Raw genomic sequence first — 226,401 nt, 5'->3', positions numbered from 1 at the left:
CTCCATCAGTTCGCGGTAGCGCAGTTCCGCGGCGTGGCGACTGGACAGGTCGCGGGCGACCGCGACGATGCGGGTCTTGCCGTCGTCGATGAAGCCGGCCGAATGCACTTCCACCGGAAAGCGCGAGCCGTCGGCGCGCATGTTGGTGACTTCGATGACGAAGGTCTCGCCGCGGTTCAGCGTTTCCCAGACCGGCCGCATGTGGTCCCGCGGCAGGTCGGGATTGAGGAATTCGATCGGCTTGCCAATGATCTCGTCGCGCGAGCGCTGGTAGGCCGTCATGCCGGCCTTGTTGACATCCAGCACGGTGCCGTCCCAGTCGATGATGCTGACCGGATCGGGAACGGCGTCGAAGACGGCGCGGTAGCGGTTGCGCTCGATGCCGGCGGCAAGGTCGGCGTCGCGCAGCGCGTCGCGGGCCTGTTGCAGGAGCGGAAGCAGGTGTTTGGGAAGCGAGGGATCGTTGCAGGCCTGTTCGAGCGCGGCGAGCGTCGGGGCGGCATCGGCATCCGATGTCGTTTCGACGGCTCGCAGCGGGCCCTTGCTGGTCATTTCGATCCGAGTGCCTTCCCTGCCTTGCTGCCGGTTTCGCGACCCAGGAGGGCGGCGAGCCAGCGTCCGGTTTCGGCCAGGGCGTCGAGATCGATACCGGTCCCGATGCCAAGTCCGTGCAGCATATACACAACATCCTCGCTTGCGACATTTCCGCTCGCGCCCTTCGCATACGGGCAGCCACCGGCGCCGGATACCGCGGCGTCGACCACCGCGACGCCCTCCTCGAGGCAGGCGAGGATGTTGGACAGGGCCTGGCCGTAGGTGTCGTGGAAGTGGATGGCGAGAGCGGAGATCGGCACTTCGCCTGCCACGGCCCGCAGCATCGCGCGCGCCTTGGCCGGCGTGCCGACGCCGATGGTGTCGGCCAGCGAGACCTCGTAGCAGCCCATCCCATGCAGCATCCGGGCGACGCGGACAACGTCGGCGACGGGGACCTCGCCCTGATAGGGGCAACCCAGCACGGTCGAGACGTAGCCGCGGACCTTCACCCCGTCGGCCTTCGCGCGCTCCATCACCGGCGCGAAGCGGGCGAGGGATTCGTCGATGCCGGCGTTGATGTTCCTGCGGTTGAATTCTTCGGAAGCAGCGGTGAACACGGCGATTTCGCTGACGCCTACCGAGCGCGCGCGTTCGTAGCCCTGTTCGTTCGGGACCAGCACCGGATAGCTGATCCCGGGTTGCCTGATGATGCCCGAATACACCTCGGCGGCATCGGCAAGCTGCGGTACCCATTTCGGGCTGACGAAGCTGGTCGCCTCGATGCTGCGAAGTCCCGTCGCGGACAGGCGGTCGATCAGCGCGATCTTGTCCGCCGTGGCGATGATGGTCTTTTCGTTCTGCAGGCCGTCGCGCGGACCGACTTCGACGATTCGGACGTGAGAAGGCATGGTCATATCAGGGCTCCAACGCCACCAGCACGGCATCGGCCTCGACGAAGTCGCCACCGGCAGCTCGCACCTCCGCCACGGTGCCGGCGCGCGGCGCCTTCAGGCTGAGCTCCATCTTCATCGCTTCGATCACCATGACCTCCTGGCCGGCTTCGACCTTGTCGCCGATGCTCGCGCGCACCACCACCACGCGGCCCGGCATCGGTGCGGTGACGCGGTCCGCGCCGCCGCTGGCCGAGGCCTGTTCGTGACGATACATGGGCACCGGTTCCAGTCCCAGCCGCCGTGCGCCGTCGTGCATGACCAAGCGCTTGCTGCGCCCCTGCAACGTGGTGTCCAGCACCGTGAAGCGGCGTGCGCGACCGTCGATGCGCAGGCTCAGCACGTCGCCCTCCAGGCGTGCCCCGGACAGCAGGTGCGCGTTCTGGGGGCTTTCGAGGGCTTCGACGCGGTACTCACCGTTGCTGCCATGGGTACGCAGTTCGATCCGCCGCCCGCGATGCAGGAAGGCCAGGCTGCGATGGCCACCGTGGCCCAGGCGCCAGCCGTCGGCGATCGCCCAGGGCGAAGTCGGGTCGTTCGACGCGCTGGCGTCGTCGCGGGTCTGGCGCTCCTGTGCCAGCAACTGCGATGCGGTGGCGGCGAGCAGCAGGTCGGCGAGCAGCGGGTCAGCGAGCAGTGGGTCAGAATCAGGCGCCGCATCGTCCTGTGGCTGCGGGGGTACGAACTCGTCGAGGTGACGGTCGAGATAGCCAGTATCGATCGTGGCTTCGACGACGGCGGGATGGCGGGCGAGGCGTTCGAGGAATTCGATGTTCGATTTGGGGCCGGCGATGTCGCACCGTGCGAGCGCATCGCGCAGGCGGGCGAGGGCGCGCGGGCGATCGCTGTCCCACACGATCAGCTTGGCGATCATGGGATCGTAGAAGATCGTCACGGTGTCGCCTTCGACCACGCCCGAATCGATGCGCACATGCGCATTCGCGGACGGCAGGCGCAGGCGCTCGAGCGTGCCGGAGCCGGGGAGGAAGCCGGCTTCCGGATCTTCGGCATACAGGCGCACTTCGATGGCGTGCCCGTCCTGGCGGATCTCATCCTGGTGCAGCGGCAGGGCTTCACCCGCGGCGACACGCAACTGCCATTCGACGAGATCGAGACCGGTCACCCATTCGGTGACGGGATGCTCCACCTGCAGGCGGGTATTGATCTCCATGAAATAGAAGCCGCCATCCTGGCCCACGATGAATTCCACGGTGCCGGCATTGACGTAATCGATGGCCTGCGCGGCCATCACCGCGGCATCGCCCATCGCGGAACGCAGCTCCGGGGTGAGGAAGGAGGAGGGTGATTCCTCCAGCACCTTCTGGTAGCGGCGCTGTGCCGAGCACTCGCGCTCGTTGAGGTGCAGGGTGTGGCCATGCGCGTCGGCGAACACCTGGATTTCGATATGGCGCGGCTTCTCGACGTAGCGTTCCAGCAGCACGCGATCGCGACCGAACGCGTTGCGCGCTTCGCGCTGGCAGCTTTCGAGGTTGGCGGCGAACTCGGCACTGGCGCGCACGATGCGCATGCCCTTGCCGCCGCCGCCGTGCGCGGCCTTGATCATCAGCGGGTAGCCGATGGCATCGGCCTCGCGCTGCAGCGTGTCCGCCGCCTGGTCCTCGCCGGTGTAGCCGGGCACGACCGGCACCCCGGCCGCGCGCATCAGGTCCTTGGCACCCGCCTTGCTGCCCATCTTGCGCATCGACGCCGCCTTGGGGCCGATGAAGGCAATGCCCGCGGCTTCCACGGCGTCGGCGAAGTCGGCGTTCTCGCTGAGGAAGCCGTAACCGGGATGGATCGCCTGCGCGCCGCTTTGCCTGGCGACTTCGATGATGGTGTCGGCGCGCAGGTACGAATCCTGCGGCCGGGGGGCGCCGATGTGGTAAGCCTCATCGGCCTGCCGCACGTGCTGCGCGTCGGCGTCGGCGTCCGAGTACACGGCGACGGTGCGGATGCCGAGGCGGTGGGCGGTGCGGATGACGCGGCAGGCGATTTCGCCGCGGTTGGCGATGAGGATCTTGGAGAACATCAGGATTGGATCCAGGCGGGTTTGCGCTTGTCGAGGAAGGCCGTCAGGCCCTCCTGTCCTTCGGGCGACACGCGCAACCGCGCGATCAGGGTCGCGTTGTCGGCATCGAGCTGGTCCCGGTTGGCTTCATGGGTGACGCGACGGACCAGGCGCTTGGCCGAGGCCGCGGCGACAGGACCGGCCTTGAGCAGGAAGTCGACCTGGCGCTGTACCGCCGCGTCCAGCGAGTCGGCGTCGACCACGTCGTGGAGCAGACCGATGCGCCTGGCTTCGGCGGCGTCGAACATTTCGGCGGTGGCGAACCAGCGACGGGCCTGGCGGGCGCCGATCGCCTCGATCACGTAGGGGGAGATGACCGCCGGAAGGAGTCCGAGCTTGCTTTCGGTCAGGCCGAACCTGGCTTCCGGCGTCCCGATGGCGATGTCACAGCAGGCCACCAGTCCAACGCCGCCGCCGAAGGCCGCGCCGTGGACGCGGGCGATGGTGGGCTTGGGCAGTTCGTCCAGCGTGCGCATCAGGCGGGCGAGGGCGAGGGCATCGTCGCGGTTGGCTTCCTCGCTGGCCGCGGCCATGCCGCGCATCCAGTTGAGGTCGGCGCCGGCGGAGAAGGAAGCCCCTTCGCCTTCAAGGATGACGACGCGGACCTGGTCATCGCGACTCGCGGCTTCCAATGCGCCGGTCAGCGCCGCGATCAGCATCGCGTCGAAGGCGTTATGCAGATCCGGACGGTTCATGCGGAGGCGGCAGACGGGGCCTTCGCGCAGGCTCAGCAGGGGATGGCTCATGGGCGGTCCGTGTCGTGAAGCCTGAATAATAGCGAGCGCCGCGCATTCGCTGGTGCCCGACGTCTGGATTGACCAGCCGCAGCGGTTTTGATTGCGAAGTGACCGTATGGCGGCCAGTTCGACACTTGAAATGCAAAACGGCCGAGCGGGCGGCCGTCCTTCGCAGTCGCCTTGGGCAGGCCTATAGGCGGGGAGGAGCGGAGCCGTACAGGTTGGTCCCGTATCAAGGCCGCTGGTAAGAGGGCTGAGGCTTTTCAAATGGGGCATACCCTCCCAGGGTGGTTTGCAAACTAGGTGTCGCCTTACAAGGTTGGCCCCCGGGGCCTCTACCGCTGGCTGCACGCCCTGTTAGAATGAGAACAATTCCCATTTGTGGCCAGCCGGCCTCCGGGCGAACGACTTGAAGCTGTCTGAACTACCACGCCGCATCGCCGCCACGGTGGAGCGGGTCGAAGACCAGATGCCCAACGACGCCATCGCGCGTCGCCTGCGCGAACTGGGATTCGTGCACGGCGAGCGCGTTGAAGTCATGGCTGCCGGTCCAATCGCCGCGGAGCCCTTGCTGGTGCAGATCGGCTTCACCCGTTTCGCCCTGCGTCGCAGCGAAGCCGCCCGCATCCGCGTGGTGATGTCGCAAGGTGCGAGCGGAGTGACCGCGTGAGCAACGCCGCAGCCATCCGCCTCGCGCTCGTCGGCAATCCGAACTGCGGCAAGACCGCGCTGTTCAACCTGTTGACCGGCAGCCGACAGAAGGTTGCGAATTACGCCGGCGTGACCGTCGAGCGCAAGGAAGGCCGCTTCCACGCACCCTCCGGGCGCCACTACGCGCTGCTCGACCTGCCGGGTGCCTACAGCCTGCAGGCGGCGAGCCTGGACGAAGCGATCACGCGCGACCTGTGTCGCGGTTTCTATCCGGGCGAGCCCGCGCCGGACGTGATCGTCTGCGTGGTGGATGCCACCAACCTGCGCCTGCACCTGCGGTTTGCGCTGGAAGTGCGCGAACTGGGCAAGCCGATGGTGCTCGCGGTCAACATGATGGATGCGGCGCGTCGTCGTGGCATCGACGTCGACCTGGCAGCGCTTGAACGCGAACTCGGCGTCCCGGTCGTGCCGACGGTTGCCGTGCGCCGCGACGGTGCCCGCGAACTCGTGGCGAAGCTCGATGCCATCGCCGGCACGTTGCACGAGCCGCGTACGCACTTGGGCGGCGCCGCCGCGCATGATCCGGATGCCTTGCACGCGGAGACCCGGCGCCTGCTCTCGCTCGCGGTGACCATGCCGCGTCGCACCGCTGAAATCGACGACGCACTCGATCGCTGGCTGTTGCATCCGGTCGTCGGACTGCTGTCGCTGGCCGTGGTGATGTTCCTGATCTTCCAGGCGGTGTATGCATGGGCGACGCCGCTCATGGACCTGATCGACGCCGGTACCGCCGGATTGGGCAACTGGGCCGGTGCGGTCCTGCCAGCCGGGCCGCTCAACAGCCTGGTCGTCAAAGGCATCATCGCCGGCGTCGGCGGCGTGATCGTGTTCCTGCCGCAGATCCTGATCCTGTTTGCCTTCATCCTCGCACTGGAGGAGTCCGGCTACCTGCCACGTGCCGCCTTCCTGCTGGACAAGCTGATGGCATCGGCGGGGCTTTCCGGCCGATCGTTCATCCCGCTGCTGTCAAGTTTTGCCTGCGCGATCCCCGGGATCATGGCCACCCGCTCGATCCAGGATCCGCGTGACCGGCTCGCCACGATCATCGTTGCGCCGTTGATGACGTGTTCGGCGCGCCTGCCGGTATATGCGCTGTTGATCAGTGCCTTCATCCCGCAACAGAAGGTGGGTCTGTTCAACCTGCAGGGACTGGTGCTGTTCGCGCTGTATGCGGCGGGCATCCTCAGCGCGCTGCTGGTGGCATGGGTGATGAAGCGGTGGCGCCGCGACAAGAGCGAGCACGCGCTTCTGCTGGAACTCCCCTCGTATCGCCTGCCGCATCCGCGTGACCTGGCGCTGGGCCTGTCGGAGCGCGCTGCGATCTTCCTCAAGCGCGTGGGCGGCATCATCCTCGCCCTGACCATCCTGTTGTGGGTCCTGCTCACGTTCCCCGGTGCCCCTGCAGGCCATGCGGGCGCTGCAATCGATTACAGCTTCGCCGGCCGCATCGGCCATGCGATGACCGCGTTTTTCGCGCCGATCGGCTTCAACTGGCAGATCTGCATCGCGCTGATCCCGGGACTGGCGGCGCGCGAAGTGGCTGTTTCATCGCTGGCCACGGTCTATGCACTGTCGGCTACCGATGATGCCGCCGCCGCGCAGGCGCTGTCGCCGCTGATCGCGCACGACTGGTCGCTGGCGACCGCGCTGTCGCTGCTGGTCTGGTACATCTATGCGCCGCAATGCATTTCGACGCTGGCGACGATCAAGCGCGAGACGCAGTCTTGGAAGCAGGTCGGCATCAGTGCCGGTTACCTTTTCGGCATGGCCTATCTGGCGTCGCTGCTTACGTACCAGGTGGCCGTGGCGTTGGGGGCGGGATGATGGGCGCCGGCCTGCTCGCGCAGTACGCCGTGATCGCCATTGCTGTGCTGCTCAGCATCGTCTTCGTAGCGCGGAAGCAATTTCCCGCCGGCGTGCGCCGCCTGCGTATCTTCTGTGCCGTGCCGCTGTTGCGCGAAGGCCGGTCACAGTGGCTGCAGCGTGTGGGTCGCTGGCTCGCGCCTGCGCCGAAAGCCACCGCAAATGGATGCGGTGGCTGCAACAACTGCGACCCGTAACCAGGCGCAGTCCCCGTCATTCCCGGCAGCGGGCGGGCATTGCCCGCCGTATCAGTGCCTGCGTCGCGCCCTGGAACCGGTGGCTTCGGTCATCTCCACCGCAAGCGTGAAGGTGCGTTGCTCGTCCGCGAAGAGCGCACCCACACCGATCACCTGCCGCGTTACTTCCTCGCCACGCTCGTTCTTGATCGACAGCACCATCGAGTACTCCCAGGCGGTATCGCCCGGCGGTGGTGAAATCGTGCCTTCCACATTCAGGGGCGAGATTGTCGTTCTCGTCCCTGCGATCGCGGCCTCATCGAAGCGCAGGTGGTGCCGGCATGACGGGCAGACACTGGCGCTTTCCAGGATCGTGGTCTTGCAGTGCGGGCAAGTGCGGGTCGCCCCGGGCATGCCCGCGCGCGGCGTACTCATGCCTCGGGCTTGGCCGAGCTCTTGTCGCTGCTGCCGAACTCGACCTGGCCCTTCATGCGCGAACCAGCCGCCACGGTAACGGTTTCGGCCTTGATGTCGCCGACCATCACGCCGCTGGCGAGCAGTTCGACGCGCTGCGCCGATTCGATGTTGCCTTCGAGCTCGCCGGCGATCGTCACCTTGCGCGCGCGAACGCCGCCATTGAGCTTCGCGCCGAGTTCGATCGTGAGGTCGCCTTGTACATGCACGTCGCCCTTGAAGCGGCCCGCAATGCGGATGTGGCCGGCGCCTTCGATCTTGCCTTCGATGGTGAGGTCGGAGGCGATCAGCGATTCCTTGCCTTCGCTGCGTTCGACGGGGACGGCGCGCGCCACGGAGGCAACAGGGCTGAATTCGTTCGGATCCGGCTCACGCTTGAGCGCGGTTTCGATGGGCTTGGAGGCTTCCACCGGGGCGGGAATGTCGCGCTTGGACGCGGATTGCTGGTTGAAAATCGCCATTGAATATGAGTTCCGCTGTTGGGGGCAGGATTGGTTTTTCGAGACTACACGCGCCCCCATGGGCCACGTTGTGACACGTCGCAACAAAGCGCGACGTCCGCGGCTGCGCGCAACGCAGGGTTCAGTTAGTCATGATGATTAACGGACACGCTCAGCGCATCGAATTCGCGCGACGCGCAAACCTCGCACCCGAAGCAGGCATGCCTACATGCGGAAGACGCCGAATCGGGTGCGTTCTTCGATGGGTGCGTTGAGGCTTGCCGAAATCGCCAGCCCGAGCACCCGGCGCGTGTCGGCGGGATCGATGATGCCGTCATCCCAAAGGCGAGCCGTCGCGTAGTAGGGATTGCCCTGCGACTCGTATTGATCGCGAATGGGGGCCTTGAACACTTCCTCTTCTTCCGGCGTCCACACTTTGCCGGCGGCTTCGATGCCGTCGCGCTTCACGGTCGCGAGCACCGATGCCGCCTGCTCGCCCCCCATCACGCTGATGCGGGCATTTGGCCACATCCACAGGAAGCGCGCGCCATAGGCCCGGCCACACATCGCATAGTTGCCGGCGCCGAAGCTGCCACCGATCACCACGGTGAACTTGGGCACGTGCGAGCACGCCACCGCCGTCACCATCTTGGCGCCGTCCTTCGCGATGCCGGCGTTCTCGTACTTGCGGCCGACCATGAAGCCGGTGATGTTCTGCAGGAACACCAGCGGGATGCCACGCTGGTTGCACAGTTCGATGAAGTGCGCGCCCTTGAGCGCCGACTCGGCGAACAGGATGCCGTTGTTCGCGACGATGCCAACGGGGTAGCCGTGCAGGTGGGCGAATCCGGTTACCAGCGTCTTCCCGTAGCGCGCCTTGAACTCCTGGAATTCGCTGCCGTCGACCACGCGGGCAATGACCTCGCGGATGTCGAAGGGGCGACGCGTGTCCCTGGGCACGATGCCGTACAGTTCTTCGGCGGCATACAGGGGCTCGCGCGCGGGCTGCACGGCAACAGGCAGGGCCTTCGAGCGGTTGAGCGTGCCGACGATGTCGCGCGCGATCTGCAGCGCGTGGCGGTCGTCCTCGGCGAAATGATCGGCCACGCCCGATATCGAAGTGTGGACGTCGGCACCGCCCAGTGCCTCCGCGTCGACGACTTCACCCGTCGCCGCCTTCACCAGCGGCGGCCCGCCAAGGAAGATCGTGCCCTGTTCCTTCACGATGATCGATTCGTCGCACATCGCCGGCACGTAGGCGCCACCCGCGGTGCACGATCCCATGACCACGGCGATCTGCGGGATGTTCTCCGCGCTCAGCCGCGCCTGGTTGTAGAAGATCCGGCCGAAGTGCTCCCTGTCCGGGAAAACCTCGTCCTGCAGTGGCAGGAAGGCTCCGCCGGAGTCGACCAGGTACACGCAGGGCAGCCTGTTCTCCCGCGCTATCTCCTGTGCACGGAGATGCTTCTTCACCGTCATCGGGAAGTAGGTGCCGCCCTTGACGGTGGCGTCGTTGGCGACAATCACCACTTCCTGTCCCATCACCCGGCCGATGCCGCAGACCATGCCGGCGCCAGGCGCGGCATCGTCGTACATGCCTTCGGCTGCCAGGGGGGCGATTTCGAGGAAGGGCGAGCCGGGGTCGAGCAGCGCAGCGATGCGATCGCGTGCGAGCAGTTTGCCGCGCTCGGTGTGCCGGGAGCGCGCCTTCTCGCCGCCACCGCCGGACACGCGCGCCAGCCGGGCGTCGAGTTCCTCCACGAGGGCGCGGTGATACGCGGCGTTGTCCAGGAAGTCCTGCGAGCGGGGATCGAGCTGGGAAGTGAGCGCGGGCATCGTAGAAAGAAGGCGAAAGACGCGGAATCAAACCACAAGCAGGCGAGGGGAGTCACGCTCGACCCGAAGCTCCGCGGGAACGGCGGCCGGCGCGCGCAAAAAGAAGGCCCGCTTGCGCGGGCCTTCCGGGTATTGCAAGAGCAAGAAGTGGATTACTTCTTGACTTCTTCCTTAGCAGCGTCGGCCTTGTCAGCGACGTTCTGAGCAGCGTCGGCCGTGGCCTGGGCAGCGTCAGCAGCAGCGCCGGCGGTGGCGGCAGCGGCGTCGGTGGTGGCGGCAGCGGCAGCGTCGGTGGCCTGGGCAGCAGCGTCGGTGGTGGCGGTCGCGGCAGCGTCGGTAGCGGCGGTAGCGGCGTCGCCAGCGGCGGCAGCAGCGTCGGTGGCCGAAGCAGCAGCGTCGGTGGCCGAGGCTTCAGCCTGGGCAGCGTCAGCAGCGGCTTCGTTGGACTTGTTGCAGGCCGACAGGGCGAGGACCGCAGCGGCGAGGAGGACGTAAAGCTTGGTGTTCATGAATGTCTCCGAGGAGTTGTCTGAAAAAAACTATTTTTACCGTCAGGCAACGCCAGTGCGCGCAGCGACCCGGCAGAGTGCCGGCTTCCTATCGTTCACTGACCCACATGGAAAGGGCCGTCGGCTTGCCGGCGGCCCTTACCCTGTTCACTGTAACAGATTCAGCCTGTTAAGGAAGTACTGTTACTTCTTTTCTTCCGTCTTGGCCGCGTCCTTGGCAGCTTCCTTCGCCTGGTCGGCGGCGTCGGCAGCCTGGGCAGCGGTATCGGCAGCAGCGTCAGCAGCAGCCGGGGTGGCTGCGGTGGCAGCAGCGTCGGCCGAGGTGGCAGCAGCGTCGGCAGCCTGGGCGGCAGCGTCAGCAGCCTGCTGAGCGGCGTCGCCGGCAGCCTGGTCGGTGGTGGCAGCGGTGGTATCGGCAGCCTGCTGGGCCGCAGCGGCGTCAGCGGAGGCGTCGGCAGCAGCGTCTTCGGCCTGCTTCTGGTTCGAGCACGCGGCCAGAGCGAAGCCCAGAGCCAGGGCGATCAGCGCCTTATTGAAAGTCATGTTCGTTTCCTCGTCGTGGATGGGTCAACGCGCAGGGAGCGCGTCTATAACATGATGACAAGGCCATTACGCGTGTCAAGCGGGGTGGCCGTCTTTATTTCGTTATTACGTTGTTAGGCTACCAAGGGTTCAGGACACCGTCCCCGACCGGCTGCGTTTTTCACGGTACGTCTACGCGGCTGCATCGAATGCAGCCCGCCCAGCCAACCAGAAAGGCCCTCAAGGTCAGATGATTTCGATGGCCACCGCCGTGGCCTCGCCACCGCCGATGCAAAGCGAAGCCACCCCCCGCTTGCCGCCGCGCTGACGCAGCGCATTGATCAGCGTCACCACCAGGCGGGCGCCGCTGGAACCGATCGGGTGGCCCAGTGCGCAGGCGCCGCCGTTGACGTTGAGCTTTTCGTGAGCGATGCCGAGATCCTTCATCGGAGCCATGGGCACGCAGGCGAAGGCCTCGTTGATCTCGAACAGGTCCACGTCGGCAACGTCCCAGCCGGCCTTCTTCAGCACGTTGGCGATCGCGGTGACCGGGGCGGTGGTGAACCATTCCGGGGCCTGCGAATGGGTGGCGTGGGCGACGACGCGGGCCAGCGGCTTGAGGCCGCGCTTGGCGGCTTCGTCAGCGGACATCAGGACCGTGGCGGCGGCACCGTCGGAAATCTTCGAGGAAGAGGCGGCGGTCAACAGGCCGTCCTTGCCGAAGGCGGCGCGCAGCGAGGGGATCTTGGACGGGTCGATCTTGCCCGGCTCTTCATCGGTATCGATGAAGACCTCGCCCTTGCGGCCCTTTACCGTGACCGGGACGATCTCGTCCTTGAACGCACCATTGGCGATGGCGGCCTGGGCACGCTTCACGCTCTCTTCGGAATACGCATCCAGCGAGGCGCGATCGAAGCCGTACTTGTTGCACGCCATGTCGCCGAACACGCCCATCGCCTGCTTGTCATAGGGGCTGGTGAGGCCATCCCACGCCATGTGGTCGAGCATCTCGGCGCTGCCGTAGCGGGTGCCGGTGCGGGAGTTGTTGAGCAGGTGCGGGGCGTTGGTCATCGACTCCATGCCACCGGCGACAACGATGTTCGAAGAGCCTGCCTTGATCGCGTCATGCGCCTGCATGATCGCCTTCATGCCCGAGCCGCAGACCTTGTTGATGGTGGTGCACCCAGCCGAAGCGGGGAGGCCCGCGGCGAGCGAAGCTTGGCGAGCCGGAGCCTGGCCGAGGCCGGCTGGCAGCACGCAGCCCATGATCACTTCGTCCACCTGGTCCGCCGCAAGGCCGGCGTGTTCCAACGCCCCGATGATCGCGGCGGTACCGAGTGTCGGCGTGGGCACGCCGGTGAATTGACCAAGGAAGGAACCGATGGCGGTGCGCTTGGCACCGACGATCACGACGTCGCTCATGGGAACTCCGGATTGGGGGCCGGCGCGGGGGCCGGTATGGCCCGATTATGCGGCGATTTGTTGCACTGCCGCAAACCCATTGCGGGCGCTTGGGGCGCGCTGGCGCGGGTGCAGCGGGTATCGGCGTGGAATGGCGCGTTCCGCCGGTATCGGCAAAAGAAAAAGCCGCCATTCCCGGCGGCTTCTTTATCGAGGGGAGCGACTCAGCTCCGCCCGTCGAACAACTCGCGTCCGATCAGCATGCGCCGGATCTCGTTGGTGCCCGCGCCGATCGCATAGAGCTTGGCATCGCGCAGGATGCGGCCGGTGGCGAATTCATTGATGTAGCCGTTGCCGCCCAGCGCCTGGATGCCTTCCAGCGCAACCTGCACCGCGGCTTCGGACGCATGCAGCAGGCAGGAAGCGGCATCGATGCGGCTCTTGTGGCCGGCATCGTAGTCGCGGGCGACCTGGTAGGCGAACGCGCGCGAGGACTGCAGCGATGTGTACATGTCGGCGATCTTGCCCTGCATCAGGCCGAAGGTGCCGATGGCACGGTCGAACTGCCTGCGCTCACGCACATAGGGCAGGGCGAGGTCGAGCGCGGCCTGCATCAGGCCGAGCGGGCCACCGGTCAGCACGAGGCGTTCGGTGTTGAGGCCCGACATCAGGACCTTGACGCCGTTGTGGACTTCGCCGAGCACGTTCTCCTGCGGGATCTCGCAGTTCTCGAACACCAGCTCGCAGGTGTTGGAGCCACGCATGCCGAGCTTGTCGAGCTTCTGCGCGGTGGAGAAACCCGGCATGTCCTTCTCGACGATGAAGGCCGTCATGCACTTGCTGCCCGAATCCTTGCCGGCGGTGCGCATGTAGACGATCAGCACGTCGGCCTCGGGGCCGTTGGTGATCCACATCTTGTTGCCGTTGGCGACCCACACGCCGTCGCGCAGCTCGGCGCGGCAGGACATCGAACCGACCACGTCTGAACCCGCACCCGGCTCGCTCATCGCCAGCGCGCCCTTCCACTCGCCGCTGCACAGCTTGGGCAGGTACCTGGCGAGCTGTGCCTCGTTGCCATTGGCGCAGAGGTTGCTGACGCACAGGTTGGAGTGCGCGCCATACGACAGGCCGACCGAGCCCGACGCGCGCGAGATCTCTTCCATCGCGACCAGGTGGGCGAGGTAACCCAGGTCGCTGCCGCCGTACTCGCCCGGCACGGTCATGCCGAGCAGCCCCATCTCGCCCAGCTTCGGCCACAGGTCCTGCGGGAACCAGTTGTCGTGGTCGATCTGCGCCGCGCGCGGTGCGATCTCGGCGTCGGCGAAGCGGCGAACGGCATCGCGCAGGGCGTCGATTTCTTCACCGAGGGGGAACGGGCGCATGGCAGTCCTTGGAAGGAGGGTGGTGCAGCGCCGGAGCGCGCAACCTGTGACTCGAAGCCCAATATTGTATGCGGCGACGGGCACGCTGGCAGTCTGATCGCGAATGGAGTGGCGCCACAACGGAAAACGCCCGGACAAGCCGGGCGTTTTGTTCTAGCCAGTTTCCGCCAGTACCCAAAATCCAACCGGAGCCAAGCCCCCTTTAGTAAAAGGGGCGCCGCGACAGCGGCGGGGATTTGGCAGCGATGGCTGGGGCCCGAAGTTTGCAAAGCAAACTTTGGGGATTTCCAGTCGCAGACTGGAAATCAATGCCCGCCGCGAATACGCCCCTGGAAGCGCGGCTGCGCACGGCCCAGCGGCAGCTTCAGCTTGCCGATCGCGCTGATGCGCTCTTCGGCGAGGCGGTCGGCCGCGCGGTAGGTCGGGATCGCGTCGCGTTCGGCGATTTCATAGATGCGCGCGAGGTTGTGGTAGATCGTGCGCATCATGCGCATGGCGCGCTCGCGGTTGTAGCCGTCGAGTTCCAGCGCCACGTTCATCACGCCGCCCGCGTTCACCGCGTAGTCCGGTGCGTAGAGGATGCCGCGCTTGGCCACTTCGTCGCCGATGGCGTTGTTGGCCAGCTGGTTGTTGGCCGCGCCGCAGATGATCTTGGCCTTCAGGCGGGGCAGGGTCTGCTCGTTGACGGTGCCACCCAGCGCGCACGGCGAGTAGACATCGGCCGGCACGTCGTAGATCTCGTCCAGGCTGACGGCTTCCGCGCCGTACTCGGACACGGCCTTGTCGACCAGGCCCTTGTTGATGTCGGTGACGAAGATCTTGGCGCCGCGTTCCTTCAGCAGCTTCACGTATTCCATGCCGACGTGGCCGAGGCCCTGGACCGAATACGAGTACTTGCCGACTTCCTCGTCGCCGAAGCGCTTGTTGAGGGTGGCCATCAGGCCCTGCAGGGTGCCGTAGGCGGTGAACGGCGAGGGGTCGCCCGAACCGCCGTGGACCTGGTGTACGCCGGTGACGTACTCGGTCTCGCGGTACACATATTCCATGTCGTTGACGTCGATGCCGACGTCTTCGGCGGTGATGTAACGGCCGCCCAGTGCTTCAACGAACTGGCCGAATGCGCGGAACAGCGCTTCCGACTTGTCCGTGGCCGGGTCGCCGATGATCACCGCCTTGCCACCGCCGATGTTCAGGCCCGCGACCGCGTTCTTGTAGGTCATGCCGCGCGACAGGCGCAGCACGTCGTTGAGCGCGTCGGCTTCGGTCTTGTACGGCCACATGCGCGTGCCGCCCAATGCGGGGCCCAGCACGGTGTTATGGATGGCGATGATGGCCTTCAGGCCCGCATCCTTGTTGTGGCAGAACACGACCTGCTCGTGGCCGAAGGTGTCGAGAGTTTCAAAAATCATCGGATGCTCCGGTCGAACATCGATATGCGCGTGGCACATGACGTCAACAAGGTGATGTAAGTCATTGAATGGGCGGGAAACTGCGGTCTGAGTTCGGTCGAAGCCGATTCCGCAGGCGGCGTAGTCTAATCCAATCCCCGTAAACGGGCCCGTACCGGAAACGGCGGAAGCTACCGAGGAAATCGATACGCAGGCGTACGCCCGGGGCTGGCGGACCTACGTGGCGACTCAATAGGCGCGGTACCGGCCCTGTCGGATCCACAGCGTCGCCAGCCACTTTTCGCCCTGCAGCACGGGCAGTCCGGCGTGCAGGGAATCCACGTCCGGGCGGCCATCGGCATGCAGGTTGTCGAAGATCACCGCGCGCCCCGCCTTCGGCGCCACCGTCACGCCGGAAACCGGGAACTCGGTTTCGCCGCCGGCAGCCACCTCGTTGAGATACACGCAGATCGTGCGCAGGCGATTTCCGGCCTCCGGGTGGTCGCGCTCGATCGATCCCGGCGGGCGATAGTCGCGATGCGGCCGGTATTCCTGGCCGGGGCGGTAACGCAGGATCGTCAGGTGTTCCGCATTGGCCAGGGGCAGGCCGGCCGCCGTCGCCATGCGTGCCTGCACCAGACGCAGTGACAGGTCTTCGAGGATGGGATCGAAGCTGGCGTCCTCGCTGGTGCGCAGCTCCATCTTCAGGGGCAGGCCGGTTTCCGGATCCACGGTCTGCGACCGCTGCAGGCGGGGCTCCGCGCTGGCCATCAGCAGGCGGCACTCGTCCGCCGACAGCAGGTGATCGATGGTCAGGACACGAGGTCGCGACGACTGTTCCTGCGCGGGTACCGGCCGCAGTACCTCGTCCAGAGCGAGCGCGGCCGCGGGCAGGCTGCGCTCGGGGGGCGCAACGTCGATGGCCGGGAGCGGGCCGATGCCAATGCGCGCGAGTTGCGCGGCGATGTCATCGGCGGCCTGCGGTTGTGGCGGACAGCCTTCTCCCCGCATCAGCCGCTCCGCCAGCAGGCGTGCGGCAACGGCATCGCCGCGAACCGCCGCACGTTCCAGCAATTGCAGGCAGCGGGTCTGGTCGGCGGCGTTCGCCCTGCGTCCGAAATGGATGGCCGCCGCACGCAGGGCGGGCGGGTATTCGGCGCGGATGGCCGCCAGCAGGCGGTCGTTGAACGCATCCTCGCCATGGCGACCCTGGCCGAACTGCATCAGCACCAGCAGATAGCTGGCAACCACATTGCCCGCGGCCTCCGCCCGCAACAGCCATTCGCGGGCTTGCACGGGGTCCGGATCGGAGGCGATGCCGTACATCAGCATCCGCGCGTATTCGACCTGCGAATTACCCAGCCCCGCCTCGGCGGCGCGTCGATGCAGGGCCTGCGCCTCTTCGAGCTCGTGCTGCACGACCAGGGCATTGGCCAGCTGGTACAGCGCCTGGGGCGCTCCGCTTTCGGCCTCTCGCCGCAATTCCGCGAGTGCCGGGTCTGTGTCGTTTCTCATTCGAATCGGCGGTGCCGGGAAGTAGGCAAGGAGTGTAGCCCGCGCGCCCGATTGTCGGTGCGCGGAAGTCGGTGCGCGGAAGTCGGTGCGCGGAAATCGGTGCGCGGAAGTCGGTGCGCGGAAGTCGGTGCGCGGAGGGGATCCCGCGCCGCATGTCACCTGCCGTGCGGCCACGCAGTCACGGATCTCCGTGCAAGGCCGCGTTCCAATCGGGGGAAAGGCCGCCCTGCGCGAGCGCGGTACAATGCGGATTCGATCGTTTCCGTACTGAGCGCGTCACATGAGCACCCCCGCCAGCAACCTCCCCGAAGCCCAAGCCCCCGCTGCCGATGAGAGCCGCACCCCGCTGCGCTTCGTCACCGCCGCCAGCCTGTTCGACGGCCACGACGCCGCGATCAACATCATGCGCAGGCTGATCCAGGGGCAGGGCGCCGAAGTGGTGCACCTGGGCCACAACCGCAGCGTCGAGGACGTGGTCCGCGCCGCGCTGCAGGAAGACGCCGACGGCATCGCGCTCTCCAGCTACCAGGGCGGCCATGTCGAGTACTTCAAGTACATGGTCGACATGCTCAAGGAACGCGGCGCCAGCCACATCCGCGTGTTCGGCGGCGGCGGCGGCACCATCACCCCGGAAGAAATCCGCGAGCTGCAGGCCTACGGCGTCGAGCGCATCTACCACCCCAACGACGGCATGCACATGGGCCTGGTGGCGATGATCGAAGACGTGGTGCGCCGCGCCGAAGCCGCGCGCCTGCCGGTCGACAAGCCGCACAAGGTCGCCTTCGACAACGAGATCGAGATCGGCCGCATGCTCTCGGCCATCGAGGAGAGCGCGCTGGACGAAGCTGAGCTCGCCCACCTGCGCAAGGAATGGCAGCTCGCCGGCGGCAAGACCCCGGTGATCGGCATCACCGGCACAGGCGGCGCCGGCAAGTCCTCGGTCACCGACGAACTGCTCAACCGGTTCCTCGCCAGCTTCCCCGACATGCGCATGGCGGTGATCTCGGTCGACCCGACCCGTCGCCGCACCGGCGGCGCGCTGCTCGGCGACCGCATCCGCATGAACTCGCTGCGCTCCAACCGCGTCTTCATGCGCTCGATGGCGACCCGCCGCCAGCACATGGCGACGAATATCGTCCTCAAGGACTGCATCAGCTTCCTCAAGTCGCTGGGCTACGACCTGGTCATCGTCGAGACCGCCGGCATCGGCCAGAGCGACTCGGAGATCGTCGATCTCGTCGACTTCCCGATGTACGTGATGACCTCGGACTTCGGCGCGCCCAGCCAGCTCGAGAAGATCGACATGCTCGACTACGCCGAGCTCGTCGTCCTCAACAAGTTCGACAAGCGCGGCGCCGAAGACGCCCTGCGCGACGTGCGCAAGCAGTGGAAGCGCAACCGCGTGGCGTTTGCGACCAAGGACGAGGACGTCCCGGTCTATCCGACCATCGCGTCCCAGTTCAACGACCCCGGCATCAGCTGGATGTTCGCCAACCTGTGCCGCCTGCTGCGCACCAAGCTCGCGCTGCCGGAAGCCAGGTGGACCCCGGACCTCGACACCTCGCTGAAGGAACCGCGCGCCACCGTGCTGATCCCCGGCGCACGCGTGCGTTACCTCGCCGAGATCGCCGAGCAGGGCCGCGGCATCAACAGCAAGATTGAAAGCCAGGCCGAAGTCGCCGACCGCGCGCAGTCGTACTGGCAGTCGCTGCATGACCTGGGCGACGCCAGACTGCCCAAGGCGCTCGATCTCTACGCCGCCGCCGATGTCGCGCCGTCGTCGCACCGTGCCGTGTCGCCGGACGCCGTCGAAGTGGACAGCCCGTCGCCTGCCGTTCCGGTGACCAGCGAAGATCTCGCAATGGCGCACGGGGAAGCCCCGGACCGTACGTTGCTGACGCTGCGCCAGCGCTACAACGACGCGGTGCAGTCGCTGACCTCCGAAGCCCTCAAGCTCCTGCGCGACTGGCCGGCGCGCCTCAAGTCGATCACCGACGAATTCACCGAGTACAAGGTCCGCGACAAGACCATTCGTGTCGAGAACTACCGCGAGTCGCTGAGCCACCAGAAGATCCCGAAGATCGCCGCGCCCACCTACAAGAGCTGGGGCGAGCTGCTGGTGTTCCTGCAGAAGGAAAACCTGCCGGGCTACTACCCGTACACCGGCGGCGTGTATCCGTACCGCCGCACCGGCGAAGACCCGATCCGCATGTTCGCGGGCGAGGGCACGCCCGAGCGCACCAACCGCCGCTTCCATTACCTCTCCGTCGGCCAGCCGGCCGCGCGCCTGTCCACGGCCTTCGACAGCGTCACCCTGTACGGCGAAGACCCGGCCGTGCGCCCGGACATCTACGGCAAGATCGGCAACTCCGGCGTCAACATCGCCACCCTGGACGACATGAAGAAGCTGTACTCCGGCTTCGATCTGTGCGCGCCCAGCACCTCGGTGTCGATGACCATCAACGGCCCGGCGCCGATCATCCTGGCGATGTTCATGAACACCGCCATCGACCAGCAGGTCGAGAAGTACCTGCGCGAGGACAACGCGCGCTGGGACGCGGCGCACGACAAGATCGAGAAGATGTTCGAAGGCCGCCAGCGTCCGCAGTACAGCGGCATGCTGCCCGAGACCAACGACGGCCTCGGCCTGGGCCTGCTTGGCGTCACCGGCGATCAGATCGTCGAGCCGGAGGTCTACGAGAAGATCCGCGCCCACACCCTCGCCACCGTGCGCGGCACCGTGCAGGCCGACATCCTCAAGGAAGACCAGGCCCAGAACACCTGCATCTTCAGCACCGAGTTCGCCCTGCGCATGATGGGCGACATCCAGCAGTACTTCGTCGACCGCAACGTCCGCAACTTCTACTCGGTGTCGATCTCGGGCTACCACATCGCCGAAGCCGGCGCGAACCCGATCAGCCAGCTCGCCTTCACCCTGAGCAACGGCTTCACCATCGTCGAGTACTACCTCGCGCGCGGGATGAAGATCGACGACTTCGCGCCCAACCTGTCGTTCTTCTTCAGCAACGGCATGGATCCCGAGTACACCGTCATCGGCCGCGTCGCCCGCCGCATCTGGGCCCGCGCGATGCGTGAGCGCTACGGCGCAAGCGCCCGCAGCCAGATGATGAAGTACCACATCCAGACCAGCGGCCGCTCCCTGCACGCGCAGGAGATCCAGTTCAACGACATCCGCACCACGCTGCAGGCCCTGTACGCGCTGTTCGACAACTGCAACAGCCTGCACACCAACGCCTACGACGAAGCCATCACCACGCCGACCGAAGAAAGCGTGCGCCGCGCCGTGGCGATCCAGATGATCATCAACAAGGAACTGGGCCTCAACTTCAACGAGAACCCCTGGCAGGGCAGCTTCATCGTCGACAAGCTCACCGACATCGTCGAGGAAGCCGTCTACAAGGAGTTCGAGGCCATCAGCGAGCGCGGCGGCGTGCTCGGCGCCATGGACACCATGTACCAGCGCGGCAAGATCCAGGAAGAGAGCCTGTACTACGAGCACAAGAAGCACGACGGCTCGCTGCCGCTGATCGGCGTGAATACCTTCCTGCCCAAGGACCACGGCGGCGACATCGTCACGGAGATCGAACTGATCCGCTCGACAGAAGGCGAGAAGGGCCAGCAGATCGAGAACGTCGCCGGCTACCAGCGCAACCGCAACGGTTATGCAGGCGAGGGGCTCAAGGGGCTGCAGGCCACGGCGCGCGAGCGCAGGAATGTGTTTGCCAGCCTGATGGAGGCGGTGAAGACGCATTCGCTCGGGCAGATCAGCCACGCGCTGTACGACGTGGGCGGCGAGTACCGCCGCAACATGTAAGTTCCAAGCTGCTGCCGCATCCAAACGAAGCCCGCACACGCGGGCTTCGTCGTTTCCCGGGACTAGTCCGATCTCCCGGATCCAACTCCCTCCTACGCGCAGCGGGGGAGGGTCGGGGTGGGGGCGGCCGATCGCTTGGATCAGACGCACTTGGCCGGATCGCCAAGCGCCACGCGTAGGACCATAAGTAACCCACGACATCACGAGCCGAGCTCCCGTGTGCGGCATTGCAGGTTTCAGCGGTCCCGGGGCCATGCCCGACCAGGCCCGGCCGGTCCTGGAACGCATGATCCATACCCTCGAGCACCGCGGTCCGGACGGCTATGGCTTCCACGCCGAACCAGGCGTGGGGTTGGCGCACGCGCGCCTGTCGATCATTGACCTGGCGACCGGCGACCAGCCCATCCACAACGAACGCCAGACCGTCTGGACGGTGTTCAACGGCGAGATCTTCAATTACGTCGAACTGCGCGAAGCCCTGGAGGCGGCCGGCCACCGCTTCTACACGCGCTCGGACACCGAAGTCATCGTTCATCTCTACGATCGCTACGGCGATCACTTCGTCGATCATCTCAACGGCCAGTTCGCGATCGCCCTGTGGGATCGCGAACGCCAGCGCCTGGTCCTGGCTCGTGACCGGACGGGCATCCGCCCGCTGTTCCATGCACGGAGCGCCGGCCGCGTCTGGTTCGCGTCCGAAGTGAAAGCCCTGCACGCGGTGCTGCCGGACACCGCCACTCTTTCTCCATTGGGGTTGGTGCAGGCGCTCACCTACTGGTCGATTCCCGATCCGGACACGGTCTACGAGGGGGTGAGCAGCCTGCCGCCAGGCTGCCTGCTCAGCATCGAGCGCGACGGCCGCGAAAACCTGACCCGCTTCTGGGACTGGACGTTTCCCCGGGCCGAGGAAACCTCTCCGGCCCGGGTCTACCGCGATGTCGACCAGGCCGCCGCGGACCTGCGCGCGCTCCTGGTCGACGCGGTGCGCCTGCAGCTCCGCGCCGACGTGCCGGTGGGCGCCTACCTCAGTGGAGGCTTGGATTCCTCCGGCATCGTCGCCTTGATCCGCGGCTTCACGGATACCCCGGTGCGCACGTTTTCGGTTGCCTTCGAGGACGGCGAGTTCGACGAGAGCGTCCACCAGGCAGCCATGGTCAGGCACCTGGGCACCGACCACACCACGCTCCGCTGCGGCCGCCGCGACATCGGCGAGGCCTTCCCCCGTCTGCTCAGGCACGTCGAAACGCCGATCCTGCGCACCGCGCCGGCGCCCTTGATGCTCCTCGCCGAAAGCGTGCACCGGCATGGGTACAAGGTCGTACTGACCGGCGAAGGCGCGGACGAGGTGTTCGGCGGCTACGATCTGTTCAAGGAGGCCAAGGTACGGCGCTTCTGGGCGCGCCAACCGCACTCAAAGGTACGCCCCTTGCTACTCGGCCGCCTCTACGGCTACCTGAACAACTCGCCTGTCAGCCAATCCGGCTTCGCCCAGTCTTTCTTCGGCCGGGGGATGGAGCATCTCGGGCGCCCGATCTTTGCCCACGTGCCGCGCTGGAGCACTTCGATGCGCGCAATGGCAATGCTGTCGCCGGAACTGCGCGCCAGCGTCGGCCCGTGGGATCCCCTGTCCGCCTATGAGCAGACCCTGCCCGCGGACATCATGGAATGGAGCCCACTGGCCCGCGACCAGTACGTCGAGGCGAAGTCCCTGTTGGCGGGCTACCTGCTGTCGGCGCAGGGCGATCGGGTCTCGATGGCGCATTCGGTCGAAGGCCGTTACCCGTACCTGGATCATCGCCTCATCGAGTTCGCCAGCCGCCTTCCCCCGAGCTTCAAGGTCCGCGGGATGACCGAAAAGTACCTGCTGCGGCGGGCGCTGTCGGGGTTGTTGCCAGACGACATCCTGCGGCGGACCAAACAGCCATATCGCGCACCCGACAGCCAGAGCTTCTTCTTCGATGGAAAGCCGCTCGACTACGTGGCCGACCTCATGAGCGCCGACCGGATACGTTCGGCAGGCTATTTCGACCCGACGGCGGTGGGCCGTCTGTTCGAAAAGTGCCGGAACGGCGGCGCCACCAGCTTTGCCGACAATCAGGCGTTCGTTGGCGTCCTCTCGACCATGCTGGTCCATCATGAATGCGCGAAATGGCGCTCTGCCCGCGCGCCCAACCCACCGGACCTGACCGCTACGCGTACCGGTAAGCGTTATTAAGCCTAGAGGACACGGAGCAGTCAGCGACCGGCCCTGGCGTCCACGGGCATGCATCCGTGCATAAAGAACAGCGAGCATCGAATGGAACGGCGCGGACAGATCAAGCAGTTCGTACTGCAGAACTTTCTTTTTTCAGACAACGACGCCGCCATCGGCGACGAAGATCCGCTCATCCGGGGCGGCGTGGTCGACTCGATTGGAATCCACGAGCTGATCGTATTCCTGGAACGCAACTTCAAGATTTCCGTGTCGCCGGAGGAAATGACGCCGGCGATCTTCGACTCGATCCGGTCGGTCGATGAATTCGTCACGCGCAAGCTCGAAGCCTGAGGCCTTCGGCTGTGAGCACGCTGGCATCCAGGGTCGCATGCATCGCAAGCGCTGCACCTGAGCGGACCGCCATCACCGATGGCGAGCGACGGGCGAGCTACGGAGAATTCTGGGCCCAGGCGCAAGCGTTCTCCGACGTACTCCGCGGAAACGGACTGCAACGCGGCGATCGGGTCGCCATCGTGCTCCCCAACCGCATCGAGGCAGCGACCGCTTGTTACGGCACCTGGCTGGCTGGCGGTGTCGTGGTGCCACTGGACGTGCAGGCACGCGTTCGCGATCTGTCGCCGTGGATCCGTCACTGCGATGCACGCTATGTGTTGCATGAACAAGGCCATCGTGACGCCACGCTGGCCATCGCCGAATTGCCCTCCATACGCCTTTCGATCGCGCTGGAGGAGCAGCAACCGCTCTGCGCCCCCAAGCCGTCGGGCAGGCTGTCATCAGGCAAGCCGTCGCCGGGCGAGACCCGGGACGATGCCAATAACGCCTGGGCCAACGACCTGGCGCTGATCCTCTATACCTCGGGCACGACGGGCACACCCAAGGGCGTGATGCTGAGCCATGCCAACCTGCTGGCGAATGCCGAGTCGGTGATCGCCTACCTTGGGCTGGACTGCAACGACAGCGTCTTGAGCGTCCTTCCGTTCTATTACGCGTACGGCGCATCCGTGCTGCACACGCACCTCATCAGTGGCGCGCGCATCCATCTGGAAAAGAACCTCGTCTTCCCCAACCTGATCGTCGAAGCGCTTGCTGCGCATCGCATCACCTGCTTCTCTGGCGTGCCCTCGACGTTCGCGCTGCTCCTCAACCACGCGGAACTGGGCAACCACGACCTGTCGTGCCTGCGTTCCCTCACACAGGCGGGTGGTCCGATGACGCCGGCGCTGACCAGGAAGTTGCGCGCGGCGTTGCCGCACCCGCGCTTGTTCGTGATGTACGGGCAAACCGAGGCCACCTCACGCCTGACCTGGCTCCCGCCGGAGCGACTGGAAGAAAAGCTGGGCTCGGTGGGCATTCCCGTGAACGGCGTGACCCTGAAAATAGTCCGCGACGACGGAATGGCCGCCACCACGGGCGAGATCGGCGAAGTCTGGGCCAGAGGGCCCAACGTCATGCTGGGCTACTGGAACAACGTAGAGGCCACGCGCGACGCGCTGCGGGACGGTTGGCTGCGAACCGGCGACCTGGGCCACCTCGATGGCGACGGCTACCTGTTCCTCGCAGGCCGCCGCAGCGACGTGATCAAGACGGGTGCCCACCGCGTGCACCCCGGCGACATCGAAGAGGCGATCGCGGAATTTCCAGGCGTGATCGAGGCCGCGGTCGTGGGCGTGGATGACGAAGTGATGGGCCAGGCCATCAAGGCCTTCGTGGTGGTCGAAGCGCCGACGGAGTGGGGTGCCGACCAGATCAAGGCGCACTGCCGTGAGCGCCTGCCTCCCTACAAGATCCCGAAGTACATCGAATTCGTGGCTGCCTTGCCTCGCACTGCATCGGGGAAGGTTCGCCGTGTCCACCTGCTGGCGAACCACGTTGCGTCATGACATCACTCGACTGGAACGCGCTGGCGATCGATTACGCAGCGGAAGCAGATCTCATCGCCGCGCGCCTGCGCGACATCACCGCACACCAGCTGCATCGACGCGGTCTCGTCGTTGCGATCTCCGGTGGCATCGACAGCTCCGTCAGCGCTGCACTGGCGGTGCGCGCGCTCGGCCCCGAACGCGTGCTGACCCTGATCCTGCCGGAACGCGATTCGTCGGACGACAGCGCGGTGCGGGCGCGCCTGCTTGCACAGCACCTCGGCGTTCGCACCGAAAGCGTCGACATTGCGCCCGTGCTCGCCGCCATTGGCTGCTACCAGTCCCGCGATGCGGCCGTGCGCAGCCTGCTGCCGGATTACGGTGAAGGATGGAAGTTCAAGATCGTGATCGACGGCGGTACCGAGGGCCGCATCAACCGGTTTCGACTGGTCGCGCAATCCCCGGATGGCTCGCAGCATGCGTGCGACCTTGGACTCGATCAGTACCTCACCATCGTTGCAGCCACGAACTTCAAGCAGCGCATCCGCAAGACCCTGGAGTATTTCCATGCCGACCGGCTGAACTACGCCGTGGTCGGCACGCCCAACCGCGTCGAATACGACCAGGGCTTCTTCGTGAAGAACGGCGATGGCTCGGCCGATGTGAAGCCCATCGCGCACCTCTACAAGACCCAGGTGTACGGCATGGCTCGCTACCTGGGCCTGCCTGACCGCATCTGCACGGCGGTCCCGACCACCGATACCTACAGCCTCAGCCAGGGTCAGGACGAGTTCTACTACGGGTTGCCCTACCAGCAGATGGACCTCGCCTTGTGGGCGCACAACAACAGCAAGCCGGCCTCCTGGGTCGCCTCGATGTTGAACATCAGCCAGGCCCACGCGGAAGCCGTATACGAAGACATCGGCAACAAGCGTCGCACCACGCGCTACCTGCATCTCGCGCCGGTGTTGGTCACCGCCGTGGCGGAGGTCGGGCACGAGCCATGACAGCTGCGCGCCCACCGCTGCTATACACCGTTCACGACGCCGATCCGGGTCAGGTTCGCGACACGGTGATTTCGATCTGGCGCGGCAACTTGGGCCATGAACGATGCGGGCACGAAGCCAAGTACGAATGGTTTTATGTGGGCAGCGAAGGTCCGCCCCCGCTGCTGCAACTGTTGCGGCACGAACCCAGCGGTGACTGGGTGGGCGTATGCGCAGCCGGCCAACGCCGCATGCTGTGGCGTGGGCGTGAAATCCGTGCCGGCGTGATCGTCGACTTTGCCGTGCTTCCGGAACATCGTTCCCTGGGTCCGGCGCTCACGCTCCAGCAGGGACTGATCAACGCGGGCGCGCGCGAGCTGGACCTGCTCTACGGCTTCCCCAATCCCAAGGCAGTCGCCGTGGTCAAGCGCGCCGGTCTCGCGCAGCTTGCGGAGATCGTCGGCTATGTCCGCGTGCTGCGGCATGGCCGGTATCTCGGCCGCTACCTGCCGGCGCCGCTCGCCGGTATCCTCGGTGCGTTGATCGATCTTGCGGTCGGCGCACGCGATGGATTCCGTCGCCTGGGCTCACGCCCTTTACGCGTGGAGTGGACCGAGCGCGCCGATGAGCGGATGGATGTCCTATGGCGGGAATCCGACCATGGCAATGCCCTGGTGATGATCCGTGACACTGCCTACGCGCGATGGCGCTTTGACCGCGCCCCGTTCGGCGCAACGCGATACCTGTTCGTCAGCAACAAAGCGGGCGAGTTGCGCGCCTGGTTCGCCACCCGCAGCGAGTCCGACATCCTGCGAGTGCGGGACTTCTGGTCCGTCGATGCGATCGACGGCGTCGGCCGATCCTGCATCGACGCCTTGCTGCAGGCGGCGCGCGCTACCGGGCATTCCGCCGTATCCGTCGAGATCGGCGCGCCTGCCCGTTGTCACGCCGGGTGGACCTCCCGTGGCTTCTTCGAGCGTCGACGCCGCCCGGTCCATGGCAGTTGGAGCGTCACGTCACCAGAGACAGCCGGCGCCGAGTTGTACGTGACCTCGTCCGACAAGGACGGGTGAGCACTCCCTCTCCCGCTTGCGGGAGAGGGCCGGGGTGAGGGCGCGCCGCGCAGCGGCGCCAAACTCCCTCTCCCTCTCCCTCTCCCTCTCCCTCTCCCTCTCCCGCTCCCGCTCGCGGCGCCCGAAGGGTGTCCAAGGGTGAAAGGGCTGGGGTGAGGGCGCGCCGCGCAGCGGCGCCAGAGCTCGCTGTCCCTGAGCCCATGGGCAAGGCGTTCAAGATGAGCCCGATAAGGGCAGGGGTGCCCCACGGAGTTGTCGGCTATATTCCGACCGCGCCATGCGCGCGTACACGACCGTCAGGGGAGGCGTCCGTGGAAATCCTGCAGAGCCGTCATTCCAACCACATCCGTTACGCCTTCGGCGCGGATGAACTGCACTACTTCATCGAGGACAGCACGGGCAGCCGCTCGTTCTCGGTCGCCTATTCGGAGATCAGCCGCGACCGCCAGGTCTTCGTCGAGCGCAACTCATGGCTGCGCAACGTCGGCCTGCTCTGGCTCGCGCTGGGTGCCGTCATCACCGCCATGGCCGCCATCAAGGGCGAGTTCGCGCCGTCGGTGTGGTTGTTGATCGGCGCCGGCTGCTATGCCGTGTACCGCTTCCGCACCACGCGCTTCACCATCGTCCGGTCCGAGAAGGGCAACCTGCTGGTGATCGAAGGCGACGACGGCCAGCGCATCCTCAAGGAAATCGAATCGCGCCGCGCCGACTACTTCCGCCGCGAGTACGACTTCATGCCGCAGGACGAGACGGCCGACCAGCATCGCAACCGGTTCAAGTGGTTGCATCGGGAGGGGGCGTTGTCGGAAGAGGAGTTGGGGCAGCGGCTGGCGGTGGTCGATGCCAGCGAGCCGGCATCGACCGAGTCGGCTGCTCCGGCGCTGGCAGTGATGCTCAACTAGGCGGACTCGCCCGCAACAACGTCCGCCAACGCACGGAGTGCTTCGAACATGAAGATGCAATTGCGATGCCGCTGCGGCGCAGTACGAGGCGAAATGGACACCGCCCACGCCTACACGCGGACGACCTGCTACTGCAAGGACTGCCGCGCCTTTGCGCGTTTCCTCGCCGTGCCCGGCGTGCTGGATGCCAGTGGCGGCACCGACATCGTTCCGGTCGCGCCCTCCGCAGTGCGGTTCACCGCCGGCAGCGAGCACGTGGTCTGCATGTCGCTCAGCCCCAAGGGCCTGCTACGGTGGTACGCCGCCTGCTGCCGCACGCCGCTGGCCAACACCCCGCGCGAACCCAAGCTGCCCTATGTGGGCATGGTCACCGCCTGCTTCGACGCCACCCCGCAGGCGGTGGACGCGGCGCTCGGGCCGCGTAATCGCGTCGTGATCAACAGCCAATCCGCGACCGCGCCGGTGCGCGCCACGCCGCTGGCTTTCGTCACCGGCGGCGTTCGCATCGTCGCCGGGATCATCGGCGCGCGGCTGCGGCCGGAGCGTGGCTCGCCGTTCTTCGACGCCGGCGGCCGTCCCTTGCGCGAGCCGGAAGTGATCAGCCGCGAGCAACGCACTGCGCTGGAGCACGATGCGGCCTGACCTCTGATCCGTCGTCCAGCGGTCTGCGCATAGCTGCCATGGCGTCGGCTGGTCGAAGCCGGACAAGGCGACCGGCCTCATCCACCCGACGCCACCCGAAGTGCCCCTGGCATCAGCCCGGTAACCCCGTTTTCACCGCCCGGGACTAGCCTGCAGCTTTCCGCAGGCCCGTCGCATGCCGCGCTCCCGCACTCCCGCGAAGCCCGCACCCATCCTCCCGCGTGACGACGGCTTCGTCCGCGTGCGCGGCGCGCGCGAGCACAACCTCAAGGATGTCGACCTCGACATCCCGCGCGACCAGCTGGTGGTGTTCTCCGGCGTCTCCGGCTCCGGCAAATCCTCGCTCGCCTTCGGCACGATCTACGCCGAAGCCCAACGTCGCTACTTCGAATCCGTCGCCCCCTACGCGCGCCGCCTGATCGACCAGGCCGGCGTGCCCGACGTCGACGCCATCGAAGGCCTGCCGCCCGCGATTGCATTGCAGCAGCAACGCGGCGCCAGCAACGCGCGTTCCAGCGTCGGCAGCGTGACTACGCTGTCCAGCCTGGTGCGGATGATGTACTCGCGCGCCGGCGCCTATCCGCCCAAGCAGGCGATGCTCTACGCCGAGGACTTCTCGCCCAACACGCCGCAGGGCGCGTGCCCGAAGTGCCACGGCCTCGGCCACGTGTTCGAGGTGACCGAGAAGCTGATGGTCCCCGACCCGACGCTCAGCATCCGCGAGAAAGCCATCGCCAGCTGGCCGCCGGCGTGGCACGGACAGAACCTGCGCGACATCCTGGTCACGCTCGGCCATGACATCGACATCCCGTGGAAGGACCTGCCGAAGAAGGATCGCGACTGGATCCTCTTCACCGAGGAAACGCCGACCGTGCCCGTCTACGCCGGCTTCACCGCGAAAGAAACCCGCGCCGCGCTCAAGCGCAAGATGGAGCCCAGCTACATGGGCACCTACACCGGCGCGCGCCGCTACGTGCTGCACACCTTCGCCACCACCCAGAGCGCGCTGATGAAGAAGCGCGTCTCGCGCTACATGGAAGGGCGCGTGTGCCCGGTGTGCGACGGCAAGCGCCTGAAGAAGGAAGCGCTGTCGGTGACCTTCGCCGGCGTCGACATCGGCACGCTGTCGCAGATGCCGCTCGACCGCGTCGCCGCGCTGCTGGAACCCATCGCCCGCGGCGACTTCCACGCCCACGCAACGCCAACCGACCGCTCCCTCCCCCGCAAAGCGGGGGAGGGCCGGGGTGGGGGCACGCCCCGCGACCAAGAACCCGGCCAGTCAACCAACCTCACCGCCACCGCACGCGACCGCGCCAAACGCGCCGCATCCAAGCAAGCCACCCACGCCACCACCCCCGACGTGCGCCGCACCCCCGCGCTGTCGGAGGAAAAACGCCTCGCCGCGCAGCGCCTGGCCGAAGGCGTGATCGCGCGCCTGCATACCCTGCAGGCGCTGGGCCTGGGCTACCTGTCGCTCGACCGCACCACGCCCACGCTCTCGCCCGGCGAACTGCAACGCCTGCGCCTGGCCACGCAGTTGCGCTCCAACCTGTTCGGCGTGGTCTACGTGCTCGACGAACCCTCCGCCGGCCTGCACCCGGCCGACAGCCAGGCCCTGTACGACGCGCTGGAACAACTGCGCGACGCCGGCAACTCGGTGTTCGTGGTCGAGCACGACCTGGAGCTGATGCACCGCGCGCAGTGGCTGGTCGACGTCGGCCCCGACGCCGGCGAACGCGGCGGCCGCGTGCTCTACAGCGGCCCGACCGCGGGGCTGAAAGACATCGAGGAGTCGCGCACCGCCCGCTACCTGTTCGGCACCACGCCCGCGCCCACCAGCCACGCGCGCACGCCCACCGGCTGGCTGCAGCTGCAGGGCATCCACCGCCACAACCTGCACGGCCTCGACGCGCGCATCCCGCTGGGTGTGCTCACCGCCGTCACCGGCATCTCCGGCTCGGGCAAGTCCAGCCTGGTCGCACAGGCGCTGACCGAACTGGTGCTGCTGCATCTGGGCCACGAGCCCGAAGACGAGGACGAAGGCACACCCGATGCCCCCACCGTGCTCGAACGCACCCGCGGCCACCTCGCCGGCGACGTCGACGCCGTGCAGCGCCTGGTGCAGGTCGACCAGAAGCCGATCGGCCGCACCCCACGCTCCAACCTCGCCACCTACACCGGCCTGTTCGATCACGTGCGCAAGCTGTTCGCGGCAACCAAGGAGGCGAAACGCCACCGCTTCGACGCCGGCCGCTTCTCCTTCAACGTCGCCAAGGGCCGCTGCGAAACCTGCGAAGGCGAGGGCTTCGTCAGCGTCGAGCTGCTCTTCATGCCCAGCGTCTACGCCCCGTGCCCGACCTGCCACGGCGCCCGCTACAACCAGGCCACGCTGCAGGTGCAATGGCACGGCCGCAACATCGCGCAGGTGCTGCGCATGACGGTGGAGGAGGCCGGCGAGTTCTTCGTCGGGGAGGACGCCATCGCGCGCACCTTGAACGTGCTGCGCGAGATCGGCCTGGGCTACCTGCGCCTGGGCCAGCCCGCCACCGAGCTGTCCGGCGGCGAGGCGCAACGCATCAAGCTCGCCACCGAACTGCAGCGCAGCCAGCGCGGCCGCAGCCTGTACGTCCTCGACGAACCCACCACCGGCCTGCACGCCGCCGATGCCGACCGCCTGATGCTGCAACTGCACCGCCTCGTCGACGCCGGCAACTCCGTGGTGGTGATCGAGCACGAGATGCGTGTGGTGGCCCAGGCGGACTGGGTGATCGATATGGGGCCGGGGGCGGGGGAGAGCGGGGGAAGGATCGTGGTGGAGGGAGCGCCGGGGGGGGTGGTGCTGGCGCGGGGTAGTCGTACTGCGGCGTATCTGGCGGGCGCGGTAGGCGTCCAGAGCTGATTTGATGTGCATTGGGTCATGGACATTGGCCCATTCGATTGCGTCGGATAATCCCGTGCAGCCATTCGGAATGCGAAAAATTCGTAGGGCCCTTCGGTCTTGTAGTCCCTGCAATAAATAGTAGCCAGCGGAACCACGCTAAATGTTTGCTTGGGCGTCTGCCCGCCGAACGCATTGCTCAGGAGATTTGGCACGCGTGGAGGAGCTAAAGGTGTCGCTGGCTAAGGGGAGCCCACGCAACTTATATTCCTACGGTCCGGTAAGGGGGAATATTGTGATCCGAACAATTCGTATCCAAGGCGTTAAGAGCTTCCCTCGAGACGCGCAGACGTCCGTCTCGATCAATCCAACGCTGAGAGTGGCTCTGTTCTACGGCAACAACGGTGCCGGAAAGAGCGCTATTGGAAAAGTAATTCACCATAACGGCAACAACTCCGAACCATTCCCCGATTGCTCGCTGGACCACACTGGAGATGGTGCCTATCACCATCTGGTCTACAACGAGGAGTTTGTCGAGCGAAACTTTCGCAATGCGTCGGGCTTCCCCGGCATTTTCAGCTTGGGCCAGGAAGACGCTGATGCGCTGCGCGAGGTAGAGGAACTCCAAGTTGAGAAGGGCGTGCTCGTAGCTCGCAAGAACGAAATCGAGGCTCAGAAGGCCCAGCGGGTGGGCTTGGCAGGATCCAGCCTGACGGCCGCCCAGGAGGCCACCTGGAAAGCGCATAGGGACCACTCCGATGGTCCGCTCGATCCGTTTCTTGACGGGATGGGAAAGTCTAAGGCCAAAGTTTTTGAAAGGATTAAGTCCGTTGTATTGGCTCAGGACGACACGCCAGTCGGCTTGGATGAATTGCACGCCCGGATGAGGGATGTCGCGTCGACCGAGCCACCAAAGTCACATGTGAATCTAGACATTGGCGGGATCGTGGAGGCAGAGCAATCTCCGCTATGGAACGAAAGCATTGCCGGGTCCTCGGACAGTCGGTTGGCACCTGTGATCCAGACGCTCGGCAACATGGACTGGGTTGGAGTTGGTGCCAAACACATTCGAGGCGACGATTGTCCATTCTGTCAGCAAGAGTTGCCGGCTGATTTCAAGGAAGAGCTAACCAAGCTGATTGACACCACCTACCGCGACAAGGTGGCGAAGATCAGCGCCTTGGTCATCGATTACGAACGGCGGCTTGGCGAGATTGAAGATCACATGCGGCAAATGTTCGCGACGGAAACTTTTGCCGATGAGAACACCCAATTGCGAGAGCAATGGAATAGGTTCCAACTGCGACTCGCGAGAAACCTTGAACAAATGAAGGCCAAGTTGATGGCGCCGGGGGATTCTGTTTCCGTGGCTGACAGCCGCTCGGAAATGGCTCAAGTGTTCAAGCAGATCAGTGAAACCAACATCCGAATCGATGTGTTCAATGAGCGTATCAAGCACCGCGCTGCAGAACGATCGCGCATCGAAACGGACTTCTGGAAGCGCATGCGGCATGAGCATGGTGGTGCGATCGACGTGCACCAAGCGCAGATTGCCGAAGGCGAGCGCATTGTGGCTGGCCTTAACGAGGAACGCGGGGGGGTGCAGGCCCGTTTGGATGCTATCGAAGCGCGCTTGGCTCAAATCCGGGCCAATAGCATCGGCACAGAAAGGGCCGTTGGGGCCATCAATAGGCGGTTGAGGCGACACGGCATTAATGATTTCACGATCGCCAAGAAGCCTGGTGACGGAAATTTGTACTGCTTGGAACGTCCCGGGGTCGGACAAGAAGACTACAAGTCGCTATCTGAAGGCGAAAAGACTGTCATTGCCTTCTTCTACTTTATCGAACTAGTGAACGGGTCTGCGGATAAGGATCAGCATGTAGCACAGAGCAGGAAAATCGTAGTCATTGATGATCCTATTTCCAGTCTGTCCAACACTTTTGTCTATGACGTCGCCTGGCTCATTGCCAATGAGTTTATCGGTGGTCCCACAGCGGTTCGGCAGGTCTTGGTCCTGACTCATTCGCTATTCTTCCACCACGAGCTAATCAAGCAGATCCACGCGATAAAGTTACATGGCCAGTGCCAGTATTTTCGCGTGGTCAAACGCCCGCATAGTTCCGTCGTTCCGATGGGGAAGGACGACATCAAGAACGATTACGACGCAGCATGGGAGGTCATAAAGGACGCGCATGCTGGGAGTGCAACTACCGTGGGCGTGGCCAATGCCATGCGTTGCATCTTTGAGCAGTTCTTTACCTTTACCAGTCAGCAGGGCGCCTTCAAGGCTGCCCTGCAGAGACTGGAGAACGAAGATCGAAGCTTTGTCCCCCTGAGTCGATACCTGGACAACCGCTCACATCGAAACGACCAGAATTTGACAGATTTCGGTGATCACGATGTCCAGTTCTTTCTAGATAAGTTTCGCGCGGTGTTCGACGCGACGCAGTATCCGCACCACTATGCCATCCGCATGGGATTGCCGGTCGAAGATGCGGAGCAAAACGCGTAACGGGTTCGGGATCGGCGGCGTCGAAAGTTTAGGGGTGGCTTGAGGAGTGTTCATGGAATACGACTTTTCGGTTCTGAATGACAGAGACTTTGAGATTTTGGCAAACGATCTATTGAGCAAGCACTTTGGCGAGAAGATCGAGCGATTCAAGCCAGGCAAGGACAAAGGCGTCGATGGTCGCTGGTTTAGTGCGTCCGGAGAGGTGGTTCTGCAATATAAGAACTGGTCGCGCTCCGGCGTAGAGAAGCTGATCTCTCATTTGGCAGGAGACGAGCTGAAGAAGATCAAGAAGCTTTCGCCGGAAAGATACATTGTCGCGACATCAGTTCAGCTTTCGCGAGCGAACAAGGAGAGGATCAAGAAAGCTCTGCATCCGTACATTCAGTCGGAGGGGGACATTTTTGGTCGTGAGGATTTACACGATCTGCTTGTGTCCAGTCCTGAGATTGAAATGCGAAACCCGAAGCTGTGGGTGGCTACCGGAAGGGTGCTTAGTCAGATAATCAACCACGGGCTCGTCGGGCGTAGCGGGTTTGCGATGGAAGAGATTCACAACTTCGCAAGGCGCTATGTCGACACGGCAGATGCGGAGCGGGCACGGGTGACGCTCGATAGGGCCCGGGTCTTGATTATCAAAGGCGCCCCTGGGGTGGGGAAAACCACGCTTGCTCACGAGTTGCTGTTGGAGGCGGCGGGACGTGGATTTGTTCCATATGTCCTCAACTCCATTGAAGAGGCTGAGTCGATATTCGATGGCGAGGTCCAGCAGTTCTTTCTTTTTGACGACTTCCTTGGCAGCAATTTGCTAGAGGTCATTCGAGGTAGAGAGGATGCGAAGATCGTGGGCTTCCTTCGTAGGGTTGCTGCGAGGGAAAACAAGCGCTTCGTGCTGACGTCGCGTTCTCATATTCTTGAGCAAGGCAAGGATTGCTCAGAGCTATTCCGCATCGAAAAGATCTCGACAAAAGAGTTCGAGCTTAGCGTCGGGCACCTTTCGCGACTGGAGAAGGCCAAGATCCTGTATGCCCACATATGGGCTGGCGGTATGCCAACGCCCGCTCTCGACGCCATCTATGAATCGAATAGATACATGGACGTCATCTCGCACAGAAATTTCAATCCGCGGCTGGTTGCGTTTATCACCGACCCCGATCGAATTGCGGGTCTGGCCAAAGAGGAATACTGGGCCTATGTGGAGCGATCATTTGAGTATCCATCGGAGATATGGGATCACGTTTTTCGCAAGCAGGTCAGTGTCGATACCAAAGATTTGGCCTACTTGGTTGGATTCAACGGCCGCCCAATTTCTGATGACGAACTCAAGAATGCGTTTCGCCGATACTCGTATAGAGTCGGGGAGAGCGATCCGTCGTTCTACCAGAGGTTTCACGACGCTCTGAAGCTAGCGATTGGTTCGGTCCTGACGCGTGTTGTTGATCGTGAGGGGATGGCGAGCCTGTCCTTGTTCAACCCGTCGATTGGCGACTACTTGTTGGCAGAGGCCCCGCGTTTAGGCGTTCTGCATACTGTGTTCGCGTCGCTGGTGACGGCGTCTTCGTTGAACTATCTTGATTCGCTGGTGCAGCTTGAGGTTGTTTCGGAGAGCGATCGCCTAGAGGTATTTATGTCCATGATCGCGCCGCCGAGTGCGGTCTTCGATATGCCCCTGAATGTGGCCGTTGCGGTAGTGGGGCGCCTCCTACGGCTGGATGTGCCTTGGCATGACATCTCGGCCGCCTGTCGCACGGTGGCATTGCGCGTCAATAGCGATATGGGGGATGCGCTCGAAGATGGGCTTCTGGTTCTGAGCAAGGCGTTCGTGGATCACCCGAAGGAACTTCTGCCAGTACTCGATCGGCTAATGCAAAGCCTTGATGAGGTCTTGGTTTCCATCAAGGCCATGCGTCACCTCTGCACAGTGGCCAAGCTCGCCGACGAGGCTTTTGGCGGTAATAGGTATCAGGTGTTGAGAGAGGAAATAGTGTCAATTTGGCGCGACAACATTGGTCAGTTCGTTTCGGATGATTCGATATTGGCTGATCTGTACGACGAGAACGACCTGGGGTTTGCCGAGGACCAGGTATACGACTACGTCTACGCAGAGTTGAGTTCCATTGGCTTGGAAGTTGATGCAGAGATGGTGATGAGTATTGCGACTGAGCTGGATGTAAGCGATGTGTTGAATAGCAACCTGGAGGCCGCTGCAGACCGTTGGGAGGATGACGGCCGCGACTCCTTTGTCACGTCCTATTCTCCGGATGCGGAGATTCACGACTATTTCGAACGGTCGTAGTCAATGCGGTCGGGACTCGTGCGGACCTTGGGGCCCGACAGGCGAAGCGCACTGCGATACTCGGAGCAGGTTGATTTCAAATCGGCAAGTAGCCCGATTCGACGGCCCATACTTGCTTTCAAATCCTTGGCCATTTTGGGAAACTTCATTCGCTCCGATCGCCCCGTAGCGATCACCCCACGCCACGCGGACCGCGGCGGAGCAAGGACGCACCCGGCACCCGCCGGTGCACACATGGAAACAAACGGAGATTGTTCGTGTCGCAAAACCTCATCTCGTTCCACCTGTCCGACGACGACGTCCGCGCCCTCAACACCCTGATCGGCGACATGGAGTCGCGGCTCACCGGGTTGCTGGCGCTCGACAACGCCACCCGGCGCCAGCTCACCAAGATGGGCGACAAGTCCGAGGCCTTCGTCCGGCAGACGATCATGGTGCTGGGGCAGAACCCGGAAATCGTGCCGCCCAGCCTGGGCCTGGCCGACGCGCAGGCCGACCTGCGCGCGCTCGACCAGCTGCGTCCGCTGCTGGCGCGCCTGCAGCGCCTCATGGAGCGCATGAGCGATTCGGAGATGGCCCTGGGCAGCGACGCCATGAACACCGCCCTGGAAGGCTACGGCCTGCTCAAGCTGACGGGCCGCAACAAGGGCCTGGAAGGCGTGAGCGAGGCGCTGTCCGCCCGCTTCTCGCGCTCGCGCAGGCCCGAACCCGCACCGGCCGCCTGATCCATCCGTACCCCTGAAGAAGAAAAGCCCCGCCATGGCGGGGCTTTTTGTGTCGAACGTGCGGCGCGTTGTCGCGAAGCTGCAGCGAGCGGCGAACTCAGCCAGTCACCCTCGCCACGACCCGCCGCACCATCGGGCGACGACGGTGACCCCGACGAACGCCAGCGGCCAGGTGGTCGCACAACTCTGGCCCAGTGCGCCGGGAAGTCGGGGTGCAGGCCTTGGGGCCAGAATAAGGGGTCAGGTTCATTTATCGATGGGCGGTAAACGAACCTGCCCCCCTTAGTGTGTGCTGCACCGGTTCGCCGCGGGTCGATCGGTACGATCCGTGATCCCGCACCGGAGGGACGGGCCGGTTCCGGCCGGCAGGGTGACGTGGCCTCGGTTTCCTCGGGACAATAGGCATTCATCCGAGACTCTCGTGTTTCCATGCTCCCATTGCGCTTGGTACTGATTTCCCTGCTGATCGCAGCCAACACCGTGTTGCATGTGCTTCCACTGCTGTTGGTGGCGTTGGTGAAGGCGTTGCTGCCGTTCGACCGTTTGCGGCGGGCGAGCAATCCTCTGCTCACCGGGCTGGCGGAAAGCTGGATCGGGGTGAACAGCTGGATGATGGACCGCTTCACCGGCACGCGCGTCGACGTGCAGGAGGACGCGGTGCTGCAGGTGGACGGCCACTACCTGGTGCTGGCCAATCACCAGAGCTGGGTGGATATCCTGGTCTTGCAGAAGGTGTTCAACCGACGCATTCCGCTGCTGCGCTTTTTCCTGAAGCGACAGCTGTTCTGGGTGCCGCTGCTGGGGCTGGCGTGGTGGGCGCTGGATTTCCCATTCATGGGCCGCTACACGCCCAAGCAGATCGCGCGTCGCCCGGAGTTGGCCCGGCGCGACACCGAAGCCACCCGCCGCGCCTGCGAAAAATTCCGCGCGATCCCGGTGGCGATCATGAACTTCGTCGAAGGCACACGCTTCACGCCGGGCAAGCACGCCACGCAGGGCGCGCCGTACCGCCACCTGCTCAAGCCGAAGTCCGGCGGCGTGGCTTTCGTGCTGGACGCGATGGGCGAGGGCCTGCACGCGATCCTGGACGTGACCATCGCGTATCCCGGCGGGCGACCCACGATGATGGACTTGCTGGCGGACCGCATCCCCGAGATCCGCGTGCACCTGCGCCAGCGCTCGATCCCCGATGAGGTGCTGCGTGGCGACTACCAGAACAACCGCGCGTTCCGTGCCCGCTTCCAGCAGTGGATGAACGGGTTGTGGCGGGAGAAGGATGCGGACATGACCCGCCTGCTGGCGGACTGAAGACTGTGCTATCCGGCGCATTGCGTCGAAGCTTTGCGCTATCTTCCCCGGTTCGGAGCAAATTCAGGTCGAACCAATGAAGGCCACAGTCGTCGGTCTAATCACGCCGCATGTTCTTAGAGTCGCTGATCTCGCCAAACAGGCAGAGGCAGGCGCCAACGTTGACTGGCATGTGCGGGATGCCGTTGCAAAGACGGTCGCCGACCTCGGATCCCAGTACAACGCTCGCGACCTGCTGTCGGCCTACACCCAATGGCTGGAGACTGCGGCCCAGGAGGCAGGGCAGGCCCGCATGTTCTATTCCGGCGTGTTGCGTACAGCGGCCGCGGCGGCCGCGCGACATATGCAGGAACGCGGGTGAGCAATCACGCCCTGCTCAAGCTGTGGAGTCCCAACAAGGGTCTGGAAGGCGTGAGCGAAGCGCTGTCCGGCTCGCGCAGGCCCGAACCCGTACCGGCCGCCTGATTCTTCCCGGACGCCGCCAGAAAAGCCCCGCTCGCGGGGCTTTTTTGTTGGTCGGCGGGAAGGGCGTGCGGGCGCTCGCAGGTTTCGCTCGGGCCGTTGCCTGTTTCGTGCGGCGGCCCGGAAGAATCGGGCGGCGGGCCGCATCTTTTGGGCGGAACGCCGGACGATTTGTCCGGCGGTTGGACAAAAAATGTCCAGGTTGAGGCTCCTGGGCCTCGACGCCGGAGTTATTGCTGCGACGGTCCGGCAGAGGAGGGCGGAATGGGTCGGGCTCGTTTTCGGGACCGGCAGCGCCTGGAGGCTGGGGCGGCCGCTTGCATCGCGCCCCAAAAGGGGAATATGATGCGCATCATATGAAACGACCCGCTCCCCGTTCCAAGGAAGCCACCCACGACCGCATCGTGGACGCCGCCGCGCGCGCCATCCGGCGCAGCGGCTACAACGGCACGGGCGTCGCCGACATCATGAAGGCCGCCGGTCTGACGCATGGCGGCTTCTACGCCCATTTCCCGTCGCGCGAGGCGATGCTCGCCGAGGCTGCCGACCGGGCCGGCAGTGAAGCCGTGGCGATGATGGAGCGCATCGCCTCCAGCTTGCCGCCGCAGCAGGCGCTCACGGCCATGATGCGGGCCTATCTTTCGGACGAGCACCTCGAGGCGATCGAGACCGGCTGTGCAACGGCCGCGCTTGGCTCGGAGATGCCTCGCCAAGCGCCCGAGGTAAGGCGCGCCGCAACGCGCCGCATCAAGGAAATGATCGACCTCGTCGCCCGCCAGTCTCCCGACTGGGGGCAGCCGGGGGCACACGAACACGCCCTTTTCAGCGTCGCATCGATGGTCGGCGCCCTCATCCTCGCGCGTGCCGTTGACGAGCCCAAGCTTGCCGATGGGCTGCGCGAGGCCGCGCTGAAGCATCTCGCTCCCACCCAGGACTGATCACCGAATCCGGGTCTGTCCGTTTGCCCTTTAATATGATGAGAATCATATAAAGGCATGATTTTCCCCTCCGACTGAAGGCTCCCATGAACATCAAAGGATCCATCGCCCTGGTAACAGGTGCTTCATCAGGTATCGGCGAAGCCACCGCGCAGCGACTCGCCATCGCGGGCTACAAGGTCTATGGCACCAGCCGGCGCGGAGCCCAGGCCGGCCAGCGACCGTTCGAGATGCTGGCCCTCGATGTGACCAGCGACGAATCCGTCGACGCCGTCGTCAGGGAGCTGATGCGTTTGGAAGGCCGCATCGATCTGCTGGTGAACAACGCAGGCTTCGGTGTTGCGCCCGCCGGAGCGGAAGAGAGTTCGATCGAGCAGGCCAAGGCGATCTTTGAAACCAACTTCTTCGGGCTTATCCGCATGACCCGTGCCGTCGTGCCTCACATGCGGCGCTAGGGAAACGGTCGCATCATCAACATCGGCTCGGTGCTTGGTTTCCTTCCGATGCCTTACGGGGCTCTTTATGCTGCAACCAAGCATGCGGTTGAAGGCTATTCGGAGTCGCTCGATCACGAGTTGCGCACAAGAGGCATCCGGGTCTCGGTGATCGAGCCCGCCTACACAAAGTCGCAGTTCGAGGCGAACTTCCTGGCCCCCGATTCAAAGCTCGATGAGTATCGTGAAGTTCGCACGCTTCTGGACAAGGTTCTCAAGCAGGTGATGGCAACTGCTGACGAGCCGACCGTCGTGGCCGACGTCGTGCTGCAAGCGGCCATCGCGGTGCGGCCAAAACTCCGTTACACGGCCGGCGCGCTCGCGAATCGCCTGCGATTGCTTCGCAGGTTTGCGCCGGCGCGATGGGTGGACGCTGGCATTCGAAAGGATCTGCGGCTCGATGCCCCAACGGCGTCGCTGCCACGCACCCCGGTATTGGAAAAGTAAGCGGCTTGTCCAAGCCGCCGTTGTCACACAGCAGAGAAGCAGTCATGAAGGCATTCATCGTCGATCGCTACAAACGCAACAGCGCATTGCGCCTCGGCGAAATGCCGCCACCGGAAGTTCGCGACCATGACGTCCTGGTCGCCATCCACGCAGCCAGTCTCAACCAGCTCGATGCCAAGATCCGGGATGGAGAGTTCAAGCTCATCCTGCCCTATCGCTTGCCGCTGATCCTGGGCAACGACGTCGCCGGGGTCGTGGTTGGGGTCGGGTCCAAGGTCCGCGGGTTCAAACCTGGCGACGAGGTGTATGCACGGCCTGACCAGGCCCGGATCGGAACGTTCGCGGAACTCATCGCGATGAACGAAACCGACGTAGCGTTGAAGCCCAGGAACCTAACGATGGAAGAGGCCGCCTCCATCCCCCTGGTGGGGCTGACCGCGTGGCAGGTATTGATCGAACGCGCCCGGCTGAAGAAGGGACAGAAAGTCCTGATCCACGCCGGCTCTGGTGGGGTCGGCACGTTTGCCATCCAGTTGGCAAAGCACCTCGGCGCGACGGTGGCGACGACGACTAGCACCGAGAACGTCGATCTGGTCAGGAGTCTCGGCGCGGATGTCGTGATCGACTACAAGAAAGAGGATTTCGCGAAGGCCCTCAATGGCTACGATGTGGTCCTGAACAGCCTGGGTAAGGACACGCTCGAAAAATCCCTCAAGGTGCTGAAGCCCGGAGGCAAGCTGATTTCCATCTCCGGTCCGCCGGATACGGCGTTCGCCCAAGAGAGCGGGTTGAGCTGGCTTCTCCAGCAAGTCATGCGCCTTTTGAGCTTCGGCATCCGGAGCAAGGCCAGTAGGCACGGCGTCAGTTACTCGTTTGTTTTCATGCGAGCCAACGTCGAGCAGTTGAGCCGGATCACGGCGCTCCTTGAATCCGGTGCCGTGCGGCAGGTCGTGGATCGGATCTTTCCGTTCTCCGCGACCAACGAAGCGATGGACTACCTGGCGATGGGCCGTGCGAAAGGCAAGGTCGTCATCAAGGTGAAGTGAGCAACATAAGCACGCGCAATCAATCGCACACTACGGTCTGCTCAAGCTGTCGGGCTGCAACAAAGGCCTGGATGGCGTGAGCGAAGCGCTGTCCACCCGCTTCTCGCGCTCGCGCAAGCGCGAGCCGGCGTCGGTGGCCTGATCGATCGCTGCCGCATGAGGAAGCCCCGCCATTGCGGGGCTTTTTGTGTCGAACGTGCGGCACGTTGTCGCGAAGCTGCAGCGAGCTCCACCGGCGCGCCAGTCACCCTTGCCACGACCCGCCGCACCATCGGGGCGACGACGGTGATCCTGACGAACGCCAGCGGCCAGGTGGTCGCACAACTCTGGCCCAGTGCGCCAGGAAGTCGGGTGCAGGCCTTGGCGAATAAGTTCCAGGTTCATTTTCACGACGGGTGTAGTGAACCTGGAACCTTTTGAAAGCACCATTCATGGCGCGTGCGCTATCTTCCCGCATTCGGAGAAATCAGGTCGAACCAATGAAGGCCACAGTCGTCGGTTTAATCACGCCGCATGTTCTTAGAGTCGCTGACCTCGCCAGGCAGGCCGAGGCAGGCGCCAACGTTGACTGGCATGTGCGAGATGCCGTTGCAAAGACGATCGACGACCTCGGATCCCAATACAACGCCCGGGACTTGCTCTCGGCCTACGTCCATTGGCTGGAGACTGCGGCCCGTGAGGCAGGGCAGGCCCGCCAGGTCTATGCCAGCGTGTTGCAGGCAGCGGCGGCGGCGGCCGCACGACATCTCCAGGCACGCGATTGAGGATTCACGATCCAGGGAGAGGGGTCAGGTTCATTCATGGCGCTGGAGGAGAGAAGTTCTCGATCTCTTCCAGTGAAAGATCGCGTGCTTCGATCTCCCGGGCGAGGACATCAAAGTCTGCTTGTGGCAGCGTGCTGGGACTGGGTTTGTAAATGGCCTTGACGAGGATTGTGTTGGATGCGGGATCGGGCGCGGGCCGCGTGCTGAGTTCCACTCTATCGCCTTTGAGAGTGCGCTTTTTGTAGATGCGCATCTGTGCGTCGCCTTGGCTGCGCATGACGCGCAACTCCGTGCTGCGTTCCCACCTGGGGCCAAAGTGATAGACCGCCGCATACATGACTTTGGCTTTTTGGGTGTTGACTTCGTTGGCCAACATCGCGTGATAGAACGCCTTGTGGACCTGTTGCCACGGTCGAAGCTTCTGGTCACATGCCACATCGTGGATGACTGACGCTTCCCGATACTTGCCCTCAAATGGGCCGCCGATGATGGCCCATGCGAACTGAGGGATCGATGCGCCATCGACAATTGATCCGGCTGGGGCGGTCCAGCGATCTCCAGTTGCGTCGATGAAACTGAATGGCTCAAGCAGTTTCATGCGCCGGCCGTCGCTGAGCCACTCAGCGACCACCTTCCCTGCAAACGAGCCAAACTCGTTGGCGGCATGGACGGCGGGTGGGACAGGCGTCGGCACTGGCTCCGATGGCGGCGCGACTCCGGCAGCATCGACGGGTTCCGTGGGCGCTGCGGTGACGTGTTGATCCCCAGGGGCCCGAGGCGATTCCTGGCACGCGGTAGTGAGTGAGATCAGGGCAAGCAGTAGCGTCAGGGTGGTCTTCATTGTCGCTCCGTCCTTTGGAGGTGCTCGCAGAAGGCGAACGCGCGGGCCTTGGTTTTCGTGTCCGGCTCGGGCAGGGCCTGGAATTACCGGTGCAAACCCATAGGCCCGTGGCGCTCGCGCCGGGGTGCATCGAGCCCATGTTCACCATCGACCGCACACCCGTGGCGTGCGGTCGATGCCAAACGCTCATTGGTTCCGCCATGGCCCGCCGCAGTGGAGGTTGAGCCACATCGCGTCCTTCTGGACCACCAGCACTGCCGCGCTCCAGTCGCGGACGCGATCGTGCGCGGCTTCCTGCAGGACGCGCTGTTCGAAGAATTGCAACTGGCCACAGGCCCTGCGGTCGTTGGCGGCGCTGCCATCCCCCAACAACGTTTCCACCGCAGACAAGCGCGCGTCGAGCGTCTGCACCAGGTCCAGGTCGAACCCGAGCGGGATCAGCGAAGAGCGCAGGTTGCGCACCCCGAACGGGGCCATGGGTGCATAGGTGAACGCACGCAGGTCCACGAGCACCGTGCCGGTCGACAACCGGAATCCCACCAGGCCATCGATGACACCCAGGGGCTGGCCTTCACCGCCTTCGAAACGGACGCTCAGGACGCAGGTGCCCCGCGGCGGCAGTTCCACATAACCGCCTCCGCTGCACTCCCAGTCGAAGCCAAAGGGCCCGTTTGCGCCGAGGCCGTACACATCGATCGCGTTGTCGGTCTGGTTGGTGAACACGACTGTCGCCCAAGGCGAGGTTTCGAACGGCAGGGCCGGGGGCAGTTCGAGCAGGTCCGTCGATGCGGTGACGGGCTGTGCCTGGACGTTGAATGCGGAAACCGCAAGCAGCAAGGACAGCAGCAAGGTCTTCATGGCCTTTCTCCAGTAGTCGGTCCCTCGGCGTAAACAACGCGCGCAATTCCCCGGACAGGTCAACCGCCAGGCGGGCTGCAGCGCCTCACCGAGCGCATGGTCGATTCGGAGCTGGCCTCCCGAAAACCGCCCGTGACCGCCAGAACCTCTTCGCCACGTTGGTGCAGTCGGTGAAGGCGCATTCCCTGGCCGGATCAGCCACGCTGTATGACGTGCCGCCGCAACATGCAGGCCTGACGGGCTTCCACGGTCGCGAAGTTGCACGGTTGGGGCGGGACGCCCACCATCCGCGCATCCCCTGGAGGACGCCCATGGCTGAACCAGGCAATGAGTCGTCGGGGCTCGGCTTCTTCGCCGAGCTGCGGCGGCGACGCGTGATCCGCGTCGCGGTGGTCTATGCCATCGCCGGCTGGGTCGTGATCGAGGTCGCCTCGACCATGTTGCCGGGGCTGCACCTGCCCGACTGGACCGTCACCCTGGTGATCGCACTGGTCGTGCTCGGCTTCCCGATCGCCTTCGTGATGGGCTGGATGTTCGACATCGGCCCGCGCGGCGTGCAGCGCACCCGTCCGGTGGATGCGCCCGCTGCGGCGGCAATCACCAACCCCGCGACGACGTCGACCGATGCGCCGGCACCCGCGTCGACGGAACGCGCAACCACGCCACCGGCGAAGCCAGCCCCGGCGCCGCGCGTGGCCTCCACTGTCGACGAAGGCCGGCGCACCATCGCCGTGCTGCCCTTCGTCAACATGAGCGGCGACGCCGAGAACGAGTATTTCAGCGACGGCATCTCCGAGGAGATCCTCAACCTGCTGGCCAAGCTGCCGCAGCTGAAGGTCGCCTCGCGCACTTCCTCGTTCAACCTCAAGGGCGAGAAAGTCGACATCCCGACCGTGGCCCGGCAGTTGGGCGTCAGCACGATCCTGGAAGGCAGCGTCCGCCGCGCCGGCGACCGCGTACGCATCACCGCGCAGCTGATCGAGGCCGATACCGACTCGCACATGTGGTCGGAGACCTACGACCGCGAGATGAAGGACGTGTTCGCCATCCAGGACGACATCGCGCACAGCATCGTCAAGGCGATGCAGGTGACGCTGAGCCCGCAGGAACGCCGCGCCATCCAGTCGGCCGCCACCACCGACCCGGAGGCCTACGACTACTACCTGCGCGGACGCAATTACATGTATTCGATGGCACGCCGCGACTACGAGCACGCCATCCGCATGTTCGACCAGGCCATCAGCCTGGATTCCAAGTACGCGCTCGCCTACGCCGGGCTCGCCGATGCATATTCGCACATGTACCGCTATGTCGAGGCGACGCCGGACAACGTCGAAAAGGCCAACCGCGCCAGCGAGCAGGCCGTGGTGCTGGACCGTGACTCGGCCGAGGCCCACGCCGCGCGCGGCATGGCGTTGTGCATCAGCAACCGCTACGACGAGGCCGACGCCGAGTTCGAAATCGCCATCAGCCGCAACCCCAACCTGTTCGAGGCCTGGTACTACTACGGCATGGCTGCCTCGTCGCAGGGAAAGGTCGAGAAAGCGGCCGAGCTTTACACCCGGGCGTCCGAGGTCAACCCCGCCGACTTCCAGGTGCCGATGTTCCTGGCGATGGCGTACGCCTCGCTCGGCCGCAAGCAGGACGAGATGCGGGTGCGCCTGGGCGCGCTCGGCACCCTCGAGCGGCACCTCAAGCTCAACCCGCACGACACCCGCGCGATCTACTTCGCCGCGCAGAACCTCTACCGCATCGGCGAGAGGGACAAGGCGATTGCCCTGGCCGAACAGGCCATGCAGCAGGGCATGAACGAACCGGTCGTGCTCTACAACGTCGCCTGCTTCTACACGGGCCTGGGCGAGAAGGAACGCGCCATCGACCTGCTCGAGCAGGCCGTCAGCCTCGGCTGGGGCGATCGCGACTGGATGGAAAACGACAGCGACCTGGTGCCCCTGCATGACGAACCTCGCTTCCAGGCACTGCTGTCGCGCATTCACTGATGTCGACAACACGTCGGCTTCCAGGACGTAGGGCGCAATACGCGAAGCGCATTGCGTCGCCGGCGCGCGCAAATCCGGTTTTTTTCGATCGCGTTACCTTCGATTGCCTTCCGATGGCCTCGCGGATGGGCGGATTCGTGCATTCAGATCGCCCTCGTCATTGCTGCAGCTGAACGCTTAAGCAAATAACCCCCATGGGGAATGGCCTCACGATTTCGGCCCGCGCATCGTGCGGCTACCGCACGGGCACGACTGTGCTCACTGACTTGAGAAGGAGACTGGAGTGATTGGGCTAAAGAAATCACTGATGACGGTTGCGCTGGGTGCCAGCGCGTTGATTGCCGGTTCCGCAATCTCTCACCCACAGCCGAAAATTCTGTGTCACAACATCGGCGGGCCATTCGATCTTGGCGCCAACTGCGAAGCCACCGGTAACTGCACTTTCATCCTGCCGGATGGCGGAACTGTGACCTTTACAGGAAATCAATTCCTGGGGATTTTGATCGGGGCCAGTGGCGACAATGCAGTAGCGGCCCATCTCGCCCATGGCGATGGTTTCGCCACCGCGATTTATGATCCACCGCTGCACCTGGCGTCGGTGGTCGGGCCCCATCAAGAGTCCAATGTGGAATGCCTGGCGACGAGGGTCATCCCGCAGCCGCCCGAACCCGGCAACTAACCAGGCCGGGCGTGCAGAGGCGCAGCCAAGAGGCCCGCATCCGCGGGCCTCTTTCATTCCGGACGCCGCCAGTCCGTCGCCCGCCCCGGCCCCACGGATCGAGCATGCAGGCGATGGTCTGCTGCACGGGGCCGCGAAAGGTCTGGACCCCACCCAAGTTGCCGAGTTTCGTCCGCCCGGTGGACGCTCTTGCGTTGCACATGTGGACGACCACTCCGAGCCCGAACCATGCCCACACCCCGCGTTTTGTCCGCCATCGCCCTGCTGGCCATCCTCCTGGCGCAACCTGCCACGGCCGATGACAACGCCCCCTCGACTCGCAGGACCGACGCCGTCGACCACGACTTCGGCCTGGCCATGCCGGACCCATACCGGTGGATGGAAGGCGAGGGCAACCAGGAATTCACCACGTGGCTGGACGCCCAGGGGCGGACCACACGCGGGAAGCTCGACACGCTGCCCACCCTGGCGGCGTGGCGCGAACGCCTGGCCGCCGCAGCCGCCGCCGGCACCCGCCACAGCCAGCACCGGCTGGAAGGCGAGCGCCTGTTCTTCCTGCGCGCCGTGGCGGGCAAGGAACGCATGCTCATGGTGCGTGAGGCGGACGGCGAGGAACACACGATCTTCGACGCGAACGCGCAACAGGGCGCGAGCATCAGCGGCTACACCGTCGCAGCGGGTGGCGACCGGGTCGCGGTCAACATCTCGCGTGGCGGCAATGAAGCGGGCGAACTCGCGGTGTTCGACACCGCCACCGGGAAGGTGGTGGAAACCCTTAGGCCCGTGTGGAGCGAGTTCAACGCGCAATGGCTGCCCGACGGCACCGGGTTCGCGTACACGCGCATGCGCACCGAGGGCGGCGGCGACCCGATGCTGGGCACGACGGCGTACCTGCACCACGTCGGCGATGCGCCAGACAAGGACGTGCTGTTGGCGCGGGCAGGGGATAAGGATGCGCTGCAGATCGTGGCCAACGATTTCCCGATCGTGTTGCTGCCGCAGCAAAGCGATTGGGCCGTGCTGCTGATCGCGGGGGCGCGCGCGTCGTTCCGGTTGTGCGAGGCACCGGTCGCGGCACTGTCGAAGGCCAAGCCGGGCTGGCGCTGCATCGTCGATGATGCGGATGCCGTGCAGAGCTTTGACGTTCGCGGAGACACGCTCTACCTCCTGCAGGCCGGTGGCGCGCCCAATCGCCATCTGCTCGCGCTCGATCTGCGCAAGCCCGATGTGAAGCTCGCCGACGCGCAGGAGATCGTTGCCGAACGCCCGGATGTCGTGCTCTCCGAGCTCAGCGTCGCTCGCGACGCCCTGTACCTGAAAGTGATGCGGCATGGGCTCGACTCCATCGAACGCATGGACTACGCCACGCATGCGCGGCAGCCAGTGGCGATGCCCGGGGAAGGGTCGATCTACCTGATGCGAACGGACCCGCGCCAGGACGGCGCGCTGCTGTCGCTCGAAGGCTGGACCACGCCACGCAAGGTGTATCGCTACGAGTCCGCGACTTCGAAACTCGTCGACACCGGACTGGGCGCGCTCGGAGAACGCGAATACCCCGGCCTCGTTGCCGAGGAAACCGAAGCCACGAGCGCCGACGGGACGAGGGTCCCGTTGAGTCTGATCCATCCGAAGAACCTGCCCCGCGACGGCAGCGCCCACGCGATCGTGTTCGGCTACGGCGGTTACGGCATGAGCATGCAGCCAGGCTTCGCCACCGACAATCTGGAATGGGCCAACTCCGGTAACGTGTATGCGATCTGCCACGTCCGCGGCGGCGGCGAGAACGGAGATGCGTGGCGCACCGGCGGGACAGGGCCGAACAAGCAGCGCGGCATTGAAGACTTCATCGCCTGCGCGAAGGAACTGGCCGCACGTGGACTGACGACGCCCGCGCGCACCGCGGGATTCAGCGGCAGCATGGGCGGCCTGCTCACGGGTGGGGCCTACACCACGGCGCCCGATGCGTGGGGCGCGATGGTGGTGCAGTCGGGCATGTTCAATCCGACGCGCATCCTCTCCGCCAAGAACGGCGCGAACCAGCTCGCGGAAATCGGCGACCCGCGTACGCCCGCGGGCATGCGCCAGCTCCTGGCGATGGACCCGTACCAGCACGTCAAGGAAGGCACGTCCTATCCGCCGCTGCTGCTCGTCGTCGGCCTGGTGGACCAGCGCGTTCCGCCTTCGGAAAGCGGCAAGTTCGGCGCGCGCGTCATGGCGGCCAATGCGAACACCCCGGTCTGGTTCCGCACCGGCGCACAGTTCGGCCATTTCGCCACGAGCGCCAACGAACACGCGCTGGAGATGGCGGACATATACGCGTTCCTGGATGCTTACTTGAAGACGCCGCGCTGACGGGTGTCATCCCCGACACCCGCACCCTCGACGCATCCACGAACGTCAGTAAGGCGAGCCGCCCGCCTGTGTAGAACTCAGCACGCCGGCTTCCGCCGAGACCATGTACGCGCTGCCGCCCGTGCGTTGCCAGGTCGCGAGGTTGAACGCATCGCCGGCGTGAATGCGGTCGACTGCGATGTTGCGGTAGGTCAGCGGCACTTTGCTCTGGCAGGTTTCCGGCAGGCCGGGCGCCTTCAGGAAATAGACGTTGCCGCTGCCGACCACGCTGGCGTTGCCCTGCGCATCCACCAGCAATGCGGTCTGCTCATCGACCGAGATTCCGCGCGGTGCATTGCTCCAGCCGTTGACGGCGATGCGGCACAGGAATGCGAGGTCGCGCCCCATGCGATCGCGCGCACCGAAGTGCGGATCGCCGATGATGCCGGCGAGCACGGGCAGGTTGGCGAAGTCGCGCCCGAGCGTCATGTAGCGGTTGAACGGATTGGCCAGGGCCTGGCTCGACGTCACGCCCTGGCTGGCCTGCGCGGTGTAGACGAATTGCGTCAGCACGTTGAGGCCAGCGCTGGTGCCGCCTACCGGTACGCCGCTGGCGATCAGCGCATTGAGCGTGGCCTGCACCGGCGTGCCGGTCCAGACGTTGATGTAGTTCGACTGGTCGCCGCCGGCGATCCAGACCGCTTCGGCCTTCGACAGGATGTCGGCCACCGTTGCGTTGTTCGCCGCCGCGGCGTCGGGAATGATCAGCGTGGCGACCGAATTTTCGCCCGGGCACAGGTCCTGGATGTAGGGGGTGTACGCGTCGGTCCCGGTGGCGCGGATCACCAGCAAATCGCCGCCGCCGGAGCGTTGGCACAGCCATTGGAAGGCCGCGTCGACATCGGTGCTGCCACCCATCAGCACGATGCCCGGTTGCGGTGCCGGTGCGATATCGGCGCTGTTGCCGACGCGGAAGTAGCTGTAACTGGGATGCTTGGCGGCAGAGGCGAGGGCGGGCACGAGCAGGGCCAGCAGTATTGCGGGCAGACGGGTCATGGGCATCCTCGGCGACGTGGGAACGGAACGGGGGGTAGGCCGGGTTGGCGGCCTCATGCTGCCGGGTTGATGAAGCCTACCCCGAGTCGACCCCGGCGACCGGCGGTGAATTCGCAGCCCCGGTTTAGCCGGCGGCGCGTGCGGTACGACCCGGCGTTAACGCCGTGATGGATATATATGGGGATGGGGACCGTGCCGCTGCGAAGCCAGCGGCAACCACCGCAACCAGGAGATGTCCATGAAGACGAACATTCGCACTTTGATGGCCTCATTTGTGGTCAGCGCAGTTGCCTTCATCGGCAGCGCCAGTGCGGGGGACCAGTGGTTCGTGCTCAGCGAAAAGACGCTGAAGGCCGCCGACCCGAGCACCGAGATCAAGAGCAGCGGCGATATATGGAACAAGAACATCAAGCAGGTGAAGCTCTCCGTCGAAGGCGCTGACGTGAAGGTCACGTCGCTCGCCCTGCACTGGGACAACCGCCCCGACGCCACGATGATGGATGTCGGTGTCATCAAGGTCGGGGGACAGTCGGCCCCGATGAATGCTCCCGGGATCAAGTCGCGCCTGACGTCGATCACCATCCAGTACCAGATCCTTGGCAAGGCGAAGTCGGCCAAGCTCAAGGTGTGGGGATACGACTGAGTTGCAGGTATCGCTGGACAAGGAAAGCCCGCCGAAAGGCGGGCTTCTTTCATTGCATCGGTTCGACCTTCGGCGGCGTCCACGTGCCATCCAGGATGCGGGCATCCGGCCAGTAAGTGCGCACATACAGCGAGAACGGCTTGCCCTTTGGCGATGGCAGCCAGTTGGCGCGTTGCGACGGATCGGTCGGCGCATCCGCCTGCACGTAGATGGTGGTGGTGCCGTCCGCGTTCGCCACCAGGTCCTTGTTCTTGGTGCCTAGCGAATAGCGGTTGATCGTGTTCGGTACGAAGAAATGCTGCGCGTCGTACAGCGTCAGCGACCAGAAACCCTTCACGGGCGGCCCGCCCTTCGCGAAGGTCACCTTGTAACGCTTGCCGCCATCGAGGCGCGCGCCGTTCGCATCCAGGTCCTGGTAGAAGTACGTGGCTTCGTTGGGCTTGTTGACGAAGATGTTGGACTTGGCCACCGCCGCGCGCGTGAAGTAGTCGGTGCCGAACTTCGCGCCGTTGCGCACGGTGCTCCAGTTCGCGTCCAGTGGAATGCCGAAGTTGCGGAATTCGAGCAACGGGGCGATCAGTTCCTTTTCGGTGCGCACGGCTTCATCCGTGATCGCGGCCTTGATCGCCGGGTCCCGCTTCGCGGCCTCCACCAGCGACAAGGCCTTCGCGTACTGCGCCTCTTCGCCCGGCAACGGTGTCGTGTCGGTGAGTACGGCAGGCAACTGGTCCCAGAACTTCGTCGGGTCGACCTTGGGTGCCTCGCTTCCGTCGGCTTGCGGCGGAGGGGCGGGGAAGTCGGGTGTCTTGCTCCAGTCCTGCGTCTTCATTTTCCCGTCGAACTTCGACAACGGATACATGTCGATCTGGCTGATCAACGGCTGCACCGCACCGCGATCCTCGGGCGTAGCGTCGAGGAAGACACGCGGGATGACGTAGCCGCTATTGGTGCCACTGCGGAACACGCGCGCGATGTCCTTGGGGGTTTCGCCTTTCCACCCGGGGCCGGCCAGCAGGTAGAAGCCCGGCTTGGTGCCGTACATCTTGCCGAGTTCGACGAAGCTGTCGGTGCGCGTATCGACGACCTGATAGACCCAGAAGCGGTCGCCGAAATCGGGTACCTGGATGACGACGGGTTCGACATCGAGCGCGAGCGGCCCACCGCCGTACACGACATCCTGGTTGGGGCACGCTACTTCGCGCTGGCTTGGCGCGACGTAGTCGGTAAGCATGCTCAGGGTGTTCGGCGGAGCTGCCGGCAGCACGCCACCAAGCTTCCCGGGGCCGGGCAAGGCCGAGAAACCGATGCGCCGGTTGTAGACGTTGACCATCGGCCACGCCCAGAAATACACATCGCGTGCGGCCGCTCGTGCATAGGCTTCGGTGAGCCTCGTGCCCGCGACCGGCCCCGGTACCCGGGGCGTCGCACTTGTTGGCGCCGGCGCCGACGGCGGCGCCGGCGCTGGCTGAGTGACGGCCGTCGCCGATGCCTCCGGCTGGACCGGCGTCTCCGGTGATGGAGTACGTGTGCATGCGCCCACCAGAAGCAGGGCGATCACGCTCGACAAGAGGTCGCGAACAAGCGTCCTACGCACGGGGATTCCTCCGCCAGCTACTACGTCAAACTACTTACGTGGAATGACGAGCGCGTGTTCGGTCCCGCGCCCGAGCTTTCACTGTACTGGGGCCCGGTAAAGACCCGGTAAAAAGTCGGCAGGCTGGGTTGGCCTCACCAGCCCTTCATGTGCCAACGATGCCGGGAGTTTGAGCCGCCCTACGACTTCCCGCCGCGCGCATGTTCGCGCTCGATCGCGCGCGCCGCCGTGTGGGCGAGGACGGCGACGAGATCGCACTCGTCCTGCGTCGGCGCGCGGCATTCGGTGAAGTAGGTGCCGAAGGTGCCGAGCACCACGCCATCGCCGGCGACGATCGGCATCGACCATGCGGCGTGCAGTCCCAGCCCCAAGGGCAGGTGCGACAGCCCGACCCAGCCCGGATCGGTCGCGATGTCGGCCGTGATCACCGCGCGGTTCAGCGCGGCCGCAGCAGCGCAGGTGCCCGTGTCCGCGGCGATGCCGATGCCGTCGACGGCGCGGTTGTAGCGGTCGGGCAGCCCGGGGGCGGCGCCTGTACGCAGGCACGCGGACTCGTGGTCCACCAGCAGGATGGCCGCGCGCACCAGGCTCTGCGCCTCCGCTTCGACGATGTGGCAGAGCAGGGTGAGGGTGTCGGCAAGCGGCGCGCCGCGCTCGATCATGTCCAGCGCAAGGCGTTGGCGGGCCAGCAGGCTGCGGGGAATCTCGAGCGTCTGCGCGTTCATGCCCACCTCCAGCGGCTTTTCTGGGTCGAGTCTATCTCGCGCGAGGTGGAGCCGTAGGCTGGGTTGGTTTTGCCAGCCCAGCGCTTCATGCACCAACGATGCCGGGTTGACGAAACCAACCCAGCCCACGAGCGCCGCCGTGCGTTGCGTGGTGCGCGGCTATTTGACGCGGGGTGCGTGCAGCGTCAATCCCGTGTCCTCGATGTCCATCCGTGTGACCCGCCCGCCTTCCTTGACGAAGATCACCGTCCACGGGCGGTCCTTCAGGAAGAAGCGGTTCGGCGCTTCGGCGAACAGTTCGTACTGCTTGCCGCTGGAACCGATGAGGTAAAGGTGGCCGTCTCCCGCGGTCATGGTCCACACGCCACGCTCCGGCACGTCGTAGCGCCCCGCGTAGGCCTGCAGCAGGGCAGGGTCCACCGTAATGGCCTTGCGCATCTTGGCGCGGCGATCCTCGAACCACTTCGCCAGCGCCGCACGTGACCCGACGTTGCAGTCCGCGACCGCGGTCGCGGACGTCGGTCCGCTCGCGTTCGCCAGTTCGGGCACGAAGGTGTCGAGGAAGTCGCACGCGAAGACGTTGGTGGTGATGTCCTCGCCGATCTGGAACATGTGGTCGGCCAGCGCCTCGCTGTTGGACAGCAGGATCATCGACAGGTGCTTCGCGGGCACCTTGAGATACAGCGCCGAGAAGCCGGTGCCCCAGTGCCCGTAATGCCACACGAGACGTGTGCCGCGGTAGTCGGTGACGAACCAGCCCAGGCCATGGGCCAGCGGCTTGCCGGCGTTGGAAGTGAAGGGCGTCCACGCCCGGGCCAGCGTTTCAGGCTTCAGCAGGGCGTGGCGGTCGACGGCCGCGTCGTACTTCGCCATGTCGCGTACGGTGGAGAGCAATCCCGCCGAGGCCCAGAAGTCCGCAGGCGGCTGCGACTCGTGCAGGATCTCGCCCTCGCCGTAGTAGGTGTAGGGCTCGGCGAGGCGGGCGAGGTTGGTCTTGTAGCGCGCGAGGTGGTCCTGGCCGAGAACCGCCCACTTCGTCGCATCGTCGGCGACGTCGGGACCGGGCACGCTGTCCTGCATGTCCAGCGGATCCAGGAACGTCTCCACCAACAGCTGGCGCAACGGCTTGCCGGTCTTCTTCTCGAGTACCTCCTTGAGGTGCTCGAAGCGGTCCGGGTTGTACTTGTAGTGGTCGCCGGGCGTGTCTTCGGAGGTGTGGCTGAGCAGGTGCTTGATCTTGACCGAGTCGTCCTTGAAGTCGCTCGAGTAGTGGGACACCGGTTCGTCGAGATCGAGCTTGCCCTGTTCGACCAGCTGCCAGACCAGGATCGCGGTGAAGGTCTTGGTCAGCGAGGCGACGTGGTAGAGCGTGTCCGGCGTGGCCGGCACCTTGTGCTCGAGGTCGGCATAGCCGAGGCCCTCGGTCCAGATCACCTTGTCGTCCTCGAGAACCACGACGGACAGTCCCGGGATCTTCAGCTGCTCGCGGTCCGCTTCGACCTGCTGTCGGAAGGCGGCGATGCGCGGTGCGTCCTGCGCGGAGTCCGGAGCCTCCGGCGCCTGCGCCGCAGGCATCGCTCCGGCGCAGGCCGAAAGGGACGCGACCAGAAGCAATAGGGCGAGCTGGCGCGGAGAGAAGGCCCTGGCAGGGGTGGGCATCGTGGTTCCTCCCGGATTGCTGTTGTCGTGCACGCCGCGGAAGGGATCTTCCGTGCGCTTGGATGCCCCTCCGGGGCGGAAGGTTTAGCGAGGCCCGCTTGCGAACACAGGGCAGCGAGCGCTCGGGGACTTCATGCCGCTACGCAACAATACGCGTGACGACGTTCTCGGTTTCGATCCGTGCGCTGAATGCTTCAGCGTCCGCAGGGTCAGTCGGATTCCCTGTGTTTTTACCTGCGAAACACCAAGCAACCTCGCTGCACTCGGGCAGGACTCCACTGCAAGGGCACACCCTCGTTGTTTGCAGATGCGATTTCTGTATAGGTTTGAAGCGGACCGGCGTTCCGCCGGTCAGTCCCGGCGAGAGAGACGCCGCTCCAGGAATGGGCCACTGGAGTGTGCGGCCGGGTCACGGCGTGGGTTGCCAATGCAGGCAAGCCACATTTCAAAATCCCACAGGGGAACATCCTGATGTCGAAGTCGCACAAGTTGCACCAGCACGCGCTGGCCACGGCCATGGCGGTTGCACTGACCGCCGGGTTCGCTGGCTCCGCCGCTGCCGCCGGTCGCGTGGATACTGCCGGCCTGCAGTCCGCGGACCAGACCAGCTTTGATCGCTTCATCGTCAAGTACCGCACCGGCACCAGTGCCGTTGCGCAGCAGCACAACCTGGATATCGCGGCCAGGAGCAATGGCCAGGCGCTGGCCGTCGGCCGGCTGCGTACGCTGTCCGTCGGCGGTGAAGTCGTCGAGGCCAGCCATGGGCTGGGCCGTGCCGATGCAGAACGCCTGATGCGCAATATCGCCGCCGACCCGAACGTCGAGTACGTCGAGGTCGACCGGATCATGAAGCCGCTGATGACTCCGAACGACCCCCACTACAGCACTTACCTGTGGGGCATGCAGACCAGCACCGGCGGCATCCGCGCCGACCAGGCCTGGAACACCACCAATGGCAACGGCGTGGTCGTGGCGGTGCTCGATACCGGCTACACCAACCACAGTGACCTGCTCGCGAACATCCTGCCGGGCTACGACTTCATCTCGAGCAAGACCGTCGCGGGCGACGGTGGCGGCCGCGACGCCGACGCGCACGATCCGGGCGACTACTACCGCGCCCAGAACTCCAGCTGGCACGGCACCCACACCGCCGGCACGATCGCCGCGGTCGGCAACAACGGCGTGGGCGTGATCGGCGTGGCCTACGGCGCCAAGGTCGTCCCGGTGCGCGTACTGGGTCGTGGTGGCGGCTACACGTCCGACATCGTCGACGGCATCACCTGGGCGTCGGGCGGCACCGTCGCCGGCGCTCCTGCCAATGCCAACCCGGCCGAAGTCATCAACATGTCGCTGGGCGGCGCCGGTGCGTGCTCCAGCACCTACCAGAACGCGATCAACGCCGCCGTCGCCCGTGGCACCACCGTGGTGGTGGCTGCCGGCAACGACAACGCCGACGCCGCCGGCTTCACCCCGGCGAGCTGTGGCAACGTCATCGCCGTCGCCGCGACCAACAAGAACGGCACCCGTGCCAGCTACTCCAACTACGGCAGCCTGATCGACGTGGCGGCCCCGGGTGGCGACAGCCCGGACTGCACCACGCTGATCGTGTCCACCGGCAACGCCGGCACCAGTGGCCCGACCACCGAGAACTACCTGTGCATGGCGGGTACCTCGATGGCGGCGCCGCACGTGGCGGGTACCGTTGCACTGATGCAGGCCGTGCGCACCACGCCGCTGACCCCGGCGCAGGTGGAGAGCATCCTGAAGAGCGCGTTGCGCACCTTCCCGGGCAGCAACGACAAGCCGATCGGCAACGGCATCATCGATGCCAATGCGGCCGTGAACGCCGCCGCGGCGTTCTGATCCGTTTCAGCAAACCGAAGTGCGATACGAACCCCGGCCTTGGCCGGGGTTCTTCTTTTCAGTCGCCTGATTCCTGCCGGTCCTCATCGAGGTGACGTCCCAGGATCCGGACGAACGTGAGAAACAAGGCGGCGATCACCATGTGCGCACCGGCAGCGGCGCACCGCCCGTCATGACCTGCAACACCATCGGCGAGCGCAGCATGTGGTGCGGAAAGCCAAGGGAGATCGCGCTCGCCAGCTCCAACCGCTTCCATTGCTCATCGCTCAATTCGACCGACAGTGCTCCGAGGTTGTCTTCCAGTTGCTCCTGCCGGCGTGCCCCGATCAGGGTCGCGGCGACGCCTGCATTGCGCAGCGTCCATGCCAGGGCAACTTGTGCGGCTGAATGACCGCTTTCATTCGCGACTGCGAAGACGACATCGGCGATGTCGAGCGCGCGTTCGTTGAGCGAACCATCGCACCCTGACGACCTGCGACTGGCAATGCCGAGGCATTTCCGAAAGGGCGCGGGTTATTTCTGGCGGTTGCACGACGCCAAGGACGAGGCCGAGTTTCCGATCGAGCCGGTCTTCGTTGCCAACGATCCATCGGGCTTGCGCGTTGCCATGCTCGCGGACGAAGGGCTCATGCTGGCCGGCGACATCATGGTGAAGCGTTACGCCGAGGGCCGGAACGCTGCGGCAGGTCTTGCCGGAATGGGGCGGGCCGGATTTCGACTTGAACGTCGTCTTCCCGCGTGGCCGCGTCCAGTCACCCAAGGTGCGCGCGTTCGTCGACTTCCTGGTCGAGCGGCTCGCGCTGGACGCGCCAGAACTCCTCCCTTCGGGGGATTCCATCAAGCGCGATGCTGATGCTGGATGATCGCCATGGAAAAGCAACCGCAAGACACGATAGATCAGGGCCGCCGCCTTCTCCTCGGCACCGCGGCACTCGGCGTCGCCGCTGCACCGCTCGGTTTCGTGCAAGCCATGCAGGCGCAGAAACCAACCAATACGCCGACATCGGTCCGCACCGGTGAGGCCACATTCGCGAACCTGAAGCAGGTGCGTGCCGGCGTCCTGGACATCGGGTATGCCGAAGACGGGCCGGCGGATGGCATGCCCGTCGTGCTGCTGCACGGCTGGCCGTACGACATCCACAGCTATGTCGACGTAGCGCCGCAACTGGCAGCGCGCGGATACCGTGTGCTCGTTCCCCATTTGCGGGGCTATGGCACGACACGGTTTCTTTCGCCGGATACGCCACGGAACGGCCAGCCTGCCGCGCTGGCGCAAGACGTCGTGGCCTTCATGGATGCGATCGACATCAAAAAAGCAGTGCTCGGCGGTTTCGATTGGGGCGCAAGAACGGCGGACATCGTCGCTGCCCTATGGCCAGAGCGAGTCAAGTCGCTGGTCTCCGTGAGCGGCTATCTGATCGGAAGCCAGAAGGCCGCGCAAACGCCGCTACCACCTGAAGGCGAGCTGCAATGGTGGTACCAGTTCTACTTCGCGACCGATCGCGGTCGGGCCGGTTACGAGAAATACCGACACGACTTCGCGAAGCTGATCTGGAAAATGGCGTCGCCGAAGTGGGCATTCGACGATGCGACTTTCGACCGCAGCGCCAGGTCGTTCGACAACCCAGACCACGTCGACATCGTGATCCACAACTACCGATGGCGGCTGGGCTTGGCCAAGGGCGAGCCGAAGTACGACGAGATCGAGGCGAAGCTGGCCGCGTTCCCTGCAATCACCGTCCCGACGATCACCCTCGAAGGCGACGCCAACGGCGCGCCGCACCCGACGCCAGAGAGCTACGCCAAACGCTTCACGGGCAAGTACGAACACCGCCTGCTCACGGGAGGCATCGGCCACAACCCGCCGCAGGAAGCGCCACGGGCATTCGCCCAGGCCATCATCGATTGTGATCGTCTTTGAAGCCAGGGCAAGGTGAGGTGGTAGTTCTGCCCCTTGGGCTTTGGCAGCCAGTTGCCCGCGTTCGGCCGTAGTATCTTTACGACCACTGCGAACCAGTGGCGAGGAGAGGGGAGATCCCATGGCCGACGAACTTGCCGCAGCCAATGTCAACCGGTCGTATCAGCTCGCGGCGTCGAGCATCGCGATCTTCACGTTCCTGCTGTTCTTTCTGTATCCGAAGTTCGCAGACGGCCAGGTCGACGCCTTTGCGTATCAAGCCACGTTGATCATGATGGGCGTGGCGACGTTCTCGTTCGCGTTCTCGTCCTTCTATTATTACGGCGCCTCGCTGGGAGGCCGGATCGACGATGTCGAACGCGCCCGGTACTCGCGTCGGGGCGATGGCTTCTGGCTGCTCGGATGCGTCCTGCTGTTCCTGGCTCCGAGCCTGGTCCTCTTCACGGTCGGGCTTATTGCCGTCGCGTCTGCATGGTTCGCACTCTGGCTGGTGTACCTGTTCTTCGTGATGCGCTACTTCCCTCGCGTCCAGACTGCGAGAAAGCGCTGAGCTGGCGCCGGTACAGCCTCAGCGCTGCCCTGCGTCCAGATGAGTCAGGTAGAGGCGCAAGTCGAACTCCAACTGGTGGTATTCCGGCTCCATGTGCGTGCACAGCTGGTAGAAGGACTTGTTGTGCTCGGCTTCCTTGATGTGCGCCAGTTCATGCACCACGATCATCTTCAGGAACTCAGCGGGCGCGTCGCGGAACACGGTGGCGATGCGAATCTCCCGGCTGGCCTTGAGCCTGTCGCCATGCACCCGGGAAATTGCGGTGTGGGTGCCGAGCGCGTGCTTCATCACCTGTAGCTTGCTGTCGTAGACCACCTTGCCCAGCGGCACCGATCTGCGCAGGTGCCGGTCCTTGAGCGCCTGGACGTAGTCGTACAGCTGGCCGTCGCTGCGCACGGCGTGGGACTGGCCGTACTTGTCGACGAACATCGTGCCCAGCCGTCCCTGCTCGATCAGCTCGCGCACCCGCGCCTGCACGTGTGGTGGGTAACCGGCGAGGTACTTCAACGATTCCATCAGACGGAAGGGGTCAAGGCGAGGGTGGGGCGGCGGGTATGATGGGGCGGAAACCCGGAACAAGAAACAGCGACATGGCGAAGGCGAATCCGCTCCAGGAACAGTTGCTCAAGGCGGGCCTGGTCAAGAAGTCCAAGGTGGCCGAGGTGGCGCGCGAGCAGAACAAGGCCCGGCATGCCAAAGGGCCGTCCGAGCTCAACGAGATCCAGCGGGACGCCGAGCGGGCGCGGGCCGAAAAGGCCGAGCGGGACCGCGCGCTGGCCGCCGAGCGCAAAGCCCAGGCGCGCAAGGCCGAACTGCTTGCCCAGGCCCGGCAGATCATCGAGGACAAGAAGGTGCCGCGCTCGGGGGAGAGCGAGTATCGCTTCACCGCCGATGGCGCCATCCGCACCATGCTCGTCAACGACGATCTGCGCAGGAAGCTGTCCTCCGGCGCACTGGTGATAGCCCGTCTGGGCGATCGCTACGAACTGCTCCCGCGTGCGGCCGGCGATAAGGTGCGCGAACGCGACGCCAGCATGATCGTGCTCGATCACGGCCAGGAGGTGGGCACCGAGCCCTCCGCCGGAACCTCCGAAGACGATGCGTATTACGCGCAGTTCCAGGTGCCCGACGACCTGGTCTGGTAAACGCGGGCGGGACTGCGTTCGGCGATGAGCGGTCATCGCCCAGCCCGGGGTGACCGGCAGGCAGTCACGGGGGCTTGTCACAGCCGAAGCGGAAGGCAAAGTAGTAGCCCCTTGAAGCTGCCAATGCAGCGTTCCGCGCAGTCCTAGGGCGGCGGGACTACCCTACGTTCCGTCGTATTCAACCCTGTCGGCATGGGATCTCACGAAAAAACGCGCGGTCTGGTCCGTCGTCTGCATGAGCGCGCGGGCGCACCGCCGCACGCAGTCGCACACCATCGACGTGGCATCGCGCTGCGGTTCGCTCGATTCCGCGCTGCCGGGCTGGGCGCGTTTGCTGCATTCCTTGCCGTGCTCGGACCTGGGTTGCTGGCCGGCCTCTCGGACGACGACCCGGCCGGAATCACCACTTATTCGGTCCTGGGGACCGACCACGGCTATCGGCTGTTATGGATCATCCCGGCATCGACGGTGCTGCTCGTCCAGTTCCACCTGATGGCGATGCGGATCGGTGCGGCGACCGGCAAGGGATTCGTCGGCGTCATTCGCGAACGCTGGGGCCACCGATGGGGATATTCCGCGGTGGTCGGCCTGGTGTTTGCGAATTTCGGGACGATCTGTGCTGAATACGCCGGCATTTCCGCAGCGTGTTCGCTCGTCGGCATCCCGCCCTGGATCAGTACTCCGATCGCCGCCACACTGATCTCGCTCGTCGTCGTGCTTGGCTCGTTCCATCGCGTGGAACGCGTTCTCCTGATCGTGTCGGCCACGTTGGGCCTCTACCTGATCGATGGCGTCCTGGCGAAACCGGACTGGTCGCTCGTCTGGCACAACTCGATCGTGCCGCATTTTCCGCGGGACTCCCTCGGCTGGATTGCCATCGCCGCAACCCTGGGCACGACGCTCGCGCCCTGGGGCCTGGCCTTCATCCAGTCGTACGCCGTCGACAAGAAGATCACGCTGGCCAACCTGCGTTGGGAGCGAATCGACGTCGTCATCGGCTCGATACTCACCGGCGTCATCGGGCTGGCCATCGCCGTCGCGTGCGCGGCCACGCTTAATCGCGCCGGCGTGCACATCAACGATGCGCGTGACGCCGCCGCGGCACTGCGCCCACTGGCCGGTTCATTTGCAACGGTGTTGTTTGGCGCCGGATTGCTGGGTGCGTCACTGCTGGCGGCGGCCATTGTCCCGCTTGCAACCGCGTATTCGATTGCCGAAGGTGTCGGCTCCCCGGCCTCGCTGGACCTGGATACACACCATTTCCGGATCTTCTACGCAGCATTCGTGGTCTTGACGGCGGCGGCCGCCAGCGTCGTCTCGTTGCCGGACGTGCCGCTGATCCCGCTCATCTACAGCAGCCAGGTGGTGAATGCGGTGATGCTGCCGCTGCATGTGATCGCGCTCCAACTGCTGGCCCGCGATCCAGGGATCATGGGTGATTCCCGATCGGGAAGAGTCTCGGTGTTCACAGGCTGGATAAGCATCGTGCTGATCCTTGCGTGCATCGTTGCGCTCGCCTGGAGTTGGATCGGCGCAGTCACAAGCTCCTGACTCAGTAGCTAATGCGTCCAGGCCAGCCAACGCCGGACTGAGGTGGTCGCGAACGAATGACGCTTTCCCGCACCGGGCCAACGTGTAGCCGTCTCCCCGGGCGTCGCCCATGAATAATTCACCTGGCCACCCGCAATCCATGAGGTCTTTGCCGTTCCATGCCGCGAGGCTTCACGCCGCCTGCATGGGCCCGTGATCAGCATCCCCCGGCCGGGCTACATCGCGAACTGCGTTTCTCTCATCGCAGGGGGGCGACAGGGGTCCTGCAATCCGAACCTAATCCGACTGGAGATTTGCAGATGCGCAAGTTCGCTTCCCGGGCCAAGCGCGGCCTGATCGTGCTCTCGCCACTCCCGCTCGCTTTCGCCATGGCCGCTTCGGCGGCGGGACCGTCCGACTCGGTGTCGCCTTCGCTGCGTGCTGCCATGCAACGTGACCTCGGCCTGACCTCGGCCCAGCTGTCCCAATACCTCAAGATCGAACGCCTCGCGGCGCTGCAGGAGAAGCAACTGGCCAAGGCGCAGGGGCGCAACTTCGCCGGCAGCTGGATCGAGCAGGCGAACGGCAGCTTCAAGCTGGTCGTCGCGACCACCACGATCCGCCCGCAGCAGGCAGGCGCCGGCGTCGAGGTCCGCAACGCACGCCACAGCCTGGCCGATCTCGACGCTTCCAAGGCCCAGCTCGACGCCGTGCAGGCGCGCGGAAGCAAGGTACCCAAGGGCGTGTACGGCTGGTACGTGGACCTGCCCAGCAACAGCGTCGTCGTGAGCGTCGGCAAGGGCGCCCAGCAGGCCGGCATCGACTTCGTCGCCGCCAGCGGCGTCGATGTCCAGAACGTGCGCCTGGTGACCGAGGACGAACAGCCGAGCCTGCGCAGCAACCTGCAGGGTGGGCTGGGCTATCTGCGCAACCCCGGCGACGGCTATCTCTACGCCTGCTCGATCGGCTTCACGGTCACCCAGGGCAGCACCCCGGGTTACGTCAGCGCCGGCCACTGCGGCACCGCCAACGAGCCCGTGTATCTGGAGCTCTCACCGCAGTGGACGATCGGGCCGAGGATCGGCACGTTCGCCGCATCCAAATTCCCGCAGCCGGGCCAGACCGGCAACGACTACTCCTGGGTCAGGGTCGACGCGGGCAACACGCTGCTGCCGGCGGTCTACGGTTGGGGCAAGGGCGATGTCACGGTCAGGGGCGGCACCGAGGCCGCCGTCGGCGCCGCGATCTGCCGCTCCGGCCGTACCTCGGGCTGGCGCTGCGGTACGATCGAAGCCAAGAACCAGACCGTCAACTACAGCAGCGGTGAAACGATCCTCAACCTGACGCGCACCACCGCGTGCTCCGAAGGCGGCGACTCGGGCGGCTCGTTCATTACCGGCCCCGGCCAGGCCCAGGGCGTGCTGTCGGGCGGCAGCGGCAGCTGCAAGGGCAAGCAGCCGAACAGCCGCACCCGGAGCTTCTACCAACCGCTGCTGCCGATCCTGTCGGCGTACAACCTGACGCTGCGTACTAGTCCCTGATCCGCTCGCGCCAGTGCAGACGCGAACGCCCCGGCTTGCCGGGGCGTTTGTCTAGGGCGAGCGAATCGAACGATCGCATTCGGACCAGAAGCGGACATTCTGGGCGTGCGGGTGAATCCCGCGAAGTTGCGGAAACAAGAAGCCCGCAACAAGTGCGGGCTCCTTTGCGTAACGCATTGCCGTGTCACGGGCACTCGGGTCCGTTGTACGACAGTGCCGACGGGTTGGTCGGCGACGACACGCCGTTGGTCGTATCCGTCAAGGTAATGTTGGTGAAGACGGCGGAAACCACGCCCACGACCTGATTGCCCGGGCACTTCAGGGTGCCTGGCGGCGCCGGGATGATCAGGATATTGGAGATCCTCCCGTTCTTGTCGATTTCGAAGGTGCCGCCCACGGAGAGGTCGGCCAGCACGTCTTCCTTGTTCGCCGCGGCCGGGCAATTGTTGCCGCGGTTGACGCACTGGTAGCGGGCGGCGGCCGTTGCGCTCGCGACGTAGTTGACGCTGCCGTCGGGGTTGCCGAGGCCGATTTCGATCCAGCTCACGATGACCTTGGGCGAGCCGAGCTGGGCGCTGGGGGCGCGCAGGAACTTGGGAATGCCGAGGGTGATGGCGAGGGCTGCCGTCGTGGCCAAGGCCAGGGCCAGGCCGAGCAGCAAAAGCGAACTCTTGATCTGCATATCGTGCTCCGCAGCGCCGGAACGGGGAGGTCGGCGGCAATCCCAACAGGGGACGCTGAAATCTCGCCATTGCGAATCCCCCAGCCGGGTGGAGCCTGACCCGCTGTGTCACATCTCCGGCTTCGGCACCTCGATCCGGATGGCCGCGAGCTGCTCCGGGGCGTATCCGATCTTGCGCAGGAAGGGCAGCCAGCGCGGATCCTCGCGCAGCGGGTCGGTCAGAACGTCGAACGCCACCGACGTGACGGCGGGGTCGTGGATGCTTGCGGCTTTCTCCAGCCACTTGAAGGCGGCGTCGCGATCGCCGCGATAGCTGTACACCAGCCCGACCAGTGCCGGTTGCGCCTCGCCATACCCGCGGATCAGCTCCTGCGTTGCCGCCTCAGATTCGCGCGCGCGACCGAGCGCGTGGAAGGCGAGTGCCCGCAGTTGGAGTTTCGAAGCTTCGTCCGGCTCCGCTTCGATTTCTCGCAATGCGCCCCGCGCGTCCCGCTTGCCCAACAGCGACGATGCGACGCCGGTGTGCGCGCCGACAAAGGCGGGACTGAGGCGCAGCGCGGAGCGGAAGTCGTCGATTGCCGCATCCCATTGCCGCGCGTAGTAACGGGTGATGCCGCGATTGTTGTAGGCCGTCGGATTCGCGGGATCGTGCGCGACGCGATAGTCGTACAGCGGCAGGGCCTCGTCGAAGCGACCAACGTTGCTGAGCAGGATGCCGAGGGTATTGATGGCGACGAGGTTGTTCGGTTCGATCTGCAATGCGCGCCGGTTGTAATCGGCGGCCGCCTGCGCGTCGAAGTCGAAGTCCGCGGCCAGGCGAGCCAGGCCGGTGATGGCGATGACGTTGTGCGGATCGATGCGCAGCGCCTTGTCCAGCGCCTCGCGCGCCAGCTTCGCCGCGTCCGCCGGCGGCAGCTCGCTGTAGATGGACTGATTGACGTACACGCGCCCCATGCCCGCCCACGCGCGCGCTTCGTGCGGTGCGATGGTCAGTGCCTGCTTGAACAAGAGCAGCGCCTGCGCGCGTCCCTCCTTGCTCTGCTGGTCGAGCAGGGCCTGCGCCTGTAGCACCATCGGGTAAACCCTGGGATCCACGGGCGTGACGGTGGGCGCCTTCAGCAACTTGATCTTCAGTTGGTCCACGACGGACGCGGCGATCTCGTCCTGCACGCGGAAGATGTCGTCAAGGTTGCGGTCATAGGTTTCCACCCACAGCTGCGCGCCGTCGGTGGCGCGTACCAATTGCACCGAGATGCGGACGCGATTGCCCGACTTGCGCACGCTGCCCTGCAGGATCGACGCCACATGGAGGCGGCGCGCGATCTCCGGCACGGCGAGATCCTGGCCCTTGAACGCGAAGCTCGACGTGCGTGCGATCACGCGCAACTCCGGCACCTTGTTCAACACGTTGAGCAGTTCCTCGGAAATACCGTCGGAGAAATACTGCTGCTGCTGGTCGGCGCTCATGTTCTCCAGCGGCAGCACCGCGATCGAGGGGTCCTTTTCGATCGTCGGGATGTCGGTGTCCACGGTCGTCCCGGAGGCGACCGTCGATTCGGACGTCGAGCGCACCGTCTGCCACAACCATGCGCCGCCCACGAGCACGACGATCGCGATCAATGCGACCTCCAGGCGCGTGACCTTCTGTTGCCCGCGCTCGCCCTGGAACCACGCGATGACCAGCGTGAGTAAGAACCCGAGCACCGAAAGCGCCACGCCAACCCGCATTACGGTGGGTGACCAGCCGTAGGTGTCGGTCAACAGGCCGACGCCCTGCAACGCGGCCCACGCGACCGCCGTGTAGCCGAGCACCCATTGTGCGACCTTGCGTTTGCGCAGCTGGCGGATGGTCAACATGGCCGTGCGCGATGGCTCATTCGGGCAACGTGCCCCCGCTCCCGAAGCAGGCGCCACGGTGGGTTCATCCGGATTCTCCTTGGGGGATCAAGAAGGAAAACGCAGCCAGCGGCGTAAACGGGCCGCCGCCGCTCGAGGCCACGAGCGTCCACTCTGGGCGAGGTCGAGTGGTCTTGGGTCCGGACCGTTCTCGGACTCCGACACCACTATTCAGTCTTGTGATCTGCGGGCCACTCGCGAATCGGCGCAAGTCCGCTTTGGGTCGAAAGCGGTCACTCGGGGCATCGGGGTCCGTCGAATGTAGTCCGCTTTCAGCACGAAGCAGACCTGACCTCATTGCCCCGAACCTGGTCAACCTGCGCGGGGTGGGCTTCCTCCGCGCTACGCGAACGAGCCGGTGCGCACCTCGCCCGCGCGGACGTAGCGGGTGACCAGCACGCCGGTGGAGGAGGTCTTCGATTCCTCGAGCCGGAATGCCGACGCGTGAGCGTGCTCGTCGAACAGGCGCTTGCCGCGACCGAGCAGGATTGGGTAGACCAGCAGGCGCAGCTCGTCGACCAGGTCCGTGGCGAGCAGCTGATGCACGAGCTCGCTACTGCCCTGGGTCAGCAGGTCGGGGCCGTCGCTGCGCTTGAGCTCGCGCACCGCGGCGGCGATGTCCGCGCCCAGCGCGCGACTGTTCTGCCACGCAAGCGTTTCGGGATGGTGGGTGGCGACGTGCTTGGTGACGCCGTTGAACAGGTCGGCGATGTCCTGGTGCGGCGCACCCTTGGGCACGTGTGGCCAGTACGCGGCGAAGATGTCGTAGGTGCGGCGTCCGAGCACCAGCTCGAACGGGTGCTTGAACGCTCCGCCCATCGCGTCTTCGCCTGCGTCGTCATAGTGGGGCCAGACCCAACCACCGTAGGCGAAGCCGCCGCTGCTGTCTTCCTCCGGGCCGCCGGGCGCCTGCATCACGCCGTCGAGGCTGATCATGGCGGCAACGGTGAGCTTTCTCATGTCGGGCTCCTGTGCGGGTGGAAATGTCCGCCTGTCTTACTCGACGAGCGGCGGGGCGGGGAATCGACAATCGGAGCAAGCGTGCCCGGGTAAGCGAAGCGCACTCGGGGCATGACTACCCTCCGGGGTGCGGCCTTCGGCTCACCGGACTACGACCCTGCTGCGTCACGGCCAATTAACGGCTTCGCCGCCATGTTCGCGGCGTCCCGACCACGGCAGGTCCGCGATTATTCGCAAAGACCGCGAGCTCGGAGTGAAGCGTGCGTCGGCTGGCAGCGCTTCGGCCCCTGCGCTTGATTGAACATCTCCGGGAGGCGCCCGGATGGGCGTGATTCGAAGCAGGTCATCACGCTCACGACCAGCCATGCGTCGCTGGCATCGCAGCTATCGCGAAGTCGCGCCTCAGTCGAACCCCGGAGATCGTCATGTCCACGAAGACGGCCCAGCCACGCGACCATCTCCATGCGTCGGTATTCTCTCGGCGCCCGCTGATGACCGGCATAGCGGTAGGCATCGGTTCCCTGCTGCCGCACGCATTCCTGTCGCCCGAGGCGTCGCTGGGGTTCGCGGCCGTGCTGATCGCGCTGATCGCCGGCATCTACTTCGGCTTCGCCGTGGTCAACGGCTCGAGCGGCCAGCAACTGATCGAGTTCAACGTCGCCGGTCTGTTCGCCGTGGCCGGCCTGCTCGGCCTGCTGTACTGGCCGGTGCTTCTCGCGATCGCCTACTTCGCGCATGCGGCATGGGACCTGGCACACCATAACCGCGCGCGATTTTCGCTGGTTGCGATCCCGCAGTGGTACGTGCCGTGGTGCGTGGTGATCGATGTGATCATCGGCACTGGCCTGCTGGCCATCTGGCGTCGCAGCGGCGTGATTTGAGGGACGTAGAGCCATGGCGGAAGTTCGAACTCCGTCATCCCAATATCGGAAGTGAACCTGGCCGGTTTGGTGCGTACGATGTTGGCAACGAATCCCTACGTGACGGTTGGCCCATGACTCCCAATCCCGCCTACGTCGCCGCCATCCAGGACAGCGTGCGCGCAGCGCCGTATCCCCAGCTCATCGGGATGACCATCGCCGCGCTCGAATTCGACAGCTGCCGGATCGACCTCGCGCTGGGTGAGCGCCACATGCAGCCGTTCGGGATCGTGCATGGCGGCGTGCTGGCCACGCTGATCGACACCGCGACGTTCTGGGCCGTGTTCATGCGCCTGCCGGAGGACGCCGGCCTCGTGAACGTCGACCTCAAGCTCAACTACCTCAAGGCGGTAACGGGCGGCCAGCTGCGCGCCGAGGGACGCTGCCTGCGCGCGGGCAGGCAGATCAGTTACGCCGAGGCCAGCGTGTTCGATGAAGCCGGCGAGCTGCTTGCGCACGGCACGTCGACGCTGATGGCATTGCCTGGCAAGGGCCTGAAGCTCGACGTCGCGAAGTTCCTGCCGCAAGCGTAGGCGCGGCTACAACCCTCATGCAATGTCAGCCCTTCCGCGCCGCTTCAATCGCGGCGATGTCGATCTTGCGCATGCCCATCATGGCGTCGAACGCACGCTTGGCCGCCGCGCGGTCGGGGTCGTGGAACGCCTCGGTCAGCGCGCGCGGCGTGATCTGCCACGACAGGCCCCACTTGTCCTTGCACCAGCCGCATTCGCTTTCCTGGCCGCCGTTGCCGACGATCGCGTTCCACAAGCGGTCCGTTTCGGCCTGGTCGTCGGTCGCTACCTGGAACGAGAACGCCTCGCTGTGCTTGAACGCGGGACCTCCGTTCAATCCCAGGCACGGGATGCCCAGCACGGTGAATTCGACGGTAAGGACGTCGCCTTCCTTGCCCGATGGAAAGTCGCCGGGTGCGCGCTGGACCGCGCCCACCGTGCTGTCCGGGAATGTCCTGGCGTAGAAGGTCGCGGCATCGAGCGCGGTGCCGTCGTACCACAGGCAGATCGTGTTCTTGCTGATCATCAGGCATCTCCTGGATTCGGATGGGTGCCTGCAGCGGGTATCGCCGCAGTGTGCCGTCTCCCATAGCACGGGAGATGTTCAACCCGCGTAAGGCGGGCTCGGGCTCGCCTTACGACGCCACGATGCGAGGGCGACGGCGCCGGTGCCGGCACCAAACCTCATGCGCATCGGATGGACTACTCCGTGGTGCGATCCCGGTGCCAGTGCGAACGTGGCAGCACCTCCAGGCTCCGCTGGTCGTGTTGCGCCAGTACTTCCTCGAAGCCGTAGTGGCTCTCCCAGCCCAGGCCGCGGCTTGCCGCGCTGGCGTCGTAGACGCGGTCGATGGTGCGGGGAAGCGGCCATCCGCGGCGCTCGAATGCGTCGACCAGCGCGGGGCAGCGCAATGCCAGCACCTCGCGCGGTTCGCGGGCGAGGGCATCGGCATCTTCGGGTTTGAAGGGCGTGCGGCCACTGGCGATGTAGCGCTGGAACGCCGCGCCCGTGGCGCCCAATGCGGCTACGTGTGCATCGGCGACGTCGCGCGCGTCGATGCCGCGGTGGAGCCGGTACAGCGCCATCTGGTCCGCCGCTTCGGGAAAGCAGCGCGACATCCGGATCACGCGCACCGCCAGTGTCGCGCCGGCCGCGGCTTCGAGCAGCGATTCGGCCTCGAGCTTCGTGCGGTGGTACACGGTTTTCGGTCGCGGCACGGTGGCCTCGTCGATCCACGTGCAGCGGTCCGGTTCTACTGCATCGCCGTACAGCGCGGTGGTGCTGGTGTACACGAGCGTCCGCACGCCGCGCTCGACCGCCAGGTCGATCAGCAGGCGCAGCCCCTCGAGGTTGACGCGTGCGAACTCCGCTTCGTCCACGATGCCCACGTGCGGCGCATGCAGCGCCGCGGTGTGGATGATGGCCTCCACGCCCGACATCACTTCGCGCAGCACCCGCGCGTCGGCGACGTCGCCGATGAAGCGCGTGGTGGAGAAGGGCTGCCGGTCCAGGCCGACCATCTCGTGCGCTTCGGCCATCGCGCCGAAGATGGCGCGGCCGACGCGGCCGGAACTTCCCGTCAGTAGAACCTTCATGGCAGCGCTGGTGGCGCCCGGGATGCGCCGGGATAGGGGGATTGTAGGCCGTGCACGACCGGGCGCTGCTTTCCTGATCGAGGCACGCTGCGTGGCCGCCATCACCGCGGCATGCGGAGATAACACACTCGCGCCTATGCTTTCCGCATGCGTGGGCGTCGCCGCTTCCTCCGGTGGCTGGGCGGTATCGCGGCCGGAGCTGCGGCGTTCGCACTGCGCAGCGTCGCCCGTCCCGCAACTGCGCCGCAGCCGCGGCCATCACGCATGCCCGATGCCGTCACGCCCGTTTCGCTGTTTCTTTGCGGCGATGTCATGACCGGACGCGCCATCGACCAGATCCTGCCGCATCCGTCGAAGCCCGGACTGCAGGAGCAGTACATGCACGACGCGCGCGGCTATCTGGCGCTCGCCGAGCGGGCCAACGGGGACATACCGCATCCGGCGACGCTTGCGTACATCTGGGGGGATGCGCTGGCCGAGTTGCAACGACGCCGGCCCGCGGCCCGCATCATCAACCTCGAGACCAGCGTCACCCGCGGCGACACGCCCTGGCCGAAGGGCATCAACTACCGCATGCATCCCGACAATGTCGCTTGCCTCGCGGCCGCAGGCATCGACTGCTGCACGCTGGCCAACAACCATGTGCTCGACTGGCAGCGCGACGGACTGGCCGAGACCCTCGCCACGCTGCGGCGCGCGCGCATCGCGATCGCAGGCGCCGGTGCGGATCTCGAAGCCGCCCAGGGGCCTGCGGTCCTGCCGCTGGGCGAGGGCGCGCGCTTGCTGGTGTTCGCCGCGGCTACGCAGGACAGCGGCGTGCCCGCGCAGTGGGCGGCGACTGCAGAGCGTTCCGGCGTGCATCGCCTGCCGGACCTGTCGACGAAGACCGTGGCGCGGATCGCCGCCGTCGTTCGCACTCATCGTCGGCCCGGCGATCGCGTGCTGTTCTCGGTGCACTGGGGCGGCAACTGGGGCTACGCGATCTCCCACGCGCAACGCGAATTCGCGCATGCATTGATCGACGAGGCGGGCGTCGACATCGTTCACGGCCACTCGTCGCACCACCCCAAGGGCATCGAGGTGTATCGCGACCGTCTGATCCTGTACGGCTGCGGCGACTTCCTCAATGACTACGAGGGCATCGAGGGGCACGACGCGTACCGCGGCGAACTCGGCCTGATGTATTTCCCGACGCTCGACCTCGCCACAGGCCGCCTGCACGAACTCGCACTGGTCCCGACCCGGATACGCCGGTTCCAGGTCAACCATGCCGTTGGCGAGGACCGCGCCTGGCTCCTCGCCATGTTGCAGCGTGAGTGCCGTGGGCTGGGCAGCGAGGTCGAGGCGAGCGCGGAAGATGCCTTCGCCGTGCATTGGAAGCGATAGCTGCCGCCCGACGTCCACATGGGGCAGAGCGTCGTGGCTTGGCTACGCCGTCCAGCTCGCGACCAGGCCTGCCACCGCCACCCGCAATGGATTGGTCGGGTCCGACAGCAGCTTCACGGTCAGGGCGAAGCAGATCGTCACCAGCACCGGGCGCACGGCGCGCCCGCCGAAACGCATCGCCAGGTGGGCGCCGATCTGCCCGCCCACGATGTTGGCCACCGCCATCGCCAGGCCGGCGGTCCACRGGACATGGCCGCCGCTGATCATCACCGCCACCGCGGCGAGGTTGCTGGCGAGGTTGAAGTACTTGGTCTGCGCGGTCGCGCGCACCACGCCCAGGCCGCCGAGCGCGACCAGTGCGGTAGTCATGAACGATCCGGTGCCCGGACCGAAGAAGCCGTCGTACACGCCGATCGCGCCGATCACGCCGGCCAGCGCGAACGGGCCGATGCGGTGGTGGCGGTCGTCCTCGCTCATGCGCGGCGCCAGCACGAAATAGCCGGCCATCGCGATCAGCAGCACGGGGATGATCCCGCCCAGGAACGACGGGTCGAGGCGCTGCAGCAGCCAGGCGCCGCACGCCGAGCCGACGAAGGCAGCGAAGGCGGGCAGGGCGAAGCGGCGGAAGTCGATGTGCCCCTTGCGGGCGAAGGCCACGACGGCGCCGGTCGTGCCCATCGCGCTTTGCAGCTTGTTGGTGGCGATCGCGGACACCGGTGGCACGCCGACGGCCAGCAGCGCCGGGATGGTCAGCAGCCCGCCGCCTCCCGCCATCGCGTCGATGGTGCCGGCCACGAAGGCGACGGACATCAGGAACGCGACGACTTCAAGCGACAACTCCATGGACCACCAGCCTCGAAACGGGGCGCGCATTGTCCCCGGAAAGCGGCGGCAGCGGGGCCGGTCCGCGCGGAAACTGTGGAATGCGTCAACCCACGCAGGGCGGTCCGCTGAAGATTCGTCGGTTCATGGTGCGTGCTGCCTTCCGCCCTCGGCGATCGGCGATTCGCTCACGCGTTCCACCCCCAGGGAACCTCCCAGCCCCTGCGGATCGCCGATGCGCGCCAGCGCCCTGTCTTCGGCAAGCGTATACGCCGTCTCGATCGTGCGATCGAGCAGCTCGAGCTGCCGATGGAGCTCCGGGTGACGGTGCGGCGGCAGGGTTTTCACCAGGTTTTCGAGCATGGAGCGCATCCGCCGCATGATCTGCACGCTGGTCGCGCCGCACAGCCGGATTTCGGCGCAGGCCAGATGCACGTAGTCCTCCCAGTTTGGCGTGCGATAGATCAACCGGGCTGCACCGGCGGCGTCGCGGACAGTTTCGCCGCGCAGGGCGCGCAGCCCAACCGCACGCAGCAGGAGATGCAGTTGATCGAGGGCGAGCACGGCCGTCGTCGGGTCGTTGATGGCGGCCGACAAGGCCTTGATCGCGATGTCGACCAGGATGCGGAAGGCAAAGGTCGGATCCTGTTCCATGGTGCGCTCAGTTCCGAGCAGGACGGCCCCGCGCAGGCGGCGTTCGTCGAGACCGCCGGCGCCGCCGTAAAGCCGGTACAGGGGCTCGTCCAGGGCCACGAAGTCGCCCATCTGCGGGACGAACTCGATGACCCCGTCGGCCTGCTGCGCCAACCTGATCAGTCCGGCCAGGTCCACCGCCAGCACCACTCCCGGCCTGTCCTCGTTGACCACGATGTGTTGCGGGGGCCCGAGCGCGACATGGGGCTCGGCCAGAACGGGTCGCACGGTCTTCTCCGAATAGACGTTCTCCAGCACGTCGGCGCCATAGTGTCCTACCCGCTCGACCAGGCTGACCGGGCGCAGCAGGCGCCCGGCGTAGTCGATCAGATACAGAAAAACCATGACCGAGATAAGCCCGAGCAGCACCGCAATAAAGGTGTTGAATTGCTGGACGGACTCGTCCATCCGCGCAAGCACGCGCAGTGAGTAAACCAGTGTGAAGACGAAGAATCCGACGGTGAAGCGGATGACGTTGTCGCGCAGCAGCGTCGTGGCGATGATCCGGGGCGTGTACTGTCCGCCGGCGACCTGGATAGCCACCAGCAGGGAGCCGAAGGTGAAGACGAGGAACGAAAGGTTCAACGTCATCGTCGTCTCGAGCATCGACCGCGCTCCTGCCGCGGACAAGCCCAAGTAGGAAGTCGTCTCGTTGATGCGCCCGGTACGTATCAGCCAGGTCTCGACGGCCGCAGCGACACGGGCGAACACCAGGTAGAACAGCAGGGCGAAAACCGGAATGAGCCACATGGAACCGGAGATGTAGCGTTTGATGGCGCTCCTCAGGTTCCAGCGCACTTGCAGTTCTCCTTCGGTCCGCCTGCCTCGGTAGTTCAGTTCCCGTGTCTTTCCCCGGAGCACGCGATGGGAATACGCGCGATACCGACCAGCATGGGGGCCGGTGATTCCGGCGTCGTGGCGGCATCCAGGTAAGTGATCTGGTCTACCACGAGCAACGGCAACAGCCTGTAGGCCAGGACAATGAAGGGCCGGCGAAGGAGGCGGATCGGCGATCCGGGCCCGTCCGTGCAGCGGCCACATGCGATTCGCCGCGTCGGCTCCCCGCACTCCCCTTTAGTGGAATTGCCGGCCCATGCCGACCCTGACAGCTTGGGTGGACCAACGCCGCTCCGGCGCGTTGGCCGCTGGGCAGCGCGTGGGCTGCCGGATCCATCGGTCATGAAGGGTCGCGCCCCGGCCCAGGAGGAGACGACTCATGAACAAGGCACCAGTGGCTCATCGCCAGGAACCTGACGCCATCGCTGGAGGTGCTGCCATGACTCCGGATTTATTTCGAAGGCGCGCGCCGTGGCTGGCCTCCGCGCTCGTCGGTGCTCTTTCGCTTGCCGGCACCGCCGCTGCGCAGACGGCAATGCCACCGAACCTGATTCCACTGGGGGCCTTCGGCATGACGTTGTCGACGGACACCGGTGGCCGTTCCGAGCTTCGGTTCAGCACCACCAGCTGGAACAGCGGCACTGGGCCGCTGGAGCTTGCCGCCGGAGAGGTAGTTACCGGAGAGGGCAAGATCCGGGTCTACCAGGCTGTGTACCAGACCAGCGGGCCTCCGGTCCTGCGCTTCGCGGGCGCCTTCGAATACCACCCCGCGCACAACCACATGCATTTCAACGACTACGCGCTCTACTCGCTGCAGCCGGTCAATGCGCCTGGTGGGTCGTTGCGCACGGGCGCCAAGACCACGTTCTGCATCATGGATACCACCCCGATCAATCTTGGATTGCCGGGCGCACCGAGGGGGTCGTTCTACAGCGTGTGCGGGCGTGACCTGCAGGGCATGTCGGTCGGGTGGGGCGACACCTACGGTTCCCAGCTCGAGGGACAGTCGATCGATTTCACCGGCGACGCCGACGGCATCTACCAGCTGAAGATCGAGGTCGATCCCAAGAAACTGCTCGTCGAGTCCAATGAGAACGACAACGTGTCGTGCGTGCTGCTCAGCATCAAGAAGCCGAACACCGTGACCGTGCTCGACAGCAGCGGAAAATGCTCGACGGTGGTGTCGATCACCCCGGCCTCGGCGCGCGAGGGCACCAGCGTACAGGTCACCATCACCGGCTACGGATTCACTCCGGGCATGAGCGTCAGTTTCTCTGGCGGCTCGGGCGCACAGCCTGTCGCCAGCAACGTGCAACTGACGTCCGACACTGATTCGCTGGACACGATCAGCGCGACCGTGACCGTGCCTGTGAAGAAAGGGAAGGGCACCAAGGATCCGCTCTGGAACGTGCGTGTCGGCGGCGGCGGTGTCCTGGCCAATGGGTTCAGGGTTACGCAGTAGCCCGGCTGGTGTAGGACGACCGGCGTACCTCTTTTGTGGAATGTCCCCACGATTTCGACTCTGGCACCGTGCAGTCGGGACAGAAAGGAACATGCAGGTGCCGGGTCATTACAAGCCAGTCCCACGGGCACGGACATACGTTCAACCAACCTGAGACAAGGAGACTGAAATGATTGGGCTTACCAGGAAATCATTGATGACGGTGCTGGGTGTCAGCGCGACCTTGATTGCCGGCACTGTCTGCGCTGGCGATACAAAGCCGCCGCCGAAGGGCGTCATCTGCCACAACATTGGCGGACCGCGGGACCTCGGTGCCAACTGCGATATGACCGGCAACTGCTCTTACTCACTCGACGGGGGCGGATCCATCCTCGTTACCCCGAACCACTTCCTCGGGATCATCATCGGAGCCAGTGACAACGCCGATGCGGCTCACATTGCCCACGGCGATGGTTACGCCGAGTTTATTTTTGATCCACCGCTGCACCTGGCATCGGTGATCGGCCCGCATCAGGCGTCCAATGTGGAATGCCTGGCGACGCGGATCATTCCGCAGCCGGATGAGCCTGGTAACTGAGACACGCGCCAGGAAAGACGCGAAGAAAGATGGGCAGAAGCGCAGCTTCGGTCGGGCGGATCATCCGTTCGATCGCGCTGCGCATCTGCGTCCGGTCGGACCACCGGCGCGCACCGCCGGCGTTGCAAAGGTGGGTCAAGCGGTAACCGGCGCCTGGAGGATCACCAGCGAGCGGCGGCGCACGCCGAGTTTGGCGAAGATGCTTTTGAGGTGCTTCTTGACCGTGTCTTCCATGATCCCGAGTTCGCGCGCGATTTCCTTGTTGCTGCAGCCCCGATGCAGTCGCTCGACGACCTGCAACTCCCTTCGCGAGAGCGTTTCCATGGCGTGGAGTCGCTCCGGACCGGCGGCTGTCCCGGCTTCCAACGGCCACGTCGAGTCGGTGATGACCTTGGCCATCAATCGGCGCGACAGCCACAGTTCGCCCTTGCTGACGGCGCGGACCGCCTTGAGGCAGAGATCGGGCGGGCTCGTCGTCAGCAGGAACCCGTGGAACCGCTTGCGCAACACCTCGGTCACCACGCTGCGATAAAGCTGTTCCGACACCAGGAGCACGCGCACGGGAGGGTGGCACTGGTGGATCCTTCGCAACGACAGCGGGTCCAGACGGTCCGCCAACGCCTTGTCCAGCAGCAGCACCCTGGGATGGTGGCGTTCCACGCAGGTCGCCAGGCGGGTCGCGTCCATTACCGGCTCGCCCGCGATCTCGATGCCGGACCCGCATCCCAGCATGGACAGCCAGCGCGCATGCAGGGCCTCGCGGTCGGAAGCGGTCATGACCGTGATGGCTGCCGGGACACCGAACTCCTCGATGACAATCGGCGCCGAGTAAGCGACTGCGTCTGAACGCACAGCGAGGTGGTGTTCTGCGTGCATCGTGACCATCCTGTCCCGCTATCGGACTTTTCCTGCGGCCGCGTCGCCTGGCCGCGCATGGCGAGCAAGCGCGCTGACTTGGACAGGAACCCCAGTACCCCGAAGGTCCGATCCCCGTTGTGGGAACGCATGCAATGCGTCCTAGTGGGTTCAACGATCTTCGCGTCCCGGGAAGGACGGTAGACGGCCCGCTTCACCCTTTCGGGTGAACCTAGTCCCGCGCTGCTAATCGACCTTCGGCCCGCTGACGATTTCCCCGCTGTCGAGGATGTCGAGCCGCACGACCTTCGATCCCTCCTTCACGAAAGTCAGGGTCCACGGCCGGATCTTCAGGAAGAACTGGGTCGGCGTTTCGGCGAACAGCTCCGAACGTTCATCCTGGGGGACGTCGATGTACAGGCGGCCGTCTTCCTGCGTGACGGTGACCACGCGATGGGGAAGCTTGTAGCCACCCGCGTAGACGGCGAGCACGTCGCGCTCGAGTGGGATGGCCTTGCGTGCCTTGGCGTGGCGGTCGGCTTTCCAATTCGCCAACGCGGTGCGAGAGCTCAGCATGCAGTCGGAAGCGGGGCCGGCGGTGAACGTCTTGCGGGACGAGTCCGGGATCCCTTCCGGAATGGCAGCGCGGCTGGAGCCGCCCCCACGAAGAGCGACCTCGGGCACGAACGTGTTGATGAAGTCGCAGGCGAAGAGGTCGTTGGTGACGTCCTCGCCCACCTTGTAGTGGTGGTCGGCGAGCGCCTCGCTGTTGGCGAACGCGACGAGCGTGAGGTGCCGCGCCGGCACCTTGAGGTAGAGCGCGGAGAAGCCGGTGCCCCAGTGTCCGTAGTGCCAGATGAGCCGTTCGCCACGGTAGTCGGTGACGTACCAGCCCAGGCCCATTGCGAGCGGTTGTCCCGAGTTGGAGACGAACGGCGTCCAGGCCCGCGCGAGCGTCTCCGGCTTCAGCAGCACATGGTTGTCGATCGCTGCGTCGTACTTCGCCATGTCGCGCACGGTGGACAGCAGCCCGGCCGACGCCCAGAAATCGCGGGGCGGGTAGCCCGGGTACACGATTTCGCCGTCGCCCCAGTAGGTGTAGGGCCGGGCGGAGTTCTTCAGGTTCTGCCGGTAGCGGGCGAGGTTGGCTTTGCCCAGCATCGCCCAGGTCGTGTCGTCGTCGGCGACATCGGGGCCGGGCACGCTGTCGCGCATCTCCAGCGGGTCGAGGAACGTCTCGACGAACAGCTGGCGCAATGGCTTGCCCGTCTTCTTCTCGAGGACCGCCTTCAGGTATTCGAAGCGTTCGGGGTTGTAGCTGAATTTCTCGCCGGGCGTGCCTTCCGAGGTGTGGCTGAGCAGGTGCTTGATCCTGACCGAGTCGTCCTTGAAGTCGCTCGAGTAGTGCGACACCGGCTCGTCGAGGTCGAGCTTGCCCTGTTCCACCAGTTGCATGACCAGGATCGACGTGAACGTCTTGGTCACCGAGGCGATGTGGTAGAGCGTGTCGGCGGTGGCGGGAATGCGGTGCTCGATGTCCGCATAGCCGAAGCCCCGGGCCGAAAGCACGTCGCCATCCTGGATCACCACCATCGACAGGCCGGGGATGCCGAGGGCGTTGCGGTCGGCTTCGACCTGGCGCTGGAAGAGGTCGAGACGCTGCGCGCTCCCGTTTGATGCCGGCGACTGCGGCGGTGCTTTCGGTCGCGAGGTGGCCGGACCGGCGAGTGCCAGCAAGGCCACGAGGATCGTCGCAATGGCCCTGGATGGGTGCGGCATGGTTCATTGCTCCCTGTTGCTGGCAAACAGCGTGCGGCGGCGCGGCGGCTGTCGGTCGACGAGGCGGTTACGTGCCCGTGCCAGCCTTGGGATGCCTACCGGGCGCACAGGGTTTAAACCGACACGCTGCGTGCATCGCGTTTGTCGCCGCCGCAAGTTCCAAGGCAAAAGCCCCGCCAAAAGGCGGGGCTTTTTGTTTGCAAGAACTGGATGACAGTAAGGGGGCAGGGTCTATTCGCGCAGCGCCCGATACGCATGCCAGCTGGCGTGCCCCAGCACCGGGTAGATCACGATCAGGCCTGCCAGCGCAGTTGCGATGCCGACGGCCGTGAGCAGCACGATCATGAGTGCCCACCCGGCGCACGCCACCGGGTGCCGGGCCACTGCTTGCAGGCTGCCGCGTATCGCATCACCGGCGCTGGCGTCCTGGTCGAGGATCAACGGCACGGCGATGACGGAGACCGCAAAGCTCAGCACGGCCAGCACGCTGCCGATGGCGGCCCAGGCGAACCACTGTCCGGACGACATCATCCGCAGCGCGTTGTCCCATAGCGACAGCTCGACGCTGGGGGCGATCGGGCCCATCGTTGCGCTCAGTACCCCTGTGGAGATCACCAGCCACGCGGCGGCGATGGCGAGCAGGACGAAGGAGAAACGCTCCAGCGCTGGGAGGTTGCGCTTGAGTCCTTGCAGTGAGGTCTCGAAGGTCGGGGTCTCACCCGCCGCCATGGCGCGCGAGGCCTCGATCAATCCGGCGCCCAGGATCGGCCCCAGCAGCAGGAAGCCGGAAACGGCCGCGGCGATGAAGTAGGGATGGTTGCCCAGTGCGAAGACCACCCAGCCCATCACCGTGACCATCACTCCGTAGGCGATGCCCAGGCCGGGCACGCGTCGAAAATCGTGCAGCCCTTGCGAAACCCAGCGCAGCGGTTCGCCTACCGCGATGTGCTCGGTTGCGTGGCCCGGATGCGAGGAAAGTACGCTCGAATGCATGGTTGTCATGGCGTCCTCCTGGAAGGAAGGAACACATCAACCCGGAGGTGGCCGGGTCATTGCACCGCGATGGTGCCCTTCATCATTGCGGCATGGCCCGGGAAGCTGCAGAAGAATTCGTACGGACCACCCGTCTTGATCTTGCTGGTCGGGAAGGTGACTGAAGTACTCTCGCCGCCACCCACCAGTTTGGTGTGGGCGATGACGCGGGCGTCGTCGGCCTTGACGTAGTTGGCCGCAACGCCGGCGGTCATGCCATCGGCGGACACGGCCTGCTGGTCGGCAGTCGTGGCGATCACCACGTTGTGGCCCATCGCAGCCACCGGCATCTTGCCGGCGTGCTTCAGGGTGATGGTGAACTTGCCGCACGAGGCGGGCACCGCGATGGAACCGACGTTGTACTGCATTGCGTCGTTGCCTTCGATCGTGGTGCCGCAGTTGGTGACCACGGCAGCGGGCTTGCTTTCAGTGGCAGGGGCGGGCGTCGGGGCAGCGGTGGCGGCGGGCGGCGTTTCAGCCGGGGCGGGCGTCGGGGCTTCGGTGGAGGCGGGCGGCGTTTCAGCCGGGGCGGGTTCGGGCGTGGTCGCTGGCGCGGCGGCGCTCTCCTCGGCAGGCGGCGGCGACTTGCCGCAGGCCGACAAGGCCAGCACGCAGGCGATGGTGAGTAGGACGGTTCGGGTATTCATACGCCGGGACTCCGGCAGGGGCAGGCGTGTATATGATTCGCGCGGGAAGGGATATGTGGCGTGAAAGATCCCAGTGCACGCTGTCGCGAGGGTGGGGCGCGAGTCCTGCACACCGGGTAACCGTTATTCGCGCCAAGTCCAAAGACAGAAAGCCCTGCCGGAAGACCGGGCTTGCATGAACGGGCTAACTTTGAGCCCGTTATCCAGCGGTCGGCTGATAGCTGCCACTGCGTCGGATGGCCGGAGCAGGTGCGCTTGCCCCGGCCTTCAGTTCGAATGGCTCAGAAGTTGTTGTCGCCGTCCAGCAACCGGCCCAGTCCGCCGAGCACCGAACCCTCGTCGCGGCCGCCACCGCGTTGCGGCGCCGCGGCGAGCATGCGACCGGCCATGCGCGAGAACGGCAGCGACTGCAGCCATACCTTGCCCGGTCCGGTGAGCGTCGCGAGGAACACGCCTTCGCCGCCGAACAGCATGCTCTTGATGCCGCCGACCGCGCGCACGTCCATGTTGACGGTGTCGTGGAAAGCCATGACGCAACCGGTGTCGACGTCGAGGCGTTCGCCCGCGCGCAGTTCGCGTTCGACCACGGTGCCGCCGGCGTGCACGAACACCCAGCCGTCGCCTTCCAGCTTCTGCATGATGAAGCCCTCGCCGCCGAACAGGCCGGTGAGGATCTTGCGCTGGAAGTGGATGCCGACCTGCACGCCGCGCGCGCCGGCCAGGAAGCTGTCCTTCTGGCAGACCAGGCGGCCGTTGTGCTCGTCCAGCTTCATCGCCAGCACCGTGCCGGGGTACGGCGCCGCGAACGCGACTCGCGCCTTCCCGCTGCCGGTGTGCGTGTAGACAGTGGTGAACAGGCTCTCGCCGGTGACCACGCGCTTGCCCGCGGTCATCAGCTTGTCGAGGAAGCCGCCGCCCTGGCCGGCCTGCGCGCCGCTGCCGAAGACGGTGGCCATTTCCACCGCCGCGTCCTTGTACATCAGCGCGCCGGCTTCGGCGATGGCGCTCTCGCCCGGATCGAGTTCGACCTCGACGAACTGCATGTCGTTGCCGACGATGCGGTAGTCGATGTCGTCGTTGCGCGGCGTCGTGCGCGCGCCCGCGGCGGGCAGCGGCGGTGGCAGGTGTTCGTGCGGTGCGGCCGGGCGCAGTTCGCCGACCTCGGCGATCGAGCGCCAGCCGGTGAAGCCTTCGCGCCAGCAGAAATGGGCCGGATGTTGCTGCGCGTACTGTTGCGCGGCGCTGTCGTCGAGCGGACCGATGCGATCGCCGCTGCCGGAATGGAAGTACCAGCTGGTCATGTGGAGTCCTTGTCCTTGTGCCAAATACAGCACGCAAACTAGCAGGTGAAGCGATGCCGCGACCCGTGCCGCCGGTCACGCCGCACGCCGGCCTGCAGGTTCTGCGCCGCCTGCCGGCGTAGCTGACTTGGGTGATGCCGTCGGGTGGGTGGCGTCGCCCAGTTCGGCTGGAGACATGGCTACGACCGGGTGGCGTTAGGCATGCGCGCCTCTGCGTCATTGACCCGAACCGAAATCGGGCGCCTACTTTGCCGGCGCGACGGAAAGCGTGACTCACGGCACCGTGCAGACGGGCGGACCACGGCAGGTCCGAGTTGCGGCGCGTGATGGCGTAATCCGTTCGGGAGGCGCTTCCTTGGCTGACATCTTCGTTTCCTATTCCCGCCACGACCGCGACCGGGTGGCGCCGCTGGTGAAGGCGCTGGAGGCGCAAGGCTGGTCGGTGTGGTGGGATCCGGACATCTCCCCCGGCGAGGAATTCGACTCGCTGATTTCGCGCGAACTCGAAGCCGCCCGGACCCTGATCGTGGTCTGGACGCCGCACTCGGTGGAATCGCGCTGGGTCCGCGGCGAGGCGCGCGATGCGGCCGACCGCGGCGTGCTGGTCACGGTGCGCTTCGAGCACGCCAAGCTGCCGATCGACTTCCGCGCGCTACACGCCACCGACCTGGACGAGTGGAACGAAGATCCCGGGCACGCCGCGTTCCTGAGCCTTTGCAAGGCGCTGGAGGCCAAGCTGGGAGCGGCGAAACCCCCAGCCGTGGCGATGCAGAAAAGCACGCAGGTCAGCATCTGCGTGCTGCCGTTCGCCAACATGAGCGGCGACCCGGAGCAGGATTACTTCTCCGACGGCATCACCGAGGACATCACCACCGACCTGGGCAAGGTATCCGCGCTGTCGGTCGTGTCGCGCAACCTGGCGTTCTCGTTCAAGGGCGCGAACGGGGGCGTGGCGGACATCGGCCGCAAGACACACGCCACGCATGTGCTGACCGGCAGCGTGCGCAAGGCCGGCGAGCGCGTGCGCATCACCGCGCAGCTGATCGATGCGGCCAAGGATGCGCAGGTCTGGGGCGAGCGCTACGACCGCGAACTCAACGACATCTTTGCGCTGCAGGATGAGATCTCCAAGGCCATCGTCTCCGCGCTGAAGCTGACCCTGTTGCCCGAGGAGAAGGAGGCCCTGGCGCAGCGTTCCACCAGCAATGCGGAGGCTTACAAGCTCTACCTGATGGCGCGCCAGTTCTGGCTGCGCGACAACGAGCGCAACAACGAGATCGTCATCCGCATCTGCAAGCACGTGGTCGAACTGGATCCGAACTATGCGCAGGCCTGGGCAACGATGGGCCTGGCGAAATGGAACCTGTTCTGGCAGGTGGACCAGCAACAGGAAGACCTTGAATACCCGGCGATGCGCGCACTGGAACTCGGTCCGCACCTGGCCGATGCCCATGCCGCACAGGCCGCGGTGAAGCGTAGCGCCGGGGACTTCAAGGGCGCCCTGATCGCGGCGAAGCGGGCCGTCGAACTCGAACCCACTTCCTACGTGGCGAACCGGCTCGCCGGCCTGAGTTGCATGGGACTGCGCGTGTACGACCAGGCGATCGGTTACTTCGAAACCGCGGCTGCGCTGATGGAGTCGGATTTCACGGCGGCCAGCTTCATCGTCCAGTGCCACGAAGTCATGAACGACAAGGAGGCCACGCAACTGGCGGCAGCCAAGGCGATGAAGCGGATCGAAAAGATCGTTTCCGAGGATCCCGGGCATGGGCGGGCGATCGGGTTCGGCGTCTCCATCCTGGTCACGCTGGGGCAGAAGGAACGGGCGATGGAGTGGGCAACGCGCGCCCGCCTGATCGATCCCGACAACGCGAACCTGCAGTACAACCTGGCGTGTGCGATGTCCCTGCTTGGCGAGCACGATGAGGCGCTCAACATCCTGCAGGGCGTGGCCGACCGGTCCTCGCTGGGCATGCTGAGCTGGATCGAGACCGATTCCGACCTGGACGGCATCCGGTCCTATCCGCGCTACGCGGGAATGATCGAAAGAGCCAGGCTTCGACTGGCACCGAAGGCGGCGCAACTCGCGTAAGGAAAGGGGGGCAGGGCATTCCTTGCCCGGCTACTTGTCGCCTTCCTTTTTCATGCCTTTCAGCAGTGCCACGATCGCCATCGCGTGACCGTGTCCCAGCGCGAAGTCCTGCTTCAGCCATGCGACGATCTCACCTGCCTTGATGCCAGGCAGCAATCCCCTGGCATTGGCGTAGCCCTTCCTGGAAGCGAGGGCGCGGAAGTCGGCGGGGGACTTTCCGGTCTTGGTCTGGATGTTGTCGAGATAGGCCTGGAAGGACATGGGGCGACTCCTTGGGTTGGGGACTGTCCGGTGCTCTTGCCTTGTCGACGAACGGGGGAGCGGCAGATCGACATGCTTGCTTCCGTCCCTCTCTTGTCCGAATGTCGACGCGCGGCGCGCCCATTCGTCATATAGGCAAACCCACCCGGAGTTCCGCATGCCTGCTGCCCGTCCCCGCCTGTACGCCCACCCGTTTTCCTCCTACAGCCAGAAGGCGTTGATCGCGCTGTACGAGAACCAGACCGAGTTCGACTACCGAAACCTGGAAGACGCACAAGCCAACGCCGAGCTGGCGGCGTTGTGGCCGATGCGGCGCTTCCCCGTGCTGGTCGATGGCGACCGCACGGTGATCGAAGCGACCAGCGTCATCGAATACCTCGACCTGCATTACCCCGGCCCGGTGAAACTGATCCCGGAAGATCGCGACAGTGCGCTCGAAGTGCGCATGCTCGACCGCTTTTTCGACAACTACGTCTCCACCCCGCAGCAGAAGCTGGTTTTCGACAGCATGCGTTCCGAGGCCGACCACGACCCGTACGGCGTCAAGGAGGCCCGCGCGATGCTCGAGACCGCCTACGCTTGGCTGGATCGGCGCATGGCCACGCGCGAATGGGCCGTCGGTGCGACCTTCACCCTGGCCGACTGCGCTGCGGCGCCCTTCCTTTTTTATGCGGACTGGACGCATGCGATCGACCCCCGCTTTGCCCACGTCCGCGCGTACCGCGAGCGGCTGCTTGCACGCCCTTCGTTCAAGCGCGCCGTGGACGAAGCACGGCCGTACCGTGCGTATTTCCCGTTGGGCGCGCCGGATCGGGATTGAAGCGGTACGAGATGCCGCCCCGGCGGCCCGGTAATCGCTACCTGACCACGCAAAGAACGGTCTCTGATGCACTTTCTCCAGTGCGCAGGGAGCAATCGCTCACGCGCCGGAGACCGGCTTTTTGCGATCCTGTCGTCGTCGGATCCTTGGAGAATTCCCATGTCGGAAACCTCCCCCATCACCGGTGAGTTGTCGAACAGCAAGGTCGCTGGCGTGTTCCCACTCGAGTCCGCCGCGCGCGATGCGGCGCAGGCGGTGTCCGCGGCGCTGTCGCTGGGCTCGTCGCAGGTGCAGGTGATTACGCCGGCCGAACCTCACCCGGGCCGCAAGCTGGAGCCAGAGAGCCGCGGCATCTGGCACACGATCGTCGTCGCGCATGTGCGCTTGGGCATCGCCGGGGCGGTGGTCGGTTTGCTGGTGTTCGCCGCGCTATATGCGGCGGGCCTGCCATTCATCGTCAACTCGCCCATAGCGGCGGGGTTGGTCATGCTGTTCTTCGGCACGGTCGCGGGCCTGTTCCTCGGCGGGTTTGTCTCGCTGCGGCCGGATCACGACCGTTACGTGGAGGCCGCGCGCGACGCGATGGCGGCCGGCAAGACAACGGTCGTCGTGCACGCGTTCTCCATGGAGCAGCGCCGTCAGGCCGCGGAGCTGCTGCGCGCGCACGGCGGCGATGTGACCTCGACCTTGTGAGGCCGGCGCGCTGACTGGAAGCGTGTTGCCGCGCTGGACGGGTCTTCACTGTTGCCGCACGGCGGCATCGGGATCGGAATGCCGTACCTGGTGGCGCCGGCGGTTCGGCCATCCGCCGCTCCGCAAGCATGGCCGCTCGCCCGTGCTGGGCGCGTTGGCCCGGTGTGATTGCCCGGTTCCTGTATCAGGGATCCCTGCAACTGCGGCAGCCCTCCGACTCACACGAACCCAACCGGGACAGAGCTGGCCATGAATTTGGACTCGGTGCCCATCTGGGTTTTTTTCCTCGGCACGATTCTCCTCGTGATGGCGTTCATCGAGGTGGGATACCTGCTGGGCAAAGTCGCCCATCGCAAGTCGGCAGAGGAAAAAGAAACGCCGGTTTCCGGCGTCGCAGGCGCCGTTCTGGGCCTGACCGCGTTCATCATGGCTTTCACGTTCGCGATCGTCGCGGAACGCTACCAGGTCCGCAAAAGCCTGGTGCGCGAAGATGCGAACGCAATCCGGGTGGCCTACGTACGCGCCGACTTCCTGCCGGAGCCTGAGCGCGAAGAAAGCAAGCGCCTGCTCAAGGTCTACCTCGACAAGCGGCTGGCGTTTGCCCACGAGGGCAGCATCGGACGCGATCTTGCCCCGTTGCTCGCCGAAACGGATCGCACCCAGCGTCGCCTGTGGAGCATTGCCGTGGCGAATGCCAAGCGGGACATGAATTCGGATGTCGGCGCGCTCTACATCGAGTCGCTCAACGAACTGAGCTCGGTACAGACCATGAGGTTGGCGATCGGCGTGCGCGCGAGGGTGCCGCTGGGCATCTGGATCACGCTCTACAGCCTCACGATCCTCGGCATGGTGAGCATGGGCTACCACGCCGGAATCGCCGGATCCAAGCGATCCAAGGCCACGTGGATCGTCGCCATTTCCTTCGGCATGGTGATCGCACTGATCGCATCGCTCGATCGACCCGATTTCATCAAGGTGACGCAGCAACCGCTCATCGACCTGCAGGATTTCATCGCTGCGGACGAGCGCACTTGAGGTGCTGGCGCTTCCCTTGTCACGTCAGGTCAGGCCGACGTGCGGCCGTCCGCATCACGCCCGCGGCCAATACGCCTGTACGGAGCTATCGCGTCTCGAATAGCGCGTTGATCTCGCCGTAGACCATGCGCGGCGCAGTGGCGGCGCGGCCGTCCTGCAGGAACGAGCCCGCCAGTTGGCCGACATGCGCGAACACCGCCTCAGCCAGGTCCGAACCCGCGCTGAGCCGGCGTACGCCCAGCGCCTCGAGTTCGGCCACTGCTGGCAACGACGGGCGCAGCATCACGTTGAGCGGCAGCCCTGCGCCAGCGGCAATATCGCGGATCGCACCGGACTCCACCAGGCCCGGCACGAACAGGCCGTCGGCGCCCGCATCGCGGTATTGCGCGGCGCGTTCGAGCACGGCGTGGACGCGGCGTTCGGCTGGCGCGAGCCCGCGCAGGTACACGTCGGTGCGCGCATTGACGTAGACATCGAGCCCGCGCGCGGCCAGCGCCTGTTTGATGCGCGTGATCTTGGCGCACAGCGCCGCGGGCGCGCCGGCGCCGTCCTCCAGGTTGATCCCGACCACGCCGAGTTCCGCCAACTGCAGGACGTTGCCGGCGACGACCTCCGGATCGTCCGAATAACCGCCTTCCACGTCCACGCTCAGTGGTACGCGGATGACCCGTGCGATCTCGGCGGTCGCCGTGAGCAGGTGTTCGATGGGGAGCTGGTCGCCGTCCGCGTAGCCCCGGCTCCACGCCACGCCGGCGCTCGTGGTGGCGATCGCGGGCGCGCCGAGGCTCTCGATCAGCCGCGCGCTGCCGGCGTCCCACGCATTGGCGAGTCGCAGGAGACCCTGCGCATGCAGGCTGCGGAAAAGGGCGGCGTGGTCGGCATTGCGCATGGGAAGCCTCGGTAGTCGGAAGATCCGCGATGGTCGCAGATGGATGTCGATGGTACAGGCCACTTCCGGACAATGATGTGGGCGGGCGTAGCCCGGGTAAGCGAAGCGCACCCGGGGTCCCGAAGCCGCGTGCGAGCTCACATTTTCCGGTGGTCAATCCGTTGGACGTCGCGTAATTTCCCACCATCGGGGACGGACAAAAGGGGATAGCGGCATGCGGAGCACTCCCATCTGGGCGGGGATCGTTGCGTTGGGTTGCGCCTTCGGCGCGTGGGCCGCTGAACCAGGTGCGAAGCCGCCGGCGCAATGGGCGGAGTACCTGGCCGCGGTCCGCAAGGCAGACGCCATCGTCGACGACGAGGCGCGCTGTCTTGCCCATCCGGACCTGCCGGGCAACGACTGGCGTCCGGACGCCGCCAAATGGCGCTGCGCGATGCTGCGCAAGCCCATGCTGTCGTTGGACGAGATCGACCAGGCCCTGCAGACCGACGATGGCACCTCCGCAATGGAGCGCCGCTTCGCACAACTGCTCGATGCGCATTACCAGGACCAGCAGCAGCGAGAACAGATCTTCAACGCGTTCAATCCATTCGACGACAGCGCACGCGCGGGCGAAGTCGCCAAGCGGTGGCTCGAACGATCACCCAAGAGCGCGTTCGCGAACATGGCGATGGCGAACTACCACTCGGCCACGGGCTGGGAGGCGCGCGGCACCAAGTACGCGCAGGAGACGCCGCAGGCACAGCTGAAGCGAATGACCGATGAGTTCGCGCTCGCCGTGCCGCTGTATCTCAAGGCGCTGGAGATCGAGCCCCGCCTGTCGCCGGCCTGCACCAGCATGGCGGCCATCGGCCGGCAAAGCTCGGACGCTCTCCAGAGCTACGCCATGGACGTCTGCACGAAGGCCGATCCCAATTCCTACTACCTCGCGCTGGAGCGCATCTACGGCGCGCAGCCGAAGTGGGGAGGTTCCGGCGAGGCGCTGCGATCCGCGGTGGCCTATGCGGAAGCGCGCATCCAGGCCAACCCCATTCTCGCCACTCTGCTTGGGCACTTCGCGGGCTATGGTCCGTCCAATGCCGGCAACTTCGGCGACGTGGCCGACGAACTCGCCGCTGCGGCCCGGATGGCGCCAAGTGGAACCTTCGCTGCGCACGCGGGCCGGGGGTATCGGGTGAAGGGTGATGACTGGGCGTCGCTGGTTTACCTGTCGCAGGCGCTGCGCTTCTTTCCACGGGATGCCGACTGGCGATACGAGCGAGCGGGGCTCCTGCGGGATGTCGGTGATTACGGCTGGGCATCTTCCGACATGAAGGTGGCGCTGGAGGTCGCGCCTGACGATGGCTGGAACCAGTACCGCATGGGCCAGATCGCCCGCGAGTTGAGCGGGGAGGGCGGCGCGCGGCCGTACTTCAAGCGCGCGATGGAGGATCCGGAGGCCCGCGAGTCGGCCATGGCTTTGTACTGCCAGAGCTTCATCATCGAATCAAAGCCCAAGGAAGCCGGCGACTGCACACGCAATTTTGCGACCGAGTTTCCCAACAATGGCGAAGCATGGCGCCTTCGTTCATGGGTGCTGGAAAAGGCAGGCGCTGCGGATGCGGACCTGGAGGCGGCGTACGACAATTTCTTCCGCTATGCGGACCCGAAGAGTGAGCTGCACCAGCGGGAAGTCGCCGAGCTCAAGCAGTGGCGCCGGATGAAGAAGACCGACAAGCCTGGCGTGCGGCGGCCCTGAACGCTTGCCGGATGGCCGCGACGCCGGGCCCGTACTCACTCCGGAATTTCGAACACAGGGGAATGCCGTGCGCATCATTGCTTTTTCGCTAGTCCTCATCGCTGGGCTGCTCTGCAAGTGGGAAGCGGCCGTAGCCGGGACCGCACGCGGCGCGGCACCCACCGCCGCCGACCGGCTGCTGCTGGCGCCCGACGCCAAGGTAGGCACGGAAACATTCGGTGAGCTCACCGCACGCTGGTGGCAATGGGCCGATCGCATGCCGGTCGCTCCCTACCTGGATCCGGACGGCCGCCTGTGCGAACTCGAACAGGAAGGGCGCGTGTGGTTCCTGGCCGGGACCAACGGCAGTTTTACCGCCAAGCGCAAATGCATCATTCCCGCCGATCGTCACATCCTGGTGCCCATCATTAACATGCGTTACAGCAATGTGCCGCAATACGGCAAGCCGCTGCCGCTGCCATGCAAGGTGCTGCAGGGAGGTGCCGCGGTGAACAACGATCGCCTGGGAAGCGCCGTCGTCCTCATAGACGGCGTGCCCGTGACCGACGTGGCCCACTATCGCGTCCGCAGCCGGGGATGCTTTCCGCTTCGCGCGGACGACGAGGAATCGCCAAGCACGGCCGCCGACGGGTACTGGCTGCTCATCAAGCCGCTGCCGCCAGGGATCCATACCCTCACTGTCGGCGCGAACTACGCCGCCGACGAAGACGGGTACGGCCGCATGGTGCAGAACTTCGAATACGTGCTGCACGTGGGGGGACGGACGGACGCGTTGTAGCGGTTACGAAACGCGCCTGGCGCGGGCTGATCGCCGCAGCCATGACGCATGCAATCAGATCTTCTCCCCGTCCGCGGGAAGCAGAGGCCCGGAAGCAGAGGAGGGGAGGCGAGCGCAGCGAGCCGCGGTTGCTTCCCGTCAGCGCCGGGTCCCCAGCACGCCGTCCAGTGCGAGTTGCGCCTTGAAGCCCGCCTTCTCGAGCCGCTTGGCCACTTCGCGTGGCACATCCCGCCCGGTGGTGAGCTTGTTCGGGCTGCCGGTGTAATGGAACAGCCGGCCACCGCGACGCAGCACGCGCGCCAACTGGTCGTAGAACGCCTGTGAGTAAAGCTCGCCGGCAATGCCGAAGCGCGGCGGGTCGTGCAACAGGGCGTCCACCGAGGCGTCGCCGATCTGCGCGATCGCTTGCGACACGTCGGCATGGGTGAGCTGCAGGCGGCCGCCGCTGGCGGGCGCATCCGGATCCGGCGACCACGGGTTGAGCGTACGCAGCCACAGCACGTCGGCGTTCTTCTCGTACGACTGGATGCGCGCGGCGCCTGCCTCCAGGCAAAGCGCGGCGAAGTAACCCAGGCCGCCGCAGGTATCCAGGATCGCCTTGCCCTTCGGTTCCACCAGCGCCACCTTGCGACGCGCGTCCTCGAAGGGGGACTCCTTCGACGTGGGCAGCATCTTGATGCCGTCGATCTCGAAGGTGGGCGCGCCCCATTCGGTCGGCACCAGCTTGATCAGCGCGCCGGAGTAGCGCGACACCGGTTCGAACCCATCGCCGTCCCAGTAATAGAGGGTGCGGTCCTTCAGCTTGTGCGGGTACGGATAACGCCGCTCGCGCCACTGCCAGGCATCGGCTTCCAATGTCGCTTCGCCGCCCGACTTGCCCAGGTCCAGCGATCCGGTCCATGTGCCTGCGCCGGCATCGCGCGCGGCCAGCAGGGCTTCGCCGATGGCGCGGGTGAGCAGAGGGCCGGAATAGTGCATGTCGTTCGAGTCATTTTGAGGGCGAAGTGGCGAATATCATCGCCGATGCCGCATGTTGCACGCGCGCAGACGTGGTTTCGTCCATGCAGAATGCCCGCATCGAGGGCGTTTTTCCGTTCCATAAGCTGATCCCGAGGGCGTCCGCCCCGGATGAACCCGTTGCCGGGGCGAATGCGCGGACGGTCGCCGGGAAGAGGAGCGCGCAACCGATGCACCTGCCACGGGTTGGAGCATGTGCCGCTATTACGAGGCTGGGCGGCGTGCTGGTACTGGCCATGGCGGCCGCGAACGCGTGGGCGCAGGACATCGAGCCGCGCGCGTATTCCAACGCGCCGGTTGGCGTGAACTTCCTGATTGGTGGCGTCGTGCGGACGCGAGGCGGCTTGTCGTCCGATCCCTCGGTACCGATCACCGATGCGAAGCTGGAATCGACCAGCCTCGTCCTCGCCTACGCCAGGTCGCTCGACCTGTGGGGGAAGTCGGGGAAGTTCGACGCGATCGTGCCGTACACCCGCCTGTCGGGAACGGCCGACTACCTGGGCCAGTCGCTGGAGCGGAATGTCACCGGGTTCGGTCGACCGGCGTTCCGGATTTCGGTCAACCTCCACGGCGCGCCTGCGCTTGGGCTGAAGGAGTTCCGCACATGGAAGCAGGACCTGATAGTCGGCGCGAGCCTGCAGGTCGCGCCGCCTTGGGGGCAGTACGACGCCGACCGCATCGTCAACATCAGCAGCCACCGCTGGTCGTTCAAGCCGGAGGTCGGTCTCTCCAAGGCCATCGGACCCTGGACCCTGGAGCTGCAGGCGGCGGCGACCTTCTTCACCGACAACGGCGACTTCTACGGCGGCACCACGCGCTCGCAGGATCCGCTCTACTCGCTGCAGGGCCATGTGATCCATGGCTTCGCGTCGGGCAAATGGCTGTCGGTCGATGCCACCTACTTCGCTGGCGGTCGCTCGCGGATCGACGATGTGCTCAGCAACGACCTGCAGCAGAACTGGCGCGTGGGCGCGATCCTGGCGATTCCGGTGGGCCCGTTGAATTCGATCAAGTTCTCCGCGAGCAGTGGCGTGTCTGCCCGCACGGGCAACAACTTCGACGCGCTCGGCGTGGCATGGCAGTACCGCTGGGGAGGCGGGTTGTAGGGAGCGCCGCGCACGCGTCGCCGTCGCCATGGCGGCGATGAAGGCATGGCGATCCCGGCCCGACGCGTTACTGGAACTTTTCCGGGTACTGCTTGGCGATTCCGTCGGTGAGCGCGTCGGCGAACATCAGCATGTGCTCGTGGCCTTCGTCGTAGGCCTTGATGTCGGCGGCCCAGTCCTTGTGCAACCTGGCGACGACTTCGCCGCTGGTCAGGTCCAGGTGCTTCTGCAGCATCGCTTCCAGGTCTGCTTTCGCCCAGTTTGGATTCGCGCCGCTCAGGAACGCTGCGATCTCCTTGCCGTTCGCGGACCATTTCGCCTGGGCCGCATCCAGTTGCGCCTTGTCGCCGCCTTTCGCGGCCTTGACGACCTCCACCGCCTGGCTGATGTGGTCGCGCAGCAGGCCCGCAAGCTTGTCGCCCGCGGCATCGCCGTAATAAGGCTTGATGGCCGCGCCGATCTCGTCCTGGTTCTTCATCAGGCGCGCGGCCACGGCGTCGGTGTCGGGCAGCCCGGCGAGGGCGCTGATGATGTAGTTGCGCGTGTAGGTGATGTGGTCCTCCCACAGCTTGCGCATCGCGGTCCGGGTTTCCGCTTTGCGGTCGGGCATGGCGGTGGTCGCGGTGGCCGCCGCGGTGGCCGTGGGGGCGCCAGTTGCGGCAGGCGCCGCAGGCGCGGAGGGCTGCGTGCAGGCGGCGATGGCGACCAGGATGCTGGCCAGCAGCAACGGCGAAGAGCGTGGTTTCATGGCGTGTTCCTCCTTCGGAAGCACCGGGGAAATAAGGCGCGCCCGGGCGTGAAGCGCACGCATCCCTGTGTTCATCCGGAAACCACGCGCCAGGCACGGAAGGCAGAGTAGGTTTTGGAGTTTGTACTCTCGAAAGCGCAGGCCTTGCTGACGAGTTCCGGCAGGGCGGACGCAGGCGCAAGCGCAGTGCGCCGTACGAACGTCCGATGTTTGCCTTTGATGCGCGACTCGACCTGATCCGTCACGTGCCCATCGGTTTCATTACCGTGGCGTTCGCACGCCCCGGCCACGCCACGTACGTCCGCCACGCATACCCCCACGGCACTACCGCCACCAGCAGCGGCAGCGCGAGGAACGAGCTGGCGATCTCGCCAGTCGGCGTGCCCCATAGCGTGCCGGCCTGCCACAGCGGCCAGGCGACGAATGCGAGCCAGATCGCCTTGTAGCCGATGGTGAAGAACATCAACGGCAGCCAGCGCAGCGGGTGGATCAGCCCGAACAGCGCGAGCGCAGGGTAGGTGGCCCAGACGGCGAAGGCGACCGCGCGCAGCGGATCCCAGGGGCCGTCGTGTGCCAGCAGCACGCGCCACGCGGTCGGCGCCACGAATATCAGCATCAGGAAGTAGAACAGCCGCAGGCCCCAGATCTGCACGGGGCGAACGCCTTCGTGGCGCTGCGGGTCGGACACGAAGAAGCGGGCGAGGGTGTTCATGTCATTCCTCCTGGGGCGGCTGCGTGGGATCGAAGGCGAGCAGGTCGCCAGGCTGGCAATCGAGGACGGCGCAGATCGCCTCGAGCGTGGAAAAGCGGATCGCCTTGGCCTTGCCGGTCTTCAGGATTGACAGGTTGGCGACGGTGATGTCGACGCGCTCGGACAGCTCGGTCAGCGTCATGCGGCGCTCGTGCAGTTTTTCGTCGAGGCGGACCACGATCGCCATGGCCTACACCGTGCCTTCGAGGTCGGCGCGCATCCGCGTGCCCTCGTCGAACACGCGCGCCAGCACGAACAGCAACAGCACGGCCAGCCACGGCGCGAACGAGAAGCCGACGTCGATGTTGTCGATGGCCGGCACGAACCGGGAGGCGCCCAATACAATCGCGCCCACCAGCAGCCGCAAGCCTTCGCCGGCGAGCACCCACCAGGCGATCGCCTGCAGGCGGCGGGCGTTGCCAGCGACGAACGGGTCGCCATCGCGCACGGTATCGACGATCGCCAGCAGTTCGCGCAGCACCCGATACACGACGTACGCGCCGGCGATGCCGACAATCACTACCGCGCGCAACGCGGCCCGCACCTGCCAGGCGTCGGCGCCGTCCAGCCCGACGAGGGCGTCGAACAGCAGTTTCGGATAGATCAGGGTGGCGACCAGCAGCACGCCGATGGCGCAGGCGTAGAGGGCGTTGAGGACGATCAGGCCGCGGATCAGCAGGCGGGCCAGGGGGAGGGCGTTCGGGGGTCTGGTCACGGGATTCGGCCTCTTTGGTTATCGTAAAACGATATTAAACATATCGAAAAACAATATGCAAGCGCCGTTCGGCGGATACCGCCGCTGGGGCTCCGGCCCCGGTTGCCCAAATCGGCCATGACGGCGGAGTCCGGTCCTATACCAATGGTGATCGCGCGCCAGTGCGACCCGGCCGGACACCCTGAACTTCGATGCGGGCTACGATCCTCGACGAAACACCTGATCGGTCACCCATGGAAACAGGACGCGGCAACAACCAAGGACGAGGGCAGGCAGGGCTGGATCCCGAGCTGTTGCGCCGCCTGCTGCGCGCGAAGGACCGGATGGATGCCGCCTCGCACGAGGAGTGGCCCGTGCAGCGGCTGGCGCGCGTGAGCCATGTTTCCGCGGCCCACTTCGCGCGATCGTTCAAGGACGCCTTCGGCGTTCCGCCGCACCGGTACCTGCTCACGCGTCGCATCGAGCGGGCCTCGGCGCTACTGCGCGACACCGACCTGCCCATACTCGACATCGCACTGCAGACGGGCTGGAACAGCCTGGGCACGTTCGGACGGACGTTCCGTGACATCACCGGCGAGAGCCCAAGCGAGCTGCGCGCGCGCGAGCAGGCCGCTCCGCACGCGCGCGAGCAGGTGCCGGGCTGCTACCTCAGTGCCGCCCACCGGCCCGACCTCACGATCGCAGTTTCGGAGAAGCGCCGGCAGGATGCGGGCGGTAAGAATGCCGCCGAACCAACCGGTTCCATTGAAACGAAGGAGATCACATGAGCCAGGGTGTCGGAGTAGTCGGGCTGTACGTTCGCGATCAGGACGAAGCCCTCGAGTTCTATGTCGGGAAGCTCGGCTTCCGCGTCCATACCGACGCGCGTAACGGCGACTACCGCTGGCTGACGGTGCAGCACCCGGAGCAGCCGTCCTTCCAGCTCGGCCTGTTCGCGCCGCAGCCACCGACGCTCGACGCGGCGACCGCGCAGACGGTGCGCGAGATAGTGGCGAAAGGTGCCATGCCGCCGCTCGTGCTCATCGTCGACGACTGCCGTGCCTCCTGCGAAGGCATGCGCGCCCGCGGCGTCGAGTTCACGCAAGAGCCCGAGGACCGCTATGGCACCGTGGATGCCAGCTTCCGCGATCCGTCGGGCAATGGCTGGAAGATGATCCAGGCGCGGTGAGCGACCAACGTGCCATTCGATTTCAAGATCACCGCAATCCTGGAGTGAACACAATGGCCAGCAGCACGTCCACGAACTCGAAGCCGGCGAAAGTCGTAAGGAAAGCCAGCGCCAGGCCGGTCGCTGCGAAGGCAGCAAAACCGCGCAAGGCGGTCGCCAAGGCAGCAGACGCCGTGAGCGCATCCCAGCGGATCGACGAGAAGATCGCGAGCCTGCACGACTGGAGAGGCGAGCGGTTGGCCGAAATCCGCAAGCTCATCCACGAAGTCGACCCCGAAGTGGTCGAAGAATGGAAATGGATGGGCACGCCCGTGTGGTCGCACGAGGGCATGTACGCCCTCGCCAATCCCCACAAGGGCAAGGTGAAGCTCACGTTCTTCCACGGAGCGCAGCTCCCCGACCCCAAGCAGCTCTTCAACGCGGGGCTGGGGAGCAAGTGGCGGGCGATGGATATTTTCGAGGGAGACAAGATCGACAAGACCGCGCTGAAGGCGTTGCTGCGCGCGGCGGTGGCTTACAACAGCACGCATGCGGTGCCAAGGAGCAAAGGATCGCGGGCCTAGCGCGTGGATGGATCCCGTGAATGGGGCTGAAAGCGGCGAGTCGATTCTTCTATGCCGCTACGACCGGCGCATGCGGTGCTGAGCGGGCAATAGCGCACCCCCGGTTTTCGCCGGGGGTGCGGGACAGCTTTAGCTACCGGGACTTCCCTACTTCTTTCGAAAGTGCCAACACAGGCCCCCGGAAGCGACGGATAACGCCGCAGCAACGAGCGCATGCGTGATCATTCCGGCGACACCATAGACCGCCGCAACAATCGCGAATAGCACCGCGTTGATGCAGTAAAAGGATCGGGATAGTCCTTGGCTCGTCATGATTAGGCGGCCTCGGCTTGCTACTGGGCGTACTGAAGCGTGCCAATGCCGCAGACCACGGCAGTGCCAATGCCCCATGCTGACGTGGCTACACCGAGCCATCCGAAACGTGGGAACAGCGACAGTGCGCCGAGTCCAGCGCCAAGTGTTGCGGATGGATTCGTGTACTCCATGCACTTGCTAAAATATTCGCCCGCAGTCTTCGAGCCCAACGGCGCTTCGCTGCTGCCGGAAACCATCTCCACTTCTTCGGTTGTAAGGGTCCTCATTCCACTACTCATTAACTTTGGGAGTCGACTGATGATCAACTCAAAGCGCCTGCCGCGACTCCTACAGCAAGCGAGCCGACGGTAGCACCTCAGTGCGCCGCCCCCTACGTCGCCTTTGGCGAACACCTGGGTTCCAAATTACGAACGCACAGGGGTTGCAAGATGACGGCCCATGCGGCCATCAACTCCCGGCGCTTGGCCAGCAGATTGCCGCGACGACAGGCGGCTTTCACCTGGTCGGGGATCTTGTGCGCGAGCGCCTGGTCGATGACGTGCTCGGGCCAGGGGTCGCCATCTCGAGATGGGACCTGTCGACGAGGCCCTGGAGCAACTCGGCCTGGCCCGGAACGCGGTCGCGACCGTCGGCGGGTTTTCGGCGGCGCTCGCCCTGGCCCGTGCATCCGACATGGTCGCGACGGTCCCGGAGAAGCACACGTACACGCTGTGCGAGGGGATGCACCGCTTCACGCTTCCGGTGAAAGTGCCCGAGTTCACGGTCTCCCTGTTCTGGCATCCACGGCTCGAAGCGGATCCGCCGCATCGCTGGCTGCGCGCGCTGGTGAGGGATGTCTGCACCGAAGTCAACGCACTGCGAGGTGCATAGCAGTTCGTGGATGCAGGACTTCTGGGACGGGTCGTGGCAAACCGCGCGGCTATAGTGGCCGGCACCCACCCAGCAAGGACGTAGACGTGATCAGGTCCAGTCTTCCGCTCGTCGCTTTGTTAGCAGTCACTACCGCATCGGCAGGTGCGGTGCACGGAATCAATCCCGCCGACATCAACCGCAACGGCGACGCCTGCACCGACTTCTTCGACTACGCCAACGGCGCGTGGCGGCAGCAGAACCCGATCCCGAACTACATGGATCGCTGGAGCCGCCGTTGGCAATCCGGTGAGGTCAACAAGGAACACGTACGCGACATCCTCAACGAGCTGTCGGCAAAGACCGATTGGCCCAAGGGCAGCGCGGGCCAGCTCGCCGGCGACTTCTACGCCACCTGCATGGACGAGTCCCGCGTCGACGCGCTGGGCAGCAGGCCGATCCAGCCCTGGCTTGCGGACGTCGATGCCATCAAGGACAAGGCGGGCCTGCAGCGCATGATCGGCAAGCTGCACGACGTGGGCGTGTTCGTGCCCTTCATCGTGTATGCCGGCGAGGACCTGCACGAGCCCTCCCAGACCGTCGCCCACATCTATGCCGGCGGCCTGGGCATGCCCGACCGCGACTACTACCTCAAGCCCGACCAGCGCTTCGTCGAGGCGCGCGCCAAGTACCTCGAGCACGTGGCGAAGATGTTCGAGCTCGCCGGCACCAAGCCGGAGCAGGCCAGGCAGAACGCCCAGACCGTCTTCGCCTTCGAGAAGCGCCTGGCCGAGGCCTCGTTCGACAACGTGCAGTTGCGCGACCCGAAGCTGCTGGACAACCCGACCGCGTTCGCCGACCTGGACAAGCTGGCGCCGAGCTTCGACTGGACGAAGTACTTCGATGCCGCGCACATGCCGCGCAACGCGTTGAACGTCACCCAGCCCAGGTTCCTGCAGCAGGTCGAGAAGGAACTCGCGACGACGCCGCTCCCGCAGTGGAAGACCTACCTGCGGTGGCATGTCCTCAATACCGCCGCCGACTCGCTGTCCACGCCGTTCGTCGAGGAGAACTTCGCCTTCAACGGCAAGTTCCTCACCGGCGCCACCGAGATCAAGCCTCGCTGGAAGCGCTGCGCGGAAGCCACCGACAACCAGCTCGGCGAAGCGCTCGGCCAGAAGTACGTCGAGAAGTACTTCCCGCCGGAAGCCAAGGCCAAGATGCAGGACATGGTGAAGAACATCCTGCTGGCGATGGACGACACCATCCGCGGCCTGGACTGGATGGACGAGGCGACCAAGAAGAAGGCGCTGGAGAAGCGCGCGACCTTCTTCCCCAAGCTTGGTTACCCGGACAAGTTCAAGGACTACAAGGGCGTGGTGATATCGCGTGATTCGGCGTGGGACAACGTCGTCGCCGCCTCGCGCTGGAACGTTGCCGACAACCGCAGCCAGGTGGGCAAGCCGACCGATCGCAGCCGTTGGGGCATGACGCCGCCGACCTCGAACGCGTACTACAACCCGTCGCAGAACGAGATCGTGTTCCCGGCCGGCATCCTGCAGCCGCCGGCGTTCGACGTGACCGCCACCGACGCGGTCAACTACGGCGCCATCGGCGTGGTCATCGGCCACGAGATCAGCCACGGCTTCGACGACCAGGGCGCGCAGTTCGATGCGCAGGGCCGCCTGGCCAACTGGTGGACGCCCGCGGACAACAAGCAGTTCCAGGCCAAGGGTCAGTGCGTGGTCGACCAGTTCGAGGGTTACTTCATCGAGCCAGGCGTCCACCACAACGGCAAGCTGGTGCTGGGCGAATCCATCGGCGACCTCGCCGGCGCCAAGATCGCCTATCGCGCCTACCTGAAGTCGCGTGAGGCCAAGGGTCCGGAACCGACCATCGACGGCTTCACCCCCGAACAGCAGTTCTTCCTCTCCTGGGGCCAATGGCGCGGCGACGAGACGCGCATGGAAACCCAGCGCACCATGATCCAGGGCGACCCACACCCGGTCGCCAAGTACCGCGTCAACGGACCGCTGTCGAACCTGCCGGCATTCCGCGACGCGTTCCAGTGCAAGGCGGATGCGCCGATGGTGCGCGCGGAGAAGGATCGCTGCGAGGTGTGGTGACGCGCATGCATCGATGAAGCAGGGGCCCGCGCAAACGGGCCTTCTGCTGTGAAGCATTGCAGGAGTTCGATCAACGCCGCGGTTGTGGCGCAATGCCCTTCAGGGAGCCCCGATTCCCGATTGATGGGGCGCATGGCGCAATAACAGGTACTGACCCTTGTACGTGGTCGTCACAACGGTCAGCTGCGCGCGCAGATCCTCGGGAAGCTGGTCGAAGGTGGGGCGCTGGGCGCTGATGTAGGCAATCTGGTGTTCCGCAAGCACCCGGCGCAGTTGTTCGTCCCCGTCGACATGCTGGATGCGTCCGCGCGCGTAGAAATCCGCCGAATACTGGCGCCTCTGGTCGAGGATGAAGAGCGGCCGTCTCGCGAGCGACGCCTCACAGGCCGTGACGATTTCCTTCTGCGATTGGAAGCCCACGCGTGGCCACGCCACCATGACGAGCAATGCGAACAGGATCGGTGCCCAGGTACTCAATTGCAGTATCCAGGGTGAAGGCCGTTGTGAAATCCGCTGCTCCCACGCTTCGGCCACCAGGCAGCCAAAGCCCACCAGGCCAGGCAGAACATAGGTTGGCAGGATGTTGCGGCTCATCGTGAAGAATACGGCTGGCGCGAGCGCCCAGCACACGAGATAGAGCCCCCAACCATCGCTGGCCGGAGACGGCCGAATGGGGATGTCCACTCTCCGCCGGACCAGCTGCCACAACAGCCATGGCGACCACGGCAGAGTTGCGAGCAATGCGTCGAGCCAGATCGTTCCCCGAGGGTATGCATGACCGGAGCCGTACAGATCGCCCTTCCATCCACTGACGGTGTAACGCTGCCAGTGTTCTCCGATGAAGAAATAGTGCAGAAACCCGGGGCTACGCACTTCGACGGCCCAATACCAGGGTACGACCAGAACCGCCGTCAGCACCGCGCCGGACAGCCATGGCAGGCGAAGCCATGTTTCCCGGACACGCCCGCTCAGCAGCGCCCAGGCACCTATCGGCCCCAGGGTCAGTACCGTCGCCACCGGCCCCTTGGCCAGCAGGCCAATGGTCAGGCCGACGAAGAACAGATAGCCCCAGCTCCGCGATTTCGTCGTCATCGCCAGCCAGAAGGAAACCATCGACAGTGTCGTGCCGAGCATCATGGTCGGGTCGGTCATCACCGCTCCCGCGCTCGCCATCATCAGCAATGTCGTCGCCAGCACCAGGCTGGCCCGAAGCCCGAAATCCGTGCCGCGCCGGCTGGCCGCGAGCGCGTACGTCAGGCCACACACCGCAACGCCCAGCAGCAGCGCTGGAATGCGCGCGGCGAATTCGTTGATGCCAAACAACTTGAAGGAAGCCGCCGTCAACCAGAACGACAGCGGTGGCTTGCCCCAGAACGGAGCGCCATATTCGATCTGAGGCACGATCCACTGGCCGGTTTCGAGCATCTTGCGCGCGATCTCGGCGTAGCGCGCCTCGGTCGTGTCCGTGAGCGGATATGCACCCAGCGTGAGCAGGCGCACGATGCAGGCGAAGGTGAGCAGGCACCACAATTGCTGTCGCGAAGAAATCCGCAACATTGGAACTGACAATGGAAACAGGCGAGTCGCTCGCCTGCTCAATTGGCGAACCATTTCCACTCCGTCCAGTTGGCGGATAGGGGCGGGCGCCGCGCTGAAAGCCGCGCGAACCGCGTGGCCAACTCTCATTAGGGCGGTGTCGCAAATTTGTCGGGTTCTGCTCTGGGCCAATTCCCGGGCCCGTCGGCATTGTTAACGTTGTGTGCGCGTCTGATGGGAAACGGCGCGCCAGTGAGCACGAGACGCCCGACCGATTTCCGACATGTCACCCAAGAGCATCGCCCTGGTGCTGATTGGAGGTTGGATATGGCAGGCATGCCGGCCGCTGTTGCGGCGCGGAGCGACGTAACGAGCAAGGTCCCGGAAATCACCTTGGGGTTCTGGGCCATCAAGGTGCTGGCCACCACCGTGGGCGAAACGGGCGGCGATGCCGTTTCGATGTCGATGGGGCTGGGCTATCTGATTGGCACCGCCATCTTCATGACGGCGTTCGTCGCAGCCGTCGCGGCACAGATCGCCGTCAAGCGCTTCAGTCCGTCCCTTTACTGGACGACGATCATCGCCTCGACCACCGTGGGTACCACGCTCGCCGATTTCGCCGATCGCTCCCTCGGCATCGGCTACTCAGGAGGTTCGTTGCTCCTGCTGGGAATGCTGCTCGCGTCGTTCTTCCTGTGGCATCGCGTGCTGGGCTCCGTGGACGTAGGCTCGGTGAGTTCACCGCAATCGGAGTTGTTCTATTGGCTGACGATCATGTTCTCGCAGACATTGGGCACGGCGCTGGGCGATTGGACGGCCGATACCGCGGGATTGGGTTACTTGGGCGCGGCCCTCGTCTTCTCCGGCCTTTTGCTGCTGGTAGCCGCGCTCTATCTCTGGACGGCGGTGTCGCACACGCTGCTGTTCTGGGCGGCCTTCATCCTCACGCGGCCGCTTGGGGCAGCGGTGGGCGATTTTCTCGACAAGCCAGTCGCCAAGGGCGGCCTTGAGCTGAGCCGCTATTCCGCGACGCTGGTCCTGTTGGGCTTGATTGCAGCAGGCATCGTCCTGTTGCCGCATCGGGCGGCGCGCGCGACGAATTGAACGGACGGCCATGGCGATGACGTCGATGCCGGCAAGGCCACGCCCGTGGATAGTGCTGACGGCGCAGCTGGGCGCCCCCTTACTGGTACTGATCGGGATGTCCGGTGCAGCCCGGGCCGGCCCGCCGATGATCACGAACGATCCGGACACGCCGGGCCCCGGCGTCTGGGAAATCAACCTTGCCATGGCCGGCGGGCGCGCACACCGCAGCCTGGATCTTTCCGCGCCGGATGTGGACATCAACCGCGGCGTGGGCGAGCGCGTCCAGCTTTCCGTGCACGGCTCATGGGCACACGCACGGGACCATGGCAACTGGGCATCCGGCTTCGGCGACGTGGAGCTTGGCCTGCGTTACCGCTTCCTCGATGCGGAAGCGGGCGGCGTCTCCCTTGCCGTGCAGCCGTTATGGGTGCGTGGCTGGTCTTCGGCCGCACGGCGGCGCGGCCTCGCTTCGGCTCAGCCCGAATGGGTCTTGCCAATACAGGTGGCACGCGGCTTTGGCCGCTACAGCGCAGGGCTGGAAGTCGCACGTCACTGGGTGCGACAGGAGGTCGACGCTTGGCAGGGCGGCGTATTCATTGCGCACGACTGCTTCGTTGGAACCTGTCTTGCAGAAATCAACAGCACGCGCGACGACGGCTCGCGGACCCGGACCGCACTCAATTTCGGCATGCGCCATCCGTTGCGCGAGGGGCTGCTGCTGATAGGTTCGTTGGGAAGCGAGATCAGCGGCGAGGATCGCCAGCCGCTGATCTTCTACTGGGGCCTGCAGTACGTCCGCTGACGCCGCGCGCCCGTCTGAAGCGGAAGCATCAGGCCCCCGGGGTCCGGCCTGGACCGGCGCATTGATCGAGCGACAAGATTCCGACACCGTTCCGACATGCCGTCTCCAACATCCGTCATTGTCCAGGCAAAGGGCTTCACTGATGCGATCTGACGCCAAGGAAGACCGCCGGTTCACTGCCGATTCCGGTATCCAGCCAGGCATCCTCGCATCCAGGCAGTTTTACGCGCGCCACTTGCTGATACCCCTGGTCGCGTTCGCGCTGACGGCATTTGTCCTGGCCTGGTTCGACATCGATCGCTGGTGGGCCGGGAAGTTGTACGCGTGGCAAGGGCATGCCTGGATATGGAAGTCGTCGTTTGTCACCGAGACACTGGTGCACACGTTGGGTCGCATGCTGAGTGTGGCGGCATGGTTTGTCGTGCTCGGACTGTGGATCAGGGCAATGGCACGGCAAGAGCTCTCCCGATGGCGGCGTCCCCTGGCTTATCTGCTCCTGGCGACTGCCATGGCGGCGCTTACCGTCGCCTGGATGAAATCATGGACAAACGTGAACTGCCCCTGGGACCTCACCGACTTCGGTGGTAAACGTGTGTACCACGGGCTCTTCGCTGCCCGGCCTGCCGGGCCCAGAGGCGAATGCTTCCCCGCCGCCCATGCCAGCGCCGGCTACTGCTGGCTGTCGCTGTACTTCTTCTTTCTCGCAACGCGTCCCCAGCTGCGTTGGCTGGGATTCGGCATCGCGATCGGCTTCGGCTTGCTGTTCGGTTTCGTCCAGCAGCTGCGTGGTGCGCACTTCCTTTCGCACGACCTCTGGGCGCTTGCCGTTTGTTGGCTGGTCACTCTTGCGGTCTACGTCATGGTGCTGAAAGGCAAGCGTGCCCCGGAGTTTGACCATGACAATCATTCAAGCTGAAGCCGCTTCGCGGCTTGCCGGATTCATGCGTTGTTCCTAACGTTGATCGAGCAGCGCTGACGCCATGTAGTCGTCCCAGCGCCGATAGCGGGCCAGCAACGCGGGGCTGTTGTGCGGTTCGAAGCGCTGCTCCGGTAGCCGAGCCCAGCTTGCGGGTCGGCCTGCGAGGAGGAATGCGGTGCCACGAGTCGAGGCTTCGCACTGCGCGGGCCGGCGCAAGGGCAGGCCGCTCAGGTCGCTGAGCGCCTGGCAGAACTGGTTTGAGTGCGATAGTCCGCCGCTGACCAGCACGCAGGTGCAGGGCGTGCCGATATCCTGGAGCAGGCTGAGGTTGCGCTGGATGAGGAATACGATGCTCTCGGCCACCGCGACGAGCTGCTGTTCCTTCGTCGCATCGCCGATGAAGCGCGATTCGAACCCGGCTCGCCAATCGGGCGACCCCAGTCCGCCGACGCCATTGAGGAACAAGGTATCGCCCGGGGCGTCGCCCACCCAGTGTTCGTCGAGAGTCGCGGCAACATCGCGGATGTCGTGTTGCCCGGCAAACCAGGCGAGCGCTGAGCCGGCGCCATTGACCGTACCCTCGACCACATACTGCGCCGCTTCGCTCCAGTGGATGACGCTGCGCAACAGTCGCGCTGGCGTTGGGGCCTGTTCGGACAGGCGATAGACGAAGGCGCCGGTGCCGACATTGAGATAGGCCGCTTCGGGCTGCGGTTCACCGTAGGCGAAGGCAGCCGTCGACTGGTCGCCGCTGAGCAGGCGCAGCGGCAGGTGCAACGAGCGCACGCCATTCGACAGCGACGGCACGACCAGGTTGCCGAATTCGGCATCGCTGCGCGCGATTTCCGGCAGCCAGCGCGGATCGATGCCGAAGCGGTCAAGCATCTCGCCATTCCAATCGCCGCGCGCCAGGTCGAACAGCAAGGTGCGCGAGGCGTTGGCCGGATCGACCAGGCACGGCCGCTGCTCAAGCAGGCGGAAAGCGAGAAAGGCGGCCAGCGGTCCGATGAGCAGACGACCGTCGGCGGCCGCCTGTTTCACGTCGTCCAGGTGATCCAGGCACCAGCGGATTTTGCTGAGGCCGAAATGGGCGTTCGGATACAGGCCGGTGGTCGCGCGGATCGCTTCGGTATCCAATGACTGCGCGGCCAGCCATTGCGCGGCGCGGGTATCCTGCCAACTGAGGATCGGCGACAAGGCGAGTCCGCTATCGCGATCCCAACAGACCAGGCTGGAACGTTGGCAACTCAGGCCACAGGCTTGGACGCGCTCGCGCTGCGCTGGATCGAGCTGCATCAAGGCCGTCCCGGCCACCTGTCGCAACGAGTCGACGACGGCTTCCGGATCCTGCTCGACCCAGCCAGGTCGTGGCCGACGATCGGAAACTTCGACTCGCGACGCTGCCAGCTCAACGCCTTCGCCATCGAACACCAACGCGCGACTGGCGCTACCACCCTGATCAAGCGCGAGTGACAGTTCGCTCCGGCCCATGGAGATATGGTGCACGAAGCCATACGGGCTTGCGCAACGCCGCCCCGACATTCCCGGTGCTAGAGTCCCGTGCTGGCCGCCGCCGGATATGGGCGGTGGCAGTTCCGCGAGGAGGCTGCAATGTCCGCCATCCTGGGCCGCGATGCCCCGCTGCCTGACACCCCCGGCACGCGCTACACACGCGCGCTGGTTGAACTGACCCGGGCCGTCTGGCAACCCGACTGCACGCTGCAGGACGCCCTCGCGGTGATCTGCCGGACCGGGGCACATGCCTTGCAAGTCCAACGCGTGAACGTCTGGCGCCTGCTGCCGGACCCGTTGCGTCTCAAGTGCACCCACGCCTACGACCTTTCCACCGATGAACATGCGCCGTCCGGGGCGCTCGAAACCCTGCCGATGGACGGCGAGTACGTCGAATTCCTCCAGGTCGTACGCGCGATCGATGTCTCGGACGTCGACGTCGATCCGAGCACCGCGACCTCGCATGGCGCGTTGCGCGACTACCTGCATCGGCACGGCATCTGCTCGCTGCTGGATGCGCCGGTGCGTGTGGAAGGCGAGCTCGTCGGCGTGATCTGCCACGAGTTGGTCGGAGCGGTGCGCGCATGGACACCGGAGGAGGTCGCCTTTGCCGGCAGCATGGGCGACTACGTCGCGATGGCCATCGAGATCGAGCGCCGCCACCGGGCCGAAAATGAGCTGGCGTACCTGCGCCTGAACGATCCGGCCACCGGCCTGCCCAATCGCGACCATCTGCTCGAGCACGTGCGCGAACGCCTGGCCAGGCCGCACGATGCACGGGACACGGTTGCGGTGATCCACGTGCACGTAGAACTTCCGTACGGCGCCGCCATGCCGGCGAACGCGCCCACGGCGGAGGACGTCATGGCCGAGCTGGCCGTCCGCCTGCGCCGGGCCGTAGGCGAGGAGGGCGTGCTGGCACGCGTGCGCGCCGACGGATTCGCGATCCTGGTGAATCGCGTCCTGCCCGAGCGTGAGGTGATCGGCATTGCCGAACGCTGCGTCGATGCGGTGCGCAGCGTGTCCGGTTGGCGTGGCGTGGAAGCGAGCGCGGCCGTCGGTGTCGCCTTTGCCCGCGATCTGGAAGAGAGCGACCCGCGCGTGCTCATGCGCAATGCCGAACTGGCGAGCGGACGCGCGGGCATGCAGGGCCGCCATCGCTACGAAGTGTTCGATATCGGTCAGCACCGGACGCTGGTCGAGCGCCTGCGGACGGAGCAGGCGATGCGTGACGCGCTGGCGCACGGTGATTTCCTGGTCCAGTACCAGCCGGAGTGCGATGTCCGCTCGGGCCGCTGGGTCGGCGCGGAGGCGTTGGTGCGCTGGCGCCAGCCGCAGGGGCTGCTGGGCGCGGGCGCGTTCATCGACATTGCCGAAGAGTCCGGCCTCATCCTGCCGCTCGGCCGCTACGTGCTGGAGCAGGCCTGCCGCGACGCATGCGCGTGGCCGGCGCAGGAGCCGCCGTTGACCCTGCGCGTCAACGTGTCGGCACAGCAGTTCGATGCCCCCGGCCTGGTGGATGACGTAGCCGCTGCATTGGCGGTTTGTGGGCTCGCGCCGGAGCGGCTGTGCCTGGAGGTCACCGAGACCACCCTGATGCACGACACCTCGAATGCACTGCGCACGATGGAGCGGCTCAAGGCCCTGGGCGTGGGCCTGGCGGTCGACGACTTCGGTACCGGTTATTCGTCACTGGCCTACCTCAAGACCTTCCCGATCGACGCGGTCAAGGTCGACCGCAGCTTCGTCGCCGGCCTTCCGGACGAACGCTTCGACGTCGCGCTGGTAACCGCGATCCGGGAACTCGCCCAGGCGCTGGAGATCGACGTCGTCGCCGAAGGCGTGGAACGCACCGAACAGCGCGACGCCCTGCGCGCCCTCGGCGTGTGCCGCATCCAGGGCTGGCTGTACGCCCCGTCGCTGGACCAGGGTGTGCTGATGGAGACGCTGGCGCGGCCACCGGTGGGCGAACATGGGGTGCAGACGCGGCATTAGTGCCGTGCAGTGATATGTCGGTCCGGTTTCGGGATTGCCGTTTCTGGCCGCCAGCAAGGTTTGCGTCCTCGACGGCCTGGACGTTGTAACCTTTCGCCGCCCGCGGCGACGCAGTCGCTCGCCGTGGTGTTGCTCTGGGGAGAGTGATCGTGCGAAATCCGACGTGGAAGCTTGGGGCCGGTCTCCTGTTGCTGGGTGCCGCCAGTGCGCTCGGACTGCGGATGCATGGCGTCCGGTCCAGTGAAGCCGTAACCGGTGTCGACTCCGGAAGCTCCACCGCGGAGGCCGCATCGCCGGCGGGCATGCAATGGTCCGGGGAGTCCGTGTCCTTGGCCGAACTCGACAGTCGCACAGCAGCGAACGCTTCCCAGGGCGTCGTCGTACCGGTGCTCTCCGCCAAGCAGTATTCGGCGCTTTCGGCGCAGGCCTCGGCGACGGCCGGACTCCAGTACACCTTCCCGGTTCGCTACCCCATCGACCACTATCCCGGTGCCGTCGCCATTGGCGACCTGGACGGCGACGGCCAGAACGAAGTCGTGGTGGCGTACTCGCTGTTGAATAATGACGGTCGCCTCGATGTCTATCGACGCGTGCCTACCGGACTCGCGCTCAGCCAGACCTACAACCTGGGCGCCAAGTACATCTATCCTTACGGCGGCATCGCCATCGGCGACCTGAACGAGGACGGCAAAGCCGACGTCGCCGTCGCCACGGAGAGCGGCATCAGTCTGCTGGTCAGCACGGGGGGCGGCCGCGTGGCCACGCTCATTCCCGACAACTGGCCCCCCACCCAGTTGGGAATGATGGACGTCAACCGCGACGGTCACCTCGACATGGTCAGCCTGCATTGGGGCGATTACATGGGTGGGATGGTGTTGCCCAACGCCACTCAGTTGCAATTCGGCGACGGCGCTGGCGGTTTCACCGGGACCCAGGGCATAGCGACGGAACAGCACGGCCGCAACGATCTGAAGATCGGTGACGTGACCTCGGACGGCATCCCCGATCTCGTGATCACGTCCGCTCAGGCCTTCGACTTCTGGGTGGTTGCCCATGATGGCGTGAGCGGGTTCAAGCCCCCCGTCGCATATCCGAGGCCCAGCACGTGGGGCGTCCAGTCGGCTGCGATTGCCGACGTGGACCACGATGGCAACAACGAGGTCATCATCGCTACCGGGGGAAATGTCCCCTACACCGCGATCTGGATATATCCGCAACACAACGGTGTGCTGGGCGCGCCGACCCAGTTGTACACGTCCGATCTGCCGACCACGATGCTCGGACAGGACCTGGATGGCGACGGGCGTGACGACGTCGCCGTCATGCACGAGGGTGAAATCGGAATCTACCTGCAGAACGGGCAGGGCATCCTGCAACCCGAAACCTACGTTCGTACCGTCGGCTACGGCGCCTTCGGTGCCAGCGACTACAACCGCCAGGGCGTGGCCGCCGCCGACATCACCGGCGACGGTTGCCCGGACGTGGCCATCGGCGACTACAACTGGGGCCTGGTGATCATCGAAGGCATGAACTGCGCGCCGCCGAAGCCTCCGGTGACGGGTGGCAACCTGCCGGCCGACCCGATGAATTGATGCCGAGATCCCGCGAATGCAAAGCCCGCCATCTGGCGGGCTTTGCATTTGCACGGCAAGCGAACCTGGGAGTGTCTGTCGCGCGTTGCCGTCACGTCCCTGTCGCCGTGTAGGAAAGCCCCATTCAGCGAAACCCTGCAGTCTGCGTGGGTCTTGCCTGCTTTGACCATTTACCCGATCGGGGGGCGCAATCACACGCTCGCTTGGTCGCTTCGTCCTACTTCTGGCGTGACTCGTTGGTGCCGCCCCTGCAGGCACCGTCCTTGCCGGGGAAACCATGCTCGAGGCCGTAGATCTTCCAGGAGTCCGCCGCGGTCTGCACTTTCGACAGCATTTGTCCCATCGGATCGTGCGTGTCGAAGTCGTTCAACCCGCTATAGGCGCAGTTCGAGTTGGCGTGCGCAGGGGCTCCGGTGAAATTCGTGTTGTCCAGCGTGCCCGGTGGACCTTTCACTTCACCTGCAAGTGCACCACCCGCCGACAACCCGCCAAGCGCGAGTGCACAGACCGATGCGAACAACCTTTGCTTGCCCATCTTCGTTCTCCTCTTTCCACAGCTTCATGTGGCCCTCGGTTCGAAGCTATCGTGGGTCATGCATGGCTTTCAATCGACGGGTGCTGCAACGCAGCAGCCATGAGCGCAGGGGCAAAGACGATCCACCAAGCGAAAAAAAGCCCCGCCGAGGCGGGGCTTGCAGTATCAGCGGGCGGCGAAACTCGCCTATTTGTTCGCGGCGTTCACACCCTTGTCGACGACCAGTTTCACCACGACTTTGCGCGCGTTTTCATTGCTGCCCGAGCCGGCGTCGGCGGCAACGCCCATGCCGTCACCGGCATGGACGCGTCCGGGCATCAGGCCGGCTTTCTGCTGCAGGAAGTTCGCGACGGAAGCAGCGCGCATCGTGCTGAGCCGCTGGTTGGCGGCGGCATCACCGACCGAGTCGGTAAAGCCCTGCAGCACGATGTGGTAGCCGTTGGTTTCCTTGGCCTTCGCGGCGAGGGCCATCAGATCCGATTTGCCCTTCTCCGAAATCGTGGTCTTGCCCGATGCGAAGTGCACTTCGGTGGTGGCGAGCGCCTCATAGCTGCCGAAGTCATTCATGCGTGCCGTGGTCGGTGCCAAACCGGCCTGGACCTGCTGCGCGGTCTTGAAGTCGTCCGACTTGAACGAGATCGCGGTCGCGGTGAAGGTCGAACCTTCGACCATGCCATCGGCGATGATCGGCAGGCCCGGGATCAGCGAGCTGTGCTCAGCCTTCTCCCTGATGGCGCCGGTGAGGCCCTTGGTCTTCTTGTAGGTAGTGGCCGACGACACCGTGATGGTGTGCTCGGCGTTGTTGCTGTCCTTGACGGTGATCGTATCGCCCTGGATCGCGGTGATCATGCCCCGGATCGTGCTCTTCTCTGCGGCAAAGCCCGGCAACGCAGCCAGCATGGCCACGAATGCGGCGATCAACATCAGTTGCTTCGGATGCTTCCTGGTAATCATGGCGGGTGCCCCTCTGGGCCGTTCGAAAAGCGGGGGGAGGACAATACGTGAAGCAAGCTGGAGGGGCTTGCGTCTTCGTATCGGCGGATTGCATCGATACGTATCAGCCAACAGCGAGTTGCCCGGCGGGCAAGGCCGGGGACGAAGGGCAGGGTTCCACAACCGCACTTGGGCTGCCATTGGCCCTTGGGCCAACATCCGTGGCCGTTGAGCGGGAAGCGGCAGCTTCATCTGGCTGGCTGGCGCCGGGGTCGGCGAGTGGAGTGCCGTCCATGGGCGCATTTCGCGCCAGTGCTAAAGTCTCGCCTCCACGAAACACAGCAGAGCGAGCGACGTCATGACTCCCCAGGCCTTCCATCCCATCGGCACGCCCGGCCAACCCTGGAGCGGAGCGGAGAAGGCCGAATGGTTGGCGCGTCAGTCCCGCCAGCGCAGTTACGCAACGGACGTGCTCAGTGTGATCGAGCGGCTGCGTCCGCACTTCGACGTTGTGGAGTACGGCCGCCTGGATTACGGCCCGGACGGCTACCCGCTGTTGGCGATCAGGAGCCGCGACTGGCGCGACGACCTGCCCACTGCGCTGGTGACGGGCGGCGTGCATGGCTACGAGACCAGTGGTGTGCATGGCGCCCTGCAGTTCGTCGAGCAGCATGCGGCCGACTATGCAGGCCGCGTCAACCTCCTGGTCGCACCGTGCATCAGCCCATGGGCCTACGAACGCATCCATCGCTGGAACGCGGACGCCATCGATCCCAACCGCTCGTTCCGCGACAACAGCCCCGCGCAGGAATCGGCCGCGCTCATGCAACTGGTCGCACCGCTGCGTGATCGCGTGCTCGTGCACATCGACCTGCACGAAACCACCGACACCGACGAGTCCGAATTCCGGCCCGCACTCGCCGCCCGCGATGGCAAGCCGCATGAGCCCGGGGAAATCCCCGACGGCTTCTACCTGTGCGGCGACAGCGAGAACCCGCAACCCGGGTTCCAGCAGGCGGTGATCGCGGCGGTGGCGAAGGTCACCCACATCGCTCCGGCCGATGCCAATGGCGAGATCATCGGCTCGCCCGTGGTCGCGCCGGGCGTCATCAACTACCCGGTCAGGCAGCTCGGCCTGTGTGCAGGCATCACCGATGCGCGTTACAGGACGACCACCGAGGTCTACCCCGACAGCCCCCGCGCCACGCCCGCGCAATGCAATACGGCGCAGGTAGCGGCGGTATGCGCGGCCATCGATTACGCATTGGCGCACCAATAAGCCGGAAGAAGCCCGCGGAGTTGCCGTGCTTCCGGACCTGCCGGCCCCAGTCAGGTAAGCCGGGCGCGGTTCCCGTATCTCTCCGATGGCCCCGTGTACCCGAAGATGCGAAGATTCGCGCCCCGGTAGCGCAGGCCTCGCCGCGTCAGCCGTTCCCCTGAGATTCCGTGAAGACCCCCCAAGGCTTGCAGGCGCTGATCGACGACGGCGTCATTGATGAAGTGCTGCGTCCGCTCAAGAGCGGCAAGGAAGCTGCGGTGTACGTGGTCCGCAGCGGCGACGACGTGCGTTGCGCGAAGGTCTACAAGGACATGGCGCAGCGCAGCTTCCAGCAGCGCGTGCAGTACCAGGAAGGTCGCAAGGTGCGCGGCAGCCGCGAGGCGCGTGCAGTCGGCAAGGCCAGCAAGTACGGCCGCAAGCAACAGGAAACCGCCTGGAAGAACACCGAGGTCGACGCGCTGTACCAGTTGCGCGCGGCCGGCGTGCGCGTGCCCGAGCCGCACGGCTATTTCCACGGCGTGCTGGTGATGGAGCTGGTCACGGACGCCGAAGGCTTCTCCGCGCCGCGCCTGGGTGAAGTCGAACTCGATGCGGAGCAGGCACGCGACTTCCACCGCGTCCTGGTGCGACAGGTGGTACGCATGTTGTGCTGCGGCCTGATCCACGGCGACCTGTCCGCCTACAACGTGCTGGTCGGACCGGATGGCCCCGTGGTGATCGATTTCCCGCAGGTGGTCAGTGCGGGGGGCAACAATGCCGCGCGCACCATGCTGCTGCGTGACGTCAACAACCTCACCGCAAGCCTCGGCCGCTGGGCGCCCGAGCTGCTGGACACCTGGTACGGCGAGGAGATGTGGGCGCTGTTCGAAGCCGGCGCGCTGCATCCGGAGATGGAACTGACCGGCGAGTTCGAACCCGACGAATCCTCGGTGGACCTCGACAGCGTCCGCCACGCCATCAACGACGCACGCGAGGAAGCGTTGATCCGCCAGCAGGGCCGCGAGGCGGCAGCGGAAGCCGAAGGGTAGGGAAGCGGCAGGGCGCCGCGAGTGCCTGTTCGCCCTAGTTGAGGCTCACGAGCAGGTCGGCGATCTGCTGCTCCTGGTCGGGAGCGAACTGCACGCCCAGGTGGTCGACACAGACGCGAACCACCTCGCCCCGGACCACGAAAGTCTGGGCAGGGTCGACTTCGAAGGACAGGCGCAGGGCAGCGCCGGCAGACGGCGTCCAGTCGTCCTCCGGCAGCCAGATGCGCGCTCCGCCCGCGGACACGTCCATCACGGCGGCACTGTGCTCGTTGCCATTCGGCGCGACCATGATGGCCGTCAGGGTGTCGCGGCGTGGATGACGGCGTCTCTCGATTTCCATGGGGGAAACCCATGCCCGGGTAACAGGAGGAACGCCAATGCCCGGGAAAGCAGGCCGCCGTGGCTCTTGCCCGGGCCAGGGCGACTTCGAGGTGCGCCATGCCCCGGCCGCGTCGGACCCGGTGGCCCCCGGGCATACCGCCTTCTGATGCAAAGCGATGCGGACTTAAGTCACGGGACGAGGCCGACCGGGCCGGTGTAGCGTGCCGGAACTTCTCACCAACGGGTCGCACATGAAGTCATCCTCCCTGAGCCTCGCGCTGGCCGCCGCGCTGTCGGTTGCCGCCGCCGTTCCCTCCCTCGCGGCCGACACCGCCGCCTCCGCCGCCGCCAAGCCGCAACTGGGCACGTTCGGCGTCGACCTGGATGCGCGCGACCTGTCGGCGAAGCCGGGCAACGATTTCAACCGCTACGTCAACGGCCACTGGATCGAGACCTACCAGCTCAAGGACTACGAAGTCAGCTACGGCTCGTTCAATGCGCTGCGCGACCAGTCGGAGGCCCAGGTCAAGGCGATCATCGAGGAACTGCAGCAGCGCAAGGACCTGGCCGCCGGCAGCGACGCACAGAAGGTGCGCGACTACTACGCCAGCTACATGGACCGCGCCGCGCGCGATGCCGCTGGCATCGCGCCGCTGCGTCCGACGCTCGACCGCATCAACAAGCTCCGCACCACGGACGCGCTGGTGGCGGCGTTCGGCCAGGCCGACCTCGATGGCAGCAGCGCGCCGCTGTCGCTGTCGGTGGACCTGGATCGCAAGGATCCCGACCAGTACTTGGTGAGCCTGCGCGTCGGCGGCCTGGGCCTGCCGGACCGCGATTACTACCTCAATACGGACGCGCGCTTCGTCGCCATCCGCAGGGCGTACGTCGAACACATCCAGCGCATGCTCGGCTTCGCCGGCGTGAAGGATGCCAAGGCACGCGCCGAGGCCATCCTCGCGCTGGAGACCGAGCTCGCCAAGCCGATGTGGGAGCGCGCGCAGATCCGCGACCGCGACAAGACCTACAACGTCGTGGCCTTCGCCGACCTCGGCAAGCAGTACCCCGGCTACGACTGGGCGGCGCAGGCGCGCGCCCAGGGCATGGGCAAGTTCGATCGCGTCAACGTGGTGACCCCGAGCGCGCTCAAGCCCATCCTCGACGTGATCGCGAAGACGCCGCTGCCGGTGTGGCGCGACTACCTGGCCTTCCACGCGGTGGACAACAACGCACCGCTGCTGAGCCGGGAAATCGACGACGCCGCGTTCGCATTCAACGGCACCGTGCTGGGTGGACAGAAGGCGCAGCGCGACGACTGGAAGCGTGCGGTGGCGATGGTCGGCGGGATGGACGGCCTCGGCGATGCGCTGGGCAAGCTCTATGTGGAGCGCCACTTCTCGCCGCAGGCGAAGGCGGCGATGGACCAGCTCGTGGCCAACCTGCGCGTGGCGCTGCGCAAGAACATCGAGCAGCTCGACTGGATGGGCGCGGCGACCAAGGCCGAGGCCTACCACAAGCTGGAAACGTTCCGTCCGAAGATCGGTTACCCGGACAAGTGGCGCGATTACGGCAGCATCACCGTCGTGCCCGGCGACCTGATGGCCAACGCCATGCAGTTCCGCCACTACAACCGCGACGACCAGAACCGCCGCATCGGTACCCGCCCCGACCGCGACGAGTGGCACATGACGCCGCAGACGGTCAATGCGTACTACAACTCCACCTTCAACGAGATCGTGTTCCCGGCGGGAATCCTGCAAGCGCCGTTCTTCGACCTCAACGCCGACGCGGCCGTGAACTACGGCGCCATCGGTGCGGTGATCGGCCATGAAATGGGCCACGGCTTCGACGACCAGGGCAGCAAGTCCGACTTCGCCGGTATCCAGCGCAACTGGTGGACCGACGCCGACCGCGCCAACTTCGAGGTGCGCACCAAGGCGCTCGGTGCGCAGTACAACGCCTACTGCCCGCTGCAGGGCCAGTGCGTCAACGGCGCGCTGACCATGGGCGAGAACCTCGGCGACCTGGGCGGAATCTCGATGGCCTATACGGCCTACAAGATGAGCCTGGGTGGCAAGCCGGCGCCGGTGATCGATGGCCTGACGGGCGACCAGCGCTTCTTCCTCGCCTTCGGCCAGATCTGGAAGGGCAAGTATCGCGACGAGGCACTGCTCAACCTGATCAAGACCAACCCGCACTCGCCGGGGCAGTTCCGCGCCAACGGTCCGGTACGCAACTTCGATCCGTGGTACTCCGCGTTCGACGTGAAGCCGGGCGACGCGCTGTACCTGCCGCCGGAGCAGCGCGTGCGGATCTGGTAAGGAGCTGAAAGGATCCGAATGAAGCGAGTCTGGTTGCTCGCCTGACGATGGATCTTTGAAATGAGGCCGGGTTCACTCATCCGCATGCGATGAGAGGGCCCGGCCTCTTTCTTTTCCCGGGATGCCATCCCGCTTGACCTGGGTCAGCGCAGGGAGCGGCGCGGATCGCCAGCATGGCTGCGGTTCCCAACCAGAAGGAATTCCCATGAAATCCCGGTCTTCCGCCCTCGCTCTCGTGGCGGCAGCCTGCGCGCCTGCCTGGTCCGCGGGACACTCCCTCGCCAGGGACTCAAGCAACGCCCAGGAAGAAAATTCCAGCGCCATGGATCTCGACCGGAGCGGTGCGATAAGTCGCGACGAATTTGCCCGGCACGCCGAGATGCGCGGCAAGCACGCGCAAGCCCGGAAGAAAGCCCGGGACGGCGGCGCGAAGCGCGACCCACGGAGCTTGCCCATCGTCCAGTCGGAGGTGAGTCCATGGAATTTCGAGTGAGGTTGACGGCCCCCGATGCCGCCGTGATCGATGAGGCCATCCGGATGGTCGACCCTGCGGCCCTGGTCGATATCGATCCCGCCGACCAGGCATTGCGGGTGACTGCATGGTTGGACATGGGCGAACTGGTCTCGTTGCTGGCGCAGGCGGGATATCCGGTGACTCCCGATCAGGTCCAGCAACTCCCATCGATCTGTTGCGGTGGTTGCAGCGGGTAATCCATCTGCGACGCCGGGGGTTCTGGTGCCGGCCTCAATAGATCACGTAGAACCGCACGGCCGCTCCCCCGGGAAGCGCTTCAAGCAGGATGCCCCGGCGGTTGTCGGCAGGCTGGCCGAGAAAGGCGTCGTTGATGAAGGCGGCGAAGAAATTGCCCAGTGCCATGCCGAACAGGACGTCCGAGGGGTAATGCTTGCCCGCTTCGATGCGTGCCCACGATGTGCCGATGGTGAGTGTCAGCAGGCCGACATCCAGGACGCGTCGCGTGGTGTCCGGCATCTCGATCGACTGCAGGTTGCGCGACGCGAGGCGGGTGTTGACCGCCGATGCCGAGGTGTGTCCGGACGGGAAACTCAGGTGATCGCTTCCGTCGGGCCGTTCGCGACCGACGCCCTGCTTGAGGGCCTGTGTCGTCAGGCTGGTCGCGCCGCGCGCGGCGAGACCGACAGCGAGGCCCTTTGCCTTGTTGACGAACCACTCGTCGGGTTCATCGCCGCCGGGCGTCAACAGCACGGTGGCGACATAGGCGATGCTCGACGCGCTTCGCAGGTCGTCGCTCCACTGCGCGGCGTCGTTCCCGAATATCGGCCGCTCGCGTCGGGCCCAGTCGGCCACTTCGCGATCCCAGTCGCCGATCTGGAAGACCGCGGCCCCGGCCACGGGCACCCAGACGTATGGGTCTTTCGCGGCATTGACCGCCGAAGCACGGATGCGCTCCCAGCCCGGAGTCAGCGTGGCGTTGGCACCCCAGGCGGGACCGCTGGGCATCGTCGCGCAGCCGCCTGCGCCGAACAGTGCGAGCGTGGCGCACAGGAGCCATCCGCCAATTCGCAAACGGGACATCCGCGATGCCTTCGGATCGCTGCAGGCAAGCACCCGACTCCGTGCATCATCGGTACCATTTCGTTATAGCTGCGTGCACTGCGCGGGGTGAATCCCTCGCTGCTAGAACCGCTCGCCCACGGGCAGATAGCGCCATTCCCCGGGAGGCATCGCGCCATTCGGGCCCTTGCCCAGCGGGATCTTGCCGATGCGCAGGCGCCGGATCGACACGACGTCCAGTCCGACCTGTGCGCACATGTCGCGCAGTTGTCCGTCCTGCACGCCCTTGATGGCGAAGCGCAGGCGGATCTCGTTCTGCCAGCTGACCTTGCACGGGGGCAGGGCGCGGCCGTTGTAGCGCAAGCCGTGGTTGAGCTTGTGCAGGCCGTAAGGGGCGATCTCGCCGCTGGTTTCCACGAGGTATTCGTGTTCGATCTGGTCGGCGTCCTCGGTCAGGCGGCGCCAGGCGCGGCCGTCCTGGGTCAGCACCATGAGCCCGCTGGCCTCGGTATCCAGCGGTACGAGCGGCGTCAAGCGCTGGAAGTGGCGCTGCAGGAGGCGCACCCCGGAGTGATCGTCGGCCCAACGCGTCGCCGGGGTGACCAGTGCGGCGGCGGGCCTGCGACCGCCGATGGCATCGAAGCCCGGCGGCTTGTGCAGCAGGATGGTGGCGGGTTCCACCGCTTCCAGGCGCGCATCCGGGTCGAGTTCGACCTGCTCGCCGGACACCAGGTGCTGCGGCGCCTCCACCACGTGCCCGTCGACGGATACCCAACCGTTCTGGATGTACTGCTCGGCGTCGGCGCGCGAGCAGCCGAACAGTTCGGCGACGCGATGGGCAAGGCGAACCGGAGCGGACATGACAGGGGCCGGGGAAACAGGACACGCAGTGTAGCGACCAGCGGCGCGGGCAGCGCTTCGCGACCCGTGCGGCATCGACGTCCGGCGCTTCCATGCTCCCCGCCTGGAGCCGGATACTCCGTTGCGAACGGGGGTGATCGTCACCGAGGAGGGCCACGTGCTTCGCCGAATCCTGCCTACCCTGGCCATCCTCGCCGCGTGCATGGTCCTGGCGGTCGCCCAAGCGGCCGGAAATGGTCCAGCCAATGTCATCGGCGCCTATTACCCCGGCAGCTCCGCCGAGCGCTATCCGGTGTCGCGCATTCCGGCCGACAGGCTCACGCACCTGTTCTATGCCTTCGCGCGGATCGAAGACGGCCGTTGCGTCACCGGTGCGGAAGCGGGCGGGCATTTCGCCGCACTGGCTGGACTCAAGCGCAGCCATCCCCGGCTGCGAACGTTGATCTCGATCGGTGGTTGGGAGGCGGGCGGGTTCTCGGATGCCGCACTCAGCGCGCGCAGCCGTAAGCGTTTCGTCGCGTCGTGCATCGAACTGTTCTTCGACGCGCATCGCGGCAGCTTCGATGGCGTCGACATCGATTGGGAGTTTCCCGTTTACGGCGGTCCGTCGCACATCACCGCGCGACCGCAGGACCGGCGCAACATGACGCTGCTTGCACGCGAATTCCGCCGCCAGCTCGATGCGTTGGGCAGGCAGCGTGGGCAGGCGTTCCTGCTCACCGCCGCGCTGCCGACGGGGCGCCTGCAGTCCGCGGGCCCTTACGATCCCGCGCGCAGCTTCGAGCTCGGCAAGCTGGCGGGCGTGCTCGATTTCATCAACCTGATGACCTACGACATGGGCACCGGCTCCTCCGCGGTGTCCACCTTCAACGCGCCGCTGCGGGAAGATCCCGCCGATCCGCTCGACCCTGCGTTGCGCCGCTGGAACAACGTCGAAGGCGGCATCGACTACTACCGCCAGCACGGCGTCCCCGCGCACAAGCTGGTGCTCGGCGTGCCGTTCTACGGCCGCGGTTTCCGCGTGTCGTCAGGAACGAATGAGGGCCTCTACCAGCCCTACAGCGCGCCGTTCGAAGCCGGCGATTGGCGCACCATCCGGCGCAAGCTGCTGGCCGATCCGCAATGGCAGCAGCACTGGCATCCGATCGCGCAGGCGCCGTGGCTGTTCAATCCCGGCGAGCGCATCTTCGTCAGCTTCGAGAACCCGGAGTCGATCGCCATCCGCGCCCGGATCGCCAGGGATCGCGGCCTGCGTGGCGTCTTCATGTGGGAGCTCACCGGCGACGACGACCAGCACAGCCTGCTGCGGGCGATGGTGCAGCCGTTTGCCAGCGGGCCGTAGGAGGGGCTGCACGAACCCATCGACATGATCCATCGATGGACATCGCTGCAGGGGGCCACTCACCACAGATACAGCTGCAGCGTCTCCTCGTGCACCCGCGCCGGAATCTCCTGCAGCAGAGTGCGGTGATCGGGGTAGTTCATCGCGCTGCGTTCGATCATGTTGTCCAGCGCGGCCAGGTTGTGCTGCGCTTCCTTGGGCGTTGGCGCACGGAGCTCCTTGGCATCGGGGAAGATGCCCATGCCGGCCAGCAGGCAGTACCACGACACGATCGGATAGGCGCGGCCGAAAGCATTGCTTTTCAGTCCGGGGATGATCGGCTTGCGGTCCAGCCAGGTGCGCAGCAACTGCACCAGCGGCTCGGACAGATGGGTGTTGGCGGCATTGGCACGCCAGTACTCGGTGTCGGTACGGCTGTTGGTCTTGTAGTGGCAGACGATGTAGTCGCGGGTGCCCTCGAACTGGCCGTTGATGGTGTCGTTGAACGCGCGTCGCGCGTCCTCGCCCATGTCGCCTTTCTCGAGCACCGACACCAGCATGGTCGCGGTCCGTTGCACGAACAGCAGGGCCGTGGCCTCAAGTGGTTCGATGAACCCTTGGGCCAGGCCATTGGCCACGCAGTTGCGGTTCCAGGCGTGGGTGACGCGGCCGACGCGCATCTTCAGGTGTCGCGCAGGCGTGTCGGCGTCGAGCAGCCCCAGGCGGGTGCGCAACTCGGTTTCGGCCTGGTCGGCCGAGCAGAAGCGCGTGCTGTAGACGTAGCCGTTGCCGTAGCGCTCGGTCAGGGGGATTTTCCATGCCCAGCCGTGGTCCATCGCGGTGGAGACCGTCTGCGTCATGATCGGCCCGTCGATCGGCGTGGGCATGGCGACCGCCGCATCGTTGAAGAGGTTTTCGGCGAACGGCACGAACGGCGTGCCCAGGGCCTTGCCGATCAACAGCGATGCGAAGCCAGTGCAGTCGACGAAGAAGTCGGCTGCCAGCGTTTCATCGCCTTCGAGTCGCAGGCCGGTGATCTGGCCATGTTCGTCCTGCAATACCGATTGCACGTGGCGCGGCACGTGGTGCACTCCGCGTTCGAGCGCCTTGCGGTGCAGGAACGCCCCTAGCAGTCCGGCGTCGAAGTGGTAGCCGTAGGCGACGTCGAACGGAAAGCTGCGCTGGGGCTTGGGAGCCCGGCATTCGTCCGCCAGCCGGCGGGCAATGAAGAACCGGTCGGGGTGGGCATGGACGTCGGCGCCGTCCAGTCGTGCATGCACGTTCTGCACGAACTGGGTCATGGTCAGGTTGTCGAGCATCGACGCGAACGGATGGAAATAGCTCTCGAACCCCGGCCGGGTCGACCAGCCGTCGAATCTGATGCCCGCCTTGTAGGTGGCGTTGCACTCCGGCATCCATTCGGCTTCCTCGATACCCAGGCCCTCGAAGAAGCCACGCAGCCACGGCGTGGAGCCTTCGCCGACCCCGATGGTGCCGACCTGGGGCGATTCGATCACCGTCACCTGCAGGCGCCGCCCGTAGGCCGAGTTCGCCAGTTGCAGCGCGGTCATCCAACCCGCGGTGCCGCCGCCGACGACACAGATGTGTTTGACCGGCGGCTCGGCATCACGCGGCAGGACGGTGCCCTGGGCGGCAAAGTCCGTATCGATTCGGGGCAGGTTGGTAGTCATGGCCCAGCGTAACGGATGCGTTGCGGATTGCCGAGTCGGCGCGCGTAGGTTGTGGCGCGTCCACACGCTGCCGTCTGGTAACCGGGCGCGCGGGATGAACCGCCCTGGGTCGGCGGCGTCGGTGGGCTGGGCACTCCTGGAAAAGACCGGTTGCGATCGGCGGTTTTCCGCGCTGATGGATAAACGCGGCGTTGCCGGGAGGGCCGCCCCAGGCGCCTGCGGAACGATATTTCCCTCCCGCTCATGGAGATGAAGGCAGCCATTACTTTTTCGATACGTTTTGCTCCGGAAGTCTCACTGTTCGTTTACATGGGGGCTGCGAGGTTTGCGCCTGCAAGACGCGCTGACTCTCAACAGGAAGACCCCATGAAACCGAGCAAGCTTTCGATACTCGCCATTGCGCTGACGGTCGCGACGTTCGCGGGAGGCTGCAATCGCAGTGACAAGGCCGCGTCCACGGACAAGAACGAGCCGGCCACCACCGCCAGCACCACGCCGGAAACGACCGCGCCCTCCACAACGGCGCCAATGGCCACGCCAGCGACGAGCCCGCCGCCCGCCATTGAAGGCACCAATACCGCGGCAACCGATACGAGCAGCGTCGCGGGCACTCAATCGATGACGACACCGCCGGCGCCGACGACTGGCATGACCGGCACCACCAAGACGACCGCCGATGCGACCACCTCGTTCGACGATCTCGACACCAACCACGACGGTGTCATCTCCCGCGACGAGCTGACGGATACCAATCCGCTGCTGCAGAGTTTCTCCGCAGCCGACAAGGACGGCAACGGAACGCTGTCGCGGGCCGAAGTCGACGCGCAGCGCGGCAAGACGCCGCCCAAGGGGGGCTGACGCAAGAGCGAACGATGGATCCATGTTGCACGCGAAAGGCCCGCTTCTCCCAGGCGGGCCTTTCGCTTGATGGGAGCTCCGCAGCGCGTCGCTTCGCGGAGTCGTGCTGCTACTCCGGTATCGCCTCTCCGGAACCGCCGAATTCGGAGGGGAAGTCCTTCAGTTTCGGCAAGCCGTCCTTCATGGGCAGCACGGTCTCTGCGTAGTTCACGTGCACGCCGGGTTTGAAGTCGACGCTGGGAATGGTCGCGGCATAGACGTCGATGAGGCCGAGCGGCGGGTGGTTGGTCATGAGGTGCCCGCCGCACTGCGTGCAGAACTGGCGATCGCTCATGTCGGTCTTCCTGAAATGGCCGATGCGCTCCTCGCCGCGGGTGACCTTCACGTTTTCAGGCTTCCACAAAGTGAAGGCATTCACCGGACCCGCCGACCAGGAGCGGCAGGAGGCGCAGTGGCAGTAGCCCATCGCCTCGGGCGCGCCGGTGACTTGGACTTCCACGGCGCCGCAGAAGCAGGTGCCGGAATGCAGGTCGCTCATGGAGTACTCCTCATGAAGCTGGGGTGGGAACACGCCTCTGGTTGAACGTCAGCGGCGGCCGCCGCAGGCCGTCGCGTGCAGGGCAATCACGGGCAGAACTAATCCAGCGTGGCGACATATGCGCGGAAGTAATTGATTGCGCTTGGTTGCCGGACGTCCTCGCAGGCATGTCCCTCCGTTATTGGACGACGAATGTCGCAGTGCCGGAACTGGTCGCGCCTCCCAGGCTCCAGCTGGCCTGCGCCCGGTATTGGCCTGCTGCGGTCTTGGACTTGTTCAGGCGATAGGTCGTACGGGCGAAACCATCGCTGCCGCTGACCGCGGTCTGGACGACGTTGCCGCCAACAGGCCGGATGATGGTGAAGGTCACCGTCGCGCCGCTGACCGGAGTGCCGTTGTTGCGTACGAGTGCATTGATCCGGACAAGTTCGCCGCGCAGATAGGTCGCTTTGTCGGTGCTCGTGTCGGTCTGCAGGTTGAAGGTCGGCGCGGCAACGGTGTACGTGGTTGTCGTGCTGGCATTGTGCGCTGCGCCGACGCTGCTGCTGGCACTGGCGCCAATGGTGTAGCCCCCCGCGGTCGCGCTGGTGGCGGAGGTCACGCTGAGCGTGGTGCTGCCGCTGGCGCCTGGAGCTAGGCTCAGGCCGGTGGTTCCGAGCGTGCCGGTCCACCCGCTCGGAATCGTCCTGGCGAGATTGAAGCTGGTCGTGCTGCATGCGCTGCTGTCGTTGCTGGTGAGCGCGAGCGTGTAGGTGACGAGGCTGCCGGCCGGCACCGCGGCGGTGGATCCGCTGAGGCCGATGGTCGGCGCGGCGCGTGTGCACACCGGTGGCGGGGTCGAGACCGTGTACGTCATGGTGGTGCTGGCATTGTGCGCGGCGCCGACGCTGCTGCTGGCGCTGGCGCCGATGCTGTAGCCGCCGGCGGTCGCGTTGGTGGCGGAGGTCACGCTGAGCGTGGTGCTGCCGCTGGCGCCAGGTGCGAGGTTCAGGCTGGCGGTGCCGAGCGTGCCGCTCCAGCCGCTCGGAATCGTCCTGGCGAGGTTGAAGCTGGTCGTGGTGCATGCGCTGCTGTCGTTGTTGGTAAGCGCGAGCGTGTAGGTGACGAGGCTGCCGGCCGGCACTGCGGCGGTGGAGCCGCTGAGACCAATGGTCGGCGCGGCGCGTGTGCACACCGGTGGCGGGGTCGAGACCGTGTACGTCATGGTGGTGCTGGCATTGTGCGCGGCACCGACGCTGCTGCTGGCGCTGGCGCCGATGGTGTAGCCGCCGGCGGTCGCGCTGGTGGCGGAGGTCACGCTGAGCGTGGTGCTGCCGCTGGCGCCCGGTGCAAGGTTCAGACTGGCGGTGCCGAGCGTGCCGCTCCAGCCGCTCGGAATCGTCCTGGCGAGGTTGAAGCTGGTCGTGGTGCATGCGCTGCTGTCGTTGTTGGTAAGCGCGAGCGTGTAGGTGACGAGGCTGCCGGCCGGCACCGCGGCGGCGGATCCGCTGAGACCGATGGTTGGCGCGGCGCGCGTGCATACCGGGGGCGGGGTCGAGACCGTGTAGGTGGTTGTCGCAGTGGCGTCATGCGCGGCACCGACGCTGCTGCCGGCACTCGCGCCGATGGCGTAGCCGCCCGCGGTGGCGTTGGTGGCGGAGGTCACGCTCAGCGTCGTGCTGCCGCTGGCGCCTGGAGCAAGGCTCAGGCTGGTGGTTCCGAGTGTGCCGGTCCACCCGCTCGGAATCGCCCTGGCGAGATTGAAGCTGGTCGTGGTGCATGCGCTGCTGTCGTTGTTGGTGAGCGCGAGCGTGTAGGTGACGAGGCTGCCGGCCCGCACCGAGGCGGTGGAACCGCTGAGACCGATGGTCGGCGCGGCGCGCGTGCATACCGGGGGCGGTGTCGAGACCGTGTAGGTGGTTGTCGCAGTGGCGTCATGCGCGGCACCGACGTTGCTGCTGGCGCTGACGCCGATGGTGTAGCCGCCGGCAGTCGCATTGGTGGCGGAGGTCACGCTCAGCGTAGTGCTGCCGCTGGCGCCCGGCGCCAGATTCAAACTGGCATTGCCGAGCGTATCGGACCATCCACTTGGAACCGAATCGGCCAGGTTGAACGTTGTCGCGGTGCACGCACTGCTGTCGTTGTTGCTGACATCCAGCGTGTAAGTGACGGCGCTGCCGGCCGGTACCGCGGCGGTGGGGCCGCTGAGACCGATGGTCGGCGCGGCGCGCGTGCACACCGGTGGCGGGGTCGAGACCGTGTAGGTCACGGTGGTGCTGGCGTCATGCGCGGCACCGACGTTGCTGCTGGCGCTGACGCCGATGGTGTAGCCGCCGGCAGTCGCATTGGTGGCGGAGGTCACGCTCAGCGTAGTGCTGCCGCTGGCGCCTGGCGCCAGATTCAAACTGGCATTACCGAGCGTATCGGACCATCCATTGGGAACCGAGCCGGCAAGGTTGAACGTTGTCGCGGCGCATGCGCTGCTGTCGTTGTTGCTGACATCCAGCGTGTAGGTGACGGTGCTGCCGGCCGGTACCGCGGCGGTGGCGCCGCTGAGACCGATGGTCGGTGCGGCCCGCGTGCACACAGGCGGCGGCGCGGTGACAGTGAAGATCGCGCTGGCGTTGGCGGTATGCACCGCACCGACGTTGCTGCTCACCCCGGCACCGATGGTGTAACCGCCAGGGGCGGCGTCGGCGTCCGAGGTCACGTCGAGGGTGGTAGTCGCGCTGGCGCCCGGCGCCAAGCTGAGGTTCGTCGCGGTGAGAGTGCCGGTCCAGCCACTGGGAACCGACCTTGCGAGGCTGAAACTGGTGGTGGTGCACGCATCGCTGTCGTTGTTGGTGAGCGCAAGCGTGTAGCTGATGGCGCTGCCCGCCGGTACGGAGGAAGCGGAGCCGCTCAGTTCGATCGTCGGCGCGGCACGTGTGCATACCGGCGTCGGCGCGGCCACTGTGTAGGACGCCGTGCTGCTGGCGGTATGAACGGCACCAACGCTGCTGCTCACCCCGGCGCCGATGCTGTAGGTGCCTGCAGTTGCGTTGGCGTCAGACGTAACGTCGAGCGTCGTGCTGCCAGTGGCGCCTGGCGCCAGGTTCAAGCTCGCATTGTCGAGCGTGCCGCTCCATCCGTTCGGAACCGATCTGGCCAGGTTGAAATTCGTGGTGGGGCAGGCCGCACTATCGTTGTTGGTCACAGCCAGCGTGTAGGTGACGGCACTTCCCGCCGGCACGGAGGAAGTGGAGCCGCTCAGGTCGATCGTCGGGGCGGCGCGTGTGCATACCGGCGTCGGCGCGGCGACTGCATAGGATGCGGAGCTGCTGGCGGTGTGTACGGCACCGACGCTGCTGCTCACCCCCGCGCCGATGGTGTAGTTGCCGGGGGTGGCGTCGACATCCGAGGTCACACTGAGCGTGGTGGTGGCATTGGTTCCCGGCCCGAGATTGAAGCTTGCGTCGCCAAGTGTCCCGGTCCACCCGCTCGGAACCGATCTGGCCAGGCTGAAACTGGTGGTGGGACAGGCCGCGCTGTCGTTGTTGGTGACCGCCAGCGTGTAGGTGACGGTACTGCCCGCCGGCACGGAGGAAGTGGGGCCGTTCAGGCCGATCGTCGGGGCGGCACGCGTGCATACCGGCGTCGGCGTGGCCACTGTGTAGGTTGCCGTAGCGCTGGCGGTATGCACGGCGCCGACGCCGCTGCTCGCATCAGCGCCGATGACGTAAGCGCCCGCCGTGGCATTCGCGGTCGAAGTGATGGTGAGCGTGGTGCTGCCGCTTGCGCCCGGTGCGAGATTCAGGCTCGTGGTGCCGAGCGACCCGGTCCAGCCGCTCGGCACCGAATCGCCCAGGCTGAAACTGGTCGCGGTGCAGGCGGCGCTGTCGTTGTTGGTCAGCGTGAGCGTGTAGGTGACGGCATCGCCGGCCGATACCGCGTTGCTGCCACCACTCAGGTCGATCGCTGGCGCGCCCCGAACGCAAGCACTTGCAGCCTGTATCTCATACGCGCCGATGTCGCTCGCCGCACCGCGCGGGCGCGGATTGAGCACGAAGTCGGTAGTGAGATCGGCGAGCGGCGTGACCTTGTCGACGAGGGGCGAGCCCGCGAGTGGTTCCGCGTCGAACGTGGCCAGGGCCATGCGGGTCAGCTTGGGGTCCTGGTTGCAGATGCTGTCGCCAGGACACGCACTGGCATAGACGTTCCAGACCAGATTGCCTGCGTGGGTGGTGATCGCGGGTGAGGTTCCGCCCTGGACCCTGGACAGGTCCGCAGGTTTGAGGAACCAGGGAAATCCGATCAGCGCATTGTTCTGGATCAGTGCATGAGCGCTGGCATCGCCTTCGGCGGCGCCGACCAGCGAATATCCTTCGCCGGTGATGGTGTTGTGGCGGACGATCACGCTGTCGTTGGAGGTGAACACAAGCATCAATGTCGTGCCATCGGAGCGGCAGCAGTCGCCTGCCAGCATGAAGAACTGGTCCTTGAAGTAGCCGCAGTTGCCGATCAGTACCGAGTTCTCGATCGTTGCGTTTCCCCTGACCTTGACCTGGTTTCCCGCGTTTCCCACCGCGTAGATGCGGCGCATCGTGGTGCGCGTGCTGTCGGCGCCATCCAGGAAGCGCAGGTCGAGGCCGTCCGAAGTGTTGTGGTGCACGAAGACATCTTCGATAAGCCACTGGCCGCCGGTGGTGACCGTGCCGAATCCGTCGCCATAGCCGCCGGCCTGTTGTGCCCAGCAGGCCCATGCCGCGCCGGTCTGCCAGCGCTCACCGCAACCGTTCCAGCCGATCTCCATGTCGCGCAGCGTGATCGCGCCCGAGTTGGAGGCGGGGGCGGGCGTGTTGGCGTCCCAGCCCGCACGTCCATTCCGATTTAGCTTGACGCGCTCGATGGTCCAATCGGTAAGCCCACCGGCCCATAGCCCGGTGTGTCCCAGGCCATGGATATCGAGGTCGTGCAACCAGACGTTGCTCGATGCATGCGCATACACCCCGTACTTGCCCCAGTTGCCGCTTCCGACCGCGGGGCATTTGGCCGCCGCGTTGCTGTGGCTGTAGACGCAGTCGTCCTGGTCGGTTATTTCCAGATAACCGACCTCGACGTTGGAGCTGCCATCCAGACTGAGAATGCGGGTAACGCCGAGCGTGCCCAACAGCCGCGGCGGATTGCTGGCATTGCCGAGGATGCGCGTCCTGTTGGCGCCGCTTCCGGTCGGTATCGAAGCCATCGAACAGTTGGCCGGAAGGCAGTTGCCGGCCCCCGGCGCACCCTGGCCGATTACGTAGCTGCCGCTGCCGATGAAGAGGGTGTCGCCCCCCGCGATGCGCCGCGTGCCGTCGGGTGCCAGCGCATGGAATGGATGCTTCCACGCGCACGCCTGGCCGGTGCCGCTACCGGGATACGGCGCATCGCTTCGGCCCGTGCATTGGATGGCATCGCCGCCGTCCACGCGCACATAGAACGTGTCTGCACGTGCCAGTTGCGACGCCGGCATCCCTACTGCCAACAACAAGATGCAGAACAGCAACGGAAGGGATCGCTTTGCCTTGCAGCGGGCGCGCAGGATCGACAGTACGCGGTGGCTGCAGGGCATGTCGCAGTCCCTTATGCGTTGTTCCCCCTGAAAGTGGTTGGTCGGCACCCCCGGCAATGTTGAAGAGGACTGCACTGCATGCAAATTCCCCGTAGGGGGGTGCGATGTTGTGCGTGATTAACCGGAAAACGGCTTCAACCGCGCGAAATCGCGGCACAGCGCCGTTGGTCGGAAAAAATGTAATCTTGCACGCCGAGCACTTTCCGGCTCGGTGAGTCGCAGGAACTGTTTTTCTGAAGCTGGCCGACATCGGCCAGTGTGTTCCGCAGGTAGCTCAAGCTGGACCGTTCTGGACTCGCGGTGCCACGGAGGACACATCTTCAGTGCGAACGTTTCCTGGGTGCAGTTCGAGATCGTGTCTGGTCGATGCCGCAGGCGCGCACTATCTGATCGAATGCGAAGGTTGACTGGCCGTCCCGCGTTCCGATTCCACTTCCTTGCCTCTGAGCATCACTGCGTACAGCCCCAGCGCCGTGAGCCAGCACAGCATGAGTGACCAGAGGTCGTGCGAGAGGAAGTGCGCGCCGCGCAGTTGCTGGGTCATGCCGAGTAGCAGGCCGAGCGCGAGCCCCACGCCCAGGCCGAACCAGCGAAGATGCGGACGCGTGGCCATGAAGAAGAAGTACAGCGCCATCCAGCAGTATCCGGCGCTGGCGTGGGCGGCCGGGAAGCACGCACCGCGAGGACCGGAGCGCGGTGCGAACAGGCCGTGGTACGGGCGGGTTCCGCCATATCCCAGGATGTCCCAGGGGCAATCCATGTCGGTCCACGATTTCATCCAGCCCACCAACAGGGCCGCGGCCGCCGTGGCCAGGAGCAGGTAAGCCAGTGGCCTGCGCCATGGCACCAGGCGCGCGTGCGCCAGCGAGGCGATCCATATGAGCAGCACCATCACCCACGAGGCGAGGCTGAGCAGATGGCCGCCGTCATGGACCAGCGTGTCCGCCACGAAGGAAGACCTCAGCGTCCATGCGTAGCCTTGCCATGCATACAACCGATCGGCCCACTGGCGATCGCCATCGAAGAGAGCGAGCGCGGTGGTTGCCAGCCCGAACGCCAGCAACGGCCACGCCAGATGGCGTGCGAAGGAGCGATCAGGCGCGTGTCGTGCCGGGATGCGCGCAAGCCCGCCGAGGCCATGGGGATGAGGTGGCTGCATGACGCAGGCCGCTCACGGGGGATTTGTCGGAATAATGTCGGAGCCGGCAGGGCCGGCATGTCACCCGAACGGGGGGGCGTTACGGAGCGAAGCAGCCCCCGCAACCGCCATGCGCGGGTCAGCCCCCGATATATGTGGTCTTCACGGGCGCGGCGCGCCCGCCTTGGGCAGCGCGGCCAGGGTCTTGCTGGCGACGGTATCCAGGTTGATCGGTGCGGCGCCCTTCGCGCGGACGGAACCCCGGTAGAGGGCGCGCCACAGCACGCGGATCTGGCCCGGCTCCAGTACTTCGAACAACAGGCCGCCCTCGACGAAGTCCACCGTGTCGATCTTGATCGTTGGCACGCCATTGGGTCCCTGCGTCACGATCTGGGAGCAGCCGCCGCCACCGCAGCCGATGGCCGTTTCGCGTGCGCTCTGCAGGCCGGTGTCGCGAACGGTGGCCTGCTGCACGTCGCGCACGCCGACGCGATACGCAACGAAGATGTCGGCCTGCTGGGTGCTGTCGACCCGCCGATACCCTTTGCCTTGCAGCGCTTTGTCGAGAGCCGCCTGCAGACGCGTGCGCAGCTTCGGATCCTGTACGCGCTTGTCGAATTCCACGGCCAGTTGTGCCGGCATCTCGACCCACGCATAGCGCGTACCCGGCAGGGAGGTCGCCGGCTTCGAGACCTCGACCTGTGCCACAGGCTCGTTGCGCTCGCGCGCGGCGGCATCGTGTGCGACGACCAGCATCATGGCGCAGCAGGCAACAGCGAGAGCGATGGTCCTCATGGCATTCCTTGGTGGCCACACAAATGAAGAGCCCAACTTTGGGTTCCGCGGCATTACTGCCATGTGAGAGAACGCGCTTTCGCAGGATGCCCGGCCCACTCGCGAACGGTTGACGGTCCCGCAGGCGTTGCGGCATGCGGCCGGGGAGGGCGTGCGCCCGCCGCCGAAAGCTGGGCAGCCTGCTGCGCTGTACCATCCGTGCAGCCGCACACACACGGGGCGCAACACATGACGCGCAAGGTCCGGTTTTTCGTAACCGCCTGCCTGCTGTTGCTCGCCGCCTGCAGCTCCTTGCCGCCGCGGCCGCCGCTGGCCGAGGCATTCGCATTGCCGCCGGCCAGCGATGGCGAACTTGCGCGACGTACGACTCCAGCGGAGGCCCAGCACGCCGGACAATCGGGCTTCCGCCTGGTCAGTAACGGAACGGAGGCCTATGCCGCGCGCATGTACAGCGCCCAGGTCGCCGCCCGCAGCCTCGATATCCAGACCTACATCTGGCACGCCGACATGACCGGCAAGATGCTTGCGCAGCGTGCGCTGGCTGCCGCCGACCGCGGCGTGCAGGTGCGCATCCTCATCGACGACCTGGATGCGCGCGCCAAGAATGCCGGCTTTGCCGCGCTCGATGCCCATCCCAACATCGAGGTGCGGCTGTTCAATCCCTTCGCCAGCCGCAGCGGCGGGTTGCGCCGCCTCGGTGAGTTCGGTACCGGTTTCCGCCGGCTCAACCACCGCATGCACAACAAGAGCTGGATCGTCGACAACCGCGTCGCCCTGGTCGGCGGCCGCAACCTCGGCAACGAATATTTCGGCGCTGACGAGAACGGCAATTTCGTCGACCTCGACGTGCTGATGGTGGGACCGGTGGTGCGCGAGGTCAGCGCCGCCTTCGATCGATTCTGGAACGCGACCAGCAACTACCCCATCGCCCTGGTGAATGCCGGTCCGGCCACGCCCGAGGCACTGGCCCGGCTGCGCGTGCTGCTGGATGCGGTGCCGGCCGAACTGGCCGCCAGCCGCTACGCCGAAGTACTGCGCGAGGACCCGGCCGTGCAGCGGCTGTTGGCCAACGAGGGTTCGCTGCACTGGAGCGAACGTTGGTCCTTCGCGAGCGACGATCCGCTCAAACTGGAAGACAGCGGCGCCCCGGGGCAGCGTTCATTGGTACTGGCGACATTGTTGCCCGCGATGCAGGCCGCACGGCAAACGCTCAACGTGATCTCGCCGTACTTCGTGCCGGGCCGCACCGGTACCGACTTCCTTGTCGCGAGGGCCGGCGACGGCATCGACGTGCGCATCCTGACCAACTCGCTGGCCGCCACCGACGTTGCCGCCGTGCACGGTGGCTATGCGCGCTACCGCGATGACCTGCTTGCCGGCGGCGTGCGGTTGTGGGAGCTCAAGCCCGACAGCGGCGTGGCTCCGTCACAGTTCAGCCTGCGCGGCTCGTCCGGTTCCAGCCTGCACACCAAGGCGATGGTGATAGATGACAGCCACGTGTTCATCGGGTCCTACAACCTTGATCCGCGTTCGACGGCGATCAATACCGAGCAGGGCGTGTTGATCGCCAACCCGGACCTGGCGCGGGAGCTCACGCTCATCTTCGACGAGCATCTCGGGGGGGAGCACGCATGGCAGGTGCAACAGATGGATGGCCGATTGCGCTGGAGCGACGGCCAGGCCACCTGGACCCGCGATCCGCAGGCCCGCGCCAGCCGCCGCCTGCAGGCATGGCTGGCCAGTTGGCTCCCGCTGCAGTCGCAGTTGTGAAGCTCCGCGTCGGCGATCTGCCGCCGCAGCTCCCGCTCCGCCCTCAGCCGGCATCCAGCACGATCCGATAACGGGCCTTGCCTGCGCGCAGGTGATCCATGGCGTCGTTGACCTTGCTCATCGGGAAGTGTTCCGTCTGCGGCGCGATCTGATGGCGAGCGGCGAAGGCGAGCATCGTGTCGATGCTGCCCCGCGAGCCGGTCGGCGAACCGGAAACGCTCTTCTGTCCAGAGATCAGGGTAAAGGCCGGGATCGGGATCGGCTCGAGGGCGGCGCCGACCACATGCAGGCGGCCACCGGGCGCGAGCGCGGCGAGCAGCGCGTTCCAGTCGAGCGTCACGTTGACGGTGTCGAGGATGAGGTCGAACGTCCCGGCCAACGCCTTGATCGCCGCCGTATCGCGGCTGGAAACCACGCGGTGCGCGCCGAAAGCGCGTGCCTCTTCCTCCTTGCTGGCGCTGGACGTGAAGGCGGTGACCTCGCAGCCCCAGGCATGGCAGAACTTGAGCGCCATGTGTCCCAGGCCACCGATGCCGATGACACCGACGCGATCGGTCGGACGGATGCCGTGCAGTTCGAGTGGGGAGTACACGGTGATGCCGCCGCACAGCAACGGACCGCTGTCCGCCGCGGACAGCGCATCGGGTAGCGGCACGGCCCACACCCAGTGGCAACGCACGCGATCGGCGAACGCGCCATGGCGTCCGGTGATCGTGCCCTGGACCTGCGCGCACAGGTGCTGGCGACCGGCGATGCATTCCGCGCAGTGCAGGCAGCTGTGCGCATTCCAGCCGATGCCGACGCGCTGGCCGACCGATAACCCCAGTGCCTGTGGCCCACACGCCACCACCCGGCCGATGCCTTCATGTCCCGGCACGAACGGATACACGGTCATGCCCCATTCGTCGTCGAGCATCGACAGATCGGAATGGCAGATGCCGCAGTGTTCGATCGCGATTTCGACCTGCTCGTCGCCGAGCGGGCCGGGATCGTATTCAAAGGGTTCGAGGCGGGCACCGGCCGCACGCGCGGCCCAGGCATGGATCATGGACATGACGGGTTCCTGATGCTGGAGGCGCGGGAATTCTCCGGGTAAGCGCGCTAGCGAAGCGTGATAACTGCTCGTTGCCAACCGCCTGCAAGGCACGTGCTCGGAAAGGGTGGCCGCGTTGTTGCCATCACGGCAACGACAACAGGCCTGGTCCAACCTGACCGCACTTCCCGATGGAGCAGGCGATGGCCGAGGTCTGGGACTGCGTGATCGTCGGCGCCGGTCCGGCAGGATTGTCGGCGGCACTGTACATGGCCCGCTACCGGCGCCGCGTGCTGGTGCTGCACGACGGCAAGGCGCGGGCCCTGCGCATTCCGTGTACCCACAACGCGCCAGGCTTTCCCGAGGGCATCGCCGGCGTTGCGCTGATCGAGCGCATGGAGCGCCATGCGCAGCGCTATGGCGCCGTGATCCGCCAGGCCGAAGTAGTTGCGGCGCATCGAAAGGCGAAGGCGTTCGTGCTGGAGGTCGCCGACGGCGATACGGTATCCGGCGACGCCCTCATCCTGGCCACCGGCCTGCACCTCAACCAGCTGCCGCTGCCACCGGAGGCGCACGATCGGGCGGTCCGGGCCAACGTGCTGCGCTATTGCCCGGTGTGCGACGGCTACGAGCACTGCGACCAGCGTGTCGCGGTGGTGGGCTGCGATGTATCGGGGGCGTCGGAAGCGCTGTTCCTGCGCCAGTACACGCGTGACGTGACCCTGATCCCGATGCGGTACTCCGAGCTGACATCGGCGCAGCTCGTGGAACTGGCAGACGCTGGCATCGTGGTCCTGGAAAAGCCGGTGGCGCGCTTCGCACCGGGCGAGGATCGTTTCGAAGTGCACTTGCGAGGCGAAGCCACGCCGCTGGTGTTCGACGTGGTGTATCCCGCGCTCGGTTGCCGCCAGCGCACGGAGCTGGCCGCGATGCTGGAGTTGCCGCTGGGCGAGGACGGGTGCACCGATGTCCGTTCACCGTTCGGTACGGCGGTGCCGGGCCTGTATTGCGCCGGCGATATCGTCGAGGGCCTGGATCAGATCAGCGTGGCCATGGGCCACGGCGCGATCGCCGCCACCCGCGCGCACAACTGGCTGCGTGAGCAGCGGGGGCATGCATTGCGGGATTAATCCGGATGACCGCGTCTTGCAGCGCCAACCCGAGGTATTCCCGCTACTTGATGCCAATCACCATCGAATCCGGGCCGAGCAGGTGCTCCACGCGCGCCTCGCGAAAGCCCGCTTCGCGCATCCAGCCCACGCAGTCCGCGCCGGTGTAATCGAAACCGCCAGGCGTCTCGATCAGCATGTTCAGGCTCATCAGCAAGCCGAACGCGTTCTCGCGGCGGTCATCGTCGATCAGCGCCTCGTAGACGATCAGCGCGCCGCCCGGCGCGAGGGCGTCGTGTGCCTTGGCGAGCAGGCGACGTTTTTCGTCGAGATCCCAGTCGTGCAGGATGTGTCCCATGATGAGCACGTCCGCGCCGGGCAGGGGATCGTTGAAGAAATCGCCCGGATGGAAGCGCACCCGCTCGCTCAGTCCATTCGCCGCGACGTACTGCTCGAATATCGGACGCACCTGCGGCAGATCGAAGCCGCCACCGGAAAGGTGTTTGTGCGCCAATGCAAGCTGCACGGGCACCGCGCCCTGCGCACAACCCACGTCGATGAATGTCCGGTATTCGTGCCACGGGAATTTCTGCGCGATGGCCATCGCCGAGCCCAGGCTGATGCCGCTCATCGCCTTGAGGAAGTCCTCCAGCCGGCCGGGGTCCGCATAGAGCGCGGCGAAGAAGTTCTCTCCCTTCCTGCCTTCGTTCTGTGGCTCGCCGGTCTGCAGCGCCTGCGTCAGCGATCCCCAGAACGGATACAGCCGCTTGTTGCACATCTCGAGTATTCCGCCAACGTAGGAGGGCTTGTTGCGGTCGAGAAAGAGTTCGGCGTTGGCGGTGTTCGAGTAGCGATCGCCGATCCGTTCGAGCATGCGCAACGCCACGAGCGCATCGAAGAAGTCCCGCGCGCTGCGCGGGTGGAGGCCGAGCCGCTGTGCCAACGCCTTGCCATCAAGCGGCGCCTTGGAGAGTTCGGTGAAGACGCCCAGTTCGATTGCGCTCAGAAGGGTCTTGGAGCCCCAGAATCCGAAGCCAAGCTGGAGGATCGAATCGGGGGAGGGCACTTCATTCATGGGCGTGCTCCGATGCGGACTGCAATGGAAGGGGGCCAGGCGGGAGGACGGTATTGACGCATCTTTCGCCGGCCATCTTTGCCCGGCCACCCGAACGGGTGAGGTCGTCATGTCCGTTCTGCCCAACCGGCGGCGTTGGATCAGGCAGGCCCTCCGCGCCCGGGAACCCGCCATGTCCGCCCTTCGCCGCTACTCCGTCCTGCTGCTCGTCTGCGGCTCCGTTCCGGCAGGCGTCTGCGTCGCCCAGGTCCTTGCTTCCACCGCAACCGCCTCCTTCGAGGCGCTCGATACCAACAAGAACGGCCTGGTGGACAAGTCCGAATACCTCAGTTCCGCCTTGTTCGCGAAGCTGGACAGCAACCACAACTACAAGATCACCGCGGACGAACTGGAAGCGGTCCTTGGGCCGCAGCGGGACGGCGCCCCGTCTGCGGACGATCGGATCCGGCAAGTGGATCTCAACGAGAACGGCGAAATCAGCGACGAGGAACTTCGTCGCGCCGCCGAGGCAAGGTTCCAGCAGCTCGATCGCAACACCGACGGCAACCTGGACCTGGCCGAATTGAAGTCGGGCTTCGGGGTCCCCTACGTACGGCCGTAGCGCGGTTGAACAAGGACCGGTCGCCAGGGGCGGAAGCGGCCCAGGCCGGCGTCCGTGTCCGTCGGTCCGCCGTCGGAAATCAGACCGGTTCCGCCAGCTCTCCGAGCATGTATTCCGCCGACGACACCTTGAACTCGCCAGGCGATTCCACGAACAGCTTCTTCACCACAGCGTCTTCGGCGTACAGCGCGAAACGGCGTGAGCGCATGCCCATGCCGTACCCGCTGGCGTCCAGTTCGAGCCCCAACGCGCGGGTGAAGTCGGCGTTGCCATCGGCCAGCATCAACAAGCCTTCGGGCACGTGCTGGCTCTGTCCCCAGGCCTGCATCACGAATGGATCGTTGACGGACATGCACAGCACGTCGATGCCGCGTGCATTGAACTGGTCGAAATGCTGCACGAAGCCGGGAAGGTGCCGCTCCGAGCAGGTCGGCGTGAACGCACCCGGGACGGCGAACAGCACCACTTTCTTGCCGTCAAACAACGTCGGCGTATCGACGACTTCGACGCCGTTGCGGATTCGCTGCAGATTAACTTCGGGGATGCGATCGCCTACCTGGATAGCCATGCGGGGAACTCGAGAGTGGTCATCCTCCAGTCTAGGCCGCGGACAGGAAAAAAGCGTCAATTGCCGCGCCCGGCCTCCGTGCGCGCGAGGCATGACAACGGATTCCGCCGCCATCGGCTAACCTTTTCACTGGAGCCCCACCGCGGGCCAAGTGCCGGATAAGGCTCACATGCAATTCAAGGACTACTACGAAATCCTCGGCGTGGAGCCCGGTGCCGGCGACGCGGAGATCAAGAGCGCCTACCGCCGGCTCGCGCGCAAGTACCATCCCGACGTCAGCAAGGAAGCCGGCGCCGAGGACAAGTTCAAGGGCGTCAACGAGGCATATGAGGCGCTGCGCGATCCGCAGAAGCGCGCGGCCTATGACCAGCTGCGGGCACGCGGCTATCGTCCAGGCGACGACGTGCAACCACCACCGGGCGGTTTTGGCGGGGGCCACGGCGGCGTGGATTTCGATGAGATATTCGCGGGTGGCGGGGCCGGTGGCGGTTTCAGCGACTTCTTCGAGCAGCTGTTCGGCCGCGGGCGCGCGGGGGGATTTGGTGGTGGCCCGGCGCCACAGCCGCGCGGGGACACGCGGGCCAAGCTCGCGGTATCGCTCGAATCGGTCTACGAAGGCAGCAGCGCGCGCATTGGCGTGGGTAACCGCACGCTGGACATCCGCATCCCGAAAGGCATCAAGCCAGGCCAGGTGATCCGCCTTGCCGGGCAAGGCAACCCGGGGCGCGATGGCTCGCGCGGCGACCTGCTGCTGGAAATCGAATACGCGGCGCATCCCCAGTTCGAAGTCGATGGGCGCAACATCATCTACGTACTGCCCGTGGCTCCCTGGGAAGCGGCGCTGGGGGCGACGATCAGCGTGGCCACGCTGGGTGGTCCGGTCGAACTGAAGATTCCGCAGCAGTCCGAAAGCGGCCGCAAGCTGCGGCTGCGCGGCCGCGGTCTGCCAGGCACGCCGCCGGGCGACCAGATCGTGGAGCTGGAAATCCTGGCGCCCAAGGTGCACACACCCGAACAGCGTGCGGCCTACGAGGCGATGCGGGATGCGTTCGCCGACGACTGGCGTCGCGCGTAGGCCTGGTTCCCGGGTATGAGAAAGGCGGGCCTCGGCCCGCCTTTCTCCGCTTACTTGTTCATTACCTGGACGATCATGTCGGCGAGATCGCTCTCGCTGAAAGGCTTGGTGATGTAGGCCTTTGCGCCCTGGCGCATGCCCCAGACGCGGTCGGTGTCCTGGTCTTTCGTGGTTACCAGGATGACCGGTATGTGCTGCGTCGCCGGGTTCTTGCTGATCGAACGCGTGGCCTGGAACCCGTTGAGGTTCGGCATCACCACGTCCATCAGCACCAGGTCGGGCAGTTCGCGCGTGCACACTTCCACGCCCGCCGCGCCGTCCTCGGCCGTGAGCGCTTCGTGGCCGAGTTTCTCCACGATGCGGCGGATGCCCATCAGCTGCGAAGGCGAATCGTCGACGATCAGGATGCGGGCCATCAGGTTTTCCCCATGAACATGAACCGATTGTAGCCCGGCCAGATGACGCCGCAAGCCGTTACAGGGCGACCAGCGTGCGGCCGAACGAGCCGCCTGTGAGCATGGTCGCAAACACTCCGGGCAGTTGCGCCAGCGTGATTTCGCGCGTGCAGATGCGATCCAGGTGACGCGGCTTCCAGTCGGTGGCGAGGTGTTGCCAGACTGCTTCGCGGATATCGCGCGCGGTACCGGCCGAGGCCACGCCGACCAGCGACACGCCACGGATGATGAACGGCATCACCGAGGTCGGCAGCTCGGCACTCGCGGCGAGGCCGGCGCTGGCGACATTGCCATAGGGTGCGGTCTGCGCCAGCAGGCTGGCGAGCATGTTGCCGCCGACGTTGTCCAGGCCGCCGCCGAAGCGCGCCGACTCCATCGGGCGCGTGGTGCCGAGCGCATCCCGGCGCAATACCTCGCTGGCACCGATCTCCTTGAGATAGTCCGCGTGATCGGGTTTGCCGCTCACGGCATGCACTTCAAAGCCGGCGCGACTGAAGATGTCCACCGCCAGCGAGCCCACGCCACCGGTGGCGCCGGTAACGGCCAGAGGGCCCAGTTCCGGCGTCTGCCGGTTGTCCTTCATGCGGTACAACGCCAGCGCGGCGGTGAAGCCGGCGGTGCCCAGGATCATGCTCTCGCGCAGGCTCAATCCATCGGGCAACGGGATGACCCACTTCGACTCGAGGCGAGTGTATTCCGCGTAACCGCCGTCGCGCGTCTCGCTCAGGCCGCAGCCGGTGACCAGCACCGCGTCGCCTTCCTTGAACCCGGGGTCGCTCGATGCGACCACATGTCCTGCAACATCGATGCCACCGACCAGCGGGAACTTGCGCAGGATCTTTCCCTGGCCAGTGCCGGCGAGGGCGTCCTTGAAGTTGACCGAGGAGTAAGCGGTCTTGATGACGACTTCGCCGGGGGCGAGATCGGCGAGCGAGATCGTCTCGATGCCGCTGCGGTAGCCGCTGGCGTCGTTGTGGATGCGGAAGGCGTTGAAAGTGGTGGGTGTGGGCATTTGTTTTTGCTCGTCATCCCGGCGCAAGCCGGGATCCAGTGCCTTTGATTGTGTCGCAACCGGCATCGAGGTCGGTGTGTATCAGCCGAGAATTTCCCGATACAGGTCACGCCATTCTGGATTTGAATTCTCGATCAGTTTCAGCTTCCAGGTACGCTTCCACTCCTTGAGCGCCTTCTCACGTTCGATCGCGGATGTCATCGTTGGATGCTGCTCGTACCAAACCAAAGTATGGACGCCATACTTCCTGGTGAAACCCTCAACGGCGTCGGTCTTGTGTTCGTAAACGCGTTTGACGAGATCCGAAGTCACTCCGATGTACAGAGTTCCATTCCTTTGACTTGCGAGAATGTAGACGCAGGGATCCTTCATTGATTCGTCCTTGAATGACAACGGCAAAAGCACTGGATCCCGGCTTGCGCCGGGATGACGAGCGCAAGAGCCTCAGCGCAGGTCCTTGCGCCGCTTCTCGTCCATCCACTTGTTCGCATCCGCCGGACGGTAGGCGCGCATCCAGCCGAGCATCGTCTCGATGTCGTCGCCATGCCACAGGTCGCGGCGCTGGTCCGCGTGGAGGAAGCGTTCCTCGACCATGCGATCCAGCATCGCGAGCAACGGTGCGTAGAAGCCGTCCACGTCGAGGAAAGCGCAGGGCTTGTCGCCGATGCCCAGCTGGCGCCAGGTCAGCATTTCGAACATTTCGTCCAGCGTGCCGAAACCGCCGGGCAGGGCGACGAAGCCGTCGGAGAGGTCGAACATGCGTGCCTTGCGCTCATGCATGTTGGCGACGACCTCGAGCCGTGTAAGGCCCTTGTGCGCGACCTCCCATTCGACCAGCTGCTCGGGAATCACACCGATCACCTCGCCGCCGGCTTCGAGGACGGCATCGGCGACGATGCCCATCAGGCCGACGTTGCCGCCGCCGTAGACGAGCGCCAGGCCTTCTTTCGCGAGGCGATTGCCGAGGGCGATGGCGCGCTCGGCATAGATGGGTTTGTTGCCGGCATTGGAGCCGCAATAGACGCAGACGGAACGCATGTGTGGCAGCTCAGTTGGCTTCGAGCAGGATGATGCCGGAAAAATGATTCATTGCTTCCCGGCGTTTCTTCGGCTGCAGCCAGCGCAGGATTTTCCACATCCACATGTTGGGCATGGTGCGCTTCAGGCGCAGGGACTCGTCCCAATGGGAGCGATATTCGAGTTCGCGCCAGCCGTAGGGGGCAAAAAATCCCGTGCTTTCGGCAGGGCCGAAGCGGAAGGGGGCATTGCCTTGCTTTAGCAGCGGCTGCCACTGTCGCTCCAGGTACTTCAGCAGCATCGGCGAGGCGAGGTCGGAGAGCCACCACCGGGCCCTGGCGACATCGTGCAGGTCGCGCGCCAGCTCGGCGACGTTTTCCGGTTCGAGGTAAACCAGCAGCCCTTCGGTGATCACCAGGACCGGGCCGTGTTCGGCCGCACGTGCGAACACATCGCGCCGTGCGTCGGCTTCGCGCAGGTCGGCAGCAATGAATTCAAGCTCGCAGCGCGGCGTCTCGCCGGCCATGTGCGAACGGAAGTAGTCGACCATGTCGGGCAGGTCGACGTGCAGCCAGCGCAGGGTCGGTGGAAGGTCCAGGCGATAGGGGCGGGCATCGAGCCCGGCGGCCAGGTTCAGCACCGTCGCCGCACCCTGCCGGACGCAGCGCAGGACGATCTCGTCCATCACCGCGGTGCGCACGACCATCGGCCAGCTCATGACCTTGCCGCGCGGCATGGCATCGACGATCGCCTGGCCGCGCTCTCCGCCAAGGCGGCGCGCATAGGGATCGCGGAAGATCGCATCGGGGCGCTCGCTTTCCATCGCGCGGTAGATCGCTACCCACAGCGCCGTGTCGGAGACGTTGCGGATCGGGTTTTCCGATGTCATGGGCGAACTCCGTGCGTGGAAGCAGGTGGCCGGAAAGCAGAACGGCGCACCGAGGCGCGCCGTTCCAATGTACTGCAACTCGTGCAGAAGGGCTTTTTTGCCCTAGCCCCTAAGTTAGGGGCGGTTCGCGCCGCAGGCGAAAGGGCGGGTGTGGAGTACGACCACGAGACCGAAGTTTGCAACGCAAACTTCCGTCATCCACAAAGCCAACGTTAGTTGGCTTTGTGAATCGACCGCTTGTGTACGGCCATCGCCGCATCGTGCACGGCTTCGGACATGCTCGGGTGCGCGTGGCAGATGCGGGCGAGGTCGTCGGCCGATCCCTTGAACTCCATCGTCAGCACGCCCTCGTGCACGAGCTCGGAGACGTTGGCGCCGACCAGGTGCATGCCGAGCACGGTGTCGGTTTCGGCGTGGGCGAGAACCTTCACGAAGCCCGCCGGTTCGGCCATGGCCACGGCGCGGCCGACGGCGGCGAACGGGAAGCTGCCGGCCTTGTACGGGATGCCTTCTGCCTTGAGCTGTTCCTCGGTCTTGCCGACCCACGCGATTTCCGGCTCGGTGTAGATCACCCACGGGATCGTGTCGAGGTTGACGTGGCCAGGCAGGCCGGCGATCAGTTCCGCCACCGCGATGCCTTCCTCGAAACCCTTGTGCGCCAGCATCGGGCCGCGCACGCAGTCGCCCACGGCCCAGACGCCGTCGACGCCGGTGTGGCAGTGCTCGTCGACTTCGATCATGCCGCGCGCATCGACCTTCACGCCGGTGCCATCGGCCAGCAGGCCCTTGGTCGCGGCACGACGGCCGACGGAAACCAGCAGCTTGTCGACGACGATGGCCTGTTCGCCCTTGTCGTCGGTGTAGGTGACATGGACGCCGTCCTTCTTCACCTCGGCCTTGCTGACCTTGGCGCCGAGGCGGATGTCGAGGTTCTGCTTCTTGAATTCGCGCGCGGACACCTTGGCCACTTCGGCATCGGCGGCGGCGAGGAAGTTCGGCAGCGCTTCGAGGATGGTGACCTGCGAGCCGAGGCGGTTCCACACGCTGCCCAGTTCCAGGCCGATGACGCCGGCGCCGATCACGCCGAGGCGCTTGGGCACGGCTTCGAAATCGAGCGCGCCGATGTTGTCGACGATGTGCTCGCCGAACTTGGCGAACGGCAGTTCGATCGAATCCGAACCGGCGGCGATGATGACGTTGGTGCCCTTGAGGTCGACCTCGGTGCCGTCGTGCTGCTTCACCTTGACGACGTTGCCCGGCTGCAGCTGGCCGAAGCCATAGAACGTGGCGACCTTGTTCGCCTTGAACAGCATCGCGATGCCGCCGGTGAACTGCTTCACGATCTTGTCCTTGCGGCCGATCATCGTGGGGACGTCGATCTTCGCGTCCTTGGTGCTGATGCCGTGCTCGCCGAAGATGTGGCCGAGGTTCCAGAACTGGCGCGAGCTGTCGAGCAGCGCCTTCGACGGAATGCAGCCCACGCGCAGGCAGGTGCCGCCCAGGGCGGGCTTGCCGTCCTTGCCGAGCGCGGCGTCGATGCACGCTGTCTTCAGGCCGAGCTGCGCGGCGCGGATGGCCGCGTGGTAGCCGGCGGGGCCGGCGCCGATGACGACTACGTCGAAATTCTGCTGTTCGCTCATATTCTTCTCGCTGTTGTTCTTGGCTCCTTCCCCCGCGCGGCGGGGGAAGGTTGGGATGGGGGTGTGGGCGCCATGGCGGCCCCCACCCCAGCCCTCCCCCGCGAGCGGGGGAGGGAGCGAATCACATGCCCAGCAGCATGCGGTGCGGGTTCTCGAGCTGGTTCTTGATGTCGACCAGGAAGAGGACCGCGTCCTTGCCGTCGATGATGCGGTGGTCGTAGGACAGCGCGATGTACATCATCGGCGCGATCACGACCTGGGCATTCTCGGCAATCGGGCGTTCCTTGATGGCGTGCATGCCGAGGATCGCCGACTGCGGCGGGTTGACGATCGGGGTCGACATCAGCGAGCCGAAAGTGCCGCCGTTGGTGATGGTGAAGGTGCCACCCTGCAGGTCGTCGAGGCCGAGCTTGCCGTCGCGCGCCTTCTTGGCGTATTCGGCTATCTGCGCTTCGATGTCGGCGAACGACATGCGCTCCACGTTGCGCACGACCGGCGTGACCAGGCCCTTGTCGGTCGACACCGCGATCGAGATGTCGGCGTAGCCGTGGTAGATCACGTCATTGCCATCGACCGAGGCGTTGACTACCGGGTACTTCTGCAGCGCGTTGGCGGCGGCCTTGGCGAAGAAGCTCATGAAGCCCAGCTTGATGCCGTTGGCCTTCTCGAACTGCTCGCCCAGCTCCTTGCGCATGGCCATGACCTTGCCCAGGTTCACTTCGTTGAACGAGGTGAGCATGGCGATCGAGTTCTTCGACTGCATCAGGCGCTCGGCGATGCGGGCGCGCATGCGGGTCATCGGCACGCGCTCTTCCGGACGCGCGCCACCGCCCACGCCGGCGGTCTTGCCCGAGGCGTAGTTGACGATGTCTTCCTTGGTGACCATGCCGCGGCGGCCGGTGCCTGCGACCTGGGCGGCATCGACGCCGGCGGTGGCGGCAGCGAAGCGCGCGCCCGGCGGCAGATCGCCACCGACCGGAGCGGGGCTGGTGCTGGCTGGCGCGGCGGCCTTGGCCGCTGCGGCTGCAGCCTTGGGCTGGACCTCTTCGGCGCCGGCGGCCGGCTGGGCGGCCTTCTCGGCCGGAGCAGGCGCCGCTGCAGCGGCGCCGGCTTCCACGATGCCGATGATCTGCTGGCTGTTGACAGTCGTGCCTTCGGCGAACTTGATTTCCTTGAGCACGCCGTCGACCGGCGAGGGCACTTCCAGCACGACCTTGTCGGTTTCCAGGTCGACCAGGTTCTCGTCGCGCTTGACCGCGTCACCGACCTTCTTGTGCCACGTGGCAATGGTGGCATCGGAGACGGATTCCGGCAGGACCGGGACTTTGATTTCGGTGCTCATGGATGAGTCCTTGATAAGGGAATGCGTTTCGAACGAAGCGGGAATCTGTTGATCGGCAAGGCGGGTTATTCGGGGCCGTTCTCGCCACGCAGCGGATTGACCAGGGCATCCGCGACCAGCGCCGTCTGTTCGATGACGTGGTCGGCGAAATGGCCTGCCGCCGGCGACGGCGAGCGTGCGCGACCTGCGTAATGCAGCGACTGCTTCGCAGTGAGGCTCGCGACAAGGTGGTGGCGGATCTGGTACCACGCGCCCTGGTTCTGCGGCTCTTCCTGGCACCAGACGATATCCGTCGCCGCGCTGAAGCGCTTCAGCTCGGCCACCAGTTCGACGCGCGGGAACGGATACAGCTGTTCGACGCGGACGATGGCGACGTTGTCGAGCTTCTGCTTCTGCGCTTCTTCCAGCAGGTCGTAGTACACCTTGCCGCCACACACGACCACGCGCTTGACCTTCTTGGCATCGGCGGTCTTGTCGGGGATCACGGTCTGGAAGCTGCCCTTCGACAGTTCGTCCATCGTCGACACCGCGAGCTTGTGGCGCAGCAGCGACTTCGGCGTCATCACCACCAGCGGCTTGCGCGTGGTCATGCGCATCTGCCGGCGGATCATGTGGTAGGCCTGCGCCGGGGTGGTCGGCGTGCAGACGATCATGTTCTCCAGCGCGCACAGCTGCAGGAAACGCTCCAGGCGCGCGGAACTGTGCTCCGGTCCCTGGCCTTCGTAACCATGCGGCAGGAACAGGGCCAGGCCGCACAGGCGGCCCCACTTGGCCTCACCCGAGGACAGGAACTGGTCGATCACGACCTGCGCGCCGTTGGCGAAGTCGCCGAACTGCGCTTCCCAGATGTCGAGCGTCATGGGATCGGCGGTGGAGTAGCCGTACTCGAACGCCATCACGGCTTCCTCGCTCAGCAGCGAGTCGATGATGGTGACGTCGGACGGGTTCTTGACCAGGCGACGCAGCGGCAGCACGTATTCATCCGTGGTCTGCTCGTGCAGGATGGCGTGGCGGTGGAAGAACGTGCCGCGACCGCAGTCCTGGCCTACCAGGCGCAGCTTGTAGCCGTCGTCGAGCAGCGTGGCGTAGGCGAGGTTCTCGGCGAAGCCCCAATCGCCCGGCAGTTCGCCGGCCGTCATCTTGCGGCGGTCTTCGTAGATCTTGGCAACGCGCGGATGCAGCTTCACTTCGGCCGGCACGTCGTTGATCGTTTCGGCGAGCTTCTTCAGCTTCTTGCCGTCGAACGTGGTGTCGACCTTGTCGCTGAGCTTGCCCTTCAGGTAGGGCGACCAGTCGATGGTGAATTCGTCCGCCTTGGTCGCGACCAGTTCCGTGGTCACCACGCCGTCGTCGAGCTTCTGGCGCAGCCCGTCGACCAGCGCCTGCGCATCGGCTTCCGCGATGACGCCTTCGCTGACGAGCTTCGCGGCATACAGCTCGCGCGGCGTCTTGTGCTTGCGGATGACCTGGTACATCAGTGGCTGGGTCGCGGCCGGCTCATCGGCTTCGTTGTGGCCGTGGCGGCGGTAGCAAACGAGGTCGATGACCACGTCGCGGCCGAAGCGGCTGCGGTAGTCGAGCGCCAGTTCGGCGCAGAACACGACGGCTTCGGGGTCGTCGCCGTTCACGTGCAGGATCGGCGCGTTGATCATCTTCGCGACGTCCGTGCAGTACAGCGTCGAGCGGGCGTCTTGGCGGTCGCTGGTGGTGAAGCCGACCTGGTTGTTGATGACGAGATGGATCGTGCCGCCGACCTGGAAGCCGCGGGCCTGCGACATCTGGAACAGTTCCATCACCACGCCCTGGCCGGCGAATGCCGCGTCGCCGTGGATCAGGATCGGCACGACCTGCTGGCGGCCCTTGTCGCCGCGACGGGTCTGGCGCGAACGCACGGAACCGGCGACCACCGGGTCGACGATTTCCAGGTGCGAGGGATTGAAGGCCAGCGCCAGGTGCACCGGGCCACCGGGGGTGGCGATGTCGGCGCTGAAGCCCATGTGGTACTTCACGTCGCCCTGGTGGGCGAGGTCGTTGTGGACGTGCTCGAACTTGCCTTCGAATTCGTCGAACAACTGGCGTGGCGGCTTGCCGAGCGTGTTGACCAGCACGTTGAGGCGGCCGCGGTGGGCCATGCCGATGATCACGTCCTTGGCGCCCTGTTCGCCGGCGCGACGGATGGTGGTGTCCATCAGCGGGATCAGGGCGTCGCCACCTTCGAGCGAGAAACGCTTCTGGCCGACGTACTTGGTGCCGAGGTACCGCTCCAGGCCATCGGCGGCGGTGAGGCGCTCGAGGATGCGCTTCTTGTCTTCGGCGGTGCGGCCGAACTTGCCGCCCGCGGTCTCCATGCGCTCCTGCATCCAGCGACGCTGCTCGACGTCGGTGATGTGCATGAACTCGGCGCCGATCGGACCGGTGTAGGTGGCCTTGAGCAGGGCGACGAGGTCGCCGAGCTTCATGCGGTCCTTGCCGCCGACGCCAGCGGTGCTGAACTCGGCCGACAGGTCGCTCTCGGACAGGTGGTGGAAGCCGAGGTTGAGGTCCGGGGCTTCGGTCTTGGCCATCATGCCCAGCGGGTCGAGGTTCGCGGCAAGGTGGCCGCGCGACCGGTAGGCGGTGATCAGCTTGCCGACGCCGCGTTCACGCTCATCGCCACCCCCAGTGGCCACCGCCAGCTTGCCAGCGGCGGCGAGCTTGCCGGCCATGGCGATCTGGTCGATGACGGCCGAGTGGGGCACATCACCGGCTTCGCGGCCCTTGAGGCCATCGAAATAGGTCTTCCATTTGACCCCGACGCTGTCGGGGTCGACCAGGTACTGCTCGTACAGGTCTTCGATATAGGCGGCGTTGGCGCCGAGCTGCGACGACTGGGCAAACTGCTTGAGAAGACTGTCCACGATGATGTCGGGAAGATCCAAGTTGTAGGGCAAGCGGTTGATCCGGCGAGGATTTCAGGGGAACGCCGGTGCGTCGGGCTGCGGGGGACGCGAAAGGGTCAAAATTATAGCCGCAGCCAATGTCGCGCTGCATCAAGCAGTTATGGCATGAGTGCCGCGCGACCCGCGAAGGAGATGGGCGCACATGCCAGCGTTCCAAGGCCGGAAAGCCGCAACGACGCGCCTTTTACACGAAAAATGCCGCGGTAATGGGCGGCTCGGCCCCTTCGTGTTTTCTTCTCGCTGTTGTTCTTGGCTCCTTCCCCCGCGCGGCGGGGGAAGGTTGGGATGGGGTGTGGCCGCAGGTGCAGTCCGGGGTGGTCCGGCGTTTCGGGCACGCGCCCGTCAGATCCCCAGGGTGCGGTACTCGCTGCAAGGTCGGGCCCGCTCCCATACCGGCTCGAACACGTTCTGCAGTTGCTTCGCCCGCGCCGGCTGGTCGATGCGCGTCTCGCCCTCGGGCCGATGGCCCAGCGGACGGAAATACCACCCGCCGCGGTCATTGGCGATGAACGCCGCGGCATAGGCGCGATCCACCGGTTCCTCGATGGCCCGCAACAGGAACGCGCTCGGCAGGCGCTGTGACAGCCCGATCAGGGGCGCATGCGCCGACTGCGGGGCAACTGCGTCCTGGAGCAGGATGTGGGCGACGCCGCGCTGGGTGGCAAAACGGCGCAGCGCCGCGAGCACGTCCGCCTGGTCGAGCAGGCCGGGGTCGAGTTCGCGGCTGTAGATCCACAGTTCGCGGCGCGCGGTGCCGATGATGCCGAGCAGGGCGGCGATCGCGGCGTCATGCGTTTCCACGGCGTTGGTGGCATCGAGCAGGCGCCGCATCGACTGATGGTCGATGCCGGCTTCGACGAAGCGATCACCGTAGGGCAGGAAGCCGTGGCGCGCATAGAAACCGTACGCCGATACCTGCGCATGCAGCGACAAGTCATGCCAGCCCAGCGTGCGTGCGGTATCGATCAACGCCAGCAGCAGGGCGTCGCCGACGCCGCGGCCGCGCCATTCCGGAAGCACTGCCATGCGCCCGATCCTGTGCTCGGGCGTCAGCCGGCCCGTACCGATCGGCTGGCCCTGGGTATCGCGGGCAAGGACGTGATGGCAGAGCGGATCGAGTTCGTCCCACTCCAGCTCCCGTGGCACGCCCTGTTCCTGCACGAAGACGGCGTCGCGCACGGCGCGCAGGTGGGGCAGCGCGGCCTGGTAGTCGACGGCTTCCACGGTGAAAGCCTGTTCTGGCGCGGTCACGACGCTCATTCCTCTTCCTCGCCCTCGATGGTCAGGCTGTAGTGGCCGGCCTGCAGCAATTCGTGGACGCGGTCGCGCCCCGCCTCGGAGAGCGCCGCATACGTCGCGCCATCGATCCCCTTGGCATTGGCAACGGATTTTGCATCGCGCACCGGCAAGTCATGGTCCTGGCCGTTGACATAGAGCTTGGCCCCACGCCCGGCCTTGCGCCATGCCATGCGCGAATAGGGATGCCGCACCAGCGCGGCGCCGTGCTGCAGGTCCCATTCGATCTCGATGCGCGAACGCCCGCTCTCTGGCGCCGCCATCACCTCGCCGGCATTGCGGTACAGGGTGATGAAGCGGCCGAACCAGTCGCCCAAGCGATCGGGGTCGTTCATGCGCAGCATGTTCAGCGCCTCGATCGCGCGGTGCATCGCATCGTCGTCGATCAGGGCCGGATCGCTCGCCGGCGCCAGGTCGGGATCGCGAAAGCGCAGGCCGTCATCGGCGTCGGCTGCCAGGGTGTCGACGAAATCGCCCAGCAGTTCGGCCGCGCTCGGCGCGCGCATCCCCACCGAGAAGGTCAGGCACGCGTCTTCGGCCACGCCGTGGTGCGGCACACCGGRCGGCAGGTACAGCATGTCGCCCGGACGCAGCAGCCATTCGTGCGTGGGATGGAACTCACGCAGCAGTTTGAGTTCGACGTCGTTGCGGAACTCGGTCGAGGGGTTGTCGCCGGCGTCGACCTGCCAGCGCCGATGCCCCAGCGCCTGCAGCAGGAATACGTCGTACTGGTCCACGTGCGCACCGACCGAACCGCCGGGCGCCGCGAACGACACCATGACGTCGTCGATACGCCAGCGCGGCAGGAAGTCGAACGCGTCGAGCAATGCGGCGATGTCGCTGTCCCATTTGTCGACGTCCTGCACCAGCAAGGTCCAGTCGTGGTGCGGCATGTCGGGGAACATGCCTTCGTCGAAGGGGCCGTGGCGCAGCAACCAGGCGTCGCGTGCGCGATCATGGGCAACGATGCGCGACAGCGTGCCTTCCTCGCAGGCCAGGCCGGCGAGGTCCTCGGGCTGGATCGGCGATTCGAAGCCGGGGAAGGCGTTGCGTATCAGCAGCGGCTTCTTCTGCCAGTAGTCGCGCAGGAACTGCGCAGGTGGCATGCCGAGGGGCGGCTGGGCGGAGGCATGGACCTCGATCGGCGGCGCCTTGGCTTGCCTGGCGCTGCTGCGGGTGGAGTGCGTGGATTTCTGTCGTGCCATGGTCTTCGCCGGTGTGGGACGAACTCAGTTCGTCGCGATTTCATCGTAGCCGCGGCCGCGGAACTCGATCAGGCACCAGCCATGGCCATAGGGGTCGCCGATCTGCACGATGCGGCCCCATACGGCGTCGCGCGTGGCGCCTTCCTGCACCGCGCCCGCGGCGATGGCGCGGACGAGCGCGAGGTCCAGGTCGTCGACGACGAAGTCGCAATGCACCGGCGACCAATGCCGCGCGTAGCTGCGTTGCGAATCGCCGGCTCCGACGCTGCCTTCCGGCTTGGCCAGCAGGTACAGCGGTGCTTCCAGGCCCAGCAGTTCGAGGCCGTCGGATCCGAAGCGCCGACCCGCGTGCAGGCCGAAGGCCGCGGTGTAGAAGGCTTCTGCGGTCGCGATCTCAGGGACGTCGATGTTGAGCAGCAACTTCACGGCGGCGACCCTGCGGAGGCGAGGCCGCGGATTCTACTTCGTGGCGGGTTCGGGGCGTGTTGCGGCGGGGTTAGCCGCGTTGCACTCAGACGTCCCTGGCGAGGCGATCGGCCACGCCGATGTAGCTGCCTGGCGTCATGTCCAGCAGGCGCTGCCTGGCATCCGCCGGCAGGTCCAGGGATGCGATGAATTCCCGCATCGAGGCCTCGGTGATGCCCTGTCCACGGGTCAGTGCCTTCAGTTGTTCGTACGGATTGGGCAGGCCATGGCGGCGCATTACCGTCTGCACGGCTTCGGCCAGGACTTCCCAGGCGGCATCGAGGTCGGCGGCAAGGCGCTCGGGATTGATGCTGAGCTTGTTCAGGCCGCGCTGCAGCGACTCGAAGCCGATCAGCATGTGGCCGAAGGCGGTGCCCAGCGCGCGCAGCACGGTCGAATCGGTGAGGTCGCGCTGCCAGCGGCTGATCGGCAGCTTGGCGGCGAAGTGTTCGAACAACGCGCTGGCGATGCCGAAGTTGCCTTCAGCGTTCTCGAAGTCGATCGGGTTGACCTTGTGCGGCATGGTCGAGCTGCCGACTTCGCCGGCCTTGACGGCCTGCTTGAAGTAGCCCTGCGAGATATAGCCCCAGATGTCGCGGCACAGGTCGATGGCGATGGTGTCGATCCGCTTGGACACGTCGCACAGCTCGGCAACGCCGTCGTGCGGCTCGATCTGGGTGGTGTAGGGCTGCCAGGTGAGGTCAAGCGATTCGACGAAGCGACGCGAGAAGGTGGTCCAGTCGAGATCGGGATACGCAGCGACGTGGGCGTTGTAGTTGCCCACCGCACCGTTGATCTTGCCTGGCATCGGCAGGCCGGCCAGCACTTCGCCCTGGCGCTGCAGGCGGGCGACGACGTTGGCCAGCTCCTTGCCAACGGTGGTCGGCGAGGCCGTCTGGCCGTGGGTGCGCGAGAGCATCGGCACCGCCGCGTGTTCGTGCGCCATCGCACGCAGCTTCTCGATCAGCTGGTCGAGTCTGGGCAGCAGCACTTCCTGGCGCGCCTCGTTGAGCATCAGGGCGTAGCTGAGGTTGTTGATGTCCTCGCTTGTGCAGGCGAAGTGGACGAACTCAAGCGCCGGACCGAGCTCGGCATCGCCCTTGAGTTTTTCCTTGATCAGGTACTCGACTGCCTTGACGTCGTGGTTGGTGGTGCGCTCGATTTCCTTCACCCGCGCCGCGTCGGCGACGCTGAGGTTGTCGGCCAACGCACGCAGCCGTGCGGCCGCAGCTTCGGAAAACGGCGTCAGCTCGGTGATGCCCGGCTCGTGGGCCAGCGCGAGCAGCCATTCCACCTCGACCTTCACGCGGGCCTTGATCAGGCCGAATTCGGAAAAGATCGGCCGCAGGGCATCGACCTTGCCGGCATAGCGGCCATCGAGCGGGGAGAGGGCGAGGAGCTGGGTTTCGACGGACATGGCGGCCGGGGCAGCGAAGGCAAACCGCGATTCTACAGGCTTGGTCTACAGGCTTGGCCCCGGTGGCCGGCCCACGGCTCCGGGTGCGGCCGCTCCTTCCCACTGAGCGTAAGCTGGCCATGGCCTCGAACAAGGAGAGCGGGATGGCGAAGAAGACCGCGGCAGGTGTCCGCCTGGAACACGACAGCATGGGTGAACTGCGCGTACCCGCCGACGCGTTGTGGGGTGCGCAGACCCAGCGTGCCGTGCAGAACTTTCCCGTATCAGGCGTCCCGATGCCGCGTGAGTTCATCCGCGCGCTGGGCCTGATCAAGGCGGCCGCAGCCGAGGTCAACGGCGGCTTCGGCTTGCTGGACAAGGGTGCGGCGGCGGCGATCCGGGCCTCGGCGCTGGAGGTGGCGGAGGGCAGGCATGACGCGCAGTTTCCGATCGACGTCTTCCAGACCGGCTCGGGCACGTCGAGCAACATGAATGCCAACGAGGTGATCGCGACGCTCGCTTCGCGCTCGGGCCGCGCCAAGGTCCACCCCAACGACCACGTCAACCTGGCGCAGAGTTCCAACGACGTCATCCCGACCGCGATCCGGGTTTCCGCACAACTGTCGGTGACGGAGCAGTTGCTGCCGGCGCTTGTTCACCTGCGCAAGACCATCGAGCGCCGGGCGAAGTCGCTGGGCAAGGTCACCAAGACCGGCCGCACCCACCTCATGGATGCGATGCCGCTCACCTTCGCGCAGGAGTTCGGGGCCTGGGCGGCGCAGCTCGCCTCCGCGCAGTCCCGTATCGACGACGCGCTCAAGCGGCTGCGAAGGCTGCCGATCGGTGGCACCGCGATCGGCACCGGAATCAACGCCGATCCGCGTTTCGGTCGCGCGATGGCGCGCGCGCTGTCGTCGCTGGCGGGCACGAAGTTCGAATCGGCATCGGACAAGTTCGAGGGCCTGGCCTCCCAGGACGACGCGGTCGAACTCTCGGGGCAGCTGAGCGCGCTGGCGGTGGCATTGATGAAGATCGCCAACGACCTGCGCTGGATGAACTCCGGTCCAATCGCGGGCTTCGGTGAAATCGAACTGCCGGCGCTGCAGCCCGGGAGTTCGATCATGCCGGGCAAGGTCAATCCGGTGATTCCCGAATCGCTGACGATGGTGTGCGCCCAGGTGATGGGGCACCACACCGCCATCACCATTGCGGGGCAGAGCGGCAACTTCCAGCTCAACGTCATGCTGCCGCTGATTGCCTACGACCTGCTGGATTCGATCCGGCTGCTATCCAACTCGATGCGGCTGCTGGCCGATACCGCCATTGCCGGCCTGCGCGTGCGCGCGGACCATGTGCGCGAGGCGTTGGATCGCAATCCCATCCTGGTCACGGCGCTCAATCCGATAATCGGCTACGAGCAGGCCGCGGCGATCGCCAAGCAGGCCTACAAGGAAGGTCGTCCGGTCCTGGAGGTGGCGCTTGAGCGCAGCGGCCTGCCGGAAACGCAGTTGCGGAAGATGCTCGATGCCACGGCGTTGACGAAGGGGGGAATCCAGGGCGGCGGAGCCGGAGGCGGCGGCTAGGCCACCGGAAAAGCGTGGGCGACCTGCGCCCACGCTCGGCTCCGTATGCGTCAGTTCGACTTCGTCGGCGCTTTCGTCGCCGCTTTCGTCTGTGTGTTCGCTTCGGTCGCGGCGGCCGCCGCGCGCTCCGCGGCGTTCATCGACGAATTGGCTTGCTGCTTCGATTCCTCGAAGCAATCCTCGATGTCTTCCTTCGTCATCGTCGCGTAGGGCTTGAACTCCGGGACGGCGGCGGCGACTTTCTGCTGCGACGCCATCATGTCCGGCAGGCGTCCGCACAGCTTGGCGGCCGCCATCTTGATCCCGGCGGCCTCGGCTTCGACGCTGTTCTCGATGTCCTGCTCCGACTTGCCGGAGAAGATGCCCTTGAAGGCTTCGCCCACGGCCTTGGCGGCAAGGTCGGCACCCTGCATGCCGATGTCCATCCCGCTTTCGGCGATGCCGATGATGTGCGCGCGGTATTCCATCAGGAGCGCGCGCTGTTCGGCATTGATGGCCACGGCCTTGCCTTCGATCAGCAAGTCGCCCTTGGGCGTGATCTCGGCTTTCGGGAGATTGTCGTTGTCATCGGAGGAAATGTTGACGCCGCCGTGACCGCCGCGGACGTGCACGCTGCCCACGCTGACGTTTTCGGTGGCGAGTTTTTCGCGGGCCTGGCGGATTTCCTTCTGCACGACGCGGCCCAGCGTGGTGTTCGCTTCGGGGGCGGGAGCCGATGCGGACGGTTCCGGCTTGGGAGGCGGGGTGTTGGTGTTGCTGCAGGCAACCAGCGGCATGCAGGAGAGCAGGGCGACGGTGATGATGTGGCGTGGTTTCATTGGGAAATCCTTTGGTCAAGCAGATTTCGAAGTGGGGCGCCGCTTAGGGGTTTCGCTGCCATCCATGGCGAGACACTGTCGGCTTCGGCAAGTCTGCCCGGGCATCCATGGCCGGCTCGCGCCTTGTGTATTTGCTGCCATCCATGGCGAGACATCACTGGCTTCGGAGAGTCCTGCCCGGCCATCCATGGCCGGGCGTTCGGCAGGCCGCGCGGCAGTGCCGCGCAAGCGGCCTGCCTCACCCCTCGTCCCGCCAGCGGCGGAGGCGGATCGCGCCGAAGATCATTGCCAGGCCAGCGGCTGCGCCGATCCAGAGTTCCGGCATGGCCAGGCTGTGCAGTGCGGTCGCCGCCGAGATCTGGTGCAGCGAGCCCGCCACGTCGCCGACGCCCTTGCCGAAGTCGTCCTGGTAGAGCAGGTCCGTGCCCGGGAAGGTGCCCAGCAGCATGCGGCCGACAATGTGCTTCCAGTACCAGGACGAGTCCAGGTTGAACAGCCTGGTGAGATCGAACCAGCTCACGAAGATGCCGGAGAACACCGGGATCATGATCGCCCAGAGGAAGGGCTTGCTGCGCGCCCAGGCCGAGCACAGCAGCAGCCAGCCGGCGGTAGGCAGCGCCCACAGGGCGTACACCGGGATGCCGATCATGAAGGCGCTTACCACGGAGAGCGGGCTGCCCGGGCTCCACAGCAGGGTGAACGGATTGCCGCCGTGCAGCAGCACGACCGCGCTCAGCACCAGCATGAAGCCGACCATCGTCACCAACGAAGCCGCGAGGGCCAGGATCGGCGCGACCAGCAGCGCACTCAGGACCTTGGAGACCACGGTGTCCCGATCGGAGATCGGCAGCGATTTCCAGAACAGCACGCTGCGGTCCTTGCGATCGTCGTACAACGCACCCAGGCAATAGAAGAACACCACGAAGCCGAGCACGATGAAGGGCCAGGAAGAGGCGACGAACAGGCTCAGGTCGATGCCGTGGCCGAGCTTGGACATATCTTCCGGGCCCAGCCGCCCGGTGAGGGCGCCCAGGTCGAGGCCGTTGATGACGACGCCGTCATCGAACTTCAGCTTGCCGTCCGCCATGGCGCGGCGCGCGGTGATCTCGCCGAAGATGATGCCGAGGATCGTAAGCAGCAGCGAGATGCCACCGGCCACCAGCGGCGCCCAGAAAAAGCCGCCCTTGTGCTCCCAGAACTCGCGCTTCAGCAGCAGCTTGAGCTTGTGGGTGGAGTGGGGTGCAGCCGCGGAATGAGTGCGGGTTTCTGCAACGGCGTTCATGCGTAGGTCCCTTTCATGGTGGCGACGAACAGGTCGGCCAGGCCCGGGGTGCGGGTTTCACCCAGCGGGGACAGGCGGGCCTGTTCGATGCCGTCGAACAGCATCACGGTCTTGCCGAATGGCAGGGCGCGTTCGTCGATGGGCTTGAGGTTGCGCGCTTCGTCCGTCCGGTCGCCATTGACCAGGAGTTCGACGTAGCGGTCGCCGATGGCCTCCATCGGTGCATCGAGCACGATCTTGCCGTCGCGGATGAACATGACGTCGGTGAGGATGTGTTCGATCTCTTCGACCTGGTGGGTGGTGACGATGATGGTCTTCTCCTCGTCGAAGTAGTCTTCCAGCAGGCGCTGGTAGAACTGCTTGCGGTAGAGGATGTCGAGGCCGAGCGTCGGCTCGTCCAGTACCAGCAGCTTGGCGTCGATCGCCATCACCAGGGCCAGGTGCAGCTGCACGATCATGCCCTTGGAGAGTTCGCGCACTCGCAGTTCGGGCTTGAGCTGGGTGTGCGCGAGGAAGCGTTCGCACTTGGCGCGATCGAAGCGCGGATGCACCCCGGCGACGAATTCGATGGCTTCCTTCACCTTGATCCAGCGCGGCAGCACGGCCACGTCGGCGATGAAGCAGACATCCCTCATCAGGTCGTCGCGCTGGGTGCGCGGATCGCGTCCAAGGACGGAAAGTTCGCCCTCGAACGGGATCAGGCCCAGCATCGCCTTCAGCGCGGTGGTCTTGCCGGCGCCGTTGGGACCGATCAGGCCGATGATGCGGCCGTTGGGGATATGGAAGTTGGTGCCGTCGAGCGCGAGCTTGTTCTTGTAGTGCTTGCGCAAGTTGCGGGCGTCGACGACCGTGCCAGTGGCAATGTTGGAGGGAGCGTTCATTGCACACCTTCCAGGCCGCCGGTCGCGAGCAGTTCCTCGATCTTCAGGCCCAGGCGTTTGATGCGCTCGACCACCTGCGGCCATTCCTCGCGCAGGAAGCGATCACGTTCATTGAACAGCAACTTCCTTGCGGCTTCTTCTGTGACGTACATGCCCAGACCCCTGCGTTTTTCGACGAGAGCCTCGTCCGCCAGTTCCTGATAGGCGCGCGAGACGGTGATTGGATTGAGCTGATACTCGGCGGCCACCTGCCTCACGGAGGGCAGGGCGTCGCCGGGCTTGAGCAGGCCATCGAGCATCATCGCGATGACACGCTCCTTCAGCTGGCGATAGATGGGAGCGCTGTCGCTCCACTGGATTGCGGTCATGGTTCAGCCCCGCGGCGAGAAGGAGAAGTACGGCATGACGACGGTCTGCCGGCGGTGGCGCGAGCCCTGGAGGGGCATGCGCTGTTTGGCTTGGGCATCCATGCCGCTGTTCGATTCCAGCGCCAGCGCCGAAGCGGCGGCGATTTCAGCGGACAAGGCGACGGCCTTGGCCAGCGAGTCGATTTCATTCGCGCGCTGGCGGGTGGCCGAGGCCGGGGAAAGGTCCTGCGACACGACGTCCTGCACAGGCGTGTTGCCGGCGGGCACGGCGACCATCAGGGCGATGGCCAGCGTGGCGCAGGAAGCTGCGAAGGCGGAGAGCGAGTTGCGGAGCTTGCTGTTCATGGCGAACGTCCTGCTCGTTGGTAGACCGGTGTTGTATGCAACTATAACACCTAAACACGTAACGTCAACAAGGGCGGACCCCAACTGAAGTCACGGTATGGGTCATCGCCGAGCCAGGCCGGCCGTTCCGTGTAATTTGCATACATATCAATATGTTACACCTCATTGGTGAGTGCTCGGCTCCCCAAGGCGGTCAGGCGAAACAGCACCGCTCGGCGGGAGGCGCGGCCGGTCCTCCACCAAATGCGCTGAACGGGGCGTTTGATCCCTTGGGCTCGCCAACAGTCGGAGCCCCCAAGAAGCCGCATCTGACGCGGCGGGCGTGCTGCCTTGCTTCCGCCACTGACCTGCGAAGGAACAAGTTTGGAGATCAACAGAGCTGCGAATTTTTCTGAGCGCTGAATTGCGGGGTGGGTTGCCCGGGATCGAACGGGGCGCATGCCGCAGATCGGGGACTCCGTGGGTCCGCCGCATTGCCCCTGCCGCAATCGGCCGCGACAATAGTGGCTTCGCGCCGCGCTCGCGGCGTGTCCCTCAGGAGTCTTCATGAAGCCCTTGCTGCGCGGCGTTGCTGCGCTGTTGACCACTGCGGCGGTGCTGTTCGGCACCGCTGCCTCTGCCCAGGACAAGACCGTGCTGACCACCGACCGCGAAAAGGCCAGCTACATGGTCGGTACCGACATCGGTCATTCGATCGCTCCCGTTGGCCCGGACCTGGACATGGCCGCGTTCGAGAAAGCCGTCCGCAACGCCTTCACCGGCGGCAAGCCGCTGTTGACCCCCGACGAAGCCAAGAGCACCGGCCAGGCCTTGATGGCGCGCATCAGCGCGCGCAACAGCCCGCCGGCCGCCGGTGCCAAGGTTCCTGAGATCGGCAAGGACAAGGTCGGCCTGCTGGTGGGCGCCGACGTTGGCCGCTCGCTGGCACCGATCCATGAGGAGATCGATTTTCCGGTGTTCCTGCAGGGCGTACGCGCCGCGATGGGCAACGGCACGCTGCTGTTGAGCGAGGCGGAGCTGGGTGCGATCCGTGAGTCCTTCTCGCAGAAGGTGCAATCGCAGTTGCAGGCAAAGGCCGCGGTCGCGGCGGACAAGAACAAGGCGGCGGGCACCGATTTCCTCGCCAAGCACAAGACAGAGAAGGGCGTATTCACCACGCCTTCCGGCCTGCAGTACATGGTCCTGCGCCAGGGCGCCGGCCCGCGTCCGCGCGCCTCGGACCATGTCCGTGTGAACTACCAGGGCGCGCTGCTGGACGGCACTGTGTTCGACAGCTCCTACGAACGTGGCCAGCCGACCGAATTCGGACTCAACCAGGTGATCCAGGGTTGGACAGAGGGCCTGACACTCATGCCGGTGGGCGCCAAGTACCGCTTCTGGATCCCTGGCGACCTCGCCTACGGCCCCCAGGGCATGCCCCAGGGTGGCATCGGCCCGAACTCCACGCTGGTGTTCGATGTCGAACTGCTGGCGATCACGCCGCAGTAAGCCGTCCAAGCGAATCGCCCGCGTTCTTACGCGATGTTCAGCCGGACGCCCCCAGCGTGTCCGGCCTTGCCAAATGTGAAATCCCCAGGAGCTTCTGATGACCCGTTTTAACCGCCACGTTTCCGTGGCCCTTGCCGCGGCCGCACTCGCAGTCACCGTCACCGCCTGCAACCCTTCCGCGGACAAGGCCAAGTCCGACGCCAAGACCGAAGAGAGCGCGAAGGATTCCGGTCCGCAGATCGCCGGCCTGCCGACCGAGAAGGACAAGGTCAGCTACATGATCGGCATGCAGATGGGCAAGTCGCTGGAACAGGTCAAGGACGAGGTCGATGTCGAGGTCCTCACCAAGGCCATCAAGTCGTCGGTTGCGGGCGAGAAGATGCTGATGGACGAGAAGCAGGCGCAGCAGATCGCCGAAGCCTTTGGCCAGAAGATGCAGGCCAAGCAGATCGCCAAGATGATGGCGGAGGCGAAGACCAACAAGGAAGCCGGCGCCAAGTTCCTCGCCGAGAACGCCAAGAAGCCGGGCGTGAAGACCACCCCGTCGGGCCTGCAGTACCAGGTCATCACCGAAGGCACGGGCCCGAAGCCGCAGGATAGCGACGTCGTTCGCGTGCACTACAAGGGCTCGCTCCTCGACGGCAAGACGTTCGACAGCTCCTACGACCGCGGTACGCCGGCCACCTTCCCGCTGGCCGGCGTGATTCCGGGCTGGCGCGAGGGCCTCGCGCTGATGCCGGTGGGCAGCAAGTACAAGCTGTGGATCCCCGCGTCGATCGGTTATGGCGAAGCGGGCACCCAGGGTGGCCCGATCGGCCCGAACGCCACGTTGGTGTTTGAAGTCGAACTGCTTGAAATCGTGAAGCCCGAAGCGAAGTAAGGGTCTCCACAACGAGAGGGGCGGCTTCGCCGTGAAGCCGCCACCGCCAAGGTCGCGAGTGTCGCAGGACACTCGCGGAACGGATTCCAGCGATTGCTCTCCGGGTCTGCTGTCATCCGCAAAGGGAAGGAAACGAGTCCATGCGCGTCACAATCTTCGGCACCGGCTATGTCGGCCTCGTCACGGGAACCTGCCTGGCCGAAGTCGGCCATGACGTGGTCTGCGTCGACATCGACAAGGCGAAAGTCGAAGGCCTCAACAACGGCATCATCCCGATCTACGAGCCGGGCCTCGAACCGATGGTCAAGGCCAACCATGCGTCCGGGCGCCTCAACTTCACCACCGACGCCGCCACCGCCATCCAGCACGGCAACACGATCTTCATCGCGGTGGGCACGCCGCCCGACGAGGATGGCAGCGCCGACCTGAAGTACGTACTGGCAGTCGCCAGGACGATCGGGCAGAACCTGGAACAGCCCGCGGTGATCGTCGACAAATCCACGGTGCCCGTCGGCACGGCCGACAAGGTGCGCGCGGTGATCGCGGCCGAACTCGAAGCCCGCAGTGTGCAGATCGCGTTCGACGTCGCCTCCAATCCCGAATTCCTCAAGGAGGGCGATGCGGTCAAGGACTGCATGCGCCCGGACCGCATCGTGATCGGCGCCAGCGATCCTGCTTCGATCGAACAGCTCAAGCGCCTGTACGCGCCGTTCAACCGCAACCACGAACGCATCGTGGCGATGGACGTGCGCTCGGCCGAGCTGACCAAGTACGCAGCGAATGCGATGTTGGCGACCAAGATCAGCTTCATGAACGAGATGGCGAACATCGCCGAACGCGTAGGCGCCGACATCGAGCACGTGCGCCACGGCATCGGTTCGGATCCGCGCATCGGCTACAGCTTCATCTATCCCGGCGCCGGTTATGGCGGTTCCTGCTTCCCCAAGGATGTGCAGGCGCTGGAGCGCACCGCACGGCAGCATGGCTACAACGCCCAGATCCTGGAGGCCGTCGAGGCGGTCAACGGACGCCAGAAGCATCGCCTGTTCGAGCTGATCAACGCCCATTACAACGGCAATATCGCCGGCAAGACCGTTGCCGTGTGGGGCCTTGCCTTCAAGCCCAACACCGACGACATGCGCGAAGCATCCAGCCGCACGCTGCTCGCACGCCTGTGGGAAGCCGGGGCCAGGGTGCGTGCGTACGATCCGGAAGCGAGCCACGAGGCGGAGCGCATTTTCGGAAAGCGCGATGACCTGGTGCTGTGCGAATCGGCGCGCGATGCGATCGATGGCGCGGATGTACTGGCCGTCGTCACCGAGTGGAAGCAGTTCCGCAGCCCCGACTTCGGCCGCTTGCACGCGACACTGACCGACAAGGCGATCTTCGACGGCCGCAACCTGTACCAACCGCACGAAGTCGAGCAGGCGGGCCTGGCGTACTACGGCATTGGCCGCGGCCGTTCGATCAAGGGCAATGGCTCTTCCTGAGCCTCGGATGCGTGCGATGACGCCAGAACAACTCGAACACCGCCTGGCCGACCTGGAAACGCGCGTCGCTTTCCAGGAACAGGCCCTGCTCGACCTCAGCGATGCGCTGGCCGCTGCGCGGGACGAGGAGGGCCGCACGGCGCTGTTGCTGCATCGCGCCCTGGAAGAGCTGAAGGCGATCCGCAGTACCCTGTCCGCAACCCCGTTGACCGGCGATGCCTCGCAGGAACCGCCGCCTCCGCATTACTGACCGACTACTTCCATTCCCCGTCCCGGCAACGCAGCAGCACACGCAATGAGCGACAGTCTTCGCGACCAACTTCTCGGCCTCGGCTTCAAGCCGGCGCCCAAACCCGAACGTCCCGCGGGCAACAAGCCCGGCGCATCGCAGGGCAAGCCGCAACACGGCAAGCCGTCGCATGGCCGGCAGGGTGGCGCTCCGGCCGGAAAGCCGCAGCAACGCCCTGCACACAAGCCGGGCGCGAAGCCGGGTCAGCGTTCACGCGAGGAGATCGACCTCGCCAAGGCCTATGCGCTGCGCTCCCAACGCGAGAAGGACGAACGCATCGCCGCCGAAGCCGCGAAGCAGGAGGAAGCCCGCAAGCGCCGCGAAGCCCGCGCCAAGCTGACCGACCTGGTGAAGGACAAGGCGCTGAACAACGCGGATGCCGACATCGCCCGCCACTTTCCCTACGGCGGCAAGATCAAGCGCGTCTATGTCACCGCCGAACAGTTGAAAGCGCTCAACGCGGGCGAACTGGGCGTGCTGCAGCTCGATGGCCGCTACGTGCTGGTCTCGTCCGAGCTGATGGCGCAGGCAGCCGAGATCTTTCCCGCGGCCATCGCGCTCAAGGTCGATCCCGATGCGCCGGCCGAAGATGATCCCTACGCCGACCCGCAATTCCAGGTCCCCGACGACCTGGTCTGGTAAACGCGGCGTTACACGATTGCCTTGACCGCACGCCGCAACCGCGACACGCCAAGGTCGCGGATCAGCCGGTGCGATGCATGGGGCACGGTCGAGTCGTCGATGTCGTGCGGCGCTACGTTCTTGCGGTCAACACCGGGCAGGAAGTGGATGCCAGCCGCCGCATAGCAATGCTGGACCATCGCCGAACAGTACAGCGCGCCCTCCTGTGACAGCAGGTTGCCACGGGCACGCAGACGCGTGCTGTGCATGGCAAGCAGGGTGCCTGCCAATTCACGCAATGAATAGCTCGACAAGCCGGAGAGCAGGTCCAGTGCGGATGCCTGTACCTGCCGCGTCTGCTCGTCATCAAGGTGGAAATCGAGTATCGCCAGATTGGGGAAGGCCTCCGCGTCGAAATAGCGGGACGCGCGATTCTCCTGCACACCCAGGCGAACCTGCCGATAACGCACGTCGAGGTCGGACTCGATCACCCACCACTGGCCGTCGCTGCGTCGCTCGCTGAAGAGGAAAGCATGCGACCACAGGCTGCGGTGTCCGTCCGCGGTTAGGGGCGCCTGTGCCTTGCGGATCAGCTTGTTGATCCAGTCACGGCCGCCGCACAGCCCGATGCGGCCCGGTGCGGCATGCCGCTCGATGAAGTCAGCGTTGGAATTCACGGTCGCCCCTGTGAGCCGGGTCTGCCCGGCACATGCATCCACCCCGGATCGTAGTCGAACACCGCTTCGCGTCGCGCTGACTTGCGCTTACTCCGGATCGTAGTCCGCGCTGCCTCAGCCATGGAGCGGCAGTGATGCATGCCGCGCCGCCGCGCGTGGGAAAATGACTACTCCGGGTCGTAGTCCAGATTGGAGGCCAACCAACGCTCCGCCTGCGCCAAGCTCACGCCCTTACGCCGCGCGTAATCCTCGACCTGCTCCTTCGACACGCGGCCGACGACGAAATACTGGCTCTGCGGGTGGCTGAAGTAGTAGCCCGATACCGCGGCCGCCGGATACATGGCGAAGTTCTCGGTGAGCTTCACCCCGGCGTTGCGCTCGGCATCGAGCAGGCGGAACAGCGTCGCTTTCTCGCTGTGTTCCGGGCACGCCGGGTAGCCGGGAGCAGGGCGGATGCCGCGATACTTTTCGTCGATCAGTGAATCGTTGTCGAGCGACTCGTCGCCGGCGTAGCCCCAGAACTCCTTGCGCACGCGTTCGTGCAGGCGCTCGGCGAACGCTTCGGCGAGGCGGTCGGCCAGGGCCTTGAGCAGGATGGCGTTGTAGTCATCATGGTCGGCTTCGAAGCGTGCGACGTGCTCCTCGATCCCGATGCCCGCCGTAACCGCGAATCCGCCGAGCCAGTCCTGCTTGCCGGAGTCCTTCGGCGCGATGAAGTCGGCGAGGCAGAAGTCGGGTCGATCGGCGGGCTTGTCCACCTGCTGGCGCAGGAAGCAGAGGGTCGTTGGCTTGCCGTCCGCTTCGACGACCACGTCGTCGCCCAGCGAGTTCGCCGGCCACAGACCGAATACTGCCCGGGCGGTCAGCCACTTTTCCTCGACCAGCTGCTTCAGCATCGCGCGGGCGTCGCGATACAGCTCGCTGGCCTGGGCGCCGACGATCTCGTCGGTAAGGATCGCGGGATACCTGCCGGCCAGCTCCCAGGTGTTGAAGAACGGCGTCCAGTCGATGAAGCCGACCAGTTCGGCCAGCGGATAGTCGTCGAGGACATGCAGGCCAGGCTGCTTCGGCAGCGGCGGCGTGTAATCGCTCCACTGGCCTGCGAACTTCTGGCCGCGGGCCTTCTCCAGCGACACCAGTCGCTTGCCGTCCCCCCGGTTGCGATGACGCTGGCGGATCTCCGCGTAGTCCGCATCGTTGGCAGCGACGAATGGCGTGCGCAGATCGGCGCTGATAAGCGACTGCGCCACGCCTACGGCGCGCGACGCGTCTTTCACCCAGACCGTCGGCTGCCTGTAATGAGGGTCGATCTTGAGCGCGGTGTGCGCGCGCGAGGTGGTCGCACCGCCGATCAGCAGCGGCATCTCGAAGCCCTGCCGCTGCATCTCGCGGGCGACATGGCTCATTTCTTCCAGTGACGGCGTGATCAGGCCGGACAGACCGATCAGGTCGGCGTTTTCGGCCCTGGCGCGGTCGAGGATGGTCTGCGCCGGCACCATCACGCCCAGGTCGATCACTTCGAAGTTGTTGCAGGCCAGTACCACGCCCACGATGTTCTTGCCGATGTCGTGCACGTCGCCCTTGACGGTCGCCATCACGATCTTGCCGTTGGACTTGCCGACATCGCCGGTGCGCAGCTTCTCGGCCTCGATGTAGGGCAGGAGGTAGGCCACGGCCTTCTTCATGACGCGTGCCGACTTCACTACCTGCGGCAGGAACATCTTGCCGGCGCCGAACAGGTCGCCGACGACGTTCATGCCGTCCATCAACGGGCCTTCGATCACGTCCAGGGGGCGCGTGGACTGCGCGCGGGCCTCTTCGGTATCGGTTTCGATGTACTGGTCGATGCCGTGGACCAGCGAATGCGACAGGCGTGCGCGGACCGGCTTGTCGCGCCACGCCAGGTCTTCGGTTTTCTTCTCGCCTTTCCTGCCCTTGTAGCGGTCGGCGATCGCGAGGAGGCGCTCGGTGGCGTCGGCGCGGCGGTTGAGCACCACATCCTCGACGCGTTCGCGCAGGTCCGGGTCCAGCTCGTCGTACAGGGGCAGGGCGCCGGCATTGACGATGCCCATGTCCATGCCAGCCCGGATCGCGTGGTAGAGGAAAACCACGTGGATCGCCTGGCGCACCGGCTCATTGCCACGGAACGAGAACGAGACGTTCGACACGCCGCCCGAGACATGGCTGAAGGGGAAGCGGCGCTTCAGCTCGCGCGCGCCCTCGATGAAGGCCACCGCGTAGTCGTTGTGCTCGTCGATGCCGGTGGCGATCGCGAACACGTTGGGATCGAAGATGATGTCCTCGGGCGGGAAGCCGATCTCCTCGGTCAGCAGCTGGTAGGCGCGGGAACAGATATCGACCTTGCGCTCGACCGTGTCGGCCTGGCCCACCTCGTCGAACGCCATGACCACGACGGCGGCACCATAGCGGCGCACCAGGCGTGCCTGGCGCAGGAACTCGGCCTCGCCTTCCTTCATCGAGATCGAGTTGACGATGCCCTTGCCTTGCAGGCACTTCAGGCCGGCCTCGATCACGCTGAACTTCGAGCTGTCCACCATCACCGGCACGCGGGCGATATCGGGCTCGGCCGCCATCAGGTTGAGGAACGTGACCATCGCCTGCTCGGAGTCGAGCATGCCCTCGTCCATGTTGACGTCGATGACCTGCGCGCCGTTCTCGACCTGCTGGCGCGCCACGACGACGGCTTCGTCGTAACGGCCCTCGAGGATCAGCTTCTTGAACTGGGCCGAGCCGGTGACGTTGGTGCGCTCACCGACGTTGACGAAGTTGCTCTGCGGGGTGATCTGCAGCGGCTCGAGACCGCTGAGACGGGTCTGGCGGGGCAGCACTTGCGACATCAGGCGGCGTCCACCAGCTGCGGAACCTGGCGCGGGACGACATCCGAAACCGCTTCGGCGATGGCGGCGATGTGCGCCGGAGTCGTGCCGCAGCAGCCGCCGACCAGGTTGAGCAGGCCGGCCTGGGCAAACTCGCGCAGCACCCCGGCCATGTCTTCCGGTGTTTCGTCATAACCGCCAAACGCGTTGGGCAGGCCGGCGTTCGGATGCGTGCTGACATAGGTATCGGCCACCTGCGCCAGCACGTCGACGTGCGCACGCAGGTCCTTCGCGCCCAATGCGCAGTTCAGCCCGATGGACAGCGGCTGCGCGTGTCGCAGCGAGTACCAGAACGCCTCGGCCGTCTGCCCGGACAGGGTGCGGCCGGAAGCGTCGGTGATCGTGCCGGAAATCATCACCGGCAGGCGCGCGCCGCGTGCTTCGAAGGCTTCCTCGACCGCGAACAGCGCGGCCTTGGCGTTGAGCGTGTCGAAGATGGTTTCGACCATGATCACGTCGCTGCCGCCGTCGATCAGCCCGTCGGTGGCTTCGCGGTAGGCCACGCGCAATTCGTCGAAGCTGATGGCGCGGAAGCCGGGGCGGTTCACGTCCGGACTCAGGGATGCGGTGCGACTGGTCGGGCCGAGGACGCCGATGACGAAGCGCGGCTTCGAGGGATCCTGTGCTTCGATCGCATCGCAGGCCGCACGCGCGAGGCGCGCCCCGGTCTCGTTGAGCTCGCGGGCGAGGTGTTCGAGGCCGTAGTCGGCGAGCGAGATGGTCGTTGAATTGAACGTGTTCGTCTCGATCAGGTCGGCACCCGCTTCGAGGTACTGCACGTGGATCTCCCGGATGACCTCGGGGCGCGTCAGGCTCAGCAGGTCGTTGTTGCCGCGCTGGTCGCGCGCGCAGCCGCAGCCATCGCCATGGGCGTGGCCGGAGGGCGCGTGGTGGTCGTCGTAGCCGTGGACAAAGCGCGTGCCGCGATAGTCGGCTTCCTCCAGCTGGTGCTGCTGGATCATCGTGCCCATCGCGCCGTCGATCACCAGGATGCGGTCGCGCAGCTGCCGCTGCAGCGCCTCGACACGGGCGGGATGGAGCCAGGGTAGCGTGTTCATTTCAGTTCTTCTTCGTGCTCTTGCGCGCTATCGGGGTGGGGTCGGCGGCCTTGCGGGCCATCAGCGCGATGACTTCGAAATGCGGAGGCCGGCGTTCACGGGTGATCGTTTCGCTACTGATGATGTCGAGACCGGCCTTGGCGACGAATTTCTGCAGTTCCTTCTCGCTGAAGCCGAGATTGACGTGGCCGAAGGCCTCGACCACCTGGCGGTGTTCGTGTTTCGCCAGGCTGGTCAGCAGCAGGCGGCCGCCCGGGCGCAGCACGCGCGCGGCTTCGGCCACGGCCTGTGCCGGATGCTCGGCGTAGGTCAGCGCGTGCATCAGCACCACCAGGTCGAATTGCGCCGCGGTGAACGGCAGGCCGTGCATGTCGCCTTCACGGACTTCGACGTTCTCCAGCTTGCGCAGGCGCTCGGATGCGGCGAGCACGACCTTGGTGCTCGAGTCGAGGCAGACGTAGCGGTTCGAGTGCGGGGCCAGCAGTTCTGCCAGCACGCCGTCGCCGGAGGCGATGTCGAGCACGTCGCCCGGCTGCAGCAGCGGTACGGCCGAGCGCGCCAGCGCTTCCCAGGTGCGGCCGGGGGAGTAGTGGCGCTCCATGTCGCCGGCCACCGAGTCCGCCCAGTTCTGCTCGCTGGCGCGCGCGGCCAGCACGGCGGCGACGCGGTCCTTGTCCTGGCGCAGCAGCGGATCGTCGCTGCCCTCGCGCAGGGTTTGCCAGAGCGCAGCCTGGGCTGCATCGAGTGCGCCTTCGTCGAAGCGGTAGTAGGCGGACACCCCGGAGCGGCGGTCGCGCACCAGCCCGGCTTCCTTGAGCTTGGACAGATGGGTGGAAACGCGCGGCTGCGCCAGCCGTGTGATCGCCGACAACTCGGCCACGGTCATCTCTTCCCGCTCGAGCAGGGCGAGCAGGCGGACGCGCGTGGCGTCGGCGAAAACCTTGAGGCGTGTGGACCAGCCTTCGAGATCCATGCGGAATGCCTCTATCAACCTATCGCGATATAGAGATAAGTGTGGGCCGGCACGTGCCGTGGGTCAAGCAATCGGGGTCAAAAGGTGGGGTTATTTCCCCGCGAGGGCTACAATTCGCGTCTTCGCCGAATCAGCAAAGGGTACCGACGTGGATTTCCGCTTCACCGAAGAACAGTTGATGATCCAGGACGTGGCGCGCCGCATCGCGCAGGAGAAGATCGCGCCTAGCGCCGAGCACCACGACCAGACCGGCGAGTTCCCGCTGGCGAACATCCGCACCCTCGGTGAAAACGGCCTGATGGGCATCGAAGTGCCCTCCGAATACGGCGGCGCGGGCATGGATCCGGTGTCCTACGTGCTGGCCATGATCGAGATCGCCGCGGGCGATGCTGCGCACTCGACCATCGTGTCGGTCAACAACTCGCTGTTCTGCAACGGCATCCTCAAGTTCGGCACCGAGGACCAGAAGCAGCTGTACGTGCGCGCGATCGCCGAGGGCCGCGAGATCGGCGCCTTCGCCCTGACCGAGCCGCAGTCCGGCTCGGACGCCACCGCGATGCGCTGCAAGGCCATCAAGCAGGCCGATGGCACCTACCTGATCAACGGCAAGAAGAGCTGGATCACTTCCGGTCCGGTCGCCAAGTACATCGTGCTGTTTGCGATGACCGAGCCGGACAAGGGCGCCCGCGGCATCACTGCATTCATGGTCGACACGACCCGCGCCGGTTTCCATCGCGGCAAGACCGAACCCAAGCTCGGCATCCGCGCCTCGGCCACCTGCGAGATCGAGTTCGCCGATTACGTCGCCCAGCCGGAAGACGTGCTGGGCGAGGAAGGCCACGGCTTCAAGATTGCCATGAGCGTGCTCGATGCCGGCCGTATCGGCATCGCCTCGCAGGCGATCGGCATCGCCCGCGCCGCCTACGAGAAGACCATCGAGTACGTGAAGGAGCGCAAGGCCTTCGGTGCGCCGATCGGCACCTTCCAGATGACGCAAGCCAAGATCGCCGACATGAAGTGCAAGCTCGACGCGGCCACGCTGCTGACGCTGCGCGCGGCCTGGCAGAAGGGCGAGTTCGAAAAGGGCGGCGCGCGTTTCAGCAATGAGGCCGCAATCGCCAAGCTGACCGCTTCGGAAGCGGCGATGTGGATCACCCACCAGGCGGTGCAGATCCACGGTGGCATGGGCTATTCGAAGGAAATGCCGCTGGAGCGCTACTTCCGCGACGCCAAGATCACCGAAATCTACGAAGGCACCAGCGAGATCCAGCGCCTGGTGATTGCGCGCAACGAAACCGGCTTGCGCTGAACAGGTTGACCCCGAGGGCCCGCACCAAAAGTGCGGGCCTGATTGCTTCGCCCCTCGTCTGACGTATTTGCACTAACCCCATCACGGACTGGACTCCCACGTTGCCATGAGCACCGCACCCAAAGCTCCTCGCAAAGCAGCCAAGACTGCCGCCAACGCCAACGCCAACATCAAGAGCGTCGCTGGCAAGAACGTCACCGCCACCAAGGCCGCGGCCGCCAACGGCAGCCAGGCCGTTTCGCTCGAGCCCATCCTCGCCGCCATGCGCAAGCGCCTGCCCAAGGCGCGCCACGGCGAAGGCGAGGCGTTCATCAATTCGTTCTATCGCCGCATGAGCGAGGACGAGTTGCCGCAACACAGCGCCGATGGCTGGGCCGCGCTGGCGGTCGACTTCCTTGACTTCGCGCGTGCACGCAAGCCGGGCACGGCGCTGGTGCGCCTGTTCAACTCGACGATCAAGAGCCACGGTTGGGAGTCCGCCCATACCGTGCTGCAGATCGCCAACGACGACATGCCGTTCCTCGTCGACACCGTGACCATGGCGCTGGCCGAGCAGGGCATCGGCGTGCACGTGCTGGGTCATCCGGTGGTGACCTTCCAGCGCGACAAGGGCGGCAAGCTCGTGGCGGTCGGCAATGGCACGCCGGAATCGCTGATGCACCTGGAGATCGACCGCCAGTCGGTCGACCAGATGCCGAAGATCAAACAGGCGGTCGAAGCCGCGCTGGCGGACGTGCGCGCAATCGTGCGCGACTGGAGCCAGATGCGCGACTGCATGCTGCAGGTCGCGGGCGAGCTGGGCTCGCGCAAGTTTCCCGCCGATCCCGCGGAGCGCCACGAGTCGGAGGAGTTCCTGCGCTGGGCCGCCGACAACCATTTCACCTTCCTCGGCTACCGCGAATACGAGGTGGTGAAGCAGGACGGCGACGAAGTCCTGCGCGCCGTCGACGGCACCGGCCTGGGCCTGATGCGTGGGCACGATGCGGGCAAGCCGCGTTCGGTGAAATCGCTTCCGGCGCACAGCGTCAACAAGGCTGGCGCGGATACCCTGATCCTGACCAAAACCAATGCGCGCTCGACCGTGCATCGCCCCGGTTACATGGATTACATCGGCGTGCTCGACTTCGACGCCAAGGGCAAGGCGGTGCGCGAGAAGCGCTTCGTCGGCCTCTATACATCGAGCGCCTACAACCGCCGTCCGTGGGACATCCCGCTGGTGCGACAGCGCCACGATCTCGTGATGCAGGAATCGGGCCTCGCGCCGAACAGCCACAGCGGCAAGGCGTTGCGCCACATCCTGGAGACCCTGCCGCGCGACGAACTGTTCCAGTCCACCGGACCCGAGCTGCTACGCACCGCCACCGGCATCCTCGGCCTGCAGGAACGCGTGCGCAGCAAGCTGTTCCTGCGCCGCGACCGCTATGGCCGTTTCTTCTCGGGCCTGGTGTACATCCCGCGCGACCGCTTCAACACCGACGTGCGCCGTCGCATCGAGGCGCTGCTCAAGCAGATGCTGCACGGCGAGTTCGTCGATACCAACGTCCAGCTCAGCGAATCGCCGCTGGCGCAGCTGCACCTCGTCATCCGTCCGAAGGCGGGCGAGGTGGTGGAAGTCGACAACGCCGCGATCGAAATTGCGCTCGCCGCGATCATCCGTAACTGGCAGGACGACCTGCGCGAGAAGCTGGTCGCCACTCACGGCGAAGAGCAGGGCCTCGCTTTCGCCAACCGCTATGGCCGCGCGTTGCCGGCGGGTTATATCGAGGAGGTCGGTGCCGAAGCCGCCGCCCAGGACATCGCCAACCTCGCCGCGCTGACCGGTCCGGACGACCTGCGCCTGAACCTGCGCCGCACGCACAAGGGCGTGGGTGGCTTGCGATTCAAGTTCTATCGCCAGGGCGACGACATCCCGTTGTCGGATGCGCTGCCGATGATGGAGAACATGGGGCTGCGGGTGATTTCCGAGCACCCGTACCGGCTCAATGTCTTCGGCCAGGTCTTCTACATCCAGGATTTCGAAGTCGAGACCACGGGGGCGGAGCTCGACCTCTCCAACCTCGACGTGAACTTCGAGGACGCCTTCGCCCAGATCTGGCGCGGCAATGCCGAGAATGACGGTTTCAACCGCCTGATCCTCGGCGCCAGCCTGTCGTGGCGCCAGGTCGCAATGCTGCGTGGCTACTGCAAGTACCTGCTGCAGGTCGGCGTGCCGTTCTCGCAGAGCTACGTCGAAGCCACCTTCGCGCGCTATCCGATCCTTGCGCGCCTGCTGGTCGAGCTGTTCGAGGCGAAGTTCGATCCCAGCACCGGCAACGAGAGCAAGGCCGAGATCAGGTCCGGCATGGAGCGCTTCGGCCAGCAGCTCGCCGCGCTCGCCAGCACCGACGCGGCCATGCTGGCAGCGGTGCAGCCCGTCGTGGAAGCCCGCGCCGGCAAGCGTGACGCGCAGCTCGAAGCCACGCGCGATGCGTTCAAGGGACTGTTGGATCGCGTGTCCAGCCTCGACGAGGACCGCATTTTCCGCAGCTTCCTCGGCGTCATCGATGCCACGCTGCGCACCAGCTACTACATCCAGTACAAGAACGGCGTGCGCGCCGATGGCGGTCCGGCGGACTACGTCAGCTTCAAGTTCGACTCCAGCAAGGTGCCGGACCTGYCCAAGCCGCGCCCGTACCGCGAGATCTTCGTCTACGGCCCGCGCGTGGAAGGCGTGCACCTGCGCTTCGGTCCGGTCGCGCGTGGCGGCCTGCGCTGGTCGGACCGCCGCGAGGACTTCCGCACGGAAGTGCTGGGCCTGGTGAAGGCGCAGATGGTGAAGAACACCGTCATCGTGCCGGTGGGCTCGAAGGGCGGCTTCTACTGCAAGCAATCCCCCAACCCGGCCGTTGACCGCGATGCGTGGTTCAACGAGGGCGTGGCCTGCTACAAGCGCTTCATCAACGGACTGCTCGACATTACCGACAACATCACGCCGGACGGCAAGATCGTGTATCCGGCCAATGTCGTGCGCCACGACGGGGACGATCCGTACCTCGTCGTTGCCGCGGACAAGGGCACGGCGACGTTCTCCGACATCGCCAACGGCATCGCGGCCGCGCACAAGTTCTGGCTGGACGATGCGTTCGCTTCGGGCGGTTCGGTCGGCTACGACCACAAGGGCATGGGCATCACCGCTCGCGGCGGCTGGGAGTCGGTCAAGGGGCATTTCCGCGCGATGGGCCGCGACTGCCAGAAGGAAGGCTTCACGGTCGTCGGCGTCGGCGACATGTCGGGCGACGTGTTCGGCAACGGCATGCTGCTGTCGAAGCACATCCGCCTGCTGGCGGCGTTCGATCACCGCCACATCTTCCTCGACCCGAATCCGGACGCCGCGATCTCGTTCAAGGAACGCGACCGCATGTTCAAGCTGCCGCGTTCGTCGTGGGACGACTACGACAAGAAGCTGATCAGCAAGGGCGGCGGCGTGTACCCGCGCTCGGCCAAGTCGATCCCGGTGTCGGCGGAAATCCGCGCCGCGCTGGGCATCGAAAGTGCCAATGGAAGCGGCGCCGTGACGGCGCTGAGCCCGAACGAGCTCATGAACGCCATCCTCAAGGCGCCGGTCGACCTGTTGTGGAATGGCGGCATCGGCACCTACGTCAAGGCGACCAGCGAAACCAGCCAGCAGGTCGGCGACCGCGCCAACAACGCGCTGCGCGTGGACGGCCGCGAGCTGCGTTGCAAGGTGGTGGGCGAGGGCGGCAACCTGGGCCTGACCCAGCTCGGCCGCGTCGAGGCCGCGCAGCATGGTGTGCGGCTCAACACCGACTTCATCGACAACTCCGCCGGCGTGGACACCTCGGACCACGAGGTCAACATCAAGATCCTGCTCAACGGCGAGGTGCAGAAGAAGAAGCTCACCTTCGACGCGCGCAACAAGCTGCTGGCGTCGATGACGGACGAAGTCGCCCACCTCGTGCTCGCCGACAACTACCGCCAGAACCAGGCGATCAGCCTGATGGAGCGGATGAGCGTGTCGCGCATGGGTTCCAAGCGCCACTTCATCAGCACGCTGGAATCGCAGGGCCTGCTCGATCGCCAGATCGAATACCTGCCCAGCGATGCCGAACTGGTCGAGCGCAAGTCGCGCGGCCAGGGCCTCACCCGTCCGGAACTGGCGATCCTGCTGTCGTACTCGAAGATCGTGCTGTTCCAGCAACTGGTCGAGTCCGACGTGCCGGAAGACCCGTACCTGTCGAAGGAACTGGTGCGCTACTTCCCGCAGCCGCTGCAGGACAAGTACGCCAAGGCGATGGAAGGCCACCGCCTGAAGCGTGAAATCATCGCCACCGCGGTGACCAACTCGATGGTCAATCGCATGGGCGCGACGTTCACCCTGCGCATGACCGAGGACAGCGGCCGCACGCCGGGCGAAGTGGCCAAGGCGTTCTCGATCACCCGCGAAGCGCTGGATGCGCGGAGCCTGTGGGCGCAGATCGACGCGCTCGACGGCAAGGTGCACGAGTCCGCGCAGATCGATGCGTTGCAGGTCATCTGGAACCTGCAGCGTTCGTTCACGCGCTGGCTGCTCTCGCGTCCGGGCGCAATTCCGGACATCGCCACGGCGGTGAGCCGCTACCACGATGGCTACAAAGACATCCGCGCCGGCGAGAACATCCTCGGCCCAGGGCAGCGCCCGGGTTATGAGGCCGCGATCCGCGACTGGAAGGCCAAGGGCCTGCCCGCGGACCTGGGTGGCCAGCTGGCTGCACTGCCGTACCTCGAGCCGTCGTGCGACATCATCGAACTGGCCCGCGAGCGCAAGATGAAAGTGGTCGAAGTCGCTAAGGTCCACTTCCGCCTTGGCGAGGCGCTCAACCTGCCGTGGCTGGTGACCCAGATCGAGGGCCTCGCCGTCGACGGCCGCTGGCACGCCGTGGCACGTGGCGTGCTGCGCGAGGAGCTGGCGACACAGCAGCGTGCGCTGGTGCAGCAGGCCCTGGCGATGCCGGGTTCGACGCCGGATGCCAAGGTGCGCACCTGGCTGGACCGCGACGATGCCTCGCTGCGTTTCACGCTGTCGATGCTCAACGAGCTGGCGGCGCAGAAGACGCTCGACTACCCGACCGCCTCGGTGGCGGTGCAGCGCCTGTCGCAACTGGCGGCGCGAGGGTGAGCGAACGCGCTTAGCCGATGCCTTATTAGCATCGGCTGCGTTGGCGAACGCCCGGCCGCGCCGCGATATGGTCAAGCAACATCGAAGGCGAACGCGCCGCAGCGCGCGATGAGGGAAAACCGGGGTGGCTTGCCGCCTCGGACGCACGCAGCCGATGTCCCGGCGACATCGGCTGCGTTTGTCGGCCCGAGCGAATGCTTGCCTCGTCACCTCCCCGCGGTATCCTCCGCCCATCGCAACGGAGCCGCCGATGACCGCGACGCCACGTCTCGCTTTCCTCGCCAGTCCAGCCGAAGAGGCGCAACGCGCGCTCGCGCAGATGACCGCGCGCTACGGCGAGCACGCGCCCGAGGATGCCGACGTACTGGTGGCCCTCGGTGGCGACGGCTTCATGCTGCAGACATTGCATCGCCACGCCGGGTTGTCGAAGCCGGTATACGGGATGAAGCTGGGCACGGTCGGTTTCATGATGAACCACCAGCGCAGCGAGGACCTGATCGGGCGCATCCACGCCGCCGAACCCGCCGTGTTGCGGCCGCTGGAAATGGTGGCCCAGACCGAGTCCGGGGCGACCGTCGGCTCGCTCGCCTACAACGAAGTCTCGTTGCTGCGGCAGACCCGCCAGGCCGCGCACCTGTCGATCGATCTCAACGGCCAGACCCGCCTGGATGAACTGATCTGCGATGGCGTGCTGGTTGCCACGCCCGCGGGCAGCACTGCCTACAACTTCTCCGCACACGGCCCGATCCTGCCGCTCGGCGCGAACGTGATCGCGCTGACGCCGATCGCCGCCTTCCGTCCGCGCCGCTGGCGGGGCGCCGTACTCAAGGCGGATACCGAGGTGCGCTTCCGCGTGCTCGACCCTTTCAAGCGCCCGGTCAGCGCCACCGCCGATTCGCATGAAGTCCGCGACATCGTCGAAGTCACCATCCGCGAGTCCCGCGATCGCACGGTCACATTGTTGTTCGATCCCGAGCACAACCTCGAGGAACGGATCCTCGCGGAGCAGTTCACCAGCGGGTGAGCCTGGCTGGCGGGCTGGTCTTGCCATCGTTGCAAGGCCAGCGGCGCCATTGCCGGCCGCGGACGCGGCCCTGTTCTTGATGGCGCCTGGTTGCAATCGCGGGTCGTCGCAACCTGCGCGACCGGGATCAGGGCAGAATAGGCGCATGCCCGACCGTGACGCCGATCCACTGATTGTCGCGATCTCCTCGCGCACCCTGTTCGACATGGAGGACAGCCATGCGCTGTTCGAGCGCGAGGGCATTGCCGCCTATGCCGACTTCCAGCGTGCGCACGAGGACGACATCCTCGAGCCGGGCATCGCCTTCCCGCTGGTGCGCAAGCTGCTCGCACTGAACGAGGGCGCGCCGCCCGAGGCGCCGCGCGTCGAGGTCATCCTGATCTCGCGCAATTCCGCGGATACCGGGCTGCGCATCTTCAACTCGATCGCGCACCACGGCCTGGCGATCAAGCGCGCCGCCTTCAGCAATGGAGCGGCACCGTATCCCTATATCCGGCCGTTCGGAGCGGACCTGTTCCTGTCCACGCATGCCGAGGATGTGCGCAGTGCGCTGGCCGCAGGAATCGCGGCGGCCACGCTGCTGCCGGCGAAAGCCCCACTGCAGCGCCATGACCAGCTGCGTATCGCCTTCGACGGCGATGCAGTGATCTTCGACGACGAGGGCGAGCGTGTGTCGCGCGAGGGCGGACTTGCGGCCTTCACCGCGCACGAGCGTGCGCACGCCGGCGAGCCGCTGTCGGGCGGGCCGTTCCGCGGTTTCCTCGATGCCTTGCATCGGCTGCAGGCGGCGTTTCCCGCGGGCCAGGCCGCGCCGATCCGCACCGCCCTGGTGACGGCACGATCGGTACCGGCCCACGAGCGCGTCATCCGCACGCTGCGCGAGTGGGGAATCCGCCTGGACGAGGCACTATTCCTCGGCGGCCGCCCGAAGGGGCCGTTCCTGGAGGCGTTCGGTGCCGACATCTTCTTCGACGACTCCGAGCACAACATCGTGTCCGCGCGCGACCACGTCGCCGCCGGCCACGTGCCGCACGGAGTCGCGAACAAGCCTTGAAGCGTTGGTGCCGCGCCGCGGCGTCACCCTCCGATGAATCGCAGCGGCACCGCCGCCGCATCGCGTCCTTCCAGGTGCGCGCTGACGCGCTCACCCTGGCGTTGGAACACCACATCCACGCGCCGGTTATCCACGGCGATACGCCGCACTGCCACGTAGTCGATGCCCGTCGGCAGCATCGGGCGCTCAACCCGGATCTCCCCGCGCCAGCCATCGATCTCCAGGCCGAGGCAGGCCTGCAACAGCATGGAGGCCGAGCCCGCCGCCCATGCCTGCGGCAGGCAAGCCACCGGATAGGCGACAGGGGTGGAACCCTGCGCGCGCGGAAAACCGCAGAACAGTTCCGGCAGGCGCAGGTCGAAGTGCACCGCGGCTTCGAACATTCCCCGCAGCAGCCGCACGGCCGCGGCGCGATCGCCATAGCGCGCAATGCCAGCGGCGCAGAGCGCGGTGTCGTGCGGCCAGACCGAGCCGTTGTGGTACGACATCGGGTTGTAACGCGCTTCGCCCGACGCGAGCGTGCGCAGTCCCCAACCGGTGTGGAACGCGGGCGTCAGCAGGTTCGCCGCGACCGACGCCGCGCGCTCGGGTTCCGGCAGGCCGGCGAAGAGCAGGTGGCCGGGATTGCTCGCACGCACACGGCAAAGCTCGCCATCGCCATCGACGGCGATGCCGTAGAAGCCGAACTCGCTCATCCAGAAACGGTTCTCCACCGCTTCGCGAATGCGCTCCGCGCGCTCCTGCCAGTGCATGGCGACATCGACGTCGTTGCGGCGTTTCGCCAGGATCGCCATCGCGCGGAACGCGGCATAGGCGTAGCCCTGGACTTCGACCAGCGCGATCGGACCCGGTGGAAAGCGGCCATCGGCATGGAAGACGGAATCCTCGCTGTCCTTCCAGCCCTGGTTGGAGAGCCCGGTCTCCGAGCCACGCGCGTAGTCGAGGAATCCGTCGCGGTTGGCATCGCACACCCGTTCTATCCATTCCGTCGCCGCACGCAGCGCAGGCCACAGCCGTTCGATGAAAGCCAGGTCGCCCGTGCGTTCCGCGAAAGCGCCGGCAAGCGTGACGAACAGTGGTGTCGTATCGACGCCTCCGTAATAACGGCCGAATGGCAGCTCGCGCGTCGCCGCCATTTCGCCCTTGCGCGTCTCGTGCATGATCTTGCCGGGGGCTGCATCGAGGAACGCCGATTCTTCCTGGGCCTGGTGGTGTGCGAGGAAGGCGAGAACCCCGCGTGCGATGCCGGGATCGAGCCATAGCGTCTGCAGTGCCGTGATCACCGCATCGCGGCCGAACGGCGTCGAGAACCAGGGGATGCCCGCGTAGGGATACGGACCGGTTTCAAGTTCACTGGTCAGCAGGGCCAGGTCGGCGCGCGACTTGTCCATCCAGGCATCGAACAGCGGTCCGCCGCTGCGGACCTGGCTGCCGCGGCGCTGGCGGGTGCGCATGGCCACGCGCGCCTGCACCGCTCCGTTACGGAAGTGCTTGGACGACGGGGATGCAGCCGCGGTAAGGCCGCATTCGATATGCACCTCCTCGCGAGCGCCGGGCCCGAGCTCCAGCAGGAACTCGGCCATCTCCTCGGACAACAGTGAAGGTTGCCTCGAGAACGACAGCACCGACGACCGCCAGGCCTGGTCCAGCCCCTGATAGCGGAAGTGCACGGCGTCGGGAGTGGGGTCGACCGCGCAAAGTTCACCGCGCGCCGCACGCACGCTCCCGCGCACTTCGAACATGTCGCGGAAGTCGGCGGCGAACCAGAGCCGTAGCGGCAGCCGGACGACGTTCTGGCCATAGTTCACGCAGGCGATGCGTTCGTACAGGCGGTCGCCCCGCAGGAAGCGTTCCCGCTGCAGGTGGATCACACCCTGGGCCGCGGGACTGCCGCCGAGCGGTGGCAGGGGGCGGTTCGTGAGATGGGCCACGAACATGACATTGTCGCGGCTCACCGAGGCGCTCAACAGCGCGGGCTGCGACTCGCCCAGGCGCAGGCTGAAGCGCGAGAGCAGCCGCGTGTCGTTGTGGAAGAAGCCATCGCTGCCGCCCTCGATATCGCCGGCAGCGTTCGCCACGATGAAGCAGTCGCCGTCCTTCAGGACGTACGAGAGAGCGCTGCTCGCAATGGGTTCCATGCTCAGGCCGTGCGCACGCGTTCGGTATTGCCGCTATGGAGCAGTTGCTGATAGAGCGACACGTAGTTGTTCGCCATGACCTCGGCGGAGAAGCGGCGTTCGAATACTTGGCGGATGCGCCTTCGATCGAACCTGGCGACTTCGGCGACGGCCGCAACGGCGGCATCTTCGGTATCGACGATGCGGCCGGTGACACCGTCCTCGATCACTTCAGGCACGGCACCACAGGGCCAGGCTACCACCGGCGTTCCGCAAGCCATCGCTTCGATCATCACCAGCCCGAACGGCTCGGGCCAATCGATCGGGAACAACAATGCGATCGCGTTGCCGAGGAAGGCGCCCTTGTCGGCATCATTGATTTCACCAATGAATTCGATCAATGGGTCGTCGAGTAGTGGTCGGATCTCGTTGGCGAAGTAGTTGCGGTCGGCAGCGTCGACTTTGGCCGCCAGTTTCAACGGAATGCCAACGCGCTTGGCAATCGCGATCGCGCGCTCCGGGCCTTTCTCCGGCGAGATTCGACCCAGGAAAGCCAGGTATTGGCCTTCGGGCCGTGGCGAGAACGGTAGCAGCGACGCGGGTATGCCGTGTTGCACCGTGCCAAGCCAGCGTGCGAAACGCAGGGGTTTGCGCTGGTGGTCGGAGATGGATACCAGCGGATACTTGGGCCAGCGCCAGTACGCGTTGGACAGGTCCTTGAGGTCGAGGCGGCCGTGCAACGTGGTGACCGTGCGATCGGCGATGTCCTCGAACATCGGGAAATGGATAAGGTCGACGTGGAAGTGCAGCACGTCGAAGCCATGCGCACGTCGACGCACTTCATGCAGCATCGCCAGGTGCGCCGCAAGATCGGATTTCAACGGTTCCGGATCGAGCCGGATCGCCTGGTCGCGCACGGGTACCAGCGTTGCACGCGTTTCCGCTTCCGCGCTCGCGAACAACGTGACGTCGTGGCCAAGATCCGAAAGCGCATCCGAGAGATAGGCGACGATGCGTTCGGTGCCACCGTACAGCTTTGGCGGAACGGCCTCGTACAAGGGGGCAATCTGGGCGATCTTCATGGGGAGCTACAGGGTCAATGCAAACCCGATCGTGCCTCCTGCGACGTAGAGGCAGTGTGTCGACGGCAGAAGATGAATATGCGCACCGCCTGYGGAGCAGCGCACGGACCTGGCAGTGCCGAGCATGGATGCGCCTGATGGCGCCCCCCGGAGAGCGATGGCCGTCGCCGGAAAATGCACCAGAAACGATTACGTGGATGTAAAAATCAGCTGCCGTCCGTCGGCGTTGCCTCGACGGCCAAGGGAAGTACGACCTCTGTTACTCTCCAGGCGAAGCCGCGTCGCGCGAGCACGAACACCACGGGATCGCCATCCGCATTCTTCACCGTGGCGGTGAAGCGGGAAGGCGATTCAAACGCATAACGTGCGCCTTCCAGCGGATCGCGTGGTGCTGGAAACCTCGCCCCTGCGCTGGCCGCTCAGCCGGTGCCAGAAGTTGCGGCCTTCCATGACCGCAGCGAGGCCCGCAGGTGTCGCCAGTGCATCGACGATGCCGTCCGTTGCGCCACTCGCCAACTGCAATGCCACGGCGCCGAACAGGTTGGCCTGCATGTCCGGTCCAGCCCGGCGCACGACGTAATCGTCGACCTGCTGCCTGAGGCTGGCGCGCAGTGCGGGGAAGTCCACGTATTGCGACAGCTTGGCGGCGTTCTGTTCCTGTATCGCGCTACGGATGGCGTGGATGGTGAGGAAGGGGCCTGCGGCGATCCAGCCCGCGATGGCCAAGAGGATGACGACGACCAGGACCAGCCACTTCTTCATGCGCGGACTCCGCGGTGCCTGCATCCAGCATACCGCGTCAAAAAAGCGGGATCGCCTGCGACCTGCAGTCCATCGCCACGCTGCCGGTTCGTCGGCGCCTGCATGACAGCAGGGTCAGAATTCCAGGTCGAGCGCAGCGCAGAGGTAATCGACGAAGGGTGCGAGGCCGGCCAGGTCGGTTTCGATCGTCTTGCGCAGGCGCGGCCCGGCCATGGTGGCGTCGTCGATGGCGCGGAACGCGGCGAAATTTTTGCGGCGCAGGTCGTCGGCGAACTCGAAGTCCTGCGGGAAGCCACGCGGCATGCGCGTCAGCATCTCGTCGTCATCGAGGTCGAACCGCCGGCGGAAGCTTGCGCCGTGCGCGGCTGCCTTCCAACTGCCCGGGTTGTCGATGATGAAATGCCGGATACGGCGCAGTGTTTCCGGCTGCGGATGCCACACCCCGGCGGCGACGAAGCAGTTTCCCGGCTGCAAGTGCAGGTAGAACGCTGGCGCCTCTACCTGCTTGTTGCGTGCGTGGAACAGGCGCGCGCCCTGCCAGTTCTTGTACGGTGTCTTGTCGTTGGCAAAGCGCGTGTCGCGGTGGATGCGGAAAAGCGAGCCGCCGTTGCCCTTGGGCTCGGAGCGGTAATGCTCGCTGACCTGTGCCAGTGCGGGTTGCAGGTCGGTGAGCAGGCTCAGGAACGGCCCGCGCACGTGGGCCTCGTAGTCCGCCTTGTGTGCCAGGAACCATGCGCGCTCGTTGTTGCGGGCAAGGCCGCGCAGGAACTTGAAGCTGGCGTCGGAGAAGTAGGTGGCCATGGAAGGATTTTACGGAACGCCGGCCGCCCGCTGTCAGGCGAGGCTTGCCTCGATCTCCAGGCCCCAGGTGTCCAACTGGTCCAGCAGCACCTGCTTGGCACCGTCACCGGCGTTTGCCGTCCGCAACGCCGTGATTTCGGCGCGGAAAGATTCGAAGCTGTATTCGGACAAGCCGCCTCCATCACGCAGGCGCCGGCGGCGGTAGTCGTTCCATTGCGCCCGTTCATCCGTCGACAGCGTGTCCGGCCAGTTGCGGGCGCGATAGCGGAAAAGGAGTTCCGGCAGGCGCGCATCGCGGAAACCGAACGCCTTCATGCCCAGGGCCTGGGGCGGGGTGGCGCGTACTTCCGCGAACACACGCTTGTCGCCGTCGCCCATGAAGCCGTCATAGAGCGAGGCATCGACATCGGAGGGGACGCGGTCGCGTTCCCGGGAGAACACCTGGCGGACTTTCTCGGCCAGCGCTGGACCCGCCGAGCGCAGCATCGCGGCGCGCTGTGCTACTTCGGCGCTATCGATCCGCAGGCGCGCGAAGTCGGCAGCGCGCAGGTGGTCCCATGCGACGAGCGCCGGGCAGCGGTTGAGGTGGATTTCCTTGAGCGCGATGCGTTCCTCGCCTTCGGGCAGGTCGGCCGCGGGTGTGTACAGGCGATCGGCGATTTCCTGCGGCGACAGACGGAGCAGGGCGGACGGGTCCTGTCCCAGGTCGAACACGATCACCCGGTTGTCGATGCGCGGATGCCGGGCCAGCGGCGCGACCGGTGCGGCGCACAGGCGGCTGGCGGGGAAGCGCTGTGAGACATGCAGCACCGGCGTCATCGAGGCAACATCGATCAGGCTCCCGGCGAAACGCTTGTCGCGCAGCTTCAGCGCGTATTCCCACAGTCGGGGTTGCGCCTGCTTGAACCTGCGTGCGAGCCCGATCAGCGCGCGCACGTCCGACAACGCTTCGTGGGCGTCGCCCAGGCGAACGCCGTTGGCTTCGGCCAGGTGCTCGAGCTTGAAGGAGGTCGAGCCGTCGTCGCGCTGCGGCCAGACCAGGCCCTCGGGTCGCAGTGCGTGGGCCAGGCGCAGCACGTCCAGCAGGTCCCAGCGGCAATTGCCGCTACGCCATTCGCGCTCGTAAGCGTCGTAGAAATTGCGGAACAGGCCATGGCGAACGAATTCGTCGTCGAAGCGCAACGAGTTGTAGCCCAGGGTGCAGGTTTCGGGACGTGCCATTTCATCGAAGATCAGGGCGAATGCCTGCGCTTCGTTCATTCCCTCGCGCAGTGCTGCCTGTGGCGCGATGCCCGTGATCAGCGTGGCGGCCGGCGAAGGCAGCAGGTCGTCAGCGGGCCTGACGAAGATGTTGACCGGCTCTTCTGTTTCGTTGAGGTCGGCATCGGTGCGGATTGCCGCGAATTGCGCGATGCGGGTGGTACGCGGGTCCGCGCCGAAGGTCTCGAGGTCGTAGAACAGGAAGCTGGCAGGCATGGGCGACGCTATAGCGCGGGCCGGTCTCAGGGGCTGAGAACGGCGCGACAGGAAGAGGGGCGGCTGGCCGTGGAAGTCAGGCTTCCACCGGCAAGGGCTTCAGGCGCTCGCGGACGACGGCATCGACCGCGCCCCAGTCCAGCGTGTCCAGCGACGCATGGCCCCGCGTCAGCTCCACCAGCAGCTCGCGCTGCAGCTGCCCACGCTCGAACGCCATCGCGTACGGGAGGCGACGGAACGTCACCATCGCGTAGCGCGGCACGAAGCGGTCGGGGTGGCGTTCGGCCAGGGTCCGCTCGAGCGCGCGTTGCAGCAGGTAATCCTCGTCGTCGACGCGGTCGCGCATCTCCAGGTAGTTCTCCAGCGCCATCTGCTGGATTGCGCGCGCGTTCGGCAGGCGCTCGTCCTGGAAGGCGGCGAAGGCCGCGGCGCGATCCGCGTTGCGCTCCAGGTGGTTCGCCAGCGCCACGCAGTCCTCGAAAGCGCAGTTCATGCCCTGGCCATGGAACGGCACCATGGCGTGCGCGGCATCCCCGAGCAGCACGGCCCGATCGTCGATCCGCCAGTTGTCCAGGTACAGCGTTGCCAGCAGGCCGGTGGGGTTCTGTTCGAAGTCGCGCTGCAGGTTCGGAATCAGCGGCACCGCATCGGCGAAGTCGCGTTCGAACAACGCCCGAGCATCCGTGCCATTCCTTACCGTCGCGAAGCTGGGATCGCCTTCGTTCGGCAGGAACAGGGTGACGGTGAAGGTGTGTTCGTCGTTCGGCAATGYGATGCACATGTAACGGCCGCGCGGCCAGATATGCAGGGCGTTGGGCTCGATGCTGAATCCGCCTTCGGCCGACGGCGGAATTTCCAGTTCCTTGTACGAATGGCCGAGGAATTCGGTGCGCTCACCCAGGTCGGCCACGTTCATCATCGCGGCGCGCAGGGCAGACCCGGCGCCGTCGGCGCCGACCAGCGAATCGAAGGCCGTTTCATGCAGGCTGCCGTCGCGGTCGTCCCTGAAGCGTGCGGTGCGGCTGTCGAAGTCGACGTCCGCCAGGCCGCGCTGGAAGTGCAGCGTGGCCCCTGCGCCCTCGGCGAGGTCGAGCAGGATCAGGTTGAGCTCGCCGCGATGCACCGACCAGATGACTTCGCTGTCGTCCTTGCCATAGCGCTGCAGGTCGGTGCGGCCATCGAGGAAATGCACCATGCGGCCGCGCATCATCACCGCCTGCGCCATCACTTCGTCATCGCCACCGGCCATGCGCAGTGCATGGCGGCCGCGCTCGGCCAGCGCCAGGTTGATCGAACGGCCGCCGCCATAGCCCTGCAAGCGCGGATCGCCACGTTTTTCGTAGACATCCACCTTCCACCCGCGCTGCGAGAGCAGGGTGGCCAGCAGCGCGCCGGCGAGGCCGGCTCCGACGATCGTGATGCGACGTTCAGCCATGACGCCAGTTCTCCACGGCCTGCGCGAAGCGAAGCACGTCGTTGTGGGTGTTGTAGAGCGGGGCGGGGGAGATGCGGATCACGTCGGGTTCGCGCCAGTCGCCCAGCACGCCGTTGGTTTGCAGGTATCCGAACAGGGCGCGGCCAGCGCTTCTACCCGTCATGCCCCGGCCACCGATGACGCGCAGCGAAAGCTGGCAGCCGCGCTGCTGCGGGTCCGCCGGAGTGACGATCTGTAGCGTTTCGCCCAGGCGCGCGTTGATCAGTTTTTCGAGGTAACCGGTCAGGCGCCGCGAACGCTCGCGCAGTGCCTGCATGCCGACCCGGTCATACAGTTCGAGCGAGGCGCGCAATGGTGCCAGTCCGAGGATCGGCGGATTGCTCAACTGCCAGCCATCCGCACCCGCAGTCGGGACGAACTGCGGCCCCATGCGGAAACGCGTGCTGACGTCGTGGCCCCACCAGCCGGCGAAGCGCGGCTTGTCGGTACTGGCATGGCGCTCGTGCACGAAGCAGCCGCCCACGGCACCCGGACCGGAGTTCATGTACTTGTAGTGGCACCACACGGCGAAGTCGGCATCGCTGTCATGCAGCTCGAGCTGCAGGTTGCCGACGCCATGGGCCAGGTCGAAGCCGCACTTCGCGCCCTGCGCATGCGCGAGGCGCGCGATTTCCTTCAGGTCGAACGCCTGCCCGGTGCGGTACTGCACGCCCGGCCACAGCACCAACGCGAGGCGATGGCCATGCTCGGCGATGGCGCGCGCGATCGCGGCCATCGAGATGGTGCCGTTGGGTTCGTCGGCCTCCAGTTCGATCAGGTCGGTATCGGGATCGAAGCCGTGGAACAACACCTGCGATGCGACCGCGTGGCGATCGGAGGGGAACGCCCCGGCTTCGATCAGGATGGCGGGGCGCTCGCGCGTCGGCCGGTAGAAACTGACCATCATCAGGTGCAGGTTCACCGTCAGCGTATTCATCGCCACGACTTCCGACGGCAGGGCGCCGACGACTCGCGCCAGCGGCTCGCGCACCAGTTCGTGGTACGGCATCCACTGCGCGTTGCCGGTGAAGTGGCCCTCGACGGCTTCCATCGCCCACTTGTTCAGCACTTCCTCGACGTGGGCACGCGCGCCGCGCGGCTGCAGGCCGAGGGAGTTGCCGCAGAAGTAGGCCTGGTCGTGGCCTTCGTGTTTCGGGATCAGGAACTCGTCGCGCAGGCCGCGCAGTGGATCGGCGGCGTCGAGTGCGTCGGCGTGGGCAAGGGAAAACAGATCGGTCATCGTGGGCTCGTGCGTGTCCGCACTGGTTCGTTCGAAGCGAAGCGACGCTTCATTCAGGGCGTGACGTCGAAGCGGGCCTTGGACAGGCCCAGCCATTCCAGCGCCGTGCCGTGGTAGAGGCGTGCCTGCTCGGCCTGGCCCAGTTGCAGGGCTTCGATGCCCGCGCCCGGGGTCTGCTCGCCGAGCGGGAAGGGGTAATCGGTGCCGAGCATGACCCGCGAAACGTCGCAGGTGTCGAGCAGGTAGCGCAGCGCGCGGGGATCGGCGACCCAGGAATCGAAGTAGAAACGTTCAAGGTACTCGCGCGGGTTGCGCGGGTTGTCGGTCGCGACCAGGTCGGGGCGCATGTTGAATCCGTGTTCGATCCGGCCAATGGTGTACGGGAAGCTGCCGCCGCCATGCGCCAGGCAGATCTTGAGCTTCGGCAGGCGCTCCATCACGCCGCCGAACACCAGGCAGCACGCCGCGCGCGACTGCTCCGCCGGCATGCCCACCAGCCAGGGCAGCCAGTATTTCGGCATGGACGGCGTGCCCATCATGTCCCAGGGGTGAACGAGGATCGCGGCGCCCAGTTCGCTCGCCGCCTCGAAGAACTCGAACAGCTCCGGCGCGTCCAGGTTCCAGTCGTTGATGTGCGAACCGATCTGGACGCCCTGGAGGCCGAGCTGGTCCATGCAGCGTTCCAGCTCCTGCACGGCCAGTCGAGGCGACTGCAGCGGCACCGTGCCAATGCCTGCGTAGTGGCGCGGGTAACTGCGGCAGGTGTCGGCCATGTGCTCGTTGAGGGACTGGTGCAGTTCCAGCGCGTGCTGCGGCTTCGCCCAGTAGCTGAACATCACCGGCACCGTGCTGATCACCTGCACCTGCACCCCGAAGCGGGCGTAGTCGTCGATGCGTTCCTGCGCGTCCCAGGTCTTGGACCAGATCTCGCGGAAGAACTTGCCGTCCTTGTAGATGCGATGGCGGCCGTCGTCGGTATGGTGGATGACCGGAAAACGGTCGTCGCCGTACTTGCGCGCGAGGTCGGGCCAGTCGCGCGGCAGGTAGTGGGCGTGGGTGTCGATCTTCAGCATCAGGCAACTCGGGTGTGCGGCATCACGTATCCGCCATTACGTACTTCGACGGCGCTGGATTCAGGTGCCCGCAACTGCGGCAGGTCCGGTGTTCGCGCGAGGAGTAGAAATGGTCGAATACGGCGGGGAAGTCGGTTTCGATGTTCTTCAGCGGGAAGAACTCTTCGTACAGTTTTTCGTTGCACTGCTCGCAGAACCACTGCAGCCCGTCCAGTTCATGCGGCAGGCGCTTGCGTTCGATTACCAGGCCGATCGAGTCGGGCATGCGCTGCGGCGAATGCGGGACGCGTGGCGGCAGGAGGAAGGTTTCGCCTGCCTTGATCGGGATGTCGCGCACGGCACCATCTTCCTGGATGCGCAGCACCATCTCGCCTTCGAGTTGGTAGAACCATTCCGGGCCTTCGTCCCAGTGGTAGTCGGTGCGCTGGTTCGGACCGCCCACCACCATCACGATGAAGTCGCCGTCGTAGATGCACTTGTTGCCGACCGGCGGCTTGAGCAGGTGGCGGTGTTCCTCGATCCAGGCTTGCAGGTTCAACGGGGCGGGCAGCATGGGCTTAATCCTGGCTGTTGTCGGCACGAACCACGGCGGTGCACTTGAGTTCGATCGCGATCGGCGTCGGCAGTGCGGTGATCCCCAGCGTCGTGCGGCAAGGCGCAGTGTCGATGTCGGGGAAGTATTCGGCCCAGACCGTGTTGTAGGCCTTGAAGTCGCGCGCCATGTCGGTGAGGTAGACGGTCACGTCAACCAGGTCCTCCCAGCAGGCGCCGCTGGCTTCGAGCACAGCGCGTACGTTGGCGAACACGGCCTGGGTCTGTGTGGTGATGTCGTAGCTGCGCACGCGGCCGTCGGCAAAATATTCATTGCCGGGAATCGCATTGGTCGCCGGATCGCGCGGGCCGATGCCGGACAGGAATAGCAGGTCGCCCACGCGGCGCGCGTGCGGGTACGTGCCGACAGGCTTGGGCGCTGCGCTGGCCCGGATGACATCGCTCATTCGTCTTCTCCGCGCTTTCCGCTCAGCCGCTCCAGCGCGGTTTCGTAGGCGCCGGCGAGTTCCTCCGGCGCGGATACGTCCATGCCCATGTTGCGCACGCGGCCGTCGAGCAGGCTGTACACCCAGCCGTGCACGGACAACGGCTGACCGCGCGCCCAGGCGTCCTGCACGATCGTGGACTGGCAGACGTTGACTACCTGCTCGATCGCGTTCAGCTCGCACAGGCGGGCATGCTTCATCGAATCGGTTTCGACCTCGTCTAGCAGGACCATGTGTTTCTGGGCGACATCGCCCACGTGCCGCAGCCAGTTGTCGGCCAGCCCGACGCGCCTGCCGGTCAGGCTGGCATGCACACCGCTGCAGCCGTAGTGGCCGACCACGAGGATGTGCTCGACCTTGAGCAGGTCCACGGCGAACTGGATCACCGACAGGCAGTTGAGGTCGGCGTGCACCACGACATTGGCGATGTTGCGGTGGACGAACACCTCACCCGGCGCCAGCCCGAGGATCTGGTTGGCGGGTACGCGCGAATCAGAGCAGCCGATCCACAGGTACTTCGGCGCCTGCTGCTGCGAAAGGCGCTTGAAGAACGCGGGATCTTCGCGGCGCACGCTGTCCGCCCACTCGCGGTTGTTGCGCAGCAGTTCGTCGAGTGTCGTCATCGCCGCGAGGCTCCGGTGGTTGCAGGCGCAAGGGCAATGCCCACGTTCTTGGGTTCGGTGAAGAAACGCATGGCTTCCATGCCGCCTTCGCGACCGAGTCCGGAAGCGCCGGTGCCACCGAAGGGCGTGCGCAGGTCGCGCATCAGCCAGGTGTTGATCCACACCATGCCGATGCGCAGTTGCGCGGCGACGCCATGGGCGCGACCCAGGTCACGTGTCCACACCGAGGCCGCGAGGCCGTAATCGCCGGCATTGGCCAGCTGTACGGCTTCGTCGTCGTTGTCGAAGGGCTGCAGTGTCACGACCGGGCCGAAGATTTCCTCGCGGTTGCTGGCGCAATCCGGGCCGAGGTTCTCGATCACGGTCGGTGCCACGAACCAGCCCGGGCGATCCAGCGCGTTGCCACCGCACAGCACATGGCCGCCTTCGTCGCGCGCGCGTGCCAGGGCGGCCATGACCTTGTCGAAATGGGCCTGCGACACCAGTGGCCCGAGGTTGTTGTCCTCGTCGATCGGGTCGCCGACACGCAGGGCCACGGCGCATTCGACCAGCGCATCGCGGAATTCGTTGTAGATGCGGCGCTCGACCAGCATGCGCGAGCCGCACAGGCAGATCTGGCCGCTGTTCTGGAAGGCGGAACGCACGATCGTATCGAGCTGCGCGCGCCAGTCGCTGTCGGCGAATACCAGGGTCGGGTTCTTGCCGCCGAGTTCCAGCGAAACCTTCTTGAGCAACGGCGCGGCCATCGTGGCAATGCGCTTGCCGACGGCGGTGCTCCCGGTGAACGAGATCGCCTTCACGTCGGGGTGCGTCACCAGGGGTTCGCCCACTTCCGGCCCCAGCCCGTGCACGATGTTGAGCACGCCTGCCGGGAAGCCGATTTCGGCCGCCAGTTCGCCCAGCATCGTCGCTGTCACCGGCGTGACTTCGGACGGCTTGGCGACCACGGTGTTACCCGCGGCCAACGCCGGCGCGATCTTCCAGGTGAACAGGTATAGCGGCAGGTTCCAGGGAGAGATCGTGGCGACGACGCCCAATGGCGAACGCAGCGTGTAGTTCAGCCCGGCCTGGCCATGGTGCGACTCGCTGGCGAACTGCGTGGCGGCGTGGGCAAAAAAGCGGAGGTTGGCGATGGCGCGGGGGATTTCGACTTCGCGTGCCAGGCGGATCGGCTTGCCGCCATCGCGCGATTCGGCGTGGGCAAAATCCTCCAGCCTGGCTTCAAGCGCGTCGGCGAGCTTTTCCAGCCAGCGCGCGCGTTCCGTGGTGGGCAATGCCGACCAGGCAGGAAACGCGCCCTGCGCCGCGGCGATGGCGGTTTCCACGTCGCCGGCGGTGCCGCGGGCGACTTCAGCAAAGGGTTTCGCCGTGGCCGGATCGAATACTTCCAGCCAGCGGCCATCGGCCGCTTCGTGCGATTTACCGCCAATCCAGTGAGTCAGACGCATCCGCCAAGCTTAACCGGCCGGGCGTATCGACGGCACCCCACTCAACGTGGGGGGATGGCCTGGGGTTCGTGATATTCGATGCCGATTCGCACGCCATCGATGCGGGCCACGCGGGCGGGAACGATCACCGCGCTGGTTTCCGTGTCCTGGTAGAAGAACAGGCGGACGACTTCGTCCTCCCGCAGTTCGCAGCCGTCCGGGCGGAAAACGCCGCAGCCGCCCTCGGACAGATCCAGCAGTTGCGCGAACCAGGCCGACTCGCCGCGCACGATCATCACGCGTGAGGCGTAGGGCACGCGGTCGCCGTCACGGCGTTCGCTCGGGGCTATGGCGTTCATGGGAGGTCCGGTCAGAGCGAGCGGGTACGTCCGCCATCGACCGGCAGGTTGACGCCGGTGATGTAGGACGCCGAAGGCGAACACAGGAAGGCGATGGCCGCCGCGGTTTCCTCGGGCCTGGCGAAGCGGCCCATGGGGATCTCCGCCGCCATCTTCGCGTAGACCGCGTCGCGGTCCTGGCCGGTCTTGGCCATCGTGGATTCGATGATCTGCTCGATGCGCGGCGTTTCGGTCGAACCCGGCAGCACGTTGTTGACGGTGATGCCCTTTGCCGCGACTTCGGTGGCCAGGGTCTTGGCCCAGCTCGCTACGGCCCAGCGCGTGGTATTGGAGACGCCCAGGCCGCGCAGGGGCTCTTTCACGGACGTGGAGATGACGTTGACGATGCGGCCGTAACCGTCGCGCTCCATGCCCGGCAGTACGGCTTCGGCGAGCACGTGGTTGGCGAGCAGGTGTTGGCGGTAGGCGGCTTCGAAGGCGGCGATTTCCGCGCCCCGGACGGTCCCCGGCGGCGGGCCACCGCTGTTGTTGACGAGGATGTGCACGGGCTTGCCGGCGCACAGCGCTTCGACCTGTGCGCGCAGGCGCTCGAGATCAGCGGTATCGGCGGTGATCCAGCCATGGGCCTGCGATGCGCGCGGACGCGGCAACTGTGCGGCGACCTGCTCCAGCACGTCGGCGCGACGGGCGAGCAGGGTGACGTCGGCACCGAGTTCGGCCAAGGCCTTCGCCGTGGCGAGGCCGATGCCCTGGCTGGCGCCGCAGACGAGCGCGTGCTTGCCGTTGAGGTTGAGATCCATGGCTTCAGGTTTCCAGTGGGGTGCGGGCGCGCATCAGCGCGGCGATGTCGCGGCTGTCCTCGCGTTGCTGCGTTTCGAGCTGTCCGGCAACCGCGAGGCGGTTGGCGACCGGGTGGTTCTGGTTGAGCTTGAATTTCAGCGAAGCGGTGTCGACGTGGAAGCGGAAGCCGATGATGCCCCGCAGCTGGCTGCGGTGGTCGTCGCGTCCGTATTCGAAGCGCCAGTCGCGACCAACGCGGGCCTCGTGCTGGTGGCTGAGGTCGTCGACCAGTGCGGCCAGCGAGGCCTCGTCGTCGAAGGTCTCCAGCGTTCCGGCCAGGTGCGCGACGGCGTAGTTCCAGGTCGGCACGCGCGCCTCGGCTTCCTTGTCGGGATACCACGACGGCGATACGTAAGCGTGCGGGCCATGCACCACCACGGTGGCGGGACCGGCGTGCCTCGCCTGCGGATTCGGGCGCGCCCAGTGGCCGCGCAGCCGGACCGAGTCGCCATCGCGGTGATAGAGCACCGGCAAGTGGTTCACCGTGGGCACGCCATCGCGCACGGTGATCAGGGTGATGAAGTTGTCGCGCTCGATCAGCGCATCGAGCGCCGCCAGATCGGTTTCGACGAAGGAGGCGGGCCGGTACATGCTCAGTGGCGCGGCGCCAGCTTCTGGATCATCAGGGTACGCAGCGTGTCGTCATCGTCGGACTGGGGCGGGACCAGTTCGGCGAGCGCGAAGCCGCGCTCGGCCGCATCGTCCTCATCGAGCCCATCCAGGGCGACGAATTCGGCATCCATCAGCGACGCGCGCGCGGTGTCCTCGCTGTCGTAGGGCAGGGTGGCGCCATCGCTGTCGAAGACTTCCGCCGTGCCGGCTTCCAGTACGCGCAGGCGCGCCCAGATCACGGTGCGGCCGAGCGTGGCCAGCCACCATTCGTCGTGTGCGCCTTCGGGAATGCTGCTCATGCGGAAACCACCGTCGACAGGGCCCACAGCAGGCCGGCCAGGATGAGGGCGATGATGATCGTCAGCAGCGAGATGCGTGCTGGCGAGGCGAGCCCGGTGAGGTTGCGGTCGTTGGCTTCCCGGTAACCGCCGCGCAGCAGCCAACCCAGTGCGGCGGGATTGAGGAAGGCGCCGGTGCCGAGCTTGGCGCCGATCGCCGGATGCCGGTCGCGGATATGCACCAGCGACAGCGGCCAGAAGATCACGAACGCACACGCGCCGGCGATGGCGGTGGCGACGAAGAGCAGGGCAAAGAACAGGATCATGCAGGGTGTTCACTTCCAGCCGTGGTGGGCGCGACGGCCGGGATCAGAACTCCGCACTGCCCGGCGCACGCGGATACGGAATCGCATCGCGGATGTTGCTCAGGCCGCAGACGTAGACCACCAATCGCTCGAAGCCGAGGCCGAAGCCCGCGTGCGGCACCGTGCCGTAGCGGCGGAAATCGCGGTACCAGCCGTAGTGGGCGGCATCCAGGCCGAACTGCGCCATGCGTGCATCGAGCAGGTCCAGGCGTTCCTCGCGCTGCGAACCGCCGATGATCTCGCCGATGCCCGGCGCCAGCACGTCCATCGCGGCGACGGTACGGCCGTCGTCGTTGAGGCGCATGTAGAAAGCCTTGATGTGCTCGGGGTAGTTCATTACCACCACGGGGCGGCCGACATGTTCCTCGGTGAGCCAGCGTTCGTGTTCGGTCTGCAGGTCCAGGCCCCATTCCACCGGGAATTCGAACTTCTTGCCCGACTTCTGCAGCAACGAGATCGCATCGGTGTAATCGATGCGCTCGAACGGTGCGTTGATGWAGGCCTCCAGGCGCGTGATCGCGTCGGGCTGGACGCGTTCGGCAATGAAGGTGAGGTCGTCCATGCGCTCGTCGAGCACGGCGCGGAAAAGGTATTTCAGGAACGCTTCGGCGAGGTTCGCGTTCTCGGTGAGGTCGGCGAAGGCGATTTCCGGTTCGATCATCCAGAACTCGGCCAGGTGGCGCGAGGTGTTGCTGTTCTCGGCGCGGAACGTCGGGCCGAACGTGTACACCTTGCTCAGCGCGAGGCAGTAACCCTCGACATTGAGCTGGCCGGACACCGACAGGAAGGTTTCCTTGCCGAAGAAGTCGCGGCCGAAGTCGACGTTGCCCTTGCCGTCGCGCGGCAGGTTGGCCACGTCCAGCGTGGAGACGCGGAACATCTGGCCGGCGCCTTCGGCGTCCGACGTCGTGATGATCGGGGTAGAAATCCAGTAGAAGCCCTGCTCGTGGAAGAAGCGGTGCACGGCCTTGGCCAGGCAGTCGCGAATGCGCGTCACCGCACCGAACAGGTTGGTGCGCGGACGCAGGTGGGCGACTTCGCGCAGGAATTCCAGCGAGTGGGCCTTGGGCTGGATGGGGTAGGTCTCGGGGTCTTCGACCCAGCCGACGACTTCGAGCTTCGAGGCCTGGATCTCGAAAGCCTGGCCCTGGCCCTGCGACTGCACCAGCGTGCCGGTGGCGATGACGGCGCAACCGGCGGTGAGGTGCTTCACCTCGGATTCGTAGTTGGCCAGGGTGCTGGGCGCCACGACCTGGATCGGCGCGAAGCAGGAGCCGTCGCTGACATTGACGAAGCTCAGCCCGGCCTTGGAATCGCGTCGGGTACGTACCCAGCCGCGGACCGTGACTTCGCCGCCGGCAGGCAGCTTGCCTGCGAGCGCATGTTCGACGCTGACCACCGTCATGCCTTGAATCCTGGCCGCCGCGGGCCGATATGGGGAAAGCGGGGAGTTTACCCGCCCGTGGGTAAAGTGAATAACCGCAGCTTGCTTGCTGCCGCGCGCGGCTGATAGCGGCGACGCACGGAACTGCACGACTTATAATTCCCGCACCACCTTGGAGTACCCATGGCCGTCACCCTCGCTCCCGCCGCTCTTGCCCGTGTCCAGCGCTACCTGGTCGAGGCGCCCGACGCGATCGGCCTGCGCTTCGGCGTGACCCGGACGGGCTGCTCGGGCTGGCAGCACTTCGCCGACCTGGCCAAGGACCAGCGCGAGGGGGACCATGTGTTCGAGCAGGACGGCGTGCGGATCTATGTCGATCCGGTGAGCCTGCCGATGGTGGACGGCACCGAGATCGACCTGGTCAAGCAGCGGCTCGGCGAGCAGTTCGTCTTCCGCAATCCCAACGCCAGCGCTGAATGCGGCTGTGGCGAGAGCTTCACCACGGAAGCCGACCGCGCCGCCTGAGCGCGGTCGCCACTCCCAACCTTCGGCAGGGTGGCGCGCGCAGGCGCCGCGCTAGACTCCGGCGTCGACATCCGGGGAGTTGCTCATGATCCGAAACCTTGCCGCGGCCGCGGCGATGCTGGTCGCGTTCGCCGCGCCGCCCACGCAGGCGCAGTCCACCGACGCGACGCGGGCCATGCACCAGCTCTTCGACCAGGAATGGGAACGCGGCCTGCGCGAGAACCCCGTCAACGCCAGCTACCAGGGCGATGCGCGCTACAACGACCGTTGGTCCGATGTGAGCCTCGCCGCGATCCAGGCCAGCGAGGCTGCGGACCGTGCGGCCCTGGCGCGCATTCGCGCCATCGACCGCAATGCCTTGTCGCCCGCCGAGCAGTTGAACTACGACACCTTCCTGTGGCTGCAGGAAAAAAGCGTGGAAAGGCAGAAGTTCCGGACCTGGCTGCAACCGCTCGGGCACCAGGGCGGGGTCCAGACCCTGGACGGCGTGGCGGAGGTGCTGCCGTTCGCGACGACCAAGGACTACCGCGATTGGCTCAAGCGCATGGACGCCTTGCCGGTGCTCGTCGACCAGACCATCGCCTTGATGCGCGAAGGCGTGAAGGCCGGCAGCATGCCGCCCAAGGTGCTGATGCAGCGCGTGCCGCGGCAGATCGCGGCGCAGATCGTCGATGATCCGACCCGGAGTCCGTTCTACGGCGCGTTCAAGAAGTTCCGCGACGGCGTCCCGCAGGCCGACCGTGCCGGATTGCAGGCCGAGGCGCAGCGCGTCATCCGCGACCGCGTCGTGCCCGCGTATCGCACGCTCGAGACCTTTTTCAACAACGAGTACCTGCCGAAAACGCGCGACTCCATCGCCGCGGCCGACTTGCCCAACGGCAAGGCCTATTACGACTACCTGGCCGGCTATTACACGACGACCGACCTCACCGCGGACCAGATCCATGCGCTCGGACTGAAGGAAGTCGCGCGCATCCGCGCCGCGATGGAGAAGATCAAGACGGAAGTCGGCTTCAAGGGCTCCCTGCCGGAGTTCTTCACGTTCCTGCGCACGGATCCCCGTTTCTTCGAGAAGACCCCCGAAGCGCTGCTCACGCACTACCGCGACATCTCCAAGCGCATCGACCCGGAGCTGGTGAAGGCGTTCAGGATCATTCCGCGCCAGCCCTATGGCGTCAGGCCGATCCCGGACAACATCGCCCCGGATACCACCACGGCGTATTACCAGGCAGGCGCCTCCGACGGCAGCCGCGCCGGCTTCTACTACGTGAACCTGTTCAAGCCCGAGGTGCGGCCGACCTGGGAAATGATGCCGCTGTCGCTGCACGAGGCCGTGCCGGGCCACCACTTCCAGTTCGCACGTTCGCTGGAACTGCCCGATGCGCCGATGTTCCGCCGCACCGCCTACTTCGTGGCCTACAGCGAAGGCTGGGGGCTCTACGCCGAGCAGCTCGGTTTCGACATGGGCCTGTACGACGATCCCTACGACCGCATGGGCCAGCTGGCCTACGAGATGTGGCGCGCCGTGCGCCTGGTCGTGGACACGGGCATGCACGCCAAGGGCTGGAGCCGCGAGCGGGCGATCGCCTTCTTCAAGGACAACGCCCCGAAGACCGACCAGGACATCGTCAACGAGATCGACCGCTATATCGGCGATCCCGGGCAGGCGCTGGCCTACAAGGTCGGCCAGCTCAAGATCTCGGAGCTCCGGGCCCGGGCCAAGGCCCAGTTGGGCGAACGCTTCGACGTGAGGGAGTTCAACGACGAGGTGCTTTCGACCGGTTCGGTGCCGCTGCAGGCGCTGGAACGGCATATCGACGCTTGGATCGCCGCCCGCAAGGGGTAGGGCGGGGCGGTTTGCACCTAAGCCCTTGAACCTGCCATACTTTCTGGCTCCCGCGGCTTCGGTCGCCGGGAGACCTTGCTCCACCACGGCCATCCCGGCCGTTCGGGGGGCTGTCCGGGGCGCATCCGCGTCCTGGCATCCACAAGGAAACAAAACATGCGTCATTACGAAGTCGTGTTCCTGGTCCATCCGGACCAGAGCGAGCAGGTGCCGGCCATGATCGAGCGCTACAAGTCGCTCATCGAGGGCGGCGAGGGCAAGGTCCACCGTCTTGAAGACTGGGGCCGCCGCCAGCTGGCCTATCCGATCGAGAACCTGGTCAAGGCCCATTACGTCCTGCTCAACATCGAGTGCACCCAGAGCGTGCTGAACGAGCTGGTCGACGGTTTCCGCTTCAACGATGCGGTGCTGCGCCACCTGGTCATGAAGCGCGACGCGGCCGACACCGAACAGTCCCTGATCATGAAGTTCAAGGACGAGAAGGGCGACAAGCCCGAGCGTCGTCGCCGTGACGATGAGAGCGACAGCGCGATCGGCAATGCCGACTCCGCCGCTGACGAAGCCGAAGCCGCCTAAGGAGCACTGACATGTCCAAGTTTTTCCGTCGCCGCAAGTTCTGCAAGTTCACGGCCGAGGGCGTCAAGGAGATCGATTACAAGGATCTCAACACCCTGCGCCAGTACCTCACCGAGACCGGCAAGATCGTGCCGAGCCGCGTGACCGGTACCAAGTCGAAGTACCAGCGCCAGCTGGCCACGGCCGTCAAACGCGCCCGTTTCCTGGCCCTGATCCCGTACACCGACAACCACAACGCCTGATCCTGACTCCCTCTCCCGCTTGCGGGGGAGGTTTGGGGTGGGGGCAGCCTCACCTGTCATTCGGACAGCATCCGCTGCGGGGCCGCGCGCCTCGCTAACGAATACGGAGCAACACCATGCAACTGATCCTCCTGCAGAACGTCACCAACCTCGGCAAGCTCGGCGACAAGGTCAACGTCAAGCCGGGTTACGGCCGCAACTTCCTGGTCCCGCAGGGCAAGGCCGTGCCGGCCACCACGGCCAACCTGGCTGAATTCGAAGCCAAGCGCGCCGAATACGAAGCCAAGGCCAAGGCCCAGCTCGACGGCGCCGAAGCCCGCAAGGCCGCGCTGGAAGGCGTGGAAGTCACCCTCACCGCCAATGCCTCGACCGAAGGCAAGCTGTACGGCTCGATCAGCCCGCGCGACATCGCCGAGGCGCTGACCAAGCACGGCCACAAGGTCGAGAAGTCGGAAGTGGTGCTGGGCGAAGGCCCGCTGCGCCGCACCGGCGAGCACGAAGTCGTGGTGCACCTGCACGCCGACATCGACGCAACGGTCAAGGTCATCGTGGTCGGCGAAGTCGCCTAAGCCGCGACGGCAAGATCCTGGGACGGGCGCCGAAAGGCGCCCGTTTCTTTTTGCCGGACCGGAAGCGAGGCAGATTGGCCGTCCCGGCCGTTCGTCGGCGAGGACGAATACCTTGGATGCATGCGGGCGGTCGGGTCGCAGCTTCTGAGATTCCCACCGGTTATCCACAGAGTTGTCTGCAACGCATCGCGCACGGGACGACTAGGATGGCCCGCGAGCTTCATCCGCACCAACCACCCGAACACCTACAAGAACCGGGCCGCGACGACGGCCCGCACAGGGGAGTCACCGCACTGATGAGCGCGCGCCAGGGCATGCGCCCCGATCCTGCTTTCCAGACGCGCCGCGACCAGCGCGTAGAACAACTCCGCATACCGCCGCAATCGATCGAAGCCGAACAGGCCGTGCTCGGCGGCCTGATGCTGGCCCCCGACGCCTATGATCGCATCGCCGATCGCATCACCGACAACGACTTCTACCGCCGCGACCACCAGCTGATCTATCGCGCCATCCGCGAGTTGGCGGAAAAAAACCGCCCCTACGACGCGGTGACGCTCGGCGAGTGGTTCGAATCGATGGGCCTGAGCGAGCAGGTCGCCGGCGGCGCCTACCTGATCGAACTGGCCAGCACGACGCCGTCCGCCGCCAACATCACGGCCTACGCCGAGATCGTCCGCGACAAGGCGGTCCTGCGGCAGTTGATCGACGTCGGCACCAACATCGTCAACGAGGGCTTCATGCCCGAGGGCCGCGATACCAGCGAAATACTGGAGGAAGCCGAGAAGCAGGTCCTGGCGATCGCCGAGGGCGCCTCGCGCGGCAAGCAGGATTTCACCGCGGTCAACAAGGCGCTGTCGGAAGCCTTCGACGTACTGCAGACGCGCTACGCCAATGGCGGCGGCGTCACCGGCCTGCCGACCGGCTACACCGAATTCGACGAGATGACCGCGGGCCTGCAGCCCACCGACCTGATCATCCTTGCGGCGCGTCCGTCGATGGGCAAGACCACGCTGGCGTTGAACATGGCCGAATACGGCGCGCTGAAGACGCGCAAGGCCGTGGCGGTGTTCTCGATGGAAATGTCCGCCAGCCAGCTGGCGCTGCGCCTGATCTCGTCGGTTGGTCGCATCAATGCCACGCGCCTGCGCACCGGCCAGCTCGAAGACGAGGATTGGAGCCGCGTCACCAGCGCGATCCGCATGCTCCGCGACGTCAAGATCTTCATCGACGATACGCCGGCGATGTCGCCGGTGGCCCTGGCCGCGAAGGCGCGCCGGCTCAAGCGCGAGCACGACCTCGGCCTCATCGTCATCGACTACCTGCAGCTGATGCAGGTTCCGGGCAACAGCGAAAACCGCGCGACAGAAATCTCCGAGATCTCGCGCTCGCTCAAGGCGCTGGCGAAGGAGCTCAACGTGCCGGTGGTTGCGTTGTCCCAGCTCAACCGCTCGCTGGAAACGCGTGCCGACAAGCGCCCGGTGATGGCCGACCTGCGCGAATCGGGCGCAATCGAGCAGGACGCCGACGTCATCGTCTTCATCTACCGCGACGACTACTACAACAAGGAAAACTCGCCGGACAAGGGATTGGCCGAAGTCATCATCGGCAAGCAGCGTAACGGTCCCACCGGGTCGGTCAAGCTGAAGTTCTTCGGTGAGTACACGCGCTTCGACAACCTGTCCCACGATTCGGTGGGCAGCTTCGAATAGGCCTCCGGGTGGTTTGACGTGCCAATAACGGCGCCCGGCGCAGGTTGGATGGATCCTTCCCACAGGAGCATCGCCATGCGCGCCCGCACTCCCTTCCTCATCGCCATCGCGGTGGCGGTCTCGCTCGCTGGCACGGCCTACGCGGGCGGGCAGACGTCCGGCACCAAGTCGACGTCGACCAAGAGCACCTCGACCAAGAGCTCCAGCACCAAGACACCGCACTGCTACGACGTGCAGGTGGAGAAGCCGAAGGAGGTCAAGGACACCCACAAGGTCGCCGGCACCGCGCTCGGCGCCGTGGCCGGTGGCCTGCTCGGCAACCAGGTCGGCGGTGGCAGCGGCAAGACGATCGCGACCGTGGCAGGTGCCGCCGGCGGCGCCTATGCCGGTCGCAAGATCCAGGAAAACCAGCAGAACAAGACCGAGACGGTGACCGAGCGTCGCTGCGATCCGTAATGTCTTCTCGTCTTGGTGGCAGTGCGGGCCGGCGATTCGCCGGCCCGTTTCGTTTCCCGCGTGGATGCGCGCGTAGGCGGGCGCGGGCCTTAGAATGGCCCTGCGAACCCCACTTCCGGGAACGAAGTGCACCAGATTCCAGGCATGCCTCCTGCCGCCAGCGAGCGTCCGACTCGCATCGTGGTCCATCTCGACCATCTGGCGTCCAACCTCCGCAGCATTCGCGCGCATGTCGGCGTGCCGGTGATGGGCATCGTCAAGGCCAACGCCTACGGTCACGGTCTGGTGTCGGTGGCGCTGCACCTGCAAGCCCAGGGCGTGGAGCAACTGGGCGTGGCATTCGTCGAGGAGGGCATCGCGTTGCGCCAGGCCGGCGTCACCGTGCCCATCCTGGTGCTCGGCGGGATCTTTGGCCGCCAGGTGGCTCAGTTCATCCTCCACGACCTGGAAATCACCGTTTCCTCGCTGGACAAGCTTCGGCAGGTAGAGGCCGCCGCGCAGGCGCTCGGCCGCAAGGCCGTGATCCACCTGAAGGTCGACACCGGGATGGAACGCATCGGCGTGCACAGCTATTCGGCCCGCCCCTTCATCGAGGCTGCGGTAGCTTCCAACTGGTGCATCCTCAAAGGCATCTATTCGCACTTGGCCTGTGCCGACGATCCGCAGTCGCCGATGACCGGGCAGCAGTTGGAGAGATTCCTCGAAGCCTGCGCGCATATCGAGCGCGCCGGGGCGCCGATGCCGCTGCGCCACCTGGCCAATTCCGGTGGCGTGCTGCATTTCCCGGCAACGTGGCTGGACATGGTCCGGCCAGGCATCCTGTTGTATGGCGTGCAACCCGACCCGGCCTCGCGACGCAGCGTCGATGTCAGGCCCGTCATGTCGCTGGCCTCCCAGGTGGTCTACTTCAAGGTGGTCAAGGCCGGGAATACGGTCAGCTATGGGGCGATGTGGGCTCCTGAGCGCGACACTCGCGTGGTGACCATTCCCATCGGTTACGGCGACGGCTACCCAAGAGCCTTGTCTTCCCGAGGCGAAGTGCTGATCCGTGGCCACCGCTATCCCATCGTCGGGCGCGTGTGCATGGACCAGTTCATGGTCGACATCGACCAGGACAGCGCCTGGAACGAAGACGAAGTCGTGCTGATCGGTTCGCAGGGCGACGACGCCCTCACCGTCGAAGCGCTGGCGCAGCAGGCCGGTGTGATCCCCTACGAGATCCTGGTGGGCCTCAACGACCGCATTCCGCGCGAGTACCGCGGCACCTGACTCCCGCGTGGGCGCCGCAGGAGTCGGCGTTACCTCAAACCGTGGAAAGGGGCGTGGCCGCCGCGGCCATCTTCTTTGATTCAAATAGTTAGGTCGTATTCGTGATGTGATTTGTCATCGCGACACGAAACTCACACCCCTTGTTGATGCTGGCACGACGCTTGCGGCCGGCCTCCCGTGGCTTTGAGCGTATCTCCATTGGGGTCCAATCAAAGGGGTGTCAAATGAAGCAGAAGTCGCTTGTAAGCGCGCTGGGCGCAGGCCTGGTGCTGGTCTTCGGTGCCGCGGCCATCACCTCCACTTCCACCGCAGCGCCGCCGCCGGAGCGCGTGCTGATCAAGTTCAAGAAAGGCGCCAAGGCCGCCGTACAGGGCGAACTCAAACGCGGCAATGCGAAGGTCCACTACAACTTCGACAGCGACGACCTGATCGCGGCGACGGTGCCGGCGCAGGCGCTCAAGGGGCTTCGCAACAACCCGAACGTGGAGCTCGTCGAGCCGGATCGCATCCGGCGCCCGGCGGCGCAGACCATCCCTTACGGCATCGACATGGTGCAGGCGCGCGATGTGTGGGATTCCGACCACAACGACGTGCTCGACCCAGGTGCGCCAACCGGCCAGGGCATGCGGGTCTGCGTGATCGACTCGGGCATCAATGCGGGACACGAAGACTTCCGGGGGGTCGACATCGTCGGCGGCTTCCCGAAGGACAAGTGGTTCTTCGACAACTGCGGCCACGGGACGCACGTCGCCGGGACCATCGCTGCCGCGCAGAACGATCTCGGCGTGGTCGGCGTCAGCCCGGGCAAGGTCTCGTTGTTCATCGTGAAGGTGTTCGGCAACGACGTGCAGACCAGCTGCACCTGGTCCTTCTCTTCGCAATTGATCGATGCGGCCAACCGTTGCGCGGACGCGGGCGCCAAGGTGATCAGCATGAGCCTGGGCGGGGCCGAGCGAAGCCAAGGCGAGGAGATGGTGTTCCGGGCGCTCGAAAAACGCGGTGTGCTGAGTATCGCCGCCGCAGGCAACCAGGGCGTGCCGACCACGCCGATCGATGCCTATTCGTATCCGGCGGCCTATGACAGCGTCGTCTCGGTGGCCGCCATCGACAGCAACAAGGCCCTGGCGGGCTTCTCGGCGAAGAACGACCAGACCGAAATCGCCGCGCCTGGCGTGGCGGTACTGAGCACCTATCCGCTGGGCCCCCCCGAGCCTGTCACGTCGGGAGCCGACTCATTTCCGGCGATTCCGATGACCAACAGCTTCGTTGGTGGCGCCAGCGCGCTGCTGGTCGATGGCGGACTGTGCAACACGCCGTTGCCGGCCGGCGATACGAGTTGGCAGGGACGGGTGGTGTTGTGCCAGCGCGGCGCCGCGACGTTTGCTGTCAAGGCCGGCAACGTGTTCGCCGGCGGCGGCGCCGCGGTGGTGATCTACAACAACGTGCCGGGCGCCCTCAACGGTACCCTCGGCACCGACCTGTCGATCATCCCGCCGATCCCGGTCGTGGGCATCGCCCAGGCCAGCGGGGTGGCGTTGCAGGCGCATGTCGGCCAGACGACGACCGTCGATACCCGTCTGCCGCTGAACTACAACGGTTACGCCTTCATGAGCGGCACGTCGATGGCGACGCCGCACGTGTCCGGCGTGGCGGCGTTGATCTGGAGCGCGAATCCGTCGTGGACCAATCGGCAGGTGCGCGCAGCGCTGGACGCGACCGCGCAGGACCTGGGGGCATCCGGTTACGACACCAGTTTCGGTTGGGGCCTGGTGCAGGCGAAGGCGGCGCTGGAAGAACTGCAGGGCCAGTGAGAGATAGGACCCTGGACGAAGAAGCCCGGCCCGCGCGCCGGGCTTCTTCTTTCCGCTTTTCCGCTCCCGGAGCGCGTTGACGCTGTTTGCGCCTGCGTGATTCACTCGCCCGAGGTGAATGGAGAACCGGCATGGCCAGCGCTCGACCACACAAGGGGACCGTCAAGGCACGTGCGAAGCGCATCCGCGCCACGCGGCGTGAACCCATGGCCAAGGTCGACACTGCCTGGTTGCGCATGGAGCAGCCCACCAACCCGATGATGATCACCGGCGTGCTGATGTTCGCCGAAGCGATGTCGATCACCGATCTGCGCCAGGTCATCCGGCAGCGCTGGCTGGCGTATCGCCGCTTCCGCCAGAAGGCCGTGGACACGGCGGCGGGCGCGTTCTGGCAGACGGACAATGACCTCGATCTGGACTGGCACGTGCAACTCACTGCATTGCCGGGTCGCGGTGGCAAGCGCGCACTCGAACGGTTCGTCAGCCAATTGGCGTCCACGCCGCTGGATACAGGCCGGCCGCTCTGGCAGTTCCACCTGGTGGAGAAGTACGACGGCGGCTCGGTCCTGATTGCCCGCATCCATCACAGCTATGCGGACGGCATCGCCCTCGTGCAGGTCCTGCTTTCACTCACCGACACCACGCGTGAGCCCGTCAAGGGCAGCGACCTTCAGCAGGCGTGGCTGAAACAGGATGGCGCGCATGTCGCCCGGCGCGTTGGCGCGGCCGAGCGCTACATGAAGTTCGGTACCAAGATGGTCGAGAAGGGCATGGAGATGTACCGGCACCCCACGCTTGCCGCCGTGCTGGCGAAGGAGGGGGGAGAGATCGGTCGCGAGCTGCTGCATGCCGTGACGCTGCCGGACGATCCGCCCTCGCTCCTGCGCGGCAAGCTCGGCGTAAGCAAGCGGGTCGCGTGGGCCGAACCGCTGGACCTGGAGGAGGTCAAAGCCGTCGGCCGCGCCTGCGAATGCACGGTCAACGACGTGTTGATGGCGACGGCCGCGGGGGCGTTGCGCCAGTACATGATCGAACGCGGCGACAACGTCGACGGCATGACGTTGCGCGCCACCGTTCCAGTGAACCTGCGTCCGCTCGAACACGCCAAGAAGCTGGGCAACCACTTCGGCCTGGTCTTCCTAGAACTGCCCGTGGGCGAAGACAACCCGATCCGCCGGGTCGAGCGGGTTGCCGAGTGCATGAATAACCTTAAAACATCACGGCAAGCAATTGTTTCATTTGGACTTCTTGCGGCGCTTGGCATGGCTCCAACCGCGGTACAGAGCTTGGCGCTGGATCTCTTCAGCCGGAAGGCAACCGTGGTCGCGACCAACGTGCCTGGCCCGCCGCAGACGCTCTACCTGGCCAGCTGCGCACTACGCGAGATGATGTTCTGGGTGCCCCAGACCGGTTCCGTGGGCGTGGGTATTTCGATCCTCAGCTACAACGGGCGCGTGCATTTCGGCTTGATCGCAGATGCGAAGCTGATCCCCGACCCAGAGCACGTGATACAGCGCTTCGGTGCCGAATTCGAGAAGCTGCTGTACCTCTCGCTGATGAGCAATTGGGATGAGCGGCTCGATGGTCCTGCGGCCGACGCACTGATGCCGAATGACGCACCGCACGTATCCAGGGTCGTGACAGCTGGCTGACGCTCACGATGCATGCGCTGTTGAGGCAAGGCACGTCCTTAGTGGACGGATACGCGACCGTGATTGGCGTTCAGCCCTGTTCAGGCGAGCAATGCAATGGTGGCGCCGCCGCATGCCCCCTTAGGAGAAAGGAATGAATACACGTAATCTGGTTGCCGCCGGCGTACTCACCGCGCTGCTCGCCGCCTGCACAACGCAGGGCGGCTATTACGGCAGCAACCCGCCGCCGCAACAGAGCCAGCAGCCGCAACCGACCGGCCAGCAGGCCGGAATGAGCAAGACCAAGAAAGGCGCGCTGATTGGCGCCGCCGTGGGCGTGGCGGCTGGCCTGCTCAGCGGCAGCGATGCCACCGAACGTCGCCAGCACGCAATGGTCGGTGCCGGCGTGGGCGCCCTTGCGGGCGGAGCGATTGGCAACTACCAGGACCGGCAGGAACGCGAGCTGCGCGAACGCATGGCCGGTACCGGCGTGGGTGTGGTGCGCCAGGGCGACAACATCACCCTGAGCATGCCGGGCAATGTCACGTTCGCCTTCAATGATGCGAACCTGCAGTCGCAGTTCTATCCTGTCCTGGATGACGTCGCGCGTACCCTCAACGAGTACAACCAGACCGTGGTCGAGGTGGCGGGCCATACCGACAACGTCGGTAGCGACGCGTACAACGAGCAACTGTCGGTGCGCCGTGCCAACTCGGTTGCGGCTTACCTGCAGAGCCATGGCGTGATGCAGCAACGACTCATGACCGTGGGCGCGGGCGAGTTGCACCCGATCGCGAGCAACGCTACCGAAGAGGGCCGCGCGCAGAACCGTCGCGTGGAAATCACCCTGGTCCCCGTGCAGGGCTGATTCACTCAGTCGTGTCGAGCGGGGCGGGAAACCGCCCCGTGCACGTCCTGCCAACCAGGTCCGGAGCGGCGGATCCGCACGGTGGATTCCGCCTGTGCAGCCCTTCGGGCAACGCCGAAACAAAGCTTGAGATCGGCCCATGCGCCCCTATACTGGACAGGTCAGCGTTTTTGACTGTCCCCGGGGGTGCACTGGCTTCGACGGGGGTCGCAAAGTCGCTTGGCGCATGCCGAGGGGGTAGCTTTCCTCGTAAATCCAGCTGCAAAACTCTAGTTGCCAACGACGACAACTACGCTCTCGCCGCTTAAGGCGTAAGCCCCGAAACTGCCTGTGTCCGTGCTAGCAGCGTAGGGTCATCATCGCGGAATCGCTGGAAGTGGCTGCCTGTCAGCTTCCGGTTAACCCAAAGCAGGCTGGCCCCCGGATGCGCTTCGCGCACCGTGCTGTCCGGGGGCGAGATCCAACGGTGAGCTAAGCATGTAGTGCCGGGGATGGAGTGCCTTCGGACGGGGGTTCAATTCCCCCCACCTCCACCATATTGCAGTACGAGAAGGTCCGATAAAGGCCGGAATCCTGATTAAAAACAAGGATTTCGGCCTTTTTCTTGTCCAGTGCTGTCCGACTTCGCCCGTTGCAATACGACCATAGATGCCGGTAGCTTTGACGGTAAGCCGGTTCTGGGGCTGGCTGTTACCGTCACGAGGCTACCGTCATGGCGCTGAGCGATACCGGAATACGCAAAGCCAAGCCCGGCGAAAAGCCGATCAAGATGACCGACGGCGGCGGTCTCTATCTGCTGCTGAACCCAAACGGCTCCCGCTGGTGGCGCTGGGATTTCCGGCACCTCGGCAAGCGCAAGACGTTGAGCATGGGCGTCTACCCCGATACAGGGCTCGCGGACGCGCGCCAGAAACGCGACGACGCTCGCAAGCTGCTCGCGGCCGGCGTGGACCCGGGTGGTCATAGGAAGGCCACAAAGGCCGCCATGGTCGATCGCGCTGCCAACAGCTTCGAGGTCGTTGCACGGGAATGGCTGGGCAAGCGGACGTGGGTTCCGGAGTACTCCGCCAAGGTCACTGCCTGGTTCGACAACGACGTCTTCCCATGGATTGGTGCGCGCGCTGTGGCCGATCTGAAGGCGCCAGACTTCCTCAGGGTAGTCAGGCGTGTGGAGGATCGCGGGGCGATCGAATCTGCCCATCGGCTCCTTCAGAACTGCGGGCAGGTCATGCGTTACGCCGTCGCCACTGGCCGGGCCGAGCGGGATCCGGTGTCGAGCCTGCGCGGTGCGTTGCCAGCGCCGCCTGAAAAGCACCATGCCGCCATCACCGACCCCAAGGCGGTTGGGGGACTGATGCGCGCGATCGATTCCTACGCCGGATCGTTCATCACGAAGAGCGCGTTGCGACTGGCACCGCTGGTGTTCGTTCGCCCCGGTGAGCTGCGGCAGGCCGAGTGGACCGAGTTCGACTTGGATGCGGCCGAATGGAACATTCCCGCCGAGAAGATGAAAACGCGTGCGCCACACCTGGTGCCGCTGTCGACCCAAGCCGTTGCCGTTCTGACGGAGTTGAATGCTCTGACAGGGCAGGGACGATATGTCTTCCCCAGCGCGCGAAGCTCGAAGCGCCCCATGAGCAATAACGCGGTGCTCTCTGCCCTGAGGCGCATGGGCTTTGAAAAGGGCGAGATGAGCGGCCATGGATTCAGGGCAATGGCTCGTACGATCCTCGACGAAGTGTTGCACTTCCGCCCCGACTATATCGAGCACCAGCTCGCGCATGCCGTCCGCGATCCGAACGGGCGTGCGTACAACCGCACGGCGCACCTTGCCGAACGGCTAAAGATGATGCAGGCCTGGGCGGACTACTTGGACGCGCAAAAGGCGGACATCGGCAAAATCGTCCCCATAAAGCGCACAGCATCCGGTACTAGCCGGTAAACATCGTCGGAACCGACTGCAGCAACAGCCGGCGCCTTCCACAACCGTTCACTAGGGGAACGAGCATGGATGATCGAGGTGTAGCGGCTGTTGTGCCTTTCCCAGTGCTGCCGGTGATTCGGCAGTCCTGCCGCGTGGGTGGCGAACTGGCGGAGCAGCGGTGACAAACCGGTTACTAAAGGCTTTGCCGCGACAAGTAATCGAACGCGCTGCCCGAATTCAGGCGACGCCAGAGCTTGTCGAAGCGGCCAAGAAGCTGATCCTGCCGGCAGAAAGGAACCATGACTTGCGCCTCATGTGGAGATCCATCGAGCGCGCAGAAAGGGCGCGCGACAACGTTGGCGATGACCTTTGGGTTCTTGGGTTTCTCAGAACGGCAACGTTGGCTGCTGAGGCCGCGCCCTTTACCAAGATACCTATGCGACGGCGGCGAACCACAGCGAACCATATTCGCAAGCTTGCCTCACAGTTCGAAACGCTCCTCAAGGTCAATGGCCTCGACTCACACGTGGTGCGACAGCCAAAGCGATTTGATGCGACCTGGCGGTTCTTCGAAGACATGAGCGAGCCGAACCAGCGTCATTGTGAGGCCGGCCGCGAGCCAAAGCTGCAGGTGTCGGCGCTTGTTCGGGCCGCTGCGGAGCGAGCTGCGAACCGGCTGGAGTGTGACCTTTACGGTGGCAAGGTCGGAAAGCGAGCCGCTGAAGTGAGGTTCTGTAGGGATCTAGTCGTGGCAATGGAACGTGATTTTGGGACGTCCCAGTATCGCGCTGTTGCGATTGCGGCGAATGCTTGGTACGCGACTGAATTTACGGAAAACAGCGTCCGGAAGCTGATGATCAGGTAGTACTCCCGTAGCGATACGGGGCAATGTTGTAGAAAATTGGTCCGACATTGTCCCGTTCAATTTTTCCAATAGCGAAGCACCTTTAGGCCACTTTCGATACAGGCCGGAGTCGGCCGAAGGTGGTTGATGTGAGTTCTTCTGTCCCACTCCCTTCCGTGGGCTTCCTGCGCTTGCGCCAGATCATCGGCGACAAGAAGGCCGGCATTCCCGCGATCATTCCTGTTGCGCGATCTACCTTCCTCGCTGGCGTGGCGGAGGGAAATTATCCAAAGCCGGTGAAGCTCAGCCCGGGTGTTACTGCCTGGCGCGTCGAGGACATCCGCCGACTTATCGAGTCAGCGGCTCCGGCCGTGGCTGGCCAGTGAGGCCGCCATGAGAAACCAAAGCAAAACCGCCCAGACCCGGCCAGCCCGAGGCGGTGGAGACAATAGGGCGCTGAGAACGCGAGCAAATCGTACCTGGAGTCGTTTGCCGTCCAACTGGCGCGATCGGCTGCCGCTTCCGGAGTGCTATTACCGCGCAACGATCAAGGGGCTTGGCACTAGCAAGACAAATGGCCAAGGCGTGGGCATCTGCCCGTTTCATGCCGATAACGAGCCGATGCTCCAAGTCGACATGGTCGGGCAGCGCGGAACATGGCACTGCCCGGTTTGCGATGCACGCGGTGACATGATCGCCTTCGTCATGAAACGTGGCAACGTGCCGTTCCCAGTTGCCATCCGCGACCTGATGGCCTTCGCCCGCCAGAGCACAGCGCGCACTACGGCCGCCGAACGGCTCGCCCAGGTTGCGGCATTGCGTCAGCAGCTAGGGAGCGACTTTTGCGGGCCGGAGGGTTCATGAGGGACTACGGCAAGGTCTCGGGAAAGTTCTGGACTGGAGAAACAGGAAAGAAGCTGATCGCGGCTGGTCACGAGGCCTTGGTCGTTGCCTTGTACCTTATGACGAGCCCGCACGCCAACATGATTGGTCTGTACTACTTGCCCCTGATCTATTTGGCGCACGACACAGGCCTGGGCATTGAAGGGGCCTCTAAGGGGCTGGCGAGCGCGATTGAAGCGGGATTCTGCGCCTATGACCAAAAGTCTGAATGCGTGTTCGTGCACGCGATGGCCAAGTACCAGATTGCCGAGGCGCTCAAACCTGACGACAAACGGTGCAAGGGCGTGGAGAACGAAATTGCGAAGCTCCCAAAGGGGGCATTGGTTCAGGCGTTCCATGACCGATATGCCGTGGTCTTTAACCTTGCTACCCTGCCAGAATCCCCTTCAAAGCCCCTCCGAAGCCAAGAGCAGGAGCAAGAGCAGGAAGCAGAGAAACAGCCTTCGTCATCGGCGGCGCCGAATGACGCCGAGCCGAGTGTCAAGCGGCAGGAGCGGGGGCAACGCCTTGCCGCGGTGACCGACGATGCCATCGAGGCGTTCAACGCCTCGAAGTTGGTCAAGCCGCACGGCGGCGCGTTGGCGACGGTAAGCGCGAAGGTCGGACGCGAGAGTCGGCAGCGGCAGGTGCAACGGTGCATCGCGGTGGCCCGCCAGATCTGTGCAGAGGACTACCAGGCCGATGGCGTCGTCGGCGAGTTCTGGGCCGACTACTGGGCCGTCGCGCACGCCGACGACTTCCACTCTGGCCGGCAGCGTGGTGGCAAAGGCCACGAGAACTGGTCCCCTGACTTTGAGTTCTTGACCCGCCCGGCGACCATGCTGAAGTTGTACGACCGCGCGACAGCGGAGACGCCGTCGTGAGGCGCGCGGACACATTGAGTAGTACCGGACGCCAGCGCATGCAGAAAACGCTTGGACTTGCTCCGGACGTCTGTTCGCCGACAGAGCGCCTTCGCGTACCACCTCAGTCCATCGATGCGGAGCAAGCTGTTCTGGGAGGCTTGATGCTCTCTCCGGACGTTTGGAGCGAAGTCTCAGATCTGCTGGTTTCGGACAGTTTCTACCGCAGGGATCATCAGATGATCTGGGGCGCAATCAAGGAGCTGGTCGAGAAGGGCTGGCCCATCGACGCCGTGACGGTAGGGGAGTGGTTCGAATCGAATAACCTTATCGAACAGGTGGCGGGCGGCGCGTACCTGCTCGAACTCGCGACCACGACACCGAGCGCGGCGAACGTCCGTGCCTATGCAGAAATCGTTCGCGACAAGGCGAGGTTGCGGCAATTGATCCACATCGGCACCCAGATGGTGAGCGATGCTTTCAACCAAGACGGGCGTGACGCGATTGAGATCATTGGTGAAGCGCAGACCGCAGTAGGCAGCCTGCTACAGACCGAGCCGTGCGAACTGGAAGGGATGGGCACGGTCCTGACCGAGATGTATCGGGACCTGGAGCGTCGCTATCACCTGCAGGGCGCGCTGGATGGACTGTCGACGGGACTGGCGGAGGTCGACCGGGTCCTAAACGGGCTAGGCGGCGGCCGCATGTACGTCATTGCTGCCCGCCCAAAGATGGGCAAAAGCACTCTCGCCCAGAACATTGCCGAGCACGTCGCATTGCAGGAGCGAAAGCAGGTCGCTTTTTTTACCTTCGAGATGCCTAGGAAAGAACTCGCAGGGCGCATGACCTGCAGCCTTGCCCTGGTGGACAACGAGCGCTATCGCACCGGCCAGCTCGAGGACGAGGATTGGACCCGCGTGACGGAAGCGATCCGCAAACTGCGTGACGCGCCGATCCGCATGTCGCAGCCGCGTAACGTCCGCGTGGAAAGCCTGGTGGCCCAGGCCCGCCGGATTCATGCCAAGCAGCCGCTCGGCTTGGTGGTTGTGGACTACCTGCAACTCCTGGATACAGCCGGCGCCGAGAACAAGAACCAAGGCATCACTGAGGTCAGTCGAAAGCTGAAACTATTCGCGGTTGAACTGGACATTCCGATCATCGTCCTGTCCCAACTCAGTCGAAAGGTAGAGGAGCGTTCTGACAAGCGCCCGATTCCGTCGGATCTTCGCGATTCTGGTGCTATTGAACAGGATGCGGACGCAGTGATCTTCATTTACCGCGACGACGTCTATGACCAGAACAGTCCCGACAAAGGCACCGCCGAGGTGAACGTTGCTTTGCAGCGTAACGGCCCGAGCGAGACCGTTCGTGTTGCCACGCGCCTGAACGTGTGCCGGTTCGACGATTTGAGGTCCGACTGGTGCCCGGCTTTTGTCCCATCGAACACACCACCGCGTCGCGGCTTCGGACGCCGCGGTGGATGAGGGTGTTCGCTGTCACGGTGAAACACTCACGCGCGCGCGCGAATGACTTTGGTAGAGGAGAAGCCTTCATAAACGCACACCAAACAGTGCCGAAACGCCGAAACACTCCTGTTCTAGAGGGGTGCGGGGCCAGAACACGCGCCGGAACATCGTGCCGGGCGAAGCGGCTTCCAGGGCGAAATCGCTGCAAGTGGCACGGCGGAGCGAGCACCGGGCCCAAGACAGCCGAGGGAAAGGCCAAAGTAGCCAAGAACCTCTTGTCGTCCGTTCGTGCGCGAGAGCCCATTGTTGAAAGCGGGGCGTAGGTGCAGCGTCTCATGAGAGCGCCGCAATGGGCGGCACCACCCGATCGGGTGATACGCGCGCTTCCGGTTTGTTTTCCGATGCAACGACACGCAGCATCGCTAAGGGCGAGGTCGCGGATGTCCGCTTCTGGCCGGTAGCGGCCACTGAGGCGAGCAACCCGAAGCCGGAGCAACGGCTTCGGACTGCTTCCGGCTGCGCGTGTGCTTGCATGCTGTGGCGCATCATTCCCGCGGCAATACCGAGTACGTAGACGTCCCAGCAATCCCTTGATTGCATCGCTGGGTGGAAGAATGTCTGCCGAAGTGCGTGGATTCGCAAACCCCTGTTGCGCTCCTAGATTAGTGGCTGTCGGAAGCGCCGACCATCGGCGCCCTACCGGCTTTCCCCACAATCTTTGAGTAAATCGTAATGAGCATTGCAAGCAAAGTCGCCATCGTCACCGGCGCATCCCAGGGTATCGGTGCCGGCCTCGTCAAGGCGTTCCGCGATCGCGGTTACCGCGTCATCGCCAACTCGCGTTCGATCAAGCCGTCCAACGATCCCGACATCCTGACGGTTGCCGGCGACATTGCCGATGGTGTCGTGGCCGAGCGCCTCGTCCGCGAAGGCGTGGCCAAGTTTGGTCGCATCGACACCTTGGTGAATAACGCCGGCATCTTCATGCTCAAGCCATTCACCGCTTTCACCGCCGAAGACTACGCGGCCCAGATCGGCGTCAACCTGACCGGTTTCTTCAACATCACCCAGGCCGCCGTCGCGGAGATGGAGAAGCAGGGCAGCGGCCATGTGGTCACCATCTCGACCAGCCTGGTCGACCACCCGATCGACGGCGTGCCGTCGGTGCTGACCTCGCTGACCAAGGGCGGGCTCAACGCCGCCACGAAGTCGCTGGCCATCGAATACGCCAAGCGCGGCATCCGCGCGAACGCCGTCTCGCCCGGCATCATCAAAACGCCGATGCATGCGCCCGAGAAGCACGCGGCGCTCGCCGGCCTGGCTCCGGTGCGTCGCATCGGCGAAGTCGACGACGTCGTCCAGGCCGTGCTGTACCTCGAGTCCGCTGGCTTCGTGACGGGCGAAATCCTCCACGTCGACGGCGGCTCCAGCGCTGGCCACTGACATCCACCAATGTCGGGCCGGATCCCGGCCCGACGTTTCTCAATCCATCAGGCGGTCAGCACACCGCACAGGAGGTTCCCGTGAACAAAGGTTATTGGGTCATTGCGTGGGGCGTCATCTCGGATCCGGTGGCGGTCGAGCGCTATGTCGCGCCTGCTACCGAGGCCATCATTTCGCACGGCGGCAGGGTCGTCGTGGGCGGCGAGCCGACGCGAACCTACGAGCAGGGGTTGGCGTCGCGCATCGTGGTTGTCGAGTTCGATAGCCTGCAGGCGGCCATCTCGGCCTATGAGAGCCAGGACTATCAGGCAACGCTGCATCATCTGGTAGGCGCGGCCACACGTGATGTCCGTATCGTCGAGGCCATCGGATGAGAACGATTGCTGTGGTTGCTCAGCGGCGGCAGCGCGTGCCATTCGTCGGCACCGTGGATGATATGAACCCCGACCATGTCGCGCGCCGGAAGGCTTACTTGCGTACCGCATGCCTTCGCGGCATGGAAAGAGACGCGTACATTCCTGGCCCGACAGAAAACGGTCAATGCGGCCGCTTCGGAGCATGGAAATGAACAGCGTGGCCATTGCAGGGTCGACCGCGCCAACAATGGTTGGCGTGGTCAGGGAAACCGCGCCCGGCGAGCGACGAGTGGCGTTGACGCCGACGGATGTGAAGCGCGTGGCGACCCGCACTAGGGTGCTCGTCGAACAAGGCGCTGGTGAGTCCGCCGGATATTCCGACGCTCACTACGTCGACGCCGGCGCTCGCATTGTCGATGCCGCGCAGATACTGACTCAGGCGGACCTGCTTCTTGCGGTGCGCCCGCCAGCGCAGCCACAGGTACTGCGACGGGGCAGCGCCCTGATATCGCTCGGCGGGCGCGACGCCGCAATCACGGAGGCGCTAGCCGCCAGTGGCGTTCTCCACCTCGGCCTAGAGCGGATTCCTCGCACGACACGCGCACAGAGCATGGATGTGCTGTCCTCGCAAGCCTCGATCTCCGGCTATGCATCGGTGATCGAGGGAGCTCGTCTGCTCGACGTGCTGCTTCCCATGTTGACGACGGCTGCCGGCATCGTGCGACCAGCGAAGATGATCGCGCTTGGCGCCGGCGTTGCCGGGCTCCAGGCCATCGCCACGGCGCGACGCCTGGGCGCGGTGGTGCACGGCTTCGATGTACGCGAGGCGGCACGCGAGCAGGTCGAAAGCCTGGGCGCTCGTTTCGTGTTTCCAGAAGTGGAGGTCTCCGCCGAAGGCAATGGCGGATATGCCGCAGCGCAGTCGGACGCGCAGCAGGAGCAATTGCGCCGCGCGCTCGCCGCGCAGATTGCCCAGATGCAGTTGGTAATCAGCAGCGCTCAGATCCCCGGAAAGCGCGCTCCGATCCTGATCGACAAACAGACTGTACATGGCATGGCGCCGGGCTCGGTGATCGTCGACCTGGCGGCGGAAAGTGGAGGTAACAGCTCCCTCACACGCGCAGACGAAATCGTCGAGGAGAACGGCGTGCGCATCTACGGACCGACAAATCTGCCCAGCCTCATGGCGACCGATGCCAGCCGGCTGTTCAGTGCGAACGTCCGCGCGTTGCTGGAGCACTTGGTCGACGCCGAGGGCCGGCTTCACCTCGATCCCGCCGACAACATCACCAGTGCGCTGGTCGCGGGGCAGGCGGCGACGCCCACTTTCCCACTTGCCGCTTGATGAGGCTCCCAACATGTCCGAAACGATCTTGATCCAACTATTTGTCTTCCTGCTTGCCGGGTATGTCGGCCTGCAGACCATCAGTCGAATCCCACCTCTGCTGCACACACCGCTGATGGCGGCAACCAACGCGATTAGTGGCATATCGCTGGTGGCCTCGCTGGTACTCGCCGGAAGCGGCGATGGCCTCATCGCGGCCATTCTCGGTGCAGTGGCCGTAGCCTGCGCCACCGCCAACATCGTCGGCGGATTCCTGATCACCGACCGCATGCTCGCCATGTTCCGGCGCGCACCTTCCCAAGACGAAGAAGAGGGCGGCGCCAGCGCCGCGGATGTATGAACGAAACTGCTATCCAAATCGCTTATCTGTTGGCCGCCTTCCTGTTCATTGCGGCGCTACGGGCGCTCGGGCGTCCAGACACTGCACGCCGCGGCATGCAGGTTGCGGCGCTGGGAATGCTGGTTGCGGTGGCCGCGACTCTGTTGCATGCCGGCATCATCAGCTATGGCTGGATCGGTGCCGGGCTGGCGGTGGGCGCACTGGCGGGATACCCCCTTGGCATGTGGGTTCCGATGACGGCGATGCCGCAGCGTATCGCCATGAGCCATGCGCTGGGAGCGCTTGCAGCGACGCTGGTCGGCATTGGCACCTATCGGCACGGCCTGGGCGCCGGCGAACTTGGCCACGGCCACATGCTGGCGCTGGGTTTCGAGGTGCTGCTCGGCGCGCTGACCGTTACCGGCAGTCTGATGGCCTTCGGCAAACTGCAGGGGCTGCTGCCGGGCCGCCCGATAACATTCCCGCTGCAGAACATGGTCACTGCGGCGCTGTTCATCGCCGCCGCAGCCTGCCTGGTTGCGTTGGTGATAGCGCCGTTGTCGGTACCGCTGTTCGTGGCGATGCTGGTGCTCAGCTTGGCCATCGGCGTAGCGGTAGTGCTGCCAATCGGTGGAGCCGACATGCCTGTGGTCGTGTCGCTGCTGAATTCCTACGCAGGCCTGGCAGCCGTCGCGACGGGCTTCGCCTTGGACAACAACATCCTGATCGTGGTCGGTGCGCTCGATGGCACCAGTGGCTTCATTCTGTCGGTGGCGATGAGCAAGGCAATGAACCGCCCGTTCCGGAACGTGCTGTTCGGGGCTTTCGGCGCCCAACCGGAAGGCGGCCAGGCGGCGAGCACCGAAGGCGGTGAGATGTCTCCGATCAATGCGGAGGATGCCGCTCTGCGGATGGCTTACGCCGAACGGGTGGTTGTCGTGCCTGGCTACGGACTGGCGGTCGCGCAAGCTCAACACCAGGCTCGCGAACTGGGTGACATGATCGAGAAGCGAGGCGGTGATGTGCGCTTTGCCATCCATCCCGTCGCCGGGCGCATGCCTGGCCACATGAATGTTCTGTTGGCTGAAGCAGGCGTGCCCTACGACAAGCTGGTGGACATGGAGGACATCAACGAGCGCTTTGCCGAAACCGATGTCGCCCTGGTGGTCGGCGCGAACGATGTAGTCAACCCTGCAGCCAACAGTGACCCGCAGTCACCCATTTACGGAATGCCGATACTGAAAGTGGCAGAGGCGCGAAGTGTCATCGTGCTCAAGCGAGGGCAGGGCGCTGGTTTCTCCGGCGTGGAAAACGCACTGTTCTTCGAGCAAAAGACCTCAATGCTCTTTGGAGATGCCAAGCAGTCCTTGATCGATCTCGGAGTGCAGGTCAAGGCCGCGTGACATCGGCGGTCATCCCGCGGAGATGCCGACGCGCGCCAGATGCCGGGCGAAAACGGTCCAACCCCAACCAAAGTCAGGAAAAACCACCATGGCAATACTCACCATAGACATGCGCAGCGGTCGCACCGACGAGCAGAAGCGCAGGTTTGCGGCGGCCATTCTCGATGCGGTCAACCGGGCCACCGGCGAACCGCGCGAGAACGTGCACCTGATCATCCACGAGAACCTTGGCATAAACCTGGTCGAGAACGGGCAGCACCTGCCGGAGATCGCGAAGCCAGTACACGAGCAATAGCGCGAATTCTGGAGACGACACCATGCCGCTGATCCAATGCCATCTTTCCACGCCGCTATCGACGGAACAGAAGCGGTCGCTCGTGACAGACCTCGTCGAGGCGACTGTCACCACACTCAATGCCGATCCGAAGACCATCACCGTCATCCTCCACGAACACCAGGCAACCAACGTTCGCGAGCTCGCCTTCCTTCCACGCGGCCCCGGGTGACGCGTTGGGGGCGTCCCCTGATCCATCCGCGGGTCGCCGACGGCGCTTGGCGACGGTCCTCGACGCGGTTGCCCGCGCAGTGGTCAAATCCCCACCGAACCCGTCCGGTTCGGTCCCGCTAGAGCATGGTGGCGTATATGGATCGCATTGAGGCCATGAAGATCTTCATCGCCGCCCTCGACGAAGGCAGCCTCGCCGGCGCCAGCCGCAGGACCGGTCGCTCGGCCGCCGCGGTGAGCCGGGCCGTTGCCTATCTCGAGGCGCACGTCGGCGTGCCGTTGCTGCACCGGACCACGCGCTCGATCAAGCTCAGCGAAGCCGGCGAACGGTATGCCGCCGCGTGCAGGAAAGTGCTCACGGACCTTGAGGAGGCGGACCGGCAGGCGGCCGGCGAGCGATCGACGCCGCGCGGGACCCTGACGATCACCTCCACCGTGTTCGTGGGCGTGGAGTTTCTGCGCCCGATCGTTGACGCGTTCATGGATGAATATCCGGCGGTCAGCGTGCGGATGCACCTGCTGGAAAGGCAGGTCAATCTGATCGACGAAGGCATGGACCTGGCGTTGCGCGTCAGCCCGCTTGCCGACTCGACGCTGGTCGCACATCGCATCGGCGAGGCACGGCGCGTGATCGTGGCATCGCCAGGCTATCTGGCGACGCACCCACCCATCAAGGAGCCATCCGACCTGGCTACTCACCAGATCATCACGATGGCGCACCTGGGCCTGGACTCGTGGAGCTTCCCGCCTCAGGAAGGATCTTCGGTTCCTCGCGCGGTCTCATTCACGCCACGGCTGGTGGTCAATAACGTGCACGCGGCGAAGGCATCTGCGGTGGAAGGGAATGGCGTGACCCGACTGTTGTCCTATCACGTCGCTTCCGAACTCGAACAGGATGCACTGCGCATCGTCCTGGCCGATGCCGAGCCGGCGCAGTTTCCGGTGCATCTGGTCTCGCCCTACGGGCGCCTGTCGGTGCCGAAGGTGCGCGCCTTCGTGGATTTCGCCACGCCGCGCCTGCGCGCGTCCTTCACAAACCTGAGTACGTAGACGCCCAGTAATCCCATCGATTGCATCGCTGGGTGGAAGAATGTCTGCCGAAGTGCGTGGATTCGCAAACCCATGCTTCGCTCCTAGATTAGTGGCCGTCGGAAGCGCCGACCGTATCGGCGCCCACCGGCTTTCCCCCACAATCTTTGAGTAAAACTAAATGAGCATTGCAAACAAAGTCGCCATCGTCACCGGCGCATCCCAGGGTATCGGCGCCGGCCTCGTCAAGGCGTTCCGCGATCGCGGTTACCGCGTCATCGCCAACTCGCGTTCGATCAAGCCGTCCAACGACCCCGACATCCTGACTGTTGCCGGCGACATCGCCGATCGTGCCGTGGCCGAGCGCATCGTCCGCGAGGGCGTGGCCAAGTTCGGCCGCATCGACACCCTGGTGAACAACGCCGGCATCTTCACGGCCAAGCCGTTCACCGCCTTCACCGCCGAAGACTACGCGGCCAACATCGGCGTCAACCTCACCGGCTTCTTCAACATCACCCAGGCCGCCGTGGCGGAGATGGAGAAGCAGGGCAGCGGCCACGTCGTTAGCATCACCACCAGCCTGGTCGATCATCCCGTCGACGGCGTGCCGTCGGTGCTGGCTTCGCTGACCAAGGGTGGCCTCAACGCCGCGACGAAGTCGCTGGCCATCGAGTACGCCAAGCGCGGCATCCGCGCGAACGCGGTGTCGCCGGGCGTCATCAAGACGCCGATGCACCCGCCGGAGACCCACGGTTTCCTGGCCGCAATGCACCCGGTGGCCCGCATGGGCGAGATCAGCGACATCGTCGATGCCGTGCTCTATCTCGACTCCGCTGGCTTCGTCACCGGCGAGATCCTGCACGTCGACGGCGGCCAGAGCGCCGGTCACTAAGCGCTGGTCAAGAGTGTTCCCGGGGCGTACCCGCCCCGGGTCCACTGCCTTGATCGGCTCATCATCGATTCGATCACCGTCTCAGAACCCAGGCATCGCCGGCGATACCGCGCAGCCAGGCGACGCCTGGCATACGCGAACGACACGAATCACGAGCAAGCAGCCCGCCTGGACGGTTGTGGCCGATGAGCGTCGGCACGACGCCGGCGTCGACGACGCGATGCAATGCACTGGGCAGAAACCTTCATTGCATTCCGCGGAAGAGTAGCTGCCGAACGACGGGGATTCAGTGCCAGTGCGCGGGCACAGACAATGTTCTCAACGAATTACCTGGGTTCCATCGCGACGCACCAGAGCTCGCATGGCGCCCGCCACCCATCATCTGCAAACCAATGAAGGACAACACTTTGAACATCATGCACGACACCAAGTTATCCAACCGCACCTCGCTACGCCTGCAAGTGGTCGCCGATGTGATCTGCCCGTGGTGCTACATCGGCAAACGCAGCCTTGATCTGGCGCTGGATCAACTCGCCGCGCAGGGCGTGGACGTCGAGATCGAATGGCTCCCCTACCAGCTCAATCCGACCATCCCGGCGGAAGGCATGGACCGCAAGCAGTTCCGCACGATGCGCTTCGGCTGGGAGAACTCGCTGGCCATGGACGCACGCGCCATCGAAGCGGGCCGTCGTTTTGGCGCGGAGTTCAATTACCAGCTCCAGACGCGCACGCCCAACACCGTGGCGGCTCACGCCCTCGCACGGCTGGCCTATGCCGAAGGCGGTGCGGCCCTGCAGGATCAAGTTATCGATGCACTGTTCACCGCCTACTTCACTCAGGGCAAGGACATCGGCGAAAACGCAGTACTTGAGCGCATCGCCGAAGAGGCGGGGATGCAGCCGGGTGCCCTGCGCCGGTCGCTGTCGACACAGGACGAGATCCGCACGTTCGACGCGGAAATCAAGGCGCGTGGTCTGAATAGCGTGCCCAGCTACCTCATGGATGGCGAGCTGCTGTTCAGCGGTTCGCAGGACATCCAGGGCTACGTGGAAATCCTTTCGCGTGCGGCGGGCCGCGCAGGCTGATTCACCGTCGAAACCGATAAGGCCGCTCCCGTCGGCGGTTTGTATCGGGATGTATCCGCCGCGGCGACGGCCAAACTTCCAGACAAGAACCTGCGTTTCGCGACATGCGCGCGATACCCGGGAAGCCCACAAATAAACCCTTCGAAAACGCAAATTGCACCGCCGGCAACACCGGCCACCTACCCAGAAAACGCTATGTCCATCACCACCAAACAACCGAACAAGCCTCTGTTATCCCGCGTCGACGGTGTGGGCCATTGGCTCGCCCCGCTTGGCCTGCGCATCCTGCTGGCCTGGGAGTTCTTCGAAGCCGGCCGCGAAAAGCTGCACGGTGAGAACTGGTTCGCCGACCTGGGCGACAAGTTCCCGCTGCCGTTCTCGCTGCTAGGTCCCAACATCAACTGGACGCTGGCCACCTGGATGGAGCTCGCCGGCAGCATCGCGCTGCTGGTGGGTCTGGGCACGCGCTACGCCGCCGCCGCTCTGTGGGTGGTGACCGTTGTGGCGATCTATGCGGTGCACTGGCCGTCCGACTGGTCGAGCCTGTCCGAGCTGTGGCAGGGCTACGCCATCAGCAACGAAGGCTACGGCAACTACAAGCTGCCACTGATCTACCTCGTGATGCTGCTGCCGCTGATGCTCAATGGCGGCGGCCGCTTCAGCCTCGACCATCTGATCGGCGCACGCCGTACGCAGGTCGCTTCCGCCACCGCTGACAACACGGCCTGGGGCCTGGTGCTGTTCGCCATTGGCCTGACCATCTCGCCGTTGTTGCCGTGGGCAGGTGGCGTGCTGGCCGTCGTAGGCATCGTCCTGATGGCATGGCGGCGGCGCCGCACCCTTCACGCGGGGCTGCTCGCGTCGGCCTGACCGTCTCGCGTCGCTCATTCCACCTTCCAACCCGAATTTGCGCCACATCCGCGGCGTAAACCTGCACGGCGGTGCCGTGCAACGCACTACCCCCCCTAACCTGGAGTAAAAGCAATGTCCCGTATCAACATCCGTAACACCACCGTTGGCGCCCTCGGCGTCGCCCTCGCCGGCCTGGCTCTCAGCGGCTCCGCGTTCGCCATGCAGCCGCTGTCGCAGGGCTACATGCTGGCCGCCAGCGACACCGCAGGTAAAGGCACCACCGTCGCCCAGAATGCCGCCAAGCCGGCCGCCACGAAGAAGACTGCCGAAGGCAAGTGCGGTGAAGGCAAGTGTGGCGACGCCTCGTTCGCAAAGAACGACAAGAACCGCGACAACTTCATCGATCGCGCCGAGTTCGAAGTCGCCGCGCCGAACCATGAAACCCTGTTCACGCAGTTCGACGCCAATGGCGATCGCAAGATCTCGGAGAAGGAAGCCTACGACTACCTCAAGCGTACCTACGCCGCCAACGGCAAGAAGATGCCGACCGGCCTGTTCGCTGCGATCCCGAAGTAAGCCACTGTCTGTGGCCATCCGCGCCCCGGAATTTTCGGGGCGCGCCCCCCTTAATGGATGGCGCGGTGGGTTGCCAACCAATCCACTCCATCCCACATCGGAGTCACGATCATGAAAACTTCACTCGAAACCTTCATCTACACCGCACACACTCACGTCACCGGCGGCCGCAACGGCGTTGGCCGATCAAGCGATGGCGAGCTCGACGTCACGCTCAGCAGGCCTGGCTCTGGTGAACCTGGCACCAACCCTGAGCAACTGTTCGGCATCGCCTATTCGGCTTGCTTCATCGGCGCCATCCAACTCGCCGCCACCGCGCGCAAGGTCCAGATGCCTAAGGACGCATCCATCGATACGGAAGTGACCCTGGGCAAGACCGCGGCCGGCGAATACCAACTGGCCGTGAAGTTGAACGTCAGCCTGCCAGGCCTTGACGAGGCGCTGAAGCGCGAGCTCGTGGAAGCCGCGCACCAGACCTGCCCGTACTCGCGCATGACGCGAGGCCACGTGGAAGTGGAGCTGGCGGTTGCCTGAGGCCGGCACAGGTCGGCAGCCCTGCCGCCGCTTCGCAAAGGCGGCAGGGGCGGTGGTTCGAGTCAGAGTGTGCGCGACTTAGGAAGACACAGACGACTCAATATGTGGACGCTGCAGTTGATGCGGATTGAAAACCATCGTCCCAAGTTCTCCGAAGGAGATAGTCTCCTCATCCTTACCTTAGGCCATAAGACGTGAATACATAATCGCGATTCTTCGCCGCCGTATGGCATGCCACACCACATTTCGCATCATTTCCCTGTGGCGGGTTGTCTGCCGTGGTTGCTGGCCTGAATTTTTTTGAGGCTGGATCGTAGATGAACGCAGCGTAGCCCCATCCATTTCCGTCCGCGAATCGCTTGCTGTCCTTCACCATGAAGTCGACATCATGCAGGGATCCGCCCACAAGAGGTTGACTAGGGGCCGCCTCGTTCTTCGTGGCGTTGTAATGAATCTTCGCCATTCTGGCGCCGTCAGGGAATGGCTTCCCATTCCCGGGAATGCCCGCCCTGTACGAATCAATCATCGCCTTGTTTCCGAGGATCACAGCCATGAGCGGTCCACTGTGGCTGATGTTGATGGCCTCCCATGACTCGTACCCTTTGAACTCAGAAATGGCGAGTCCGTCTTTGACTTTTACCGTGTACTTGTCCTGCACGGATATGGCTGCGCTGGTTGCGAGAGCGACCAAAATCAGTCCCGCCAAGGCAAACTTTGTGGTCGTAATTGCGCCTTTCATGTGTCAGCTCCTTCCTGCGATGAAGCAAAAAGGCAACGGGTTGCGCGTCGATTGAGGCACGACTCAATTCCGCCGCCGAAGCATCAGAAAACCTCGGCGCATGCGCAACGATCTTGTCGGGCCCACCGAGGCCTGGCCAGCCCCGGCGGGAAACCTGCTTTGTGCGACTAGAGCGGTACCAATGTCACTGACATGCCGATCTTGTCACTGCCGCAGCGATCTGAAGGCCGCGCGAACGTCTTCTGTGTAGAGCTCTGGCTGCTCCCACGCCGCGTAGTGGCCGCCTTTGTCATGCTTCTTGTAGTAGACAAGTTTGGGATAGGCTTTCTCCGCCCAGTTCCGAGGAGCCTGGATAACTTCGTCCGGAAATGCGCTGAAGGCGACCGGGATCATCACGTGCTTTGCGGCGAAGAAAGCGGACTTGTTCTCCCAATAGATGCGAGCTGATGAGACAGCCGTGTTTGTCAACCAGTACAGGGTGATGTTGTCGAGGATGTCGTCTCGTGTGAGCCCTTCGGACCCGCCCGCAAACACCCGCGAGATCAGAGCATAGCTGCGGTCATCGTGGTCGATCATCCATGCGGCCAGGCCAACAGGAGAATCGGCGATCGCATACATCGTTTGCGGACGAGTCGACATCTCCTGGGCGTAGCCCAGCCCATGCTGGTACAAGGAACCCAGCCGCTCGCATGCCAGCCGCTCTTCCGCCGACAGGCCCGCCGGCAGCGGACCACCGCTTTGGACGGCCTTGTCGATCTCCGGAGGCACCATGAAAGGCCAAGTGAGATGGACGCCGACCAGCTCAGGAGGTGCCTGCGCGGCCATCACATCGGAGACCATTGCGCCCCAATCGCCGCCTGAGGCCGCGAACCGGGAGTACCCAAGACGTTTCATGAGCGCAACCCACGCTTTCGCGATGCGATCTGGCCCCCAACCCGGGTCGGCCGGCTTGCCGGAGAACCCGTAGCCCGGCAGGGACGGAATGACCACATGGAAAGCGTCTGATGCCTTTCCGCCATGCGCGGTTGGATTGATCAGCGGGTCAATGATCTTCATTTGCTCAATGATCGACCCCGGCCAGCCGTGGGTGACGATGAGCGGCATGGCATTTTCATGCTTCGACCGAGCGTGGATGAAATGAATGTCGAGTCCGTCGATCTCCGTAACAAAATTCGGTAGCGCGTTGATTTTGGCCTCGACCTTGCGCCAATCGTAATCCGTCGCCCAGTAACGGGCGAGATTCTGAACTGTCGCGAGCTGCACGCCCTGAGATGGATCTTTTACGGTTTCCCTTTCAGGCAAGCGCGGGGCAGAAACGCGCCGGCGGAGCTCATCCAGCTCCTCTTGTGGCGCGTGGAAGGTGAACGGACGGATGGCTCCGTCGTCAGCCGCCTGGCGCGTGGCGAGCCCCTCGGCGGCACGGGTTTCAGTGTCGGAAGTGTTCATGGTATTGGCGTAGAGAATAGGAAGTGCAAGGGGGCCGGCAGAGAGCGCGACAGCAGTACGAATAAGGAAGTGGCGCCGAGCCGGCGACGGCGGTACTGCGCCGCATGATCGATCAGGCGGAATGCAGCGCTTGTCCCACGTGGGTGGCGGCAGCGAAGTCTTGAATGTCATAGGTTTGGCCTTTGCGTGAGTAGCGGAAGCCCACGCCCGCGATTCGCGCCGAGCACGAAGATGCGGTTGCAGATGGGCCCGCACAGTTCGTCGGCTGCGGCATGGCTCGCAGTTCCATGTGCACCACATGCGCCGTCATCAGACGCGCATCATCGCGGCAAGTCGATTGCACATTGGTATAGGTCGCTTTGGGTGCGTGGCATGAGTCGTGCCAATGCGTGGCGAATGTCGACACCAAAGTACTGTGGACGGACGGAGCTTGGGGCCGGCATCCTGCGCTCCATGGGAGCCCGACTTTACAGAGGGTCAACCACGGACAGATCATGTTAGTCACGGTGGTCGATGACGATCAGTCGATCCGTGAGTCCTTGCCTGAACTGGTGAGGGAGTGCGGGTACGCGGTCAGCGTGTTCCCTTCCGCCGAGGCATTTCTGGCATCCGATCTCGTCAACGAGACCCGTTGCCTGCTCCTCGACGCTTTCATGCCAGGAATGGGAGGCTTCGACTTGTTGATCGAGCTGCGAGAGCGCGGGAACAACACGCCCATCGTCTTCATCACCGGACGAAGGGACGAAGCCATTCGTGCGAAGTTGCTGGCACACGGTGCGCGGGCTTGCCTGTTCAAGCCGTTCAGTGATGCGGAGTTGCTATCTGCCCTGAAGGCCGCGATGGACGAACCAGTGGGGTGAGCGATGTCAGGTTCTAGGCGCGTCAAAGAAGAACTGCCATCGCCGACTCTCCAAGCAGAGCCAATCGTTTACGTCGTCGACGACGATGTCTCGGTGCGCGAGTCGCTCAAATCGTTTCTCGAGACTGCTGGGCTGTGCGTACACCCGTTCACATCGGCCTGGGACTTCCTCGCCACGCCGCTCCCCCAGGTGCCCGGCTGTCTCGTACTTGATGTGTCGCTGCCGGACCTCAATGGCCTCGAACTCCAGCAGCGGATCGCAGGCGATCGCGCCGACCTTCCGATCGTATTCATAACCGGGTGTGGTGACGTGCCGATGACAGTGAGGGCCATGAAGGCAGGGGCAATCGAGTTTCTGACCAAGCCGCTGGACACCGATGCACTGCTGCGAGCCGTGACGGACGCCATCGAACTGAGCCGGCGGGCGCTTGCGGATGCGGCGGAAGCCTCGAGTATCCACCGAGCCTATGCAACCCTAAGTCGCCGCGAACGACAGGTAATGGCCCTCGTGGTATCGGGTCTGTTGAACAAGCAGGTCGCCAGCGAGCTCAGTATCAGCGAGATCACCGTGAAAGCCCATCGGGGAAAGGTGATGCACAAGATGGGTGCGCGTTCGCTGGCCGACCTGTTCAGCATGGCGCTGGTGCTTAAGCTGCACCAGTCACCCGCGCCACCGGATGCCCCCGCTTGTTAGCGCAATTCATTTTCGCTTGGTGCTGGGCCCGTTCCTCCGCGAGCAAGAACCATGCCTGAAATATTGCTGTCGTCCGTTGCCTGCGGCCGACGCAAAATGGGACAATTATTGTGTCGCCGGAGGGTTCGGCGTCCCGCACCACCGGGCGGTGAGTTCACGTAGACCTTTCGTGGATCACTCCAATGCTGCAAGACGTTCTTCTGCTGGCAACGGTGAGCGATATTGTCGGTGTGTTGGATCTTTTGCCGACGATGGCATGGACCGCACTTCCCGATGGCCGCATCGATTTCGTCAATCGGTGCTGGATCGACTACACCGGGTTGGCTTTCTGTACTCCCGGCACATGGGGGACGCAGACCGCCGTCGACTCGGCTGACATCCCGAAGATTCGCGAGCGCTGGCGATCGATACTCGCGTCTGGCGCTCCCGGTGAGATGGAAGCGCGACTGCGGCGCGCCGATGGGCGACTGCACAGGTTTCGGATCGACGCGTCGCCGGTGCGCGATGGCGCCTCTCATATCACCATGTGGTGCGGCGTAGCCAACGAAGTCAAAGGCCCGCGGGTCACGGATCGACCTGACGAAAACCCTGATAGACGGAGCGCGGTTGAAAAGTCCGCCACTCGAGAGCGGAATCTCGAAGAGTTCATCAACAGCATTCCTGCGATGGCGTGGTCGGCCGGGCCCGATGGATCGCCCGAGTTCTTCAATCGACACTACCTAGACTACGTGGGCCGCCCGTTTGAAGCGATGACGGGCCGAGGCTGGCAGGACTCCGTGCATCCGGATGACCAGGCGGAGTTGGCTGCTACCTGGAAGAGAATGCGGGAGTCTGAGCAAGCCGGTGAAGCCGAAGCGCGGCTGCGTCGTCATGATGGCCGTTACCGCTGGTTCCTGTTTCGCGCGAGTCCTCTACGGGATGACTGCGGACGAATCGTCAAATGGTGCGGCATCAATACCGACATCGATGATCGCAAGAATGCGGAGGCCGAACTCCGACGAAGTGAAGCCTTCCTCGCGGAAGGCCAGCACCTTGCCAGGATGGGCAACTTCTGCTGGCGCGTCGCCACGGGCGAGTTTGCCTGGTCGGAGCCGCTGTACCGGATCTTCGGACTTGAGCCGGGTACACCCATCACGGTCGATAACTCTAGGGCGCGTGTTCATCCGGACGACATCCAGTTGTTGGGGCGACTGATTGAAGCCGCGCGTAGCGGTGCGACTGGCTTCGAGTACCAACACCGGTTGTTGATGCCGGACCGGTCCATCAAGCACGTGCACGTAATCGCACATCGGGCCGACTGTTCGGGGCAGATCGAGTACATCGGCGCGGTCCTCGACATCACGCAACGCCGGCTCGCTGAAGCAGCGCTCAACGAGGCCCGTTCCGAACTCGCGCATGTCGCCAGGATTTTGAGTCTGGGCGCTCTGACGGCGTCGATCGCGCACGAAATCAATCAGCCGCTGTCGGGAATCGTCACGAATGCCGGAACTTGCATGCGTATGCTGGCCTCGGATCCGCCCAACGTATCGGGTGCCCGCGAATCCGCGCAGAGGATCATCCGAGATGGAAATCGTGCGGCCGAAGTGGTTGCGAGGCTCCGGTCGCTGTTCAGCAGAAGTCCTCCCTTGATCGAAGCGATTGACCTCAACGCGGCGGCCGCGGAGGTCATCGCCATGCTCAAGGACGATCTCGACAAGATGCGCGTGAGCGTGCGAACCGATTTCGATAACTCGGCGTCGCGAGTCGGCGGTGACCGCGTCCAGCTCCAGCAGGTTGTCATGAACCTGCTGCGCAATGGAGCGGAGGCCATGAGTGACGTTCACGACCGCCCGAGGTTGCTCACCGTCACAACCGAGTGCGATGGGGATGCCACCGTTCGCCTGACGGTGAGAGACGTCGGTACCGGGTTGGGTCGGGAAGTTTCAGAGCGGCTCTTCGATGCCTTCTACACCACGAAGCGCGAGGGCATGGGCGTGGGCTTGGCGGTAAGCCGATCCATCGTGGACAGCCACGGAGGGCGAATTTGGGCCCAACGCAACGACGACTTCGGTGCTTCTTTTGCCTTTACGATTCCCATATATGTCGAGGGCGCACGTCTGACTGCGCCGCCTTGAGTTGTCCATTCAAAATTTCCGACGGCGACCCAGCCGATGATCACCCTTCCGGGTGATGCAGCGATGCCCGACCCTCCATCCATCCTGGAATCCCGGAGCTGGGTCGACGAACAGGTCGATGCGTTCGTATTGATACTAAGGTCCAATCGCCCAGACGATTTAGGTCTGGTGAGATCGGCGGGGCTCCCAGGAGGGGCCCGTCATGAATACGAACCATCATTTCGGAATTCTTGCCTTGGCGGCCCTTTCGGGGCTTGCGGCGTGCACGAGGACGCCAGCCACGGCCGAGCCAGCCAAAGCCCAGGAACCCATGAAGCAGGAGTCCACGGCGGACGAGCCGGGCGCGCCCGGGCACACGCCATACGCGAACATGCCGAAGATCGCGCCGATCGGCGTCCGAATCGGGAAGCATTTCGACGTACCGGCCGGCGCACGCGGGCCAGAGGTCGATCCTGCGAAGGGCTATCGTCTGCAGGATCTTGGGAACGGGCTGTACATGGTGACGGACAACATCTACCAGTCGATGTTCCTGGTCTACGACAAGGGCGTTGTCGTTGTCGACACTCCGCCCAACTACGCCGCCAACCTGCCCAAGGCCATCGCAGAGGTTACCGACAAGCCGATCACCCACCTGATCTACAGCCATGCGCACAAGGACCACATCGGCGGGACCAAGGCCCTTGGCGTAAAGCCGATCATCATCGCTCAGGAGGAGACGGCTCGGCTGCTCAAGCGCGACAACGATCCGGACCGTCCGCTGCCAACGGTTACCTTCAAGGACAAGTACACGCTGGAGGTCGGCGGCAAGCGTTTGGACCTGTCCTATCACGGCAACGCGCACCTTCCTGGCAACATTTTCATCAGTGCGCCGGAGCAGAAGGTGCTGATGGTGGTCGACGTGGCGTTTCCGGGGTGGATGCCCTGGCGTCGATTTGCCGTCGCCCAGGACGTGCTCGGGTCAATCGCGCAGCTCGACGAAATCGCCAAGCTGCCGTGGGAGACGCTGGTGGGCGGGCACGTCGCCCGCACGGGAACCCACGCCGACGTGGACATGCAGGTCGAGTTCTACAAGGACTTGAAGCAGGCGGCCGGACAGGCGCTGTCGTCAACAAAGCCGGGCGAGGGCGTCAATCCGGAGGACATGAACAATCCGTGGGCGGTGTACGACGACTACATCGACCGGGTGGTGGTGCAATGCATGAACACACTCGCGCCCAAGTGGTCGACCAAGCTGGCCGCGTACGACGTGTGGATCTGGGATCAGTGCTACTCGATGGAGCAGACACTGCGTATCGAATGACAAGCCGAGCCGCGAAGCGGCTTCGGCTTGAATGAATTGCTAGGCCGCGGACCGGCGACTTGTGACCTAAATTGCCATTCTCATGCGAGAGACTGGAACTTGGGTCACCGCCCCACCGGAGCCTCCACCATGAAACTCAATCTGCTCGTCACGGCACTTCTTGCTTCCGGCATTGCGCTCACCGCTCCCGTTTTCGCCCAGGAGGCCTCGGCTCCAAAGACCGCAAAGCCGCAGCGGGCCACGGATGCCCCGGACCAGATCCGGCTCACGAAGGTCTCGCCGGAGTATTGGCGCGTCACGCTCCATAACCCTCCGTACAACCTCTACGGCCCGAACACGATGCCCCAGTTGAACAAGGTCGTGACCGCAATGGAGACCGATCCGAACGTCAGGGTCGTGGTGTTCGAGAGCGATGTGCCGGACTTCTTCATGACTCATTACGACTTCGTGCCGCCGCTAGCCGAGTCCACCAGCCTGCCGCCGGGCAAGACCGGCCTGCCGCAATTGCCGGACATGCTGGTGCGCATCAGCAAGGCGCCGGTCGTGTCGATCTCGAAGATTCGCGGCCGCGCCACCGGCGTCGGTAGCGAACTGGCCCTGGCGACCGACATGCGCTTCGCCAGTCGCGAGAAAGCCAAGCTGTCGCAATTCGAGATCGGCGCCGGCTTCGCGCCGGGCGGCGGGCCGTCGGCACGTCTGCCGCGCCTGATAGGCCGCGGTCGCGCGCTGGAAGTGCTGATGACCGGCAGCTACCTCGACGGCGAACTCGCCGAGCGCTACGGCTACGTCAATCG

203 protein-coding genes, 1 other RNA gene and 4 pseudogenes (1 of these 208 only partly in view) are annotated in these 226,401 nt (G+C 65.3%); 111 read left to right on the top strand and 97 right to left on the bottom strand.

Going from position 1 to position 226,401, the window contains the following annotated elements:
• The 4 genes in view from ACXJJ9_RS13670 to ACXJJ9_RS13655 are tightly spaced (at most 7 nt apart) and all read right to left on the bottom strand, a layout consistent with a single transcriptional unit that may run on beyond the window.
• On the bottom strand, positions 1 to 552 hold the 5' portion of the coding sequence (locus tag ACXJJ9_RS13670; protein ID WP_457097697.1) for an EAL domain-containing protein. 2,019 nt of this gene lie to the left of the window's left edge; only the first 552 of its 2,571 coding nucleotides appear in the window; its start codon is at positions 550 to 552; its stop codon lies beyond the left edge, outside the window.
• Positions 549 to 1,442, bottom strand: a complete 894-nt coding sequence (locus tag ACXJJ9_RS13665) for a hydroxymethylglutaryl-CoA lyase (RefSeq protein ID WP_457097726.1) — start codon at positions 1,440 to 1,442, stop codon at positions 549 to 551. The genes ACXJJ9_RS13670 and ACXJJ9_RS13665 overlap by 4 nt, the downstream gene beginning before the upstream one ends.
• A gap of 7 nt (positions 1,443 to 1,449) precedes the next feature.
• On the bottom strand, positions 1,450 to 3,513 hold the full coding sequence (locus ACXJJ9_RS13660; protein ID WP_457097696.1) for an acetyl/propionyl/methylcrotonyl-CoA carboxylase subunit alpha: 2,064 nt from the start codon (positions 3,511 to 3,513) through the stop codon (positions 1,450 to 1,452).
• Positions 3,513 to 4,298 carry an enoyl-CoA hydratase-related protein gene (locus ACXJJ9_RS13655; protein WP_457097695.1) on the bottom strand — a complete coding sequence of 262 codons (786 nt, stop codon included), beginning with the start codon at positions 4,296 to 4,298 and terminating at the stop codon, positions 3,513 to 3,515. The genes ACXJJ9_RS13660 and ACXJJ9_RS13655 overlap by 1 nt, the downstream gene beginning before the upstream one ends.
• Before the next feature lie 400 nt (positions 4,299 to 4,698).
• Here ACXJJ9_RS13655 and ACXJJ9_RS13650 point away from each other — a divergent pair, with 400 nt between their 5' ends.
• From ACXJJ9_RS13650 to ACXJJ9_RS13640, 3 genes are read left to right on the top strand one after another with little or no spacing between them, the layout of a single operon-like run.
• Positions 4,699 to 4,959 carry a FeoA family protein gene (locus ACXJJ9_RS13650; protein WP_457097694.1) on the top strand — a complete coding sequence of 87 codons (261 nt, stop codon included), beginning with the start codon at positions 4,699 to 4,701 and terminating at the stop codon, positions 4,957 to 4,959.
• On the top strand, positions 4,956 to 6,824 hold the full coding sequence (feoB, locus tag ACXJJ9_RS13645) for a ferrous iron transporter B (protein WP_457097693.1): 1,869 nt from the start codon (positions 4,956 to 4,958) through the stop codon (positions 6,822 to 6,824). The genes ACXJJ9_RS13650 and feoB overlap by 4 nt, the downstream gene beginning before the upstream one ends.
• On the top strand, positions 6,824 to 7,060 hold the full coding sequence (locus ACXJJ9_RS13640; protein ID WP_457097692.1) for a DUF6587 family protein: 237 nt from the start codon (positions 6,824 to 6,826) through the stop codon (positions 7,058 to 7,060). The genes feoB and ACXJJ9_RS13640 overlap by 1 nt, the downstream gene beginning before the upstream one ends.
• Before the next feature lie 51 nt (positions 7,061 to 7,111).
• Here the strand turns inward: ACXJJ9_RS13640 and ACXJJ9_RS13635 are convergent, their stop codons facing one another.
• From ACXJJ9_RS13635 to ACXJJ9_RS13595, 9 genes are all read right to left on the bottom strand, one after another.
• Positions 7,112 to 7,474, bottom strand: a complete 363-nt coding sequence (locus ACXJJ9_RS13635; protein WP_457097691.1) for a hypothetical protein — start codon at positions 7,472 to 7,474, stop codon at positions 7,112 to 7,114.
• The gene (locus ACXJJ9_RS13630) at positions 7,471 to 7,974 is read right to left on the bottom strand and encodes a bactofilin family protein (protein WP_310053005.1); all 504 of its coding nucleotides are present in this window, start codon (positions 7,972 to 7,974) and stop codon (positions 7,471 to 7,473) included. Before ACXJJ9_RS13630 ends, ACXJJ9_RS13635 begins: the two co-directional genes overlap by 4 nt.
• A 204-nt stretch (positions 7,975 to 8,178) precedes the next feature.
• The gene (locus ACXJJ9_RS13625) at positions 8,179 to 9,789 is read right to left on the bottom strand and encodes a carboxyl transferase domain-containing protein (protein ID WP_457097690.1); all 1,611 of its coding nucleotides are present in this window, start codon (positions 9,787 to 9,789) and stop codon (positions 8,179 to 8,181) included.
• A gap of 152 nt (positions 9,790 to 9,941) precedes the next feature.
• A complete protein-coding gene (locus ACXJJ9_RS13620; RefSeq protein ID WP_457097689.1) occupies positions 9,942 to 10,298 on the bottom strand; it encodes a hypothetical protein in 357 nt (118 codons plus the stop codon).
• Positions 10,299 to 10,481: 183 nt separating this feature from the next.
• Positions 10,482 to 10,841 (bottom strand): hypothetical protein, encoded by a 360-nt coding sequence (locus tag ACXJJ9_RS13615; protein WP_457097688.1) that lies wholly within the window; start codon positions 10,839 to 10,841, stop codon positions 10,482 to 10,484.
• Between the two features lie 225 nt (positions 10,842 to 11,066).
• Entirely contained in the window at positions 11,067 to 12,242 is a 1,176-nt protein-coding gene (locus ACXJJ9_RS13610) for a thiolase family protein (RefSeq protein ID WP_457097687.1), read from the bottom strand.
• A 203-nt stretch (positions 12,243 to 12,445) separates the two neighbouring features.
• The gene (locus ACXJJ9_RS13605) at positions 12,446 to 13,603 is read right to left on the bottom strand and encodes an isovaleryl-CoA dehydrogenase (RefSeq protein ID WP_310052996.1); all 1,158 of its coding nucleotides are present in this window, start codon (positions 13,601 to 13,603) and stop codon (positions 12,446 to 12,448) included.
• Between the two features lie 305 nt (positions 13,604 to 13,908).
• Positions 13,909 to 15,012 (bottom strand): Glu/Leu/Phe/Val dehydrogenase dimerization domain-containing protein, encoded by a 1,104-nt coding sequence (locus ACXJJ9_RS13600; protein ID WP_457097686.1) that lies wholly within the window; start codon positions 15,010 to 15,012, stop codon positions 13,909 to 13,911.
• 228 nt (positions 15,013 to 15,240) lie between these two features.
• Positions 15,241 to 16,506, bottom strand: coding sequence for a 2OG-Fe(II) oxygenase (locus ACXJJ9_RS13595; protein ID WP_457097685.1), 1,266 nt, complete (start codon positions 16,504 to 16,506; stop codon positions 15,241 to 15,243).
• Positions 16,507 to 16,786: 280 nt separating this feature from the next.
• Here ACXJJ9_RS13595 and ACXJJ9_RS13590 point away from each other — a divergent pair, with 280 nt between their 5' ends.
• From ACXJJ9_RS13590 to ACXJJ9_RS13505, 18 genes and pseudogenes are all read left to right on the top strand, one after another.
• Positions 16,787 to 20,341, top strand: a complete 3,555-nt coding sequence (locus ACXJJ9_RS13590; protein ID WP_457097684.1) for a methylmalonyl-CoA mutase family protein — start codon at positions 16,787 to 16,789, stop codon at positions 20,339 to 20,341.
• A 217-nt stretch (positions 20,342 to 20,558) separates the two neighbouring features.
• Positions 20,559 to 22,556 (top strand): asparagine synthase (glutamine-hydrolyzing), encoded by a 1,998-nt coding sequence (asnB, locus tag ACXJJ9_RS13585; RefSeq protein ID WP_457097683.1) that lies wholly within the window; start codon positions 20,559 to 20,561, stop codon positions 22,554 to 22,556.
• Positions 22,557 to 22,637: 81 nt separating this feature from the next.
• Positions 22,638 to 22,886 (top strand): acyl carrier protein, encoded by a 249-nt coding sequence (locus ACXJJ9_RS13580; RefSeq protein ID WP_457097682.1) that lies wholly within the window; start codon positions 22,638 to 22,640, stop codon positions 22,884 to 22,886.
• Positions 22,887 to 22,897: 11 nt separating this feature from the next.
• Positions 22,898 to 24,436, top strand: coding sequence for a class I adenylate-forming enzyme family protein (locus ACXJJ9_RS13575; RefSeq protein ID WP_457097681.1), 1,539 nt, complete (start codon positions 22,898 to 22,900; stop codon positions 24,434 to 24,436).
• Entirely contained in the window at positions 24,433 to 25,422 is a 990-nt protein-coding gene (nadE, locus tag ACXJJ9_RS13570; RefSeq protein WP_457097680.1) for an NAD(+) synthase, read from the top strand. Before ACXJJ9_RS13575 ends, nadE begins: the two co-directional genes overlap by 4 nt.
• Positions 25,419 to 26,474: a hypothetical protein gene (locus ACXJJ9_RS13565; RefSeq protein ID WP_457097679.1), complete on the top strand. Its 1,056-nt coding sequence runs from the start codon at positions 25,419 to 25,421 to the stop codon at positions 26,472 to 26,474. Before nadE ends, ACXJJ9_RS13565 begins: the two co-directional genes overlap by 4 nt.
• 311 nt (positions 26,475 to 26,785) lie before the next feature.
• Positions 26,786 to 27,376, top strand: a complete 591-nt coding sequence (locus ACXJJ9_RS13560; RefSeq protein ID WP_457097678.1) for a hypothetical protein — start codon at positions 26,786 to 26,788, stop codon at positions 27,374 to 27,376.
• Positions 27,377 to 27,424: 48 nt separating this feature from the next.
• A complete protein-coding gene (locus ACXJJ9_RS13555; protein ID WP_457097677.1) occupies positions 27,425 to 28,018 on the top strand; it encodes a DUF6151 family protein in 594 nt (197 codons plus the stop codon).
• Between the two features lie 175 nt (positions 28,019 to 28,193).
• A complete protein-coding gene (locus tag ACXJJ9_RS13550) occupies positions 28,194 to 30,917 on the top strand; it encodes an excinuclease ABC subunit A (protein WP_457097676.1) in 2,724 nt (907 codons plus the stop codon).
• A gap of 358 nt (positions 30,918 to 31,275) precedes the next feature.
• Positions 31,276 to 33,411 carry an AAA family ATPase gene (locus ACXJJ9_RS13545; RefSeq protein WP_457097675.1) on the top strand — a complete coding sequence of 712 codons (2,136 nt, stop codon included), beginning with the start codon at positions 31,276 to 31,278 and terminating at the stop codon, positions 33,409 to 33,411.
• A gap of 52 nt (positions 33,412 to 33,463) precedes the next feature.
• Positions 33,464 to 35,704 carry an nSTAND3 domain-containing NTPase gene (locus tag ACXJJ9_RS13540; protein WP_457097674.1) on the top strand — a complete coding sequence of 747 codons (2,241 nt, stop codon included), beginning with the start codon at positions 33,464 to 33,466 and terminating at the stop codon, positions 35,702 to 35,704.
• A 257-nt stretch (positions 35,705 to 35,961) separates the two neighbouring features.
• Positions 35,962 to 36,429 (top strand): hypothetical protein, encoded by a 468-nt coding sequence (locus ACXJJ9_RS13535; protein ID WP_457097673.1) that lies wholly within the window; start codon positions 35,962 to 35,964, stop codon positions 36,427 to 36,429.
• 429 nt (positions 36,430 to 36,858) lie between these two features.
• Entirely contained in the window at positions 36,859 to 37,737 is an 879-nt protein-coding gene (locus tag ACXJJ9_RS13530) for an acyltransferase (RefSeq protein WP_457097672.1), read from the top strand.
• A gap of 76 nt (positions 37,738 to 37,813) precedes the next feature.
• Positions 37,814 to 38,098 carry a hypothetical protein gene (locus tag ACXJJ9_RS13525; protein ID WP_457097671.1) on the top strand — a complete coding sequence of 95 codons (285 nt, stop codon included), beginning with the start codon at positions 37,814 to 37,816 and terminating at the stop codon, positions 38,096 to 38,098.
• A 505-nt stretch (positions 38,099 to 38,603) separates the two neighbouring features.
• The gene (locus ACXJJ9_RS13520) at positions 38,604 to 39,137 is read left to right on the top strand and encodes a TetR/AcrR family transcriptional regulator (RefSeq protein WP_457097670.1); all 534 of its coding nucleotides are present in this window, start codon (positions 38,604 to 38,606) and stop codon (positions 39,135 to 39,137) included.
• Positions 39,138 to 39,223: 86 nt separating this feature from the next.
• Positions 39,224 to 40,078, top strand: a pseudogene (locus tag ACXJJ9_RS13515) (oxidoreductase).
• A 44-nt stretch (positions 40,079 to 40,122) separates the two neighbouring features.
• On the top strand, positions 40,123 to 41,124 hold the full coding sequence (locus ACXJJ9_RS13510) for an NADP-dependent oxidoreductase (protein ID WP_457097669.1): 1,002 nt from the start codon (positions 40,123 to 40,125) through the stop codon (positions 41,122 to 41,124).
• A 479-nt stretch (positions 41,125 to 41,603) separates the two neighbouring features.
• Positions 41,604 to 41,888, top strand: a complete 285-nt coding sequence (locus tag ACXJJ9_RS13505; protein ID WP_457097668.1) for a hypothetical protein — start codon at positions 41,604 to 41,606, stop codon at positions 41,886 to 41,888.
• Positions 41,889 to 41,922: 34 nt separating this feature from the next.
• On the opposite strand, the gene ACXJJ9_RS13500 is transcribed toward ACXJJ9_RS13505, so the two are convergent.
• Together ACXJJ9_RS13500 and ACXJJ9_RS13495 are read right to left on the bottom strand one after the other, a co-directional pair.
• Entirely contained in the window at positions 41,923 to 42,729 is an 807-nt protein-coding gene (locus tag ACXJJ9_RS13500) for a DUF1353 domain-containing protein (protein ID WP_457097667.1), read from the bottom strand.
• 186 nt (positions 42,730 to 42,915) lie between these two features.
• Positions 42,916 to 43,587, bottom strand: a complete 672-nt coding sequence (locus tag ACXJJ9_RS13495) for a hypothetical protein (protein ID WP_457097666.1) — start codon at positions 43,585 to 43,587, stop codon at positions 42,916 to 42,918.
• 311 nt (positions 43,588 to 43,898) lie between these two features.
• On the opposite strand from ACXJJ9_RS13495, the gene ACXJJ9_RS13490 reads away from it, so the two are divergent.
• The 3 genes from ACXJJ9_RS13490 (at position 43,899) to ACXJJ9_RS13480 (ending at position 48,618) form a co-directional block, all read left to right on the top strand.
• Entirely contained in the window at positions 43,899 to 45,587 is a 1,689-nt protein-coding gene (locus ACXJJ9_RS13490) for a TPR end-of-group domain-containing protein (protein ID WP_457097665.1), read from the top strand.
• A 307-nt stretch (positions 45,588 to 45,894) separates the two neighbouring features.
• On the top strand, positions 45,895 to 46,266 hold the full coding sequence (locus tag ACXJJ9_RS13485) for a hypothetical protein (protein WP_457097664.1): 372 nt from the start codon (positions 45,895 to 45,897) through the stop codon (positions 46,264 to 46,266).
• Between the two features lie 228 nt (positions 46,267 to 46,494).
• Entirely contained in the window at positions 46,495 to 48,618 is a 2,124-nt protein-coding gene (locus ACXJJ9_RS13480) for a prolyl oligopeptidase family serine peptidase (RefSeq protein WP_457097663.1), read from the top strand.
• A 45-nt stretch (positions 48,619 to 48,663) separates the two neighbouring features.
• Here ACXJJ9_RS13480 and ACXJJ9_RS13475 read toward each other — a convergent pair whose 3' ends face one another.
• On the bottom strand, positions 48,664 to 49,653 hold the full coding sequence (locus ACXJJ9_RS13475; RefSeq protein WP_457097662.1) for a cyanophycinase: 990 nt from the start codon (positions 49,651 to 49,653) through the stop codon (positions 48,664 to 48,666).
• A 238-nt stretch (positions 49,654 to 49,891) separates the two neighbouring features.
• On the opposite strand from ACXJJ9_RS13475, the gene ACXJJ9_RS13470 reads away from it, so the two are divergent.
• Positions 49,892 to 50,296: a hypothetical protein gene (locus ACXJJ9_RS13470; RefSeq protein WP_457097661.1), complete on the top strand. Its 405-nt coding sequence runs from the start codon at positions 49,892 to 49,894 to the stop codon at positions 50,294 to 50,296.
• A gap of 49 nt (positions 50,297 to 50,345) precedes the next feature.
• Here ACXJJ9_RS13470 and ACXJJ9_RS13465 read toward each other — a convergent pair whose 3' ends face one another.
• The 3 genes from ACXJJ9_RS13465 to ACXJJ9_RS13455 all read right to left on the bottom strand — a co-directional run bounded on the left by ACXJJ9_RS13465 (position 50,346) and on the right by ACXJJ9_RS13455 (position 54,274).
• Positions 50,346 to 51,890 (bottom strand): DUF1254 domain-containing protein, encoded by a 1,545-nt coding sequence (locus ACXJJ9_RS13465; protein WP_457097660.1) that lies wholly within the window; start codon positions 51,888 to 51,890, stop codon positions 50,346 to 50,348.
• Between the two features lie 179 nt (positions 51,891 to 52,069).
• Positions 52,070 to 52,615: a GAF domain-containing protein gene (locus ACXJJ9_RS13460; protein WP_457097659.1), complete on the bottom strand. Its 546-nt coding sequence runs from the start codon at positions 52,613 to 52,615 to the stop codon at positions 52,070 to 52,072.
• Positions 52,616 to 52,774: 159 nt separating this feature from the next.
• A complete protein-coding gene (locus ACXJJ9_RS13455) occupies positions 52,775 to 54,274 on the bottom strand; it encodes a serine hydrolase (RefSeq protein WP_457097658.1) in 1,500 nt (499 codons plus the stop codon).
• Between the two features lie 516 nt (positions 54,275 to 54,790).
• On the opposite strand from ACXJJ9_RS13455, the pseudogene ACXJJ9_RS13450 reads away from it, so the two are divergent.
• A pseudogene (locus ACXJJ9_RS13450) lies at positions 54,791 to 56,125 on the top strand (S8 family peptidase); the annotation flags it as partial.
• Positions 56,126 to 56,272: 147 nt separating this feature from the next.
• Here ACXJJ9_RS13450 and ACXJJ9_RS13445 read toward each other — a convergent pair.
• Entirely contained in the window at positions 56,273 to 56,623 is a 351-nt protein-coding gene (locus tag ACXJJ9_RS13445) for an aldo/keto reductase (RefSeq protein ID WP_457097725.1), read from the bottom strand.
• Between the two features lie 188 nt (positions 56,624 to 56,811).
• On the opposite strand from ACXJJ9_RS13445, the pseudogene ACXJJ9_RS13440 reads away from it, so the two are divergent.
• The 3 genes and pseudogenes from ACXJJ9_RS13440 to ACXJJ9_RS13430 form a co-directional block, all read left to right on the top strand.
• Positions 56,812 to 57,000, top strand: a pseudogene (locus ACXJJ9_RS13440) (LysR family transcriptional regulator); the annotation flags it as partial.
• A gap of 5 nt (positions 57,001 to 57,005) precedes the next feature.
• Positions 57,006 to 58,058: an alpha/beta fold hydrolase gene (locus ACXJJ9_RS13435; protein ID WP_457097657.1), complete on the top strand. Its 1,053-nt coding sequence runs from the start codon at positions 57,006 to 57,008 to the stop codon at positions 58,056 to 58,058.
• A 118-nt stretch (positions 58,059 to 58,176) separates the two neighbouring features.
• Complete coding sequence (locus tag ACXJJ9_RS13430; RefSeq protein ID WP_457097656.1) at positions 58,177 to 58,605, top strand: hypothetical protein; 429 nt, start codon at positions 58,177 to 58,179, stop codon at positions 58,603 to 58,605.
• 18 nt (positions 58,606 to 58,623) lie between these two features.
• On the opposite strand, the gene ACXJJ9_RS13425 is transcribed toward ACXJJ9_RS13430, so the two are convergent.
• Positions 58,624 to 59,121 (bottom strand): YgjP-like metallopeptidase domain-containing protein, encoded by a 498-nt coding sequence (locus tag ACXJJ9_RS13425; RefSeq protein WP_457097655.1) that lies wholly within the window; start codon positions 59,119 to 59,121, stop codon positions 58,624 to 58,626.
• 74 nt (positions 59,122 to 59,195) lie between these two features.
• On the opposite strand from ACXJJ9_RS13425, the gene ACXJJ9_RS13420 reads away from it, so the two are divergent.
• The 3 genes from ACXJJ9_RS13420 (at position 59,196) to ACXJJ9_RS13410 (ending at position 62,821) form a co-directional block, all read left to right on the top strand.
• Positions 59,196 to 59,750, top strand: coding sequence for a DUF2058 domain-containing protein (locus ACXJJ9_RS13420; protein WP_457097654.1), 555 nt, complete (start codon positions 59,196 to 59,198; stop codon positions 59,748 to 59,750).
• 363 nt (positions 59,751 to 60,113) lie between these two features.
• Positions 60,114 to 61,301: an NRAMP family divalent metal transporter gene (locus tag ACXJJ9_RS13415; protein WP_457097653.1), complete on the top strand. Its 1,188-nt coding sequence runs from the start codon at positions 60,114 to 60,116 to the stop codon at positions 61,299 to 61,301.
• A gap of 299 nt (positions 61,302 to 61,600) precedes the next feature.
• Entirely contained in the window at positions 61,601 to 62,821 is a 1,221-nt protein-coding gene (locus tag ACXJJ9_RS13410; protein WP_457097652.1) for a S1 family peptidase, read from the top strand.
• A 184-nt stretch (positions 62,822 to 63,005) separates the two neighbouring features.
• Here the strand turns inward: ACXJJ9_RS13410 and ACXJJ9_RS13405 are convergent, their stop codons facing one another.
• The 3 genes from ACXJJ9_RS13405 to ACXJJ9_RS13395 all read right to left on the bottom strand — a co-directional run bounded on the left by ACXJJ9_RS13405 (position 63,006) and on the right by ACXJJ9_RS13395 (position 66,359).
• Complete coding sequence (locus tag ACXJJ9_RS13405) at positions 63,006 to 63,503, bottom strand: hypothetical protein (protein ID WP_457097651.1); 498 nt, start codon at positions 63,501 to 63,503, stop codon at positions 63,006 to 63,008.
• 108 nt (positions 63,504 to 63,611) lie between these two features.
• Complete coding sequence (locus ACXJJ9_RS13400; RefSeq protein WP_457097650.1) at positions 63,612 to 65,360, bottom strand: tetratricopeptide repeat protein; 1,749 nt, start codon at positions 65,358 to 65,360, stop codon at positions 63,612 to 63,614.
• A gap of 381 nt (positions 65,361 to 65,741) precedes the next feature.
• Positions 65,742 to 66,359 (bottom strand): dihydrofolate reductase family protein, encoded by a 618-nt coding sequence (locus ACXJJ9_RS13395; RefSeq protein ID WP_457097649.1) that lies wholly within the window; start codon positions 66,357 to 66,359, stop codon positions 65,742 to 65,744.
• A 425-nt stretch (positions 66,360 to 66,784) separates the two neighbouring features.
• Between ACXJJ9_RS13395 and ACXJJ9_RS13390 the strand changes: the two genes are divergently transcribed.
• The gene (locus ACXJJ9_RS13390; protein ID WP_457097648.1) at positions 66,785 to 67,240 is read left to right on the top strand and encodes a DUF6010 family protein; all 456 of its coding nucleotides are present in this window, start codon (positions 66,785 to 66,787) and stop codon (positions 67,238 to 67,240) included.
• Between the two features lie 113 nt (positions 67,241 to 67,353).
• On the top strand, positions 67,354 to 67,812 hold the full coding sequence (locus ACXJJ9_RS13385) for a PaaI family thioesterase (protein WP_457097647.1): 459 nt from the start codon (positions 67,354 to 67,356) through the stop codon (positions 67,810 to 67,812).
• 25 nt (positions 67,813 to 67,837) lie between these two features.
• On the opposite strand, the gene ACXJJ9_RS13380 is transcribed toward ACXJJ9_RS13385, so the two are convergent.
• Together ACXJJ9_RS13380 and ACXJJ9_RS13375 are read right to left on the bottom strand one after the other, a co-directional pair.
• Positions 67,838 to 68,317: a VOC family protein gene (locus ACXJJ9_RS13380; RefSeq protein WP_457097646.1), complete on the bottom strand. Its 480-nt coding sequence runs from the start codon at positions 68,315 to 68,317 to the stop codon at positions 67,838 to 67,840.
• A gap of 176 nt (positions 68,318 to 68,493) precedes the next feature.
• On the bottom strand, positions 68,494 to 69,387 hold the full coding sequence (locus ACXJJ9_RS13375; protein WP_457097645.1) for an NAD-dependent epimerase/dehydratase family protein: 894 nt from the start codon (positions 69,385 to 69,387) through the stop codon (positions 68,494 to 68,496).
• A 147-nt stretch (positions 69,388 to 69,534) separates the two neighbouring features.
• On the opposite strand from ACXJJ9_RS13375, the gene ACXJJ9_RS13370 reads away from it, so the two are divergent.
• A complete protein-coding gene (locus tag ACXJJ9_RS13370) occupies positions 69,535 to 70,773 on the top strand; it encodes a CapA family protein (RefSeq protein ID WP_457097644.1) in 1,239 nt (412 codons plus the stop codon).
• Positions 70,774 to 70,815: 42 nt separating this feature from the next.
• Here the strand turns inward: ACXJJ9_RS13370 and ACXJJ9_RS13365 are convergent, their stop codons facing one another.
• The gene (locus tag ACXJJ9_RS13365; RefSeq protein WP_457097643.1) at positions 70,816 to 71,616 is read right to left on the bottom strand and encodes a TSUP family transporter; all 801 of its coding nucleotides are present in this window, start codon (positions 71,614 to 71,616) and stop codon (positions 70,816 to 70,818) included.
• A gap of 123 nt (positions 71,617 to 71,739) precedes the next feature.
• On the bottom strand, positions 71,740 to 73,086 hold the full coding sequence (locus ACXJJ9_RS13360) for a DUF2254 domain-containing protein (RefSeq protein ID WP_457097642.1): 1,347 nt from the start codon (positions 73,084 to 73,086) through the stop codon (positions 71,740 to 71,742).
• 478 nt (positions 73,087 to 73,564) lie between these two features.
• Between ACXJJ9_RS13360 and ACXJJ9_RS13355 the strand changes: the two genes are divergently transcribed.
• Complete coding sequence (locus ACXJJ9_RS13355) at positions 73,565 to 74,587, top strand: lysyl oxidase family protein (protein WP_457097641.1); 1,023 nt, start codon at positions 73,565 to 73,567, stop codon at positions 74,585 to 74,587.
• A gap of 169 nt (positions 74,588 to 74,756) precedes the next feature.
• A complete protein-coding gene (locus tag ACXJJ9_RS13350) occupies positions 74,757 to 75,164 on the top strand; it encodes a hypothetical protein (RefSeq protein WP_457097640.1) in 408 nt (135 codons plus the stop codon).
• A 135-nt stretch (positions 75,165 to 75,299) separates the two neighbouring features.
• On the opposite strand, the gene ACXJJ9_RS13345 is transcribed toward ACXJJ9_RS13350, so the two are convergent.
• The 5 genes from ACXJJ9_RS13345 to ACXJJ9_RS13325 all read right to left on the bottom strand — a co-directional run bounded on the left by ACXJJ9_RS13345 (position 75,300) and on the right by ACXJJ9_RS13325 (position 80,778).
• Positions 75,300 to 75,941: a response regulator transcription factor gene (locus ACXJJ9_RS13345; protein WP_457097639.1), complete on the bottom strand. Its 642-nt coding sequence runs from the start codon at positions 75,939 to 75,941 to the stop codon at positions 75,300 to 75,302.
• A gap of 324 nt (positions 75,942 to 76,265) precedes the next feature.
• Positions 76,266 to 77,798, bottom strand: a complete 1,533-nt coding sequence (locus ACXJJ9_RS13340) for a serine hydrolase (RefSeq protein ID WP_457097638.1) — start codon at positions 77,796 to 77,798, stop codon at positions 76,266 to 76,268.
• Between the two features lie 231 nt (positions 77,799 to 78,029).
• A complete protein-coding gene (locus ACXJJ9_RS13335; protein WP_457097637.1) occupies positions 78,030 to 78,800 on the bottom strand; it encodes a DUF2189 domain-containing protein in 771 nt (256 codons plus the stop codon).
• Between the two features lie 47 nt (positions 78,801 to 78,847).
• A complete protein-coding gene (gene azu, locus ACXJJ9_RS13330) occupies positions 78,848 to 79,240 on the bottom strand; it encodes an azurin (protein WP_457097724.1) in 393 nt (130 codons plus the stop codon).
• Between the two features lie 518 nt (positions 79,241 to 79,758).
• Positions 79,759 to 80,778, bottom strand: a complete 1,020-nt coding sequence (locus tag ACXJJ9_RS13325) for a TIGR00266 family protein (protein ID WP_457097636.1) — start codon at positions 80,776 to 80,778, stop codon at positions 79,759 to 79,761.
• A gap of 355 nt (positions 80,779 to 81,133) precedes the next feature.
• Between ACXJJ9_RS13325 and ACXJJ9_RS13320 the strand changes: the two genes are divergently transcribed.
• Positions 81,134 to 82,870 carry a TIR domain-containing protein gene (locus ACXJJ9_RS13320; protein WP_457097635.1) on the top strand — a complete coding sequence of 579 codons (1,737 nt, stop codon included), beginning with the start codon at positions 81,134 to 81,136 and terminating at the stop codon, positions 82,868 to 82,870.
• 30 nt (positions 82,871 to 82,900) lie between these two features.
• Here the strand turns inward: ACXJJ9_RS13320 and ACXJJ9_RS13315 are convergent, their stop codons facing one another.
• Complete coding sequence (locus ACXJJ9_RS13315) at positions 82,901 to 83,131, bottom strand: DUF4287 domain-containing protein (RefSeq protein WP_457097634.1); 231 nt, start codon at positions 83,129 to 83,131, stop codon at positions 82,901 to 82,903.
• A 157-nt stretch (positions 83,132 to 83,288) separates the two neighbouring features.
• Here ACXJJ9_RS13315 and ACXJJ9_RS13310 point away from each other — a divergent pair, with 157 nt between their 5' ends.
• From ACXJJ9_RS13310 to ACXJJ9_RS13300, 3 genes are all read left to right on the top strand, one after another.
• On the top strand, positions 83,289 to 83,951 hold the full coding sequence (locus ACXJJ9_RS13310; protein WP_457097633.1) for a glutathione S-transferase family protein: 663 nt from the start codon (positions 83,289 to 83,291) through the stop codon (positions 83,949 to 83,951).
• 159 nt (positions 83,952 to 84,110) lie between these two features.
• Positions 84,111 to 84,644 (top strand): hypothetical protein, encoded by a 534-nt coding sequence (locus ACXJJ9_RS13305; protein ID WP_457097632.1) that lies wholly within the window; start codon positions 84,111 to 84,113, stop codon positions 84,642 to 84,644.
• A gap of 249 nt (positions 84,645 to 84,893) precedes the next feature.
• A complete protein-coding gene (locus tag ACXJJ9_RS13300) occupies positions 84,894 to 85,679 on the top strand; it encodes a bestrophin-like domain (RefSeq protein WP_457097631.1) in 786 nt (261 codons plus the stop codon).
• A gap of 85 nt (positions 85,680 to 85,764) precedes the next feature.
• On the opposite strand, the gene ACXJJ9_RS13295 is transcribed toward ACXJJ9_RS13300, so the two are convergent.
• Positions 85,765 to 86,568 (bottom strand): isocitrate lyase/PEP mutase family protein, encoded by an 804-nt coding sequence (locus tag ACXJJ9_RS13295; protein ID WP_457097630.1) that lies wholly within the window; start codon positions 86,566 to 86,568, stop codon positions 85,765 to 85,767.
• 214 nt (positions 86,569 to 86,782) lie between these two features.
• Between ACXJJ9_RS13295 and ACXJJ9_RS13290 the strand changes: the two genes are divergently transcribed.
• Together ACXJJ9_RS13290 and ACXJJ9_RS13285 are read left to right on the top strand one after the other, a co-directional pair.
• On the top strand, positions 86,783 to 88,306 hold the full coding sequence (locus ACXJJ9_RS13290) for a hypothetical protein (protein ID WP_457097629.1): 1,524 nt from the start codon (positions 86,783 to 86,785) through the stop codon (positions 88,304 to 88,306).
• 67 nt (positions 88,307 to 88,373) lie between these two features.
• On the top strand, positions 88,374 to 89,084 hold the full coding sequence (locus ACXJJ9_RS13285; protein ID WP_457097628.1) for a hypothetical protein: 711 nt from the start codon (positions 88,374 to 88,376) through the stop codon (positions 89,082 to 89,084).
• Between the two features lie 138 nt (positions 89,085 to 89,222).
• On the opposite strand, the gene ACXJJ9_RS13280 is transcribed toward ACXJJ9_RS13285, so the two are convergent.
• Entirely contained in the window at positions 89,223 to 90,062 is an 840-nt protein-coding gene (locus ACXJJ9_RS13280) for a class I SAM-dependent methyltransferase (protein WP_457097627.1), read from the bottom strand.
• A gap of 275 nt (positions 90,063 to 90,337) precedes the next feature.
• On the opposite strand from ACXJJ9_RS13280, the gene ACXJJ9_RS13275 reads away from it, so the two are divergent.
• On the top strand, positions 90,338 to 91,207 hold the full coding sequence (locus ACXJJ9_RS13275; protein WP_457097626.1) for a transporter: 870 nt from the start codon (positions 90,338 to 90,340) through the stop codon (positions 91,205 to 91,207).
• Positions 91,208 to 91,274: 67 nt separating this feature from the next.
• On the opposite strand, the gene ACXJJ9_RS13270 is transcribed toward ACXJJ9_RS13275, so the two are convergent.
• The 4 genes from ACXJJ9_RS13270 to ACXJJ9_RS13255 form a co-directional block, all read right to left on the bottom strand.
• Positions 91,275 to 91,955, bottom strand: coding sequence for a hypothetical protein (locus tag ACXJJ9_RS13270; RefSeq protein ID WP_457097625.1), 681 nt, complete (start codon positions 91,953 to 91,955; stop codon positions 91,275 to 91,277).
• A 241-nt stretch (positions 91,956 to 92,196) separates the two neighbouring features.
• Positions 92,197 to 92,667 carry a hypothetical protein gene (locus tag ACXJJ9_RS13265; protein ID WP_457097624.1) on the bottom strand — a complete coding sequence of 157 codons (471 nt, stop codon included), beginning with the start codon at positions 92,665 to 92,667 and terminating at the stop codon, positions 92,197 to 92,199.
• 1 nt (position 92,668) lies between these two features.
• The gene (locus tag ACXJJ9_RS13260; protein WP_457097623.1) at positions 92,669 to 92,893 is read right to left on the bottom strand and encodes a helix-turn-helix domain-containing protein; all 225 of its coding nucleotides are present in this window, start codon (positions 92,891 to 92,893) and stop codon (positions 92,669 to 92,671) included.
• A gap of 3 nt (positions 92,894 to 92,896) precedes the next feature.
• On the bottom strand, positions 92,897 to 93,421 hold the full coding sequence (locus ACXJJ9_RS13255; RefSeq protein ID WP_457097622.1) for a DUF2975 domain-containing protein: 525 nt from the start codon (positions 93,419 to 93,421) through the stop codon (positions 92,897 to 92,899).
• Positions 93,422 to 93,654: 233 nt separating this feature from the next.
• Here ACXJJ9_RS13255 and ACXJJ9_RS13250 point away from each other — a divergent pair, with 233 nt between their 5' ends.
• Together ACXJJ9_RS13250 and ACXJJ9_RS13245 are read left to right on the top strand one after the other, a co-directional pair.
• Positions 93,655 to 94,188, top strand: a complete 534-nt coding sequence (locus ACXJJ9_RS13250) for a helix-turn-helix transcriptional regulator (RefSeq protein ID WP_457097621.1) — start codon at positions 93,655 to 93,657, stop codon at positions 94,186 to 94,188.
• Complete coding sequence (locus ACXJJ9_RS13245; protein WP_457097620.1) at positions 94,185 to 94,589, top strand: VOC family protein; 405 nt, start codon at positions 94,185 to 94,187, stop codon at positions 94,587 to 94,589. The genes ACXJJ9_RS13250 and ACXJJ9_RS13245 overlap by 4 nt, the downstream gene beginning before the upstream one ends.
• A 28-nt stretch (positions 94,590 to 94,617) precedes the next feature.
• Here ACXJJ9_RS13245 and ACXJJ9_RS13240 read toward each other — a convergent pair whose 3' ends face one another.
• On the bottom strand, positions 94,618 to 94,749 hold the full coding sequence (locus ACXJJ9_RS13240) for a hypothetical protein (RefSeq protein WP_457097619.1): 132 nt from the start codon (positions 94,747 to 94,749) through the stop codon (positions 94,618 to 94,620).
• Positions 94,750 to 94,762: 13 nt separating this feature from the next.
• Here ACXJJ9_RS13240 and ACXJJ9_RS13235 point away from each other — a divergent pair, with 13 nt between their 5' ends.
• The 3 genes from ACXJJ9_RS13235 (at position 94,763) to ACXJJ9_RS13225 (ending at position 98,442) form a co-directional block, all read left to right on the top strand.
• Complete coding sequence (locus tag ACXJJ9_RS13235; RefSeq protein WP_457097618.1) at positions 94,763 to 95,152, top strand: DUF1801 domain-containing protein; 390 nt, start codon at positions 94,763 to 94,765, stop codon at positions 95,150 to 95,152.
• Between the two features lie 882 nt (positions 95,153 to 96,034).
• Positions 96,035 to 96,337: a LysR substrate-binding domain-containing protein gene (locus ACXJJ9_RS13230; RefSeq protein WP_457097617.1), complete on the top strand. Its 303-nt coding sequence runs from the start codon at positions 96,035 to 96,037 to the stop codon at positions 96,335 to 96,337.
• 116 nt (positions 96,338 to 96,453) lie between these two features.
• Positions 96,454 to 98,442, top strand: a complete 1,989-nt coding sequence (locus ACXJJ9_RS13225; RefSeq protein WP_457097616.1) for a M13 family metallopeptidase — start codon at positions 96,454 to 96,456, stop codon at positions 98,440 to 98,442.
• Between the two features lie 99 nt (positions 98,443 to 98,541).
• Here ACXJJ9_RS13225 and ACXJJ9_RS13220 read toward each other — a convergent pair whose 3' ends face one another.
• Entirely contained in the window at positions 98,542 to 99,999 is a 1,458-nt protein-coding gene (locus ACXJJ9_RS13220; RefSeq protein WP_457097615.1) for an ArnT family glycosyltransferase, read from the bottom strand.
• A 306-nt stretch (positions 100,000 to 100,305) separates the two neighbouring features.
• On the opposite strand from ACXJJ9_RS13220, the gene ACXJJ9_RS13215 reads away from it, so the two are divergent.
• The 3 genes from ACXJJ9_RS13215 (at position 100,306) to ACXJJ9_RS13205 (ending at position 102,782) form a co-directional block, all read left to right on the top strand.
• Positions 100,306 to 101,082, top strand: a complete 777-nt coding sequence (locus ACXJJ9_RS13215) for a COG4705 family protein (protein ID WP_457097614.1) — start codon at positions 100,306 to 100,308, stop codon at positions 101,080 to 101,082.
• Positions 101,030 to 101,866, top strand: coding sequence for a hypothetical protein (locus tag ACXJJ9_RS13210; protein ID WP_457097613.1), 837 nt, complete (start codon positions 101,030 to 101,032; stop codon positions 101,864 to 101,866). The genes ACXJJ9_RS13215 and ACXJJ9_RS13210 overlap by 53 nt, the downstream gene beginning before the upstream one ends.
• Before the next feature lie 142 nt (positions 101,867 to 102,008).
• Positions 102,009 to 102,782 carry a phosphatase PAP2 family protein gene (locus ACXJJ9_RS13205; protein WP_457097612.1) on the top strand — a complete coding sequence of 258 codons (774 nt, stop codon included), beginning with the start codon at positions 102,009 to 102,011 and terminating at the stop codon, positions 102,780 to 102,782.
• Between the two features lie 36 nt (positions 102,783 to 102,818).
• On the opposite strand, the gene ACXJJ9_RS13200 is transcribed toward ACXJJ9_RS13205, so the two are convergent.
• Entirely contained in the window at positions 102,819 to 104,276 is a 1,458-nt protein-coding gene (locus tag ACXJJ9_RS13200; protein ID WP_457097611.1) for an FGGY family carbohydrate kinase, read from the bottom strand.
• A gap of 120 nt (positions 104,277 to 104,396) precedes the next feature.
• On the opposite strand from ACXJJ9_RS13200, the gene ACXJJ9_RS13195 reads away from it, so the two are divergent.
• Positions 104,397 to 106,292 carry a putative bifunctional diguanylate cyclase/phosphodiesterase gene (locus ACXJJ9_RS13195; RefSeq protein WP_457097610.1) on the top strand — a complete coding sequence of 632 codons (1,896 nt, stop codon included), beginning with the start codon at positions 104,397 to 104,399 and terminating at the stop codon, positions 106,290 to 106,292.
• A 323-nt stretch (positions 106,293 to 106,615) separates the two neighbouring features.
• Positions 106,616 to 107,884 carry an FG-GAP repeat domain-containing protein gene (locus tag ACXJJ9_RS13190; protein WP_457097609.1) on the top strand — a complete coding sequence of 423 codons (1,269 nt, stop codon included), beginning with the start codon at positions 106,616 to 106,618 and terminating at the stop codon, positions 107,882 to 107,884.
• A 217-nt stretch (positions 107,885 to 108,101) separates the two neighbouring features.
• On the opposite strand, the gene ACXJJ9_RS13185 is transcribed toward ACXJJ9_RS13190, so the two are convergent.
• Both ACXJJ9_RS13185 and ACXJJ9_RS13180 read right to left on the bottom strand, forming a co-directional pair.
• Positions 108,102 to 108,419, bottom strand: a complete 318-nt coding sequence (locus ACXJJ9_RS13185; protein WP_457097608.1) for a hypothetical protein — start codon at positions 108,417 to 108,419, stop codon at positions 108,102 to 108,104.
• A gap of 186 nt (positions 108,420 to 108,605) precedes the next feature.
• The gene (locus ACXJJ9_RS13180) at positions 108,606 to 109,373 is read right to left on the bottom strand and encodes an OmpA family protein (RefSeq protein ID WP_457097607.1); all 768 of its coding nucleotides are present in this window, start codon (positions 109,371 to 109,373) and stop codon (positions 108,606 to 108,608) included.
• Between the two features lie 337 nt (positions 109,374 to 109,710).
• Between ACXJJ9_RS13180 and ACXJJ9_RS13175 the strand changes: the two genes are divergently transcribed.
• Both ACXJJ9_RS13175 and ACXJJ9_RS13170 read left to right on the top strand, forming a co-directional pair.
• Positions 109,711 to 110,631: a M14 family metallopeptidase gene (locus ACXJJ9_RS13175; RefSeq protein ID WP_457097606.1), complete on the top strand. Its 921-nt coding sequence runs from the start codon at positions 109,711 to 109,713 to the stop codon at positions 110,629 to 110,631.
• Positions 110,632 to 110,798: 167 nt separating this feature from the next.
• Entirely contained in the window at positions 110,799 to 111,659 is an 861-nt protein-coding gene (locus tag ACXJJ9_RS13170) for a PA4780 family RIO1-like protein kinase (RefSeq protein WP_457097605.1), read from the top strand.
• Positions 111,660 to 111,693: 34 nt separating this feature from the next.
• Here ACXJJ9_RS13170 and ACXJJ9_RS13165 read toward each other — a convergent pair whose 3' ends face one another.
• Positions 111,694 to 111,999 (bottom strand): PilZ domain-containing protein, encoded by a 306-nt coding sequence (locus ACXJJ9_RS13165; RefSeq protein WP_310052883.1) that lies wholly within the window; start codon positions 111,997 to 111,999, stop codon positions 111,694 to 111,696.
• A 232-nt stretch (positions 112,000 to 112,231) separates the two neighbouring features.
• On the opposite strand from ACXJJ9_RS13165, the gene ACXJJ9_RS13160 reads away from it, so the two are divergent.
• Both ACXJJ9_RS13160 and ACXJJ9_RS13155 read left to right on the top strand, forming a co-directional pair.
• The gene (locus ACXJJ9_RS13160) at positions 112,232 to 114,301 is read left to right on the top strand and encodes a M13 family metallopeptidase (protein ID WP_457097604.1); all 2,070 of its coding nucleotides are present in this window, start codon (positions 112,232 to 112,234) and stop codon (positions 114,299 to 114,301) included.
• Between the two features lie 477 nt (positions 114,302 to 114,778).
• Positions 114,779 to 115,012, top strand: coding sequence for a hypothetical protein (locus tag ACXJJ9_RS13155; RefSeq protein WP_457097603.1), 234 nt, complete (start codon positions 114,779 to 114,781; stop codon positions 115,010 to 115,012).
• A gap of 34 nt (positions 115,013 to 115,046) precedes the next feature.
• On the opposite strand, the gene ACXJJ9_RS13150 is transcribed toward ACXJJ9_RS13155, so the two are convergent.
• Both ACXJJ9_RS13150 and ACXJJ9_RS13145 read right to left on the bottom strand, forming a co-directional pair.
• Positions 115,047 to 115,856, bottom strand: coding sequence for a phosphatase PAP2 family protein (locus ACXJJ9_RS13150; RefSeq protein WP_457097602.1), 810 nt, complete (start codon positions 115,854 to 115,856; stop codon positions 115,047 to 115,049).
• 102 nt (positions 115,857 to 115,958) lie between these two features.
• The gene (locus ACXJJ9_RS13145; RefSeq protein WP_457097601.1) at positions 115,959 to 116,696 is read right to left on the bottom strand and encodes an rRNA pseudouridine synthase; all 738 of its coding nucleotides are present in this window, start codon (positions 116,694 to 116,696) and stop codon (positions 115,959 to 115,961) included.
• 202 nt (positions 116,697 to 116,898) lie between these two features.
• On the opposite strand from ACXJJ9_RS13145, the gene ACXJJ9_RS13140 reads away from it, so the two are divergent.
• Positions 116,899 to 118,038, top strand: coding sequence for a glycoside hydrolase family 18 protein (locus ACXJJ9_RS13140; RefSeq protein WP_457097723.1), 1,140 nt, complete (start codon positions 116,899 to 116,901; stop codon positions 118,036 to 118,038).
• A 59-nt stretch (positions 118,039 to 118,097) separates the two neighbouring features.
• On the opposite strand, the gene ACXJJ9_RS13135 is transcribed toward ACXJJ9_RS13140, so the two are convergent.
• The gene (locus ACXJJ9_RS13135; RefSeq protein WP_457097600.1) at positions 118,098 to 119,708 is read right to left on the bottom strand and encodes a tryptophan halogenase family protein; all 1,611 of its coding nucleotides are present in this window, start codon (positions 119,706 to 119,708) and stop codon (positions 118,098 to 118,100) included.
• 366 nt (positions 119,709 to 120,074) lie between these two features.
• Between ACXJJ9_RS13135 and ACXJJ9_RS13130 the strand changes: the two genes are divergently transcribed.
• The gene (locus tag ACXJJ9_RS13130) at positions 120,075 to 120,566 is read left to right on the top strand and encodes an EF-hand domain-containing protein (protein ID WP_457097599.1); all 492 of its coding nucleotides are present in this window, start codon (positions 120,075 to 120,077) and stop codon (positions 120,564 to 120,566) included.
• 109 nt (positions 120,567 to 120,675) lie between these two features.
• Here the strand turns inward: ACXJJ9_RS13130 and ACXJJ9_RS13125 are convergent, their stop codons facing one another.
• The 4 genes from ACXJJ9_RS13125 to ACXJJ9_RS13110 all read right to left on the bottom strand — a co-directional run bounded on the left by ACXJJ9_RS13125 (position 120,676) and on the right by ACXJJ9_RS13110 (position 128,606).
• A complete protein-coding gene (locus ACXJJ9_RS13125) occupies positions 120,676 to 121,104 on the bottom strand; it encodes a GFA family protein (RefSeq protein ID WP_457097598.1) in 429 nt (142 codons plus the stop codon).
• Between the two features lie 178 nt (positions 121,105 to 121,282).
• On the bottom strand, positions 121,283 to 126,673 hold the full coding sequence (locus ACXJJ9_RS13120; RefSeq protein ID WP_457097597.1) for an NEW3 domain-containing protein: 5,391 nt from the start codon (positions 126,671 to 126,673) through the stop codon (positions 121,283 to 121,285).
• A 382-nt stretch (positions 126,674 to 127,055) separates the two neighbouring features.
• On the bottom strand, positions 127,056 to 127,832 hold the full coding sequence (locus tag ACXJJ9_RS13115; protein WP_457097596.1) for a phosphatase PAP2 family protein: 777 nt from the start codon (positions 127,830 to 127,832) through the stop codon (positions 127,056 to 127,058).
• Positions 127,833 to 127,973: 141 nt separating this feature from the next.
• Positions 127,974 to 128,606, bottom strand: coding sequence for a DUF4136 domain-containing protein (locus ACXJJ9_RS13110; protein ID WP_457097595.1), 633 nt, complete (start codon positions 128,604 to 128,606; stop codon positions 127,974 to 127,976).
• A 228-nt stretch (positions 128,607 to 128,834) separates the two neighbouring features.
• Here ACXJJ9_RS13110 and ACXJJ9_RS13105 point away from each other — a divergent pair, with 228 nt between their 5' ends.
• Entirely contained in the window at positions 128,835 to 130,376 is a 1,542-nt protein-coding gene (locus ACXJJ9_RS13105; RefSeq protein ID WP_457097594.1) for a phospholipase D-like domain-containing protein, read from the top strand.
• Positions 130,377 to 130,419: 43 nt separating this feature from the next.
• Here the strand turns inward: ACXJJ9_RS13105 and ahr are convergent, their stop codons facing one another.
• Positions 130,420 to 131,430: an NADPH-dependent aldehyde reductase Ahr gene (ahr, locus tag ACXJJ9_RS13100; protein ID WP_457097593.1), complete on the bottom strand. Its 1,011-nt coding sequence runs from the start codon at positions 131,428 to 131,430 to the stop codon at positions 130,420 to 130,422.
• Positions 131,431 to 131,612: 182 nt separating this feature from the next.
• On the opposite strand from ahr, the gene ACXJJ9_RS13095 reads away from it, so the two are divergent.
• Positions 131,613 to 132,539, top strand: a complete 927-nt coding sequence (locus ACXJJ9_RS13095) for an NAD(P)/FAD-dependent oxidoreductase (RefSeq protein ID WP_457097592.1) — start codon at positions 131,613 to 131,615, stop codon at positions 132,537 to 132,539.
• A gap of 43 nt (positions 132,540 to 132,582) precedes the next feature.
• On the opposite strand, the gene ACXJJ9_RS13090 is transcribed toward ACXJJ9_RS13095, so the two are convergent.
• Positions 132,583 to 133,593 carry a methyltransferase gene (locus ACXJJ9_RS13090; protein WP_457097591.1) on the bottom strand — a complete coding sequence of 337 codons (1,011 nt, stop codon included), beginning with the start codon at positions 133,591 to 133,593 and terminating at the stop codon, positions 132,583 to 132,585.
• 172 nt (positions 133,594 to 133,765) lie between these two features.
• Here ACXJJ9_RS13090 and ACXJJ9_RS13085 point away from each other — a divergent pair, with 172 nt between their 5' ends.
• The gene (locus ACXJJ9_RS13085) at positions 133,766 to 134,194 is read left to right on the top strand and encodes an EF-hand domain-containing protein (RefSeq protein ID WP_457097590.1); all 429 of its coding nucleotides are present in this window, start codon (positions 133,766 to 133,768) and stop codon (positions 134,192 to 134,194) included.
• Positions 134,195 to 134,273: 79 nt separating this feature from the next.
• On the opposite strand, the gene ACXJJ9_RS13080 is transcribed toward ACXJJ9_RS13085, so the two are convergent.
• Positions 134,274 to 134,762 carry a redoxin family protein gene (locus ACXJJ9_RS13080; protein WP_457097589.1) on the bottom strand — a complete coding sequence of 163 codons (489 nt, stop codon included), beginning with the start codon at positions 134,760 to 134,762 and terminating at the stop codon, positions 134,274 to 134,276.
• 169 nt (positions 134,763 to 134,931) lie between these two features.
• Between ACXJJ9_RS13080 and ACXJJ9_RS13075 the strand changes: the two genes are divergently transcribed.
• A complete protein-coding gene (locus ACXJJ9_RS13075) occupies positions 134,932 to 135,837 on the top strand; it encodes a DnaJ C-terminal domain-containing protein (RefSeq protein ID WP_457097588.1) in 906 nt (301 codons plus the stop codon).
• Positions 135,838 to 135,887: 50 nt separating this feature from the next.
• On the opposite strand, the gene pilH is transcribed toward ACXJJ9_RS13075, so the two are convergent.
• From pilH to purB, 12 genes are all read right to left on the bottom strand, one after another.
• Positions 135,888 to 136,253, bottom strand: coding sequence for a twitching motility response regulator PilH (pilH, locus tag ACXJJ9_RS13070; RefSeq protein ID WP_310052862.1), 366 nt, complete (start codon positions 136,251 to 136,253; stop codon positions 135,888 to 135,890).
• A gap of 58 nt (positions 136,254 to 136,311) precedes the next feature.
• Positions 136,312 to 137,304, bottom strand: coding sequence for a YhdH/YhfP family quinone oxidoreductase (locus ACXJJ9_RS13065; RefSeq protein ID WP_457097587.1), 993 nt, complete (start codon positions 137,302 to 137,304; stop codon positions 136,312 to 136,314).
• A gap of 81 nt (positions 137,305 to 137,385) precedes the next feature.
• The gene (locus tag ACXJJ9_RS13060) at positions 137,386 to 137,676 is read right to left on the bottom strand and encodes a GIY-YIG nuclease family protein (protein WP_457097586.1); all 291 of its coding nucleotides are present in this window, start codon (positions 137,674 to 137,676) and stop codon (positions 137,386 to 137,388) included.
• Between the two features lie 72 nt (positions 137,677 to 137,748).
• Positions 137,749 to 138,342 (bottom strand): LOG family protein, encoded by a 594-nt coding sequence (locus ACXJJ9_RS13055; RefSeq protein WP_457097585.1) that lies wholly within the window; start codon positions 138,340 to 138,342, stop codon positions 137,749 to 137,751.
• Between the two features lie 10 nt (positions 138,343 to 138,352).
• On the bottom strand, positions 138,353 to 139,210 hold the full coding sequence (locus tag ACXJJ9_RS13050) for a class I SAM-dependent methyltransferase (RefSeq protein ID WP_457097584.1): 858 nt from the start codon (positions 139,208 to 139,210) through the stop codon (positions 138,353 to 138,355).
• Positions 139,211 to 139,422: 212 nt separating this feature from the next.
• Positions 139,423 to 140,850 carry a dihydrolipoyl dehydrogenase gene (lpdA, locus tag ACXJJ9_RS13045; RefSeq protein ID WP_457097583.1) on the bottom strand — a complete coding sequence of 476 codons (1,428 nt, stop codon included), beginning with the start codon at positions 140,848 to 140,850 and terminating at the stop codon, positions 139,423 to 139,425.
• A gap of 121 nt (positions 140,851 to 140,971) precedes the next feature.
• Positions 140,972 to 142,192 carry a dihydrolipoyllysine-residue succinyltransferase gene (gene sucB / locus ACXJJ9_RS13040; protein WP_457097582.1) on the bottom strand — a complete coding sequence of 407 codons (1,221 nt, stop codon included), beginning with the start codon at positions 142,190 to 142,192 and terminating at the stop codon, positions 140,972 to 140,974.
• Between the two features lie 65 nt (positions 142,193 to 142,257).
• Positions 142,258 to 145,089: a 2-oxoglutarate dehydrogenase E1 component gene (locus ACXJJ9_RS13035; protein ID WP_457097722.1), complete on the bottom strand. Its 2,832-nt coding sequence runs from the start codon at positions 145,087 to 145,089 to the stop codon at positions 142,258 to 142,260.
• A gap of 384 nt (positions 145,090 to 145,473) precedes the next feature.
• Positions 145,474 to 146,391: a GNAT family N-acetyltransferase gene (locus ACXJJ9_RS13030; protein ID WP_457097581.1), complete on the bottom strand. Its 918-nt coding sequence runs from the start codon at positions 146,389 to 146,391 to the stop codon at positions 145,474 to 145,476.
• On the bottom strand, positions 146,388 to 147,632 hold the full coding sequence (locus tag ACXJJ9_RS13025; protein WP_457097580.1) for a JmjC domain-containing protein: 1,245 nt from the start codon (positions 147,630 to 147,632) through the stop codon (positions 146,388 to 146,390). Before ACXJJ9_RS13025 ends, ACXJJ9_RS13030 begins: the two co-directional genes overlap by 4 nt.
• Positions 147,633 to 147,656: 24 nt before the next feature.
• Positions 147,657 to 148,058: a VOC family protein gene (locus ACXJJ9_RS13020; RefSeq protein WP_457097579.1), complete on the bottom strand. Its 402-nt coding sequence runs from the start codon at positions 148,056 to 148,058 to the stop codon at positions 147,657 to 147,659.
• Positions 148,059 to 148,143: 85 nt separating this feature from the next.
• The gene (gene purB, locus ACXJJ9_RS13015) at positions 148,144 to 149,514 is read right to left on the bottom strand and encodes an adenylosuccinate lyase (RefSeq protein WP_457097578.1); all 1,371 of its coding nucleotides are present in this window, start codon (positions 149,512 to 149,514) and stop codon (positions 148,144 to 148,146) included.
• A gap of 143 nt (positions 149,515 to 149,657) precedes the next feature.
• On the opposite strand from purB, the gene ACXJJ9_RS13010 reads away from it, so the two are divergent.
• Complete coding sequence (locus ACXJJ9_RS13010) at positions 149,658 to 151,076, top strand: class II fumarate hydratase (RefSeq protein WP_457097577.1); 1,419 nt, start codon at positions 149,658 to 149,660, stop codon at positions 151,074 to 151,076.
• A gap of 50 nt (positions 151,077 to 151,126) precedes the next feature.
• On the opposite strand, the gene ACXJJ9_RS13005 is transcribed toward ACXJJ9_RS13010, so the two are convergent.
• The 5 genes from ACXJJ9_RS13005 to ACXJJ9_RS12985 all read right to left on the bottom strand — a co-directional run bounded on the left by ACXJJ9_RS13005 (position 151,127) and on the right by ACXJJ9_RS12985 (position 154,770).
• Positions 151,127 to 151,894 (bottom strand): hypothetical protein, encoded by a 768-nt coding sequence (locus tag ACXJJ9_RS13005; protein ID WP_457097576.1) that lies wholly within the window; start codon positions 151,892 to 151,894, stop codon positions 151,127 to 151,129.
• 238 nt (positions 151,895 to 152,132) lie between these two features.
• Entirely contained in the window at positions 152,133 to 153,176 is a 1,044-nt protein-coding gene (locus ACXJJ9_RS13000; protein WP_457097575.1) for an ABC-2 transporter permease, read from the bottom strand.
• Positions 153,173 to 154,057, bottom strand: a complete 885-nt coding sequence (locus tag ACXJJ9_RS12995) for an ABC transporter ATP-binding protein (protein ID WP_457097574.1) — start codon at positions 154,055 to 154,057, stop codon at positions 153,173 to 153,175. The genes ACXJJ9_RS13000 and ACXJJ9_RS12995 overlap by 4 nt, the downstream gene beginning before the upstream one ends.
• A complete protein-coding gene (locus ACXJJ9_RS12990; RefSeq protein ID WP_310052842.1) occupies positions 154,054 to 154,425 on the bottom strand; it encodes a GntR family transcriptional regulator in 372 nt (123 codons plus the stop codon). Before ACXJJ9_RS12990 ends, ACXJJ9_RS12995 begins: the two co-directional genes overlap by 4 nt.
• Positions 154,426 to 154,428: 3 nt before the next feature.
• The gene (locus tag ACXJJ9_RS12985; RefSeq protein ID WP_457097573.1) at positions 154,429 to 154,770 is read right to left on the bottom strand and encodes a hypothetical protein; all 342 of its coding nucleotides are present in this window, start codon (positions 154,768 to 154,770) and stop codon (positions 154,429 to 154,431) included.
• A 546-nt stretch (positions 154,771 to 155,316) separates the two neighbouring features.
• Between ACXJJ9_RS12985 and ACXJJ9_RS12980 the strand changes: the two genes are divergently transcribed.
• The 5 genes from ACXJJ9_RS12980 (at position 155,317) to ACXJJ9_RS12960 (ending at position 159,559) form a co-directional block, all read left to right on the top strand.
• Positions 155,317 to 156,258: an FKBP-type peptidyl-prolyl cis-trans isomerase N-terminal domain-containing protein gene (locus ACXJJ9_RS12980; protein ID WP_457097572.1), complete on the top strand. Its 942-nt coding sequence runs from the start codon at positions 155,317 to 155,319 to the stop codon at positions 156,256 to 156,258.
• 97 nt (positions 156,259 to 156,355) lie between these two features.
• Positions 156,356 to 157,138 (top strand): FKBP-type peptidyl-prolyl cis-trans isomerase, encoded by a 783-nt coding sequence (locus ACXJJ9_RS12975; protein WP_457097571.1) that lies wholly within the window; start codon positions 156,356 to 156,358, stop codon positions 157,136 to 157,138.
• A 140-nt stretch (positions 157,139 to 157,278) separates the two neighbouring features.
• Complete coding sequence (locus tag ACXJJ9_RS12970; RefSeq protein ID WP_457097570.1) at positions 157,279 to 158,628, top strand: UDP-glucose dehydrogenase family protein; 1,350 nt, start codon at positions 157,279 to 157,281, stop codon at positions 158,626 to 158,628.
• A 16-nt stretch (positions 158,629 to 158,644) separates the two neighbouring features.
• A complete protein-coding gene (locus ACXJJ9_RS12965) occupies positions 158,645 to 158,878 on the top strand; it encodes a SlyX family protein (RefSeq protein ID WP_310052834.1) in 234 nt (77 codons plus the stop codon).
• Between the two features lie 45 nt (positions 158,879 to 158,923).
• Positions 158,924 to 159,559, top strand: coding sequence for a DUF2058 domain-containing protein (locus ACXJJ9_RS12960; RefSeq protein ID WP_457097569.1), 636 nt, complete (start codon positions 158,924 to 158,926; stop codon positions 159,557 to 159,559).
• A gap of 8 nt (positions 159,560 to 159,567) precedes the next feature.
• Here the strand turns inward: ACXJJ9_RS12960 and ACXJJ9_RS12955 are convergent, their stop codons facing one another.
• The 4 genes and pseudogenes from ACXJJ9_RS12955 to ACXJJ9_RS12940 all read right to left on the bottom strand — a co-directional run.
• The gene (locus ACXJJ9_RS12955; RefSeq protein WP_457097568.1) at positions 159,568 to 160,215 is read right to left on the bottom strand and encodes a hypothetical protein; all 648 of its coding nucleotides are present in this window, start codon (positions 160,213 to 160,215) and stop codon (positions 159,568 to 159,570) included.
• A 167-nt stretch (positions 160,216 to 160,382) separates the two neighbouring features.
• On the bottom strand, positions 160,383 to 163,073 hold the full coding sequence (metH, locus tag ACXJJ9_RS12950) for a methionine synthase (RefSeq protein ID WP_457097567.1): 2,691 nt from the start codon (positions 163,071 to 163,073) through the stop codon (positions 160,383 to 160,385).
• The gene (locus tag ACXJJ9_RS12945) at positions 163,073 to 164,170 is read right to left on the bottom strand and encodes a homocysteine S-methyltransferase family protein (RefSeq protein ID WP_457097566.1); all 1,098 of its coding nucleotides are present in this window, start codon (positions 164,168 to 164,170) and stop codon (positions 163,073 to 163,075) included. Before ACXJJ9_RS12945 ends, metH begins: the two co-directional genes overlap by 1 nt.
• Positions 164,171 to 164,219: 49 nt before the next feature.
• Positions 164,220 to 165,143, bottom strand: a pseudogene (locus ACXJJ9_RS12940) (ArsR/SmtB family transcription factor); the annotation flags it as partial.
• A gap of 112 nt (positions 165,144 to 165,255) precedes the next feature.
• On the opposite strand from ACXJJ9_RS12940, the gene ACXJJ9_RS12935 reads away from it, so the two are divergent.
• The 4 genes from ACXJJ9_RS12935 to ACXJJ9_RS12920 all read left to right on the top strand — a co-directional run bounded on the left by ACXJJ9_RS12935 (position 165,256) and on the right by ACXJJ9_RS12920 (position 173,685).
• Positions 165,256 to 166,452, top strand: coding sequence for an acyl-CoA dehydrogenase family protein (locus ACXJJ9_RS12935; RefSeq protein ID WP_457097721.1), 1,197 nt, complete (start codon positions 165,256 to 165,258; stop codon positions 166,450 to 166,452).
• A gap of 106 nt (positions 166,453 to 166,558) precedes the next feature.
• The gene (locus tag ACXJJ9_RS12930) at positions 166,559 to 171,607 is read left to right on the top strand and encodes an NAD-glutamate dehydrogenase (protein WP_457097565.1); all 5,049 of its coding nucleotides are present in this window, start codon (positions 166,559 to 166,561) and stop codon (positions 171,605 to 171,607) included.
• 250 nt (positions 171,608 to 171,857) lie between these two features.
• Entirely contained in the window at positions 171,858 to 172,631 is a 774-nt protein-coding gene (locus tag ACXJJ9_RS12925) for an NAD kinase (RefSeq protein ID WP_457097564.1), read from the top strand.
• A gap of 145 nt (positions 172,632 to 172,776) precedes the next feature.
• Positions 172,777 to 173,685 (top strand): 5'-nucleotidase, encoded by a 909-nt coding sequence (locus ACXJJ9_RS12920; RefSeq protein ID WP_457097563.1) that lies wholly within the window; start codon positions 172,777 to 172,779, stop codon positions 173,683 to 173,685.
• A gap of 23 nt (positions 173,686 to 173,708) precedes the next feature.
• Here the strand turns inward: ACXJJ9_RS12920 and ACXJJ9_RS12915 are convergent, their stop codons facing one another.
• The 18 genes from ACXJJ9_RS12915 to asnS all read right to left on the bottom strand — a co-directional run bounded on the left by ACXJJ9_RS12915 (position 173,709) and on the right by asnS (position 190,656).
• Entirely contained in the window at positions 173,709 to 175,823 is a 2,115-nt protein-coding gene (locus ACXJJ9_RS12915; RefSeq protein ID WP_457097562.1) for an amylo-alpha-1,6-glucosidase, read from the bottom strand.
• Between the two features lie 2 nt (positions 175,824 to 175,825).
• A complete protein-coding gene (locus ACXJJ9_RS12910; RefSeq protein WP_457097561.1) occupies positions 175,826 to 176,884 on the bottom strand; it encodes a glycosyltransferase family 4 protein in 1,059 nt (352 codons plus the stop codon).
• A gap of 351 nt (positions 176,885 to 177,235) precedes the next feature.
• Positions 177,236 to 177,646 carry a DUF2939 domain-containing protein gene (locus ACXJJ9_RS12905; protein WP_457097560.1) on the bottom strand — a complete coding sequence of 137 codons (411 nt, stop codon included), beginning with the start codon at positions 177,644 to 177,646 and terminating at the stop codon, positions 177,236 to 177,238.
• A 114-nt stretch (positions 177,647 to 177,760) separates the two neighbouring features.
• Positions 177,761 to 178,447 (bottom strand): DUF2461 domain-containing protein, encoded by a 687-nt coding sequence (locus ACXJJ9_RS12900; RefSeq protein WP_457097559.1) that lies wholly within the window; start codon positions 178,445 to 178,447, stop codon positions 177,761 to 177,763.
• A gap of 33 nt (positions 178,448 to 178,480) precedes the next feature.
• Positions 178,481 to 179,923 carry an exodeoxyribonuclease I gene (sbcB, locus tag ACXJJ9_RS12895; protein WP_457097558.1) on the bottom strand — a complete coding sequence of 481 codons (1,443 nt, stop codon included), beginning with the start codon at positions 179,921 to 179,923 and terminating at the stop codon, positions 178,481 to 178,483.
• Between the two features lie 76 nt (positions 179,924 to 179,999).
• The gene (locus tag ACXJJ9_RS12890; RefSeq protein WP_457097557.1) at positions 180,000 to 181,358 is read right to left on the bottom strand and encodes an FAD-dependent oxidoreductase; all 1,359 of its coding nucleotides are present in this window, start codon (positions 181,356 to 181,358) and stop codon (positions 180,000 to 180,002) included.
• A complete protein-coding gene (kynU, locus tag ACXJJ9_RS12885) occupies positions 181,351 to 182,637 on the bottom strand; it encodes a kynureninase (protein ID WP_457097556.1) in 1,287 nt (428 codons plus the stop codon). The genes ACXJJ9_RS12890 and kynU overlap by 8 nt, the downstream gene beginning before the upstream one ends.
• 53 nt (positions 182,638 to 182,690) lie before the next feature.
• Positions 182,691 to 183,710 (bottom strand): amidohydrolase family protein, encoded by a 1,020-nt coding sequence (locus tag ACXJJ9_RS12880; RefSeq protein WP_310052814.1) that lies wholly within the window; start codon positions 183,708 to 183,710, stop codon positions 182,691 to 182,693.
• A 22-nt stretch (positions 183,711 to 183,732) separates the two neighbouring features.
• Positions 183,733 to 184,263 (bottom strand): 3-hydroxyanthranilate 3,4-dioxygenase, encoded by a 531-nt coding sequence (locus ACXJJ9_RS12875; RefSeq protein ID WP_457097555.1) that lies wholly within the window; start codon positions 184,261 to 184,263, stop codon positions 183,733 to 183,735.
• A gap of 4 nt (positions 184,264 to 184,267) precedes the next feature.
• Positions 184,268 to 184,708: a RidA family protein gene (locus tag ACXJJ9_RS12870; protein WP_457097554.1), complete on the bottom strand. Its 441-nt coding sequence runs from the start codon at positions 184,706 to 184,708 to the stop codon at positions 184,268 to 184,270.
• Positions 184,705 to 185,370, bottom strand: coding sequence for a carbonate dehydratase (gene can, locus ACXJJ9_RS12865; RefSeq protein WP_457097553.1), 666 nt, complete (start codon positions 185,368 to 185,370; stop codon positions 184,705 to 184,707). Before can ends, ACXJJ9_RS12870 begins: the two co-directional genes overlap by 4 nt.
• A complete protein-coding gene (locus tag ACXJJ9_RS12860) occupies positions 185,367 to 186,818 on the bottom strand; it encodes an aldehyde dehydrogenase (RefSeq protein WP_457097552.1) in 1,452 nt (483 codons plus the stop codon). Before ACXJJ9_RS12860 ends, can begins: the two co-directional genes overlap by 4 nt.
• A gap of 41 nt (positions 186,819 to 186,859) precedes the next feature.
• Positions 186,860 to 187,156, bottom strand: a complete 297-nt coding sequence (locus ACXJJ9_RS12855; protein ID WP_310052806.1) for a PilZ domain-containing protein — start codon at positions 187,154 to 187,156, stop codon at positions 186,860 to 186,862.
• Between the two features lie 11 nt (positions 187,157 to 187,167).
• Complete coding sequence (locus ACXJJ9_RS12850; protein ID WP_457097551.1) at positions 187,168 to 187,956, bottom strand: SDR family oxidoreductase; 789 nt, start codon at positions 187,954 to 187,956, stop codon at positions 187,168 to 187,170.
• Between the two features lie 4 nt (positions 187,957 to 187,960).
• Complete coding sequence (locus ACXJJ9_RS12845) at positions 187,961 to 188,587, bottom strand: FMN-binding negative transcriptional regulator (protein ID WP_457097550.1); 627 nt, start codon at positions 188,585 to 188,587, stop codon at positions 187,961 to 187,963.
• Between the two features lie 2 nt (positions 188,588 to 188,589).
• Positions 188,590 to 188,907 (bottom strand): hypothetical protein, encoded by a 318-nt coding sequence (locus ACXJJ9_RS12840; RefSeq protein ID WP_457097549.1) that lies wholly within the window; start codon positions 188,905 to 188,907, stop codon positions 188,590 to 188,592.
• Positions 188,904 to 189,212 carry a hypothetical protein gene (locus ACXJJ9_RS12835; RefSeq protein WP_457097548.1) on the bottom strand — a complete coding sequence of 103 codons (309 nt, stop codon included), beginning with the start codon at positions 189,210 to 189,212 and terminating at the stop codon, positions 188,904 to 188,906. Before ACXJJ9_RS12835 ends, ACXJJ9_RS12840 begins: the two co-directional genes overlap by 4 nt.
• Positions 189,213 to 189,255: 43 nt before the next feature.
• Positions 189,256 to 190,656, bottom strand: a complete 1,401-nt coding sequence (asnS, locus tag ACXJJ9_RS12830) for an asparagine--tRNA ligase (RefSeq protein ID WP_457097547.1) — start codon at positions 190,654 to 190,656, stop codon at positions 189,256 to 189,258.
• A 162-nt stretch (positions 190,657 to 190,818) separates the two neighbouring features.
• Between asnS and ACXJJ9_RS12825 the strand changes: the two genes are divergently transcribed.
• From ACXJJ9_RS12825 to ACXJJ9_RS12670, 32 genes are all read left to right on the top strand, one after another.
• Positions 190,819 to 191,160, top strand: a complete 342-nt coding sequence (locus ACXJJ9_RS12825; RefSeq protein WP_457097546.1) for a HesB/IscA family protein — start codon at positions 190,819 to 190,821, stop codon at positions 191,158 to 191,160.
• An 85-nt stretch (positions 191,161 to 191,245) separates the two neighbouring features.
• Positions 191,246 to 193,006, top strand: a complete 1,761-nt coding sequence (locus ACXJJ9_RS12820; protein ID WP_457097545.1) for a DUF885 domain-containing protein — start codon at positions 191,246 to 191,248, stop codon at positions 193,004 to 193,006.
• A 156-nt stretch (positions 193,007 to 193,162) separates the two neighbouring features.
• Complete coding sequence (rpsF, locus tag ACXJJ9_RS12815) at positions 193,163 to 193,582, top strand: 30S ribosomal protein S6 (protein ID WP_310052797.1); 420 nt, start codon at positions 193,163 to 193,165, stop codon at positions 193,580 to 193,582.
• An 11-nt stretch (positions 193,583 to 193,593) separates the two neighbouring features.
• On the top strand, positions 193,594 to 193,824 hold the full coding sequence (gene rpsR, locus ACXJJ9_RS12810) for a 30S ribosomal protein S18 (protein ID WP_031372470.1): 231 nt from the start codon (positions 193,594 to 193,596) through the stop codon (positions 193,822 to 193,824).
• Positions 193,825 to 193,940: 116 nt separating this feature from the next.
• Positions 193,941 to 194,393 carry a 50S ribosomal protein L9 gene (gene rplI, locus ACXJJ9_RS12805; protein WP_457097544.1) on the top strand — a complete coding sequence of 151 codons (453 nt, stop codon included), beginning with the start codon at positions 193,941 to 193,943 and terminating at the stop codon, positions 194,391 to 194,393.
• A gap of 296 nt (positions 194,394 to 194,689) precedes the next feature.
• Positions 194,690 to 196,102 carry a replicative DNA helicase gene (locus ACXJJ9_RS12800; protein WP_310052786.1) on the top strand — a complete coding sequence of 471 codons (1,413 nt, stop codon included), beginning with the start codon at positions 194,690 to 194,692 and terminating at the stop codon, positions 196,100 to 196,102.
• Positions 196,103 to 196,177: 75 nt separating this feature from the next.
• The gene (locus ACXJJ9_RS12795) at positions 196,178 to 196,558 is read left to right on the top strand and encodes a glycine zipper 2TM domain-containing protein (RefSeq protein ID WP_457097543.1); all 381 of its coding nucleotides are present in this window, start codon (positions 196,178 to 196,180) and stop codon (positions 196,556 to 196,558) included.
• A 144-nt stretch (positions 196,559 to 196,702) separates the two neighbouring features.
• Positions 196,703 to 197,827: an alanine racemase gene (gene alr, locus ACXJJ9_RS12790; protein WP_457097542.1), complete on the top strand. Its 1,125-nt coding sequence runs from the start codon at positions 196,703 to 196,705 to the stop codon at positions 197,825 to 197,827.
• A 224-nt stretch (positions 197,828 to 198,051) separates the two neighbouring features.
• Positions 198,052 to 199,638 (top strand): S8 family serine peptidase, encoded by a 1,587-nt coding sequence (locus tag ACXJJ9_RS12785; RefSeq protein WP_457097541.1) that lies wholly within the window; start codon positions 198,052 to 198,054, stop codon positions 199,636 to 199,638.
• Positions 199,639 to 199,724: 86 nt separating this feature from the next.
• Positions 199,725 to 201,290 carry a WS/DGAT/MGAT family O-acyltransferase gene (locus tag ACXJJ9_RS12780; RefSeq protein ID WP_457097540.1) on the top strand — a complete coding sequence of 522 codons (1,566 nt, stop codon included), beginning with the start codon at positions 199,725 to 199,727 and terminating at the stop codon, positions 201,288 to 201,290.
• A gap of 133 nt (positions 201,291 to 201,423) precedes the next feature.
• Complete coding sequence (locus tag ACXJJ9_RS12775; RefSeq protein ID WP_457097539.1) at positions 201,424 to 202,137, top strand: OmpA family protein; 714 nt, start codon at positions 201,424 to 201,426, stop codon at positions 202,135 to 202,137.
• A 182-nt stretch (positions 202,138 to 202,319) separates the two neighbouring features.
• Positions 202,320 to 202,673, top strand: a transfer-messenger RNA (tmRNA) gene (gene ssrA, locus ACXJJ9_RS12770).
• A 176-nt stretch (positions 202,674 to 202,849) separates the two neighbouring features.
• On the top strand, positions 202,850 to 204,079 hold the full coding sequence (locus ACXJJ9_RS12765; protein WP_457097538.1) for a tyrosine-type recombinase/integrase: 1,230 nt from the start codon (positions 202,850 to 202,852) through the stop codon (positions 204,077 to 204,079).
• A gap of 160 nt (positions 204,080 to 204,239) precedes the next feature.
• Complete coding sequence (locus ACXJJ9_RS12760) at positions 204,240 to 204,926, top strand: hypothetical protein (RefSeq protein WP_457097537.1); 687 nt, start codon at positions 204,240 to 204,242, stop codon at positions 204,924 to 204,926.
• 155 nt (positions 204,927 to 205,081) lie between these two features.
• Complete coding sequence (locus tag ACXJJ9_RS12755; RefSeq protein WP_457097536.1) at positions 205,082 to 205,291, top strand: helix-turn-helix transcriptional regulator; 210 nt, start codon at positions 205,082 to 205,084, stop codon at positions 205,289 to 205,291.
• A 103-nt stretch (positions 205,292 to 205,394) separates the two neighbouring features.
• On the top strand, positions 205,395 to 205,769 hold the full coding sequence (locus tag ACXJJ9_RS12750; RefSeq protein WP_457097535.1) for a CHC2 zinc finger domain-containing protein: 375 nt from the start codon (positions 205,395 to 205,397) through the stop codon (positions 205,767 to 205,769).
• Complete coding sequence (locus ACXJJ9_RS12745; protein WP_457097534.1) at positions 205,766 to 206,671, top strand: hypothetical protein; 906 nt, start codon at positions 205,766 to 205,768, stop codon at positions 206,669 to 206,671. Before ACXJJ9_RS12750 ends, ACXJJ9_RS12745 begins: the two co-directional genes overlap by 4 nt.
• Before the next feature lie 38 nt (positions 206,672 to 206,709).
• A complete protein-coding gene (gene dnaB / locus ACXJJ9_RS12740) occupies positions 206,710 to 208,134 on the top strand; it encodes a replicative DNA helicase (protein ID WP_457097533.1) in 1,425 nt (474 codons plus the stop codon).
• Entirely contained in the window at positions 208,131 to 208,439 is a 309-nt protein-coding gene (locus ACXJJ9_RS12735) for an HGGxSTG domain-containing protein (RefSeq protein WP_457097532.1), read from the top strand. The genes dnaB and ACXJJ9_RS12735 overlap by 4 nt, the downstream gene beginning before the upstream one ends.
• A 409-nt stretch (positions 208,440 to 208,848) precedes the next feature.
• Positions 208,849 to 209,559 carry an SDR family NAD(P)-dependent oxidoreductase gene (locus tag ACXJJ9_RS12730; protein ID WP_457097531.1) on the top strand — a complete coding sequence of 237 codons (711 nt, stop codon included), beginning with the start codon at positions 208,849 to 208,851 and terminating at the stop codon, positions 209,557 to 209,559.
• An 80-nt stretch (positions 209,560 to 209,639) separates the two neighbouring features.
• Entirely contained in the window at positions 209,640 to 209,933 is a 294-nt protein-coding gene (locus ACXJJ9_RS12725; protein ID WP_457097530.1) for a DUF1330 domain-containing protein, read from the top strand.
• 190 nt (positions 209,934 to 210,123) lie between these two features.
• A complete protein-coding gene (locus ACXJJ9_RS12720) occupies positions 210,124 to 211,260 on the top strand; it encodes an NAD(P) transhydrogenase subunit alpha (RefSeq protein WP_457097529.1) in 1,137 nt (378 codons plus the stop codon).
• A gap of 13 nt (positions 211,261 to 211,273) precedes the next feature.
• Entirely contained in the window at positions 211,274 to 211,600 is a 327-nt protein-coding gene (locus ACXJJ9_RS12715) for an NAD(P) transhydrogenase subunit alpha (protein ID WP_457097528.1), read from the top strand.
• On the top strand, positions 211,597 to 212,982 hold the full coding sequence (locus ACXJJ9_RS12710; protein WP_457097527.1) for an NAD(P)(+) transhydrogenase (Re/Si-specific) subunit beta: 1,386 nt from the start codon (positions 211,597 to 211,599) through the stop codon (positions 212,980 to 212,982). The genes ACXJJ9_RS12715 and ACXJJ9_RS12710 overlap by 4 nt, the downstream gene beginning before the upstream one ends.
• A gap of 88 nt (positions 212,983 to 213,070) precedes the next feature.
• Positions 213,071 to 213,277, top strand: coding sequence for a tautomerase family protein (locus ACXJJ9_RS12705; RefSeq protein WP_457097526.1), 207 nt, complete (start codon positions 213,071 to 213,073; stop codon positions 213,275 to 213,277).
• Between the two features lie 22 nt (positions 213,278 to 213,299).
• Positions 213,300 to 213,488: a tautomerase family protein gene (locus ACXJJ9_RS12700; protein ID WP_457097525.1), complete on the top strand. Its 189-nt coding sequence runs from the start codon at positions 213,300 to 213,302 to the stop codon at positions 213,486 to 213,488.
• A gap of 155 nt (positions 213,489 to 213,643) precedes the next feature.
• Positions 213,644 to 214,537: a LysR family transcriptional regulator gene (locus tag ACXJJ9_RS12695; protein ID WP_457097524.1), complete on the top strand. Its 894-nt coding sequence runs from the start codon at positions 213,644 to 213,646 to the stop codon at positions 214,535 to 214,537.
• Positions 214,538 to 214,697: 160 nt separating this feature from the next.
• Entirely contained in the window at positions 214,698 to 215,408 is a 711-nt protein-coding gene (locus ACXJJ9_RS12690) for an SDR family NAD(P)-dependent oxidoreductase (RefSeq protein ID WP_457097523.1), read from the top strand.
• Positions 215,409 to 215,800: 392 nt separating this feature from the next.
• The gene (locus ACXJJ9_RS12685; RefSeq protein WP_457097522.1) at positions 215,801 to 216,493 is read left to right on the top strand and encodes a DsbA family oxidoreductase; all 693 of its coding nucleotides are present in this window, start codon (positions 215,801 to 215,803) and stop codon (positions 216,491 to 216,493) included.
• A gap of 195 nt (positions 216,494 to 216,688) precedes the next feature.
• Entirely contained in the window at positions 216,689 to 217,363 is a 675-nt protein-coding gene (locus ACXJJ9_RS12680) for an HvfX family Cu-binding RiPP maturation protein (RefSeq protein ID WP_457097521.1), read from the top strand.
• A gap of 114 nt (positions 217,364 to 217,477) precedes the next feature.
• Complete coding sequence (locus ACXJJ9_RS12675; RefSeq protein ID WP_457097520.1) at positions 217,478 to 217,921, top strand: HvfA family oxazolone/thioamide-modified RiPP metallophore; 444 nt, start codon at positions 217,478 to 217,480, stop codon at positions 217,919 to 217,921.
• Between the two features lie 111 nt (positions 217,922 to 218,032).
• Entirely contained in the window at positions 218,033 to 218,455 is a 423-nt protein-coding gene (locus ACXJJ9_RS12670; protein ID WP_457097519.1) for an organic hydroperoxide resistance protein, read from the top strand.
• A 175-nt stretch (positions 218,456 to 218,630) separates the two neighbouring features.
• Here the strand turns inward: ACXJJ9_RS12670 and ACXJJ9_RS12665 are convergent, their stop codons facing one another.
• Both ACXJJ9_RS12665 and ACXJJ9_RS12660 read right to left on the bottom strand, forming a co-directional pair.
• Entirely contained in the window at positions 218,631 to 219,194 is a 564-nt protein-coding gene (locus tag ACXJJ9_RS12665; RefSeq protein ID WP_457097518.1) for a cytochrome P460 family protein, read from the bottom strand.
• A 204-nt stretch (positions 219,195 to 219,398) separates the two neighbouring features.
• Positions 219,399 to 220,640 carry an epoxide hydrolase family protein gene (locus ACXJJ9_RS12660; RefSeq protein ID WP_457097517.1) on the bottom strand — a complete coding sequence of 414 codons (1,242 nt, stop codon included), beginning with the start codon at positions 220,638 to 220,640 and terminating at the stop codon, positions 219,399 to 219,401.
• A 494-nt stretch (positions 220,641 to 221,134) separates the two neighbouring features.
• On the opposite strand from ACXJJ9_RS12660, the gene ACXJJ9_RS12655 reads away from it, so the two are divergent.
• From ACXJJ9_RS12655 to ACXJJ9_RS12635, 5 genes are all read left to right on the top strand, one after another.
• Positions 221,135 to 221,500: a response regulator transcription factor gene (locus ACXJJ9_RS12655; RefSeq protein ID WP_457097516.1), complete on the top strand. Its 366-nt coding sequence runs from the start codon at positions 221,135 to 221,137 to the stop codon at positions 221,498 to 221,500.
• Positions 221,501 to 221,503: 3 nt separating this feature from the next.
• On the top strand, positions 221,504 to 222,193 hold the full coding sequence (locus ACXJJ9_RS12650; protein ID WP_457097515.1) for a response regulator transcription factor: 690 nt from the start codon (positions 221,504 to 221,506) through the stop codon (positions 222,191 to 222,193).
• 182 nt (positions 222,194 to 222,375) lie between these two features.
• Positions 222,376 to 224,307: a PAS domain-containing protein gene (locus ACXJJ9_RS12645; protein WP_457097514.1), complete on the top strand. Its 1,932-nt coding sequence runs from the start codon at positions 222,376 to 222,378 to the stop codon at positions 224,305 to 224,307.
• A 202-nt stretch (positions 224,308 to 224,509) separates the two neighbouring features.
• Complete coding sequence (locus tag ACXJJ9_RS12640) at positions 224,510 to 225,607, top strand: MBL fold metallo-hydrolase (RefSeq protein WP_457097513.1); 1,098 nt, start codon at positions 224,510 to 224,512, stop codon at positions 225,605 to 225,607.
• Between the two features lie 129 nt (positions 225,608 to 225,736).
• A partial coding sequence (locus tag ACXJJ9_RS12635) for an enoyl-CoA hydratase/isomerase family protein (protein ID WP_457097512.1) occupies positions 225,737 to 226,401 on the top strand: 665 nt, incomplete at its 3' end.

This window comes from Lysobacter sp. P5_B9 (assembly GCF_054049835.1).
This window is presented reverse-complemented; position numbering and strand designations above follow the sequence as displayed.

What these genes read in the sequence shown, in the direction of transcription:
- ACXJJ9_RS13665 (WP_457097726.1), bottom strand. Translation starts at nt 1,442, where the DNA reads ATGCCTTCTCACGTCCGAATCGTCGAAGTCGGTCCGCGCGACGGCCTG.
- ACXJJ9_RS13660 (WP_457097696.1), bottom strand. Translation starts at nt 3,513, where the DNA reads ATGTTCTCCAAGATCCTCATCGCCAACCGCGGCGAAATCGCCTGCCGC.
- ACXJJ9_RS13655 (WP_457097695.1), bottom strand. Translation starts at nt 4,298, where the DNA reads ATGAGCCATCCCCTGCTGAGCCTGCGCGAAGGCCCCGTCTGCCGCCTC.
- ACXJJ9_RS13640 (WP_457097692.1), top strand. Translation starts at nt 6,824, where the DNA reads ATGGGCGCCGGCCTGCTCGCGCAGTACGCCGTGATCGCCATTGCTGTG.
- ACXJJ9_RS13635 (WP_457097691.1), bottom strand. Translation starts at nt 7,474, where the DNA reads ATGAGTACGCCGCGCGCGGGCATGCCCGGGGCGACCCGCACTTGCCCG.
- ACXJJ9_RS13630 (WP_310053005.1), bottom strand. Translation starts at nt 7,974, where the DNA reads ATGGCGATTTTCAACCAGCAATCCGCGTCCAAGCGCGACATTCCCGCC.
- ACXJJ9_RS13625 (WP_457097690.1), bottom strand. Translation starts at nt 9,789, where the DNA reads ATGCCCGCGCTCACTTCCCAGCTCGATCCCCGCTCGCAGGACTTCCTG.
- ACXJJ9_RS13620 (WP_457097689.1), bottom strand. Translation starts at nt 10,298, where the DNA reads ATGAACACCAAGCTTTACGTCCTCCTCGCCGCTGCGGTCCTCGCCCTG.
- ACXJJ9_RS13615 (WP_457097688.1), bottom strand. Translation starts at nt 10,841, where the DNA reads ATGACTTTCAATAAGGCGCTGATCGCCCTGGCTCTGGGCTTCGCTCTG.
- ACXJJ9_RS13610 (WP_457097687.1), bottom strand. Translation starts at nt 12,242, where the DNA reads ATGAGCGACGTCGTGATCGTCGGTGCCAAGCGCACCGCCATCGGTTCC.
- ACXJJ9_RS13605 (WP_310052996.1), bottom strand. Translation starts at nt 13,603, where the DNA reads ATGCGCCCGTTCCCCCTCGGTGAAGAAATCGACGCCCTGCGCGATGCC.
- ACXJJ9_RS13600 (WP_457097686.1), bottom strand. Translation starts at nt 15,012, where the DNA reads ATGATTTTTGAAACTCTCGACACCTTCGGCCACGAGCAGGTCGTGTTC.
- ACXJJ9_RS13595 (WP_457097685.1), bottom strand. Translation starts at nt 16,506, where the DNA reads ATGAGAAACGACACAGACCCGGCACTCGCGGAATTGCGGCGAGAGGCC.
- ACXJJ9_RS13590 (WP_457097684.1), top strand. Translation starts at nt 16,787, where the DNA reads ATGAGCACCCCCGCCAGCAACCTCCCCGAAGCCCAAGCCCCCGCTGCC.
- ACXJJ9_RS13580 (WP_457097682.1), top strand. Translation starts at nt 22,638, where the DNA reads ATGGAACGGCGCGGACAGATCAAGCAGTTCGTACTGCAGAACTTTCTT.
- nadE (WP_457097680.1), top strand. Translation starts at nt 24,433, where the DNA reads ATGACATCACTCGACTGGAACGCGCTGGCGATCGATTACGCAGCGGAA.
- ACXJJ9_RS13565 (WP_457097679.1), top strand. Translation starts at nt 25,419, where the DNA reads ATGACAGCTGCGCGCCCACCGCTGCTATACACCGTTCACGACGCCGAT.
- ACXJJ9_RS13555 (WP_457097677.1), top strand. Translation starts at nt 27,425, where the DNA reads ATGAAGATGCAATTGCGATGCCGCTGCGGCGCAGTACGAGGCGAAATG.
- ACXJJ9_RS13550 (WP_457097676.1), top strand. Translation starts at nt 28,194, where the DNA reads ATGCCGCGCTCCCGCACTCCCGCGAAGCCCGCACCCATCCTCCCGCGT.
- ACXJJ9_RS13540 (WP_457097674.1), top strand. Translation starts at nt 33,464, where the DNA reads ATGGAATACGACTTTTCGGTTCTGAATGACAGAGACTTTGAGATTTTG.
- ACXJJ9_RS13530 (WP_457097672.1), top strand. Translation starts at nt 36,859, where the DNA reads ATGCTCCCATTGCGCTTGGTACTGATTTCCCTGCTGATCGCAGCCAAC.
- ACXJJ9_RS13525 (WP_457097671.1), top strand. Translation starts at nt 37,814, where the DNA reads ATGAAGGCCACAGTCGTCGGTCTAATCACGCCGCATGTTCTTAGAGTC.
- ACXJJ9_RS13510 (WP_457097669.1), top strand. Translation starts at nt 40,123, where the DNA reads ATGAAGGCATTCATCGTCGATCGCTACAAACGCAACAGCGCATTGCGC.
- ACXJJ9_RS13505 (WP_457097668.1), top strand. Translation starts at nt 41,604, where the DNA reads ATGAAGGCCACAGTCGTCGGTTTAATCACGCCGCATGTTCTTAGAGTC.
- ACXJJ9_RS13500 (WP_457097667.1), bottom strand. Translation starts at nt 42,729, where the DNA reads ATGAAGACCACCCTGACGCTACTGCTTGCCCTGATCTCACTCACTACC.
- ACXJJ9_RS13495 (WP_457097666.1), bottom strand. Translation starts at nt 43,587, where the DNA reads ATGAAGACCTTGCTGCTGTCCTTGCTGCTTGCGGTTTCCGCATTCAAC.
- ACXJJ9_RS13490 (WP_457097665.1), top strand. Translation starts at nt 43,899, where the DNA reads ATGGCTGAACCAGGCAATGAGTCGTCGGGGCTCGGCTTCTTCGCCGAG.
- ACXJJ9_RS13485 (WP_457097664.1), top strand. Translation starts at nt 45,895, where the DNA reads ATGACGGTTGCGCTGGGTGCCAGCGCGTTGATTGCCGGTTCCGCAATC.
- ACXJJ9_RS13480 (WP_457097663.1), top strand. Translation starts at nt 46,495, where the DNA reads ATGCCCACACCCCGCGTTTTGTCCGCCATCGCCCTGCTGGCCATCCTC.
- ACXJJ9_RS13475 (WP_457097662.1), bottom strand. Translation starts at nt 49,653, where the DNA reads ATGACCCGTCTGCCCGCAATACTGCTGGCCCTGCTCGTGCCCGCCCTC.
- ACXJJ9_RS13470 (WP_457097661.1), top strand. Translation starts at nt 49,892, where the DNA reads ATGAAGACGAACATTCGCACTTTGATGGCCTCATTTGTGGTCAGCGCA.
- ACXJJ9_RS13460 (WP_457097659.1), bottom strand. Translation starts at nt 52,615, where the DNA reads ATGAACGCGCAGACGCTCGAGATTCCCCGCAGCCTGCTGGCCCGCCAA.
- ACXJJ9_RS13455 (WP_457097658.1), bottom strand. Translation starts at nt 54,274, where the DNA reads ATGCCCACCCCTGCCAGGGCCTTCTCTCCGCGCCAGCTCGCCCTATTG.
- ACXJJ9_RS13435 (WP_457097657.1), top strand. Translation starts at nt 57,006, where the DNA reads ATGGAAAAGCAACCGCAAGACACGATAGATCAGGGCCGCCGCCTTCTC.
- ACXJJ9_RS13430 (WP_457097656.1), top strand. Translation starts at nt 58,177, where the DNA reads ATGGCCGACGAACTTGCCGCAGCCAATGTCAACCGGTCGTATCAGCTC.
- ACXJJ9_RS13425 (WP_457097655.1), bottom strand. Translation starts at nt 59,121, where the DNA reads ATGGAATCGTTGAAGTACCTCGCCGGTTACCCACCACACGTGCAGGCG.
- ACXJJ9_RS13420 (WP_457097654.1), top strand. Translation starts at nt 59,196, where the DNA reads ATGGCGAAGGCGAATCCGCTCCAGGAACAGTTGCTCAAGGCGGGCCTG.
- ACXJJ9_RS13410 (WP_457097652.1), top strand. Translation starts at nt 61,601, where the DNA reads ATGCGCAAGTTCGCTTCCCGGGCCAAGCGCGGCCTGATCGTGCTCTCG.
- ACXJJ9_RS13405 (WP_457097651.1), bottom strand. Translation starts at nt 63,503, where the DNA reads ATGCAGATCAAGAGTTCGCTTTTGCTGCTCGGCCTGGCCCTGGCCTTG.
- ACXJJ9_RS13400 (WP_457097650.1), bottom strand. Translation starts at nt 65,360, where the DNA reads ATGTTGACCATCCGCCAGCTGCGCAAACGCAAGGTCGCACAATGGGTG.
- ACXJJ9_RS13395 (WP_457097649.1), bottom strand. Translation starts at nt 66,359, where the DNA reads ATGAGAAAGCTCACCGTTGCCGCCATGATCAGCCTCGACGGCGTGATG.
- ACXJJ9_RS13390 (WP_457097648.1), top strand. Translation starts at nt 66,785, where the DNA reads ATGTCCACGAAGACGGCCCAGCCACGCGACCATCTCCATGCGTCGGTA.
- ACXJJ9_RS13385 (WP_457097647.1), top strand. Translation starts at nt 67,354, where the DNA reads ATGACTCCCAATCCCGCCTACGTCGCCGCCATCCAGGACAGCGTGCGC.
- ACXJJ9_RS13380 (WP_457097646.1), bottom strand. Translation starts at nt 68,317, where the DNA reads ATGATCAGCAAGAACACGATCTGCCTGTGGTACGACGGCACCGCGCTC.
- ACXJJ9_RS13375 (WP_457097645.1), bottom strand. Translation starts at nt 69,387, where the DNA reads ATGAAGGTTCTACTGACGGGAAGTTCCGGCCGCGTCGGCCGCGCCATC.
- ACXJJ9_RS13370 (WP_457097644.1), top strand. Translation starts at nt 69,535, where the DNA reads ATGCGTGGGCGTCGCCGCTTCCTCCGGTGGCTGGGCGGTATCGCGGCC.
- ACXJJ9_RS13355 (WP_457097641.1), top strand. Translation starts at nt 73,565, where the DNA reads ATGACTCCGGATTTATTTCGAAGGCGCGCGCCGTGGCTGGCCTCCGCG.
- ACXJJ9_RS13350 (WP_457097640.1), top strand. Translation starts at nt 74,757, where the DNA reads ATGATTGGGCTTACCAGGAAATCATTGATGACGGTGCTGGGTGTCAGC.
- ACXJJ9_RS13345 (WP_457097639.1), bottom strand. Translation starts at nt 75,941, where the DNA reads ATGACCGCTTCCGACCGCGAGGCCCTGCATGCGCGCTGGCTGTCCATG.
- ACXJJ9_RS13340 (WP_457097638.1), bottom strand. Translation starts at nt 77,798, where the DNA reads ATGCCGCACCCATCCAGGGCCATTGCGACGATCCTCGTGGCCTTGCTG.
- ACXJJ9_RS13335 (WP_457097637.1), bottom strand. Translation starts at nt 78,800, where the DNA reads ATGACAACCATGCATTCGAGCGTACTTTCCTCGCATCCGGGCCACGCA.
- ACXJJ9_RS13325 (WP_457097636.1), bottom strand. Translation starts at nt 80,778, where the DNA reads ATGACCAGCTGGTACTTCCATTCCGGCAGCGGCGATCGCATCGGTCCG.
- ACXJJ9_RS13315 (WP_457097634.1), bottom strand. Translation starts at nt 83,131, where the DNA reads ATGTCCTTCCAGGCCTATCTCGACAACATCCAGACCAAGACCGGAAAG.
- ACXJJ9_RS13310 (WP_457097633.1), top strand. Translation starts at nt 83,289, where the DNA reads ATGCCTGCTGCCCGTCCCCGCCTGTACGCCCACCCGTTTTCCTCCTAC.
- ACXJJ9_RS13305 (WP_457097632.1), top strand. Translation starts at nt 84,111, where the DNA reads ATGTCGGAAACCTCCCCCATCACCGGTGAGTTGTCGAACAGCAAGGTC.
- ACXJJ9_RS13300 (WP_457097631.1), top strand. Translation starts at nt 84,894, where the DNA reads ATGAATTTGGACTCGGTGCCCATCTGGGTTTTTTTCCTCGGCACGATT.
- ACXJJ9_RS13295 (WP_457097630.1), bottom strand. Translation starts at nt 86,568, where the DNA reads ATGCGCAATGCCGACCACGCCGCCCTTTTCCGCAGCCTGCATGCGCAG.
- ACXJJ9_RS13290 (WP_457097629.1), top strand. Translation starts at nt 86,783, where the DNA reads ATGCGGAGCACTCCCATCTGGGCGGGGATCGTTGCGTTGGGTTGCGCC.
- ACXJJ9_RS13280 (WP_457097627.1), bottom strand. Translation starts at nt 90,062, where the DNA reads ATGCACTATTCCGGCCCTCTGCTCACCCGCGCCATCGGCGAAGCCCTG.
- ACXJJ9_RS13275 (WP_457097626.1), top strand. Translation starts at nt 90,338, where the DNA reads ATGGCGGCCGCGAACGCGTGGGCGCAGGACATCGAGCCGCGCGCGTAT.
- ACXJJ9_RS13270 (WP_457097625.1), bottom strand. Translation starts at nt 91,955, where the DNA reads ATGAAACCACGCTCTTCGCCGTTGCTGCTGGCCAGCATCCTGGTCGCC.
- ACXJJ9_RS13265 (WP_457097624.1), bottom strand. Translation starts at nt 92,667, where the DNA reads ATGAACACCCTCGCCCGCTTCTTCGTGTCCGACCCGCAGCGCCACGAA.
- ACXJJ9_RS13260 (WP_457097623.1), bottom strand. Translation starts at nt 92,893, where the DNA reads ATGGCGATCGTGGTCCGCCTCGACGAAAAACTGCACGAGCGCCGCATG.
- ACXJJ9_RS13250 (WP_457097621.1), top strand. Translation starts at nt 93,655, where the DNA reads ATGGAAACAGGACGCGGCAACAACCAAGGACGAGGGCAGGCAGGGCTG.
- ACXJJ9_RS13245 (WP_457097620.1), top strand. Translation starts at nt 94,185, where the DNA reads ATGAGCCAGGGTGTCGGAGTAGTCGGGCTGTACGTTCGCGATCAGGAC.
- ACXJJ9_RS13230 (WP_457097617.1), top strand. Translation starts at nt 96,035, where the DNA reads ATGGGACCTGTCGACGAGGCCCTGGAGCAACTCGGCCTGGCCCGGAAC.
- ACXJJ9_RS13220 (WP_457097615.1), bottom strand. Translation starts at nt 99,999, where the DNA reads ATGTTGCGGATTTCTTCGCGACAGCAATTGTGGTGCCTGCTCACCTTC.
- ACXJJ9_RS13215 (WP_457097614.1), top strand. Translation starts at nt 100,306, where the DNA reads ATGGCAGGCATGCCGGCCGCTGTTGCGGCGCGGAGCGACGTAACGAGC.
- ACXJJ9_RS13205 (WP_457097612.1), top strand. Translation starts at nt 102,009, where the DNA reads ATGCGATCTGACGCCAAGGAAGACCGCCGGTTCACTGCCGATTCCGGT.
- ACXJJ9_RS13200 (WP_457097611.1), bottom strand. Translation starts at nt 104,276, where the DNA reads ATGGGCCGGAGCGAACTGTCACTCGCGCTTGATCAGGGTGGTAGCGCC.
- ACXJJ9_RS13195 (WP_457097610.1), top strand. Translation starts at nt 104,397, where the DNA reads ATGTCCGCCATCCTGGGCCGCGATGCCCCGCTGCCTGACACCCCCGGC.
- ACXJJ9_RS13185 (WP_457097608.1), bottom strand. Translation starts at nt 108,419, where the DNA reads ATGGGCAAGCAAAGGTTGTTCGCATCGGTCTGTGCACTCGCGCTTGGC.
- ACXJJ9_RS13180 (WP_457097607.1), bottom strand. Translation starts at nt 109,373, where the DNA reads ATGATTACCAGGAAGCATCCGAAGCAACTGATGTTGATCGCCGCATTC.
- ACXJJ9_RS13175 (WP_457097606.1), top strand. Translation starts at nt 109,711, where the DNA reads ATGACTCCCCAGGCCTTCCATCCCATCGGCACGCCCGGCCAACCCTGG.
- ACXJJ9_RS13165 (WP_310052883.1), bottom strand. Translation starts at nt 111,999, where the DNA reads ATGGAAATCGAGAGACGCCGTCATCCACGCCGCGACACCCTGACGGCC.
- ACXJJ9_RS13160 (WP_457097604.1), top strand. Translation starts at nt 112,232, where the DNA reads ATGAAGTCATCCTCCCTGAGCCTCGCGCTGGCCGCCGCGCTGTCGGTT.
- ACXJJ9_RS13155 (WP_457097603.1), top strand. Translation starts at nt 114,779, where the DNA reads ATGGAATTTCGAGTGAGGTTGACGGCCCCCGATGCCGCCGTGATCGAT.
- ACXJJ9_RS13150 (WP_457097602.1), bottom strand. Translation starts at nt 115,856, where the DNA reads ATGTCCCGTTTGCGAATTGGCGGATGGCTCCTGTGCGCCACGCTCGCA.
- ACXJJ9_RS13145 (WP_457097601.1), bottom strand. Translation starts at nt 116,696, where the DNA reads ATGTCCGCTCCGGTTCGCCTTGCCCATCGCGTCGCCGAACTGTTCGGC.
- ACXJJ9_RS13140 (WP_457097723.1), top strand. Translation starts at nt 116,899, where the DNA reads ATGGTCCTGGCGGTCGCCCAAGCGGCCGGAAATGGTCCAGCCAATGTC.
- ACXJJ9_RS13135 (WP_457097600.1), bottom strand. Translation starts at nt 119,708, where the DNA reads ATGACTACCAACCTGCCCCGAATCGATACGGACTTTGCCGCCCAGGGC.
- ACXJJ9_RS13130 (WP_457097599.1), top strand. Translation starts at nt 120,075, where the DNA reads ATGAAACCGAGCAAGCTTTCGATACTCGCCATTGCGCTGACGGTCGCG.
- ACXJJ9_RS13125 (WP_457097598.1), bottom strand. Translation starts at nt 121,104, where the DNA reads ATGAGCGACCTGCATTCCGGCACCTGCTTCTGCGGCGCCGTGGAAGTC.
- ACXJJ9_RS13120 (WP_457097597.1), bottom strand. Translation starts at nt 126,673, where the DNA reads ATGCCCTGCAGCCACCGCGTACTGTCGATCCTGCGCGCCCGCTGCAAG.
- ACXJJ9_RS13115 (WP_457097596.1), bottom strand. Translation starts at nt 127,832, where the DNA reads ATGCAGCCACCTCATCCCCATGGCCTCGGCGGGCTTGCGCGCATCCCG.
- ACXJJ9_RS13110 (WP_457097595.1), bottom strand. Translation starts at nt 128,606, where the DNA reads ATGAGGACCATCGCTCTCGCTGTTGCCTGCTGCGCCATGATGCTGGTC.
- ACXJJ9_RS13105 (WP_457097594.1), top strand. Translation starts at nt 128,835, where the DNA reads ATGACGCGCAAGGTCCGGTTTTTCGTAACCGCCTGCCTGCTGTTGCTC.
- ahr (WP_457097593.1), bottom strand. Translation starts at nt 131,430, where the DNA reads ATGTCCATGATCCATGCCTGGGCCGCGCGTGCGGCCGGTGCCCGCCTC.
- ACXJJ9_RS13095 (WP_457097592.1), top strand. Translation starts at nt 131,613, where the DNA reads ATGGCCGAGGTCTGGGACTGCGTGATCGTCGGCGCCGGTCCGGCAGGA.
- ACXJJ9_RS13090 (WP_457097591.1), bottom strand. Translation starts at nt 133,593, where the DNA reads ATGAATGAAGTGCCCTCCCCCGATTCGATCCTCCAGCTTGGCTTCGGA.
- ACXJJ9_RS13085 (WP_457097590.1), top strand. Translation starts at nt 133,766, where the DNA reads ATGTCCGCCCTTCGCCGCTACTCCGTCCTGCTGCTCGTCTGCGGCTCC.
- ACXJJ9_RS13080 (WP_457097589.1), bottom strand. Translation starts at nt 134,762, where the DNA reads ATGGCTATCCAGGTAGGCGATCGCATCCCCGAAGTTAATCTGCAGCGA.
- ACXJJ9_RS13075 (WP_457097588.1), top strand. Translation starts at nt 134,932, where the DNA reads ATGCAATTCAAGGACTACTACGAAATCCTCGGCGTGGAGCCCGGTGCC.
- pilH (WP_310052862.1), bottom strand. Translation starts at nt 136,253, where the DNA reads ATGGCCCGCATCCTGATCGTCGACGATTCGCCTTCGCAGCTGATGGGC.
- ACXJJ9_RS13065 (WP_457097587.1), bottom strand. Translation starts at nt 137,304, where the DNA reads ATGCCCACACCCACCACTTTCAACGCCTTCCGCATCCACAACGACGCC.
- ACXJJ9_RS13060 (WP_457097586.1), bottom strand. Translation starts at nt 137,676, where the DNA reads ATGAAGGATCCCTGCGTCTACATTCTCGCAAGTCAAAGGAATGGAACT.
- ACXJJ9_RS13055 (WP_457097585.1), bottom strand. Translation starts at nt 138,342, where the DNA reads ATGCGTTCCGTCTGCGTCTATTGCGGCTCCAATGCCGGCAACAAACCC.
- ACXJJ9_RS13050 (WP_457097584.1), bottom strand. Translation starts at nt 139,210, where the DNA reads ATGACATCGGAAAACCCGATCCGCAACGTCTCCGACACGGCGCTGTGG.
- lpdA (WP_457097583.1), bottom strand. Translation starts at nt 140,850, where the DNA reads ATGAGCGAACAGCAGAATTTCGACGTAGTCGTCATCGGCGCCGGCCCC.
- sucB (WP_457097582.1), bottom strand. Translation starts at nt 142,192, where the DNA reads ATGAGCACCGAAATCAAAGTCCCGGTCCTGCCGGAATCCGTCTCCGAT.
- ACXJJ9_RS13030 (WP_457097581.1), bottom strand. Translation starts at nt 146,391, where the DNA reads ATGAGCGTCGTGACCGCGCCAGAACAGGCTTTCACCGTGGAAGCCGTC.
- purB (WP_457097578.1), bottom strand. Translation starts at nt 149,514, where the DNA reads ATGTCCGTCGAAACCCAGCTCCTCGCCCTCTCCCCGCTCGATGGCCGC.
- ACXJJ9_RS13010 (WP_457097577.1), top strand. Translation starts at nt 149,658, where the DNA reads ATGGCGAAGAAGACCGCGGCAGGTGTCCGCCTGGAACACGACAGCATG.
- ACXJJ9_RS13005 (WP_457097576.1), bottom strand. Translation starts at nt 151,894, where the DNA reads ATGAAACCACGCCACATCATCACCGTCGCCCTGCTCTCCTGCATGCCG.
- ACXJJ9_RS13000 (WP_457097575.1), bottom strand. Translation starts at nt 153,176, where the DNA reads ATGAACGCCGTTGCAGAAACCCGCACTCATTCCGCGGCTGCACCCCAC.
- ACXJJ9_RS12995 (WP_457097574.1), bottom strand. Translation starts at nt 154,057, where the DNA reads ATGAACGCTCCCTCCAACATTGCCACTGGCACGGTCGTCGACGCCCGC.
- ACXJJ9_RS12990 (WP_310052842.1), bottom strand. Translation starts at nt 154,425, where the DNA reads ATGACCGCAATCCAGTGGAGCGACAGCGCTCCCATCTATCGCCAGCTG.
- ACXJJ9_RS12985 (WP_457097573.1), bottom strand. Translation starts at nt 154,770, where the DNA reads ATGAACAGCAAGCTCCGCAACTCGCTCTCCGCCTTCGCAGCTTCCTGC.
- ACXJJ9_RS12980 (WP_457097572.1), top strand. Translation starts at nt 155,317, where the DNA reads ATGAAGCCCTTGCTGCGCGGCGTTGCTGCGCTGTTGACCACTGCGGCG.
- ACXJJ9_RS12975 (WP_457097571.1), top strand. Translation starts at nt 156,356, where the DNA reads ATGACCCGTTTTAACCGCCACGTTTCCGTGGCCCTTGCCGCGGCCGCA.
- ACXJJ9_RS12970 (WP_457097570.1), top strand. Translation starts at nt 157,279, where the DNA reads ATGCGCGTCACAATCTTCGGCACCGGCTATGTCGGCCTCGTCACGGGA.
- ACXJJ9_RS12965 (WP_310052834.1), top strand. Translation starts at nt 158,645, where the DNA reads ATGACGCCAGAACAACTCGAACACCGCCTGGCCGACCTGGAAACGCGC.
- ACXJJ9_RS12960 (WP_457097569.1), top strand. Translation starts at nt 158,924, where the DNA reads ATGAGCGACAGTCTTCGCGACCAACTTCTCGGCCTCGGCTTCAAGCCG.
- metH (WP_457097567.1), bottom strand. Translation starts at nt 163,073, where the DNA reads ATGTCGCAAGTGCTGCCCCGCCAGACCCGTCTCAGCGGTCTCGAGCCG.
- ACXJJ9_RS12945 (WP_457097566.1), bottom strand. Translation starts at nt 164,170, where the DNA reads ATGAACACGCTACCCTGGCTCCATCCCGCCCGTGTCGAGGCGCTGCAG.
- ACXJJ9_RS12925 (WP_457097564.1), top strand. Translation starts at nt 171,858, where the DNA reads ATGACCGCGACGCCACGTCTCGCTTTCCTCGCCAGTCCAGCCGAAGAG.
- ACXJJ9_RS12920 (WP_457097563.1), top strand. Translation starts at nt 172,777, where the DNA reads ATGCCCGACCGTGACGCCGATCCACTGATTGTCGCGATCTCCTCGCGC.
- ACXJJ9_RS12915 (WP_457097562.1), bottom strand. Translation starts at nt 175,823, where the DNA reads ATGGAACCCATTGCGAGCAGCGCTCTCTCGTACGTCCTGAAGGACGGC.
- ACXJJ9_RS12910 (WP_457097561.1), bottom strand. Translation starts at nt 176,884, where the DNA reads ATGAAGATCGCCCAGATTGCCCCCTTGTACGAGGCCGTTCCGCCAAAG.
- ACXJJ9_RS12905 (WP_457097560.1), bottom strand. Translation starts at nt 177,646, where the DNA reads ATGAAGAAGTGGCTGGTCCTGGTCGTCGTCATCCTCTTGGCCATCGCG.
- ACXJJ9_RS12900 (WP_457097559.1), bottom strand. Translation starts at nt 178,447, where the DNA reads ATGGCCACCTACTTCTCCGACGCCAGCTTCAAGTTCCTGCGCGGCCTT.
- sbcB (WP_457097558.1), bottom strand. Translation starts at nt 179,923, where the DNA reads ATGCCTGCCAGCTTCCTGTTCTACGACCTCGAGACCTTCGGCGCGGAC.
- kynU (WP_457097556.1), bottom strand. Translation starts at nt 182,637, where the DNA reads ATGACCGATCTGTTTTCCCTTGCCCACGCCGACGCACTCGACGCCGCC.
- ACXJJ9_RS12880 (WP_310052814.1), bottom strand. Translation starts at nt 183,710, where the DNA reads ATGCTGAAGATCGACACCCACGCCCACTACCTGCCGCGCGACTGGCCC.
- ACXJJ9_RS12875 (WP_457097555.1), bottom strand. Translation starts at nt 184,263, where the DNA reads ATGCTGCCCGCCCCGTTGAACCTGCAAGCCTGGATCGAGGAACACCGC.
- ACXJJ9_RS12870 (WP_457097554.1), bottom strand. Translation starts at nt 184,708, where the DNA reads ATGAGCGATGTCATCCGGGCCAGCGCAGCGCCCAAGCCTGTCGGCACG.
- can (WP_457097553.1), bottom strand. Translation starts at nt 185,370, where the DNA reads ATGACGACACTCGACGAACTGCTGCGCAACAACCGCGAGTGGGCGGAC.
- ACXJJ9_RS12860 (WP_457097552.1), bottom strand. Translation starts at nt 186,818, where the DNA reads ATGCGTCTGACTCACTGGATTGGCGGTAAATCGCACGAAGCGGCCGAT.
- ACXJJ9_RS12855 (WP_310052806.1), bottom strand. Translation starts at nt 187,156, where the DNA reads ATGAACGCCATAGCCCCGAGCGAACGCCGTGACGGCGACCGCGTGCCC.
- ACXJJ9_RS12850 (WP_457097551.1), bottom strand. Translation starts at nt 187,956, where the DNA reads ATGGATCTCAACCTCAACGGCAAGCACGCGCTCGTCTGCGGCGCCAGC.
- ACXJJ9_RS12845 (WP_457097550.1), bottom strand. Translation starts at nt 188,587, where the DNA reads ATGTACCGGCCCGCCTCCTTCGTCGAAACCGATCTGGCGGCGCTCGAT.
- ACXJJ9_RS12840 (WP_457097549.1), bottom strand. Translation starts at nt 188,907, where the DNA reads ATGAGCAGCATTCCCGAAGGCGCACACGACGAATGGTGGCTGGCCACG.
- ACXJJ9_RS12835 (WP_457097548.1), bottom strand. Translation starts at nt 189,212, where the DNA reads ATGATCCTGTTCTTTGCCCTGCTCTTCGTCGCCACCGCCATCGCCGGC.
- ACXJJ9_RS12825 (WP_457097546.1), top strand. Translation starts at nt 190,819, where the DNA reads ATGGCCGTCACCCTCGCTCCCGCCGCTCTTGCCCGTGTCCAGCGCTAC.
- ACXJJ9_RS12820 (WP_457097545.1), top strand. Translation starts at nt 191,246, where the DNA reads ATGATCCGAAACCTTGCCGCGGCCGCGGCGATGCTGGTCGCGTTCGCC.
- rpsF (WP_310052797.1), top strand. Translation starts at nt 193,163, where the DNA reads ATGCGTCATTACGAAGTCGTGTTCCTGGTCCATCCGGACCAGAGCGAG.
- rpsR (WP_031372470.1), top strand. Translation starts at nt 193,594, where the DNA reads ATGTCCAAGTTTTTCCGTCGCCGCAAGTTCTGCAAGTTCACGGCCGAG.
- rplI (WP_457097544.1), top strand. Translation starts at nt 193,941, where the DNA reads ATGCAACTGATCCTCCTGCAGAACGTCACCAACCTCGGCAAGCTCGGC.
- ACXJJ9_RS12800 (WP_310052786.1), top strand. Translation starts at nt 194,690, where the DNA reads ATGAGCGCGCGCCAGGGCATGCGCCCCGATCCTGCTTTCCAGACGCGC.
- ACXJJ9_RS12795 (WP_457097543.1), top strand. Translation starts at nt 196,178, where the DNA reads ATGCGCGCCCGCACTCCCTTCCTCATCGCCATCGCGGTGGCGGTCTCG.
- alr (WP_457097542.1), top strand. Translation starts at nt 196,703, where the DNA reads ATGCCTCCTGCCGCCAGCGAGCGTCCGACTCGCATCGTGGTCCATCTC.
- ACXJJ9_RS12785 (WP_457097541.1), top strand. Translation starts at nt 198,052, where the DNA reads ATGAAGCAGAAGTCGCTTGTAAGCGCGCTGGGCGCAGGCCTGGTGCTG.
- ACXJJ9_RS12775 (WP_457097539.1), top strand. Translation starts at nt 201,424, where the DNA reads ATGAATACACGTAATCTGGTTGCCGCCGGCGTACTCACCGCGCTGCTC.
- ACXJJ9_RS12765 (WP_457097538.1), top strand. Translation starts at nt 202,850, where the DNA reads ATGGCGCTGAGCGATACCGGAATACGCAAAGCCAAGCCCGGCGAAAAG.
- ACXJJ9_RS12745 (WP_457097534.1), top strand. Translation starts at nt 205,766, where the DNA reads ATGAGGGACTACGGCAAGGTCTCGGGAAAGTTCTGGACTGGAGAAACA.
- dnaB (WP_457097533.1), top strand. Translation starts at nt 206,710, where the DNA reads ATGCAGAAAACGCTTGGACTTGCTCCGGACGTCTGTTCGCCGACAGAG.
- ACXJJ9_RS12735 (WP_457097532.1), top strand. Translation starts at nt 208,131, where the DNA reads ATGAGGGTGTTCGCTGTCACGGTGAAACACTCACGCGCGCGCGCGAAT.
- ACXJJ9_RS12730 (WP_457097531.1), top strand. Translation starts at nt 208,849, where the DNA reads ATGAGCATTGCAAGCAAAGTCGCCATCGTCACCGGCGCATCCCAGGGT.
- ACXJJ9_RS12720 (WP_457097529.1), top strand. Translation starts at nt 210,124, where the DNA reads ATGAACAGCGTGGCCATTGCAGGGTCGACCGCGCCAACAATGGTTGGC.
- ACXJJ9_RS12715 (WP_457097528.1), top strand. Translation starts at nt 211,274, where the DNA reads ATGTCCGAAACGATCTTGATCCAACTATTTGTCTTCCTGCTTGCCGGG.
- ACXJJ9_RS12710 (WP_457097527.1), top strand. Translation starts at nt 211,597, where the DNA reads ATGAACGAAACTGCTATCCAAATCGCTTATCTGTTGGCCGCCTTCCTG.
- ACXJJ9_RS12705 (WP_457097526.1), top strand. Translation starts at nt 213,071, where the DNA reads ATGGCAATACTCACCATAGACATGCGCAGCGGTCGCACCGACGAGCAG.
- ACXJJ9_RS12700 (WP_457097525.1), top strand. Translation starts at nt 213,300, where the DNA reads ATGCCGCTGATCCAATGCCATCTTTCCACGCCGCTATCGACGGAACAG.
- ACXJJ9_RS12695 (WP_457097524.1), top strand. Translation starts at nt 213,644, where the DNA reads ATGAAGATCTTCATCGCCGCCCTCGACGAAGGCAGCCTCGCCGGCGCC.
- ACXJJ9_RS12690 (WP_457097523.1), top strand. Translation starts at nt 214,698, where the DNA reads ATGAGCATTGCAAACAAAGTCGCCATCGTCACCGGCGCATCCCAGGGT.
- ACXJJ9_RS12685 (WP_457097522.1), top strand. Translation starts at nt 215,801, where the DNA reads ATGAAGGACAACACTTTGAACATCATGCACGACACCAAGTTATCCAAC.
- ACXJJ9_RS12680 (WP_457097521.1), top strand. Translation starts at nt 216,689, where the DNA reads ATGTCCATCACCACCAAACAACCGAACAAGCCTCTGTTATCCCGCGTC.
- ACXJJ9_RS12675 (WP_457097520.1), top strand. Translation starts at nt 217,478, where the DNA reads ATGTCCCGTATCAACATCCGTAACACCACCGTTGGCGCCCTCGGCGTC.
- ACXJJ9_RS12670 (WP_457097519.1), top strand. Translation starts at nt 218,033, where the DNA reads ATGAAAACTTCACTCGAAACCTTCATCTACACCGCACACACTCACGTC.
- ACXJJ9_RS12665 (WP_457097518.1), bottom strand. Translation starts at nt 219,194, where the DNA reads ATGAAAGGCGCAATTACGACCACAAAGTTTGCCTTGGCGGGACTGATT.
- ACXJJ9_RS12660 (WP_457097517.1), bottom strand. Translation starts at nt 220,640, where the DNA reads ATGAACACTTCCGACACTGAAACCCGTGCCGCCGAGGGGCTCGCCACG.
- ACXJJ9_RS12655 (WP_457097516.1), top strand. Translation starts at nt 221,135, where the DNA reads ATGTTAGTCACGGTGGTCGATGACGATCAGTCGATCCGTGAGTCCTTG.
- ACXJJ9_RS12650 (WP_457097515.1), top strand. Translation starts at nt 221,504, where the DNA reads ATGTCAGGTTCTAGGCGCGTCAAAGAAGAACTGCCATCGCCGACTCTC.
- ACXJJ9_RS12645 (WP_457097514.1), top strand. Translation starts at nt 222,376, where the DNA reads ATGCTGCAAGACGTTCTTCTGCTGGCAACGGTGAGCGATATTGTCGGT.
- ACXJJ9_RS12640 (WP_457097513.1), top strand. Translation starts at nt 224,510, where the DNA reads ATGAATACGAACCATCATTTCGGAATTCTTGCCTTGGCGGCCCTTTCG.